This window comes from Sorangium sp. So ce119 (genome assembly GCF_051524405.1).
Classification (GTDB): Bacteria; Myxococcota_A; Polyangia; order Polyangiales; family Polyangiaceae; genus Sorangium; species Sorangium cellulosum_G.
In genome coordinates this window covers 3175073-3405758 of the sequence record NZ_CP150310.1, presented here as the reverse complement: position 1 = coordinate 3405758, position 230686 = coordinate 3175073, and the positions used below count along the sequence as shown (strand labels likewise).

The 230686-nt window shown below is 69.8% G+C and carries 134 protein-coding genes, 1 tRNA gene and 6 pseudogenes (2 of these 141 cut by a window edge); 57 read left to right on the top strand and 84 right to left on the bottom strand.

What is annotated here, in order from left to right; genetic code table 11:
• The 3 genes from WME76_RS12725 to WME76_RS12715 all read right to left on the bottom strand — a co-directional run.
• A protein-coding gene (locus tag WME76_RS12725) for a DEAD/DEAH box helicase (protein WP_437960394.1) crosses the window boundary here: on the bottom strand, positions 1-4996 show its 5' portion. Its footprint begins 560 nt before the window's first position; 4996 of the gene's 5556 nt are visible here — the first part of the coding sequence; it begins with the start codon at positions 4994-4996; its stop codon lies beyond the left edge, outside the window.
• A gap of 377 nt (positions 4997-5373) precedes the next feature.
• A complete protein-coding gene (locus WME76_RS12720) occupies positions 5374-6765 on the bottom strand; it encodes a hypothetical protein (RefSeq protein WP_437960393.1) in 1392 nt (463 codons plus the stop codon).
• A gap of 15 nt (positions 6766-6780) precedes the next feature.
• A complete protein-coding gene (locus tag WME76_RS12715) occupies positions 6781-10752 on the bottom strand; it encodes an RHS repeat-associated core domain-containing protein (RefSeq protein ID WP_437960392.1) in 3972 nt (1323 codons plus the stop codon).
• 1798 nt (positions 10753-12550) lie between these two features.
• On the opposite strand from WME76_RS12715, the gene WME76_RS12710 reads away from it, so the two are divergent.
• Positions 12551-12940 (top strand): hypothetical protein, encoded by a 390-nt coding sequence (locus tag WME76_RS12710; protein WP_437960391.1) that lies wholly within the window; start codon positions 12551-12553, stop codon positions 12938-12940.
• A 587-nt stretch (positions 12941-13527) separates the two neighbouring features.
• Here the strand turns inward: WME76_RS12710 and WME76_RS12705 are convergent.
• The 4 genes and pseudogenes from WME76_RS12705 to WME76_RS12690 form a co-directional block, all read right to left on the bottom strand.
• The gene (locus WME76_RS12705; RefSeq protein ID WP_437960390.1) at positions 13528-13950 is read right to left on the bottom strand and encodes an ATP-binding protein; all 423 of its coding nucleotides are present in this window, start codon (positions 13948-13950) and stop codon (positions 13528-13530) included.
• A gap of 21 nt (positions 13951-13971) precedes the next feature.
• Positions 13972-14390: pseudogene (locus WME76_RS12700) on the bottom strand (integrase core domain-containing protein); the annotation flags it as partial.
• A gap of 162 nt (positions 14391-14552) precedes the next feature.
• On the bottom strand, positions 14553-17333 hold the full coding sequence (locus tag WME76_RS12695; RefSeq protein WP_437960389.1) for a DnaA ATPase domain-containing protein: 2781 nt from the start codon (positions 17331-17333) through the stop codon (positions 14553-14555).
• 1123 nt (positions 17334-18456) lie between these two features.
• Entirely contained in the window at positions 18457-20694 is a 2238-nt protein-coding gene (locus WME76_RS12690; RefSeq protein WP_437960388.1) for a hypothetical protein, read from the bottom strand.
• Between the two features lie 692 nt (positions 20695-21386).
• Here WME76_RS12690 and WME76_RS12685 point away from each other — a divergent pair.
• Complete coding sequence (locus WME76_RS12685) at positions 21387-21698, top strand: hypothetical protein (protein ID WP_437960387.1); 312 nt, start codon at positions 21387-21389, stop codon at positions 21696-21698.
• 369 nt (positions 21699-22067) lie between these two features.
• Here the strand turns inward: WME76_RS12685 and tnpC (WME76_RS12680) are convergent, their stop codons facing one another.
• The 12 genes from tnpC (WME76_RS12680) to WME76_RS12625 form a co-directional block, all read right to left on the bottom strand.
• Positions 22068-23672 carry an IS66 family transposase gene (tnpC, locus tag WME76_RS12680; RefSeq protein WP_437954795.1) on the bottom strand — a complete coding sequence of 535 codons (1605 nt, stop codon included), beginning with the start codon at positions 23670-23672 and terminating at the stop codon, positions 22068-22070.
• A 120-nt stretch (positions 23673-23792) separates the two neighbouring features.
• On the bottom strand, positions 23793-24164 hold the full coding sequence (gene tnpB / locus WME76_RS12675) for an IS66 family insertion sequence element accessory protein TnpB (RefSeq protein WP_437954794.1): 372 nt from the start codon (positions 24162-24164) through the stop codon (positions 23793-23795).
• Positions 24161-24502 (bottom strand): IS66 family insertion sequence element accessory protein TnpA, encoded by a 342-nt coding sequence (gene tnpA / locus WME76_RS12670; RefSeq protein ID WP_437954793.1) that lies wholly within the window; start codon positions 24500-24502, stop codon positions 24161-24163. Before tnpA (WME76_RS12670) ends, tnpB (WME76_RS12675) begins: the two co-directional genes overlap by 4 nt.
• A 593-nt stretch (positions 24503-25095) precedes the next feature.
• On the bottom strand, positions 25096-26028 hold the full coding sequence (locus WME76_RS12665) for an AlbA family DNA-binding domain-containing protein (RefSeq protein ID WP_437960386.1): 933 nt from the start codon (positions 26026-26028) through the stop codon (positions 25096-25098).
• Between the two features lie 398 nt (positions 26029-26426).
• Complete coding sequence (locus tag WME76_RS12660) at positions 26427-26768, bottom strand: hypothetical protein (RefSeq protein WP_437960385.1); 342 nt, start codon at positions 26766-26768, stop codon at positions 26427-26429.
• A 172-nt stretch (positions 26769-26940) separates the two neighbouring features.
• A complete protein-coding gene (locus WME76_RS12655; protein WP_437960384.1) occupies positions 26941-28077 on the bottom strand; it encodes a DUF4238 domain-containing protein in 1137 nt (378 codons plus the stop codon).
• Positions 28078-28394: 317 nt separating this feature from the next.
• Entirely contained in the window at positions 28395-29417 is a 1023-nt protein-coding gene (locus tag WME76_RS12650) for a hypothetical protein (RefSeq protein ID WP_437960383.1), read from the bottom strand.
• Between the two features lie 336 nt (positions 29418-29753).
• Positions 29754-30269 carry a hypothetical protein gene (locus WME76_RS12645; RefSeq protein WP_437960382.1) on the bottom strand — a complete coding sequence of 172 codons (516 nt, stop codon included), beginning with the start codon at positions 30267-30269 and terminating at the stop codon, positions 29754-29756.
• 709 nt (positions 30270-30978) lie between these two features.
• The gene (gene tnpC / locus WME76_RS12640; RefSeq protein WP_437954404.1) at positions 30979-33021 is read right to left on the bottom strand and encodes an IS66 family transposase; all 2043 of its coding nucleotides are present in this window, start codon (positions 33019-33021) and stop codon (positions 30979-30981) included.
• Between the two features lie 271 nt (positions 33022-33292).
• Complete coding sequence (gene tnpB / locus WME76_RS12635) at positions 33293-33616, bottom strand: IS66 family insertion sequence element accessory protein TnpB (RefSeq protein ID WP_437954403.1); 324 nt, start codon at positions 33614-33616, stop codon at positions 33293-33295.
• A 17-nt stretch (positions 33617-33633) separates the two neighbouring features.
• Positions 33634-34086: a helix-turn-helix domain-containing protein gene (locus WME76_RS12630; protein ID WP_437954402.1), complete on the bottom strand. Its 453-nt coding sequence runs from the start codon at positions 34084-34086 to the stop codon at positions 33634-33636.
• Positions 34083-34325 carry a tetratricopeptide repeat protein gene (locus WME76_RS12625; RefSeq protein ID WP_437960381.1) on the bottom strand — a complete coding sequence of 81 codons (243 nt, stop codon included), beginning with the start codon at positions 34323-34325 and terminating at the stop codon, positions 34083-34085. The genes WME76_RS12630 and WME76_RS12625 overlap by 4 nt, the downstream gene beginning before the upstream one ends.
• Before the next feature lie 44 nt (positions 34326-34369).
• Here WME76_RS12625 and WME76_RS12620 point away from each other — a divergent pair, with 44 nt between their 5' ends.
• Together WME76_RS12620 and WME76_RS12615 are read left to right on the top strand one after the other, a co-directional pair.
• Positions 34370-34759 carry a hypothetical protein gene (locus WME76_RS12620; RefSeq protein WP_437960380.1) on the top strand — a complete coding sequence of 130 codons (390 nt, stop codon included), beginning with the start codon at positions 34370-34372 and terminating at the stop codon, positions 34757-34759.
• Entirely contained in the window at positions 34695-34853 is a 159-nt protein-coding gene (locus WME76_RS12615; protein WP_437962252.1) for a hypothetical protein, read from the top strand. The genes WME76_RS12620 and WME76_RS12615 overlap by 65 nt, the downstream gene beginning before the upstream one ends.
• 193 nt (positions 34854-35046) lie before the next feature.
• Here the strand turns inward: WME76_RS12615 and WME76_RS12610 are convergent, their stop codons facing one another.
• Together WME76_RS12610 and WME76_RS12605 are read right to left on the bottom strand one after the other, a co-directional pair.
• Positions 35047-39984 (bottom strand): tetratricopeptide repeat protein, encoded by a 4938-nt coding sequence (locus WME76_RS12610; RefSeq protein WP_437960379.1) that lies wholly within the window; start codon positions 39982-39984, stop codon positions 35047-35049.
• A 131-nt stretch (positions 39985-40115) separates the two neighbouring features.
• Positions 40116-40379 (bottom strand): hypothetical protein, encoded by a 264-nt coding sequence (locus WME76_RS12605; protein WP_437960378.1) that lies wholly within the window; start codon positions 40377-40379, stop codon positions 40116-40118.
• Between the two features lie 234 nt (positions 40380-40613).
• Here WME76_RS12605 and WME76_RS12600 point away from each other — a divergent pair, with 234 nt between their 5' ends.
• From WME76_RS12600 to WME76_RS12575, 6 genes and pseudogenes are all read left to right on the top strand, one after another.
• Entirely contained in the window at positions 40614-40751 is a 138-nt protein-coding gene (locus tag WME76_RS12600; RefSeq protein ID WP_437960377.1) for a hypothetical protein, read from the top strand.
• Between the two features lie 10 nt (positions 40752-40761).
• Positions 40762-40983 (top strand): annotated as a pseudogene (locus WME76_RS12595) (transposase); the annotation flags it as partial.
• 28 nt (positions 40984-41011) lie between these two features.
• Positions 41012-41683, top strand: a complete 672-nt coding sequence (locus tag WME76_RS12590) for a transposase (protein WP_437962106.1) — start codon at positions 41012-41014, stop codon at positions 41681-41683.
• Positions 41619-41777, top strand: a complete 159-nt coding sequence (locus WME76_RS12585; RefSeq protein WP_437960376.1) for a hypothetical protein — start codon at positions 41619-41621, stop codon at positions 41775-41777. The genes WME76_RS12590 and WME76_RS12585 overlap by 65 nt, the downstream gene beginning before the upstream one ends.
• A gap of 111 nt (positions 41778-41888) precedes the next feature.
• The gene (locus WME76_RS12580; protein ID WP_437960375.1) at positions 41889-42260 is read left to right on the top strand and encodes a hypothetical protein; all 372 of its coding nucleotides are present in this window, start codon (positions 41889-41891) and stop codon (positions 42258-42260) included.
• 322 nt (positions 42261-42582) lie between these two features.
• Positions 42583-44616, top strand: a complete 2034-nt coding sequence (locus WME76_RS12575) for a hypothetical protein (protein ID WP_437960374.1) — start codon at positions 42583-42585, stop codon at positions 44614-44616.
• Positions 44617-45920: 1304 nt separating this feature from the next.
• Here WME76_RS12575 and WME76_RS12570 read toward each other — a convergent pair.
• The 4 genes from WME76_RS12570 to WME76_RS12555 form a co-directional block, all read right to left on the bottom strand.
• On the bottom strand, positions 45921-46484 hold the full coding sequence (locus tag WME76_RS12570; RefSeq protein ID WP_437960373.1) for a sigma-70 family RNA polymerase sigma factor: 564 nt from the start codon (positions 46482-46484) through the stop codon (positions 45921-45923).
• A 111-nt stretch (positions 46485-46595) separates the two neighbouring features.
• Positions 46596-47228 (bottom strand): RNA polymerase sigma factor, encoded by a 633-nt coding sequence (locus WME76_RS12565; RefSeq protein ID WP_437960372.1) that lies wholly within the window; start codon positions 47226-47228, stop codon positions 46596-46598.
• On the bottom strand, positions 47221-48204 hold the full coding sequence (locus tag WME76_RS12560) for a helix-turn-helix transcriptional regulator (RefSeq protein WP_437960371.1): 984 nt from the start codon (positions 48202-48204) through the stop codon (positions 47221-47223). The genes WME76_RS12565 and WME76_RS12560 overlap by 8 nt, the downstream gene beginning before the upstream one ends.
• A gap of 33 nt (positions 48205-48237) precedes the next feature.
• Positions 48238-49296, bottom strand: coding sequence for an RNA polymerase sigma factor (locus tag WME76_RS12555; protein ID WP_437960370.1), 1059 nt, complete (start codon positions 49294-49296; stop codon positions 48238-48240).
• A gap of 221 nt (positions 49297-49517) precedes the next feature.
• Between WME76_RS12555 and WME76_RS12550 the strand changes: the two genes are divergently transcribed.
• The 4 genes from WME76_RS12550 to WME76_RS12535 all read left to right on the top strand — a co-directional run bounded on the left by WME76_RS12550 (position 49518) and on the right by WME76_RS12535 (position 56331).
• Positions 49518-50621 carry a hypothetical protein gene (locus tag WME76_RS12550; RefSeq protein ID WP_437960369.1) on the top strand — a complete coding sequence of 368 codons (1104 nt, stop codon included), beginning with the start codon at positions 49518-49520 and terminating at the stop codon, positions 50619-50621.
• A 20-nt stretch (positions 50622-50641) separates the two neighbouring features.
• A complete protein-coding gene (locus WME76_RS12545; protein WP_437960368.1) occupies positions 50642-52285 on the top strand; it encodes a hypothetical protein in 1644 nt (547 codons plus the stop codon).
• A gap of 36 nt (positions 52286-52321) precedes the next feature.
• Positions 52322-53875, top strand: a complete 1554-nt coding sequence (locus WME76_RS12540) for a hypothetical protein (protein ID WP_437960367.1) — start codon at positions 52322-52324, stop codon at positions 53873-53875.
• 1154 nt (positions 53876-55029) lie between these two features.
• On the top strand, positions 55030-56331 hold the full coding sequence (locus WME76_RS12535; RefSeq protein ID WP_437960366.1) for a hypothetical protein: 1302 nt from the start codon (positions 55030-55032) through the stop codon (positions 56329-56331).
• A gap of 1256 nt (positions 56332-57587) precedes the next feature.
• Here WME76_RS12535 and WME76_RS12530 read toward each other — a convergent pair.
• Positions 57588-57788, bottom strand: coding sequence for a hypothetical protein (locus tag WME76_RS12530; protein WP_437960365.1), 201 nt, complete (start codon positions 57786-57788; stop codon positions 57588-57590).
• A gap of 1120 nt (positions 57789-58908) precedes the next feature.
• Between WME76_RS12530 and WME76_RS12525 the strand changes: the two genes are divergently transcribed.
• Positions 58909-59436 (top strand): hypothetical protein, encoded by a 528-nt coding sequence (locus WME76_RS12525; protein ID WP_437960364.1) that lies wholly within the window; start codon positions 58909-58911, stop codon positions 59434-59436.
• Between the two features lie 494 nt (positions 59437-59930).
• Here WME76_RS12525 and WME76_RS12520 read toward each other — a convergent pair whose 3' ends face one another.
• Positions 59931-60098, bottom strand: a complete 168-nt coding sequence (locus WME76_RS12520; protein ID WP_437962251.1) for a hypothetical protein — start codon at positions 60096-60098, stop codon at positions 59931-59933.
• Positions 60099-60209: 111 nt separating this feature from the next.
• Here WME76_RS12520 and WME76_RS12515 point away from each other — a divergent pair.
• Positions 60210-60830 (top strand): annotated as a pseudogene (locus tag WME76_RS12515) (tyrosine-type recombinase/integrase); the annotation flags it as partial.
• 463 nt (positions 60831-61293) lie between these two features.
• On the opposite strand, the gene WME76_RS12510 reads toward WME76_RS12515, so the two are convergent.
• Positions 61294-62190: a hypothetical protein gene (locus tag WME76_RS12510; protein WP_437960363.1), complete on the bottom strand. Its 897-nt coding sequence runs from the start codon at positions 62188-62190 to the stop codon at positions 61294-61296.
• A 325-nt stretch (positions 62191-62515) separates the two neighbouring features.
• Between WME76_RS12510 and WME76_RS12505 the strand changes: the two genes are divergently transcribed.
• Positions 62516-62908, top strand: a complete 393-nt coding sequence (locus WME76_RS12505) for a hypothetical protein (protein WP_433936374.1) — start codon at positions 62516-62518, stop codon at positions 62906-62908.
• On the top strand, positions 62905-63756 hold the full coding sequence (locus WME76_RS12500; RefSeq protein WP_437960362.1) for a hypothetical protein: 852 nt from the start codon (positions 62905-62907) through the stop codon (positions 63754-63756). Before WME76_RS12505 ends, WME76_RS12500 begins: the two co-directional genes overlap by 4 nt.
• Before the next feature lie 177 nt (positions 63757-63933).
• On the opposite strand, the gene WME76_RS12495 is transcribed toward WME76_RS12500, so the two are convergent.
• A complete protein-coding gene (locus tag WME76_RS12495; RefSeq protein WP_437960361.1) occupies positions 63934-64635 on the bottom strand; it encodes an O-methyltransferase in 702 nt (233 codons plus the stop codon).
• A gap of 140 nt (positions 64636-64775) precedes the next feature.
• Between WME76_RS12495 and WME76_RS12490 the strand changes: the two genes are divergently transcribed.
• Positions 64776-65678 (top strand): LysR family transcriptional regulator, encoded by a 903-nt coding sequence (locus tag WME76_RS12490; protein ID WP_433937767.1) that lies wholly within the window; start codon positions 64776-64778, stop codon positions 65676-65678.
• Positions 65679-65695: 17 nt separating this feature from the next.
• On the opposite strand, the gene WME76_RS12485 is transcribed toward WME76_RS12490, so the two are convergent.
• The 5 genes from WME76_RS12485 to WME76_RS12465 form a co-directional block, all read right to left on the bottom strand.
• Entirely contained in the window at positions 65696-67441 is a 1746-nt protein-coding gene (locus tag WME76_RS12485; protein WP_437960360.1) for an Ada metal-binding domain-containing protein, read from the bottom strand.
• 299 nt (positions 67442-67740) lie between these two features.
• On the bottom strand, positions 67741-74082 hold the full coding sequence (locus WME76_RS12480; protein ID WP_437960359.1) for a hypothetical protein: 6342 nt from the start codon (positions 74080-74082) through the stop codon (positions 67741-67743).
• Complete coding sequence (locus tag WME76_RS12475; protein ID WP_437960358.1) at positions 74079-78041, bottom strand: hypothetical protein; 3963 nt, start codon at positions 78039-78041, stop codon at positions 74079-74081. The genes WME76_RS12480 and WME76_RS12475 overlap by 4 nt, the downstream gene beginning before the upstream one ends.
• On the bottom strand, positions 78038-81142 hold the full coding sequence (locus WME76_RS12470; protein ID WP_437960357.1) for a phospholipase D-like domain-containing protein: 3105 nt from the start codon (positions 81140-81142) through the stop codon (positions 78038-78040). The genes WME76_RS12475 and WME76_RS12470 overlap by 4 nt, the downstream gene beginning before the upstream one ends.
• A gap of 205 nt (positions 81143-81347) precedes the next feature.
• Positions 81348-82460, bottom strand: a complete 1113-nt coding sequence (locus tag WME76_RS12465) for a hypothetical protein (protein WP_437960356.1) — start codon at positions 82458-82460, stop codon at positions 81348-81350.
• Between the two features lie 273 nt (positions 82461-82733).
• Between WME76_RS12465 and WME76_RS12460 the strand changes: the two genes are divergently transcribed.
• The 6 genes from WME76_RS12460 (at position 82734) to WME76_RS12435 (ending at position 108017) form a co-directional block, all read left to right on the top strand.
• Complete coding sequence (locus tag WME76_RS12460) at positions 82734-84071, top strand: DUF2403 domain-containing lipoprotein (protein WP_437960355.1); 1338 nt, start codon at positions 82734-82736, stop codon at positions 84069-84071.
• A gap of 137 nt (positions 84072-84208) precedes the next feature.
• A complete protein-coding gene (locus WME76_RS12455) occupies positions 84209-85939 on the top strand; it encodes an RCC1 domain-containing protein (RefSeq protein WP_437960354.1) in 1731 nt (576 codons plus the stop codon).
• 600 nt (positions 85940-86539) lie between these two features.
• Entirely contained in the window at positions 86540-93208 is a 6669-nt protein-coding gene (locus tag WME76_RS12450; protein ID WP_437960353.1) for an amino acid adenylation domain-containing protein, read from the top strand.
• A 3-nt stretch (positions 93209-93211) separates the two neighbouring features.
• A complete protein-coding gene (locus WME76_RS12445) occupies positions 93212-98623 on the top strand; it encodes an SDR family NAD(P)-dependent oxidoreductase (RefSeq protein ID WP_437960352.1) in 5412 nt (1803 codons plus the stop codon).
• Positions 98624-98668: 45 nt separating this feature from the next.
• On the top strand, positions 98669-107128 hold the full coding sequence (locus WME76_RS12440; RefSeq protein ID WP_437960351.1) for an amino acid adenylation domain-containing protein: 8460 nt from the start codon (positions 98669-98671) through the stop codon (positions 107126-107128).
• Between the two features lie 61 nt (positions 107129-107189).
• Entirely contained in the window at positions 107190-108017 is an 828-nt protein-coding gene (locus WME76_RS12435) for an FkbM family methyltransferase (protein ID WP_437960350.1), read from the top strand.
• A 55-nt stretch (positions 108018-108072) separates the two neighbouring features.
• On the opposite strand, the gene WME76_RS12430 is transcribed toward WME76_RS12435, so the two are convergent.
• Both WME76_RS12430 and WME76_RS12425 read right to left on the bottom strand, forming a co-directional pair.
• Positions 108073-110055, bottom strand: a complete 1983-nt coding sequence (locus tag WME76_RS12430) for a carbamoyltransferase family protein (RefSeq protein WP_437960349.1) — start codon at positions 110053-110055, stop codon at positions 108073-108075.
• 405 nt (positions 110056-110460) lie between these two features.
• On the bottom strand, positions 110461-110796 hold the full coding sequence (locus tag WME76_RS12425; RefSeq protein WP_437962250.1) for a hypothetical protein: 336 nt from the start codon (positions 110794-110796) through the stop codon (positions 110461-110463).
• Between the two features lie 338 nt (positions 110797-111134).
• On the opposite strand from WME76_RS12425, the gene WME76_RS12420 reads away from it, so the two are divergent.
• The 8 genes from WME76_RS12420 (at position 111135) to WME76_RS12385 (ending at position 119467) form a co-directional block, all read left to right on the top strand.
• Positions 111135-112457 (top strand): YecA family protein, encoded by a 1323-nt coding sequence (locus WME76_RS12420; protein ID WP_437960348.1) that lies wholly within the window; start codon positions 111135-111137, stop codon positions 112455-112457.
• 328 nt (positions 112458-112785) lie between these two features.
• The gene (locus WME76_RS12415) at positions 112786-113937 is read left to right on the top strand and encodes a polyprenyl synthetase family protein (protein ID WP_437962105.1); all 1152 of its coding nucleotides are present in this window, start codon (positions 112786-112788) and stop codon (positions 113935-113937) included.
• Between the two features lie 54 nt (positions 113938-113991).
• Positions 113992-114657: a hypothetical protein gene (locus tag WME76_RS12410; protein WP_437960347.1), complete on the top strand. Its 666-nt coding sequence runs from the start codon at positions 113992-113994 to the stop codon at positions 114655-114657.
• A complete protein-coding gene (locus tag WME76_RS12405; RefSeq protein WP_437960346.1) occupies positions 114654-115037 on the top strand; it encodes a hypothetical protein in 384 nt (127 codons plus the stop codon). Before WME76_RS12410 ends, WME76_RS12405 begins: the two co-directional genes overlap by 4 nt.
• On the top strand, positions 115027-115305 hold the full coding sequence (locus WME76_RS12400) for a hypothetical protein (RefSeq protein ID WP_437960345.1): 279 nt from the start codon (positions 115027-115029) through the stop codon (positions 115303-115305). Before WME76_RS12405 ends, WME76_RS12400 begins: the two co-directional genes overlap by 11 nt.
• Positions 115302-116351 carry a hypothetical protein gene (locus WME76_RS12395; protein WP_437960344.1) on the top strand — a complete coding sequence of 350 codons (1050 nt, stop codon included), beginning with the start codon at positions 115302-115304 and terminating at the stop codon, positions 116349-116351. The genes WME76_RS12400 and WME76_RS12395 overlap by 4 nt, the downstream gene beginning before the upstream one ends.
• On the top strand, positions 116344-116772 hold the full coding sequence (locus tag WME76_RS12390) for a hypothetical protein (protein ID WP_437960343.1): 429 nt from the start codon (positions 116344-116346) through the stop codon (positions 116770-116772). The genes WME76_RS12395 and WME76_RS12390 overlap by 8 nt, the downstream gene beginning before the upstream one ends.
• Positions 116762-119467, top strand: coding sequence for an FAD-dependent oxidoreductase (locus tag WME76_RS12385; RefSeq protein ID WP_437960342.1), 2706 nt, complete (start codon positions 116762-116764; stop codon positions 119465-119467). The genes WME76_RS12390 and WME76_RS12385 overlap by 11 nt, the downstream gene beginning before the upstream one ends.
• Here WME76_RS12385 and WME76_RS12380 read toward each other — a convergent pair.
• Both WME76_RS12380 and WME76_RS12375 read right to left on the bottom strand, forming a co-directional pair.
• A complete protein-coding gene (locus tag WME76_RS12380) occupies positions 119426-123091 on the bottom strand; it encodes a serine/threonine-protein kinase (RefSeq protein ID WP_437960341.1) in 3666 nt (1221 codons plus the stop codon). The two genes, WME76_RS12385 and WME76_RS12380, sit on opposite strands and share 42 nt — an antisense overlap.
• 22 nt (positions 123092-123113) lie before the next feature.
• A complete protein-coding gene (locus tag WME76_RS12375; RefSeq protein ID WP_437960340.1) occupies positions 123114-124658 on the bottom strand; it encodes a sigma 54-interacting transcriptional regulator in 1545 nt (514 codons plus the stop codon).
• Positions 124659-125024: 366 nt separating this feature from the next.
• Between WME76_RS12375 and WME76_RS12370 the strand changes: the two genes are divergently transcribed.
• From WME76_RS12370 to WME76_RS12360, 3 genes are all read left to right on the top strand, one after another.
• Positions 125025-126488, top strand: coding sequence for a S8 family serine peptidase (locus WME76_RS12370; RefSeq protein ID WP_437960339.1), 1464 nt, complete (start codon positions 125025-125027; stop codon positions 126486-126488).
• Between the two features lie 216 nt (positions 126489-126704).
• A complete protein-coding gene (locus WME76_RS12365; RefSeq protein ID WP_437960338.1) occupies positions 126705-128048 on the top strand; it encodes a hypothetical protein in 1344 nt (447 codons plus the stop codon).
• Between the two features lie 8 nt (positions 128049-128056).
• A complete protein-coding gene (locus WME76_RS12360) occupies positions 128057-129055 on the top strand; it encodes a hypothetical protein (protein ID WP_437960337.1) in 999 nt (332 codons plus the stop codon).
• A 46-nt stretch (positions 129056-129101) separates the two neighbouring features.
• Here the strand turns inward: WME76_RS12360 and WME76_RS12355 are convergent, their stop codons facing one another.
• The 5 genes from WME76_RS12355 to WME76_RS12335 form a co-directional block, all read right to left on the bottom strand.
• Positions 129102-129422 carry a helix-turn-helix domain-containing protein gene (locus tag WME76_RS12355; protein WP_437960336.1) on the bottom strand — a complete coding sequence of 107 codons (321 nt, stop codon included), beginning with the start codon at positions 129420-129422 and terminating at the stop codon, positions 129102-129104.
• A 653-nt stretch (positions 129423-130075) separates the two neighbouring features.
• Positions 130076-130996: a hypothetical protein gene (locus WME76_RS12350; protein WP_437960335.1), complete on the bottom strand. Its 921-nt coding sequence runs from the start codon at positions 130994-130996 to the stop codon at positions 130076-130078.
• Between the two features lie 2 nt (positions 130997-130998).
• The gene (locus WME76_RS12345; protein ID WP_437960334.1) at positions 130999-132726 is read right to left on the bottom strand and encodes a hypothetical protein; all 1728 of its coding nucleotides are present in this window, start codon (positions 132724-132726) and stop codon (positions 130999-131001) included.
• Between the two features lie 364 nt (positions 132727-133090).
• Positions 133091-136183 carry a DUF3427 domain-containing protein gene (locus WME76_RS12340; RefSeq protein WP_437960333.1) on the bottom strand — a complete coding sequence of 1031 codons (3093 nt, stop codon included), beginning with the start codon at positions 136181-136183 and terminating at the stop codon, positions 133091-133093.
• Positions 136184-136238: 55 nt separating this feature from the next.
• A complete protein-coding gene (locus tag WME76_RS12335; protein WP_437960332.1) occupies positions 136239-136985 on the bottom strand; it encodes an AAA family ATPase in 747 nt (248 codons plus the stop codon).
• Between the two features lie 328 nt (positions 136986-137313).
• On the opposite strand from WME76_RS12335, the gene WME76_RS12330 reads away from it, so the two are divergent.
• From WME76_RS12330 to WME76_RS12320, 3 genes and pseudogenes are all read left to right on the top strand, one after another.
• Positions 137314-137565: a hypothetical protein gene (locus WME76_RS12330; RefSeq protein WP_437960331.1), complete on the top strand. Its 252-nt coding sequence runs from the start codon at positions 137314-137316 to the stop codon at positions 137563-137565.
• A gap of 425 nt (positions 137566-137990) precedes the next feature.
• Positions 137991-139247 carry a Kelch repeat-containing protein gene (locus WME76_RS12325; protein ID WP_437960330.1) on the top strand — a complete coding sequence of 419 codons (1257 nt, stop codon included), beginning with the start codon at positions 137991-137993 and terminating at the stop codon, positions 139245-139247.
• Between the two features lie 172 nt (positions 139248-139419).
• Positions 139420-140169, top strand: a pseudogene (locus WME76_RS12320) (tyrosine-type recombinase/integrase); the annotation flags it as partial.
• A 119-nt stretch (positions 140170-140288) separates the two neighbouring features.
• On the opposite strand, the gene WME76_RS12315 reads toward WME76_RS12320, so the two are convergent.
• The 8 genes from WME76_RS12315 to pglX (WME76_RS12280) all read right to left on the bottom strand — a co-directional run bounded on the left by WME76_RS12315 (position 140289) and on the right by pglX (WME76_RS12280) (position 160089).
• The gene (locus WME76_RS12315) at positions 140289-142421 is read right to left on the bottom strand and encodes a DEAD/DEAH box helicase (protein ID WP_437960329.1); all 2133 of its coding nucleotides are present in this window, start codon (positions 142419-142421) and stop codon (positions 140289-140291) included.
• A gap of 20 nt (positions 142422-142441) precedes the next feature.
• On the bottom strand, positions 142442-143800 hold the full coding sequence (brxD, locus tag WME76_RS12310) for a BREX system ATP-binding protein BrxD (protein ID WP_437960328.1): 1359 nt from the start codon (positions 143798-143800) through the stop codon (positions 142442-142444).
• A complete protein-coding gene (gene pglZ / locus WME76_RS12305; protein ID WP_437960327.1) occupies positions 143797-146445 on the bottom strand; it encodes a BREX-2 system phosphatase PglZ in 2649 nt (882 codons plus the stop codon). Before pglZ ends, brxD begins: the two co-directional genes overlap by 4 nt.
• Positions 146446-146449: 4 nt before the next feature.
• A complete protein-coding gene (locus WME76_RS12300; protein WP_437960326.1) occupies positions 146450-150004 on the bottom strand; it encodes a DUF6079 family protein in 3555 nt (1184 codons plus the stop codon).
• Between the two features lie 509 nt (positions 150005-150513).
• Positions 150514-151308, bottom strand: coding sequence for a hypothetical protein (locus WME76_RS12295; protein WP_437960325.1), 795 nt, complete (start codon positions 151306-151308; stop codon positions 150514-150516).
• A 301-nt stretch (positions 151309-151609) separates the two neighbouring features.
• Complete coding sequence (locus WME76_RS12290; RefSeq protein WP_437960324.1) at positions 151610-152416, bottom strand: hypothetical protein; 807 nt, start codon at positions 152414-152416, stop codon at positions 151610-151612.
• 163 nt (positions 152417-152579) lie between these two features.
• A complete protein-coding gene (gene pglX, locus WME76_RS12285; RefSeq protein ID WP_437960323.1) occupies positions 152580-156152 on the bottom strand; it encodes a BREX-2 system adenine-specific DNA-methyltransferase PglX in 3573 nt (1190 codons plus the stop codon).
• Positions 156153-156528: 376 nt separating this feature from the next.
• Entirely contained in the window at positions 156529-160089 is a 3561-nt protein-coding gene (gene pglX, locus WME76_RS12280; RefSeq protein ID WP_437960322.1) for a BREX-2 system adenine-specific DNA-methyltransferase PglX, read from the bottom strand.
• Between the two features lie 126 nt (positions 160090-160215).
• Here pglX (WME76_RS12280) and WME76_RS12275 point away from each other — a divergent pair, with 126 nt between their 5' ends.
• The gene (locus WME76_RS12275; protein ID WP_437960321.1) at positions 160216-161976 is read left to right on the top strand and encodes a DUF262 domain-containing protein; all 1761 of its coding nucleotides are present in this window, start codon (positions 160216-160218) and stop codon (positions 161974-161976) included.
• Positions 161977-162125: 149 nt separating this feature from the next.
• Here the strand turns inward: WME76_RS12275 and WME76_RS12270 are convergent, their stop codons facing one another.
• From WME76_RS12270 to WME76_RS12240, 7 genes are all read right to left on the bottom strand, one after another.
• Positions 162126-166202 carry a protein kinase domain-containing protein gene (locus tag WME76_RS12270; protein ID WP_437960320.1) on the bottom strand — a complete coding sequence of 1359 codons (4077 nt, stop codon included), beginning with the start codon at positions 166200-166202 and terminating at the stop codon, positions 162126-162128.
• Between the two features lie 24 nt (positions 166203-166226).
• Positions 166227-166958, bottom strand: coding sequence for a hypothetical protein (locus WME76_RS12265; RefSeq protein ID WP_437960319.1), 732 nt, complete (start codon positions 166956-166958; stop codon positions 166227-166229).
• Positions 166959-167301: 343 nt separating this feature from the next.
• Positions 167302-168648 (bottom strand): sigma-54-dependent transcriptional regulator, encoded by a 1347-nt coding sequence (locus tag WME76_RS12260; RefSeq protein WP_437960318.1) that lies wholly within the window; start codon positions 168646-168648, stop codon positions 167302-167304.
• A 117-nt stretch (positions 168649-168765) separates the two neighbouring features.
• A complete protein-coding gene (locus WME76_RS12255; protein ID WP_437960317.1) occupies positions 168766-170262 on the bottom strand; it encodes a phospholipase D-like domain-containing protein in 1497 nt (498 codons plus the stop codon).
• Positions 170262-171437: a hypothetical protein gene (locus WME76_RS12250; RefSeq protein ID WP_437960316.1), complete on the bottom strand. Its 1176-nt coding sequence runs from the start codon at positions 171435-171437 to the stop codon at positions 170262-170264. The genes WME76_RS12255 and WME76_RS12250 overlap by 1 nt, the downstream gene beginning before the upstream one ends.
• Before the next feature lie 12 nt (positions 171438-171449).
• Positions 171450-174308 (bottom strand): AAA domain-containing protein, encoded by a 2859-nt coding sequence (locus tag WME76_RS12245; protein WP_437960315.1) that lies wholly within the window; start codon positions 174306-174308, stop codon positions 171450-171452.
• A 426-nt stretch (positions 174309-174734) separates the two neighbouring features.
• The gene (locus WME76_RS12240; RefSeq protein WP_437960314.1) at positions 174735-175844 is read right to left on the bottom strand and encodes a hypothetical protein; all 1110 of its coding nucleotides are present in this window, start codon (positions 175842-175844) and stop codon (positions 174735-174737) included.
• Positions 175845-175866: 22 nt separating this feature from the next.
• Between WME76_RS12240 and WME76_RS12235 the strand changes: the two genes are divergently transcribed.
• On the top strand, positions 175867-176016 hold the full coding sequence (locus tag WME76_RS12235; RefSeq protein WP_437960313.1) for a hypothetical protein: 150 nt from the start codon (positions 175867-175869) through the stop codon (positions 176014-176016).
• 10 nt (positions 176017-176026) lie between these two features.
• Here the strand turns inward: WME76_RS12235 and WME76_RS12230 are convergent, their stop codons facing one another.
• The 4 genes from WME76_RS12230 to WME76_RS12215 form a co-directional block, all read right to left on the bottom strand.
• Entirely contained in the window at positions 176027-177751 is a 1725-nt protein-coding gene (locus WME76_RS12230; protein WP_437960312.1) for a hypothetical protein, read from the bottom strand.
• Between the two features lie 672 nt (positions 177752-178423).
• Positions 178424-180298 carry a hypothetical protein gene (locus WME76_RS12225; protein ID WP_437960311.1) on the bottom strand — a complete coding sequence of 625 codons (1875 nt, stop codon included), beginning with the start codon at positions 180296-180298 and terminating at the stop codon, positions 178424-178426.
• A 136-nt stretch (positions 180299-180434) separates the two neighbouring features.
• Complete coding sequence (locus tag WME76_RS12220) at positions 180435-180989, bottom strand: hypothetical protein (protein WP_437960310.1); 555 nt, start codon at positions 180987-180989, stop codon at positions 180435-180437.
• A 128-nt stretch (positions 180990-181117) separates the two neighbouring features.
• Positions 181118-181930, bottom strand: coding sequence for a hypothetical protein (locus WME76_RS12215; RefSeq protein ID WP_437960309.1), 813 nt, complete (start codon positions 181928-181930; stop codon positions 181118-181120).
• Between the two features lie 336 nt (positions 181931-182266).
• Here WME76_RS12215 and WME76_RS12210 point away from each other — a divergent pair, with 336 nt between their 5' ends.
• Complete coding sequence (locus tag WME76_RS12210) at positions 182267-182650, top strand: hypothetical protein (protein WP_437960308.1); 384 nt, start codon at positions 182267-182269, stop codon at positions 182648-182650.
• A gap of 460 nt (positions 182651-183110) precedes the next feature.
• On the opposite strand, the gene WME76_RS12205 is transcribed toward WME76_RS12210, so the two are convergent.
• From WME76_RS12205 to WME76_RS12195, 3 genes are all read right to left on the bottom strand, one after another.
• Positions 183111-183839, bottom strand: a complete 729-nt coding sequence (locus WME76_RS12205) for a hypothetical protein (protein WP_437960307.1) — start codon at positions 183837-183839, stop codon at positions 183111-183113.
• Positions 183826-184443 (bottom strand): RNA polymerase sigma factor, encoded by a 618-nt coding sequence (locus WME76_RS12200; RefSeq protein ID WP_437960306.1) that lies wholly within the window; start codon positions 184441-184443, stop codon positions 183826-183828. Before WME76_RS12200 ends, WME76_RS12205 begins: the two co-directional genes overlap by 14 nt.
• Positions 184444-184852: 409 nt before the next feature.
• A complete protein-coding gene (locus tag WME76_RS12195; protein ID WP_437960305.1) occupies positions 184853-185176 on the bottom strand; it encodes a hypothetical protein in 324 nt (107 codons plus the stop codon).
• Between the two features lie 620 nt (positions 185177-185796).
• Here WME76_RS12195 and WME76_RS12190 point away from each other — a divergent pair.
• The 3 genes from WME76_RS12190 to WME76_RS12180 all read left to right on the top strand — a co-directional run bounded on the left by WME76_RS12190 (position 185797) and on the right by WME76_RS12180 (position 196457).
• Positions 185797-194931 (top strand): SpvB/TcaC N-terminal domain-containing protein, encoded by a 9135-nt coding sequence (locus WME76_RS12190; protein WP_437960304.1) that lies wholly within the window; start codon positions 185797-185799, stop codon positions 194929-194931.
• Positions 194928-195269, top strand: a complete 342-nt coding sequence (locus WME76_RS12185) for a DUF4288 domain-containing protein (RefSeq protein WP_437960303.1) — start codon at positions 194928-194930, stop codon at positions 195267-195269. The genes WME76_RS12190 and WME76_RS12185 overlap by 4 nt, the downstream gene beginning before the upstream one ends.
• A 147-nt stretch (positions 195270-195416) precedes the next feature.
• Positions 195417-196457 carry a hypothetical protein gene (locus tag WME76_RS12180; protein WP_437960302.1) on the top strand — a complete coding sequence of 347 codons (1041 nt, stop codon included), beginning with the start codon at positions 195417-195419 and terminating at the stop codon, positions 196455-196457.
• Between the two features lie 370 nt (positions 196458-196827).
• Here WME76_RS12180 and WME76_RS12175 read toward each other — a convergent pair.
• From WME76_RS12175 to WME76_RS12140, 8 genes and pseudogenes are all read right to left on the bottom strand, one after another.
• Positions 196828-196983 (bottom strand): annotated as a pseudogene (locus WME76_RS12175) (IS3 family transposase); the annotation flags it as partial.
• A 348-nt stretch (positions 196984-197331) separates the two neighbouring features.
• Entirely contained in the window at positions 197332-198972 is a 1641-nt protein-coding gene (gene tnpC, locus WME76_RS12170; protein WP_437960301.1) for an IS66 family transposase, read from the bottom strand.
• A gap of 118 nt (positions 198973-199090) precedes the next feature.
• Complete coding sequence (gene tnpB, locus WME76_RS12165) at positions 199091-199462, bottom strand: IS66 family insertion sequence element accessory protein TnpB (protein ID WP_437960300.1); 372 nt, start codon at positions 199460-199462, stop codon at positions 199091-199093.
• A complete protein-coding gene (tnpA, locus tag WME76_RS12160; protein ID WP_437962104.1) occupies positions 199459-199800 on the bottom strand; it encodes an IS66 family insertion sequence element accessory protein TnpA in 342 nt (113 codons plus the stop codon). Before tnpA (WME76_RS12160) ends, tnpB (WME76_RS12165) begins: the two co-directional genes overlap by 4 nt.
• A gap of 153 nt (positions 199801-199953) precedes the next feature.
• Positions 199954-200142 carry a DDE-type integrase/transposase/recombinase gene (locus WME76_RS12155; RefSeq protein ID WP_437960299.1) on the bottom strand — a complete coding sequence of 63 codons (189 nt, stop codon included), beginning with the start codon at positions 200140-200142 and terminating at the stop codon, positions 199954-199956.
• 143 nt (positions 200143-200285) lie between these two features.
• The gene (locus tag WME76_RS12150; protein WP_437960298.1) at positions 200286-201833 is read right to left on the bottom strand and encodes a hypothetical protein; all 1548 of its coding nucleotides are present in this window, start codon (positions 201831-201833) and stop codon (positions 200286-200288) included.
• Positions 201834-201870: 37 nt separating this feature from the next.
• Positions 201871-203307, bottom strand: a complete 1437-nt coding sequence (locus tag WME76_RS12145; RefSeq protein ID WP_437960297.1) for a hypothetical protein — start codon at positions 203305-203307, stop codon at positions 201871-201873.
• A gap of 218 nt (positions 203308-203525) precedes the next feature.
• Positions 203526-204638, bottom strand: a complete 1113-nt coding sequence (locus tag WME76_RS12140) for a hypothetical protein (protein ID WP_437960296.1) — start codon at positions 204636-204638, stop codon at positions 203526-203528.
• Positions 204639-204860: 222 nt separating this feature from the next.
• Here WME76_RS12140 and WME76_RS12135 point away from each other — a divergent pair, with 222 nt between their 5' ends.
• The 3 genes from WME76_RS12135 to WME76_RS12125 all read left to right on the top strand — a co-directional run bounded on the left by WME76_RS12135 (position 204861) and on the right by WME76_RS12125 (position 207459).
• Positions 204861-205946, top strand: a complete 1086-nt coding sequence (locus tag WME76_RS12135; RefSeq protein ID WP_437960295.1) for a sigma-70 family RNA polymerase sigma factor — start codon at positions 204861-204863, stop codon at positions 205944-205946.
• A gap of 117 nt (positions 205947-206063) precedes the next feature.
• A complete protein-coding gene (locus WME76_RS12130; protein WP_437960294.1) occupies positions 206064-206969 on the top strand; it encodes a helix-turn-helix transcriptional regulator in 906 nt (301 codons plus the stop codon).
• Positions 206970-207030: 61 nt separating this feature from the next.
• Positions 207031-207459: a hypothetical protein gene (locus WME76_RS12125; protein WP_437960293.1), complete on the top strand. Its 429-nt coding sequence runs from the start codon at positions 207031-207033 to the stop codon at positions 207457-207459.
• A 6-nt stretch (positions 207460-207465) separates the two neighbouring features.
• On the opposite strand, the gene WME76_RS12120 is transcribed toward WME76_RS12125, so the two are convergent.
• Positions 207466-208785: a hypothetical protein gene (locus WME76_RS12120; protein WP_437960292.1), complete on the bottom strand. Its 1320-nt coding sequence runs from the start codon at positions 208783-208785 to the stop codon at positions 207466-207468.
• Positions 208786-209790: 1005 nt separating this feature from the next.
• Here WME76_RS12120 and WME76_RS12115 point away from each other — a divergent pair.
• Positions 209791-210849: pseudogene (locus tag WME76_RS12115) on the top strand (tyrosine-type recombinase/integrase); the annotation flags it as partial.
• A 169-nt stretch (positions 210850-211018) separates the two neighbouring features.
• Here the strand turns inward: WME76_RS12115 and WME76_RS12110 are convergent.
• Positions 211019-211091, bottom strand: a tRNA-Lys gene (locus WME76_RS12110).
• A gap of 286 nt (positions 211092-211377) precedes the next feature.
• Between WME76_RS12110 and WME76_RS12105 the strand changes: the two genes are divergently transcribed.
• A complete protein-coding gene (locus WME76_RS12105) occupies positions 211378-212142 on the top strand; it encodes a S1 RNA-binding domain-containing protein (protein WP_437960291.1) in 765 nt (254 codons plus the stop codon).
• 483 nt (positions 212143-212625) lie between these two features.
• The gene (locus WME76_RS12100) at positions 212626-214167 is read left to right on the top strand and encodes a L,D-transpeptidase family protein (protein ID WP_437960290.1); all 1542 of its coding nucleotides are present in this window, start codon (positions 212626-212628) and stop codon (positions 214165-214167) included.
• Positions 214168-214353: 186 nt separating this feature from the next.
• Here the strand turns inward: WME76_RS12100 and WME76_RS12095 are convergent, their stop codons facing one another.
• Positions 214354-214797 carry a hypothetical protein gene (locus WME76_RS12095; RefSeq protein WP_061613774.1) on the bottom strand — a complete coding sequence of 148 codons (444 nt, stop codon included), beginning with the start codon at positions 214795-214797 and terminating at the stop codon, positions 214354-214356.
• 425 nt (positions 214798-215222) lie between these two features.
• Here WME76_RS12095 and WME76_RS12090 point away from each other — a divergent pair, with 425 nt between their 5' ends.
• Entirely contained in the window at positions 215223-215990 is a 768-nt protein-coding gene (locus tag WME76_RS12090; RefSeq protein ID WP_437960289.1) for a hypothetical protein, read from the top strand.
• A 276-nt stretch (positions 215991-216266) separates the two neighbouring features.
• On the opposite strand, the gene WME76_RS12085 is transcribed toward WME76_RS12090, so the two are convergent.
• Together WME76_RS12085 and WME76_RS12080 are read right to left on the bottom strand one after the other, a co-directional pair.
• Positions 216267-216659 carry a response regulator gene (locus tag WME76_RS12085; protein WP_437290945.1) on the bottom strand — a complete coding sequence of 131 codons (393 nt, stop codon included), beginning with the start codon at positions 216657-216659 and terminating at the stop codon, positions 216267-216269.
• A 205-nt stretch (positions 216660-216864) separates the two neighbouring features.
• Positions 216865-217296, bottom strand: a complete 432-nt coding sequence (locus WME76_RS12080; RefSeq protein WP_437960288.1) for a DUF309 domain-containing protein — start codon at positions 217294-217296, stop codon at positions 216865-216867.
• Between the two features lie 88 nt (positions 217297-217384).
• Here WME76_RS12080 and WME76_RS12075 point away from each other — a divergent pair, with 88 nt between their 5' ends.
• On the top strand, positions 217385-217492 hold the full coding sequence (locus WME76_RS12075; RefSeq protein ID WP_437960287.1) for an LPXTG cell wall anchor domain-containing protein: 108 nt from the start codon (positions 217385-217387) through the stop codon (positions 217490-217492).
• A 37-nt stretch (positions 217493-217529) separates the two neighbouring features.
• Here the strand turns inward: WME76_RS12075 and hflX are convergent, their stop codons facing one another.
• The 6 genes from hflX to glgA all read right to left on the bottom strand — a co-directional run bounded on the left by hflX (position 217530) and on the right by glgA (position 225640).
• Positions 217530-218954 carry a GTPase HflX gene (hflX, locus tag WME76_RS12070; protein ID WP_437960286.1) on the bottom strand — a complete coding sequence of 475 codons (1425 nt, stop codon included), beginning with the start codon at positions 218952-218954 and terminating at the stop codon, positions 217530-217532.
• 73 nt (positions 218955-219027) lie between these two features.
• Positions 219028-220950 carry a GAF domain-containing protein gene (locus tag WME76_RS12065; RefSeq protein ID WP_437960285.1) on the bottom strand — a complete coding sequence of 641 codons (1923 nt, stop codon included), beginning with the start codon at positions 220948-220950 and terminating at the stop codon, positions 219028-219030.
• 240 nt (positions 220951-221190) lie between these two features.
• On the bottom strand, positions 221191-222546 hold the full coding sequence (locus WME76_RS12060) for a WD40/YVTN/BNR-like repeat-containing protein (RefSeq protein ID WP_437960284.1): 1356 nt from the start codon (positions 222544-222546) through the stop codon (positions 221191-221193).
• A gap of 89 nt (positions 222547-222635) precedes the next feature.
• A complete protein-coding gene (locus WME76_RS12055) occupies positions 222636-223100 on the bottom strand; it encodes a FixH family protein (RefSeq protein ID WP_437960283.1) in 465 nt (154 codons plus the stop codon).
• The gene (locus WME76_RS12050; RefSeq protein WP_437960282.1) at positions 223093-224019 is read right to left on the bottom strand and encodes a hypothetical protein; all 927 of its coding nucleotides are present in this window, start codon (positions 224017-224019) and stop codon (positions 223093-223095) included. Before WME76_RS12050 ends, WME76_RS12055 begins: the two co-directional genes overlap by 8 nt.
• A 169-nt stretch (positions 224020-224188) precedes the next feature.
• Positions 224189-225640: a glycogen synthase GlgA gene (glgA, locus tag WME76_RS12045; protein ID WP_437960281.1), complete on the bottom strand. Its 1452-nt coding sequence runs from the start codon at positions 225638-225640 to the stop codon at positions 224189-224191.
• Positions 225641-225890: 250 nt separating this feature from the next.
• Here glgA and WME76_RS12040 point away from each other — a divergent pair, with 250 nt between their 5' ends.
• The 4 genes from WME76_RS12040 to WME76_RS12025 all read left to right on the top strand — a co-directional run.
• Positions 225891-227075, top strand: a complete 1185-nt coding sequence (locus tag WME76_RS12040; RefSeq protein ID WP_437960280.1) for a vWA domain-containing protein — start codon at positions 225891-225893, stop codon at positions 227073-227075.
• A gap of 139 nt (positions 227076-227214) precedes the next feature.
• Positions 227215-228267 (top strand): RluA family pseudouridine synthase, encoded by a 1053-nt coding sequence (locus WME76_RS12035; RefSeq protein ID WP_437960279.1) that lies wholly within the window; start codon positions 227215-227217, stop codon positions 228265-228267.
• A 150-nt stretch (positions 228268-228417) separates the two neighbouring features.
• Entirely contained in the window at positions 228418-229365 is a 948-nt protein-coding gene (locus WME76_RS12030) for a hypothetical protein (RefSeq protein ID WP_437960278.1), read from the top strand.
• Between the two features lie 96 nt (positions 229366-229461).
• Positions 229462-230686: the 5' portion of a molybdopterin-containing oxidoreductase family protein gene (locus tag WME76_RS12025; protein WP_437960277.1), read on the top strand. It continues 737 nt past the right edge of the window; 1225 of the gene's 1962 nt are visible here — the first part of the coding sequence; its start codon is at positions 229462-229464; its stop codon lies beyond the right edge, outside the window.

Here is a 230686-nt window from a genome sequence, read left to right as displayed (position 1 = left end):
GGCGCGCATGGCAGCCCTCGATGAGCGGCTGCGCCTCGGAGGGCAGCTTGAGGCCCATCTGCTCGACCATCCGCAGCCAGCGGCGCTCGAGCTCCGAGTCCGTGAGCCGCATCAGGCGATCGACCTGCTCGCCACGAGGCCGCGGCGCGGGCGAGACCGCGACGTCTCCGTTCATCCAGCGGGCGAGGATGTCCGGCAGCAACTTGCGGTCGAGGAGCCGGTGGTCCCGCTGGTTGAAGTACGAGAGGAGGCAATCGTAACAAGCGGCCTCGCAGTCCTCGCGGGCCCGGGGAGCGCGCCGCCGGTCCTCTCGCGTGACGGGGTCGAAATGGCAAAGCTCGAGCGCGATCTTCGCCACCTTGCTCAGGGTGTAGCGCTCCTCGACCAAGCGGCGGAGCACGCCGGCGCCGCCCTCGGAGGCCTCGTAAAGCAGGATGACGCGCCGGTCGTCGCTGCTCGGCAGGGGCTCGGCGGCTAGCTCGCGATCCTCGAGCTGGAAATGGACCTCGATCGCCGCCTTCAGCGCCGACATGAGCGAGGCCATGACCACATCGCCGAGGGTCGAGGCGGGCTCGACGAGGAGGCAATTGCGGTGGTCCTCGACATACGGGATTACCCGTTCCACCCGCGGCGACATGGCATCGTCCGGGTCCTCGTCCGCGCCCTGGCCCTCGTTGCGCGCCCAGATCCCGCGCTCGACGTCGAGCAGATACCCGAGCTCGCCATCCTTGCGGCGGCGCCGCCAGCCGAGGTTCATGCGCCACAGGGTGGCCGCGTGGCCGTAGACCAGGGTCGCGAGCGGCTCGCCGCCCTCGCCCTGAAGGGTGGCCTGCTGGGCCGAGATGGTCCCGCCGCGGCGAGCGAAGCGCACGCCGGTCTTGATCTCGTACCCGACGCGGACGCGCTCCTCCTCGTCGGAGTTGATGCGATCGCGGCGCCGCGTGGCGACGTTCTGCATGCGAAAAAGGTTCTCGTGAGCGAGCGGGAGCTTCTGGCCGCAGCGCTCGCACAGGTCGACGCCGACGCGGTCCTCGATCGGGTGCAGGTAACCGCAGCCCTCGCAGAGCGCGGCCCGCCGCTTGAGGGCGCCGTCCTCGCCGTCCACGGGGAGGATGACCTTGTTGACCACGTAGCGGGAGCCCTCGTGGTAGATGATGCTCCGTGGGCCGAACTCGGAGATGGCAAGGAAACGCGGCCGGGTGAGGAACTCGTCGACTCCCTTCTGCCGCCGCCGGCCTTCGAGGTACGCCGAGAGCGGCAGCCGGGGGAAGTTGTAGCCGGGGAGGAAGCCCTCGCTGGCGAAGTACCGGTAGCTGTAGAAATCCGACTGGCTCGATGAGCTGCGCTCGACCAGCAAGCGGAGCTGCGACTCGGCCTCGTTGCGCAGGCGCGTGGCGGCATCGCGGTCGCGCCTGTCACGTGAAGCGTCGCGGATGACCTTGGTCTGCCGCTTCTGCTGGCTCAGGGCGGCGCGATACAGGCCCCTCCAGCGCTCGCAAGCCCGTTCGAAGCTGTGGGGCAGTTCGCGGAGGACACGCTCGAGCCACTCGTCAACTCCCCCCTCCTCGTCGCCGATCAGGGCGGAGATGATCTCTCCGAGCGCAGCCTTGGCGAGCATGCGTGCGCGCTCGCGGGCGTCCCGGTCGTCGAGCGCTCGCTCCACCTTCGGCAGGAGGCCGAGCGAGGGCTCATCGCCGCCCACGTCGAGCACATCCGCGAGCGACTGGCCCAGGTTGAGGCGCGCGACACCGAGCCAGACCGCATGGACGTGAGCGCGGAGCAGGTCTTCGTTGTTCAGGTCGAGGCACGGAGCGGAGACGGCGCCGGCGACCATCCTCTCGGGCCGCCGGAAAAAGTACTGATCGTGGGGGCTCCCGGAGGAGCAGTACGTGAACACGAAGGCCGGCTGCCCGCTCCTGCCCGCGCGTCCGCTGCGCTGCGCATAGTTCGCGGGCGTCGGCGGCACGTTGCGCAGGTTGACGACGTTGAGCTGCCGGATGTCGACGCCGAGCTCCATCGTGGGTGAGCAGTAGAGGATCGGGAGCCTCCCCTCGCGGAAGGCAGCCTCCCGTTCCTCGCGCTTCTCGCTCGGCACCTGGGCGGTGTGCTCGCGCGCCTCCAGGCGTTTCAGGTCGGTCGTATCCTGGCGATAGAAGCTGGTGAAGAACGGATTGGTGCGGAGGCCTGCCTCGGGCACGTTGGGGACGCGCACGGGGTCGTGGAACGCCTGCTCGCCCGTGCCCGCGCGCCAGATGAGCGCGGAGGCGTTGAGCTGGTAGCCGGGCACGTCGTCGTCGGCGCGCTTCTCCATGGCCTTGTGGACGAGGCCGGGGATGGTGAGCGCCTCGAGGAGCTGCTCGATGATCTGCTGTACGTCCTCGGTCCTCAGGCGGTTCGCGTGACGCTCGAACGTACTCGCCCTCTTCAGGAAGAGGCCGAAGCCGCCGAGCGGCGAGAGATAAACGAAGTGAGGTGCCGCCGGCCGATCCGAGCCACGCGAGCGGGGAAAGACGATGCGGCTGCGCTCGAGCCGCTCCTGCTGATCGAGTGACCACGGGGCGATGAGGTACTGGCCCGAGAGCTGGCGGAGGCCCTCCTGCTCGACCGGGTCGAGGAACTCGACGCGGATCGCGAGTTCGCGGCGCATGAAGTCGAGGAGAACGCGGCACACGCGCTCGCGCTCCTCGGGCGCGGCCGTGGCGAGGGCGGGGTGGAAGGAGCGCCACCTGGCCTCGTCGCGGGCGAACCGATCGAGCGAGAGGTAGTCGATGTCGAGCAGCCCGCACTGCTCGAGGTTGGGCGACGTGACACGCCAGCCCCGACGCAGGTCACGGTAGAGATAGTAGCCGATGGCCTGGCGCAGCGCGCGATCGGTGTTGTCGCGCTGGACATATTCGACCGCCGGGTTGATCGCATAGAGCTCGATGGGCAGCGCGAGCGCGTCGAAGACACGCTTCATCAGCTCGTCGTGGCGGATGCCCTCCCCGCCGGCGGCGAGCGCGGCGCGGAACAGGGCAGAGCGCAGCAGGCCCACCTCGACGAAGTCGTTGAAGTGCCCGGCCTGGAGCGAGGCGTCCTGGCGGTTGTCGGTGAAACTGAGTAGCTTCTGCGCCTCGCGCTCGAGCGCCGCGTCCCGGCGGAGCCGCCGCACGGTTGAGAGGGAGAGTACGGTGGTCGCCGTGCTGCGCCCTTCCGAGCCGAGCGTGGCGAGCTTGCCGAAATCGGAGCTCTGGTGGGCGTCATAGGCGACACCGCAGTGGAGGCAGAAGAGGAAAGGCGCATCGATGAAGTGCGCGCGGAGCGGGCCCGCCCCCTCGACGGCGAGCGGGGAAAGGAACACCTCGCGCGGCAGCCGCTGCTGCTGGGACTTGCGCACGACCTGGCGGCCGTCGGCGGTGATCTCGAGCCAGCTGTCGGGGAGACGCTTGACGAGCGCGGCCTGGTCGGTGGGCGACGGCCACGGGTCCTGCGTGCTGACGTAAAGGTAGCCCGCCGTTCCGCCGTCGTCTGCGCGATCGGAGAGCTCCCGTTTCACGTAACGAAACCCGCCGCCCTCGTTCAGGATGCGGCGAACGACGTAGTATTCCTGGCCGCACTCGCGGCAGAACGCGAGCGGGAGCAGAACGCGCGAGCGGTCGGCATTCGGCACGAACTGCTGCGCGTGGAGGCTGATGTACCGCGCCTCCTCGGCGTCGAGGCCGGCATAGACGCTCTCGCCCTTGGAGACGAATTGGTGAAGCCGGAAGGCGAAGACAGGCCGTGCATGCTCGTCCCTGCAACGATAACCCGCGAGCAGCATCCGGCGGATGGCCTGGCCGCACACCTCCGGAGCGAGCCCGGTATCTCGCGCGAGACGCTCGGTGACGCTGCCGGCTCCGGACAGCGGCAGAGGCGTGCAGCGGACGAGGCGCCCGCTCTGCGGCTCGACGCGGAGGCCGAGGTTCGACTCGAGCCATGAAGCAAGCGGATGGTTGATGAACCTCTCGGCCTCTCCGGGCGGAGGATAGTCGTCGACGTCAATGCGTGCGCGAATCGCGCCGTGAAATGCCTGCTCGTCCGACTGCGGCGGCGGCGTGACGCGGCGCAGGCTCTCGCCGATGATCCTGGACGGCAGCACCTCGACTCCGAAGAGCTGCGAGGCGACACGGGCGACTTTCTCCTGTTGTTCGAGCCATGAGCCCTCGCTGGAGAGGGTCGCCGAGGTCCCCACATGGATGAGGCGGTCCGCCTCGCAGGCCTCACGTACGCGGCGGACCAGCAGGGCCACATCGGCGCCCTGCCGGCCGCGGTACGTGTGCAATTCGTCGAGAACGAGAAACCGCAGCCCCTTCGCCGCGCGCACGAGCTTTCCTTCGTCGGGCCGCGTGAGCAGGAGCTCCAGCATCACGTAGTTGGTCAGGAGGATGTCCGGTGGGTCGGCGAGGATCTCCCGCCGCTCCTCGTCGCTCTCCTGCCCGGTGTAGCGCCGGAAGGTGACGGGCGGGCGGCCGTCGGCGAAGCCTCGGCAGAGGAACTTCTCGAGCTCTCCCTGCTGGCTGTTGGCCAGCGCGTTCATCGGGTAGACGACGAGCGCCTGGATGCCCTTGCCGCTGCCGCGGCGGAGCACGTGGTCGACGATCGGGACGATGTACGAGAGACTCTTACCCGAGCCGGTGCCCGTGGTCAGGACGTAGCTCTCACCTGCACGCGCTGCGTGGATGCCCTCGACCTGGTGGCGGTGGAGCTGGATCGGGGTGCCACCTCGGCCAGAGCTGTCCTTCACCGCGAAAATCTTGAGGCACTCGGGGTGGAGCACACCGTCATCGACGAGCTTGCGGAGCGGCTCGCCAGGCTGGAACGCAGGGTTGAGCTGGATGAGGGGCTGCGGCCAGAGAAAGCCGTCCGCGAGCTGGTGCTCCACGTAAGCGCGGATGCGATCGTCGCGGATGGTGAGGAAGCTGCTGATGTAGCTGCCGTAGTCGCCGACGACCTGCTTGCTTAGCTCGAAGACGTCCATGAGTGGTCGGGGCGCGTCGGGCCTCTCAGGGTGCGGTCATGTGGGTTCGATCGCGGACCGCTGCGACCCCTGGTGCGAAGCGGTCACGGTGGTCGAGAAGTAACAATCCAGGCACTGGTGGAGAAGAAAAAATTGGCCGGGTCGCCAGACCTGCGACTAACGGGACGGTTGTTCAGCATCGTCGGGCAACGCGTGTACGCTCGCGTACATGCCGCGGTTCGGATCCGTGGTCGTTGTGTGTGTCGGGCTCCCGCAACCTCCCCCGGTTGGATCCCCGGCTTTCCTGTGCGCTGGCCCCGTTCCTCGCCCCCCACGCCTCCTGCACGGCACGATGTGGCGGCGGCCGACACGGCGGCGACGGCGGCGTCCTGACCTGATCACGACGATTCCAGCGCGACAAGCCTGCGCTCGAGGTACTCGATCGGGTCCTCGCCCAGGTCGTCCACCTCGTCCAGGATCCAATCGTGCCGTAGCAGCGCGCCCTCGGGGCCCATGTAGAGCGTCGCTTCGACGTCGCTGCCCACGGGCACGAGCGGCGCCCCCTGGAAGCGCACGCGCGGCCATGCCGCGCCCTCCTCGAGCGTGGCGCTGTCCTTCGCCCACGACGCGTGGTCCGCGGCCTCTCTCTCGAACGCGAGCATCTGAAACGCGCCGAACGACAGCGACGCCGCCCCCTCGCGCAGCGGACAACGGAGCCCGCCGAGCCGGCGCTCGAGCGCATGCACCGCCGGCGTCGACGGCAGGCCGTGACGCGCGAGGAGCGCGTCGAGCTCGGCACCTGGGCACGTGCGCCGCAGATCGCGCCGAAACCCGAGGCGGAGGAGCCGCGCCTCGCCCCGCTCTGGCATGCCTTCGACCCAGGGCGCCACGTGCTCGACCGTGCGCCCACTCGGCCATTCGGCGCGGCTCACCCGGTAGCCGTCGACGGTGCAGACCTCCTCGATGACGGGCGGGTCGCTGCCATCGATCCAGGCCACCCAACCGCCCCCACGACCGAAGCGCGGCCGGTGGCGGAACCACACGGCATGAGGGCACCCGCCAGGCTGCCGCGCGAGCGGGGCGATCGTCGACGCCTGCGGAAGACTCACGAGGGCCCCGGAGAGACCGAGCGCGCTGCACGCAGCGATGAGGCGCGTGACATCGGGTGGGCCAGCGAAGGCGTGCACGACGGGGGCCGCGGGCTCATCGATATCGCCTTCGTTGACGAGAAGCGTATCCGATTGCCAGAAGCGCTGCAGATCATCGCTCGCGGCGGCGGATTCGGCGGCGCCGAGCCTCTCTGCCAGCAGACTTGCTCCCTCGCGTCCAGAGAGCACGAGGTGCAGTCGCTGTTCCTCCTCGGCCACCCCCGTGAGCGCGAGCCTCGCGAGGTAAACAGCCGGGTGATCGGCAAGAGCAATCCACCCGTCCCCATCGCTCCGGTACAGCCTCCCGCGCTCGTCCATCCCGAGCGCGCCGCCCCATACGAAGCGGCCTATGACCACAACGCTCCCGCCGTCTCCGGGGAGCGTCGCCGGAGACGCGCCTACCGCCATGGTTCCGAAGCGTGCGCCGGACAGCTCGATCAGGTAAGAGGACGCCGTGCGACTCCCCTCGCCGAGCGCGTGGAGCTCACGCTCCCAGTCGACGAGGATCTCGGCGCAAGGAACGCCGCGTCCTTCGAGGAACCCGCGCAGCAGGGGCTCGTCCCACGAGGGGCTGAACCTGGCATGTCGCTGGATCCAGGAGAGAAGCGAAGGATGAACGTCAGTCAGGCTTCTTTCTTTCATGGTGCCTCTCAGCGCTCACAGGATCCTCGTCCACTGCCCGTTCCGGTGCTCCCAGGTGCCGAGCGCTGCCGGCCCTCCGGGCGGAGGCGCCGCATTGTTGAAATACGCAGCATTCGCCGGGCTACTGGTGAATGTGGTAGAAGGATTGAACGCAGGTCCGGTGTGTCCACCCGCCGTTCCGGTGGCGACCACGTTGTTCGGCGGCGTCATGCCGGCCAGCGTGTAGAGCCGCGGGATCATCTGGCTACAGTTCTCGCAGGCCGGCCACCTCTTCTCATTTCCTGGGTTTGACTGATCTATCCTACGCCCGCTTACGATGCCCTCATTTTGATCGATTCCGCTGAGCGCGTTACTCAGGTTCTGTTGCCATCCGGGGTCTCCGGGGCGACAGGATCTCGGTGGAGCTCCGGTCCTCTGCGAATGCGGAGTCCCGTTCCACTCCCATTCACTCAGATAGTTGCTCAGCGCGTGCGGCTCTGCGCACCTTCCTCGCGAATCGTTCTGCCGCGCGGTGTTCGCGTCAGCCGGCGGCAATGCAGCGCGCACGGCAGGATGAAGGTCGTCGATGCTGCCCCCGCTCTCCCCTCGACCGAGGACCGGGCGATTGCCCGCGGGCCCCGGACCATAGATCACGGACTGCGCCGCGAGCGCGTCCAGATCGAAGGCATCCACCGGCCTTCCTTCCGCATACGCATACGCCCGCAGGCTCCCCTCGAGCCGCATCGGCTCCGGGCTCAGGTACTGCCCCGTCTCCGGATCGTAGTACCGGTACCTGTTGTAGTAGAGCCCCGTCTCCTCGTCGGCGTACTGCCCCGCGAACCTGAACGGCGTCATCCTGGCCCGCTCGTCCTCGACGCGCCCGAACAGCGACGCCTCCAAGGTGCCGACGAGCGCGCCGTCTCCCGTGACGAGCGCCTCCGGCATCCCGTTCGTCGCCCCGACGTAGTACCGGACCGTGTCGTGCTCGCCCCTCCGCACGCGGTCCGCGAGCGGCAGCATCGCCTCTGGCAGCACCGCGTACGCCCGCTCTTCCACGACCGGATCGCCGCTCGCCGCCGCACGCGCGCGGACCTCGTGCACCACCGCATCCCCGCTCCAGGCGTACCGCGTGACGCTCTCTGCCGCGCCATCCCTCTCCACGCGCTTCTCCAGCCGCCGCGCGAAAGGGTCATACACGAAGCGGACCACCCGACCGTCCGGCAACCAGACCGCCTCCAGCAGATCGCCGTCGCTCCAGTCGAACCGCCACGAGCGCCCGTCCGCGGCGGTCTTGCTCGTCACACGCCCGCGGTCGTCGTGCGCGAAGCTCACCCCTCCTCGCGCCACGAGCCGCCCGCCGGGCGCATACCGTCGCTGCGCGGCGCTCTCGTACAGCTCGCCGCCCGGCCCGTGCTGGAAGCCCTCGATGGCGTCCCGCCGCGCCCCCGAGACCCGCTGGCGTGCGACGATCATCCCGTTCACATCGCGCGGGAGCTCGATGGATCTACCCCCCGTCTCGTCGCCCACGGCCCCGAGCAGCCCCGCCGGCGACCAGGCATAGCTCTGTGCAAACGTCAGCCCGAGCGGCCTCGGCCCCACCCAGGCTGGCTCGCCTGGCCGTACCATGGGTCCTGCCGCGGGGCTCATCACCTTGACCCGGGCCAGCAGCCCGTCCGGAGTCACCTCCTCGGCGATGCGCCCGCCCGCGGGCAGCGCCCGTTCGACCAGGTTGCCCGCTGGATCGTAAGCCAGCCGCAGGACCCCAGCATCGCCGAACGACACGCCGATCGGCCGCCCTACCGCGTCCCGCGCGATGTCCATGGCGCCGAACGGCCCTGAGACCCGCACCGCCTTGCCGAGCGCGTCGTACGCGGTCTCCATCGTTGTCCGCTGGTCGCCCCGCGTGACCGTCTCGCGCACCACCCGCCCGCGCGCGTCACGCACGTAGTCGCAGGTGACCTCTCCGCTCGTCACGAGCTCCATCCGGCCGAGCAGGTCGTAGGAGATCTCGTCCCTCCGCCCATCCGAGAAGCTGCGCGCCACGAGCCGTCCGCACGGATCATACGTGAGCTCGACGATGCCAGCGCCGTCACGGATCTCGACGATCCGCCCCATCGCGTCGTGCCGGTAAGCGATCCGGCGCCCGTCGAACGTGTGCTCCTCGACGATGCGCCCCTCGCCCCGGCGCACGAACCGGTGCTCCTCGCCGGCCTCGTTCACCACCCGCACGAGATCCTGCTCGCGATCGTGGAAGTACCGCACCGAGCTGCCGTCGGGCCGGACCACCTCCGTCACCACGCCGACCCCACCCCAGCGCAGCATGGTCGCGCGCCCGTCCGCGTCGACGATCCGCGAGAGGCGGCCATCGGCATCGTACTCGTAGCTATCCGTCGCTCCGCTCGGCCGCCGCACGGACAGGAGCCTGCCGCACGCGTCGTAGACGTAGCTCGTCTCGTGTCCCCGCTCGTCCACGAAGCCGGTCACCCGCCCCAGGAAGTCGTACCGTATCCGCCGCGCGGACCCGTCCGGCTCGATCACCGCCACCCGGTTGCCGAGCGCGTCGTACTCCATCCGGGTGATGCCGCCGTTCGGGAGGACCGCCTCGACGAGCAATCCCCGCGCGTCGTGGCGAAACGCCACCACGGGCCCGAGCTCGTCGAACACCGCAGCGACGTCTCCCTGCGCGTTTCGCTCGTAGCGCGCGTATCCCCCGAGCGCGTCCCGCATCTCGGCGATGGCGCCCCGCTCGTCGTAGAGGTACTCGGTCCTGGCGCCCATCGGATCCACCACGGCGCGTAGCCGTCCGCCCTCGTCCCGCTCGCAGCGCCACGTGTGCCCGAGCGCATCCTGGTACGCGAGCACGTTGCCCGCTGCGTCGAACCGGTACGAATGCACGCTCCCGTGCCAGATCACCTTGTCCGCCTTGTCCAGGCGGTTGCCCTCGATACGGCGCTGCGAGCGCGAGGTGATCACCTCGATGAAGGCGCCGTGGTCCTCGATCTTGACGTGGCAGAACCCCTTCGCCTTCGTCTCGCCGTCATCCAGGGTGTCGCGCACCTCGCGGTCGAGCGCGTCGTTGCCCGGACGCTCGCACCACGTCTCCACGCAGCGGCCCTGGTCGTTGTACCGGAAATGCGCCACGAGCCCCCCGGGTTCGCGACGCGTCGTCAGCCGGTGCTCTTCGTCGTATTCGTACCGATGCTCGTGCCCTGCCGCGTCGATCGCGGCCACGAGGTCGCCCCGCTCCCCGTACCGGTACGTGCGAAACGACGTCCATCGCCCCTGCGCCGACGCGTTCTTCACCTCGAAGGCGGCGATCCTGCCGTCCGGGTGCCGGCGGACGCGGACGATCCGCCCGACGCTGTCGATCACATGCGACAGGCGCTTTCCCTCGTACCTCAGGCGAACCTCGTTCCCGTACCGATCGACGATGCGCGACAAGAGCCAGGATCCCTCCTGCCGCTCGCCGAGCACATACAAGAGCCCTTCCGCCTCCAGCGTGTAGCCCGCCGCGCGGCGCGTCAGCCGGCCGCACGGCAGCGCGACCGGGTGTTCCGGCTCGGGCACCTCTGCCGTCGTCGGCGCGGCGTTCGGCTCCAGCACTCGCAGCGTCCTTCTCCGCTCCTCGATGCTCCAGGCCAGCGAATGACTCCAGCCGAAGCCGAGGCCGAGGTCCACGTCACGCGTCTCCGACGAGTAGCTCCGCTCGACGACCAGCGGAATTGGCCCCGGCAGCGCGAGATCGGCGACCTTCGCGGTGTAGACCCGCCCCGTCACGGGGTCGACCGGATCTCCCGCCGAGGTGCCTCCGCCGCGCCCGTGTGACGGGCTCGGGCAGGCTCCGTTGCTGCCCGGGCCGCAGGAGCCGGCGTTCTTGCCGCCGCCTTGCGCGCCCTGGCCGCCGCCCTGGCCGTCGGCTCCTTGCCCGCTCCCGTTCCCCCGACCTCCACGCCCGCCGGCCCCACCTCCACCACCCTCGCCGCCCAGGATCCACGTCCCCGGGTTCATGCCAGGAATCGCGGGGATGTTCGGAACTGGAGCCGTGCGCGCCATGGAACCATGGTCACCGGCTGCCGCGCGGTGTGTCAATTTCGACGAATCGGCCTGGTACGTGCCAGACCGGCTCCGTCGTGTGCCAGGTGAGGGGGTCCGACCGACGGCCACAGGCGCAGGCCAGGCGACATGGAGTGGGCTTGCTCACACCGGAGCGCCGGCGAGAGCGGCGAGCCAGGGTATCGGGGGGGGCGGAGGGTGGCCTCTCCACCGCGGAGATGGGTACGACCCATCTTTTTGTTGGAGGCACGTCCACGGGGAGATGGGTGCCACCCATCTTTTTGTTGGAGGAACGAATTTGCGGTGCCGAACCGTCGCGATCCGTCACCTCACCCGGGATTCTGGGGGCACCAGACCACCGATCGCACCCGTTCGGACGGCATCGACCCAGCCCGGGCCCAATCGCCGACGCTTGAGCTTGGCGAGCTCCCGCAAGCCGACCCGTCGCCTCGGGCCGCCGTGGTCGCCTCGCTCGCCTGCACCCTGAGCCGTGCCGTCGCAGTCGGCGACGAGATGGCGGCTCGGGTCGTGCACGAGGCGATCGGTCGGCTTCTCGGCCTTCCGCCCGTACCGGAGGACTTAACAGGCAGGCGCCGGTAGCAACACTCACGGCTGCCGGGAGGTGGCCTTCGCGACCCTCACCGCAATGCCGAGCAGCAGGTGCGGCCTCTCCACGGGCCCGTCAAGGCGCGCGAGCTTGGGCAACGATTTGTGATGCCGAACCGTCGTGATCCGTCGCTGCTGCCGCGGCTTTGGGGCCTCCAGACCACCGTTCGCGCCCGCTTCGGAAGGCATGGCCCCGACCCGGGCCCAACCGGCAAGCCGTCGGCTCGCGGCAAGCCGTCGGCTGGGGGAGCTCGCGCCAGCCGACCCGTCGCCTGGGGCTGTCGTCGTCGCCTCGCTGCTCACCCACGCCGTCGCGCTTAGGGACGAGGTGGCGGCCCACCTCGTTCACGAGGCGATCGGCCGGCTGCTCGGCCTGCCGCCGGCACCGGAGGGGCGAGCCAAATGCGGCCGATAGCCGGCCGGACCCGCGCCTTGGTCGCCCGGTGAGCCCGGCAGCTCCTCGATGCCCGCCGGCCCGGCGGAACGCGGCAGGGCTGGGTGACTGGGTGAGCAGCGGCGAGGGGGGCCAAGCGCCCGCCCGCCGCGCCGACAACACCGCCGACCAAGATGACGCCTGAGGTGATCCTCGCCCAGAAGCAAGCTACTGCGCGCGGCGGTGGACTCGCCGGTGGTCCCCTCGACGCACCCCGCTGCGGCCGAGGTGGATCTCCCCCGGGCGGGAAAGCGGGCTCCACGAGCCGGCAAGATGCGACCCAGCCCTTGACGCGTTCGCGCATCGCGTCGTCGGTCGCAGCCGATACGTCTGCAAAAGAATTCGTCCACGGCAAAATTGACGCCGGGGACAAAAATCGGCCGATCCGACCTTGCGTCTACGCATCCGATGCGTAGACTACGCCTCGTGTGGTTGAGGTGTTGGGTGCAGAGGTCTCGGACCTGTGCACCATACGGGACAGCGCAAGTTGTTCCACCGGGGAGCCGTCGATCCTCACCCGGGTATATAGCATAGGACTTAGACGGTAGAGGCATGGTGCCTAGTTCTTCGGACAGGATACTCCGGAGGACGCAGCTCGGCTTGGAGGATCGGCTGATGTTCCGCAGGAGCGACGAAAGGAGTTCCGTCTCATGACGGTGCTTTCTGCGTTGCTCGTGCGGCTGACTTCGCGAGTCTTTTCGCGCGAGGTTGGCTATGCACGAGCCGGACAAGATCAAGCGTAGGGCTCAGGACAACTACGAGAGATTTTACAACGAGATCGAGATCGTCGAAGAGCTGAGGGATCGAGGAGGAATCCTCGCCAAGATACTACGTGCCGCCGACTCTTTGCAGGACGCTGCCTGCCTGACGACCGTTGCTGGTTTGATTGTGCTCGATAGGCAGGGAGGCAGTGGTAACCCTGTGTGGTGGCTGTGTGGCATAGTAGCGCTTGTGACGCTCAGCGGTCTCGTCGTGATTGCTCTCAATCGAGGTAGAAATGCCGAGACCGGCAAGTACAGAAGCCAAGGTCCGGCTCAGCCTGGAACTGCCCGAGCGAGTCCGCGAAAGGCTCGAGCGAGTTCGGGAGATGAGCGAGGCGGATAGCCTCACGGAGGTCATTCGACGGGCACTGTCGGTATACGACGCGCTGCTCACCACCGCTCAAGAAGAGGGAGGAAAGGTGATGCTACGCAGCGCGGATGGCACCGAACGGGAGTTGTTCCTCGTCTAAACCAACATGCCGAATCGACGGCCAGGCGCGCGTACCCCGGTGTGCGCAGACCTGGCCGTTCCCTTTTTGGAGGTCGTCAGCAGGTGCATCCGCCCCCGAGAGGCGTCAGTGTAGTGCATCCTCCGCAGAACGAGCAGGGACGGCAGGCACAGTCCGGGCGAAGGCAGCCGTGGGGTCCACGCGGCGCGTGCGTGCCCTCCGACTGGATCGCCTCACGTTCGACGTCGGCGAAGCGGCCCCGCTCGACACGCCAGACGTTGTTTCCGTTGAGCGTCCGAGCCATGATGCGCTTCTCGTATCCCTCCGGACCGATCGGCTTGCCCCGATAACCGCCGAAGAGAGAACCAGGCTGGTTCTGGTTGGGCAGGCGACCCTGTTGAAGGGTCGGCAGCAGGATAGAAATCGCTTCGCGGAGCTTCTGGAACCGGACCGGCACGTTCCTCTCGGAGCGCCGCCATTGTCATAGCTCGGCCTCATGGATCGCGCCTGGGTCGGCCAAGCGGATCCTGTGATCGCGAGCGCCGTCAGCTCCGCGATCACGACCCGGGCGAGCGACGCTCGGGGTCGGCCAAGCGGATCCTGCCATCCGCTCGACGTGCTCATGTCTTGCTCTCCTTCGATGCCTCCGCCGCCCGGCGTCGCCGGCCCGGGGGAGGGTTGCGGTACGAGTCGCCCTCGAGGACGAGGACGTAGGCGTCGTGGAGGAGCCGGCCATGGCCGCGCTGGCGAGCAGCGGGTCGCCGAACAGGCCGCCGAACTCCTCGACGGCGCGATTGGACGTCAGGATCATCGCCCCGCGCTGGTAACGCAGGCGGATGACCTCGTAGACATCGGCCGCCTCTTCGACGGTCAGCGAGCGGAGGCCGAGGTCGGCGGGTGTCAAGATAGTTGTCCGTTGATTCGGTCACCTCGTTGTGAGTGCTTGAGCCTCGTGCGTGTGGGGGTTGAGGGTCACGGGGCCGATGGCGTCCAGTTGCGTGTCTGGCCGGTCCAGCGCCGGGGCGTCCTGCGGCGAGCGCGCTCGTAGAGGGCGTGGCGGGCGGCGAGCAGCGCGCTGTCACGACCGCGGTGGCGGTCTTCCGGCGTGACGAAGCGGATGCTGCTGTGCAGGTGCTCGCCATTGTACCAGGCGACGAAGCGCTCTACCCAATGGCTCGCCTGTTCCACCGTGGCGAACAGGCGGCGTGGGGACTCGGGCCGGTACTTGAGGGTGCGGAAGAGGGCCTCGGCGTAGGGGTTGTCGTCGCTGACGCGAGGGCGGCTGAAGGACGGCACTACGCCCAGGCGCTGGAGGGTGGCGAGCATGGTCGAGCCCTTCATCGGCCAGGCTCCGGCATCGGCTGGGCGCTCTCCCGGGTCCCACGCGATCGCCTGCCGCAACACGTCTCGCAGAGCCTCGCGGCATCCCAACCCGCCCAGCAGTTGCTCCGGCTTGCGAATAACGGTCAGCGGAAGCGGCGAGGCTGCCGTCCCCTGCGGCCGCTCTCAACCGGACTTTTGCTCAAGCCTCCTCATGAGCTCGCGTGTCGTCGGCAGATCGAGCTTGCGCCCTGAAAGCGATAATCCGGCTGCAAGATATCGAAGCGCCCCCTCGATCTCTCGAACGCTCGACCGGATCGTCTGGGCGAGGTAGAGCGCGACGTCGTCGGTCACGTCCATACCCTCGAGCGCCGCCTCCTTACGGATGATGGCCACACGCGTCTCGAGCTCGGGCATCTGAATGTCGGCGACGAGACCCCCGGAGAACCGGGACACGAGCCATTCATCGATACGTTCAAGTTTCTGTGGATATTCGTTGCTTGTTATCACGATCTGCCGATCGAGCGCGTGGAGCGCGTTGAAGGTGTGGAAGAACTCATCCTGCGTCTGCTCGCGCCCGGCCAGGAACTGGATGTCGTCGACGAGCAACACGTCGCAGTTCGACCTGTACCTCGCGCGGAACTCGTCCATCCGGTGGTGCTGGATGGCCGTGATGAAGTCGTTCGTGAACTTCTCGGCCGAGACGTAGATGATCCGCGCGTCCGGCCTGCCCTCGAAGACGCGGTGGGCGATGGCATGGATGAGGTGCGTCTTGCCGAGACCCGTCCTGGCGTGGATGAAGAGCGGGTTATAGCGGCGCCCCCCGCCGCCCGCGGCCGCGATCGCGGCCGCGTGCGCCAGCTGGTTCGAGGGGCCCACGACGAAGCCCGCGAAGGTGTGCTTCGGGCTCAAGCCGCCGGGTGACGACGACGTGCTGCGCGATGATTCTGTCCCCCGGAGGGGTATCGGAGACTCGGGCAGCGGCATCGCCGCAGATTGATGTGCAGAGCCCAAGGCAGCGCAGAACGTTCCAGCGTCAGGAAAGCGCCGATCTTCGCTCCACTCGATCGCTTTCTGCAGGACTTCCCGGACCGCGCTGCTACACGGCAAGCGCTTGAGCACGTCCTCTGGATAGCGCAGGACGGACTGCGGCAAATCCTTACCGTACAAGCAAAATATGGCAGTCATGCCGAGCCCGAAGACGTCAGCCCTCGCGTCGGCTTCATGTGGATGCTGCAGCATCTCAGGCGCCGCATAGAGGAATGTGCCGAGCGCGCCGGTCCTCGTGCCGCCCGTGGTATCACCGACCGCCACGAGATCGAAATCTGTCAGTTTCGGCTCATCGGCGTTGTCCAGGAGGATGTTCGCTGGCTTGATGTCGCGGTGAAAGATGCCTTTGGTGTGGGCCAGCGCCAGCGCCTCGCCAACGCGCAAGATGATGGGGACCACCCGGTCCAGCGGCAGGTTCTTGAGCACCGTGTGGCGGAGGTCACCGCCTGGCACGAACTCCATCACGAAGTAGTACCAGCCGTTATCCTCGCTGTGAGGCCTCAGGATGCGGACGACGGCCGGGTGATCCAGCTCCGCCATGATGCGCGCGCCCCGGAAGAAGCGGTCGCGCCGGAGCGGATCTCCGGCGAGGTTGGCGTGCAGGACCTTGACCGCAACGGTGTCGTTCTGCTCGCGATCGTGCGCCTTCCACACGAACGCGAAGCCGCCACGCCCGATCAGCTCGAGCAGCAGATAGCGGCCGTCATCGAGCGTGTCGCCGGCTCGGAGCTGACCTCCGTCACGTATCTGCCGCTTCAAGCTGACGATTTCCTGGTTCACCTGGGCGGCGCTGAGCCCGAGGTGCTGTAGCTTCGCTCTCCGGGCCAACGCCTCCTCTATCTGCAGGCTGAGCAGGCGGGTCTGCTCGTCGGGGTAACGCGGCATGAGCCCGACGGCGGCGGTTGGCTCGGTATCTGTAGTGATCGCTGCGCTCGCCGGCGTGGCGCCGAGTTCCTCGACGGTGCAACGGATGCCGTTAACGATGTCCTGCCAGGCCTCGTCGTGGTTGGACCAGCTCGTCACCGGCTTCCCGCCCGCGGGCAGCGGGGCGAGGCGCCCGAACGCGCCCCTCTTCCAATCGCAGGCCCGAAGCAGGATGGGGATGACGCGCACCTGCCGGGCGCTGCGGGACTCGAGGGCGTGCCCCACTTCTCTCTCGTAGCAATCGTCTGAAGCGAGGAAGTCTCTGCTGATCAGGAGCAGGATGACCTGCGCCGCCTCGATCTTGGCTGCGACCGCTGGATCCCGCTCTTCCCCGGCTCCAAGCAGACCTCTGTGCCATGCACGGACGATGCGATTGCGCTGCAATAGGGCGAGACCCTTCTCCAGCTCACGGAGGAACGAATCATCCTCGGCGGCGTAGGAGATGAAGACATCGACGGGGCCCGTCGCCGACGACGCCGCGGCGTCCGCGGGCATGGGAGCAGCATCCAGCGCAGCCTCGGACAGCGCGGCGCCCTCTGCGGGTGGAGACGCATATCTGGGACCGACCGAGGCCTCGGTTCTGCGCCTCACCGGGTGTGCCGTGACCGAGCGTACGAGCTCCTTGATTCCGTGTTGGAAGGCTGGCTCACTGGGGAGAATATCGACCGGGTCGAGCTCATTGAAAAATCGACTCAGATCGAATTTCTCCAGCCGGATCGGGAGAATTCTCTTCTCGCGCTCCGTAAACTGCCGGGCGCGCGGCGCTTGGCGGTCTCCGAAACCGTGTCTTTTCGCTGCTTCGAAGGAGAGGCACGGCACGACGAGGTTTGCCGTTTTGAGGCATCGCCGCGCTGCTAAGAAGAACGACTCCTTCTTGCGGATCTCGTCGTTCGAGACGATCCACGCATCGTTGCATGCTGCTCGTAGGGCTTGTGCGATCCGGCGGATGGCGGGCTCGTCGACCTTGGCGTGCAGCAGAAGTAGAAGCGCCACGGAACTCCGAGTATCGCATACCTCCCGAGCCCGCGTCCAGCCCGTCTCTCGCCGTCCCGCCGGCAGCCAACGCGTCAGGCTCAGGACGAGGTCCTCGATACCGAGGGCACCGACGTTGACGACTGTACAAGCTGATCGGTCGCCCATCGTGCTCTGCGCCGGTGCGTGTGGACGACCTCGCCTCCTTCGTCAGCGAGGGAGCGGGAGAGCCACTTCGCTTGCCGGTGAACGGCAACGATCCTCGCCGTTAGCTCCACGTCCTTCCGCTCCGCCCTGGTCTTGTACGTGTACTTTCGCCTTCTGCGCCGTGGCTATCGTCGCGTTTCCCGCGCTGGACACGCCGCGTCCTCGGGAGCACGTAAACCGTCGGCATCCTCCAGCTTGACGCCCTCTCTCTGCCCCGGCATAAGCGCGGAATGCAAGGCTCGGACGCCCGCTGAGCCCGGCAGAACCTCTCCTCGGCGCCCGCCGGCCCGGCTGGATGCGGGAGGGCTGGGTGAGCACGCGGCGGAAGGGGCCAAGCGCCCGCCTCTGCCGCGCCGAAGAAGCTGCCGCCGACCACGATCGCGCCCGAGGCGATCCTCGTCGAGCGCGGCCAGATCCGCGCCATGCTGGCCAGGTGCGACGTGGCCGCCGCCGATCGCGACGACGTGCTCCAGGAGTGCCTCATCGGCGCGGTCGTGGCCGTCCGCGAGGGCAGATGCCGGCCGGAGCCCGGGCTGGATCCGACGCGCATCCTCCAACGCTGGCTGGTCGGCATCGCCGTGCACCGGGCCGGGAAGTACCACCAGAAGGCCTTATATGGCCTACCGCCGCCGGGAGGCGACCTTCGCGGCCCCGCACCGCATCGCCGACCAGCAGGCGCCGTCCCCCACGGACCCGTCGAGGCGCGCGATCCCTTCGGTCTCGGCCCAGCTCCGGCTGACCAGGCCCCGTTGCCCGCAGGACGCGCCCCGCTGCGCTCGCGCGTATCGGCCGCTGAACGGCGGCGCGCTTTGCCCGAGAGATCCTCTAGGGAAACGTGCGCAGCGGTGAAAGGGCGCCCTGCCGTCGCGATCGAGAAGGACGCTCCGTTCAGTTGTGGCTGGCACGCCCGAAGAAAAAGCATCTCGCCCTTCCGTCGTCAATCATCGTCATCGTCGCGGCGCTCCACCTCAAGAGCGTGCTGTCCCGCTGCGGCCGCGAGCGTCGGGAGCGCGACATGCCCCGCATAGAGCGGCGACCAGCGGAAGACTAGATCGGCGCGCATGCCGCGGCCGGACAGGTGCACACCGCACGGCGCGAGAACGCCGATGGTCGATTCGGCGCTCACGTAACCGGACGTGACAGCGATGTGCATATCGACCCGCTCTTTGAGGTGCGCAAGGCAGAACTTGCCGTCGCGGATCGCCAGCTTCTGCACGAGGCTCCCTGTCGTCCGCTCGCCTTGCGCCGATGCATGAGCGCGGAGATGTACCTCGACAAACAGACCTTGCCCGAGGTGAAGCAGCAGTCTACCGCCTGGCAGCGGGAGTGCCGTCGCGCACACCAGGGCCGACCGCAGCGCGCCGATGACGAACGCGAGTTCTCGATCGGCATCATACCAATGCTGTGTGGGTATCACGAACCGTTCCCTCTCCCCCAGAACAGGGAGGCTTCGGCTCGGAATCGGTGTCGCTTCGCTCCACGGCGGCGACGTTGGGTCGGCCGCGGGGGGCACGCTAGGCCACGCCCAAGGCTGCGTCCGGCGCTCTGGGGACCATGCCAGCTGTTGGAGAAGCTGAGTGAGCCAGCTCTCGGGCGCGCCAGTCAACTCGGGAACCGCGATTCTCTTGACCGATTCAGGGCGCATCACGACCAGCGGTTGGTCCCGCCGTACGATAACGTCGGACAACGGACTACGGCAGCGCGTCCAAGGGGTCTCTTCATTAGGTGTGGTCGACGCGAGGTACAGCCCTGGACGCGCGGGCCGCTCATCCGTGTCAACGGGCAAGCGCAGCCGCAAGCGCGCTTCGAGCTCCGTCTCGTCGAGCAACGTGGTCAGGGCGCCGCGCCAATCTTCGACCGGGGGGGCCGGCGCCGGAGGGAACCTCGTGGAGAACAGCAACGCCCTTCGCGCGAGCTCCACGATCTCGCGATCCATGTCGTCCGTGGCGTGGCGCGCTGCGAGGGCCTCCAGGAACGGGTCGTCAAGCAGGTCGTCCTCCGTCATCGACACGGCCTCGCGCAGCAGTTGCTCGATCGTGCGTCGTCGCACCGCAGTGACGTTCTCGACCTCCACCTTGCCAAGCGCGGCAAGCTCGGCGCGCACCGGCCCGGGTATGTTGATCGCCAGCACTCCCTTCTCGGTCACGATCGCCGCAGGCGCGCCCGAGAAGCTCGCAAGCCATCGCGCCCTGTCGAGCCACGTCTCCCCTTCCAAGATGGGCACTGGCGCGATCCGCTTCGGGAGCTCGGCCGCCCATTCCTGGACGGTCGCCGCCGCCTCGATCCCGAGCTGCCGTGCCCAGGAGAGACGCCGGCCGGGTGGCACGGAGCTTTCTGCGTTCCGGTAGCTATGGCTGCCCCAGTCGCTGCTCTTCAGCACGTCTCCGGCGGCGAGCTTGCTCATCAGTGTCCGCAGCTGTATGGGATCGTTCGTCGGGAGTTTTGCGGACGAAGGTTCCTCCTCAGCGATCTTCGACAGGGGCCGGTTCACCTCCGGGAGCCCGGGCAACATTCCCCCTTGGCGAGCGATCAGGAGGCCGTTCGGCGGATCGAGCGCGATCGGCTCGTCGAACCGGATCGCTATCCAACGCGAGATATCTGGGATCGGGTACGGTGCAACGATCAGGGCGCCACGAGCAGCAAGCTCGTCGACCCTCGCGCGCGCCGAGTGTGTATCCCGCGCCGGCTCGACGGTGAGCCCAACTTTTATGAATTCATGAAACGAGAACGGTAGGCGTTCGTGCTGAGCCTCCGTCACGATTAGGAGCGTCGGAAAGACCGCGGCTTCACCGAGAACATATTCTCTGATGGCCTTGAACATGCTCTCCGCGCGCGCTCCCTCTTGGGGACCTCGCGTCGCATCCACCACGAGGCGGATCGGACGCTCGGCGAGGAGCATCTCGGCCAGGCCTGTTAGTCGATCCCGAGCAGCAGCCGGAGCGCCGAGCACCTCGAACGTCGTGTCCCTTCGTTTCCGGTCGCCTAGGAAAAATTTCACTCCGTCGACCCGACCTCGGAGGCACGAGCTCAGGCGCGACTCTGCCGTATCGATGCTCCAGCTGTCATCTCCGGGGTGATTTTTCTTCCAGGCCTCGAGCCACGCTATGGCAAACTCCTTCTGCATCATGCCTTCACGGAAGTATCGCCTGAGCTCGTCGCCGATCGTTCCTGCCACTGCTGTTCCTCCTGCGGCCACCCTCGCCGTGGCGATCGCCCGCCCACGATACGGCTTCGACAGCAAAGGGCACTAGGGTCTCCTTGCATGTAAGTGGAGGGCGCGGCCGCCGGTGGCGGCGCGGCGGTCACTCGATCGCGAGCAACCGCGTGCAACCGGCCGACGCTGCAGCCTCCCGCCGGTCCGACCGAGAAGCACGCCTCTGTAGTCCAATGTGGACAAGTTCAATGTATGTCCTCATGGCTTCGTCATGGATCCGTCGCGATCCGTCACATGCGCCGAGGTTAGGGGGCATGAACGCGGATGGCCCCGCTCGAGGGGCATGGCCCCAACCCGGGCCAACCTCCGCCTTCGGGGAATTCTCGCCGACGAAGGCGTCGTCATGGGCTGCGGTGGTTACCGAGCTTGCAGCAGCCTGAGCCGCGCCGTCGCGTTCGGGAACGAACTGGTGGCCAGGGTCGCTCGTGCACTAACCGGGCAGTTCCTCGGCTTGCCGCCGGTACCGGTAGGGTGAGCCACGTCCCGGTCGATAATCGGGCCGAATGCCCGCCCTGGTCGCCCAGTGAGCCCGGCAGCACCTCGACGCCCGCCGACCCGGCCGACCGCGCGCGGGCGGGGTGAGCAAGCGGCGGAGGGGAGCCAAGCGCCCGCCCGCCGCGCCGACAACACCGCCGACCGAGGTGAAGCCTGAGGTGATCCTCGCCGAGAGCAAGCTGCTGCGCGCGGTGCTGGCGAACTGCGGCGTGCCCGTGCGCGACCGCGACGACGTGCTCCAGGAGTGCCTCATCGGCGCCGTCGTGGCCGTCCGTGAGGGCCGCTACCGGCCTGAACCGAGGCTACACCCGAGGCGCGTCCTCCAGCGCTGGCTGATCGGCATCGCCGTCCACCTGGCAAGGAAGTACCACGAGAAGGCCTACCGTCGCCGGGAGCACGCCGTCCCTCGGCAGCTGGCTTACGCGCGGCGCGAGGGGTACAATCTGAAGCAGCTGTACTGGTGGCGCTGAAAGCGTATCCGTCCTGTAGACCCCATCCTCGCGAGGTGCGTGCCGTCGCCGTAGATTCGCGACGCGATGCGAGAGCAAGAGCGGCCTGCGGCGAAGGGTGGTTGGGCGCAGCAGCGAGCGGGTAAAGCGGCGGTCGATGCCGATCTCCCCGCCCGCGTGCAGGTCGCCCGCAGGCGCACGGCAGCGAAGCCGCGTGCCGCCGATGCCACTGCCGACCCCGAGTCGTCGACGAGGCGCCGGAGGCCACGCGTCGGCCGAGCGAGCGCCGAAGAGGCGGCACCAGCGCAGCAACGCCGGCGAGCGGCGAGTCCGGCGGCCGGCAAGGGGGCGCCGGTGCCTGCGGCAGCGGACGGCGAGGCCGGGGAGCGATCAGCTGGCGGCCGCGGCCGGCGCCCGAGGCCACGGACTGGCCGCGAGCTGCTGCCGAGCGTCAGTGTTCTCGAGGGTCTGCTTCCAGGACTTGGGAGCGAGCTCGATGAGCCGCTCGGGAGGCCAGGTTCGCAGCAGGATCAACACGTCGCGCAGGTAGGCCCAGGGCTCGATGCCGTTCAGCCCACAGGAGGCAATGAGCGACACGATAGTGGCGTTCCACTCGGCGCCGTCCTTGCTGCCCACGAAGAGCCAGTTCTTCCTGCCGACGGCTTCGCGGCGGAGCTCAAGCTCGCTCCGATTGTTGTCCAGGCGGAGCCGACCATCCTCAAGGAAGCGAGTGAGCGCGGTCCACTGATTGAGCGCGTAGCCGATGGCCCCGGCGATGGGGCTTTTCGGCAGGACGAGCACGTCCTCTGTCTCAAGCCAGGCGCGGAAGGCCACGAGCACGGGCTCGGCATCCGTCCGGCGCTTCTCGGTCCGGCGGCTCGGAGGCAGCTCCTTGGTCGCCTTGTCGATCGCGTAGAGCTTGCGAATGAAGCCGATGGCGACTGTCGCGCGCTCCCGGTCGGAGGTCATCGCTTCGAAGAACTTCCGCCGGCTATGGGCCCAGCAACCGACCTCGGTCACCTGCTCGGTGCGGAAGAGCTGCTCGTAGACGTTGGAGGCGTCGGCCTGGACATAGCCCTTGTAGCCCCGAAGGAACTCCTTGGGGCCATCCTGGTTGTGATGGGGCGTGAACCGGAACAGGACGTGATCTCGGTCCGCCACCAGGACCCAGAAGTGGCCCCGCCGGCACCTTTCCTTTGCTTGCACCAGCACGCCGGTGGCATCGATGGCGATGCAGTGCGCGTTCAGGGCGTCCTTGGCCATCGCCCCGACGAGGATCGCGAGCTTGTCGGCGCACGATTCGACCCAACCGCACAGCGTCGAGCGCGAGAGGTGAAGGCCCCAGCGCTCGAACATCTTCTCCTGCCGGTGAAGCGGCAAGTGATCCGCGTACTTGCTCACCAGCACGTGCGCGAGCAAACCCGGACCGGCGAGACAGCGCGGGATGGGGCTGTCGGGGACGTCGGCGATCGTGATGCCTTGCTCGGGCTCACCTTTGACCGCGAACTTCGGCCTCACGATCTGCAGCCGCACGAAGCTCGCGGGCCGCCACTCCAGCGTCTCCGACACCTCCTCGCCGACGCGGACGAGCGCGGTCGCGCGCTCATCCTGCGCCTCCGGCGGCAACAGCTCGATCCGCTCGACAGGCAGATGCTCGGGCAGGCGTTGCCGCCCGTGCGGGCGGGCCTGGCGCCCCTTGTCCCCGCCGCCGGAAGAGCCGTTCGGCGTGGCGTCATCGCGGCCTTCCGGCGAGCCGGTCGCGCCCGCGTCCGGCTGCGCACCGGCGCCCGCGAGCATCTGTACGATCGCGTCGAACGCGAGCTGCATCTGCCCGGGGTCGACGTGCTCGGCCTTCTGGCCGAAGATGTGCCGGCGAAGCCGCTCCAGCTCGATGCTGGCGAGCTCGTAGAGCTTGCGGTACTCGTCCCGCTCGTGGGCAGCGCGCGCGAGTTTGTCCTTGAGCTCGCGAATCTGCTCTTCGACCGGCTTGCTCACGGGGCGGTAAGTACTCGTGAGCTCCTGCTTTTTGAAGGGGCTTGTTGAGGAAAGTTACAGCGTCTCGCGGGAATGCAACCATGGGTGCTGCCCGCGAGAATGCAGTGCTATCAGGTAGGATCAGGGGGCTGGAGGGGGTGCAGCCTCAGCGAGGCGGACCTCTCGCCGCAGCTTCGAGGGCGCAAGCGCGATGCCCTCCAGGATCTTCGCGAGCTCGGCGGCGTCGATGATGACGCTCGTGCCACCCGGTGTGATTGCGCGCGGGACTCGAAACGTTCCGCGCTCTAGCCTTTTGTAGAGAAGACAGTACCCGCTGCGGTCCCACCACAGGGCCTTGCAGCGGTCAGCTGCCCTGTTGAAAAAGAGAAACAGCGCTCCGGAGAGCGGGTCCTCCCGTAGCACTTCCCGCACGACAGCAGCGAGGCCATCGAACGACCGGCGCAGGTCGAGCGGCTCGGTGGCAACGTAGATCGAGACGCGGCCCGGGATCATCGCATACCCCCGAGCGCTCGAACAACGCGCGCCAATGTCTCCTCGTCGAACGTCGGTGGTACGCGCACGACCGCGCCGTCTGGGAAGACGATCTCCAGCGCCGCGCCCGAAGGGCAGGCCGCAGCGCCCGACGGGGCGACCACCACCGGGAGCAACGTGGGCAGCGTCGCCTTCTCCGAGCGCTGCCGGTAGTCGCTCCGCTTCATGCCCAGTCGGCGGCTCCACGAGTACAGCGTGCCGGCGTTGACCCCCTCCTGCTCCGCGAACACGCGGGCGGAGTGCCCGCTCTTGTGCCAGCGCGCCACGCGGTCGCGCCAGGTGCGTGTGCTCTCGTCCATCGATACCTCCGGCGCCGGTTTCTAAGCGGCGCAGAGGCTCGAAGACAGGATGGGGTCCGCAGAACGCGTACCTGAAAGCTACGCGCCGACGGTCCCGCGCAGCCCTCGCCGCCGCCGTCGATGGATCCGCCGCGCTTCCATGACCGCCCAGCCAACGCCATCGTGATCGTCCGTCGGGCCGGCTACCTGTTCCCAGCGCGAAGGCGGAAGCGATGGCGACGAGAGCGCCCCGTCGGCCTGGTGCCCGCGGTGGAGCTCCGACTATGCGAGGCCGCCCCCTGCGAGGCCAATGCTCTGCGAGACCATCCGAGCCTCTTTCCGCGTCAGGACGGCGTCCGGGCACCGTGCTCCCGGCGAGCGGCTCCTGACCATTCCGCTGTGGCTGTACATGGGTCCCAGGATGCGCCTGCCGCAGGCACGGGGCACGCCTGCCGCGAGGCGAGGCATCACGCCTCCCCGGTCTCGACCGCCCGCCATCATGACCCGGCCCGCCAGGTCGCGGCGAACAGTCCGGGACCGCCGTAGGCGAGCTCATGTGGAAGTCTTCATCTCGAACCGTCCTGTGGACCGCTTCTTGACCCGTTAGTCTCCATTTACTCCTCTGGCAGGCACACATGCGGTCGAATAGTAGACACGGGACTCTCAAACTCGATAGGCGGAGCGTTCTCGCAAAAAATAAGGCCCTTGATAGTCGTGTAGCCTCCGATGGAATCGTCGTTTCCGCAGATATCCACCACGTGTTTTTCGTATTGTGGATAGAAAGATCGATTTTGATCCATATAGAATCCCAGCGAAGTCGATCCGTCCATAGAACGGGCATCGTCGCGGTACCAGCCGACCGCTTGATTTTCGGCGCTGAGCCGAACCCTGTCGGAGTGTCTCCAGATCTCGATGCGAATGTACGGTGATCGAGCTGCACCGCTGCCCCGGTTTACCAGCCAGATACCGAGATGCGTTAGCCGAGTTTGTGATATTTGGACTGCGAGTCTAGGGGACGGAGGGCGGCCAAATAGCGCAGCCAATACCGTATATGGCATGGGCGTCGCTCCCAACTCAGTGCGCATATAGAAGTCGGGGGCGCGTTTTGATCTTGATCGATGAGGCCCTGCAGAACCTGGCGGCACGTAGATCATCACAACACCAGAGCCGTTGCTGTCGGGATCTTTTATGGGATCGACGCGCACGTTCATGATCTTGGGATCGCAGATGTCGTCTAGCCTATCACGAACCAGTTTTGCGAATCGTTCAACGGAATCGATCGCGCATATCTGATCGGCCCGGTCGCCATCGCTTGTTCTCAATGTCTGAATTCCGAATATAACAATTCCGCCATCCGTGTTTGCGAATGCGGACATTGACTTTGCTAGGTTCTTGTGATCATCTTCTCCTAGCGAAGGGCCTCGGCCGTTGTCTTGCGAGCGTTTGAAGTCGAGATGTATACCTTCTGGTGTTTTCTCGGCTATCATGCTCTGAATTGCCGACCATCGCTCCTGCTCGATCCACTGCAGTAGACGCAATGCAGACATGTCCTACCTCAGCTGTTTTTACGTTGTAACTATCGTACTATTTAACCCCACGGCTACTCTACTCTAGGAGGCCAGCGGAGATACCGTTCCGTGTCAAGAGGAGGCCGTCTTTGGTCCCCCCGGCAGGGGGCGCCCGGCCGGCCGTGCTCCCGGCGAGCGGCCCCGGGTCGTTCCATTGTGGGTGTACGTGAGTGCCGCCGCTCCCGCCTGCCGCGAGGCATCACGCCTCCCCGACCTCGACTCCCGCCACCATGATCCGGACCGCCAGGTCGCGGCGAACAGGCCGCAGCTGTCATCGGCGAGCTCCAGCACGAGACCGGGGGCGATGGACAGGGCGAAGGTCTCGTCCTCCTCCGCGAGAACAGCGTCTGCGATGGCGTCGAGCTCGTCAGGGTCGATCATGCCGGTACGCGTTCGGTGACCCGCATGCTGTCGTCGAGCCTCTGCGCTGCGTAGAAACCCGCGCCGGAGGTGTCGATGGACGAGAGCACACGTATCTGGCGCGACCGGGTGGCGCGCTGGCACAAGAGCGGGCACTCCCGTTGGCGAGGCGGCGCCTGTCCAACCTCGGTCGCGGCGCGCCGCTTGCGGGACTCGGGCTCGGCGGTCGATGCGCTCGGCTTGCCGGGGCGCCGCCTTCGCACGCCCGCCTCACTGGCCGCGCGCTGATCGGCCGCCGCTGCGGGATTCCTCAGCCCGGTCTCGCCGCCCTTGCCGGCGTCCTGCCGTCGCTCTCGCATCGCACGGCAAGCCTATGTCCCTGGCCTGCTCGGCGTCAGGATGCGCTCTGCCGAACGGATACTTGGGGGCGAGCGCGGGCGGCCGGGAAGTTCGCCGGCGCGTGACGCGGTGGCAGAGAACGCGCCCAAGCGACGCGCCGGAAAGAGAAAGGCCCTGGGTAGGGGTCACAAGTTAGCCGTCACTCTGCTCTCCGGCTTCCGCCGCTGGCATGCCCATCATCTTATCAACCTCGGAGTCGACCTCTTCTTGTGAGACGTCGTACAAGTGCACCAGGATTTCTCGTCCGACGACGGCCAGACCGGGTTCGAATTCGGGCAGGTTGGTCGGGAAGTACATCGGGGGGCACCAGCCACGCTGAAGCACCTCGAAGTCGAGGTTGTGAAAACTTGCGGTCCGCGGGTCGTCGGCTTCCAGCATGCTGACAAGACGGTGCCAGGTGAACTCGTGCACCCTTGCGCGTGTGGAGTCAAGGAAACCAAGCTCCACAGGTTCCCATAGATCAGAAGCCCGTTCTTCGAAGCGCTTGGCGACCGTATCCGGTGGGAGTGTCGACAGATAACTAGAAACTGTCGCTTCGTCGGATCCGTAAATAAAACGAGCGGCACTCGAGGCGAGTACCTGACCGAGCTGAATGTGTGAATATGGACTGAGGGCAGTTCGCTTGATCAGCGGGATCCACTCAGAGCCGTCATACCGCAAGATCGCACGCGTCTGACAGGGATGGATCCTGAGCACGTGCCGAGGGCCGAGCGGAATGGCAATGCCCAAGGAACCATCCCTATCACCGGAGGCGACGAATCCTATGTCACTGAGGATTAGATCTCCCGGACCATCCGCCGCAAAAACGTGCCATTCGGCGGCGAGCACCGAGGCGAGAATGCGTTGCAACTCAAGCAGTCGCCCGTAATTAATGTTGTCGTTAGAGCGCTGCTCCTCGGGCCAGTCTCGAAGCCTAGATGAAAACCGATGCTTAAAATCGACTCCTCGCACGAGCATGGCCGCAGCAAACGGCACGAGAATGCGCGTCCAGGCACGAGCCGTTATCGTACCGGAAACAAGAGCCGAGATTGCTTCGGCGAGCCCACCCTCGTAGGGCGCCCAAGTAGCATCTACAAAATCACGATAGGCCGTCTCAGACTCTATAGTATAGAGGTTCTTTTCGGCAGCAAGCCGTGACGCCGGGGCACGGAAAGTAGTCATGTGCTGCTTGTCCCCCACTACGAGCATACGGTCCCGCCTCGGAATCGTTGCCTCGTCCGCAGAGAAGCACGCCAAGTACGTGGCCGGAAGATAGTGATGGAGAGACATTATCAAACCTCCAGTACTGGTACAGCACGCCTAAAATCTAAATGTGTTACCAACGCGAGGTGACCGAGAGACTCGAAGCGACTCAGAGCTGAAGACGGTGGTCCCGAGTGAAATCTGTTGAAATATTGGTATTGATATGACTGCTCGAGATGCGCGTGCACGTCAATCGCGCCAGCGTTCGAGAAGAGGTTGTGGCGAAGAGGAGCCGACTCTGCGGGGCCTTGTTGAAGTTACTCAGGAGGTGTGACATGAGGCGGCATTTGAACGTAAAATGGTGCTGCGGCGGGGCACACCTCGCCGTCAGCACCAATTTTTGGTTAGGCGCCTCCTCGCATGGTAACACTAGGAACTCCAAGTACTGCCGTCCACATGGTTTCCTCTAGAGAACGCTCGAAACGTCGAATCGTCATGGCTCTCCGGTCGACATAATCAATGTTGACATCCCGTAGACCGGTGACAAATTCATGCATTTCGCGAGTGCTGCGCTTCGTATCGGACGAGAGTTCGTCGCTCCAGACGATGGTGATCCATAGGCTCAGCTTCTGGCGCTCCTCGTCTGTGTACTCGGCCAACTTCTTGCTAAAATCCTGAGAAACCCTGTCGATGGTGATTGATATACTTGGACTGGCAGAGGTTCGCAGGTCCGCGTATTCCTCTCTCCGCAGCGTCAGCCCGAGAAGCGACATCGCAACGTCAAGGCAGTGCTCAACCGTTAGGTCCAGGGAGAACGGGATTTGAAGTCGGACAGGTGTGCGGTTGTTTGCCAGGTCCAGTACGTAGCCCTTATCCTTAATAAGTCGTTCGTATTCCTTGACCTTGTGCTCAAAGTACCGAGCCTTGCGAAACGCATCGATGGTCTGTTCCTCGGTGAAAAAGAGTCGATAATCCAATCTGCTCTGTACCTTGGAAAGGTGCTGGTCGCACAGCTCGGACCAGTAATCTGGACCGAGAAACAGGATCGAGCGCTTACCAACACCGAGTTCCTCGGCAACCTTGAGGATCTCCTCGACACCCCTCCCGGTGTATTCGGCGTTAGTCGCCAACCGGTATTGGAGCCACTCAAATGTGTTCCAGTGCTCGACGGCTGTGCGAAGCGATTCGACTGTAGGAGCTGCGGGAATGGTACCGAGCGCACCGCGCTCGTCTGACTTGCATTGATAAGCCTCGGCCGCGCTCTTGTGGAGTATGTCGATACCACGATCTGGAGGCATCAGGTGAAGGTAGTCGCCGTCCGGATCGGAAGCTCGGAGAAGGTCAAGGCAGAGCAGTTCCCAGGCATCTCCGAAGGACGTTGCGGGCGGCTGAACTTTGAGGAACTGAGTATTGAATATGTACTTCATTGACGTGCTCGGTGTCTTACAGGTCTGCTCTGGGCGCGCCTAACGATCAGTCGGTTGGTCAACCGAAGCCGCCGGACCAGGTCTGTCTACACCGTTGCCTTCTGTAGTTTTGCGCACCAAAAAATCTCACGGATCGGCTCTGCGCCGCAAGGCCCAAACGCTGTCCAACACCATGGGGTAGATCGGTGCCCAGCTACGCGGCACCGAACCCGAACGCCATCGGTTCCCACGTCGGGTCGCGTGCGGGTGCTGCCGTTCGCTGGACGGCATCCTCAACTCCGGGAAGGTGATAACGCCGCTCCAATGAGCGAAAGCTCGCGGCGCTCCCCTCATGGCTCACCCGACCGCGACGCGCAGCACCTCGGACCGGAGGTGAAGAAACGACGCATGGACGTAGCGGACGAACGGCGCACGGAGCCCAAAGAAGACCGCCAGATCGACCTCGGCCGCGGCGCGGAACATCCCCTGATCCAGCACGGGAGCCTCGGTGCGGAGCGCCCCGCTCGCGAGGCTCCGGGAGGCGGGGGACGCCGACTCGGGGTGGATGGCGACCACCAGCGTGGCAGCCCACGGGGCGGCGTCGATCCGCTCGCCGAGAGCCCTCGGGTACCGGTAGCTGAGCTCGAGCACGCCGCCCTGCAGCGCGGCCTCGATGCCGGGCGCCGCCGCCACGGCCAGCGCCGGAGGGGCGGCCTTTGCCCCCGCGGGCGCGCCCTTCGCTTCCCCAAGCGCCTCCCTCGCCCCCGCAGGCGCGCCCCCCGCCCCGGGCGCGCCGCCGCACCCGCCGAGCACCACGAGGCCAGCCCCCACGGTGACCTGCGCGATGAACGCGCGCCGCCCCACAATCGCCATGCGACGGCCCCTGGAGCCTGCGCCTGCGCGCCTGCCCCACCAGCATCCGCGCCGGCGTGATGCGGCCCAGCGCCGCGGCGCTCTCCTCCGCCGTCGGGCGCACGGGGTGCCCCGGCGGGAGCTCGGCGACCATGCTCTGCCACAGCGCGAGCGCCCGGTGCTGGTAGATCTGCGCCAGGCTCGATCGCGGCGTAGCCGCTCCGCAGAGCGCGTTCTGAAGCGTGCTTGTGGAGGGCGGCCACGTGCGTAGAGTCGCGATGCGATGACGAAGCGACGGAGCGGGGACGCAGGCGCCGAAGTCCCGAGCCTGACGACGGCGGTGCTGAAGCTGTCGGCGCCGCATGTCGCGTGGCAGGGCCGCGAGGACGCCCCCGCCCGCGCGAAGGGGCGCCCGCGTCGCGCGGCCTCGCAGCAGGAGCGCGCGGGAGTTGCCGAGGCCGCCGGCGTGCGGCGCCGCAAGACCGCCGCCCAGCCGTTCGCGGAGGAGGTGGGCGAACGGCCGCCGACCGGAGGCGCGGACAAGCCGCGCCGAAGCGAAGCGACCCGAAGGCGCCCCGCCAAGACGAACTCGACGGTGGCGGGGCGAAGCGACGACAGCACCGGCTCGACGAGCCGACGCACCTCGGCGCGGAGAGGACGCGCGCCCCACTCGGCCGCTCCGGACGCGACGAGCGCTGTGGGCGCGACGGAAGCGGGCAACGCCGCACGATCAGCGGTCGCGGAAGGCGAGCCGCGAGCCGGTGATCCGAGCCAGGTCCAGGTACTTGAGCCGCCCCTCGGCGATGAGGCGTTGTCGCGTCGCGACCCAGTTCTTGGGACTCAGGTCGAGGATGCGACGGAGCGGGTAGCTCGGAGCCACGGTCAGGATCTCCTGCAAGTACAGCTCGGGGTCGAGCCCGTGCATCTGGCAGGTCGCGATGAGCGACGTGATGGCACACGCCCGGACAGCATGCTCGTCGCTGCCGTGGAACAGCCAGTTGCGCCGTCCCTTGACGACGCGGCGCAGAGCCCTCTCGCTGGCATTGTTGTGGATGGGGATCTCCCCGTTGGAGAGGAACTCGCAGAGCGCCTCCCTCTGGTTGTGCAAATAGACCAGCCCCTCGCGCAACGGCGAATGCTCCGGGACGACCTGCCGCTGCGCCTCGGCCCAGGCGAAGAGCTTCTCGATCAGCGGTGCGGACTCGCGCTGCCGGATCGCGAGGCGCTCGTCCGGGCTGCACAGGGCGCATTCCTCCTCGACGCGGAAGAGCGCCTGGAGGGTCTGGAGCGCGAACGCCGCCTCCTTGCCCGCCCCGGCCTTGAACGCCTTGAAGAAGCGCCTCCGTGCATGGCTCCAGCAGCCGGCCTCGCGGGCCTTGCCCGGCCCGAACAGCACGTTGTGGTTGGCCGAAGCATCGGCGACGAGCGTCCCCTGGTAGCCGCCGAAGAGCTTCGCGACGGTGAGGCCGTCGTACGTCGGTGTATAGCGGAACAGCACGCCATCGCCTGGCGCGACCAGGACGAAGACATGCCCATAGCGGTGCTTCTCCTTGGCCCGGATGGCGGTGCCCGTCGCGTCCATGGCGAACCACGACCTCGAAAGCGCGTCGCTCCACATGGCATCGGCAATGCGCATCGCGATGCCGCCGCAATCGTACTGCCAGCGTGTCATGTTGCTGCGGCCGATGCGAAAGCCGTGGCGATCCGACTCCACCTCTTGCCGGTAGTAGGGCATGTGGTAGTCGAGCTTGTGGACGAACAGGTGGGCCAAGAGGCTCGGATCGGCAAGGCACCTGTCGATCGGGCGCTCCGGCAGCGAGGCGATCTTCACCGGTCCGCCGCTGTCCTCCTCAGCGTCCGATTCGGGCGTGTAGCGTACGAGGACGCCGTCGACGAAGGGGCTTTGCTTGAAGCCCGTGTCCGTGGGGATCCCCAGGAACTCGTGCTCCCGCAGGACGAGGGGCTCGTCGAGCTCGCGCGTGAAGGCCGACCCTACGGCTGGCAAAGAAGCAGGCTCCTGGCCCGCTGCGCGGCTCGCCGCCGGTACCTCCGCCTTGGCCACGTACTTGGGTCGACGCCAGACGATCTCCACGGGGCCGCCGCGCCGGTGGCCGATAACCGAGCTGTCTTCGACGCCCACACGCTCGAAGCGCTCGATGCCCTGGAGCAGCACCTCCGGCGGCAGCGTCTCGATGATCACCCTCGGGATGACACCGATGCGACGGCGCCCGTGCTCGTGGCGCTTAACTCGCTTGCCACCTCCGGGATCGGAGCCGGAGGAGGACTCTGCCGTCCCCCCACGCTCCGGCGGCCTCGCGGGGTCCGGCGGCGGGCTGCTGCCCTCGCTCGGGTCCGCTTCGGGCGAGGTGCCGAGGCTCTCGGCCTGCGACGCGGGAGCCGGACAGGCGCCTGGCTCACCGGCCAGCGAAAGCCGCAGCTGGTCAGGCGAGATCTGCTCGGAGACGTGGCGCCGGAACCCGATCTCCAACGTCCGAATCGTCTCCTGCAGCTGTCGATTGTACGCCTTGAGCGACTCGACGGAGCGAGCGAGCTCTTGGGCCTGCTGCTCCGCCGTCGAGAGCTCGGTCAGCCTCGCCTCGAGCTCCTGCACCCGCCGGAGCAGCGCGTCGACCGCCGACGCGGGGTCGGCGGGGCTCCCCTGTCCTTGTCCCCTGGCCTGGAGATAGCCGAGCACGAGCGCCGCGCCGTCAAGGCGCTCTGTCTCCGCCGACTGCGGCAGCTCGGTCCCACCGGGTCGTGTCGTCGAGGTCAAAGCGCGCCATGGATGCCCGCTCCGCTTGCTCCTGGCAAGTACCTTACGTAGACACTTTCCGCTGTTTTTTGATGAGAATATTTTGTCGAAAGTGGGAACGCGGAACAAGCGTGATGCGCCCTCGGCGCTGCGCTGTCGCGAGGTCTTCGGGATGATGCAACTCGCGCCCTGCTCCACCTCGGCATCGGGCTGAGCCGGCCGCCATCGGGCCGCGCTGGCGCCCGTAGCGCGGTGTCCGGCAGCGCGGTGGACGAGCGCCGGCGCAGACACCTCAGTGCACCACGCGGCGGCGGCTTGCCAGCTCTTCCACGGGTAGACCGGCGAGCAGCTGCGCGAAGTCCTGTGCTGACAGCTCTATACACTTGCCGTCGGCCTCGGTGAACGAGGGCAGAGCAAACGCACCCTTCGAGAGACGCTTGTACAGAATTGTGTATCCGTTGCGGTCCCACCAAAGTGCCTTCAGCCGGTTGCGCCTCTTGTTAAGGAACAAGAACAGCGCGCCGCTGGCCGGGTCCAGGCACAGCACCTGCCGGGTGATCGCGGCGAGCCGGTCGAACGCGCCACGCAAGTCCACTGGTCCGACCGCCAGATACACGGCTATCGTCGCGGGCGTCACTGCCCCCTCCGCAACGCTTCGATCGCTTCCACGAGGTCGCGCGCGCCTATCCCACGTACCTGCATCCGTGTCCCATCGGCAAATGCGACGTTGAGCCGCAAAGGCGGCGCCTCTCGGCGCTCCGGGCGCACCACGACGGGTAGGAACGAAACATGCTGAGCCGCCTTGATGGTCGCTGGCAACGCCCCCTCATCTGCGCGCTCACCGCCAGCCACCCATCGGTCGGCCGTCATCTTGTGGACACCGAGCTCCGTGGCGATCTCGGTCGGCGTCGCCCCCGCCCGGGAACGCTCCCTGGCGTACGCCTCGGCTCGCTCTCGCAGCTCGCCCGGGTACTTCCCACGGCTCTTCTGCTCTCGATACCTCGACAGCTCCGCACGCAGCTGCACCAGCTCCCTGCTTCCTGGCATCGCTCGCTCCTCTTCGCTCGACGAGGGCACGGCCCTCATCGGACGCCGCGTAGCGTGCAACCGAAGCTGGCCAGGGAAAAGACGCGGTCTGCGGAGCGGCTACATCGCGGCGAGAGGAAGCGCTGGCCGAGCACCATCGCCCTCTCGAGGAACGCGATCGCCTCGTCGTCGCGACCGTCGTTCAGGAGGTGGAGCCCCTCGTTGTACCAGGGCATCGGATCCGCCGGATCCTCCTCGCGCATACGCTGGTTCGTCTCGAGGTAGCGCGACAGCTTCACCCCCGATCGCACAGGAGCGCGTCGAGCTGCAACAGGACGGCCTGGTGCGGCTGTCGCTCAAGCGCGCCTTTGCCTACGGGACCGTCGCGGTCGATATGGCCCCGCTCTCGCTCCTGTGCCGGCTCGCGGCCAGCGTCCTGCCGCCGCGGTTCCACACGGTCAAGTACGCGGGGGTGCTCGCGTCTGCTGGCCCATGGCGCAAGCTGATCGGACCGCGCCCTGCGAAGCCGCAACAGCCCGCGAAGGCGGACGACGAGCCCGCTCCCAGACGCAAGCGGGGCGGCTACCGGGCGGTCGACGACCCGCGCCGAGCTTCTGCGCCGCACGTTTGCGCTCGATGTCCTCGAGTGCCCGGCCTGCAAGGGCAGGATGAAGCTCGTCGCCATGATCACCGAGCCGAGCAACATCGCCCGCTTCCTCACCGCGCTCGGTGAGCCGACCGACGTTCCAGGCCGCTCACCCAACCGAGGGCCGCCGTACTGGAAGAGCACCGTCCTGCGCCGCAAGGCGCTCGGGGACGCCCCGTAGCCGCCAGAACATCCCGGGCCAGACCAACTCCCGGAGGGCGATGTGTGCCCGCGGGACGCCGATGCGCCCCTTGGCGCGCTCTGCGCCGCGCGGGGCTCGCTCTTTCGACCCATGAACGACGCGTCGCGACGCGCGCGGTCCCGCCACTTCGGTTCGCCGCGCCACACTTCTTCGCGCAGCGCTCCGGCTTCTTTTACCTACGGTGCACTAGCGCCTCCTCTCGCCATCCAAGCGCACTCAACCCGGCCTCCAGGTTGCTCAGGCTTGCAGCGAGGAGTGGCTGGAACGCGTCGGCGTTGCGCTCCGCCAGCTTGCGGCAAATGGCGACGGACTCCTTCAAGATCTCCAGCGCCTCCTCTCGCTGCCCGAGGGCACTCAACCCGGCCCCCAGGTTGTTCAGGCTCGTGGCGAGGTGTGGCTGGAACGCGTCGGCGTTGCGCTCCGCCAGCTTGCGGTAAATGGCGACGGCCTCCTTCAAGATCCCGAGCGCCTCCTCTTGCCGCCCAAGGGCACTTGATCCGTTGCCCAGGTTGTTCAGGCTCGCAGCGAGATCTGGCTGGAACGCGTCGGCGTTGCGCTCCGCCAGCTTGCGGTAAATGGCGACGGCCTCCTCTAAGATCTCCAGCGCCTCCTCTCGCCGCCCAAGGTCATCCAACTCGGCCCCCAGGTTGTTCAGGCTCGTGGCGAGGTGTGGCTGGAATGCGTCGGCGTTGCGCTCCGCCAGCTTGCGGCGAATGGCGACGGCCTCCTTCAAGATCTCAAGCGCCTCCGCTCGCCGTCCAAGGGCACTTAATCCGTTGCCCAGGTTGTTCAGGCTTGCAGCGAGATCTGGTTGGAACGCGTCGGCGCTGCGCTCCGCCAGCTCGCGGCGAATGGCGACAGCCTCCTTCCAGATCTCCAGTGCCTCCTCTCGCTGTCCAAGGTCACTCAACCTGTTGCCCAGGTTATTCAGGCTCGCAGCGAGGGCTGGCTGGAACGCATCAGCGCTGTGCTCCGCCAGCTTGCGGTAAATGGCAACGGCCTCCTTGGCGGAGTCCAGCGCCTCCTCTCGCCGCCCAAGGTCACTCAACCCGGCCCCCAGGTTATTCAGGCTCCCGGCGAGAGCTGCCTGGAACGCAGGAGCGTTGCGCTCCGCCAGCTTGCGGTAAATGGCAACGGCCTCCTTGGCGGCGTCCAGCGCCTCCTCTCGCCGCCCAACATCACTCAACCCGTTGCCCAGGTTGTTCAGGCTCCCGGCGAGGTCTGCCTGGAACGCGTCGGCATTGCGCCCCGCCAGCTTGCGGCGAATGGCGACGGACTCCTTCAATGCCTCCAGCGCCTCCTCTCGCCGCCCAACATCACTCAACCTGCTGCCTAGGTTGTTCAGACTCATAGCGAGGTGTGGCTGGAACGCGTCGGCGCTGCGCTCCGCCAGCTTGCGGTAAATGGCAACAGACTCCTTCAATGCCTCCAGCGCCTCCTCTCGCCGCCCGAGGTCGCTCAACCTGTTGCCCAGGTTATTCAGGCTCCCGGCGAGGCGTGGTTGGAACGCGTCGGCGTTGCGCTCCGCCAGCTTGCGGCGAATGGCGACGGACTCCTTCAATGCCTCCAGCGCCTCCTCTCGCCGCCCAACATCACTCAACCCGTTGCCCAGGTTGTTCAGACTCCCGGCGAGGTCTGCCTGGAACGCGTCGGCATTGCGCTCCGCCAGCTTGCGGCGAATGGCGACGGACTCCTTGAATGCCTCCAGCGCCTCCTCTCGCCGCCCAACATCACTCAACCCGTTGCCCAGGTTGCTCAGGCTCCCGGCGAGGTCTGCCTGGAACGCGTCGGCATTGCGCTTCGCCAGCTTGCGGCGAATGGCGACGGACTCCTTGAATGCCTCCAGCGCCTCCTCTCGCCGCCCAACATCACTCAACCTGTTGCCCAGGTTGCTCAGACTCCCGGCGAGGTCTGGCTGAAACGCATCGGCATTGCGCGCCGCCAGCTTGCGGTAAATGGTGACAGCTTCCTTCAAGGCCTCCAACGCCTCCTCCTGCCGCCCAAGGTCATTCAACCCGGCCCCAAGGTTGTTCAGGCTCCCGGCAAGGTCTACCTGAAACGCGTCGGCGTTGCGCTCTACCAGCTTGCGATAGATAGTGACAGCTTCCTTCAAGGCCTCCAGCGCCTCTTCCCGCCGCCCAAGGTCACTCAACCTGGTTCCCAGGTTGTTCAGACTCATAGCGAGGTCTGGCTGGAACGCATCGGCGTTGCGCTCCGCAGGCTTGCGGTGAATGGCGACAGCTTCCTTCAAGGCCTCCAACGCCTCCTCCCGCCGCCCAAGGTCACTCAACCCGGCTCCCAGGTTGTTCAGACATCCGGCAAGGTCTGGCTGGAACGCATCGGCGTTGCACTCCGTCAGCTTGCGGTAAATGGCAACAGCTTCCTTCAAGGCCTCCAACGCCTCCTCCCGCCGTCCGAGGGCGCTCCACCTGGCTCCCAGATTGTTCAGACTCATAGCGAGGTCTGGCTGGAACGCATCGGCGTTGCGCTCCGCCAGCCTGCGGTAAACGGCGACGGCCTGCTTGGCCGCCGCTAGCGCCTCCTCTCTCTGTCCAAGACTGGCTAGGTCAATCGAATGGTTGTTCAGCAGCCGCGCATGTTCCGCGAGTGACGGTTCGTCCGCCCCGTCACCGCTGTCCCGGAGCAGCGCTCGGCTCACCCACTCCGCGACACGGCGCAGCGACACGGTCGGGTACGGCAGCCCCACCCTCTCCAGCACGCGTGCCACCTCCCTACCCGCGCCCGCCACCAGCCAGTCGGCCAACACCTCGCCGAGCAGCGAGAACGGCGTCCGGTGCCCGACTTGCTTCGCTGCCTCCAGAGCTAGTGCGGCTCGTTCGTGCTGAGGCCCGTTAAGCATCCATTCCATCCACGGACGGATCACCGCCGGCCCCGGCCCCGTCGCCGACGCGCGCCCCAGCACCGAAAACCCCGTAAGCACCGCCTCTCCCGCTTCGTACGGTGGAAAGACGCGTTCGATCCAGTCCAAGGGCGGACGGTCCTCCGTAAGCTTGGGTGCGCTCACGCGCAGCACGATGCCCTCTCCCAAAAGGTCTGGCTCGAGCGCCGGGATGTACGCGGCGACGCCCCCGCTCACGCCCTGGTAGACTCGATGTAACAGCCGCAGCAGATCCTCGTCGCCCTGTGTGAGAGCTCGCCGCAGCAGCCTTCCGACGACGGCAGACGCCTCGGCCGGATCCGCGAGCCCACCGCGCAGCGTGGACGCGGCCATAATCTGTCGTGCAAGCGACCGCTGTGACGCCAGCGCTACTCCGGCTTGTCGGGCGCGCTCCTCCCAGAAACGCTCCTCGTGATCGAGGATCGTATCCATTAGCGTGTTGGCCTCAAAACTGAGATGTGCAACGGTCGCGAGTGCAGCCATGTGCAAATAAAGAACGTGGTCGAAGCGCGCGTCCGAAAGTTCGATCGGCGAGCGCTCAACCGGGGTGTTCTGCCCCCGCTCCGCAAACCTCCGCGCCGCCTCCAGGAACACTGCCTCGCGCTCGGAAATACGAGTCGCCAAAGGCTGTAATTCCAGCGATTGCGAAGCATCGAGCCATGCCCCGAGCGCCGTGTCGTACTGCTTCAGAGACTGCCACCAGTCACCGTCGCTCCGCGCGAGCAGCAGCAGCCGGACCCGCTGCAGCGAACCGGTCCCTTGCTGCTGACCGTAACGGAGTACGCGCAGCAGCACCTCGCGCAGATCCGCACGGACCTCCGCGTAATCCAGCACCGCGACGAGCGGCCTTCCCAGCGCGCACAGTCGCTCGAACCAGTCCTCGGGCTCACCCTTCGCCAGGAAGCCCGCGGCCCAGCCCTCTGCGCGACGTCGGCGCGACCATTCGATCGCAAGACGCGTCTTGCCGACACCTCCTTCCGCATGCAGCAGCCGCACCGCCACAGGTGACGCGTCGTCACACCACCGATCTAGCTCAACCAGTACCTCCTCGCGTCCCGGCTCGTGCCACGGCACGACCTCATGCCGTGCACTGAGCAACGCGGACGGGGGTGCGTCCGGCTCCAAGTCCACGTGCCCGTCGGTCAACAAGTCATCGATTCCAGGTGCCACTTCGGGCTCGACGTGCTTGCGTAGGAACGCGAGTACGCACTCAGCCGAAACGCGGGCTGCGAACTCTTTGAAATGATCGTCCCGCCCATGGTTGGCGAAATCCATGACACCCTTCATCACCAGTGCGTCGAGCCTTGAATCGCGCTGAGCGTGCGCGAGAGCTCCAAGGGCAGCCGCTTCCATCTCGAGACCGAGCGTCTTACGCATGTACTCCGATATGAAGCCCCAGCATTTTTCGTCCTCAACCACCTTGTTGCCGCTGCCCATCGGCGCGACGTGCACCTTGAAAGGGAGCACCGCCCCCGCAGGAGAGAGGTCCGGGAACTGACGGTGATGCAGAATCAGGATGCGGCCGATGCGCTTGCGTCCTTCGTCGGTCACCTCGAGAGTGGAATCCTTCAGGTGGCCGGACTCCCACAACGAAGAGACGACCTTCTCCCACTGCGGGCATAACTCCTCGCACTCCGGCAGCTGGTCGGGCTGTGCGACTCCCTCGTGCAGCTTCGCCAGGAGCCAATTCTCCTGCCACTCGTAGGGGATCGGACGCTTCTTCCACCAGGCTCTGTCCCGGAAGCGTCCGGCGAAGTCCATATGTTCCAGCGCGAGCTTCCAGTCTTCGCGCAGGTTGTATGACTTCAGATCCTGCTGCACGTCGTTTGGCAGCTGCTTGCCTGCATCATGGAAGAACAAACGCTCGGCGGCGACGACATCGCCAAGACGCGTCTTTCTAGGCCGCCCCGCGCACACGCCGCACATCGCAATGCACTTCGGCGCGTATGCATGCACCAGCGGCAGCAGCGCGTTCATCGCAGCAACCGCGCCCATGTCGCCGGCCTGCGCCAGCGCAACACGGAGCGGCCTTCCACGCGCTCCCTGGAAGCTCCTGAATGCGACAGGAAGGCCGTTTGGACCTTTCTCAGGCTCCCACCTGCTGCCCTGCAACGCGCCTTCCTCAACCTCGAGGGCAGCCTGATACTCCAGCGTGATCGCGACGAGGATGACCACGTCGACCTTACGAAACGTCACACCGCCCTTGGACATCCGCCGAAGGATACGCGCGCAGACGCTCGCGAGGAAGGGACGTGCGGGGGTGGGGGGCGCCGAGCCCCGCAGGCTCGACCTGGGGGGCCGAGCCCCGCGGGCTTGACCTGGGGGCGCCGAGCTCTGCTGGGTCACCTGCACGAGGCTGCGGTGCTGGACGACGATAGCGCCCAAGAACCGCCGTCGCGGCCGAGCCGCTTCGCCTCGCCGCGGGTCGCGGCGCAGATGGCGACCGGCGACTCGCCCGGGGGGTTGAACGGGATCTTGAGCTGGTCGCCGAGGACCTTGAGCTGCTCGACGGCCGCGGGGCGCTGCATGTCGGCCGCGACGAGCAGCGGCTTGCGCCCCTGCTTCTCGAGGTAGCGCGAGAGCTTCGCGCTCCGCGTGCGGGACACCGACCCCATCCTGCCGGAGTGCCGCATCGAGCCGGCGAGTAAGCGGCGGCGCGCCGTCCGCCATGGCGCCGCCATGGGCGATGGCCCGCCGGGCTTTCGCGATAACGCGGGAGATCGCGCCGTCGCCGCCTGGCCCGCGGCGTGCGGTCCCGGCGCCGTGTGGCCAGCGCGGATGGCTGCCCAGGCATCGTCTACGAGCGCCGTCGCCCCGAGAGGACGACGCTCTACGAGGTCGTGCGCGACAACGTCCAGACGCTCTACGGAGCCATCGACGACGGCGCCATCGCCATCCGGATACCCGAGCGTACGAAGAAACAGCTCGAAGCCTATCTCGACTGCGGGCTGCTCTGCCGGCGTGGAGCGGTTGTATGAAGAGCGCGCCATGCGCCGAGGCGCGCTCGGCGCGGCCAAGAGCGGCGCGGTGACCGTCGTGCAACGCACGTCCGGCGACCTGCGGCTCAATCCACATCTGCACGTTGTCTTTCTCGACGGGGCTTACCACAAACACGGCGCAGAGCTCGTGTGGAACGAGCTCGGTCACCTGCAGACGCGCGCGGTCGGTCAGGTGATCGAGGACGCCGTCCGGCGCATGATGCGCAGCCTGCGACGGCACGGGCTGTTCGATCTCGAGCATGGCGTCGACAAGGACAACGAGCCCGAGGCCGCGCTGTGCGCCTCTGCCGTCTCCGGACGAGAGCCGCCTGCCGGGCCGCAGTGGCGTCGTGGGCTGTCGCCGCTCTTGCCGAGCGCACTCGCGTACGCCATGCGCGCTGTGCGCCTCGCTGGATGGCTTCACCTTGCACGCGGCGACACGCGCCGGCGCGCACCATACCGCGTCGAGGGAGGCGCTCTTGCGCTATGTCCTGAGACCGCGGAGCGCACAGGAGTGCGTCGAGCTGCAACAGGACGGCCTGGTGCGGCTGTCGCTCAAGCGCGCCTTTGCCTACGGGACCGTCGCGGTCGATATGGCCCCGCTCTCGCTCCTGTGCCGGCTCGCGGCCAGCGTCCTGCCGCCGCGGTTCCACACGGTCAAGTACGCGGGGGTGCTCGCGTCTGCTGGCCCATGGCGCAAGCTGATCGGACCGCGCCCTGCGAAGCCGCAACAGCCCGCGAAGGCGGACGACGAGCCCGCTCCCAGACGCAAGCGGGGCGGCTACCGGGCGGTCGACGACCCGCGCCGAGCTTCTGCGCCGCACGTTTGCGCTCGATGTCCTCGAGTGCCCGGCCTGCAAGGGCAGGATGAAGCTCGTCGCCATGATCACCGAGCCGAGCAACATCGCCTGCTTCCTCACCGCGCTCGGTGAGTCGACCAACGTTCCAGGCCGCTCACCCAGCCGAGGGCCGCCGTACTGGAAGAGCACCGTCCTGCGCCGCAAGGCGCTCGGGGACGCCCCATAGCCGCCAGAACATCCCGGGCCAGACCAACTCCCGGAGGGCGATGTGTGCCCGCGGCACGCCGATGCGCCCCTTGGCACGCGCTGCGCCGCGCTCGACCCGCTCTTTCGACCCATGAACGACGCGTCGCGACGCGCGCGGTCCCGCCACTTCGGTTCGCCGCGCCACACTTCTTCGCGCAGCGCTCCGGCTTCTTTTACCTACGCGCTCGGACCGGTGGGCCTGTGCATCGAGGGGCTCGATCTCGACAGCCTGGTCACGCTCAATACACTCGTCGGGCTGTCCGCTTTGGCGACGCAGAGTCCCTCCACTGGTACCGAGTGCTTCCTGCGAAGGCTTGGTGGCCGCACCGCACCCGTAGTGCGGCTCGATCCATGGAACATCGTGCACGGCGTCGTCGCTGCGCGCATCGGCACGACGAAGCGCGCACCCCAGCTTGCGTGGGCTTGGGGCGCGCGCCTCCCCTTCGTGCATGCCGGCCCTTGACACCGCGCCGCCGAAATGCATCATGGACTCGCCTGCGGTGCGGACCGCATCGGGCACCCACTCCGCCGATTCGATCGGCGGAGGAGGTTACGCGAGGAACATCTCCGACCTCGGAGCCTTCTCGTACGCCTTGGGGAGCTTGAGGTGATCCGCCGGCGCCTTTGGCCACGCTGAGCTTTGCTCGGACGCGCTGAAGGGGGATCTGCTCGAAGCGGCCATCGCTGCTTCTCGCTTCCCCGGGCCCATACGGCGACCGGGGCGACCTCCTAGAGGTCAAGGTGCGTGGCCTCTGTCGCGCCATGAGCGAGAAAGCGAGAAGTTCATGACCGCGAAACATCGTCAGGAAGAGCATGTCCTCCCCCGTCCCGTCGGCCCGCTGCCCGACTATGCGCTGGCCCGCGCGCGAAATACGGCCGCCGAGAAGCTGACCGAAGTCTTCGATCTGAGCACCGAAGCGGCTGCATGCGTTGCGGATGCGGTGGTCGATCCGGCGGAGCTGCGTAAGTCCATCGAGCACCCGCTCCGCACCGCCGTCCCGGGTGGCACCTTGATCGCGCTGCGCACCGAGCTCTGGACCCGAAAGGTCCTGCCTGATCCGCGTAACCCCCGCCTGGGACCGAAGCGTCGACATCCGTTCGCCGTCGAGCCGGGCACTGATGAGGAGAGTCGGTTCGCACCGGTGCCGGATCCGACCAGTGATGGCGTCAAGCCCGAACTCTACGTAGGCGTGGAGTCTCGTGAGCACCTGACGTGGGCGAGCGTGCAAGCCAAGATCCACGTCCTGGATATGAACGACTGGCGGCAATCGATTCGGAGCCAGGGTGTCATGACTGCGGTCCAGGTCGTCGCTACGGAGTACCAGTACAGCGACGGGGCGCCCGCCTTGTGGGCGGTCACCACGGCAGAAGGTTCGTCGCGGGTAACCGCGACCCACGACATCCTCGGGGTCGTCTCCGTCGACAGCGTCTACGATTCGACTGACCGCGTCCTGCGTACCCACATCAAGCGGGTGAATGAGGCTCTCGAGCGTGGCAATGCGCAGCCCAAGGACTACGAACAGATCCGTTGTGAGCGCGTCCCCGCCGAGATCATCGTCGGGTTCGAGCCCCATCGAGGTGTCAGTAACGATTTCGCAACGGCTGTGAAGTCGCTTGTGGCGCTCCGTCACGTCGACCCTCCCCGTGAGTGGGGCGAGGGGCCTGAGAACGAGAGCCTCGCTGATGGGTGCCTCTTCGAGCTGGAACGCCGCGGCCTCATCACGAATCTGAAGCGGCGGTGGCTCGCCGCTGCAATCACGCGAGCTCAGGCCGAGGCGTCTCATCTGTCGGCAGACCCGGCGATCCGCGCGGCCGAGATCGTGCGCGTCTTCACCCACGACGACGCGGAGCACCGCGACGCGCTGCGCACGGCGGTAACGGCGCAGTCCACCCGCAAGCGCATCTCGCCCAAGCTCCTCATTCGTCTGGCAGCCGCTCTGATTGTTCGAGGCATTTCGGAGGACACGGCGAAGATGGATCGCAGCCGCCGCTACCTGCAAGACGGCTACGGTGACGCGGTACGTGGTAACGACTGGAAGCCCACGCAACGATCGGCTGACGAACTGCTGACGGCAGCGCTCAACGAACATCGGGAGGATCCTGGACCGTCCAATTCGCCGCTCGGCCCGCATCGTCTCGAGCTCGCCGCTCGATCGGCACTGCCGCTGATCGCGAAGGGTGTGCTGTTCGGCGACCGAGGCACGACCAGCAACAACCAGCCGGATCGACGGAGCCCCGGTCAAGTCATCGACCGGATGGTCCGCGAGGAAAAGGGCATCTGTCAGCTTCACCGCGCACTGATCGACTTCGGGGCCGGCGAGCCCATCCGTGTCGTCGACGAGGCCGGCAACGTGGTTCGGGGCACCGACGGGCAGGATCAGAAGGTCAACGACCACTACCTGCGCGCAAACTTCTCGCCGGCAGGCCAAATGCATGCGCCGACGTCGGTGGTCACGGCAGACCAGGAACTCGAAGCGGCGCTCGCGCACTTCGGCAATGCCGTGGTCGCGCTCGTCGCAGCCATGGACAAGGTCCAAAGCGTGGTGGGTGCTGGTGGCGAATCGCTCGTAGAGGAGAAGGGTGTCACGACCCTCCACACGAATGAATGGCGCAATCGTCTGCGCAGCGTTGACGATCAGGTGAGCCTCTGGGGAGCCACGTACTCGCGCAAGCACCGTTCGTTGGGAACGCAACCCAGCCACTTGCACCGGGGTGAAGGAGACGACAGCGTGAACACTGCGGACGAGGACGAGGACGACGAGGACGGGCGCGACAACAGCGAGGAGGAGTTCGAAGCCGAGGCGGTCACGGGCTCGTGACCCGCGGTCGCGCGCGCGGCGCCCCCTCTAGGCTCGAGGTTGACTCCCGGGTAGCAACGGGAGCGCGTCGAGCATAGATGCCTCCACCCGTGTGACGCGCCCCCTCGGGCGCGCCACACAGGCGGAAGGCCTCTGCGGCCGCAACCGTTTCCGTAACCACCTCCGCTCGTCCTCACGCCAGCGACCCCGCGGTCGTGCATCCGTCCCCTCGATCGCGGGGGCGACGCTTACGCTCCGCCGCCGGCGCAGAGCTCGTGTGGAACGAGCTCGGTCACCTGCAGACGCGCGTGGTCGGTCAGGTGATCGAGGACGCCGTCCGGCGCATGATGCGCCCCTTCGACGGCACGGGCTGTTCGAGCTCGAGCATGGCGTCGACAAGGGCAACGAGCCCGAGGCCGCGCTGTGCGCCTCCGCCGTCTCCGGACGAGAGCCGCCAGCCGGACCGCAATGGCGTCGTGGGCTATCGCCGCTCTTGCCGAGCGCACTCGCGTACGCCATGCGCGCTGTGCGCCTCGCTGGATGGCTTCACCTTGCACGCGGCGACACGCGCCGGCGCGCACCATACCGCGTCGAGGGAGGCGCTCTTGCGCTATGTCCTGAGACCGCGGAGCGCACAGGAGCGCGTCGAGCTGCAACAGGACGGCCTGGTGCGGCTGTCGCTCAAGTCAGGGCGGGTTGCGCCGATCGACGCGACGAGACCCGCTGCGGGGGCGTGGCGCGAAGGCGGAGCTTCGCCCAGACGCGGCCTCGGGTACGCCGCGTCGACACTAGGTCTCTTCGCGGTCCTCACCGTTCGGACGCGGGACGCAAGGATCACCGATACCCGCGTCTTTCGGTCCCAACCGCCAGCTTCTCCCACCGGCGGCGGTGTGGTAGCTACCGTTACATGGTCGAGCTGCCTACGACAGTCGAAGAGTGGATGGCACTTCCTGAACTGCCTTCTGGCCGGTACTTAGTGGTGAACCTTGGGTGGAAGGAGGCGTCCATCGCGGAGTGTCGCGCGGCAGGTGTTCCAGGTCTGCCTCCGCGGCGCGCCGGCGAAGAGGGGCTCGCAGTGCGGCTGCCAAACGTCACGGTAAACGAACAGGCTGGCACGCGCGTGTATCGCTTAAACCTGGACTTCGGTCCGATCGTCAAGGCCATGTTCGAAGACGCTGGCAGGTGGTACGCAATGGGACGCCAACTTCTACCGGCGCACTACACGTTCGGTATGAGATCGGACGGGGCGTACGCCTTGCCAGACGGCCCTTCACTACCGCCGCGCAACATGAGTCGAAGATAGTACCGCATTTCCACATTGATGCTCATCGCAGCCCCACTCCGAACGTCGAAAATTCTATAGATTCCCGAAACCTGACGGCGTCACGCAGCGCGCTGATGGCCTTTGTGCGTCGCTTGTAGAGCGTAGAGAGAGGTAGCCCTGCGTCTTCGGCTATCTTGGCCATAGGGACTCCGTTCAGGTCGTGTGCTACGAGCACAAAGCGCAGCTCCGAATCGAGCTCGTTCACTGCGTCGATGGTGCTGGTCCTGATGTTGTCGCACTCCATCACAGCAGCAGCGTCCGGCGCTGGATCGAGCACTTCGATTAAATCGACCAGCTCCTCCCTGCGGTGCTGCGCGCTCTCGTGGTAGTGCGAGGCAACGTGTACGGTGATCGCGTTCAACCAGCGTTCCGGCCTGCCGCGCCTCGGATCGAACCTGGGCCAGCTCTCCCAGGCGTTGAGCCAGACTTGACCTGCGACGTCGCCACGATGGCACAGCGGTACTCCCAGCCTCCCCAGCCAGCGCCGCACGGCACGAACCAGCGTCGGGCAAAACAGGCGCGCGAGCGCGGCAGCGCACTCGTTTTCATTCGGCGGACGACACATGGATTCACCCCCCGGGGCACTCTCCCGTTATATGATGATGGCTCGCCAGTGCACCTGTGCGGTACGGGTCAGCGGTCTTCCCCGCAGATGGTCCGCTACCAAACGGAGGCGTCAGCCGCAGCTGTTCCGCTGCCGGAGCGGTGCCATCCTCGCCAGCATGCTCCTGAGGACGAGCAGCGTCGGAGCATCCTTCAAGCGGAGCGCTCTTCGCAGTTGCTTTCTTCCACGCCCCAAGCGATGCTGAATTGTGTTGGGATTCTGGCCATGCTCAGCCGCTATCTCCTCAGCAGTGTACCCCAAAGCGGAATCCGCCACGGCGTCGCGCAGAGGCGGATCGAGCCGTTCCAAGCCGCGGAGGCTGAACCGCGCCTCCACCTGTTCGGATGGCGGCGGCATGTAGCCATCCATCGCCGGATGCGTGTACGAGGCGCGGCCTTTTTCCCACTGGTGCTGGTGTTCCCTGTAGTGCGTTGTGTGGTGCCATGTGACTACGGACAGCCAGCGCCTCACCGCCTTCGTTGCCGACAGGCGCTCGCTCGCATAGAACCCACCTGCCTCGACGCTTCGCCAAGCAGAGAGAAGAATCTCCTGCATCACGTCTGAACGGTCGCACTCTGGAACCTTGAGCCGACGCAGGTTGTCCCTGATCATGGAACTGTTTCGCACGATGGCTTCGAATGAGACGCGCGTCCCCGATCGCTTGCCCATCTCCTCTGAACGCAAGAGGCGGCCGCACTCACCCATGGCTCCCTACTCCTGGAAGTGTCGTGTTCAGCGACGAGCGCTCAACGTTCTCCCAATCCGATCCGCGTACCGGACTGGACCCACCTTCGTCGCGCCGTAGCGGGAAGCTCGTCAGCGTGGCCGCGCGACGGGCGAGCTCGGCGCCCACCTCCGCGCGAGCAGGCAGCGGCGACCGCAGCCGCGGCTGTGGAGGCGGCGGGAGCTTCGCCCGCGGGCTCCTGGCCGCAAGCTCGGGCGACGTGACCACGGGCGGAGGAACATCGAGCGCGCGAGGAGGTACCGTAGGCGGAGTCGGCGGCACCGGGCTCGGCGCCGGTGACGACGCGGGACACGCCGAGCTCTCGCGCTTGCTGACGGGCTCGCCGAGCTGGATCACCACGGTGGCCTCTGCGTCCGCCCGGTAGTCGTCGTGCAACCGCCACAGGCGCTCCCAGTACCGCGCCGGCGCGCCCGTGAAGGCTTCGAGCTGCCGCGCGAGGCCGGGCGTTATCGACAGGTCGCTCCGCAGCAGCCGCTCCACCTCCCTCGGCTCCAGCCCCGTGCTCTCGGCCAGTTTTCGCTTCCACGCAGGGGTCGTCGCGCAGAACGACTCGATGACCCTGCCTGGCCAGGGGACCGGGCGCGCGCGGGCGTCTGTCAGCTCTGCGAGCGCGGCGTCGACATGACAATCCAGAAGGCGCCGGTATCGGTCCCGCTCCTCCGCTGCCTGCTCCTTCGCATCGGTGAGGGCCGACGTCTCGTCATCATGCGCGTGCTCGCGCGCCTCGCGAAGCCCGCGTTCGCGTCCCAGCGCTTCGCGCGCCGTGATCGCGAAGCCGATCGCGATGCACGATATCATCGCGAGCCCGAGCGGCGAGACTAGCCACATCGCAGCTAGCATGTCCTCCATGAGTTTCTCCTCCTCGACGTGAGTATTCCTGTCCGGCGTAAGGCGGATCTCGGCCTTGTGCCGCCCCGACGACAGCGCCGTCCTCACCGCTTGCTTGGCTGCCGATCGACAGTTGACGATTCAGCGGATTTGTATCAGGAGCGCTTCACGCTCCGCAGCGAGCTGACCTTGCGGGAACTCGCGTGCATGCGTCTCGAGCAATCGTCGCGCCTCGGCATCTGCGACTGCGCTATGGGCCTCGATGGCCCTTCGGGCCTCGTCGATGAGGCGCTGCTCGCGCTCGTTGACGGCTGGGACCACGGCGCGGACGGGGAGCGAGGTACGACGAACCGGCGCGCCTGACGGAACAGGTACTCGTGCGTCTCGGTCCTGCGCCGGCTGCGCGGTCTCCTGCGCGGCCGTCGCGGCTGCCACGCGCATCGGGAGTTGGGCCGGTGGCTGCGCGATCTCCTCCACGGCCGGTGCGGGAGCAGGGGCGCGCACCACCGCCGCCCGCAACCACGACTCCGGGCTGAACGAGTCCGGCAACGTCGCGATGACGGCGCCGGTCAGCACGACGACCGCCCCCTGCACCAGGATCTTGATGCCCAGGCGGCCGAGCTTGCTCAGCCACCCCTCTCGGGCGCGCAGGTTGAAGGCGAACGGGACGCATGGAGCGTCGTCCCATCCGCGCGAGCGTTGCCGCGCCTTCCAGCGTTCTACGGCCGCGGCGAGGTCCTCGAGCGCTCGGCGGTAGTGTGTCCTCACCGTCTTCGGCTTGAGCCCCAGCTCGGAGGCGATCTCGACGAGCGGCACCTCCTCGATCGCGTGCTTGATCAAGACGTCGCGGTACTTGGGGTCGACCTGGTTGATCAGGTCGCGGATGAGCTCCTCCCGCTGCTGCCTGCGGAGCATCTCTTCCGGAGTCGGGCACTCCGCCCAAAAGTCATGGTCGTCGAACGAGGTCAGGACTTCCCCCCGACGGCGTTCGTTCCGGACGTGGTTCCGCGCCTGGTTCAGGACGATGGCGGCACCGTAGGACGCTCGGGCCTCCCCGAGTTCGACGCGCAGATCCGCTTCGAGGCCACGCAGCAAGGCGTCCTGCGCAAGGTCCTCCGCGTGCCGCGCAGGGACCCCGAAACGCCGCGCGAGGCGCCGGAAGAACTCGAAGCCGGTAGGGGTGCTGCCTGGCTCGCCCATAACCGGTAGAACACCTGAGCCGCCTGCAGGGCTTCAAGAAAATGCAGGGCGGCTCCAGGGTCGGTCAGAGAAAGTGCGACATGTGGGTCCGCGCTGCGCGGCTGCACGAGCAGCGATGGCCGCATTCCCTGTTCGGGCGGTGTTTTTCTCCTCCGATCGGCCCGGTCATGCCAGTTTCAGTGCCGTTGACGCGCCACGGCTGGCGTAAGTACTGTCTCTGCATGCGTTTCGTTGCGCAATCGCTCTGGATATGGCTGATGCTTGGCGTCGCGATCGGCACTACGCATCCGGTTCGTGCGGAGGACCGCGATCCGGTCCCCGCACGAAATGACGGCTCGATCGTAAAGGACCATCTTCGCCGCGCCCGACGAGCTCGGGCATCGGGGAAGTGGACCGAGGCACACGCCGCCTACAAGGCGGCTTTCGAGGCGATCGACTCGACATCCGTTACAGAGAGAGAATCCGCTGAGGTCGCTGGAGAGCTGGGCCTCTGTGAGCTCAAATTACGCAAGTTTCGTGACGCAGCGGAGCACCTGGCTTGGAGCCTTGAGCGGCGCAAGGCCCTTTCTCCTGAACAGCAAAAGGGATTCGCGGACGGACTGGCCAAGGCCGTTCCGTTCGTCGCGACGCTCTATCTGTCGGTGGATCCGCCGGATGCCGAGGTGCTCATCGATGGCAAGCCCATCGGCCGACCCAGACGGACCTACACACTGTTCTTTGAGCCTGGCAAGCATATGGTGCGGGCCCGAGCACCGGGCCGTGAGGAAGGATCCCAGACGCTGGACGCGCAGGCGGCGACGGAGCCGACCATGACGATACAGTTGCCGCGCACGGCCGTGAGCAGCGCCAAGGAGGGCGCGCCCGCGGTACCGAAAACTGCGAGCGCATCGCGCGCGTTACGCCCGCAGGCTCACGGGCAGCCGGCGTCGTGGCCGACGACACTGCGAATCGCCGGGATCGCCGTCACGACGGCCACGCTGTCCACGGGCAGCCTGCTCATGATCCGGGCCACCAGTCTTGACGGCGATCTGAGCGAACGGCGCGACGGGCTCAACGGCGGTGCGACGGCGAGCGGGTCCAGGTGTTGGCAAGCAGCGGACCGCCCGGCGTGCGCTGACCTGCTCCGCCTGCGAGACGAGCGCAACCTGTCCGCGGGCGTGGGCACGGCCATGCTCATCGCCGGCGGTGTGATCGGGGCAGCGACCGCCGCGTCGTTCTTCACAGACTTGTCCTTCCTGGGGCTCACGCCGGCTGAGGATCGGATCCACGCCTCGCCCGTGGCGACCGGGCGAGAGATCGCCCTGATGATCGAGGGGCTGTGGTGAGGACATCGGGGGGCGAGCAGATGCAATCGAAGGAAGGCCGGCGCGTGGCGACGTCCGTCGTCGCCGTCGCGCTCTTCATGTGCGGCGCGAGCATGCTGACAGGGTGCCCGTACTCCGACCCTTGCTGGGAGGTCGAGGCGTGCGAACCCGATCCGGTGCCTCCGCCCGATCCCTGCGAGGGAGAGCCCGGCACGGCGCCGGCGCTGGATGAATGTGGGGTGTTCGTCAGCGAGCAGGGCGACGACAACAGCCCCGGAACGAAGGTTGCGCCGGTGAGGACGTTGCAACACGCGATCGGGCTCGCCGCGCACGGGCGAAGCCACGGAGAGGCAGCGACCCGGCGCGTGTACGCGTGCGGAGGGGAGTTCGCGGAGAGGATCTCGCTGCCCTCGGGGGTCGACCTCTGGGGGGGCCGTCGGTGTGAAGGCGGGGATTGGTCATATGAGGGATCATTCGGCGGGCCGGATCACCCGACGATCATCGCTCCACCGAGGGGGATCCCGCTGCGGGTCCTCGGGGTGGAGGGGACGGCGCTCGCGCGGGACGACACGGCGTCGGTGATCGCCGGCGTGCGCGTCGTGGCGGCGGACGCCTCGGCGCCCGATGGCAAGTCGTCGATCGCGATGGTTCTGAGCACGGGGGCCAGGGCGATCGTGCAGGACAGCGTGATCATCGCGGGCAACGGCAAGGACGGGGAGCCGGGCGGGGACGCGGATAGCGAGCGGGCGACGGACGGCATGGTCGGGAACGACGGCGCGGACGCCTGCACCGCAGACTCGCCGACGGGCGCCCTCCCGGTCGTGACCGTGTGCGACGACGGCACCGAGTCTATCGGTGGATATGGGGGCGACGGCGGGCTCGAGTCGGGGAGCGACGGGACATCAGGAATGCCGACACCCACGGGGATTTCTGAGCGCGATGGCCACGCGGGGCTCGGCGCGGATCTCGCGCGATGCAGCGAAGGGGGCGACGGCGCACACGGTGCCGACTCCGGTCGCGCGGACGGCGCGGTGGGCGTGGGCCACCTCGGCAAGGACGGATGGATTGGCGTCCGGGGCGAGGACGGGAAGCGAGGCGGCACCGGCCAGGGGGGCGGCGGCGGTGGCGGCAGCAAGTCGCGTGGGCCCATGGTCGCTTGTCGGGCAGGAGGCCTCCAGGGGGGTGCCGCCGGCGGCTCGGGAGGAAGCGGCGGCTGTGGCGGTCAGGGCGGCTATGGCGGCGGCTATGGCGGTGCGAGCATCGGGATCGTTGCGCTGGACGGTACGGAACTCACGGTCGCGGCCAGCGACGTGTTCACGGGCAAAGGTGGCCAGGGCGGGGTCGGCGGAACAGGCCAATCGGGCGGTGCGGGGCAACCCGGCGGCCACGGGGGGAAAGGTTTCGCGACGAACACCGGTCAGACGTGGGCAGCCTGCCGTGGCGGTTGGGGAGGCAACGGCGGTCGCGGAGGCGATGCCGGCGGCGGGCTCGGCGGCGCATCCGTCGGCATCGCCTACGTGGTGCCCAACTTCGCCATTCGACCCGGAACCAACATTATTGCCGGTCCCGCCGGTGATGGTGGCCTCGCGGGGAACGCCAGCCCGGAGGACGAGGCGGGCAATGGGGCGGACGGCCCGTGGGGGGAGCTCTATCGTTTCGGTGCGGCAAGCGAGCCGCCCCATTGACGCGCGCTTCGCGAGACGCGCCAGCGAGGGACGCCGATGCTCCGGAATTCCGCGATTCTCTTGGTCTCTCTTGTGCCGCTCGCCGCGGTCGGTTGCGGCACCGCGCCGGGGGTGAACGACCCTGACGGCGCGCCGCCGTGCGGCGGTCCATCGACGTGTGCAGGTGATCCGATCCCCGACTCGGTCTGCCTGGAGCATCTCGCGGCGGGGCGGGCGATGGACGGCTGCGGCGTGTTCGTCAACGATCCGGTTCTCGGCGGTGACGACGCGAACCCCGGCACGAAGGGCAGGCCGGTAACTTCCCTGCCGCGCGCCATCGAGCTGGCGCGCACCGGGCGCGGTCGCGTATTCCTCACTGGCAATGCTTTCGTGGAGTCCATCACGCTGCCCTCCGGGGTGGATATCTATGGAGGCTTCGACTTCCTGGAATGGGAACGGCATCGGGAGCTTGGAGATCCGGTGTACAACATGGCCAAGCTCACTGCCCCGGTTGGGCACATCCCGCTGACCGTCGAGCCGGCGCGGGCAGGCGACACCGGGGCTGCGGATGGCGTCTCGATCATCGATCACGTGTTCGTACGCAGCCCAAGGCATATCGGAATGATCGTTCGGTCGGGCGCCGCGGTAGAGATCATCGGAAGCTGGATCGAAGCCAAGCAGGGATTGAGAGGTCGCCATGGGGAGAAATGGCCGGGCCGGGCAGCGTCGGGGCCGGACGGGCAGTATGGGGGAGACGCGTGCTCCGCAGCGACGGTCCCGGGTGGGGCTCCGGCGGTGAACTCCTGCGAGGGAGGGATCCCGAGCGTCGGTGGCAAGGGAGGCGACGGGCTCGCCGACGGCGCTGGAGATGGGGAGGACGGCGAGCCCGTACCCCAGCCGAACCCCAACTACGATGGGGATGGAGGACGTGGCAACCTGGCAGACGGCGGTTGTAGCAACGGCGTCGCCGGGAGGAGCGGTATGGGGGGTGCCGCCGGCGTATCGGGCAAGGGCCGCGGGCGGATCGATGAGGCCGGATGGCACCCCGACAGCGCCGGCGACGGCGCCCGGGGGATGCCCGGCCAAGGCGGCGGCGGGGGCGGCGGGCGTCGCGGTGGGCTCGCGGCGTGCGGCGTGGCTACCAAGGGCGGCGCCGGTGGCGGCTCCGGAGGCGCGGGCGGCTGCGGGGGGCGCGGCGGCCGAGGGGGCGAGAACGGCCAACCGAGCATCGCGATGGTGGCGCTCCACGCCAAGGTGACGGTGCGCGATAGCATCATCACCGTTGGCGACGGGGGCAAAGGCGGCGACGGCGGGGAGCCGGAGGAAGGCGGCCCTGGCGGGCGTGGCGCTCCAGGAGGCGCCTTCGGGGACGGCATGTGGTCCTGCCAGGGTGGCAGCGGCGGCCTCGGAGGCGACGGCGGCTACGGCGGCCCCGGGCGCGGCGGCGACTCGATCGCCATCGCCTACCTCGACGAGGACCAGCTCACGTTGGAGGGGGTCACCTTCGAGATCGGGCTGCCAGGCCCGGGCGGCACGAGCTGGGATTGGTCGGGCGAGGAGATCACGGGGGAGGACGGCATCGCCGTCGAGACGCTTCGGTTCCCTGAATAAGTCAACGGAGAGGCTCTGTGACCAAGTACCGGTAGCGCGTTGGCGGCGCGTGCCCGGGCCTGCGGGACACCGCACGTGAGCCTGATATCAGCAAGGTGAACGGTCGCGCCGAGCTCCAGGAATCTTACATGCCGCCGCGCCGAGCCCGCGCTAGAGGAGCTCGCTTGAAAAGCACGCACTGGTGTTTCCGCCGGGCTGCGGGAGCGCGTCCTCACACGCACGCGAAGCTCGGTGCCCCCCGGGGCGATTTCGTACTGGTTCGGCCCTTCCCCGGGCGAATCGGCCGTAACGGCCGCCAATGGCCAGGGGCGTGGCCCCTTGCGGCTCCCGCCGGGGTCGACGATGCTGGGCGTGAGGCGGCGCCTACCCAAAGGCGTGAAGTAGGTCTTGTAGGCGCGGAAGACCCCGGACGGTTGGGAGGGGCAACCGTTAAGTCCGTGTTGGTTGGCGTGCCCCCTTCCGAGATCTCGATCCAGGCGTGGCCGAGCGGGTTGTTCGTCCATACCTGGGGTCGTCCGTGAGGCCGTAGTGTAAGCTGACAGCGCACGCGCCCGGGTCATGGTGCCGGCTTAGGTGCGACCTCTCTCCCCGCCCCCCTCCCGGGCGCCCGGTCCCCCCTCGCTCCCTCCCCCGGCGGCTTCGCAGCGCCTCGGCCGTGACGCTCCCCAGAGCTCCGCTCCTCGCTGCCCCCATCGGCCTCGCGCGGTGGTTTGCAGACGGCTTCTTTGCCGCGCGCCTGATGCCCGCCGACGAGCAGCCGTGAGCCTACGCTACCGCCCGAAGCGGCGGCCTGCCTGTCCTCCCTCGTGGTTCCGCGCGCACCTCACTCCGCCGGCGCCGCGCCTCTCGGCTCCACAGCGAGCTCCCCGAGCTCAAAACCACGCGCGCCGCCACCGCGCGCCGCTCGAAGCCGGTGGTCAGGGCCGCCCTGAAGCGCGGCGGCATCCGTCATCGATGTAGCGGACGCGCCGCTACTTGCGGGATGCCCTGCATGCGGTGATGAAGCGCGTCCGTTGCCTGCAGCCGAAGCCCTTGCACTCCCCGAGCGCAGCTCTGATGTATGGAGCTACGCCACACGTACGCCGTTGAACCCATCCAGCCGCATCACGAGATCGCGCTGGAAACCGTCGAGCGTCTACGATGTACTGGCACCCATGAGGCACACCACATCGTTTCGCAATGTCCTTCCGCTCGCCCTTGTCGCCTTGATGCTCGTTGGATCCGTCGGCTGCGGCGCCGACATTGAAGAGAACGACGGGGAAACACAACAGGGCGATGGCGCTGTGGAGGTCGGCCAGCTCTCGTCGAAGTTCGGGGCAGCAAACGTCCTGTTTATGGGTCTTTTAGACCCAACTAAACCATACGCGGAGCCACTTCACAGGAATTCGGAGAATGTCTTCAAGGATCTGTACAACAGCGACGTGAGACAGGTTCGTCAGGCTGCTTACCTTCGCAATATCAGCAAAGAGGATAGGCGGATTAGGGGGGTAGAGACCACCAAGGTCAACGTTGCAGCCCTGCGGAGCTCTGCCTATGCAGGAACGGATCTGTTCCTCATGATCCACCTAGCAAACTGCGACGATCCGACCAACGACTGCAACGATATCTACGCTGATGATCCGAGTATTGCCGGAGACAACTTCAAGAACCGCTTTCAGGCAATCTACGACGCGGCGAACCCGCTAGACGCCAATACGAATCAGCGGACGATCAACGTTCGGACATGGAGTATCAACGAACCCGACCTTGCGATGCCCAAACGACCTAGGCATGCCGCGTATTTCTATAAGGCGGCGCACGAGGTGCTCAGTAATGCTGAAAATGAATGCGTAGGCTGCATACTGGTCGCGGGGGAGCTCAGCAGTCCCATGGTAAAACAGAAAAGAAAAAAGAATGAGACGCCAAAGGAAAGGAGAAAGAGGTGGTGGAAGGTGCGCTGGCTGCATACCTACCTGAGAACTCTCAAAACGCTCGATCAGGAACCCAAGGAATTCGGGTTCCACCCGTACACCGACGTTAGTAGTGTACCGAGGAACAAATACAAGAGTCATAGACCGGTTGACGCCGAAACCTTCCAGATCCATGTTCAAAAGGAATTCCCGGACGCAAGGTTCTGGCTGACCGAGGTGGGCCGCGTCCTCCACCTCGAGAAATATAAGGCTTGCGAGAAATGTGGCTGGGCCTCTGGCTGGTTCGTGCGAAACACGCTTGGTACGATGCCTCTCGTTGACCGCGTCTACTGGTGGGACATGGCGACGTCACAATGTAAACAAGGGAAGGGCGACGAAGATTTCTGGGATTCGGCGCTGGCAGATCATCACGGAAGATACCGTGCGATGTATTATGGATTGATGGGTTACTCGTGGAAAGAGGCAAATCTTCGTGCCCAAGGAGAACCCGGACCATGGATTGATGTTCGTCCCAGAACTGAGAAGCCGCTCCGAAGGTGCCCATAGCACGGGCCCGATGGCTCGCGCACCGCTCGGCCGGCTCTCGGCCGACGAGGTCCTCGAACCGTTCCACGGCCAGGCACGGGCGGCGCACCACGAGGCACACGACCGCGGGTTTTCTCCCGCCGGGAAGCTGCGCGGCACAAGTTCCCGCGGACCGCGGCGCCGTCCGGCGGTGCATGAGCGCGCCGAGAGCGTTCGCGGGGCTCGCCTCTAGGCGAAAGGATCATCTCCTCCAGGTAGAAGCCTGCTGCTGTGGGGCTCATTCGCCCGATGGAGCCACTGACGCCCGAGGATAGAGCGTTATCGCGCACCATCCTCGGCACCTTCGGCGACGAGAACGATCGCGTCTTGCTCCTGGCCATCGCCGAGGGCGCAGCGCCAGGCTCGGGCTCGTTGGGGTGGACCGTCCTCGAGCGCGCGGCGCGCGCCCGCGGCTGGCTCCGGCGCCATGCGGAAAACCGATCCCCTGCCGCTCGGGGTGGGACGGCTCTTGTTCGCGCGCTCGACCTAGGCGCTGTTGCGCTCCGCCACGCTCGACGCCTGCGGCGCGCTCGTCCGCGATGGCGATCGCTTCGAGCTCGCCCTCTGGCACGGCAGTGAGCTCGGTCGGACGTCATCGGAGGCGTTTGCCTATGGCCGGTCCGCTTGCACTCTCCACCAATTCCATCCTGTCGAGCACGTCTAAAGCGGAGCTCATCGCCGCCCAAGAAGACGTGCAAGCGAACGCGCTCGCGACGTCGCTCGTTAGCGCGACGACCGCGACCGGAGCCAAGGGCGGGACCACGACCACCGAGTGCGCGCGCCGGGGCGGCCAGCTGAGGATCTTCCGTACCGGGGTGGCCAGGCGTCCTACGCGAGCGCCACGGACGCGTCACGGCCAAATCCTGCTGCTCGCGGCGCGGCTCGACGCGCGCGGGCGCTGGTCGCGTTCTGCGCGACGCGCCTGCCGTGGCTCCGCCTCCGTGTGGCCTCCACGCGCGGCGCCAACGGAGCGCGCGAATAGCCAAATCGAGCCCTTCGCAACCGCCCGTTTTCGGCCCCTCAGCGGCGCTTCCTAGAACACCTAAGCTCGCGACATGACGAGGTTCCTTCCCGGGCGCATTCGCGGGTAAATTGGCACGAATCACCTTCGGGCCAGAATTACCATTTCGCCCTCGTTTCGGCAGCATTAATCACGGTTGCTCGCGAACCCAACGCGAATGGAGGTACGCCATGACACGAGCAGCTCTCGTGCGTGTATCGGCACCGCTTGCTCTTCGTCAGGCTGGCCACGGCACGTGCGTGATCGAGAGGGCATTCCCGGAGGTGCCCGCCGGAGGCTTGGGCAGCCCTAAGGGGCTCGCCCAGCCCACGACGACGACGGCAACGGCGACGCTCGCGATCCCGCTGGACGGGCTCACGCTCGCTGCGCCGCAGCCGGAGATGCTCTCACAGAAGAACGTCGAATCGGTCACGGGCATCCCGGCACGCGTCTTCCTTTCCCTTGCGGGTCGCGAAGCTCGGCAAGCTGCCCCTTGTCCAGCGCAAGGCGTTCCTCGCCTACCTTCAAGCGCTGGCCGGCGACCCAGTGTCGCGCCTTGACGCAGAGGCGGATGAGCGCACGCGCGTTGCTGCCGTGTTGGCAGCTGCGGGCCTGGAGCCCGTCCCGTGCGCACGCACCGGCCGAGCGGGCGCTCCTCCCGGCGTAAGCGGTAGCAGGCTCCCGCGGAAGCACAGCGGGCTCGTCCGGCGCTGAGAATGCTGGACGCACCCCTTCATCGGACCCCGACGCGATCGGAGACCAACCCATGACCGATCTCGCCCAGCGGTGCCGGGCGCGTGCCAAGCGCTCGCCTTCGCTCCCTGCCGCGTCCCTGCCCGCACCGTCGTCCGCCGAACCAGCGGGCGCCCTGAAGCCGCTCCGGCGGGCGCCCGTCGTCGTCCGAGGAGATTGCTGCGCCCGACGCGGATTGGCCGAGCCCGGTGAGCTTGACGGAATGCCCGAAGCCGGCCGCTCCCGCCGCCCGGAAACCAACGGGCAGCGATGCGCACCGAACGGCGTGGGCTCCGTCCGGCTGTGCGGGAGCATCTGGCCCGACCAGCCTGCCGACGTGCCGGACCGAGGACGAGACGCGCGGCTGGAGGTGCTCGCCGAGTATGCCCGGGCGCTTGAAGACCGCCAGAGCTCATTGCCAACGATGGGCGCCCCGCGAGCGACACCGCACGGAATTGACGCAGTTTCGTTGGCAGCGTGCGCCGATGTGCGATGGAGATGATGTGATGCCGCCGATGAACCCCACCGCCACGGCCCGGCCACGCCCGCGATTGCAGCCGGTCCCGGCGCACGTCTCGGCGTCGCCTCCGGGCGGCACCGCGGGGCTGCTCCGAGATACAAAATTGACCCCTTCGCGCCCCCAGTTTTGGGCCGCCCTGGGGCGCCTTCGAGAACACGTAACCCCGCAACACGACGTGGTGTTTTCCCAGGAGCGTACCGAATGTATCTCGTCAAGAGATACATTCGGCTCCGAGATACGTTTTCGGGCACCTTGCGGCCGCGTCGGTCACGGTTGCGCACGAACCCAACACGGATGGAGGTATGGCATGACACGAGCGGCTCTCGCGCGTGGTTCGGCACCGCTTGCGCTTCGTCAGGCTGACAACCGCGCGCGCGCCATCGACAGAGAGAGCCTGGAGACGCCCGCCGGCGGATGGTCCAGCCCGAAGGTGATCGACGGACCAGCGGGGGCGACGGCAACCGCGACGCTCGCGATCCCGCTGGACGGGCTCACGATCACGGTGCCGCAGCCGGAGATGCTCTCGCAGAAGAACGTCGAGGCGGTCACCGGCATCCCGGCGCGCGTCTTCCTCGACACGATCCGCGCGCCGGGCTTTCCCCTGCTGGTCATCAAACTCGGCAAGCTACGCTTGGTCCAGCGCGAGTCGTTCGTTGCGTACCTGCGAGCGCTGGCCAGTGAGCCGGCGTCGCGTCGCACCGCCGACGCGGATGAGAACACGCGGGTTGCCGCCGTGCTGGCCTCTGCCGGGCTCGAACCTGTTCCGCAGCCGCCCACCGGCCGAGCGAGCGCCCGTCACGCAGATGCGAGGCGTGCTAGGCTGGCGCTGAAGTAGAGCGGGCCCGCTCGGCGCTACCAACGCCGGACGGGCCCTTGATCGACCCCCGGACAAGCGGAGACCGATCCATGACCGACGTACCCCAGCGGCGGGCGCGCGCCAAGCGGTCGCCTGCCCTCCCTTCATCGTCCCCCTCCACTTCCGCGTCAGCCGACCCGCGTCCGCGTTCGAGCCGCTCAAGCAGGCGCCCCTCGCCGGTCACGGAAGCAGCTGCCCCCGGCGTGAACTCGCCGGCGTCGGCGATCTCGGTGGAGCGCCCGCGGGCCTCAGCGCGCACGACGGTAGCGGGAAAACGCGCCAACGGTTCCGGCTCCGCCCGGCTCCGGGGAAAAACGTGGACCGCACGCCTCAGCCTCGGCGAGGCCGGTCGACCCACGTTCAGCTTGCCGACGTGCCGCACGGAGCAAGAAGCTAACGCGAGGCTAGAGGTCCTGTCCGAGCTTGCAGGGCGACTGCTCGCCGCCGGTCAGATCGTGCTCGGCCTGCCGCTGCTAGAGCAGGCTGCCGCGCGCGAGGGAACCGCGCTCCGTGACGTCCGGCTCGCGATCGACCACCTGTGCAGGGGCGAAGCGCGCGCCCGCGCCTCCGGGGAAACCACCTTCGCCGAGTTCGCCGAGCGGGTTGTTTCGGGAAAGCTGGCTGAGCAGTATCCGGATCATGTGAAGGCGATTCGCCGCCCGGATCTTTATCGAGGCAGGCTAAAATATCTACTCGACGTACTCGGCCCTGTTCCTCTCGTGCGCCTCACGCTCGACCATGCGGACCGTGCGATGTCCTTGCTGCCAAGGCATCTGGGGACTGGATCGCGTCGAAATATCGCAGGTTTCATTCACCGTATCTTGGCGCTGGCTGCATATCCGGCGCGCCTCATCGCCAGTAACCCCTTGCCGCGCGGCTGGGCTCCTAAGGCAGACGCCGACAAAGCAAAAGGATACTTGTACCCTGACGAGGATCAGCGCCTCATAGGGAGTACATCGATCCCCTTATGCTTCCGGATCTATTACGGCTTCCTCATTCGCGAGGGAATGCGAGCCGAAGAGGCCGGACAGCTGGAATGGTCGGACGTCGATCTCGAGCGCGGCGCAGTGGTTCTCGACGAGAACAAGACCGACGATCCCCGGGCCTGGGCGCTCTCACCCGACGTGGTACGCGCGCTGCGGAAGTGGCGCGAGGTCTGTCCGGACAAGGTGCGCGTCTTCGTAGGAAAGTGGGGCTGCAACTCTTTGCCGGGGCAGAACGGGGCGGCGCGCTTCAGAGACCACCTTCGACGCGCGGGGATTACTCGGCCTGAGCTGTTCGAGACCACGGATTCAAGACTGAACATCCGCCTGCACGACACACGCGCAACCTTTATCACCATCAAGCTCGCGAACGGCCGCACAGAGACGTGGATCTCCGACCGAACCGGGCATAGGTCGAGCGGCCAGATCCACCACTACAAGCGCGCCGCGCGCAAGGTCGCGGAGCTCGGCTTGAGCGACTTTGCCCCCTTGGATGAGGCGATCCCCGAGCTGAGGGGCAAGGGAGGCTCGGCAGGCGCAGACGAAGCCGTGCGCGCGGCACCGGAAGCACGCGCGGCGAACGAAGCTGACTCCGCGTCGCCCGGCCAGGCGCCGGCCGCCTGCGAGGTTGCCGGGCCCCTCGAGGCCGACCTTGAAGCGCCCGAAAGCGGCCGGTTGGGCCCGCGTTGGGCCACACCGGAAGTTAGCGCGGTCGAGCATCGACCCGAACCAATTGAAATCGTTGACCTTCATGCCGATCGCTCCGCGGCACCAGGGAAGTCTTGGAGGCACGTCCACCGGGAGACGGGTGCCGCCCATCTCCCGGTGGCCGACCCACCTCACCCGGATGGGTTCACGGCGTCCCGCCCGCCCCGAACGGGGCCGCCGGGACGGCCTCGGGCTTGGGCGCCGGGACGGCGGCCTCCGGCTTCTTGGCCGGCGCCTTCCGGCGCGGCTTCGCCAGGTCGTCGGCCATCTCGACGTACGGCGCCAGCAGGAACGCCGCCAGCGCCTCGCTCCCCGGGATCTCCGGGTCGGCGTGGCTCTCGATCTTCTGGATCAGGCTCCGCAGCGCATCCCGGGCGGCGCTCCACTGCGGCCGGCCGTCGGTCGGCCCGCCCTCCTTCGCGAGGACCACGGTCGTGAAGCCGTAGGCCTCGCCGAAGCGCGCGTGGGCGGCGACGAGCTGCTGGTAGTGCCGGGCCCCGCCGAACCCCTCGATCACCGCCTGCGCGCGCTCCTCCTCCAGCGTCTTCATCCGCTGCACCATCGCGGCCCACTGGACGCGGGGCCGGCGCGTGATGAAGCGAAGCCCCTCGGGCGCCGGGAAGAGCTGCCCATACAGCCAGCGCGCCTCGGACGGCGACGGCGTCTCCCCATCGGGGGAGAGCCCGGCGGCCCCCGCGTTCCACTGCTCGAACGCGCGCCATCGGTCGTCGCTGTCGGTGTTCGCCGCGCTCCGCGCGGCCTCGCTCGGCGCCGCATGGCGCTGGTCGGCCTGCGCGCTCGCCCGCAGGCCGCGGAACCCCTGGAGCTCCGTCGCGGCCGCGTCGAAGCGCTTCCACGGCCTGTCGATGTGCGGCGGCAGCGCCGCGAGGGGCTCGAGCCCCCTGGGCAGCGCCGCGTCCCCCTCCTTGCGCTTGCCGCCCTTGGGCCGGACTACCGCCGCGATCCGCGCGCTCATCTGATCTCGGAGACCGATCACGTCATCCGCGACGAGATCCGGGGGGAGGACGATGGTCGAAAACATCGGTGATTCACTCACGGGGAAAACCTCCTGTGATGTCGGATGGGAACCGGCCTGCCGCCCTGGCGACACGCCGTGGTTTCGTTGCGGCGTGGCGCCACGGCAATCGACGTGCCGGAGCAATTACGTCCCTATCTCGGCGCAACGTCTGAAGACGACGAGGAGCCGAGCGCAACGCCCTGTGCATGATCCGCAACGGATTGCGCGGTTGCGCAACGCTCCCGCTGGCGCCTCACGACCGCTCGTGTGTCGAGCCACGCAGGGGCCTTGGGGGCCCCTCGTGAGAATGGCCTCCCGACGCCCCGCCCCATGCCGTACGCTGCCGGTCATGGCGCCCTCTACCCCCACGACGACACTCTACCGCCCGGTAGGCCAGGCCGAACTCGACCTCATCGAGGCGAGCGGTCGCCGCCGCTTCCCGCCGCGCCTACCCGAGCAGCCCATCTTCTACCCGGTCTGCAACGAGGAGTACGCGACGCAGATCGCGAGCCGATGGAACACCGCCGAAGGCAAGGTCGGCTACGTGACGCGCTTCGCCGTGCGCTCGGACTTCCTGGCCAGGTACGACGTCCAGATCGTGGGCTCGCGCGTTCACGCGGAGTACTGGATTCCGGCCGAGGACCTGGAGGCGTTCAACGACGCGATCGTCGGCACCATCGAGGTGATCGGCGAGCACCGGGCCGAAGGGCACGACACGACGAAGGACACGACTGCGCGATGAGCATCGCGCACCTCGCCGACACGGGCCTCCCCTTCAACCGGAAGGAGCGGTACTTCACGGGCACCGTGCTCCCGATGCTCGTGTGCGCCGACAACTTCGCGCACTTCGGCCGCCTCACCGAGCTGGTGGGGCTGGGCCGGATCGAAGTCGACGCGCGGCCTACCTCGGCCAATGTGCAGTTCTTCACCGAGTACAGCTTCGTGGAGTCGGTCGTCGGGGACGCTAAGGCCCGCTTTCCGGGCGCGCCGGTGAAGAAGGATACGCCCGACGTGCTGATCTACATCGCCGGGCCCCGGCGAGCGCTGATCGCGATCGAGGCCAAGCTGTACGACCGGCCCACGGCCGCCGCGCTGAACGAGCAGCTCGCAGCGCAGGCGGAGCTCGTCCGCTACATCGCCGCGCGGCTCGACGTCGACGCCGCGAGCATCGCGCACGCCGCGCTGCTGCCAGCGGCGCTCGCGTCCGAGGTCGGCGAGCTCCTGGTGACGACAGTGACATGGGAGCGGCTCCTCGACACGTATGCCGACGTCGCGCCGCCGTACTTCCTCGAGGTGCTGCGCGTCGCCCTCGCACGGTACGAGCAGCTCGTGGCGCCGCGCCCGACCTGGGGCGCGAACACCGAGACGAAGCTGACCGGCGCCGAGCTCCACGAACGCCATCACGCAGGCACTCTCACCACCCTGTGGACGGGACGGCAGGGCGGCCTGGACGGCGCCGAGCTCACGAAGGACATCGCGTCGGGGACGTGGCGCAGCCAGCTCTACGAGTGCAGCTCGAGGGCCGTGTCGAACCGGAACTGGTTCACCGTCGCCGCGTTCGTCGCACGCATCGATTCAGCCAGGCCGTGAGCCGCGAGCGGCTGCGGGGGAGGTTCAACACGCCCCTCTACCCCGTGCTCCTGATGCCCATGAGGTCATGCAGGAGGGGCTGATTCAAACCGGCATCACCGCCGTATCGTGCGCCACGACCTGTCACGGAACCCGACACAGCGTGAGCAGCGCGGGGAGCGGGGGGATCGCTCGCGATCAAGCCTCGCCGTCGCGGCCGTCGCGGCCCTCGCGGCCGTGCCAGCACGAGACCTCCAGCCTGTCCCCCAGCGGGATCTCCACCGACCCATAGCCGCTGCCCGCGCCGCGCACGTGGTCGAGATAGGGCCTCAGATCCTCGGGCGCGATGTCGAGATCGTCGGCGACGACGATCGCGCCCCTCCGCAGCCTGGGCTCGAGCATCCGGAGCACCGGCAGATAGAGGTCCTTCCAGCCGTCCAGCAGCACGAAGTCGATCGGCCCCTCCACGTCCCGCAGCGTCACCAGCGCGTCCCCCTCGCGGATCTCGGCGACCTCCCCGAGCCCGCTCTCCTCGATGTTGTGCCGCGCTCGCCGCACCTTCTCCGGGTGCATCTCGCTGCCGATCACCCGCCCGCCGCCGCCATCGCGCACGGCCGCGGCCAGGAACACCGTCGAGATCCCGAACGACGTCCCGAACTCCACGACCGTGCGCGCCCTCGTCGCGAAGGCGAGGAGGTGGAGCAGCCGCCCGACCTCGCGGGAGACCGGCAGATAGGCGTCGGCGAGCATGTGGGCGAGTCGCTCGGGGTCGGGGTTCGCCTCGCGGCGCTCCAGGTCGCCGCGGACGCGGGCGATGATGCGCGGATCGCCGCTCTCGGCGTCCTGGAAGAGGCGGTCGAGGGTCCCTTGAACGCGCGGCGAAGCAAGCGTGGTGCTCATGATGTCATGTCTCCTCCGGGCAGGCTGACGGCGCCGACGGCGACGGCACGCTGCTGCCCTGTTCGACAGGGAACCTGCACCCGCCGAGAGATGACTTCCAGTGCATGCACGGTAAGGTATAGTTGCGTCCCGTGCACTCCATGGATCTGAACCTGCTCGTCGCGCTCGACGTGCTCCTCGAGGAGGAGAGCGTCCTCGTGGCCGCGAAGCGGATGCACCTCAGCCCCTCGGCGATGAGCCGCACGCTCGCGCGCGTCCGCGAGGCGGTGGGCGACCCGATCCTCGTGCGCGCCGGCCGGCGGCTCGTGCCCACGCCCCGCGCCGCGGAGCTGCGCCCGCGCGTGCGCGCGGTGGTCGCCTCGGCCAGCGCGGTCCTCCGCGAGCGGGGCGCGCTCGACGTCTCCGCGCTCACCCGCACCTTCGCCATCAGGACCAGCGACGGCATGATCGGGCTCCTCGGCGCCCCGCTCCTCGACGCGCTCAGGGCCGAGGCCCCGCGCGTCACCGTCCGCTTCCTCCCCGAGGGCGACGAGGACGTGGCCGCGCTCCGCGAGGGCCGGATCGACCTCGACATCGGCATCATCGGCGACATGGGCCCGGAGATCCGCGTGCAGGCGCTCGCCAGGGACCGCTTCGTGGGCGTGGTGCGCCGCGGCAGCCCGCTCGCATCCGGCAAGGTGACGCTGCAGCGGTTCGTCGAACACCCCCACCTCGGCGTCTCCCGGCTGGGCAAGACCTGGGGCCCCATCGACGACGCCCTCCGGAAGAAAGGGCTCGCCCGGACCACCGCGGCCGTGGCCTCAGGCCATTACGCGGCGCTGCTCCTCCTCGCCAGCTCCGACCTCGTCGGCGCGTTCCCGTCGAAATGGCTCGCGCACGCCGCCCCGCGCTTCGATCTCGTCACGTTCCCGCTGCCCGTGACCACGCCGGCCATCACCATCGCGCAGGCGTGGCACCCCCGCTTCGACGCCGACCCCGCGCACCGGTGGCTGCGCGACCGGCTCCGCCGCGTCTGCCGCTCGATCGCGGAGCTCGCGGCGTAGCCACGCCCGGACCAGCGTCAGGTCACCGCCCGCCGCTGCGCCCACCCGTCAACGACGGCCGCCATGACCCGGATGAGGTCGCGTACCCTCGCGCGGAAGTCCTCGGCGCGGATGAACCTCGGAAACTTGTGGCCTGCCAGCATGTTGTAGCCGCGCCTGAACGTCCACCCCGCGGCCTCGAGGGCTTCACCTCGTCGCTCGAGCTCCACGAACAGCTCATCCTGCACCGCCGCGTGCTCCTTCAGCGCGGCGTCGCCGTGCTTCGCCTGCAAATCGCTCTTCGACAGGTACGGGTTCGTCTCGCAGTGAAGATAGATCGCGATCCCGTCGGTCGCCGTGTTCCACTGGAGCTCGAAGTGGACCGACATGCCAGGATTGCCTCCCGATCTGCGCCGCTCCCACGACGGCTTGCTCCATTTGAAGAGCGGGATGTAACCGCACCCCGGGTTGGCCGTGTGTCCATGGCTGGTGACGAAGCCCTCGTCCTGCATCCGGGCCGCGTCGAGCAAGCGGTGGAACACGACCGCCTCGGTGACGAGACCCGGGCGCCGATGCAGGTAGCGGAGCACCGGGGTCGTCGGCTCGGGCGCAGGCCAGGCGTCGTGCTCTCGTATCCGAGCGGCGAGCTCGCGCAGGAGCAGGCCGACGGTGTCCGGGTGGGTCGAGGCCGCCGCGGCCTCGGCCACCACGGTCCACCGGAGCGGCCGGAACCAGGACGACCTCGGCGGCGTACCGTCGAGCGTCAGCAAGAAGCCTCGCTGGTTTGACTCCGGGGCGTCGAGGCCGAGCCGCTGGCACAGCTTCGCCCGCGCCTGCGGCACGGCATACCGCATCGGCTGCCTGTCGCCCTCGCCAGCGTTGATCTTCGCCTCGACGATGACGATCTGGCGCGCCTGGCGGGAGAAGAAGACGAGGTCAGGCACGCTCTTCTCGTCCTCGCCGCCGGTCACACCGACGCGCAGGCGGCACATCCAGTCGGCTTCCGCTGCGGCCGTCGCTGGCACACCGAGGGCAGGCAGCAGCGCGGCGCGGAAGCCCGCGTCGTGCGCGAAGGCGCGCGCGACGAGCGTTGTGTAGCTGTCCTCGCGATGAGAGACGCCCAGGAGATCGAACGCGTCGAGCGACACGGACGACGCCTTCGGGATCGAGAAGCTGGCCACGAGCGCGGCGGGCCCGGCCTTCATCCCCGTGATGGGCTCGGCCGCCGCGAGCGTGACGTCGAGGCCATCGAAGGCATCGGAGAGCGCATCGCGGAGATCGCCCTTCGACACATCGGTGATGGTGCCGGGCGGATCGAACAGCAACCGGAGCACCTCGCCGTCTCGCAGCGGGAGCTGCCAGACGCCGGTCCTCTCGCCGAGACCGAGCTCCTTCGCGATCTCATGGGCCGCGTCGGTGGCAGCCGTGTTCTCCGCGGGCCTGTCGACGTGCGACCTGTCGCGCCAGCTCAGGTCGTTCGCCGCCGACAGCACACGCGCCTGGCTCTCCCTCCACGCGACGAACCGGTCACGCATGCAGTTGCCGCACGGCCGGTAGCCTGCCGCGACGGCGGCCTCCTCGTCCGCGAAGAACACCCGGTGCTGCGTGTACGCCTCTCCGTGATCGCGAATGGCGGCGAGCGCAGATCCGCAATCGAGGCGGCCGTAGATCTTCGCCCTCGCGTTACCACCCAGCGTGCCGGGCGTCGTGCTCTCGTACCTGTGCCCGTCGGGACCGAGGAGCCGGTACGTCTTCTGGACGCCATGATCGGCGGGAGGGGCCATGCCCATGACTGTACCGGATGTGCAGGAGCGACGCGATGGAGGCCTGCCGGACGCCTCATCCGACACGTCGTACCGACATGCTCCGAGATGTTCGTCGATTGCCAGGACAAGGGGTGGCCTGGCACACGTCAGTTGGATGAATGGGGCATTACCCTTTGCAGGGCCTGTCAGCCTCTCGGGGTCGGGGTTCGGCCCGCGGCGCTCATGATCGCGTGTCCGTCGAGATGGCCCTGCGCTCCGCCATCTGCCTGACGATGGAGGCCGACGCCGATCGGATCAGCCCCCGCGGCGCGCGGGCGTCACCAGCCGACCACGCGCGTGCTCGCCGCGCGGTAGCGCGAGACGTCGTCCGCGGTCTCGCTGCGCCACCGCGCGCGGTCGATCGCGAACCGGAAGCGATGCACGCCGGCCTCGAACGGCGCGTGGTCCCCCGACGGGCCCACCGGGATCACGAGCGCGCGCCGCTCGTCGCCGCTGCCGAGAATCACGACCGGAACGTCGGTGTACGGAGGCGGCTCGGGGATCGGCTCGGGCGCGAGGAGCGGCCTGTTGCGCTCGTCGAAGAGCCCCAGCTCGTCGGGTCCGAGCGCGGCGTAGCTCTCCGGGATCCTGTCGCCCGGGACCAGCGTCGCCACGCGCGGCGCACGGTTCGTCACGGTCGGGTCGACCCGCGGCGGCAGCTCGTACACGTGGAACACCCGCTCGTCCCGCACCCGCCCGTCCCGCACCCGCTCGGCGCGCACGAGCCGCCGGAGCGCGCGCAGCTCGCTCGGGATCGGCGGGACCAGCAGCGCGTCGTCGGCGAGCTCGATCTGCTCCAGGAAGGTCGCGAACGGCGACGGGCGCGGCCTCCCCCGGCTCGGCAGCGGCGGCCAGCGCGGCGGCGTCGGGGTCGGTTCGGGCGCGCTCGCGCGGCGGTCCACCGACAGGGTCACGTCGCGGCTGAACGCGAGCGGCTCGGGGCTCTCGACGAGGAGGAGCTCGGTCGCGCCCCCAGCGACCAGCCGCGTGAGCGCGAGCCGCGACGGCCGCTCGCGGAGGGGCACCGAGAGCGCCGCGATCCAGCGGCGGAACAGGGCGTCGCGCGCCTCGGCGTCCGCGCCCGCCGCCATCGCCGCGGCGATGTCCCGCGCGTCCTCGGCGAGGAGCGCGGCCGCCGTCGTGGTCGGCGCCCCGGCCACGCCCAGCGGGAGCTCCGGCAGCGCCCCGTCCCAGCTATCGATGTGCGCAGGGAAATCCACGTACCGGCTGGTCCGGAGGTGCGCGCGCCAGACGTCGAGCCCCTGCACCGCGAGCCCGGCGAAGCGCCCGCCGCCGCGCGCGCAGAGGCCGATCCGCCCTCCCCGCACGGCGCCGCGATCCTCGTCCGGCTGGACCACCACGTCGCCCACCGCGGCGCGCACGCGATCGTCGTACGAGGTCACCTCGAGCACGTACGGGCGCGGCGCGTCGTCCGCGAGCGGACGCGCCGCGAGCTCGCGCACCACGCCGCCGCGCCGCTCGACCAGGCGCAGCCGCCGCGCCCCGCCCCGCTCGTCGATGAGCGCGAGGATCGCCTGCGCCACCGGCGCGCCCAGGACCGCGACCGCGATCCCGGCCTCGCCCCCCTCGGGATCGACGGTCGCGCGCACCTCCACGTGATCCCAGCCCGCCCCGTCGCCGACCAGCGCGAGCTGCGCCGCGTCGCCGGGCGGGAACGCGACCGGGCGGAGCGCGCCGTCGTCGACCGTCCAGGCAGCGGCGGCGCCGCTCTCCGCCACGAAGGTGCACGCGGTCGCGTCCTCGGGCTCGAAGCGGCCGCGATCGATGAACGGCGCGCCCTCCGCGCGCACGCTGACGCGGTACTCCTCGTCGGGCTCCCAGCGCGCGGGCGCCCCGGCCGGCGCGCCGGGATCGACAGGCTGGTGCACGAGGAGCTGCGAGGCGTGGATCCGCCGCGGCGCGGCGCACGCGCCCGGCCGCGCCATCATGTTCTCCAGGCGGAGCCGGCGCGGGTCGGTCGACGGCGCGCGGCGGATCGGCGCGCTCAGCACCCCGGCGTCGAGGATCCGCGGCCGGCGCGGCGGCGTGACCGGCGGGGACGGCGGCGACGGCGCGCCGCGGTGCGCGACGATCCAGTCCTCGACCGTCTGCGAGATCCGCTCCAGCCCCGCCGCGCCCCCGACCTTGTCCACGACCAGCACCCAGCGGACGAGCTGCTGGCGCTCCTCCGGATCACCCGGCGCCGGCGCGCGGTCGACGGGGAGGAGCACGTTCAGCCGCTCGTCGAACGCCACCGCGAGCGCCTCGGCGCGGTAGAGGCGATCGGCGGGCGCCGGATAGCGCGACTCGACGTACGGGTCGATCTCCTCGCCGACGAACGAACACGCGTTCAGGCCGAGCGGACCGCGCGTGCGGAAGTACGCCTTCTGCTCGATGACCGCGTCCTGGTCGCCCGCCGCGGCGTAGCCGAGCACGACGCGCGTGCGGAGCGTGATCTCGTAGTCGGTGTTGGGGAGCCAGCCCAGCCGCCCGGCGCCATGCACGCGCTCGTCCTGCGCATCGCAGCGGAGCAGGTCGAGGACGCTCTCGTAAGCCTCGCGCAGCGTGCGGTAGCGGAGCGAGATGAGCTCGACCGGCGGCTCCCCGCTGTCGGGCTCGATGTCCCCTTCCTTGCGGAGGAGCAGCGAGGTCATCCCGTCCGGCGCGCTCACCTGGATCGGCGCCGGGGGCGACACGTCGGAGATCGCGAGCTTCAGCGAGGCCACGACGTCGAGGCCGCGGTACGCCTCCACGACCAGCGCGGCGGCGGAGTGGATCGGCTTCCAGGCCGCGTACACCTCGCAGATCGCCGCCGGCTCGTCGAAGCTCACCGCGGCGATCACCCCGGCGGGGCGCGCGCCCAGGTCGACGGCGGCGACGTTGGCCCCGCCGGGCGCGACCTGGGGCGGCACCACGACGGGCGGGCGCCCCCCGACCCAGCGGAGCGTGCTCGCGCTCTCGCTGAAGCGCTCGATCGCCGGCGTGCGGACGCCCGGCGGCGTGTCGTGGAAGTGGACGATGTGCCATCGCACCGGCCGATCGGCGCGCCGGCAGCAGGGCCAGCCGGGCAGCGTCGCCGCGACGATCTCGTCTGCCTCGGGGTTGCGCGTCGCGAAGGTGTAGGGCGTGTCCGCGTTGACGAGCAGCCGCCGCGGGTCGACGCGCCCCACCCGGTGCACGTCCGGGTCCCAGTCGAACGTGACGACGGGGCGGAAGCGCGCCTCGATCTCCTCGGCCGAGAGGCCTCCCAGCGCGTCGACGCGGGTCGTCAGCGGGTCGAGGAGATCGCGCCAGACGCCGTCGCCGAAGCGGCGGCGGCGGCGCACGCCGATCTCGACGATCTCGTAGCGCGCCTCCAGGTCGTTCGAGCGCTGGGCGCCGCCGGCGGTGCTCGTGGTGCTGGGCAGGGCGGTCGCCCACGCGTCGCACGAGGCGCCCAGGTCGAGCGCGATCACGCTGTCCACGGCGACCGGGCGGAGCGCCGCGAGGTCCGCGTCCGAGGGGCTCGCCGGCGCCGCGTCGCGCAGCGCCCGGAGCGCGTACGTGGGCCCGTCGCCCAGGTCCCCCGCCGGGCGGGTGACGCCGATCGCCGCCGCCTCGCGCGGGCCCGCGGGGCGGTGCGCCGACGCGCTCGCGACCGGCAGCGACACGACCCGCATCGCCTCGGAGACCGGCGTCCCCTCCTGGCTCTCCCAGCGGAAGGTCAGATCGGGCAGGTACCAGGGGGTCTCGATCCGGAAGACCGTGCTCTTGCGGTGGTAGGTCGGGTCGCCGGGGCCGAGCGCCGCGACGTCGACCTTCACGTGCGCGCCGAAGTTGAAGCAGCCGAACACCTTGCAGCGGATGCCGGCCTCGACGACGAACTGGTGCCCCGACGCCACCCCCTCGTTGCGCCACTGCCCCATCACGACCTGCACGGTCAGGTAGACCTGCAGCTTCCCGAGCGGCCCGAGCTTGCCGCCCCCCTGCATGGAGAGGCTGAGCGCCCAGACGTTGACGCTCTCGACGGTGGGGTCGAGCGCGTCGGCCTCGTCCACGCGGTGGTGGCAGAACGCGGCCGAGATCCCGAAGCTGACGCGCCCGCCGAACGCGAAGCGGAACTGCAGCCAGGTCGACGGGTCGTTGTACTGCCCGATCGCGAGCGTGTCCGGCTTGTTGCCGTAGAAGAAGGTCCCGGTGAGCGCGGCGAGATCGGCCAGGAAGCCGGGGAGATCGTCGCCGAGGAGGTTCTCCAGACCGAGCGCGATCCCGAGCAGCAGCCCGAACTTGTCGCGCTGCATGTCCCACTCGAAGACGCCGAACGCGATCGGCTTCTTCGACTTCGCCAGGTAGAGCTCGACGCCGGCGAGCAGCCCCTTCTCGCCGGCGCCCTCGTGGTAGAAGAGGAAGCCGTCGAGCCCCATCGCCCGCGTCGCGGCGAGGTGGATCGTGAGCCCGATCCCCGCCGCGCCGGCGCCCTCGGCGGGCTGCCACGCGGTCAGCTTGCGCGAGAGCGGCACCGCGATGGCGTCGCCGTTCTGCTTGTACCAGCGGAACAGGCGCATGGACTGGCCGTGGCCGTCGGGTGGCGAGAGGCGCGGCGTCAGGTTGGACGTGAACAGCACGCGCACGTTGGCGAGCTCGGTGGCGCCGAGCGGCAGGCGCCCGAAGGAGAGCGCGAGCAGCAGGTAGGTGAACTCGTCGGCGCCCGTCACGCGCCCGTGGAGGAACTGCCCGCCGAGGTCGAACGTGCGCCCCAGCGCGTCGAAGCGGAACGAGAGCTCGATCCCGATCTCGCGGTGGTGGTTCGCCCCCTGATCGTACTCGCTGACCATCCCCATGCCGGCCAGCTCGAACTTCCCCTTGCGGGCGAAGAAGCTGATCCCGTCGAGGAGCCACGGCGCCTGGGTGTCGTTGCTCCGCGCGAGCAGCATCCGCAGCCGGTGCAGGCGCAGGCCGAACCCCTTGCGCCGCGCGTCGTCGGTGGACGCTGTCGTGGCGGGCGCCGCCGGCGCGCCGACCTCGGCGGGCTCGGGGGGCGTGGCCTCGCCGAGCGGCGTGCTGAGCCCCGCCGTCACGAGCAGGTAGAGCCCGCCGTTGTTCTCGGTCACCAGGCCGAGCTCCTCGATGCGCAGGCGGAGCTTGTCGGCGAACACGAAGTCGAGCCCGTCGGGGTCGTACAGGCTGCCGAGCGACGGCTTGCCGAACGCCCAGCCGACGTCGTGGAGCACCTGGAACCCCGGCTTCCCCGACGCGTCCTGGAGCTCGAAGATCTGCCCGTCGCTGACGGTGTCGATCTGGAAGTCGCCGAGCAGCGCGAGCACATCGGTCCAGGCGTCGTCGTCGCCGTCGAACACCTTCTTCAGCGACACCCCGAAGCGGAGCGCGCCGAGGCGCACGTGGGCCCCCAGGACGCGCAGGAACGTGACCGGCGCCGGGTTCAGCGCGCCGACGAGGAGCTCGCCGCCGTCGGTGAGCGTGACCTCGCCCTGCAGCGCGCCGGTCGGATCGTCGGGCGAGTCGCTCCACTTCACGTCGAACGCGGCGGGCGACTCGCCGCCGCCCGGGGTCTGGAGCATGAGCCGGAACAGCTTCAGGTACGTCCCGCGCACCTCGATCTCGACCGGCGCGTCGCGGAGGTCCCACGTCTCGCCGCCCGCGTCGCCCGCGATGATGCTGCGGCGCAGGTGGAAGCGGCCGTGCGTGGGGATCGGGAGCGGCGGCGCGGTGCGGAACGGCAGCGCGACGTCCTCGAGGACCAGCTCGACAGGGTCCGCCTCGGGGCGGCGCGCGTGGATCCGCTCGACGAGCCCCTTCAGCGGGCCGCGCGTGGCGTCGAGATCGATCGTCCGGATCGTGATCAGCCCGGGAGAGCTCGCGTCGGTGTCGGCGATCGAGATGTCGTGGCGCGCCCACTCGAGCGCGACCTCGGGCCCCTCGCGCCCGTACTCCACGTGGCGCGGGCGCGGCGTCGGGATGAGCTGCACGTCGTGCAGGCCGCGGCAGGGGAGCCCGGAGAGCTTGCACGCGCCGATCGAGAGCGGCACGACCGTGTCGAACAGGAAGTCGCCGGTCTCGGTCAGGCGCACGTTCACGCGCACGCTGACCCGCGTCGGGCCCGACTCGCTGGCGACGATCTCCAGGCTGTCCGCGTGATCGGGCTCGAACGCGTCGGTGAGCAGCTTGTCGGGGGGGTCGCCGACGACGCCGGCGAGCTCCTCCTCGGTGTAGAGCGGCTGGACGAACCCGGGCGGCAGGTGCATCGCCACCGGGAGCCCCTGGATCGCCACCTCCAGCGCGCCCCCGGGCCCGCGGGTCACGAACAGCGTCGCGGGGAGGTTCGCCGTCGCGCGCAGGTGGAACGCGACCTCCGGGAGCTGCGCCATCACGAGCGGCAGCGCGACGGGGGGCGGGGTCACGTGCACGTCGGCCACGAGCCCCAGCCTGTCGCCGTCGGCGCCGGGGCGGAGCCCGCGCAGCTCCAGCGCGTCCTGGAGGTGGATCATGAGGTCGCGGTAGAGCGCGTCGCTGCCCCCCTGCAGGACGCCGACGAAGGGGCGCACGAGATCGCGCGGCCAGCGCTCGGCGGCCTCGTCCGGGGTGCTCACGCCGAGGAGCGTGTAGAGTCGGATCCGGCTCATGAGGGCGTCACTTCGGCGGAGAGCGCGTCGCGCCCGTCGAGCGAGAGCGCGCGCAGGCGGTAGCGCCAGCTTCCTGGCGGCGGGCGGTGCGCGTGCGCCGCGACGTCGCGCGCGATCCGCCCGGAGACGCGCGACCAGGCGTCGCGATCGGCGGGCGCAGCCTCGAGGAGGACCTCGGTCGCGTCGGCCGGGGACGGCCAGGTCCAGGTGAAGAGCAGCTCGGGAGGGCTGGCCGAGACCGAGAGCGCGGGCGCCACCAGGGCGGCCCGCGGCATCGCGATCGCCCACGCCTCGGGCGCCGACGCGACCCCGTCCCGCGTGACCGAGACCGCCCAGACCCGCGCGCGCTGGCCGTCGACGAGCGCGAGGTCGAGGACCACGCGCCGCGAGGGCGGCGCCCCGGCCACGTCGGGATCGGAAAGGCTCTTCACCTGCGGGGCGAGGATCTCCCCCCCGAGGCGCAGGCGCACCCCCGCGCCAGGCGGCAGGCGCGCCGCGCCGGGGACGCGCAGGAGCTCGGCCTCGTCGCCGGACGGCGCGCGCCCCGGGTCGACCGAGTCGACGCGCTGGAACAGGAGCAGGTGCGTGATCTCGCCGGGCCCCTCGACGCGCAGGCGCAGGCGCGCGCGCGGATCGTCCGGCTGCGCCGCCTCGCGCCGCGGCGGCGGGACGCGGGTCGTCGACGGCACGCGCACCACCCCGCGCAGCGTGCGCCCGTCGGCGGAGAGGCGCCCGGCCGCGTCGGCGAGCCGGACGCGGTAGATCCAGCGCGCGCCGCGGTTCGGCAGGGTCTCGGCGAAGCGCGGCAGCGCGACCGGCTCCTGCGTGACCGGCGCGAACAGGCGCGCGCGGTACGGGTGCGCGGCGGCCAGGAACACGGCGTGACGGTCGGTCAGCGCGCCGACGTCGTGCCCGTCGAGCGCGGCGAGGATCGCGGCCCGATCCGACGCGTTCGGCACCGCCACCTCCACCTCGGCGTCGCCGGGCGCCGGCGGCTCGAGGACGCGCGCGAGCACGCGGCCGCCGCTCGCGCGGTAGGCGCGGAAGACCTCGTCCGCCGAGCAGCGCTCGGGGCGCACGCGCTCGCTCCCCGAGAGCCCGGAGCCGGCGAGGAGCGGCGTCACGTCGAGGACGAGCCGCATCGGCCGATCCCCCGGCTCGGGCGTCACCACCGACGGCACGTCGGCGAGCGCCGGCGCCTCGGCGAGCACCGGGCGCCCCTGCCAGCGCCCCTCCACCTCGACGGCGGCGATCGCGCTCTCGTTGCCCGGGCGCGCGTCGGCGGGCGCGAGCCGGTCCGGGACGTAGTCCTGCGCGTCGGCGGCGCTCACGCCGACGAGCGCGCGGTCGTGCGGGTGATCCGCGCGGAGGTCCAGGAGATCGAAGATCGGCGCGGACTCGTACGCGGTGTCCGGGCCGATCGCCCGCACCTCGACGCGCGCGCCCCACGCGGGCGCCGTCGTGCGGTCGGGCGTCAGGTGGACCGGCAGCAGCACCTCGCCCGCGCGCGGCACCGGGAAGGCGCCGCCGGGGAGCGGCACCTGGGCGCGCAGGGTGATGGAGAGCGGCGTCCCCGCCGCGCCGCCGTCATGGGCGAGGATCTCGAACGGGTACCCCGCGTCCAGGCGGAGCCGCCGCGCGGCGTTGGCGAGCACCGGCTCGCCGAGCGTGAGGGTCGCCAGGTACAGGCCGCCCGAGCCGGACACCGCGGAGAGCGCGCCCGGGATCGCGTCCAGGCGCCGCCGGGTCGCGTACACGCGGAACTCGGTCGCGTACGGGTCCTCGGCGCGCTGCGCGGCGTGCCACCCCCAGCGGAGCAGGATCGCGCTGCCGTGCCCGCCGAGGAGCGCGCGCTCGTCGTCGGTCAGGTCGGGCGCGCCGGCGACGAGGACGCGCGCGTGCACCCCGGTCGGCGCCGGGAGCGCGAGCGCGTCGGCCTTGGCCTCGTCGGGGCCCGCGGGCAGCGGCGGCGGGCGCCGCTTCTCGAGGCGGAGCTCGCCTGTCTCGCACCACGCCGCCCCCGCGCGCCCCACGGCGTCGACGGCGCGCACACGGTAGCGGTGGCGCGTCCCGGGCTCCGGGCGCGGGCGCCGCACCGGCGCGCCACCGTCGGGGAAGTCGAACACGTCGCGCCAGGAGAGCGTGAGCCCGCCGGGCGCCGGCGACAGGACCTCCGGGAAGGACGCCATCAGGTCGCCGCCGACCGTCATCGGCGGCAGCGCGACCTCGTCGCGGTGCCCGGTCACGTGGTTGTCCTCGTCGAGGAGCGGGGTCCAGGACGGCGCTCCGCCGGCGGGCGTGTGCTCGATCTGGAACAGCGCGGCGTCGATCGGGGGGGGCGGCAGCTCCGCGGGCCATGCGTCGATCCCCTCGGTCGGCGCCGGGATCCAGCGCACCTCGAAGCCGAGCGCGTGGCGCGGCGGCGGCGGCCCGAGCGGCGCGTCGCCTGTCGCGACGCTCTCCGGCTGCTGCAGGTTGGTGATCCACGCGGCGAGCGGCGCGGCCGGGCGCGGCGTGTCGGCGAGGACGAGCGGGGGCAGCACCACCGCGCGCTCGACGATCGCCGCCGAGCTCTTCGCGGGGATGCGGAGCGCGCAGAGGAACCCCTCGCCCCCCAGGCGGAGCTGGTGCACCGGCGTCGCGAAGGAGAGCGCCGGGCGATCGCCGGCGGGGACGCTCGCCTCGGGCCCCGGCGGCAGCCACGGGGCCCCCGCCGCGAAGGTCAACGAGTGCGCCGCGTGCCCCAGCTCGAGGACGAGCGACGTCACCGCGACGGGCAGATCGATCACCGCGCTCCAGCCGTCGGTCCCTGGCGTCAGCCACCCGGGCCCGCGCCGCGGGGAGAGCGCCACGCCGCGGCGCGTGAGCGCGATCGGATCCGACGGGCGCGGCTCGGCCAGCTCGACCAGGCGCGGCTTCGAGAAGCGGACGCGCACGTCGCCGAGCGACAGCTCCGCCGGGAGCTGCGTTGTCGCGGGGGCGGTGTGGAACCCGACCACGCGGTCCGTGAGGTCGGCCTCCGGCCAGCCGCCGCTCACGCGGTACTGGTAGACCTGGCCCGGCACGAGCGCCGGGTCCGCGTCGAAGTGCGCGAAGCCGAGCACCCGGCGCCAGCGCGGGTGCGCGATCACGGCGCGGAGCGGATCGAGCGCGACGAGCTCGTCGTGGCGCAGCTCGGGGTCGTCGCGGAGGAGCAGCGTCATGTCGATCGGGCGCGGCGGCCCGGCGGCGGCGACGACCTTGCGCAGGATCCCGGTCAGGTGCTCGAGCTCCCCGCGATCCAGGGTCTCGCCGGGGAGGAGCCGGCGCTTCGCCTCGTCGTACTCGTCGTCGGCGCTCGTCAGCTTCGGGTCGAGCTCGCGCAGCGGGAGCTGCAGGCGCGCGATCGTCGCGGCGTCGCGCCAGTCGTCCTCCCTGGCCAGCGACACGCAGACGCCGAGCGCGGTGAGCCCGCGCGCATGGACCACCACGGTGTCGATCCCCGCCGCGACGAGCTCGTGGGCCGTGTTGCCGGCGACGGCCCGCCCGCCGGCGACCACCTTGCCGTCGCGCAGGGCGACCGCGAGGCTCGCCGTCGCCTGGACGGGGACGCGCACCCCGTCGCTCGGCGTGTCGAGCTCGACCGTGATCACCTCCCAGGGCGTCGCGCCGGCGGCGCTCGCGGCGACGGCGGCCCCGGCGGCGGCGGCCCCGGCGGCAGCGAGGAGCGGCGCGGGCGCTGCCCCGACGCGATCGGTCAGCACGCCGAGGCGGATCCGCAGCTCGCGGCGCGCGCGCAGCGCGGCGAGCTGGTCGGCGGTCAGCGAGACGCAGTCCCAGCGGGGGCGCGGCGCCCCCTGGCGGCGCTGGATCGTCCACCCGGCGGGGGAGTAGAGCCAGGCATGGGGGCCGCTCCAGAGCAGGTGCACGCCGACGATCGGCGGCTCGACCTGGGGGATCGCGCGCGCGAACAGGCTCACGGGACCGGCCCCTCCGTGGGTGCGGGATCGGTCCCCGTCGTCGGGTCGATCACGAGGTTCCAGGCGGTGCGCTGGAAGAAGGACAGGAACCCCGCCGGCACGCCCTCGAGGAGCAGCGCGAGCGCGCCGATCAGCGTCATCGGCCAGAGCTGCGTGTCGGGGAGCGACAGGAAGGGGCGGATGTCCGTGCTCTCGAGCGGCGCGAAGCGCGACCCGCCGAGGTGCGGGCGGCGGAACAGCTCGAACCCCGCGATCGCGTCGCCGAGCAGCGCCCCGCCCTGCGCCGGCGGGATCCCCAGGTGCTCGGCCCAGAGCGCGGCGCGGAGCGCGCGCGCCGGGTTGTCGGGCGCGCCGCGCAGCTCCTCGGGGATCGCGAAGACGTTGATCTCGCCGTCGTGGAAGAAGCCGCGGCGGTTCAGGTTGGTCGAGCCGATCGAGACGAAGACGTCGTCGATCATCATGCACTTGGCGTGGACGTAGATCCCGGCGGGCTGCGAGAACGTGACCGCGGTCCCCGCGCGGTGCGCGCGCGGGTGCGCGCCCCAGCGGCCGCTCGCCGAGATCCCGCCGCGATCGACGACGATGCGCGCCGCCGGCTCCCCCTCGTGGACGACCGGGCGGGTGACGCTGCGCGCGAGCATCAGCTCGCCGTCCACCCAGAGCCACGACGGCGCGCCGATCGCGCGCGCGGGCGGGCCCACGTACAGCTCGGTCGCCCCCGGCGCGAGGTCGCCCACGAGCCACGCGCGCCCGCGGCTCGCGAAGCGGTCGGCCCGGCGCAGCCGCGGGCGCCGCTGCGGGTAGCCGACGATCATCCGGTCGCCCCAGACCTCGCGCAGGCGCGCGAAGACGTGCCGCCGGCGCAGGTCGCCGAACGGCTGGTCTCCCTCGCCGGGCACCACGATCAGCAGGCGGCGGCAGCGGCCGGCCCCGCCGGCGGCGCGCAGCGCGTCGACGAAGACATCGTCGGGGGTGAAGTACTGCTCCTCGATGTAGATGTGGTCGCGCGCCTGGCCGATCGCGGCGATGAGCGTGTCGTAGGTGCCGCGATCGCCGCCGGGCGCGAACTCCAGCGCGGGCGTGCTGCGCGGGTAGGTGCGCCCGATGCGCGCGATGTGGCGCGCGCCCGTGTGCTGGGGCATCGCCGCGGCGACGGGCGCGGGGAGCTCGGCCTCCAGCGCGGCGGGGTCGATCCCCGCGTCGCGCGCCCAGCGCTCGTAGAACGCGCGGAAGGCGTCGGCGACGACGGGCCCGCTGAAGCGGGCGTGGACGTCGTGGTACGGCCCGCCGATCTGGTGCCCCGGGGAGTCGAGGCGGTTGCGGTTGACGTCGATCCCGCCCAGGAAACCGACGAACTCGTCGCCGCGCGCGTCGGCGCGCCGCCGGACGAGCTGCATCTTGTTGTGGTAGACGCCGAACTGATCCGCGTCGTCCTCGAGCCCGAACAGCGGGCTGTCGCCGTACAGCGGCGCGAGCGGGTTGTCGGCGAGCCGCGCCGGGTTGCTCGACCAGACCGCGGTGCCCGGCGCGAGCGCGTTCAGATCGTCGACGGTGGCGCGCGCTGTCTCGAGCATGCCCACGAGCGCGTCCTCGAGCCACCCCAGCTCGGCGGCGGCCAGCCCGAGCATGCCGGCGACCGCCGGCAGCGCGAACCAGGCGAAGACGACCCAGTCGTCGGTCTCTGCGGTCGGCGCCGAGAAGTTGAACACCTCCGCGGCGAGCTTGATCAGGAGCTCGGTCACGAGCGTCGCGTGGCCGAGCGCGATGAGCAGGAGCGCCGCGGCCGCGCGCGAGCCCGACAGCTCCGGGTCGCGCAGGTTGAGGAACCGGTTCGCGAGCACGAGGACCGCGCCGTCGCGCGCGAGGATGTCCTCCGCGAGCTCGACGAGCGCGGTCCGTGTGCCGCCGGGGAGGAGCTGGAAGCGGTTGAAGGTCCACCCCGTGAGGTGCGCGCGGAAGCGCGCGCCGGGCGGATCCGCGGGCGTGCGGATGCACGCGCGCAGGTCCTCGACGAGCGCCTGGAACGTGGCCATCCCGTCGACGAGCGGGATCACGAGGCTGTTCGTGTGGTACCGCTCGACCGCGTGCCCCGGCGGGACGGGCGGGTACCAGCGCGCGAGGTCGAGCACCTCCAGGGTCGCGCGCGGCTCGGCGAGCGCGGGCACCCGCAGGAACCCGCCCGGCGGGCTGCTCACGCGCGTGCCGACCAGCGCCTGCACCGGCAGCGACGACCCGGCGGGCGCGTCGCCTGCCCAGCGCACCGCGACGTGGTGCCCGGGCGGCGGCGCGAACAGCGAGCCGACGGGCGAGGCGGCGGCGGCCGGCTCGAGATCGCCGTCGGCGCCTGCGTCGACCGATGCGGTCGCCACGGCGACGCCGTCCTCGTCGCGGCGCAGCTCCAGGTCGAACCCGGCCGCGGCGCCGAGCGCGCCGCCGTCGTGGCGTACGGCGACGAAGCGCCGCGCCGGGCCGCCGAGCGTCGCGAGCTGCGCGCGCCACGCCGCCGCGGCCGCGCCGTCGCCCGCCGCCTCGAGCGCGTCGGCGATCAGCCCGAAGGCGGTGACCGGCGGCAGCGCGGTCCCGTCCTGGAACAGGACGCCGACGGAGAACACGGCCCCCGGGGTGAGCTCCACGACCGGCGCGCCGCGGAGCAGCAGCGAGTCGTCGAGCGGCTCGGCCGGCGGGAGCGCGGCGGCGACGGCGGCGAACGGCGCGACGTAGAAGGTCGGCACGCCGCGCGTCCCCAGGCGGCGCAAGGTCTCCTCGAGCAGCGGCGGCGCGCCCGGGGTGTGATCCAGGAACGGGAGCGGCGACAGCTCGAGCAGCTCGACGCCGCCGCCGGGGAGCGGCGCCGCCGGATCGAGCGCCACGCGCCGCACCGCCGCGCGCACCGGCGAGGAGACGGTGTGCGCGGTTTCCCCTGCGCGCAGGCGGACCTGCAGCAGCGTCACGCGCCGGGCGGCGTGGCGCGCCACGCCCGGCCGGGTGATGACGATGGGATCCGGCGCCGGCGCCGGCCGTGGCGGGTCCGGCAGCGTGATCGTCGCCTCGAGCACACGCTCGAGGCGCAGCGGATCGAAGAGCGGATCGAAGCTCGCCATGCACCGCGCCCCCCTTGGGCGCGCGTCGACCGAAGGCCACATGGTACGGGCGGCTGCGCCGCAATGGCAATGACGAAGCGGCCGGCCGAGGCGAGCGACGATGCGAGGATCAACGCATCCGCGTCGCCGTTCGTCACGGTGGAGCGCAATCGCGTCAGGGACCGACTTATTGCATTGAGACGGGAATGGCGAACGTCTCGCCGCGCTACGCGGCCACGCCGAGGGTGCCTATCGACTCGAATTCGCGGATCATCCGATCGAGCCCGCCCTCGTCGACGCTGAGGCCGAGGGCCGCCGCGGCGTGGGCGAGGAGCTTCCGCTCCCGCAGCGACGCGACCTTGTCCACGGCCGCCGCGATCTCGAGCGCGCGCAGCAGCGGGGCGCGCGCGCCCTCCGGCACGCCGCGGAGGCGCTCGATCCAGGCGATGTCGTCGGCGAGCCGCTCGTTCTGGCAAGCGCGCGCCGAGGCGGGGAGCCGCCGCAGCACGGCCGCGAGCAGCGCGGTCTCCTCCGGCTTGAGTCGCCCGTCGGCGGTGAAGATGAACCAGAGCCCTTCGAACAATCGCTCGACGTGCGGGCGCAGGGCCTCGTCGCAGAGCGCCCCGTCGAGCGCGCGCCGGTAACGCAGGTATCGGCGCGCGGTATCCCCGAGGCTCCGGGTGACCACCCAGCTCGTGATCGACGATGAGGCCACGGAGAGCACGGGCACCAGGTTGCGCGCCACGCTCTCGCCGGCGAGGCGCGCCGCGAGCTGCTTGGCCACATCCGAGCCGCGCTCGCGCGCCGAGCGCACCAGCACGCCCGCTGGATCGTCCGTGTCCTGGGGGGGCTCCACGACGCCGAACGTGAGGGCGAACAGCGCCCACACGTCGGCCGGCTCGTCCGGATCGAACCGAAGGCCAAAGAGATCTGCGAGCTCGCAGAGCATCCGCACGTGCAGGAGCAGCCGGAGCACCGTCTCACCGCCCATCGCGAGCGCGGCGGCAGGGATCGCGACGAGCCCGGCGAGCCCTTCCGTCTCGGCCGTGGCCGCGGCCGCGCCGGTCGAGAGCGCCCCTGTCGCGCCGCCCGCGAGCGCCGAGCGGATGCAGGCGCGCCGCACGACCGCGCGCGCGTCGGTCGGCTCCGTCACGCCGGTGGACGCCGCGATGATCGCGGGGCGAGGCCGCCTGTTGTAGCGGCGCACCGCGCGGGACAGGAGATCCTCGAGCCATGCGTCGACCGGGCGCACGCGCACGCCCGCTTCGCTTGCCGCCTCGGTCAGCGGGAGCGCGGCGGCCCCCGCTGCGTCACCAGGATACGCAGCCTCGTCGCTCATGCATCAGGGCGGTTCAAGATGCATTCCGCGCCCGGCGGGCGCCGAGGCCGAGCCCGTTCGCAGCCCTGCCGAGATGGGCCGTCGTGGGTGGCGTACGCGGCTGACCAAAACGTCGTTCATGCCGCGCAGCGCCTGGCAGCGTGGCCCTGGGACGCCGCCGCGCGGCGCCCATGTGGTCCTCGTGGCGCCCCTGTGCACCTCGCGATGACCTACCAGCCCCGATGCCGCCGTTTTCCATCACGGAACGGGCGCGCTCCGGAAACACTCACGGGTATGAAGCGCTCCTTGCTGTCCGTGCGGGCTGCTCTCGTCCTCCTCGCATGCGCCTGCGGCGGCGGAGGCGACCTCGGAGGAGGCGGCGGCGCAGGAGGCCAGGCGAGCGAAGGCCCGTCCACCACCACGACGGCCGCCGGCGGAAGCCCCTCCGCCAGCACGACCACCTCGACGGGCGCCGGCGCAAGCCCGTCCACCGGCACGACGGGCGCCGGCGGAGGTCTCGGCCCCCACGTCCCCGAGCCGAGCACGCCGACGCGCGGCGGGACGATGACGTTCACGAACATCGGCGCGCCCGGCTGGTGGCCCCGTCGCCTCGACCGCGAGCCCGGCGATCCGGCGTGCGATTACAAGGACGGCAACGACACATGGGGCGGGCACTGCTGCATGACGGAGCACCCCACGACGAGCGACAGGCTCGCTCCGTTCGACGAGGAGATGACCCTCATCATGAAGGCCATCCGCGTGAAGCAGCTCGCCGTCTACCAGCCCGGCAGCGACCCGGCCGCCTGGCAGATGATCTCGTCGTGGGACGCGAGGAGCGGCGTGGGCTCCAACCTGCTCGTCACGCAAGAGCAGACAACGTCCGCCGACTTCACGGGCGACCTCACGAAGACGGATTGCGTCACGTACTTCATGCAGGACAGGCCCTTCGCGTGCGGTGACGGCAAGGACTATTACTGTCCTGACGACCCGGGCGTCATGCACCTCGGCTGGGCAGGCTCGAAGCTCGTTGTCTTCCTCGCGTCCATGACGTTCGACGACGCGGGCGTCGAGAAATGCAGCGGCGATGGGCAGGGCCATCCCGGCCCGTGGGTGGCGTTCGTCGCGTCCGAGCTCATTCGCGACGGCGGCCGCAAGTGGAACGGGCTCTGCAACTGCTATTCGAAGACGGGCACCGTCGGCGACGGCTGCGGCGAGATCAACGTGTTCGAGGTCGTGATGGACGACAACGAATACAGCAACCGCGAGTTCATGAGCACCGGTGTCCGTTCGTACCAGGAGGGGCACATCGGCGGCAGCGTCTGCGGGAGCGGCTGTGATCGCGACGCGCTCGCCGAGGACGTGGAGGTCGTGGATGCGTGCGCGCAGCAGGCCTACGAGAAAGGGCCCGTCATCGAGGCCGGCGGGCGCTCGGACGGCTGCCCGACCTGGCGCCGGCCCATCGGCGATCGCTACTTCATGATCCTGCTCGACGAGGCGCAGCGCACGATCCAGGTCGCGGTCATCCACCCCGAGAAGATCCCCTCCCCCGCCGCCGAGATGCTCCCCGATCTGCCGGGCAGCCTCTCGCGCGGCGCGATCGACGCCATGCTCTCGATGCGCCTGCCCGAGTGAGCCCGGTGGAAACGAACAATGCCATGGAATCCGGACGCCGGCGGCGCGGCCCATCTCGCTGCTGGAATCCTGGGTCGACGTGGACGGCGCGTCGGAAGCTTTGATAGCATGCACCCTCTATAACGAGGGGAGGCTTCATGGATCTTCAATGGCTCTCTGGCGGCGCGCAGCCGCGGCTCAAGCGCTGCTCGCTCGCGCTCGCTCTGGTCGTCGCGGCGTGCGGGAAGGTGTCGCTCCCCGAGGATCAGCACGGCGCGACGGGCAACACCGGCTCGGCGGCGTCCGGAGGTGGGGGCGGCTCGAGCGCGACCGGCGCGGGCCCGGAAGGACAGTGCGCGCTCGCCGTCACGAGCGGCGCGGCGCACGCGTGCGCGCTGTTCGCCGGGGGCAGCGTGTGGTGCTGGGGAGACAACACGCGCGGACAGCTCGGAGACGGCAGCTACGAGCGGCGCGACGATCCCGTGGAGGTCCGCGTCCCCGCCGCCGTGAAGGTGGTCGCGGGCGGCAGGCACACGTGTGCGCTCACCAGCGGCGGCGAGCTCTGGTGCTGGGGAGACAACGCGGCAGGGCAGCTCGCGGGGGTGCCGGACGCGAGCTCGAACCTGCCCGTGGCAATCCAGGCGCCTGGCATCTCCGATGCGTTCATCGACGTGGCGCTCGCCGATCGGCAGACCTGCGTCCTCGATGGGCTCACGCACGCCACGTGCTGGGGCACGGACGCCTCCGGCGTCCGGCAGGGTCCGACGCTCGCGGCGGTCTCGGACGAGCAGCCTGTCTTCGGGCTGATCGGCGGCTTCGACCACATGGCCGCGCTCGTCGAGGAGGGGACGATCGTCGACATCTCGGCCTGGGATGGCGCCGAGCCGCTGCGCGACGGCGCGGACTCTCCAGCAGCCGGCGCGGCGCTCGGCGCCTCGCAGCGCTGCGTGCTCAAGCGGAGCGGGCTCGTCTGGTGCTCGCCCTGGCTCGGCCCGCCCTCGGAGGACGCGCCGGGCCTCGTCCTGGAGATGGGCAGCGACGTGGTCGAGCTCGGCGCCGGCGCCTCGAGCGCGTGCGCGCGCAAGGCGGACGGCGGCGTGTGGTGCCGCGGCTGGTCGGACGGCGGGCAGCTCGGCGACGGGCGCAACGGCACGCCGGACGATCGCGCCTTCGGGAGCGGGCCGGTCGCCGGCCTCGACGGCGTGATCGACCTCTCCGTGGGCGGGCATCACGCCTGCGCCGTCCGCGACGACGGGAGCGTGTGGTGCTGGGGCGACCTCGATCCCGGGGCGACGGCCGCGCCGTACCTCGTGAGCCGGGGGCCGGGAGCCGGCGCGTGCCCCGCTCCGGAGCCGGCGCCGCGGCCTGCCGCCCGGGATCGCCACGTCGATGCGGTCCGCGCCTACGCAGAGACCATGTGCCGCTGCGGATTCGGCATCGATGCCGACATCAGCGGCTGCATTGCCGCGGAGGGGCCGCTGAGCGTCGCCTGCCTCGATGCGCTCCCCGCGGACGAGACGTATCTCGATTGCATCACTGACGACCTGTACCTGCCCCGCGCGGCGTGCTGGGCAGCTTGCATGAAGGAACCGGGCGAGGCCCTGCCGAGCTGCCCGGTGGACATCGCCGCGTGCGAGGCGCCGCGGTCCGGAGTCGAGGCGTCGAGGCTCTACCGCACGAGCTTGCTGCCCTGCGAGAACGAGCAGGGCGGCGTGAGCAACGAGGCGCTCTGCGACGGAAGCCGCGACTGCGACGACGGCGCCGACGAGGCCAACTGCTCGCCGGGCCAGGACGCCTTCTACTGCGCCGAGGGGGAACCGCTTCCGTTCGAGCGCGTCTGCGACGACGTGATCGACTGCGAGAACGAGAGCGACGAGTACTGCCTCTAGCCGTTAGGGCTGCCCGGAGGCGCCCCCCGGCAGCGCGGAGCGTCGTCCGGGGATCGAAGGGCTGCGCACCGCGGGGAACCATTCGCCAGCCCGCGGCAGATCACCACAACGAAAACTTTCCACACCAATGGGTCCCACGACCCGGTGTCCATCTAAACACTAAATAACACTACTTAACATCGCGTCATGAAGCGATCGCGCGGTGAGCATGCCTCGCAATTCGCTGCGGCACGGCTCTCTCACGCATCGTCAGGGTATGGCCGGATCCGTCGATTGGTGGGCTAGACAGGACCTCTCCTCCGTGTCATGACCTGCGCCCGTGGCTCGAGCGTTCCACGTATCCCATGATCCTCTCGGGCTCGCAGCGGAGCGAGCGCGGAATCCGGGGATCGTCTCGACCGTTTGCGCCCCCTGAGTCTCCCGCGAAGCCTCTGATGCGCTGCGGGCAGCACGCATCGCTTCGATGGGTGAAGTGCCTGTGCGCACGCAGGTGGTCTTGCTTGCCTGCATCGAAAGGAACTGTTCGTGACACTTGGTATGACCTTTGCTCGACATGAGCCCAGTTCCGCGCAGGATCACGTGGTTGAATCTCGGAGTGCCATGGCATCGCTGCCCGAGCTGCTCGCTCGCCGCGCGGAGGAGCTCGGCGACGCGCCTGCGTACATTCATCTTCACGAAGGCGAGGAGGAGACGGCGGCGCTCTCGTTCGCCGCGCTCCACGCCCGTGCTCGAGCGATCGCCGCCTTCCTCCGGAGACACTACCCTCCGAGGAGCCGCGTCCTCCTCCTGTTCGCCCCTGGGCTCGATTTCATCGAGGCGTTCTTCGGCTGTCTGATGGCGGACATGGTGGCCATCCCCACCTCGCTCCCGCGACCGAATCAGGCGGAGTCTCGGTTCGACGCCATCACGGCCGACTGTGCTCCTGCGTGCGCGCTCACCGCGCGAGCCGTGCCGCGGGAGAGGAGCGCATCGACCTCGCGCTCCGGGTTGACCATTCACACGCTGGAGGAGTGCTGCTCGGGCACCGACGCGGAGCGCGCCGGTGCCGGGCGCGGCGACTGGGCGCCTGGCGCGCCCGATGACGTCGCGTACCTCCAGTACACCTCCGGCTCGACCTCCAGCCCCAAGGGCGTGATGGTCAGCCATCGCAACGTCCTGCAGAACTGCCGCATGCTCGCCGACGGGTTCGGGATCGAGCGGGGCGACAACTTCGTCACCTGGCTGCCCCACTTCCACGATCTGGGGCTGATTCACGGGATCATGCTGCCGCTCTTCGTGGGCGGCAGGTGCTACAGCATGCCTCCGGCGTCGTTCATCTTCCGGCCCATGCGCTGGCTCGAGGCGCTGTCGCGCCACCGCGGCCACCACAGCGCGGCGCCGAACTTCGCCTTCGATCTCTGCGTGACGAGCTCGACCGCCGAGCAGCGCGCCCGGCTCGACCTGTCCGCGTGGAAGACGGTGATCAACGGGGCCGAGCCCGTCCGCGCGGGGACCCTCGCGCGCTTCCTCGCGGCCTTCGCGCCGAGCGGATTCCGGCCCGACGCGCTGCGACCCTCCTATGGCCTGGCAGAGGCGACGCTGGGGGTCAGCGTCTCGCCGAGGCGCCCGCCGCGCGTCGTCAAGGTGAGCTCCACGGCGCTGCAAGAGGGGCGGGTGCGCGTCGGCTCCGCCGCGGACACCGACGCACAGGAGCTCGTGAGCTGCGGCCGACCCCTGGCCGACACGCGCGTCGCGATCGTCGATCCAGCCAGCGGAGAGCCCGCCCCGGATCTGCAGGTAGGCGAGGTGTGGGTCGAGAGCAGCGCGGTCGTGAGCGGCTACTGGCAGAACCCGGAGGCCACCCGCGCCTCGTTCGGCGCGCGGCTGCGCGGCGCAGCCGACCTGCGCTTCCTGCGGACCGGCGATCTCGGGTTCTTGCATGAGGGGGAGCTGTTCATCACAGGACGGCTCAAGGACGTCATCATCGTCCGGGGACGCAACTACTATCCGCAGGACATCGAGCTCGCGGTGTCCTCCGCCCACGAGGCCTTTGCCACCGACGGGGGAGCAGCCTTCTCCGTGGGCCTCGAGGACGGGGTGAGCCTCCCTGTCGAGGATCCGGAGGCGATCGTCGTCTGCCAGGAGGTCAAGCGCGGGCAGCGCGGGCTCGATCTCGAGGCGCTCGCGCGCGCCGCCCGGCGCGCCGTGGCGCAGCAGTTCGGGCTGCCCGTGCACGCGGTCGTGCTCCTCCCCCCGCGCCGCCTCCCCAGGACGACGAGCGGGAAAGCGCAGCGAAGGGCGTGCAAGGCGGCTTTCTTGCGCGGTGAGCTGGAGCCGCTCGGCGTGTTCCACGGCGCGCCGACGCGCGAGGGAGCGCCGGGCGCGGCCGCGGCCCAGGACGGGGCCTCCGCGGCGGCCCGCACGCAGCCCGACGAGTCGGGCTGTACGGCGCGCCTCGGGGCGCTCGTGGGAGAGATCCTTCAGGTGGACGCCGCGCAGCTGCGCTGGGACGTGCCGCTCGTCGAGGTCGGGCTCGAGTCGATCAAGGCGATCCGGCTCGCGGAGCGCATCGCCGGGCTCAGCGGCAGGCAGATCTCGCCGGTGAGCTTGATCGAGGGAATGACGTTGACCGGGCTTCTGCGCCTGATCGCCGAGCCGTCGCCGTCGGGCGGCCGCGAGGGCGAGGCCCCCGTCGTCAGCCCAGGCGACGGCGACCCGGAGGCGCCCTTTGCCCAGACCGATGTCCAACGGGCGTACCTGGTCGGGCGCGAGCCCGCCTTCGACCTCGGGGGCGTCGGCTGTCACGGCTACCTCGAGCGGGAGTGCGATGGACTGGATCTCGAGCGCTTCGCGCGAGCGTGGAACCGGGTCATCGCGCGGCACGGGATGCTCCGGTCCGTGTTCACCGAAGACGGGCTGCAGCGCGCGCAGCGGACGGTACCCCGCTTCGAGCCGAAGGTCTGGGACCTCCGCGCGATGACGCCGGCCGACGCCGGCCGGGCGCTCGAGGACATCCGTCATCGGCTCTCCCACCGCGTGTTCGCGCCCACGGAATGGCCCCTGTTCGACGTCGGCGTGTCGCTCCTTCCGGACGGCCGGTGCCGCGTGCACATCAACCTGGATCTCCTCGCGCTCGACGCCTGGAGCTGCGGGATCGTCTCGCGCGATCTGCAGCGCTTCTACGAGCAACCCGAGATCGAGCTCCCGCCGCTCGGCGTGACCTTCCGGGACTGCATCGTCGATGCGGAGCGCCAGCGACAGACACCGGATCACGAGCGCTCGCTCTCGTACTGGCGCGAACGCGTGGCGAGCCTTCCCCCCGCGCCCGACCTGCCGCTCGCCAGGAGGCCTCGAGACGTCACGCCCCCCCGGTTCGTGCGGCACAAGGGGCGCCTCGACCGGTCCGCGTGGGAATCGCTGAAGAGCCGGGCGAAGTCGAGCCGCCTCACGCCTTCGGCCGTCGTCCTCGCGGCGTTCGCCCAGGTGCTCGGGAAGTGGAGCGCCCGCCCGGAGTTCTCGCTCACGCTGACGTCGTTCGAGCGTCCGCCGCTGCACGAGGACGTCGCGGAGATCGTCGGCGACTTCACCACGATCGTGCTCCTGGGCTTCGACGTGGGCCGGCACAGGGGAGTCTCCGAGCTGGCCCGCGCCACCCAGGACCAGATCTGGAGGGCGATCGAGCACCGGCGCGCGGGGGCGATCCCGGCGCTCCGCCAGCTGCGCGCGCCGAGCGTCCCCGTGGTGTTCACGAGCCTGCTCGGCCAGGGAGGGGCCGAGCCGCAGTCGCTGTTCTCCTGGCTCGGCGAGGAGGTCTTCATGGTCACCCAGACGCCGCAGGTGTGGCTCGATCATCAGGTGACCGAGGACCAGGGGGACCTCGCGTTGTCCTGGGATGTCGTCGAGGCGCTCTTCCCTGAGGGGATGGTCGGAGCGATGATGGAGTCCTATCTCGATCTGCTCGCGCGGCTGGCGCGCGGCGACGAGGCGTTCCAGCGGGCGAGGGTCGCGCTCCCGATCGCGCAGCAGGCGGCGCGCGCCGAGGTGAACCGGACGCAGCGGGCCGCGCCCGACGAGCTGCTCCACGCGGCGTTCCTCCGGAGCGCGGCGGCCCGCGGCGAGTCGCCCGCGGTGTTCGCGCCCGAGGGGAGCATCACCTACGGGGAGCTCGACCGGCAGAGCAACGCCCTCGGCCGAGCCTTGCGGGCCCGCGGCGCGCGCCCCAACACCCTCGTCGCCATCGCCTGCGAGAAGGGCATGGCGCAGGCGCTCGGGACGCTCGGCATCCTCAAGTCCGGGGCTGCCTACGTGCCCGTGGATCCGACCTGGCCCCGAGAGCGGATCTGGGGGATCCTGGAGCAGAGCGCGGCGCAGATCGTCCTCACCCAGGCGCGGTTCGCGGAGCCGGCCCGGTGGCCCGCGGGGACGATCGTCGTGCCCCTGGACGCGCCGGGCGGACTGCCAGAGGACGACTCGCCCCTCGAGGCCGTTCAGCGGCCCGACGATCTGGCCTACGTCATCTTCACCTCGGGCTCGACGGGGAGGCCGAAGGGCGTGGCGATCGACCACCTCGGCGCCGTGAACACCATCGCGGACGTGAACGCGCGCCTCGGCGTGAAGGCCTCCGATCGCGTCCTGTCGCTCTCGTCGCTCGCCTTCGATCTGTCGGTCTACGACCTCTTCGGCCTGTGGGCGGCGGGGGGCGCCGTGGTGCTGCCCGAGCCGGCCCGGCTGCGCGATCCCGGCCACTGGGAGGAGCTGATGTCCCGGCACGGCGTGACGTTGTGGAACACCGTCCCGGCGCTCATGCAGATGCTCGTCGAGCACCGGGCGCTCCGCTCGAGCGCGCCCCTGCGCGCCGTGCTCCTCAGCGGGGACTGGATCCCCGTGACCCTGCCCGATCGCATCCGTGAGACGTTCCCGGGCGCGTCGGTGCTGAGCCTCGGCGGGGCGACGGAGGCGTCGATCTGGTCCATCGCCTATCCGATCACCCACGTGGAGCCGAGCTGGAGGAGCATCCCTTACGGCAAGCCGCTCGCGAACCAGCGGTTCTACGTGCTCGACCGGGCGATGGAGCCGTGCCCCGACGGGGTGTCCGGGCGCCTCTACATCGGCGGCATGGGCCTCGCGCGCGGATACTGGCGTGACGAGGAGAGGACGCGCGAGCGCTTCGTGACGCACCCGGAGACCGGCGAGCGACTGTACTGGACCGGCGACCTGGGACGCTCTCTGCCGGACGGGAACATCGAGTTCATGGGACGCGAAGACTTCCAGGTGAAGATTCAAGGGCACAGGATCGAGCTCGAGGAGATCGAGGCCACGCTGCTTCAGCACCCCGACGTGGCGAGCGCCGCCGTCTCGGTGGGGAGCACGGCGAGCGGTGGAAAGCGGTTGATCGCCCATGTCGTCCCGGCCCCGGGCAGGCCGCTCGACCTCCCCGTGCTGCGGGCGTTCATCGCCTCGAAGCTCCCGGACTACATGGCGCCGAGCGCGTTCGTGGAGCTGCCCCGCCTCCCCCTCACCAGCAACGGCAAGGTCGATCGCAGCGCCCTTCACGATCCGGCGCGCGAGTCCGGCGTGGAAGCGCCGCTCGGCGAGCCTCCGGCGGGCATCGAAGCCGCTCCGGCGCTCGCGCCCGGACTCGAGGAGCTGCTCCGCGAGCATCCGAGCGTCGAGGCAGCGAGGGTGGAGCGCGCGGCGGGCGAGCGAGCCGGGCTGGTCGCGTACGTGACGACCCGAGAGGGCGCGGCGGACTCGACCTTATCCTTGCTGCAGGATCCGATCGCGAGGCTCAAGTTCAAGCTGAGCAAGCCGGCGCAGCGCGATGATCTCTCCGGGGCTGCCATCCCGCTGATCGCCCGCGCGCGCACGGACGAGGAGCTCTCGGCGCTCGCGCGGCGGCGCAGCTATCGCGAGTTCCGGAGCGAGCCCATCGCCTTCGAACGCCTGGCGCGCTTCCTGCGGCAGCTGTCTCCGGTGAGGCTGCCGGGCTATCCGCTCGCCAAGCAGCTCTATTCCTCGGCGGGCAACCTGTATCCGGTGCATGCGTATCTGTACGTGAAGCCGGATCGGATCGAGCGGGTCCCCGGCGGCACATACTACTTTCACCCCGAGCGCGAGCAGCTGGTCACGATCCAGCTCGGCGCGCACATCGATCGTTCGGTCCACGGGGGCCCCAACGGGCAGGCGTTCGACAGCTCGGCCTTCAGCGTGTATCTCGTGGCGGACCTCGGCGCCATCGAGCCGGTGTACGGCAGCCGGGCGCGGGATCTGTGCCTCATGGAGGCCGGCATCATCGCCCATCTGCTCGAATCGACGGCGCCGGACCACCAGATCGGCCTCTGTCAGACGGGCGGATTCGACTTCGCGCAGGTCGCCCACCTCTTCCAGGTCGGCCCGCGTTACGAATACCTCCACGGGCTCGTCGGAGGCGCCATCTCGGTCTCGGACACGACCGTCGAGGCGCTGGCCCGCGAGTCGGCGGCGCTGGGGGCCATGGTCGATGCCGCGACCCGCGCCGCGTCGTCGCGGGGCTCCGCCCTGCCGAGGCCGGAGCGGCTGCGCGATCGGCTCGCGCGAGCGCTCTCGTCGTACGTCGCGGAGCGCTGGACGGAGCAGCCCGTGACGGTGGTGGTCGTCGACAGGCTCCCTGACTCGGCGGAGGGCGCGCGGCGGTCGGTCCTTGAGGACGTGTCGCCGCGCGCGGCCCCGCCGGCGCGCGCCGAGGAACAGGAGCTCCCGGCCAGGGGGGAAGCCGACGAGCCCACTGGCCAGGAGCCGCCTGCGCGGCGCTCGATCCCGGAGCGAACGCCGCCGCGCGCGGCGCTGGATCAGACGAGGGCCGCCGCCGCTGGAGATGGGCTGGAGAGCGCGATCGCCCGTATCTGGGCCGAGGTGCTCAAGCGACGGCAGGTCGGACACGACGACAACTTCTTCGACCTCGGGGGCGACTCGCTCCTGCTCGTGGGCATGGCGCGGCACATCCGCGAGCGCTTCGGACGGGATGTGACGTTGATCCACCTGTTCGAGCATCCGACGGTGTCCCAGCAGGCGGCCTACCTGAGGACCCTCGGGGTGAACGCACCCTCCTCGGCGAAAGGAGAGGTCGCCGCGGAAGGCGGGGCCGCGCCGGCCGCGCCGGCCGCGCCGGGCGCGGCGGAGAGCGGCCGATTCAACGCCATCGCCGCGCGCGCCCAGCGGCAGCGCGAGCGAGGTCTGGAGCGGCGCGCGCTCGCGTCGTTCGCGTCGTCCGCGTCAGAGCAGGCCTCGCGCCAGGGCAACCCGGAGGATTGAACGATGCAGGACCTCGGAGATCTGCGCGACGCCATCGCGATCATCGGGCTGAGCGGGCGATTCCCGCAGGCGAATGATCCCGAGGCGTTCTGGAGGAACCTGCGCGATGGCAGGGAGTCCATCACCCGATTCACGGACGAGGAGCTGCTCGCCGCCGGGGTCCCTCGCGCCCGGGTGATGGATCCGGGCTACGTCAAGGCACGACCTTGCCTCGACAGGCCGGAGTGGTTCGACGCCGACTTCTTCGGATACAGCGCGCGGGAGGCGCAGTGGATCGATCCGCAGCAGCGGCTGTTCCTCGAGTGCGCGTACGAGGCGCTCGAGGACGCAGGCTACGACGCCGAGCGGTACCCTGGCTGGATCGGCGTCTTCGCCGGCGCCAAGATGAACTCGTATCTCCTCTCGCACCACCGCGCGCTGCTCCAGAAGTTCGAGTCCTCCGAGGCGATGCAGCTCCTGATCGCGAGCGACAAGGACTATCTGACGACGCGCGTCGCGTACAAGCTCAACCTCAAGGGCCCGAGCATCAGCGTCCAGACGGCCTGTTCGACCGGGCTCGCGGCGGTCCATCAGGCATGCCAGAGCCTGCGCGCCGTCGAGTGCGACATGGCGATCGCGGGCGCGGCATCGGTGATGTTCCCGGAGCGGCGCGGGTACTTCTACGAGAAGGGCGGGCCATGCTCTCCCGACGGCCACTGCCGTCCTTTCGACGCTGACGCCGCGGGCACGGTGTTCGGCGACGCGGTCGGGGTCGTCGTGCTCAAGCGGCTCGAGGACGCGATCGAGCAGGGCGACTTCATCCACGCGATCGTCCTCGGGTCCGCGACGAACAACGACGGCGCCGCCAAGGTCGGTTACACCGCCCCGAGCATCGACGGGCAGGCCTCGGTGATCGTGATGGCGCACGAGGTGGCCGGCGTCCGGCCGGACACCATCGATTACGTCGAGGCGCACGGGACCGGAACGTCGCTGGGCGACCCCATCGAGGTCCGCGCCCTGGAACAGGCCTTCCGGCGCGCTCCCGCCCCGCTCCGCCGGTGCGCGCTCGGATCGGTGAAAGGGAACGTGGGCCACTCGAACACGGCGGCCGGCATCGTCGGGCTCATCAAGACGGTGCTGGCGCTCCGGCACGCGCAGATCCCGGCCACGCTCCACTACCAGCGGCCCAACGCGGAGATCGATTTCGACAGCTCCCCTTTTCACGTGAACACGGAGCTCCGCGCCTGGCCGAGGGACAACGGCCCTCGGCGAGCCGGCGTGAGCTCGTTCGGCATCGGGGGGGCGAACGTGCACGCGGTCCTCCAGGAAGGTCCGGCCTACCAGCCGAGCCCCGCGGGAGAGAGCGAGATCCTGGCGCTGTCGGCCCGGAGCGAGGCGGCCCTGGCGCAGATGCGGTCGCGCCTCGCGGAGCACCTCGAGGGGCACCCGGAGATCTCCTTGCGCGACGCGGCGTTCACGCTGCTCGAGGGGCGGCGGAGGTTCTGGCACCGCGATGTCGTCGTCGCGTCCTCGTTGCCCGACGCCGTCGCGCGGCTGCGCAAGCCCGGGCCGGTGCGAGCGGCGCGGAGGGGCGCCCCCGGCGTGGTGATGCTGTTCACCGGACAGGGAAGCCAGCACCCCGGAATGGGCCGGTCGCTGTACGAGGAGCACGCCGTCGTCCGGGAGACCGTGGATGAGTGCGCCGAGAGGCTCCGGCCGCTCCTCGGCCGCGACCTGCGAGCGCTGCTGTTCGACGGCTCTGCCGACGAGCTCCGGGAGACGGAGGTCGCTCAGCCGGCGTTGTTCGTCGTCGAGTACGCCGCGGCGCGGCTGCTCGAGTCGTGGGGAGTGCGCCCCGAGGCGCTCCTCGGGCACAGCGTCGGCGAGCTCGTCGCGGCCTGCGTCGCGGGGGTCTTCTCGCTCGAGGACGGGCTCCGGGCGGTCGCTGTGCGCGCGAGGTTGATGCAGTCGCTGCCGCGCGGGGCGATGCTCGCGGTGCCGCTGTCCGAGGGGGCGGTGCTCGAGAGCCTGCCGGCGGCGCTGTCGCTGGCCGCGGTGAACGCGCCCGAGCTGTGCGTCGTCTCCGGCGCCGAGGCGGTTGTCGCGAGGTACGAGGCACAGCTCGGCGCGCGCGGGATCAAGGGACGCCGGCTCCAGACCTCCCACGCCTTCCACTCCGCCGCGACCGAGCCGATCCTGGACGAGTTCCGCAGGGCCATGGCCGGGATCACGCTGGGCGAACCCCGGATACCCGTCCTCTCCAACGTCACCGGCGGATGGATGACGGGCGCGATGGCGCGAAGCGCCCAGTACTGGGCTGACCACCTGCGGCGCACGGTCCGCTTCGGAGACGGCGTGAAAGCGGTGCTCGAGGGCGAGGGACCGCATCTCTTCGTGGAGATCGGGCCCGGCTCGACGTTGTGCTCGCTCGTGCGCGCGGGGCTCGGGGGGAACGCGGAGAGCGCCGCCATTCCGCTGCTGCCCGGGCCTGGCGACGCCGTGAAGGGCCGGCGCGTGCTGCTCGAAGCGGCCGGCGAGCTGTGGGCGCGCGGCGCCGACCTGCGCTGGCAAGCGGTATTCCCGGACGCCCGGGCGCGCCGGGTCCCCTTGCCTACCTACCCCTTCGAGCGGACGCGCCACGCGGTCGAGGACGGCCCACCGGAGCCGTCCACGAGCACGGCGGAGACGACGGCTCCCGAGGGCGCGGAGGACGCCGGAGGAGCGCGGCTGTTCCGGCTCCGCTGGTCCCGTCTCCACGAAGCCGCCCCGGGTTCCCGGCCAGCGGACGAGGCGCCGTGGCTGCTCCTCACCGACGCAGGCGAGAGCGCGGGCGCGCTGGAAGCGCACCTCCGCGACGCGGGCGCTCGCGTGATCACGGCCCGCCCCGGGCCGGCGTTCGCTGCGTCGGGCACCTCCGGGTTCGTCCTGCGCCCTGACAGCGAGGAGGATTTCCGGGCGCTGCTCTCGACCCTCGACGGACAAGGCATCTTCCCACGGCGCATCGTCCACCTGTGGAGCGCGCCGGGGGGGCCGGGCAAGAGCGCTGAAGAGACCCTGCGACGGGGCTTGCTCAGCGTGTGCGCCGTCTCGCGGAGCCTCGGCGCCGCGCCGCCAGGGGCAGAGATCGAGCTCTCGATCGTGACCCGGGGAGCCCACGCGATCGCCGGCGAGGCGACCCCTTCGCCGGACCACGCCGCGCTCATCGGCCTTTGCCGCAGCCTGGGCAACGAGCTCGCCGGCGTCCGCTGTCGCGTCGTCGATGTGATCCTGCCGCGGGACGGGGAGACGAACGCGTCGTGGGCGCGGGCCGTCGTCCGGGAGCTCGCGGGCGAGCCGGAGCACGACCTCGTGCTCCTGCGCGCGCAGCAGCGCTGGGTTCCGGCGTTCCAGGCGGTGCCTCCGTCGCCGGCCGCGGAGGCGTCGCGCTTGCGGCGAAGGGGCGTCTACCTGATCACGGGCGCCTTCGGTGGCATCGGGCTGCGTCTCGCCGAGCACCTCGCGCGCACCTGGTCGGCGAAGCTCGTGCTGATGGGGAGAACGCCGCTCCCGCCACGATCGGAGTGGTCGAGCTACCGGGAGCGCGACGAGGCCCGGGCCTCGATCGCCGACATCCTCGAGGCGCTGGAGCGGATGGAGGCGCAGGGGACAGAGCTCGTCGTTGCCACCGGGGACGTGGCCGAGCCGCGGGACGTGGCGCGCGCGTTCGCCGAGGCGAGGGCCCGTTTCGGGCGCATCGACGGGGTCTTCCACGGCGCCGGGGTTCCAGGCGCCGGCCCGCTGAACGCGCGGACGAACGAGGAGATCTGCCAGGTGCTGTCGCCGAAGACGACGGGGACACGGAACCTCGCCGACCAGCTCGGGAACGAGCAGGAGCAGCCCTTCCTGGTGATGTTCTCGTCGACGTTCTCCCATCTCGGGGCGATCGGCCAGGCAGACTACGCTGCCGCGAATGCGTACCTCGACGCCTTCGCCGGGGCGTACCAGAGCACGACCGGCAACCCGAGCTTCGCCATCGCGTGGGACGGCTGGGAGGAGATCGGCATGGCGGCGCGTGCCGGGGTCACCCGGCCGGGGCCGTTGCCGCCCGGGCCGGGGTCGACCCTGCGGGGGCCACACCCGCTGATCGACCGGGTTGAAGGCGGGGCGCTCGGGCCGCGGGCGTTCCACAAGCGGTTCAGCCTGGCGCGCCACTGGCCTGTCGCGGAGCACCGGACGCAGCACGCCGGGCTCGTCTCCGGCACGACCCTGCTCGAGATGGCGCGGGCCGCGGCCACGCTCTCGGGGATGGGCGCCGTGGAGCTGCATGAGGTCCGCTTCCACGCGCCCTGCCGCGTGGAGGACGGGGCGCCGCAGGACGTCTGTCTCGCGAGCGAGCGGAACGGGACGCGGACCGAATTCTCGATCTTCGCTCCGGGCCCCACCGGGGCCAGGGAGCGGCTCGCGTCGGGCTACTGGGCGCCTGCGCTCGGCGAGGCGCGCGAGCGCGCGCCGGTCGAGTCGATCCGGCGGCGCTGCCGCCCGGCAGCCGCCCGGCAGCTCTTCGAGGCCGTCAACGCGAGCCGCTTGCTGCGGTGGGGACCTCGCTGGGACTGCATCGAATCTCTCCATGTCGGGGAGGACGAGGCCCTCGCCGACATCCGTCTTCACCCGGAGTTCGCGGCGGATCTGTCCGTGTACGGCTTGCATCCAGCGCTGCTCGACGTGGCCACCTCGCTCACCGCCGTGCTCGATCCTCGAGGGGTCTATCTCCCCGCGGGGTATGGCCGCGTGGTTTGCCTGTCGTCCACTCCATCGAGGCTGTTCAGCCATGTTCGCCTGCGCCGGGAGGAGACCGAGCCTGGCCGTGTGCTCTCCGCGGACGTGACCCTGCTCGACGAGCAGGAGCGCGTCATCGCCGACGTGACCCGCTTCGTCCTCCAGCGCGTCCACGGCGGCGCCGGACCCGCCCTCTCCGCGCCGTCGCAGAGGACGTCGCGCGGCATCGCCCCGGAAGACGGGATGAGGGCCATCGAGCAGATCCTCGCGCTCACCGGGCCCGAGCAGATCGTTGTCTCGCCGCGCGACTTCCCTGCCCTCGCCGAGCAGCAGCGCCGCGCCCGGCTGGAGCCCTCCGCGGGTCCGCGGCGGACCCTCGGCGACGACGAGCGGCCTCGCGACGAGATAGAGCGCGTGCTCTGCTCGCAGTGGGAGGAGCTGCTCGGCCGGCGGCCGATCGGCATCCACGACGAGTTCTTCAGCCTCGGCGGCCACTCGCTCCTGGCGATCCAGGTCCTCTCGCGGGTCAAGGACGCGTTCGACGTCGATCTACCGAAACAGGACATGTTCGAGGGGGCGACCGTCGCAGGGCTCGCCGAGAAGATCACGAGCGCTCTCGCCGAGCGTCTCGCGATGCTCGAGGCGATGACAGACGCCGCCGCGCCCGGCGAGCCGTCCTGAACCACGAACGCACCGGAACCGGGAAACCGGGAGAGGGACGTCACGTTGAGCGAGCTGCAGCAGCGGATCAAGGGCCTGTCGTCCGAGGAGCTCAAGGCGCTCGTCGCGAAGCTGAAGGGACAGCGTCCGTCCGGCGGCGGAGCGGCGGCGGGGCCGGAGCGGACCGGGACGCGGTCGAGGTTCCCCCTGTCGTTCGCGCAGCAGCGGCTCTGGTTCCTGTACCAGTACGAGCCCGACAGCCCTGCGTACAATCTCCATGGGGCGGCGCGCCTCCGGGGCTCGCTCGACGTGGCGGCGCTCGAGCGGGCGATCTCGCTCCTCGCGGAGCGGCACGAGATCTTGCGGACGCGCTTCGGCGAGGACGCCGAGGACCCGTATCAGGAGGTGCGGCCAGCGTCCGGCGTCGCCGTGGCGGTCACGGACCTCTCCACGATGGCGCCGGCGGCCCGCGAGCGCGAGCTCGTCCTCCGATGCGCAGAGATCGCCCATGCGCCCTTCGCGCTGGAGCGAGGCGACCTCCTCCGGGCTGCCCTCTTTCGCCTGAGCGCGCAGGAGCACGTCCTGCTCCTGGCGACACATCATATCGCCAGCGATCACTGGACCTGGGGCGTGCTGCTCCGGGACCTCGCCGTGCTCCACAACGAGCTGGTCGCGGGGCGCCCCCCGCAGCTGCCCGAGCTGCCCGTCCGGTATGGCGATCACGCCGTCTGGCAGCGAGGCCAGTGGAGCCAGGAGCGCCTTCAACGAGAGCTCGCGTACTGGAAGGAGCGGCTGCGCGGCGCGCCGGCGCTCGTCGAGCTTCCGCTGGACCGGCCGCGCCCGGACTCGCAGGCGCACCGCGGGGCGAAGGCGTCGCTCACGCTGTCACCCCGGCTCTCCGCGGCGGTGAAGGCGCTATGCCAGCGGGAGGGCGTCACCCTCTTCATGGCGCTCCTCGCCGCGTACCAGGTCCTCCTGTGTCGCGTCACGCAGAAGCTCGATGTCGTGGTCGGGTCGCCCGTCGCCGGGCGGACGCGGCGAGAGATCGAGCCGATCGCCGGGATGTTCGTCAACAACCTCGCGCTTCGCGCCGACCTCTCGGACGACCCCGGCTTCGTCGAGCTCCTCCGCCGGACGAAGCGCGACGTGCTCGACGCCTTCGCGCACGACGAGCTGCCGTTCGAGCTGCTCGTGGAGGCGCTGCAACCCGAGAGGAGCACGTCCCACGCGGCGCTGTTCCAGACCCTGTTCATCCTGCAGAACGCGGCGGCCGATCTGCCGGTCTTCACGGGGCTCACGCTCGAGCCGGTCGAGGTGCCGGTGATGACGTCGAAGTACGACTGGACCGTCGAGGCCTGGGACCGCCCGCAGGGCATCCGGCTCGATCTGGAGTACGACACCGATCTGTTCCGCCGCGAGACGGTGGACCGGATGCTCAGGAGCTATGAGGCGCTCCTGCGCGCGGCGGCCGCGCGCCCCGACACGCGCGTGCTCCATCTGCCGGTCGTGCACGAGGACGACGCGCTGCTGCTCGAGCAATGGAACCGCACGGAGCGGCCTTTTACCGAGGATCTCTGCGTGCACGAGCTCTTCGAACGGCAGGCGCAGCGCCATCCGGAGCGCGTCGCGCTCGCGTTCGGTGATGACGAGATCACGTACGGAGAGCTCGACCGCGCCTCCGCCCGTCTCGCGCGCCGGCTGCGCGCGATGGGCGTCGGCCCGGACGTCCCGGTGGCGATCTGCATGGAGCGATCGCTCGATCTCGTCATCGGGCTGCTCGCGATCCTGAGATCGGGCGGCGCCTACGTGCCGCTGGATCCCGCGCTGCCGGGCGAGCGCATCGCCTATATCCTGCGCGATCTCGGGGCCGCCGTCCTGCTCACGCAGCGCGCGCTGCGGCTGTCGCTCGCCGGCGAGCCGCAGCGGACGGTGTTCTTCGAGGATCTCGCCGCGGAGGCCGGCCTGGCGGAGGAGCCGCTCGTGGCGCCGCCCTGCAGCCGGGATCTCGCCTACATCATCTATACGTCGGGCTCGACCGGACACCCCAAGGGCGTGCAGGTCGAGCACCGCAGCGTCGTGAATTTCCTTGAGGCGATGCGGGACAGGCCCGGTCTCGACGCCGGCGACGTGATGCTGTCGGTGACAACGGCGTCGTTCGATATCTTCGTCCTGGAGCTGTTTCTGCCGCTGAGCGTCGGCGGAAAGACGGTCCTCGTGTCCGCCGCCGAAGCGCGGGACGGCACCGCGCTCCTGCGAGCGCTGGAGAGCTCGGGAGCGACGGTCATGCAGGCGACGCCGAGCACCTGGCGTCTCCTGCTCGCGGCGGGGTGGACCGGCAGCCCGCACCTGCGTGCGCTGTCGGGCGGGGAGGCGCTCCCGCCGGACCTCGCCCGGGAGCTCAGCGCGCGCGCGGGTTGCCTCTGGAACCTGTATGGCCCGACGGAGACGACCGTGTGGTCCGCGGCGGCGCGCGTCGACGATCCGGACAGGATCACCCTGGGATCCCCGATCGCCAACACGCGCATCTACATCCTGGATGAGCGGCGCGAGCTGCTCCCGATCGGCGTGGCCGGGGAGCTGTACATCGGCGGAGCGGGCCTGGCCCGTGGCTATCATGGCCGGCCCGACCTGACCCGGGAGCGGTTCGTCGAGGACCCGTTCTCGACGGCGCCGGGCGCGCGGATGTACCGGACCGGCGACCTGGCGCGAATCACGCACGACGGGCTGATCGAGTTCCTCGGCCGGATCGATCATCAGGTGAAGATCCGCGGCTTCCGCGTCGAGCTCGGCGAGATCGAGGCGACCGTGGCGCGCCACCCCGGCGTCAGGGAGTGCGTCTGCGCGGCGCACCGGGACCCGGTGGGCGAGTCGGTGCTCGTGGCCTATTACGTGCCCGCGGCGGAGCCGGTGAGCCCCGACGCGCTCAGGGCGCACGCGCGCGCGTTCTTGCCCGAAGCCATGATCCCGGCGCGCTTCGTCGAGCTGCCGCGGCTGCCGCAGACGCCGAACGGCAAGATCGATCGCAAGGCGCTCCCGGGCCCGGACGCGCTGGAGCGCGCGCCGGCGCGAGATCGGCAGGCGCCGGCGACCGAGACGGAGAGGCTCGTGGCCGCTGTGTGGGAAGAGCTCCTCGTGCGCGCGCCGGGCAGGACCGACCATTTCTTCGAGCTCGGGGGCCACTCGCTGCTCGCGATGCGCGTCGTCTCCCGCCTCCGCGAGCGAGCGGGCGCCGAGGTGCCGCTCCGGTGGCTGTTCGACGCGCCGGTGCTCGCCGACCTGGCGCAGCGGATCGAGCAGGTCGCGCGTCCCTCGACGCGTCCGGCGCTGCGCCGCCGCGACCCTGGCGCGGTGATCCCGCTGTCGTACGCGCAGACGCGGCTCTGGTTCCTGGACCGGCTGGCGCCCGGGACAGGGGCCTACAACGTCGGTGGTGCGGCCGAGATCGCGGGGCCTCTGTGCGTGCGCTCCCTCGAGCGCGCGCTCCACGCCGTCATCGAGCGGCACGAGGCCCTCCGCACCGTGTTCCGCGTCGTCGACGGGGCTCCCGTCCAGATCGTTCAGCCGTCAGCGCAGCTCGACTTCGAGGAGGTCGATCACCGGCACACGGCGCTCGCTCCGGACGCGCGCGAGGCGGCGGCGCTCGTGCGGCTCCGGCGGATGGCCGGGCGCCCGTTCGACCTCGCCAGAGGCCCCCTGGTGCGGGCCGAGCTCGCGCAGATCGACGACGAGCGGTACCTGTTCGCGTTCGCGATGCACCACATCGTGACGGACGGCTGGTCGCACGAGATCTTCGTGCGCGAGCTCGCCGCCGCCTACGAAGCGATCTCGACGGGCGAGCGCCCCCGCTGGGGCGCGCTCCCGGTCCAGCACGGCGACCACGCGGTCCACGAGCGGCGGTGCTGGGACGAGGCGACGCGGAGCGAGGAGATCGCGTTCTGGAAGGCCGAGCTCGCGGGCGCCAGTCAAACGCTCGATCTCCCGACGGATCACCCTCGTCCCGCGGAGAAGCAGTATCAGGGGGCGCGGCACCACTTCCGCCTCTCGCGAGCGCTGACGGAGGCCATCGAGGGCCTCGGCCGCGAGCGCGGCGTGACGCCGTTCATGATCTTGATGGGCGGGTTCCTCGCGCTGCTCCATCGGCTCAGCGGGCAGGCGGACCTCCTCGTCGGGACGCCGATCGCGGGGCGTGATCACCCCGAGCTCGAGGGCGTCATCGGGTGCTTCGTGAACACCCTCGTGTTCCGCGGCGATCTCGGGGACGATCCGCCCTTCAGCGCGCTCCTCGCGCGGGTGCGCAGCACGGCGGTGCGCGTGTTCGCTCACGCGGACATCCCCTTCGAGCGGCTCGTCAACGCCGTTCGACCGGAGCGAGACCTCGGCCGGACTCCGCTGTTTCAGGTGATGTTCGCCTTCCAGCCCAAGGTGCCCGCGCCGGTCGCGCTGGGGCGGGCGCGGGTGACGCCCATCGACCTCGATCCCGGGACGTCGCAGTACGACCTCACCCTGTCGATGCAGCACGACGGCGCGACCCTGAGCGGTCATATCGAGTACGACACGGCGCTGTTCTGCGAGGCGACGATCGCGCGCCACGCCGAGCTCCTCCAGCGCCTCCTCACCGAGGCGACGCGTGAGCCCGACACGAGGGTCTCGGAGCTCCTCCCCCGCGACGCGCTCGGACCCGCGACGGCAGCGGCGGCGCGCCGGGTTCTCTCGGCGCCCGCGCTCCCGTTCGTGCGGAGCGACCCTGCGGGGGAGCCACCTCGGCTCGTCCGCCGCACCCGGCGCGTCGACGCCGGGCTCATTCGCGGGATCGAGGCGCGCGCGGCGCTCCTCGGCGTGAGCCCGGGGGCAGCCGTCGTCGCCGCCTTCGCGCAGGCCGTCGCCGCGTGGAGCACGTCGCCGCTCGTCGTCGTGGTCGGCGCGTCGGGCGAGCCGCCGGACGGCGTGTTGTCCGTCTCCATCGGCGCGGGGAGCGGCCCGATCGAGGTGAGCCGCGGTGGCGAGACGCCGTTCGTCGATCTCGCCCGGTCCTTCGACGAGGCCATCGCGCCCGGGAAGCGAGCGCCGGATGGAGGCGTGCTCCACCCCGGCGCGACGGCTGTCAGGCTGCACGTCCCCGCGCCCTTCCAATCCGAGCGAGGTGTGCAGGGCACGCAGGCTTCCTGCATCGAGCACGAGATCCGGCAGGACGAGGGGGGCTTCGCGCTGCTCTCCAGCGCCGCCGACGATCTGTTTCCTGAAGGCCTCGCGGTGGATCTCCTGGAGGCGTACGAGGCGCTCCTGAGCCGCCTCTCTCGCGACGACGCGTCCTGGACCAGGGCGGCGACCATCGAGCTCCCGGAGCGGCAGCGAGCTGTCCGCGCCAGCGTCAACGACACCACGCGTGAGGTCCCGAGCGACCTCCTGCACAGCGGGTTCATGCGGCAAGCGGCGCTGCGACCTTCCGCGCCGGCGGTCATCAGCCCCGAGAGGACGTTGACCTACGGGGAGCTCGATCGGCAGAGCAGCGCGCTCGCCCGGCGCCTTCGCGCGCTCGGAGCCCGACCGAACGCGCTCGTCGCGGTGGCCACGGCGAAGGGATGGGCGCAGATCGTGGCGATCCTGGCGGCCCTCAAATCCGGGGCGGCGTACCTGCCCGTCGATCCGGAGTGGCCCATCGAACGCATCCGCACGACCCTGGATCAGGGGCAGGTGGAGATCGTCCTCACGCAGGAGCGTCTGGCCTCCTCGCTTCCCTGGCCGGACGCCCTGCGCCTGATCGCGGTCGACGACGAAAGCGCGTTCGCGTCGGAGGACGACAGCCCGGTCGCGGCCGTCCAGGGGCCGGACGATCTCGCCTACGTGCTGTTCACGTCGGGCTCGACGGGGAAGCCGAAGGGCGTGGCGCTCGATCACCGCGGCCCGCTGAACACGATCCTCGAGATCAACGAGCGCTTCCAGGTCTCCCCCTCGGATCGCGCCCTCGCGCTCTCGGCCGTTCACTTCGATCTCTCCGTGTACGACGTGTTCGGTCTGCTCGGCGCGGGAGGCGCCCTGGTCATCCCCTCACCACTGGGCGCGCGGGATCCGGCCTACTTTCGGCACCTCATCGAGACCCACCAGATCACGGTCTGGAACTCGGTGCCCGCGCTGATGCAGATGTTCATCGAGCACCTCGGCGGCGGTCCTCGGGCGTGTCCCTCGCTGCGCTGGGTCATCCTGAGCGGCGACTGGATCCCCGTGTCCCTGCCCGATCGGATCCGCCGCGTTTGCCCGGGGGCGCAGGTCATCGGGGCGGGCGGGCCGACGGAGACCTCGATCTGGTCGATCTTCTATCCCATCGGAGACGTGGACCCGACCTGGAAGAGCATCCCCTACGGCAAGCCCCTCCCAAACCAGCGTGTCCACGTGCTCGACGAGCGCATGCAGCCGTGTCCCGACTGGGTCGTCGGCCGTATGTACGTCGGTGGGATCTGCCTCGCCCGCGGCTACCATCGGGATCCCGCGCAGACCGCGGAGCGCTTCCTCGAGCACCCGGAGACGGGCGAGCGGCTCTACTGGACCGGCGATCTCGGGCGATTCCTTCCGGACGGGAACATCGAGTTCATCGGACGGGAGGACTTCCAGGTGAAGATCCAGGGAAACCGCATCGAGCTCGGGGAGATCGAAGCCGCGCTGGCGCAGCATCCCGAGGTCAGGCAAGCGGTGGTGTGCGTGGAGTCGACCCCGAGCGGGACCAGGCGCCTCGTCGCCTGCTACGTGGCTGAACGGGGCGCCGCGATCGAGCCTCGCGTCCTGGAGGAGGTCGTCGCCGCGAGGCTGCCGCGGACCATGGTGCCCAGCGCGTGGGTCGCGCTGGAGCGCATGCCTCTGACGGCCAACGGCAAGGTCGATCGGAGGGCGGTCCTCGATCTCGCTCTCCAGCACCGCCCTGGGGCGAGCGCGGCCTACCGGGCGCCATCGTCGGAGGCAGAGCGCCGGATGGCCGCGCTCTGGGCCGGCGTCCTCAAGCTGGATCGGGTGGGCGTGGACGACAATTTCTTCGCGCTCGGAGGGGATTCGCTCCTTGGCATTGCGCTGGTGGAGCGGGCGCGGGAGGCGGGGCTCGACATCACGCCGAGGCAGCTCTTCCAGCACCAGACGATCGCGCGCCTCGTGACCGCTTGCGCCTCCCTGGACCGCGCGGAGGGGGACGTCGAACGAGAGATCGGGGAGCAACCGCTCACCGTCCTCCAGCGCTGGTACCTGGAGCAGGCCCCCGAGCGCACCCGCCCGGCGCGCTGGAACGTGAATCTGCTGCTCGAGGCCGTGGCGCCGCTCGATCTCGACAGGCTCGCGCGCGCTTCGCTGCTCCTCGTGAACCGCCATGAGGCGCTCCGCGCGCGCTTCGAGCGCGCTCCGAGCGGCCTTCGCCAGGTGATCGACGCGCCGTGGACCGAGGCGCCGTTCGCCTGCGTCGATCTGTCGAAGGTCCCGGAGGATCAGCGCCCGGCCGAGCTCGAGCGGCATTGCGATCGCATGCAGGACGAGTACGAACTCGAGCGCGGGCGGCTGTTCCGGATCGTGTTTTTCCGGTGGGACGAGCAGGGACAAGGCCGGTTATGGCTCAACGCGCACCACCTCGTTGTCGACTGGATGTCGATGATGATCGCCGCGCTCGACCTGCAATCCATCTACGATCAGCTCGCGACGACGGCCGCGCCCCGCCTGCCGCCCAGGGGCGCCTCGCCTGGCCGCTGGACGCGCGCGCTCGAGCGGTGGGTGAACGACGAGATCCTGCCGAACGAGCGCGCCTACTGGCTCTCGCTGCCCTGGGACGAAATCGACCTCCTCCCGGCGGACCACCCGGCGACCCGCCATCTCCATACCGTGGAGTCGGTCCGCGATCACTGGGCGTCGCTCCCCGAACAGGAGTCCCAGGTCATCTTGCGGGACGTGCCGGCGCGCTTCGGGGTGAGCGCCGAGAACGCGCTCATCGCCGCGGTCCTCCGCGGCGTGACCGCCTGGACGGGCCGCTCCTATCAGGACATCATGGTCCTGAACTCGGGGCGTGATCTGATGCCCCACCGCGCGGAGCTCGACGCGTCGCGCACGGTGGGCTGGCTGAGCGCCGAGCGGGTGCTCGTGCTCCGCCGCCCGAGCCAGGAAGAGCCCCTCGCGGCGCTGCTCGACGTGAGCCGGCAGATCGATCGCATCCCGAACGGGGGCCATGGCTACAACCTCCTCAAGTACCTCGGCGGTGACGCCCGGCTCAGCGCGGAGCTCGGGCGGCTCCGGAAGCGACCGGGGATCCTGTTCAACTACCAGGGGCGCGTCGAGCCGCCTGCGCAGGGATCGATCTTGCGCGTGGCGAATGAATCCACGGGGTATGACGAGGCCGCGACGAACCTGCGGTTCAATCTGTTCGAGTGCCACGTCCTGGTCCGCGGAGACGCCCTGACGTTCCGGTGGCGCTACAGCGCAAACGTGCATGCGCCAGCGACCGCGCAGAGGGTCGCAGACCACGTCATCGACGATCTGCGGGCGATCGCGCGCGCGTGCCGGTGAGCAGAGCCCGCGCGCGCGCGGCGTCGCGAGGCACGGACACAACCCATTGGGATGAGCCAGCATGAAGACGTTCGCAATCCAGTTGCCGGACCAGAGGGTCGTTCACGATCGCGTCCCCGACATGGCGAGGACCCTGCATCTCCAGGTGCAGGGCTACTTCAGGCCTCGCGTGCAGAGCCTCCTGGCCGGCGGAGAGGTGACGGTGATCGACGTCGGCGCGAACATCGGCCTCTTCGCGCTCGAGGTGCTGAAGCGCACCGGCGGACGAGCGCGCATCCACTGTTTCGAGCCGATCCCGGAGACCTTCGAGCTCCTCCGGATGAACCTGGGGTCGTCCGGATCGGAGCGCGTGCGCCTGCACCGCGCGGGCCTCGGTCGAGCCGCGGGCACCGCGACCTTCCACTATGCTCCGCGCCAGAGCGCCATCTCGAGCATGTACGACATGATGGCGAGCGACGACAAAGAGGCCACGCTCGCGGCCATCTACGACGAACGGATCCGAGAGAAGCACCACGCGGATCTGCCGGCCTATATGACGCACCTCCCGCGCGCGGTGAACTCGCTGCTCATCGACTGTCATGCGTGGTGGATGAGGCGTGGCATGAGGCGCGTCGAATGCGAGCTCACGACGCTGTCCGAGCTCATCGAACGGGAGCAGATCGAGCACATCGACTTGCTCAAGATCGACGCCGAGAAGGCCGAGATCGACGTGCTGGAAGGCATTCGCCCCGGCGACTGGGGCAGGATCCGGGCCGTCGTCCTCGAGCTGCACGACTTCGGCGGGAGAGGCGAGCGCGTCCGGCGGATGCTGCGCGATCACGGGTTCGAGGTGGAGACCGATCAGATCTGCCCCGAGGACGTGATCATCACCATGACGGGGTACCGGTAGAATGGGGGGGAGCGCCGGGCTCGGGGTGCTCGGCGGCTCCCCCCCTTGTCCGCCGTCAGTGGCCGGTAGCGGGCAAGAGGCGCACCACGCGCTGCGACCAGAGCTCGATCAGCTCGGCGATCACCGCCTCCCGGTCCGTCACGTCGTCGAGCAGCTCGCGGAGCCGCTTCTGGCCGTCGGCCCGCCAGAGGACCTCGAACGTCTCTTCAGAGACAGGATACTTCGCGTCGTTGTAGGTCGTGACGATCGCGCGCTCGACGACGTGGCCGCCCGGCGTGGGGCCTCGCAGCGAGCGCAGCTTCACGAAGGTCGGAAACGACGGGACGAGCTCCGCATAGGCCGACGGCGGCGCAGGCTTCTTGTGGACGAGGTAGTCGCCGACGACGAGCTTGTCGAGCCGCGTCGTCAGGAAACAGGTCACGCAGTCGTCGACCGAGTCGACGATCGGCTCGGCGTTGTTGTTGAAGGAGGTGTTGAGCACCACCGGTACGCCGGTGATGTCGCCGAAGGCCCGGATGAGCTGCCAGAAGCGCGGGTTCGTGCGCCTGGAGACCGTCTGGACCCGCGCGGTCCCGTCCACGTGGGTGATGGCGCCGAGCTGCTGTCGCCTGTGCTCGTGGACGGGCACCGTGAAGATCATGAAGGGCATGGTCTCCGCGCCGCCGAGATCGAAATAGTCGTGCGCGTCCTCTTCGGTCACGGAGGGCGCGAAGGGCCGGAACTCCTCGCGCTTCTTCACCATGGCGTTGATGATGTCCTTGTTCGCCGCCGGCCGGGGATCCGCCACGATGCTGCGGTTGCCGAGCGCGCGGGGACCGAACTCGGACCGGCCCTGAGCCCACCCGATCACGTTCCCCGCCGCGATCAGCTCGGCGGCGGCCTTCGGCGCGTCGGCGAGCTCCTCCACGCTGATGAGATCGCGCCACGCATCGAGCGCTCGTCGCACCTCGGCCCGCTCGCCGATGTGCCTTCCCCAGTACAGATGGCTGATCGCGGGCGGTCGCCGCGCCGGGGCCTTTCGCGTGTGCACGGCCATGGCGGAGCCGAGCGCGCAGCCGGCGTCGTGCGCGGCTGGCTGGACGAACACCCGCTCGAAGAGCCCGGCGCGGAGGATCTTCCCGTTCAATGTGCAGTTGTGCGCGACGCCGCCCGCGAAGCAGAGGCTCGCCTGTCGGGTCTCCCGCTGGAAGTGCCGCAGGCAATGGAAGACGATGGTCTCGAGCGCCTCCTGGAGCGAGGCGGCGATGTCCTTGTGGTCCTGCGTGATCGGCTCCCGCGGGGCGCGCGGCCGGATCACGTCGTGGAGATCGAATATCTTGTCGGCGTCGATGGTCCACGCGCCCTCCGGGAGCAGCGTGACCATCGCCTGGAACAGCGCCCGGTACCTGCGCGGATCGCCGTACGGGGCGAGCCCCATGACCTTGTACTCGTCGAACAGCGAGAACCCGAGGAAGCGTATCACCTGGAGGTAGAAATTGCCCAGCGAGTCCCGCTCCGCGATGTCTCTCAGCGATTGAAGCTCGCCGCCGGAGCCGACGGAGACGGATCCCGATTCGCCGTCGCCGCAGCCATCCAGCGTCAGCACGAGGCTGCTCTCGTACCCCGAGCCGATCAGCGCGCTCATCGCGTGGGCCGTGTGATGCTTCACGAACTGGATTCGCTCGGGCTCCACGTCGACGCCGAACTCGGCGAGCACGAGGCGCCTCATCACATCGTGCGCCGTGCGCAGCTCGGGGTCGGCGGAGAAGAGCCCGCGCTTCACCTGGGCGTTACACCAGTCTTCGCTGATGTAAAAGCAGATGTAGTCCACATCGTCGACGCGGAGCCCCCGGCTCTCCAGGCAGAAGCGCGCTGCCTGGAAGGGCGCCTTGTTCGAATGCTTGAGGCGGTTGAGCCGCTCTTGCTCGATCGCCGCGACTACCTCTCCGTCCTCGAGGAGGACGGCGGCGCCGTCGTGCGACGTCGCCGCGTTGAATGCTGGTCTCGGATAACCTTGATGGTCCGGCTCGTGGCCGCCGCTAATGCCAAGGATTCGCATGAGTGGAGGATAGCATTCGAATGCGATAAGTAAACCATCGTCGATGAGCAAATCGACGCGCGGACATGGCTATCAATGAAATACTCGAGCGGTGTGATCGACGCCGCGAACGGGGCTAATTCCATTCGTGTTTCTGCCGGAGCATGGCTCTCCGAGGCAGCGAACAGGGAGCATGTGGCCAGGCGCGTCGTGCTCGTGAGCCACGACAAACGACGCCGCGCCGGCTCCCTCGATTCAGTGGTGACGCCTCGCGCGATCCCGTTCAGGAAAGTGTTCTGACGTGCACGCTCGCCTTCCGGCCCTTCTCTGGAAGCAATCATTGCGAATAGGGGAAAGAAGGGCGGTAGCCAGCTCCTGCGCCTCTCGGCTCCTCAAACGGAGGCTTCGTAGGCCCGGATCCCCCCTTCACGCCACCGCCGCCGCGAACGACGCGAACAGGTCTCCCGGCAGCGCATGGTGCAGCCGCCACGTGATCGCCATCGGCAGCTCGCCCTCGTGCCGCACATAGCTCGCCTCACCACGCAGGTCGGACCACGACCGCTGGCCGGCGACCACGTCCTCGAGCTCAGGCCCGGTCTCCTCGAGGAACCGCGCGAGGCTCACGTCCCCGTCGCGGGCGAGCCTCCTCAGCTCGTCGACCCTGGCCGTCCACCCCGTCGTGGATGCCGTGATAGAAGAAGGGTACCAGCCGATGCTGGTCGATCGCGTCCCAGAGCCGCAGATCCGCGGCGATCCGGTCATCGAACCAACCGAGCAGGCGGGGCGATGCCGCTCCAGCGGACGAACGCCATGACCACGTCGATGCGGTCCGTTAAGGCCGGCCAGCAACGCGAGCGCAGAGGAAACGGCCGCCAGAAATTGGCAAACCATGGTCTATGCATGCGCCTCCGGGCGCTGACGAGATCATGGCCTGGCGACATCGACCACCATTCCTGCGAAGCATCACAATTTATCACAAAATTAGACCGATGTCGGAGGACGCTCCGGGCTTGCCGCTCTCTGTCCGTGCGGGTACCCAGGCCGGCGTGCAACATGCGGAGCACTTCCTCTCACGCCTCGATCGCTTGCCGCGCAGCGAGGTGGATCTCGCACTCGAGCTCTACCGCGACCCGGAGCTGCTCCGCGCTGTGCTCGACGCCGCCACGCTGCCGGAGCGCGTGGAGCGGGTGGCGATCTCGCTCGACGATCCCGTGCAGGGGCCGTTCTTGGTCGTCACACGCAACGGCCACTTCGTCACGTGCCTCGGTCGGGGCATGCGGGCCGGGGATCTCCCCATCGTGAAGCGCGGCGAGCTCGACACGATCTCTCGCCAGGTGACCCGGCTCCGGGAGAAGATGGTCCTCGCGAAGCAGCTCGGCGGAGAGCGAGGGCACGCGCGCTTGCTCCGGCGACTGCTCGTTGCGTCCGACTCGGTGAGCCGTGAGGAGTTCCTCGCCGTCGCGGCCTGGGAGCCGCTCCTCGGACCGGTGTTCCTCGACCTCTACCTGGCCATGGGGCGGGAGCTCTCGCTCCAGGGGCCCATGCTCCGGACGCGTCGCAGCCGCCGGGCCCAGGACGAGGAGGTCCTCCACGCGTACTGGAACCTCCTGCACGCCGCGGGGCACATGGCCCTCCTGGGCGCGATCACCGCCGATCGAGAGCAGTACGTGTCGCTCACCCATCAGCACAGAGGAGCGCGAGCCGCGTTCAGCTATCCCCTCACCGGGACGGGCGTCGTCACGTTCATCCTCAAGGGCGCGTGGGCCGCCGCGCGCCTCGGCAGGCTCATGCTGCCGGATTACAAGCAGGCGCTGGCCGAGGACGTGAGCTTCTTCGAGCTGCTCGACACGCTGTTCGCGCTCCTCGCGATCGGAATTCGAGCGAAGGGCACCCGCGCCGAGATCTCGAAGGCGCTTCGTGCGGCTCCCGGTACCGCCCGCACGCCCCAGGCCAAGCGGCTCCGGGATGCGATGGGCCGAGAGGTGCAGCTCTGCTGCGAGATCACAGCGCAGCTCCTTGAAGCGCCTGCCGAGGAGCTCGAAGCGACGCTCCGCAGGGTCGGCGAGCGCTACTTCGAGCCGGACGCGACGAATGCGGATGACCCGATCCGAGAAGAGCTCGTCCGCACGCTACCATTGATGTCGTGGGCCGACGGGATCACGGACGGCAAGAAGCTGCTGCTGTCGCTGCACCTCATCGCGGCCACGGCTCGCAGAACGCCGGAGCAGTTTTACCTGCCGGGCGAACTCGCTGAGGCGCTCCACGAGCCCTGGACACCGGCCAAGACGTGGATGGTGCTCGACCCGCTGCTGAAGGCGGATCAGGCAGGGCGCAGGCGGGACGCGAGCACGGCATCGATCGGGCGGCAACATCCCTGTCCCTGTGGAAGTGGGCGTAAGTGGAAGAGGTGCTGCGGGAAGTAGCTCCAGCGGGAGGCTCTGTCGTCGACTGCCCGATCTCGACCCGATGCTGCCCAGGGCCGGAGCGCGCTCCACAGCGCGATCCACTCAGAGGATTCTCGTCCGGCCTGTCTCAAACCGGTTGGCATGCTCCGGGCGACGGCGACGACGAGCACCTGCGCTCGCATCCTCCCGCTGCCGGCCGTCTCGCCCGCGGAGCGCTCAGCGATCCCACGCAGCCTGGCTCTCGGCCATCGTGAGCGCTGGATCCATCTGGCTCAGATCTGGTAGGAGTGGCACAGTGCATCCTCCCCGCCTCGATCATGACCGAGGGCTGAGCTCCACGGAGTTGATGGAGTACCTCGGTGAGTGCCGGGAGCTCGCGCTCGCCGAGATCGAGCGCTTCATCCCGCGCCGGCAACCGCGCGACATCCCGTTCTACGACCTGATGCGCGACTATCCGCTCCGCCGGGCGAAGGCCCTGCGCCCGGCGCTCGCCGTTGCGACCTGCCGCGCCCTCGGAGGCTCGATGGAGGCGGTGCTGCCCACCGCGGCGGCGCTGGAGCTCTACCATAACGCCTTCCTCATCCACGACGACGTGGAGGACGGCTCGCTCCGGCGACGCGATGAGCCGACCCTCCACGTGAAGCACGGCGTTCCGATCGCCGTGAACATCGGCGACGGCATGCTCGCGCTCGCGCTCGGGCCGCTGCTTGACAACACTCGGCTGCTCGGTCTGGGCAAGGCGCTCCGCGTGCTCCGCCTCGTGTCCCGCATGGCGCGCGAGTCGGCCGAGGGACAGGCCATGGAGCTCGCGTGGGTGCGCGGGGCGCGCTGGGACCTGCGCGACGCGGACTACCTGCGCATGGTTCACAAGAAGACGAGCTACTACAGCTTCATCACGCCGATGCTCGCCGGCGGCATCGCCGCGGGAGCACCTGAGGAGGTGCTGCGCCGCCTGTTCGTGCTCGCCGCCCGCCTCGGCTCGGCGTTCCAGATCCAGGACGACGTGCTCAACCTCGCGGCCGAGCCACAGGCCTACGGCAAGGAGATCGGCGGAGACCTCTGGGAAGGCAAGCACACGTTGATCCTGCTGCACTTGCTGCGCTCGGCGACGCCGGAGGAGCGCGCCGAGATCCACGTGATCCTCCGCAAGGAGCGCCCCCGCTCCGCGGAGGTCGACGCCGCAGCCCGGGCGTTCGCCGACCTCCTGGCTGGCATGGAGGCCGGAGGCCGCCTCGCGCCCGATGCCCGCCTCGAGATCGAGCGCGCGCGCGCCGCCGTGGATGGGGGTGAACGTGCGATCCGGACGAGCACCGACGTCACGCGCCTCTTTCAATTGCTGCGTGACCATGCAAGCCTCAGCCATGCTCGTGCGATCGCGGTCCGGCGGGCGCGCGCGGCGGGACGGACGCTCGACTCGCTGGCGCATCGGATAGGCCCTTCGGTGCACCGCGCCGTCCTGCGGGCCCTGATTGACTTCGTTACCGAGCGGGACTGGTGAGCAATGAGTCGAGACGAAGAGCGGAGAGAGGTCGGTGAGGTCGCGGAGCGCGCGTTGAAAGCGGGCAAAGGGCTGCTGGTCGCCCAGTTCGCGGCGCTCCACGCGGCAAAGCAGATCCTGCGCGGCTCCGGCGCGCCGCCGAAGGGCTTCCCCGTCGGGGACGTCCTCTTCGATCTCGCCAAGCTGCAAACGAAGATCCTCTGCGACCTGGCCGAGTTCGGCACCGCGCAGACAGGCACCGTGCTGACGTACCTGCAGCGGCGGCGCGCCGCGGCCGAAGGTGCGGCGAAGAAGCGCCCCGTGCAGGCGCTCGTCTGCGCGACGATGACGAGAGGGCAGAGCACGCGCGCTTCTTTCAAGATCCAAAACGACGCGGATCACCGGCGAAGCTACGCGCTCCCGGAGGTGCTCGAGCTCCATCCCGCGGGGGACCGGACGAAGGGCTCGATCTTCATCCAGGTGCATCCGCAGCCGGCCAAGGTCGACGTGCAGTGCAAGCGCACGAGCGCGGTCACGTTGACGTTCGCTCCGAGCGATCACCTCGACCCCGGCCGGTATCAGGCGCGACTCCCCCTGGAAGCCCACGGCGAGGCGCACCCGAGCGTCGAGCTCATCGTCGAGCTCGTCGTGAAAGAGCCCGCGCCGGTGAAGCCACCATCCGAGCTGGGTACGAGCGCGCCATGCGCGCAGGAAACGTCGACCCGAGGCGCTGCGAGATGAGCGCCGACGAGATCCCCACGGTCGGGCTGCCCGCGGACGATCCGGCCGCCGAGCTCCTCGGCAAGCTGCACGAGATCGTCTTCCGCCACCCGGTCGCCGCTCAGGCGCTGTTCCGCGCGTTCATCGCAGAAGGCAGGGCCTTCGCGACGACCGACGAGGGGAAGCTGTGGGTCGAGCGACTCTCCCGGTCCGATCTCGTTCGCCAGGGCCGTGTCGCGTGGGACGCGGTGACGCTCAACGTCCTCGATGACCGCGAGGAGACCGTCGTGCCGACGGCGATCCTCGATGCTTTCGCCCGCGCCATCGCCGGCGTCGACCTGCACGCGCTGCTCTCGAAGGTGCTTGATCGCCGCCTCGCCGGAGGCCGCCGTGCTCGATGAGCGCCCCGACGAGTTCCAGGACCGCAACCTCTTCTTCCAGGCAATCCTCGGCCTCGTCTCGCTCTGCCGCCGTCTTGACGTGGCGCTCGATCCGGTCTCGACCGACGAGCCTGCGCCGGCCGACGAGCCTTTCCTGCTCTTCATGCTCGGGCTCGTCGCCTTCCGCCAGCGCGCCATGCGCTCGCTCGAGACGGCCGGGCCCGATCCATCTCGCCCGCCCGCGCAGTGCGCCGCCGAGTCCGTCTCGCTCCACGAGCTGCTCCGATGAGCGCGGGCGCCGGCGGCACGCTCGCCGAGGCGATCGAGGCTTGCGACTATCTCCGCCGCTCTCCCTGGCGCTACGGGGGCGAGCGCGGACACAAGGAGTGGCTGCATTTCTGTATCGCGACCGAGGGGCTCGAGCTGCTCATCAACCTCAGCGTCGTCGACGACCTCCGGGAGATGGCGCCCGCCGGTAGCGAGCTCGCTCGCCTCAGCGTGCTGGTCCACGAGGATACGTGGTCCGGCTCCGTCCGCCTTCATCCCGGCTCCGAGGTGCGGGTCCGCGGCGGCGCCATCGACGTCGCGATCGGCTCGACCCGTGTCACCTTCGAGCGCGGCGCCTATGTCCTCCACATCCAGGCGCCGGAGGCGCGGGTCACGGCCGATCTTCGCCTCGATCCGGTCACCTTCCCTTCCCTCGTCAACAACGTGCGCGGCCTCGACGGCCGCGCCATCAACTGGGCAGTCGTGCCGCGCTCGCGCGCGACGGGCACCGTCCACGTCGGCGAGCGCACCTATACGCTGCGGGACGCCCCCGCCTACCACGACCACAACTGGGGCAGCTTCGGCTGGGGCAACAACTTCGCCTGGGAGTGGGGGTACGGTTTGCCGTCCGGGGCCGAGAACCCCTGGACGGTCGTGTTCGCACGCCTGAACAGCCGGGGAAACACCGCCGCGCTGATGCAGCTCTTCTTCGTGTGGCGAGACGATCGGCTGCTCCGCACGTTTCGCGATCACGAGATCACGGTCCGTCGGGAGGGCCTGCTGCGCCCGGTCCGCCTCCTGCGCCTGCCGAGCTCCATGGCGCTTGTGGCCCCGTCCATCGCCACCGACGTGCCGCGCCGCCTCGTGGTCCGCGCCGCCTCGCGAGGCGACGCGCTGGAGGCGGTCTTCGATACGCAGGACGTCGCGCAGGTGATCATCCCGAACGACGCCGACGACGGCGTCACCGTCATCAACGAGGTCGCGGGCACGCTCACGGTCCAGGGCACGGCGCTCGGCGCGCGCGTCGCGCTCCAGCACCGCGCCGTCTTCGAGTTCCTGAGTGCCTGAGCGCCCCTTCGCCGAGTACCTGACCGAGTCGCTCGCGAAGATCGCCCGCGACGCGCCGCGCCTGTACGCGCTCGTGGCGCGGCGGCTCGGCCCGCGCTCGCTGAAGCTCGCCGTGGGCGGGGAGGCGCTGGGGATCCGCGCGGAGGGGGAGCAGGTCGTGCTGGGGCCGCCGATGGACCAGGCCGGCGTGGAGGCGCGCACGAGCCGCCGCGCCATCGTGGCGCTGGCCGACGGCGAGGACGACCTGGAGGGCGCGATCGTGGCCGAGCGGGTATTCCTGCGAGGCTCGGTGGAGGATCTGGAGGCGTGCTTCGGCGCGCTCGCGGCCTACCTGAACGGCGCGGCGCGCAGCCCGGAGCAGGGAGAGCTGATGAGGGCGTTCCGGAGGGATGCGGGAGAGGATGAGGGGTATGGGGAATAAGACCGCGGCACCGCCTCGGAAGCAGCGAGGGAAGCAGGTCCATGTCATCGGCGGCGGCATCGCCGGTCTCACGGCCGCGCACGAGCTGAGCGAGCGAGGCTTCAAGGTGACTGTCGTGGAGAAAGAGGGTCGTCCTTTCGATCAGAGCGAATGCGAGATCGGAGGGATGGCCCGCACGCAGTGGAGCCGAATTGCCCCTGTCACACCGACCGAGGAGAGGGCTCCACGCCTCCGACGAGCAGAAGCCGTGATGGCCCAAGCCCACGCCATCGGGGAGATATTCGGACAAGCCGTAACCTTCAACCCCGGCAAGTTCGAGCCAGACTGCGCGGGCATCAAAGCAATCCACAAGATCGCAGAAGAGCTCGAAAAATATCTAAAAAACTTGCCCGCGCCATCGTCAGGCCAACAAGTCGCCCCCGACACGTTCCGTATGGATGTCTTCGTCGAAGGGTACGCCACAAACGATGAATCCGCGTGCATAGACATCAACGAAGATAAACTACGCAAAAATCTCAAAAGAATTATAGAACATCTTGTCCCACAAGGACTCATCCTCGACATCAGCAAACTGCTAGAGATCCTCAACATCCGCCGTGATGACCCTCGCGCAATCATACTATCCAGATTCCGCGCGCTCGTCACCATGATCGCGACAGCCGAACTCGCAGGACTGAAAGCCGTCGACGGTGACATATGCAAATACAAATACAAAGAAAACATCACCGTCGTGCTGTTTCCGCTCGGGGTTGGAGGCATCGCCCGATCCTTCATCGACGAGCCGAAGCAGGGTGTCGTCGCCCGATTTCGCCTCTTCGAGCAACTAGCTCCAGGCGAGCACGGGTACCGCTACTTCCCGGCGTTCTACCGCAACTTGTTCGACACCATGAAGCGGATACCGGTGTTTGAATCGCCCACTTCGCCGCGACCACGCGACGAACGTCGCATGGAAGAGCTAAACCAAAGACGTGCAAACGATCCTACAACCACAATAAGAGATGGCGCCGAGAGCGATCTGGATCTTCTCCTCGAAGCAGCGGCTCGCATCGAGTCCCCCAGAACCGTCTACGACAACATAGTCGCGACATATGAATTCTCCATTGCCACCGGAGACGGCTCGCCGGCCATTCCGATCTCCCGACTGCCACCACGATCGCTCCTGGAGCTCCGCAAGCTGATCTCTGTTTCCATCGATCGCCTCGGAGTCGATCCACGAGACGGGCTCATCTTCCAGCTCAGGCTCTTGAAATACATGACCTCGTGCGAGGAACGACGAAGAGGCTACGAGGCCGTCACCTGGTCGGACTTTCTGGGCGCACACCTGTACAGCGAAAGGTTCCAGCGTTTCATCGAGCGATGGCCCCAGGCGCTCGTAGGTCTCCGGGCGAGCCTGGCAGACGCCCGCACCATAGGCACGGCTACCATACAGCTTCTGCTCGACCAGCTCACGGCGACGGGACTTCGTGACGGCACCCTCAATGGCCCCACGAGCCGATCATGGTTCGATCCGTGGAAGGCATACCTCAAGCTAAGGCAGGTGGATTTTGTCCGTGCCAAGCTGGTGTCACTGAAGCTCGTGAACGACAGCCTGAAGCTCACGCTCGAGAAACCCTCCGGGACGTGCACCAAAGATGTGCCGGACTACCTGGTGCTCGCCGTGCCGCCGATGGATGCCAAGCGCCTCTTCAAAGATCTCTGCGATGGATGCGACCCAAGCACCATGGCAGACATACCTGCGTCCATGGCCGCACTCCTGGACTGGCCTCTACCAGACCCCACACGTCGGGGAGGCCTTCCGATGGAAGCGAGCGCTCCGATCGGCCCGCTGCAACACTACAGCGGGATACAATTTTACCTCGAAGGGGACCTCGGCCCAGCGCATGGACATATCTATTTCACGGAATCCGAGTGGGGCCTCTCCGCCATCTCACAGGTCCAGTTTTGGCGAGATCGAATCCCCGATGACCCGTATTACACAGTCAAATACATCAGCATCTTTTCGGTCGACATAGGAGACTGGCATGCCCCATCCAAGCATCTCCGAGGCCGATGCGCCGCGCAATGCTCGAGGGATGAGCTTGCCCTCGAAGTCTGGCGCCAGATAGAAGCGAACATCGAGCATGTGGGCTGGAAGCCGCTCCGCCCCTTCGCGTATCACCTCGACGATGGAGTGATCTACGAGCGACAGTCCGGCGCGGAGGAGCGCCCTGTCGAGAACCTGCATCCTTACCCCGTCAACCTCGCCGGCGACTGGGACAACCACCCCGGCACGGTCGAACGCGACGCCTACGAGATCTTCGAGGGCGTCGTGCTCGCCGGAGCGTACGTGAAGACACGGACCCGCCTCACCACCATGGAATCGGCCAACGAGTCAGCCCGGCGCGCGGTGAACGCCGTCCTCAATGACTACCACGAGGCGCATCCGGACGAGCGCCTCCCCCTTCCGTGCCGGCTCTTCGACCCCGAGGAAAACGAGGTCGACGATCTCCAGTTCCTCAAGGAGCTCGACGCCGATCTGGTGAAGCTCGGCCTCCCCCACTTCCTCGAGATCCTCGAGGTGGAGTCCCTCATCGACGGCGATCTGCCGCTGCTGGCTCCCGGCGAGCTGCTCCCCCGCATCCTCCAGGCGCTCCCCGCGATCCCCGGCCTGCCGCTAGCGCTCCTCCGCCGCGCGCTCCAGGCGGTCTTCGGGTAACCACGGCACCACCATCCGGGCGATGCGGCCTGGCCGGCGCGCGCCCAGCACGGCCAGTCGCTGGCGTGCGCTCCGGGCGTCGTCAGACGAGCGCTCGTCGAGCGCCGCCCGGGCAAGGCGACACGCGGCCGCATGAACCGCCATCCCGGCAGCCTCGTAACCCGCGGCGGCCCCGGCGAGCAGCGCCGCGGCCCGGGCGCGCTCGCCCTCCAGGAAAGCGGCGCCGGCGCGGATCGAGGCGGCGAACGGCGCGGCCGGGGGGAGCTGACTCTGCGCGATGCGCCATGCCCACGCGCGCACGCGCGCGGCGTCGGCGCGGCCGCGAAGCGCCGACGGCCGACCGGACGCGGGCGCGGCAAGCGCGACCTGGGCGCGCAGATGAAGCAGCTCGATCCGCGGAAACTCGAGCGCGAGGAGGCGCTCGCGGCGCAGCTCGGCCCAGGCGGCCTCGAGACGCGCGCGCGCGGCCTCGAGCGCGCCGCGATACAGCTCCGCCTGCACCGTGATGATCGTGTGGTGGTAGTGCCGCAGCGGCCAGCTCGCCTTCACGGCGTCGGCCTCGGCGATGGCGTGCGCGGGCTCGTCCTCGGCGAGGCGGGCGAGGTTGAGCTGACCTATCTGGAAGACAGCGGCGCCGAAGTCGTCCCCGCGCTCCCGCGCGCTCTCGAGGGCCTGGCGCCGGCGCGCCGGGAGGACGCGCAGCTCGCCGAGGAACGCAAGCGAGGAGAGCGCATAGTTCTCCGCGGCGACGCGGTGCCATGCGATGCCCCGACAGCCGTCGTAGACGGCGATGGCCGCGTCGCAGGCGCGGAGCGCCTCGTCGAAGCGCCCGGCGTGCCAGGCGGCCGCGCCGCGCGAGAAGAAGACGAAGCCACGCGTCGTGGGATCGTCGTGCGCGGCGGCGAGGCGCTCGGCGGCCTCGAGGTGCCGCGCGACCCGGCGGTGAAAGAAGGGTCCGCCGATCGCGGACTCCAGGACGGCCTCGTACGCGAGCCCGTTCGCGATGCGCCGCGGCTCTCCGGCCTCGAGCGCCTCGAGCAGGAACTGGATCGCGACGGCCGAGCCCAGCGGCGGGTTCATCATCCCTAGCCCGCCGCAGGCGCCCCACATCGCATCGAGGCGCTGGGCGATCCTCGGCGCGAGCTCCTCCTCCCGCCGCTCGAGGAACCGCGCCCCGCGCACGACGAAGCGCGCAAGCCCCAGCGCCGAGCGACGGCTCGCCTGGACGCTCGACTGCGGCAGCGAGATGGAGACCTCGCCGAGGATGCGCCGGAAGATGTCGGTGCCCTCGTCCACCTGGCCGTTCCGCACGAGCTGCTCGGCCGCCAGGCGCCGCAGCGAGCGCGCCGCATCGGCGTCGCCCTCGCGCAGCGCCGCCGCCTCCAGGAACACCGGCGGCGACGTCGCTCCCCGGCCGGCGTTGACGAGCGACTCCCCCAGGCGCTCGAGCAGCCGCGCCCGCTGCTCGACCGCAGGCCCGAGATCGAGCGCCTGACGGTAGAGCTGGCTCGCGCGCTCGAAGGCCAGCGCCTCGGCCGCGCGCTCGGCCGCCCGCGCGGCATGGATGCCGGCCCCGGCGCGATCGCCCGCGCCGAGCGTGTGCGTGAAGAGCGCCTCGGGATCCGGATCCGGCTCGCGCGACAGCGCGTCGGCGAGCACGCGGTGACACCCGCGCAGGGACTCCGGCGCGAGGTGGGAGACGACGGCCTCGCGAATGCGATCGTGGTAGGTGTCGAAGACGGGCCCCGACCCGCGCGGGGCGGACCTCAGCAGGCAAGCCCGCTCGAGGGAGCTGAGGAGAGGACGCGCGCCACGCTCGAGCGCGGCGGCCCGCAGCACGAGGTGCTCCGGAAGGGGACGCCCGGCCACCGAGGTCACCTCCAGCACGCGCCGCTCCAGCTCCGGCAGCGCCGAGAGCCGCTGCGCCACGAGCGCATCCAGCGCCGAGCCCGGCCCGTCGTGCGCCCCGGCGCGGGCGAGCTCGCCCACGAAGAACGGCGAGCCCCTGGAGTCGCGCACGACCATGTCCAAGCGGATCGCGTCGGCCCCCGGAAGCCACCGGCGCGCCAGCGCGAGCGAGTCGGCGGGCGGGAGCGGACCCAGCTCGATCTGGAACGAGCGCGCTGCGTCGAGCGGCCACGGATCGTGGGCCAGCGCGCCGAGGATCGGATTGCTGCCTGCATCCTCGACGCGCGAGGACGTCACGAGGAGCACCGCGGGCGCCTCGGGTCCCTGGAGGATGGCGCGCAGGAGCGCGAGGCTGTCGAGGTCACCCCATTGCAGATCGTCAATCCAGAGCACGACGGGCTGCTCCGCGCCGATCCGCGAGAGGATCTCCCGCAGCGCTCGCGCGCCGCGCTGACGGACGATGCGCGCGTCAACGTCGGGCTCTGCCGTCTGCGCATCGAGGCCGGGCACGCGGCGCAGCACCGGGAAGAGGCGGAGCAGGGGGCCGGCGTCGGGAAGCGCGCAACCCCCGGCCGGCGATCCCTCGATCAGGTGCTCGCTGAGATCGTCGATCGCGCCGTCGAGGGCCTTGAACGGGACCGACTCCTGAGGATGACAGCGGCTGCGGAGGAGCATCAGCCTCGCCTCCGCAGACGCCTCGCGAACGAAGGCGCGGACGAGCTCGGATTTGCCGATGCCCGAAGGGCCGCTGAGGTGGACCGCCGCAGGCTCGCCCGGCGCGACGGCGGACAGGGCCGCGCGGAGCCCGTCGAGCTCGGCGCGCCGACCGACGAAGGGGACATCCACCCGGCCACGCGCCGCGGGCCTCCCTGTCTCCCCCGCCCTCCCGAGCAGGTCGGCGATCGCCGTCGCATCCGGGCGGCGCTCGGGGATGGGCTCGAGGAGCGCAGCCGTCAGCTCGTCGAGCCACGACGGCGCCTCCGGCCGGAGGGCCCGGAGGCGCGGCGGCGCCTGGCGGCCGCGCCGGGCGAGCATCATCCCGCCTGCTTCGCGGGCAAACGGCACCTCTCCCGCCACGAGCTCATACAGCATCACCCCGAGGCTGTACCAGTCCGATGCCGCCGATCGGGGCCGGCCGAGCAGCTCGTCGGGCGGCAAGTACTCGTATGTGCCCGCGAGGAGAGCCCCGGACCCCGCTGCGCTCACGTCGGGCGCGAGCGCGCGCGCAAGGCCGAAGTCGAGCAGCACCGCACGCCCCTCCCGAGCCATGAGCACGTTGCCGGGCTTGATGTCGCAGTGCATTAGCCCGCCCGCGTGGAGCGCCGCCACTGCGGCCACCAGCTGCCGCAGCGCTGCGCGAAGGCCAGATTGCCAGGCTTCGTCCAGGGGCGGGGCACCGCGCCCGAAGAACTCGGTGAAATCGCGCCCCTCGATGAGCTCCATGGTGAAGAAGCAGCGCTCTCCCTCGAGGAAGAGCTCGTGGAGGGTGACGAGGTTCGGGTGCTCGAGGCGCGCGCGTTGGCGGAACTCCTGCTTGAGGTCGTAGCCGTCACCTGGGTCGAGGGACGGCAGCGTCTTCAAGGCCACGTCGAACCCGAGCTCCGCGTCCTCGACGCGGTAGACAACCCCCATCGCGCCTTGGCCGAGCAGCCCTTTCACGCGGAACCGCGCGGTGCTTACGAAAGGGGTGGCCGTACCGGCGGAAGCTTCAACCATCGCTCATCCGGCGGCGGCCCTGCTAACCGCGCCGACGCTCGAACCCGAATGCGCGGATGAGATTGTACACGTGCGCTCGCGTCAGATCCAATGCATTCGCGACCGCGGTGATGTTCCACTCCAGCTCGTCCAGCGCCTCCCGCAGGAACCGTTCCTGAAACTGCCGCGTCGCTTCATGGAAGGTCGGTCGCCGCCCTTCAGGACCAGCGGTGGCGCCCTCCGCCGGGAACAGGTGCCGCCGCTCGACTTGCCGTGCCCCCTCCCCTGCGGCGCGGATGACGGCGGTCTCGATGGCGTGCTCGAGCTGCCTCAGGTTTCCTGGCCAATCGGCGCTCTCGGCTGCGTGGAGGGCGCCGGGCGACATGCGCAGCTCTGGGAGGCGGTGGGATTGACAGAACCGGGCGCAGAAACGGTGGCAGAGCTCGGGGACGTCGCCGCGTCGCTCGTCGAGCGCCGGAACGCGGATGGGCATGACCTGCAGCCGGTAGAGCAGGTCCTCGCGAAAGGCGTGCTTGTTCACGAGGACCCTGAGATCGGCGTTGGTCGCGGACACGATCCGCACGTTGGCCTTCACCGGCCGCGAGGCGCCCAGGGGGAAGTACTCCTTCGACTGCAGGAGCTGGAGCAGCTTCGCCTGGGCCGCGAGCGGGAGCTCTCCGATCTCGTCCAGAAAGAGCGTCCCGCGCTCCGCCGCGGCGACCTTGCCCTCGACGCGCCGGGTCGCTCCGGAATGAGCGCCCGGGAGCGACCCGAACAGCTCGCTCTCGATCAGCGTCTCCGGGAGCGCTGCGCAGTTGAGCTCCACGAATGGCTCGTTGGCGCGCGGCCCGCTGTCGTGAAGCACGCGGGCGAGCTGCGTCTTCCCCGTCCCTGAAGGGCCTGTCAAGAGCACGCCGACGTCGAGCGGCGCCACGAGCGAGACCTGCTGCAACACGTGCGCTATCGCCGCGCTCCGACCGACAAGCCCCTCACAGCGAAGGACCCGGCGATACGGGAGGGTGGGGTCGGCCTCCTCGTTCGCTCGCCGGCGGATGAGAAGCCGATCGGCGAGCGCCGCGAGGTGACGCGCGAAGAGCTCCGCGCGCCCGCGATCCTCGTCCGAGAAAGGCCCGGGAACAACGCGCTCCTGCAAGTAAAGCACCCCGAGGGACGGCACCCGGCCGATGGGCGCGCACAGCACGGCGTCGATCCGGTGCTTCTTGACGCTGCCGCGCTCGCGAAAGCGCGGATCGGCGAGCGCCGACGCGGTCGCGATCGTCTCTCCCGTCGCGAGGGCCTCGGCGATCACGCCCCTGGAGATGGCCGCGCGGATCGCCTCCACCTGCTCGCCGGAGCAATCGTGGGCCATCCAGAAGCGCGGCCCCGCGGCGCCCGGCGCCTCGCTCGACAGCTCGATGTAGCCGCGACGGGCGCCGGCGATCTCCACGATCAGCGCGAGGGCCTCCGAGAGGAGCGCGTCCAGCTCGTCGGTGTCGTCCAGATCCAGCAGCTTGCGATAGAAGTCGCGCTCTCGCTGGACGCGCGCGGGATCGGACGCCTCGGCGTCGCCGGACAGGTCAAGAGACACGGGTCCAGCATAAGCCACCGACGACGCCGGGGGAATCTCCCTCACCAGCGGGCCGCTACCGCGGTGGAAACCAGCGGGGGGTCGAGCGGCGGAGCGTCACGTCGGGCGCTCCGGGAGCCCGCAGGCGGCCGCGCACCGTCCAATGGGGTGGTCGGCTGTCCACCGCGCTTGACAGCGACGCGCAGGATTCCGCCTCCGCAGGCACACAGGGGTCCGCGCCGAGGGTGGCCCGCGCCTTGCTTTGACGCCTCAACGCTTCACCCCGTAGGTCTTTCGGGTCGTGGCCGCTGTAGCGGCCTCCTCCAGCGGGTCAGAGAGCCACTCGGCCGCTGATCGCGGCGACGCGCAGCGGCAAGGAACGAACCCATGAGCCGTCGAACCATCTTGTCGAGCCCGCGCGAGCTCGTCGTCGTGACCCGAACCGAGGCCCAGCTGTTCACGACCACGGCTGCCTTCGAGGCTGCGCCCGGCGTGGACACGGCGCCGCTCGCGGGGCTCCTCGCTCGCGAGGAGGCCAGCATCCGGCCGCTCTTCGGTGTCCCGCGCGCCGCATCAGCGCTCGCTCGGGCGGCCCCCGCGTCGACCCGAGCTCACGATCACGGCCTCGACCGCTTTCATCACGTCTACGCGCCAGATCATCGCCTCGACGGGCTCGCGCGGCAGCTGCGCGCGCTCCCCATCGTGGAGGCCGCGTACGTCCGCCCGGGCGCCGAGGTCGCGTTCTGGCCAGGCGGAGGAGACCCGCCCTCTCTCGAGGAACCGCCCGCCGTCACGCCGGACTTCAGCGATCACCAGGCCTACCTCGGCTCCGCGCCAGGAGGTATCGAGGCGCGGCACGCGTGGAGCCTCGCCGGAGGCCGGGGGCGCGAGATCCGGGTCATCGACATTCAGTTTGGCTGGCTGCTCCACCACGAGAGCTTGATCCACCAGCAAGGCGGGCTGGTCCTCGGCGTGAGCACGAGCGATGATGACCAGGTCCATCACGGCACCGCGGCCGCCGGTCTGCTCGGCGCCGGCGGCGACGAGAGCGGCGTGACCGGTATCTGCCCGGACGCGTTCCTCCGGATGGTCGCGCTGCCCACGGAGGGTCAAACGACTCCGCTCGACACGGGTCGGGCGATCGCGAGCCGGATTCATGACGCGTCGGCGAGGCTCAAGGGGGGCGACATCCTCGTGCTCGCGCTGCACTCGGCGGGACCACGCCACCCGGGCGATGGGCAGCAGCACGGCTACATCGCCCTCGAGTGGTGGCCGGACACGTTGGCTGCCATCCGGCACGCGGCATCCGCTGACATCATCGTGGTGGAGGCCGCGGGCAACGGCGGCGTGGACCTGGACCATCGAGATCACGACGTGCCAGCGACAGGGTTTCCGAGTGGCTGGCGCAACCCGTTCAACCCGGCCCATCACAGCTCAGGCGCCGTGCTCGTGGGCGCGGGCGCCCCGCCGCCGGGCACGCACGGAAGGGACTGGGGCCCCGACCGTTCGAGGCTCGCGTTCTCCAACTACGGCGGGCGCGTGGACGCCCAGGGATGGGGCTGCGAGGTCACGACGTGCGGGTACGGCGACATCCAGCGCGGTCACGATCCCCGTCGCTGGTACACCGATCGTTTCTCCGGAACATCGAGCGCCGCGCTGATGGTGGCCGGAGCGATCGCGAGTCTCCAGGGCGTCCTGCGGGCGAAGGGACGCCCGCCGCTCGGTCCCGAGGAGGTGCGGGCCCTCCTGCGGACGACGGGATCGCCGCAGCAGGACGGGCTGGTGTGGCCGAGCACGCAGCGCATCGGCAACCGGCCGAACCTGCGCGACATGCTGGATAGGCTCAGCTGAACGCACAGGCGGACACATAGGCTACGCATCGAGCTCTCCCTGGTTCACCACCCTCTCCCCCTCTCGGCGCTGCTGGGCGCTCGGCGAGCCGAGGCGCTCATGACCGCCGTCCGCCTGGAGGGACGTCGGATCACAGTCAAACATACCATGAGGCCACCAATGAATCGAGGTTCTTCTTTTGTCATCATGTCATCGCTGGCTCCCACAGGAGCGCTCATGGCATGCGTCCTCTGCAGCTGCAGCGACTACATGCCTCCGATAGCAAGCCACCTCGATGTGCTCGTGCTGAGCCCTGGCACCGTCTTGCTGTCTCCCCCCACCGAATCGCCAGATTCGGGGGGCGCGTCGGACGGTAGAAATCCAGCGTACACAACCGAGAAGGTCATCACCGTCCATCTGACCAGAACGAGCCAGGACGAGGTGCGCCTAGCTTCGTCGGAGGGAGTCCACGCCGATGTCTGCATCGGGAGCTGCAAGCACCCTGGCAGCGCGGAGAGCGTGAGCATTCCGTCTCTTGCCGCCCTCACGCAGTGGCTCAGGCTAGACGAGGTCCAGGGCGACCCCGCTTCGTGCCAGAAGCGATCCGACGCCGTGATGCATTGCATCTTCTCGCCCGACGGACTCGCGAATTTCAAGGCGGTCGCCCTGGCTCCCTATCTCGGAAGCGGCGGGATCCCGATCGTCGTCGCGCCGGAGGTTGGAGGGACCCCGCCGCCGCAGAACGCACGGGCAACCGTCTGGATCGGGACGCCGCTACCCGACAATGCCGTGATGGAGTTCGACACGGATTCCACGATCATCCCGGCGAAGCAAGCGATATTGGCCTGCGGGGCACAAGAGGAGCCGGTAGGCTGCCATGGCGACACACAGAGCCGGCACACCCCGATGGTCCTCAAGCTCGTGCGCCGGGAAGGGAACGACGGCGCCAGCGCTCGGAACGCGACGGTCCCCGGCGCGTTCGTCGACACGACGATCAAGATATTTCGCGACGTGGGCGACGACAAGGCAGCTCAGGGCGGCACCGCTCGGCTCTCCAAGGACGACCCTACCTGCGCACAGGCGAAGCCGTTCAACTCGATCGACATCACGATCGACGGCGCGACCGGCGTGAGTCCATCCTTCTTCGTCTGCGCCGACATCGCGTACGGGAAATACGGCATCTCCGCCACCGCCGTCGGGGGATACGCAGAATCTGTTCAGACGGCGACGGCCTCTGTCATCGCCGCCCCACAGCCTGCGCGCGTCGCGTCCGTGGAGGGCTTTGCAAGGTCGTCCGATGTTTCCGGGCAGTACGACGTGGATGTCGTCTTGTCGGTGACCGATTGCGCAGGCGAGCCCGTCGGCACGCTCGACGTCATCGCGGACGTATACGACGTAGGCGGCTCGGAGCAGACGGCCACGACGTCGGCCGGCGGCGAGGCGACGCTTCGCTTCACCGGGTTGCCGATCGACGTGGAGGCGGACATTCCCGGCTCCAGCATCATCTTCTTGAAGGTCAGGTTGCCTGGAACAGACTCGACCTGCGAGCACATCCTTCCGGTTCACCTTCAATTTCTGTGAGGGCTCCAATGAACAAGCAACTCCTGCGCTATGCGAGCGCGCTGATGGTCGTGACATCGTGTCCATGGTCGGCCCAAGCGCAGACGCCGCCCCCCGCCGCGCCGTCGGTGCCCGGTCCGCAGCCTGCGCCGCCGGCTCCTCCGGCGCGCTCGCCGCCTTTCGCTGGGTCCGATGGCTCGCCCGCTCCGCGCTCGGCGGCCTCTCAGCCGGAGCACGCGAAGCCCGCGACGACCACGGACACGAAGTTCCGTGATGTTCTCAGTCTCGCGCGTGAAGCTCGGTGCGCCACGGCGATCTGCTGGGGCGAAGACCGGAAATGGGCGATCGAGCCGCTGGTGGAGCTGCCGATCGGCAAGACGTTCGTGCTGCCTCGGATAGGCGGAGGAGCATCGACGCTGGGCGGATGGATCAACGCGCACGACGTCAGCCTCACGTTCAACGCCGGCCTTCGTTTCTGGGTTTTCTGGGACTGGGTCAGCGTATCGATTTACATGTCGCAACCGCTCCTCTCCGGCGAGAGGACCATCCATGTTCCAGGATCGAAATACGAGCACCCAGCGTCCAACATCCGGCGGCCGTATCCTGGGCTCGCGCTGGGATTGCTCGGTGACTCGCTCTGGCTGGGGCTTGACTATCAAGAGCTCCTCAACGGGGATGCGGCCGACCGCAGCGACAGGAACTACGCACGGAATCAACGGATCAGCAGCGCGTTGTCGCTCACGGTCGGGATCGCGGCGGCGACGAGCCTACGCAACGGCATCGGCACTTCGCTTGCCGCGAGAGCGGCGTCGGATCGCAAGAAGGCAGAGGCGGCAGAAACGAAGGCGGAAGAGGAGCGGAAGAAGGCGGAGAGCGCGCTGAAAGCCGCGCAGGAGCTGGCCAAGGTGACGAGGGCGACGCAGCAGCAGCGCGGCGATGGCGTGGCTGCACCGCCGGCCGCAGCTCCGATCGTGACGCCACCGGCGCCCTATCCTCCTATACCGGTGCCGCCAGCGGAGGAGCAATAGAGGCAACAGCGGGATCGCCCGGCCAGGATGCAGGCGCGCCCCCCGCTCACCTGGCTTCGTGATGCGCCGGCGTGGCAGCGCTGCGCGACGGCACGACGAGCGCGCTGGGCGTCTCGCCCGTCATGGCGCGAAAGTCGACGTTCAGGTGAGCCTGGTCGAAATAGCCAGCGCGCTTGGTGATCGCTCCCCAGGGCGCTCGCGGCGCTGCGCGCGATGCGGCAAGCGCGCGCTGGAGGCGCGCGACGCGTACGAACTGCTTCGGCGACATGCCGACCACCTGATCGAACGCGCGAAGCAGCTGGCGCTCGCTCACGCCGATTTCGCTCGCCAGCTCACCGACGCTCGGCAGGCGCGGCGAGCACGGCACGCACCGCGCGCCGGGCGCCCACCGCGGAGCCCGGCTCGTAGAGCGCCTCGCCCGAGAGCACCCGCGTGAACGTGACGAGCACGGCGCGCGCAGCCGTTGGTGCGTCGCTCGCCGGCTCGATCCCCGCGCATGCGTCGCGACGCCACAGCCCCTCGCGCGACACGACCTAGGCTGGAAGGCGTGGCCGGCCGCGTGCACGGCCGTGGCGTCCACCGCCATTTGACGGGATCTCTCGAGATCGTCGCCCTTCTCGACGTACGACGCCGGCAGGAACGCGGCGAGCGCCTCGCGCTCCTCCCTCAATCCTCGCAACCGCAGACGCCTCCGTGATGTGAGCAGCAACCACGGTAAGAGGAGCGACCGCAGAGGCAGCTCGGCGAGAGCGTGCCATCGCAGCACTGCACCCGGAGGCTCGCTTGTCGCCTCTCCTCGGCGGCCTCTTTCATCTGCTGCAGTCTCTCCTCTGCCGCCGCCTTGAGCTCCTGCCGCCGCCGTTCCTCTGCTTCGCGCCGCTGCCGGGTCTGCTCTACGCCCGCATCGACGTCCGGCCGCAGCCGCACGACCTGCGCGAGGAGCGCAGCGCCGCGTTCCGAGCGCTGCACGTCGGTCCCCCGGAACTCGTCCAGCGCGAGCTCCGCCTGGCTCAGCGCCGCCTAGCCATCCTCCCACCGTCGCTGCGTTGCCCTGGCGGAGGCGACCTGCACCTGACGTGCGATCGCCGGAGCGACCTCCTTGAACCGCGCAGCGGCCCTCTGCTCCCTCTCCGCCCGCCTCCGCTGCTCCTCGGCGCGCTCCCGCTCCTCCTCGGCGCGCTCCCGCTCCTTGCGGGCGGCTTCCTCCTCGGCGCGCCGCTCGATGGCCTCGCGCTCCCTCGCGTCGACATCCGCCTCCGTGCGCGCGGCCTCCTGCAGCGCCGCCCCCTCGACACAGGTGCGCCGCGCCTCCTGGAGATGCGACCGCGCCTGGTCGAAGCTCGCGGCCTCCAGCGCCTCACCCGCGCTGCGGCGTGCCTCCTGGCAGGCGACGAGCGCCTCCAGACGGGCGCGCTCGTCGGCGCTCTGCTTCGTGAGGAAGCCCGCGAGGCCCACGCCGAGCAGCCCGGCCACAGCAGGGTAGATCGCCCACGGCGCCCGGCGCGAGGCCCGCGCCGCGGCCGCGAGCGGCTGCGGAGCCCCCGCGGCGCCGGCGCCGATCGCGATCGCCAGGCCGGCGACGACGCCTGCCCCGAGCACGGCGAGCGCCACGGGTTCGGAGGCAGCGCCGATCATGTAGAGCAACAGCAGCGTGTAGACCTGGGTCCCGGCCCACCCGAGACCGACGCCGAGCCTTGCCCTGGCCTCACCGGTGTATCGCCCTTCCGAGCGGGCGATCTCGCGGAGCACGAGCCGGCCGAGCAGGATCGCTGGCACGCCGGCGAGAGGTCCAAGCACCAGCGCCGCGGCGCCCAGCAGCAAGAGTGTCTCGCTCGACGGATGGGGCCGAGGGAAGAGCCCCTCCAGGCTCGGCACCGGGTTCGGACCGGGCGGCGATGCGGAAGGCTCGGGCGGCGTGCTGGGCGGATCCTGCTCTGCCATCGTCACGCCTCCAGCGCCGCGAGCGCTTCGTCGAGCCATCGGATCTGCTGCGCCTGCAGGTCGTCCGGGATGTCGTCGGCGCGGAGGGCCTCGAGCGCGGCGAGCAGGTGGCGGCGTTTTGCTGCCGCGGTCCTGAGCCCGTCCACCTTCTCCAGGACGGCATCGACCTCGATCCGCGAGGCCTCCAGCAGGAGCTGCTCGCGCAGATCCTGGAGCGTGAGCCGGTCGAGGCCGGCCCGCACGGCGCTCCTCCGTCCGGCGGGTCCCCTCGCCGCCTCGAGCTTCGCGAGCGCCTGATCCAGCGTTGCCTGCTCCTGCGCCAGCAGCGCCCGCTGGCGGCGCGCCTCCTCCTCGACGCGGATCGCCTGCTGACGCGCCTGTTCCTGGACGCGGAGCGCCTCCCGGCGCGCCGCTGCGTCCTGGTAGTCGCCGAGCGACTCGTACTCCGCAGCGGCCTGCGTCGTCGACCCGGCGTCCGCCAGGGTGGCCGCGAGCGTGTAGCGGAGCGCGCGCGCGGTCTCGTCATCCATGGCGAGCCCCATCGCGCGGCGGAGCTCTGTCGCCGCAATGCCATGATGGCCCCCGGCGCGGAGCTTCTCCGCGTGAGCCACCGCGTTCTTCAGGGCCTCTCGACGCTGCGCCTCCTCCTGGATTCTCCTCTGCGCCTCCTGGATCCTCCGCGCCTCCTCGATTCTTCGCGCCTCCTCCTCGCGTCGCCGCTCCTCCGCCTCGATTCTCCGCGCCTCCTCGATTCTCCGCGCCTCTTCCTCGCGTCGCCGCTCCTCCTTGATCTCTGCCCGCAGCGCCTGGAGGCGCTCGGCCGCGTCCTCATGGCCGCCCTGAGCGATCAGCGCCTTGTATTCCCGTACAGCGGCGGAGCGCGACTCGTGGTCTTCCAGCAAACGTGCCAGCTTGTACCTCAGGCTGCGCGACAGCTCGGAGGGAACGCTCGGTGCATCCGCAGCTTGCGCCAGCGCCGTCGTTGCCCGGTCGACCTCGCCCAGCGCGACGTGCGCATCCGCCAGCGCGCACACGCCCATCGGATAGGCGGGATCGGAGATGGAGAGCTTGAGGGCATCCAGCGCCTTGCCCGGAGCCCCGGCGAGCACATGCATCTGGGCTATCGCGACCTCGACGTTGCTGAAGACCCCGCCCTCCGGGCGGAACGACAGCGGCGCAGGCAACCCGGGGAAGGCCAGCACCATGCCCGACGAGAGCTGGCCAATGCTACGGGCTCGCGTCGCGGCTCGTTCCAGGGCAGCGAGCGCATCCTGGTATCGTGCCCGGCTCGCAGCGTCGGCTGCGACGAGCAGCCACACGTCGGCGTCCGAGCTTCCGCGGTGCTCGAGCGCGCCGAGCAGCTCGGCGGCCCTCGGATCCGACGCGTGGCGGGCCGCCACCGTGTCGAGGAACAGCACCTCCAGGCGCTCGCGCAAGATCCGCCGTACCACCCGGTAGATCGCGTAGCCGGCGCCCCCGACGCCGAGGAAGATCCAGACGGCGGGGATCATCAGCACCATGACGAGCGCGTACAGGAGCAGCGCAACAACGCCGGTCAGGGCGGCGAGCACCGCGAGCGGGTGTCCGCCCCCCGATCCCGCCAACCCGCGCCGGGCGAGGCGCTCGCGGTAAACGACATAGCCTGTGCCGACGAGCGCCAGCGCGATCCAGGGATACGGTGTTGCGAGCACCGCGCCGATCGCGGCCAGGATCGCCCTGAGCACGTACAAGCCAAATGCGATCGCGATCAGGATCAGGATCGCGATCGCACCGGCCGATCCGCCACGCCGCCCGCCTCCCCGTGGAAGACGTGGAAGACGCGCGCGAGGGAAGAATCGAGGGCTACGGCGTCCCATTCGCAACGGTCAGGTTCGGTGGGGGCGCCCCTGCTTGTCAACGCGCCCTTGCAAGATGGTGGGACAGCATCTCCCCTGATCCCATGCGGGCGGTGCGTGCCCGCCATCTCGCGATACCGGCGCGTACCTGAGAACAGAAGGAGAGTGGTCCTCCCCCGCCCCGCTCACGCCGTCGGGCAGCCAGCTCCTGCGCCTCTCGGCTCCTCAAACGGAGGCTGCGTGGGCCCGGATCCCCCCTTCACGCCACCGCCGCCGCGAACGACGCGAACAGGTCCCCCGGCAGCGCGTGGTGCAGCCGCCACGTGATCGCCATCGGCAGCTCGCCCTCGTGCCGCACGTAGCTCGCCGGGCCCAGGAACCAGAACGCCCGCTCATCGCTGCGCAGCCGCGCGAACAGCATCACCGCCGTGCCGAGCGCCTCGTGCTGCCGGTAGCGCCGACCCGTCTCGCTCTCGGCGCGGGTGGTCGACTGGCTCTCCCAGTGGATGAGCTGCCGGCTGATGGCGTGGTCCCGGTAGCGCGTCGTCGGCGAGAACTGCCCGCTCGTCTTGTCGAGCGTGAACGCGAGCAGGTCGGCCCTGGCGTCCTTCGCCCAGTACACCCCTGTCTGCCATGGCGCGACCTTCGCGCTGCCCCCGACCCCGAACGCCGCCAGGATCTCGATGCGCGAGTAGCGCGCGTGCACCTCGAGCGGCACGTCCGGGTGGGTGGTGAGCGCCCGGTGAACATGGTCGACGCGCCCGGCGAGCACGCCCATCAGCTCGACGATCTCCGCGCGCACCTGGGGGTGCGCCCAGATCAGCGCGCAGGCCTGCGCCAGCGTGGCCGTCTTGCCGACCGCGCGATCCGCCACGGTGGCGACGAGCATGCGCAAGAGCCGTCGCTCGCGCGCGCTCATCGCCCCCGGGTCCGGACACGCCTCGGACGCGAGCAGCTGGCGATACGCCTCGATCCGCGCGAAGTCGTCGACGTGCAGCAGCCGCCCGCACGCGCGCCGCAGCGCCTCCTCGTGCGGGCCTGCGCCCAGCAACGGAAGTCCCGCCGCACCACGGAGGTCTGACCACGACCGCTGGCCGGCAACCAGGTCCTCCAGCTCGAGCCCGGTCTCCTCGAGGAACCGCACGAGGCTCACGTCGCTACCGCGGCCGATCCGCCGCAGCTCGTCGACCTTGGCCGTCCACCCCGACGGCACGGCTTGCCGGATGTTCTCGAGCACCAGCTCCGACGCCTTCTGATCGAGCTCCATGTGGCAGCCCGCAGGCAGAAACGGGAATCCGCTCTCGATCTGCTGCATCACCTCCTTTCTGCTCCCGCCGAGCAGGGCTCCGAAGCGGCGATCGAACCGGAACTCGCGGCGATGGTGCCCGACGAAGTCGAGCACCGTGCACACGGTCTTGCCGGCGCTGCGCCTCAGACCGCGCCCGAGCTGCTGCAAGAAGAGCGTCGCGCTGTCGGTCGGGCGCAGGAGAATCAACGTATCGACCGCGGGGACATCGAGCCCTTCATTGAACAGGTCCACCGAGAAGACGACGTTCACCTCCCGCGCCCCCAGCTTCGCCAGGGCCGCGCGCCGCTCCTCACCGGGGCTATCCCCCCACACGGCCGTCGCCGCGACACCCGCCTCGCGGAAGACGCGTGCCATGAACCGCGCGTGCTCGATGCTCACGCAGAACCCGAGCGCCCGCATCTTCCGCGGGTCATCGACGTGCGCGGCGAGCTGGGCCACCACCTGCCGGGCCCAGATGTCGTTGGCCGTGAGCAGCCTGGAGAGCCCCTCGACGTCGTAGCCGCGCCCGCGACGCCACGGCACCTCGCGCAGGTCCAGCCCGTCGTGGATGCCGTGATAGATGAAGGGCACCAGCCGATGCTGGTCGATCGCGTCCCAGAGCCGCAGCTCCGCGGCGATCCGGTCGTCGAACCAGCCGAGCAGCGGAAGCCCATCGCTCCGCTCGGGCGTGGCCGTGAGCCCGAGGAGCTCGACGGGCCGCACGTGCTCCAGCAAGGCGCGGTACGACGGCGCGGCCGCGTGGTGGAACTCGTCGACGATCACCACGTCGAAATGGCGCGGGTCGAGATCATCGAGCCCTGCCGCGGCGAGGCTCTGGATCGACGCAAACACATGCTCGAAGCGCCGCGGGCGACGGCCGCCGACCCACAGCTCACCGAAGGCGTGATCCCGCAGGCCCTGGCGGAAGGTCGCCAGGCTCTGCTCCAGGATCTCCTCGCGGTGGGCCACGAAGAGCAGGCGCGCGCGGGGCAGCGCCTCGCGCAACCGGGCGTAGTCGATGGCCGCCATGACAGTCTTGCCGGTGCCGGTCGCCGACACGAGCAGGTTGCGGTGGTGCCCCCGCTCGCGGGAGAGCGCGATCTGCTCGAGCAGGCGCTCCTGGAACGGCTCTGCGCGGAGCTCGACCGGGCTGAGCATCACAGCGCGCGCCCCGCTCGACGCATCATCGACGCGCGCGAGGAACTCCTCGCGTTCGTACGGCACGAAGTCGCCGCTGTTCCAGTAGCTCTCGAAGACGGCGGCGACCTTGGCGACGACATCCGGGTTGCGCGCGCCGGACACGCGGACGTTCCACTCGAGTCCGCTGGTCTGCGCGGAGTGCGTCAGGTTGGAGGAGCCGATATAGGCCGTCGAGAAGCCCGACGCGCGATGGAACAGCCAGGCCTTCGCGTGCAGGCGCGTCGTGCCCGTGTCGTACGAGACGCGCACGTCGGCGCCGATCTTTCGGAGCGCGTCGAGCGCCCGCGCTTCGGTCGAACCCGTGTACGTGGTCGTCAGCACGCGCAGCTCCCGGCCCGCCTGGCGGTGCGCGCGGACGGCATCGAGGAGCGGGGCAATGCCGCTCCAGCGGACGAACGCCATGACCACGTCGATGCGGTCCGCCGATCGAACCTCCGTCAGGAGCTGATGACCCACCCTGGGCTCGCCGGGCGCGTTGGTGAGGAGCGTGGTGTCGAGGAGCGGGATGAGCGGCTCGTCGATCGTCTCCGGCCTGCCGTCCGGATGCCGCCCCACGATCGCCCGGAGCACCGTCCCCGGCTCGACGGGCGCATCCGGCTGGACCTCTGCGCCGGCGATCACCTCGTCGATCTGCGCGACCAGCCTCCGCGCCAGCCCCACGCCAACGCTCACGCGCTCCTTGTCCGGTACGCCCGCGATCGCGCGCTGCACGATGCGACCCAGGTGCAGCGCGATGCGGTCGGCGGCCTCGGCGACCCGGAGCTCGCCGGTGCGGGCCTCCAGGCCGCCATCGATCTCCCGCAGGCCCGGCGCCAGCGCCTCCGTCACCAGGATCTCGTAAAGACCGCGCCGGCTCGCCTTCATCGCCCGCGAGTCTACGGCCCCCTGGCCATGGGGTGATCCGTCGTTCGCGCGCCCCTCACGCGTCGTCCCGGAAGAGCTCGCGGAAGAAGCGGTCCCTGTGCAGCAGGAAGTCGCGCGTGAGCGCGAAGTGCTCGGTCTCCTCGTACGCCACCGGCGCGATGCCGTCCTCCGAGAGCCGGTAGATGGTCGCCGCTGGATAGGCGAGCACGATGGGTGAGTGCGTGGCGATGATGAACTGCGATCGACCGCGCTCGATGAGCTCGTGCATGCGCGCGAGCAGCGTGAGCTGCCTGGCCGGCGACAGCGCCGCCTCCGGCTCGTCGAGGATGAAGAGGCTGTCCGGCTTGAACCGGTTCTTCACGAGGGCCAGGAACGACTCGCCGTGCGACTGCTCGTGCAGCGACGTGCCGCCGTAGCCCGCGGTCACTTCAAGCTCATCCACCTGGGTGGCGACGTTGAAGAAGCTCTCGGCGCGCAGGAAGAAGCCGTTCTTCTCGCGGCGCGCCCCGCGCACGAGCCGCATCGCCGTGTGAAGCTCCGACTCGGAGCGCCGGGTCGAGAAGTTGAAGCCCTTCGAGCCGCCCTCCGCGTTGAAGCCGGCCAGCAGCGCGAGCGCCTCGATGAGGGTCGACTTTCCGGAGCCGTTCTCGCCGACGAGGAAGGTCACCTTCGGGTGCAGCGCGAGCTCGTCGATGGCGCGCACGGCGGGGATGCTGAACGGATACCTGGAGAAGTCGGCGACCCGCTCGCGCAGGAGCTGGACGGAGCGGATGAAGCCGTGCTGGAGGAGGGCGCGCGTCATGGGGGTCGAAGCCGTGGGGGGCGAGCGTTCGCGGGTCCTCAGGGCGATAGCACGTCGTACGCAGGATGGAACGCCTGCACCTCGGCTCGCCAGGCGTGGGCGCTCCACGTGAGCGCAGTGGCCCGTGCGGGCGCGCCAGCTCGCGCGCCGGTCGGAAGGCTGCCTGGACCGCAAGGAGACGCACCTTCATGCGACAATCATCATGATGAAGATCAATTCTGCGCCGCTCGCGGCATCCATCCTGACGCCGATGAACGGCCTTACCATGGGTTGCGGGGCTGACTGTGAGAGCACCTGCAAGAAGGCACATGAATCAGGCTGCGGAACCATGTGGACGAGGCGAGAGGAGCTCGACCCCGTTCATCCACCCAGGACCTGGGATTGCGCGAGCCTGTGCGAGGACATGGAGGCCAAGAGCCAGGCAGCCGAGTGCACGAGCGAGCTCGACGACTACATGGGCTGCCTGAACGACCAGCGCGGCGTTTGCGAAGCCGACCCGTGCGGCTCCGAGGCCATTCGTCACGCCACGTGCGTACTGAGCTACTGCCTGGAGAACCGGGAGGGCCCATGCTCACCGTGAGCGAGGCCCGCCTTTAGCCCACAAGCCATCGAGTTCACTTCATCACTCACCGGGAGCCATGAGCTCCAGTTCGCGCCGGAAGGCGTCGACGAGCTCTCGAGACCAAAGGCGGCGACGTGACTTCGGTGGATGCAGCGGTTCTCGTTTCGAGCCCTGCAGCCCTGCGTCGGCGGACATGGACGCCACGAGGAGCTCGCGGAATGTAAGTGCCGGGCAGGGCGAGCCCGCTGAAGTGAAGCACCTGGGAGCGACATGACACGCTGGAGGATGGCGATGTACGTTGCTGGGTGACCGCCTCACAGGTCATCCCCTTGCGGAACGCCAGCCCACCCCACGCGACCATCTGGTATGATCCTCTGTTGCGCTCTGACGCGTTCCCATGGGAGACGGCTGCACCCTCCCCCAGTTCCTGACGAGGTCCCATCATGTCTATGGCCGGTCGTTGCCATCGTGGTCTGGTCGCCTTTCTGTCCCTCGCCGCGCTCACGGTCGCCGGGTGCGGCTCTGGCCCTGAGCCCGCGCCCTTCGCGGAGGATGCGCTCGGCGAGGCGACGCTCGAGGCGAAAGCGGTGTCGCTGGCGGACCGCCACCCGAAGAAGCTGTGCCGCCGTCACGTCGGTTTCCACGCGGAGTGGTCGTCCGTCGCGCCGCTGCCCCGGGCGCGAGAGCGGCACATCGCCCTGCTCATGCCGGATGGCCAGGTGATGGTCGCCGGCGGCAGCGGCGCCTACCCTTACCCGACGGCGGTCGACTTCTACGATCCTGCCACGGACACGTGGACGACCGGCGGCGCGCTGCCTTACCCGATGTCCCCCGTGGGTGCCGCGCTCCTGCAGGACGGCAGGGTGCTCTTCAGCCCCGGCGGGCTGGTCTATGATCCGAGCACGGGCACGACGACGAGCGTCCCCCTCACGCCGGGCGAGGCGGCTCGAGGGTGGGAGTTCGCCCAGACGTCGCTGACACCGCTACCGAACGGGCTGGTGCTGCGCACGGGCGGCAGCGACGACGAGCGCGTCCTCAAGGAGGCCGTGCTCTACGATGCCGGGACGAACACCTGGTCCAGCGCAGGAACGATGTCGGTGACCCGCCACCTGCACACGGCGACGCTGCTCCAGGATGGGCGCGTGCTCGTCGTCGGCGGGTACACGTTGAACAGCGACGAGCGGCCCGCAGGTCGCACCAGCGTGGAGATCTACGATCCGGCCACGGGTGCCTGGACGGCGGCGGCGCCGACGAACCTGCCTCGCATGCAGCACACGGCCACGCTGTTGCCGAGCGGGCGCGTGCTGGTGGTCGGCGGCGGCGGCCAGATCTACGGCGGTACCGAGGAGGAGGTCGTGGTCCTCGTCGATGCCGGCGAGACCGCCGAGATCTACGATCCCGCGAGCGACACGTGGACGCTGACTCCGCCGCTGAACTTCCGCCATACCTGGGCGTCCGCCGTGGCGCCCATGTCTCACGGCCGCGTGATGGCCATCGGCGGCCAGGGCGCCGAGATCTACAAGGAGTCCAACGACACCTGGACCGTGATCGACGACCCGATCCGGAGGGGCTTTCACACCGCGACGACCCTGCAAGACGGCTCGGTCCTGATCACGGGCGGGTATGATGCGACGTACTTCTCCAATCCGCCGACCCTCACGAGCGTGGAGCGCTACGGGGGCTGCAAGACGAAGCCTTGACGCGTCCACGCCGCCGCACGCTGCGGAGGCGATCGACAAAGGGGCGGCTCACGCTCGTCTCAGCGCGCCGGAGTGGCAGCGTTGCGCGGCCGAGCGATCGGCGCACTGTCACTTGTATTCCGCGGAGCCGCCGATCTGACCGGATTTCCTTGCGTGCGGCTATTTCGACCGCCACCTCGCCGCCGCCGGCATCTCGCGTCCGGTCCGCTGGCACGACCTCCGCCACAGTTGCGCCAGCTCGCTCGTCGCCGGCTGGTGGGGCCGTCGCTGGACGCTCGAGGAGGTCCGCGAGCACCTCGGCCACACGTCGATCGCCTCGACGCACCGCTACGCGCACCTGAGCGAGACGGCCATCAAGGGCGCCGTCCGCCAGACGCCCGGGTGGGCAGCGCCGCTGCCCACCTCCGCCTCGATTCCACCTGAGGTTTCGCGTCTAACCCCTCGGAATCATTCAGTGGGTCGACAGGGACTCGAACCCTGGACCTACGGATTAAAAGAGCCTGGGGGTGCTGAACGAAATCGCGGGGTTAAGGGGCAAAGTGGGCAGGAAGGTGGGCAGACGGGAGGTGGGGGTGGAGACGGGGGGCGGGAGCTGGCGGTGGCGGCGCTGAGAGCGGTGGCGGCGGGGGAGGCGGTGGGGGTGGATATGCTGGTGCGACTGGCGGAGCAGGTGGCTGCGGGAGGAGGCGGGGCGGCGCGGACGGCGGCGACGCCCTCCCCTGCCCTGTCACCGCGGGCGGTGCTGGTCGCGCAGCTCGGGGAAGGGCTGGGTGCTGCGGCGGCGGCGGGGGACGTTGAAGCCGTGCGCATTGCGCACGAGGCGATCGGACGGCTACTGAGCTCGCCGTCGCAGGGCGCCACGGCCAGCGTCCAAGCGCCTGTGGTCGACCTCACGGCCGAGCGTGGGAAGCGCGGAAGGTAGCGAGCTGTGCGGCTCGAGGGTACACCGTGCATTCCAAACAGTTGATGGGAGCGCGGTGCAACAGCTCGCTGTTTAGCGATATGGAACAGCGCAACCGGCCAGCTCCACACGCCCTCCCATCAGCCTGACGCTCCCGCCACCGGGATCCGATGTGTTTCCAAAAACCCGCGTGTCGCCCCCGGCTCGAAGAGCCGCTCGACCACCATCCGCTTCGCCAGCCTGTCTGGCAAGCACGGCTGAAATTTGCTCAGCCCTTCGCCCTCTTCGCGATTCGCCTCGTCCTCCGCGATCGCCGTCCAGTCCATTCCGCCGAGTTCACGCAAGCGCTCCCGCAATGCATGGGCGTTGCCCGACCCCTTGTGCTTCAGGGACCAGTTGCCAGCCGTCCACTCGCCCGCCCCGACTCGTTCGAGCCCCGCCCGGAGCAGCCTGTTGACTGCCCCGCCGGCGAAAGTATGCCAACGAATCGTCGCACCGTCGTCCTCGAGCGGTGCTTCTCCCTCCTCGACGAGCCCCCCATAAGACTCGCGGAAAGCGCATAGCTCCAGGGCCGCAGCCTCCGACAGCCACGCATACCGCTCGTCGCTTGCCAGCGTGCGCTTGATCTCCGCGCACAGCGTTCCTGGTAGCATGGCGGGCGTACCGAGCCAGACCGGCACGCGGCCCGCCTTCGCGGGGACGACCCGGCAAACCGCTCTGGACCACTCGATCTGGGCAATCTGCCACGACCGCCCCGCGAGCCGGAAGCATGCTCCCTCCTGCCGCGTGAGCGCGGCGCGCACGAAGCTGGCCTGCACCAAGCCCACGTCTTGCTCGCCCGACATCACCCGCAGGACGTCAGGGGAATCGAATACGGCGTAGAGCTCGAAGAAGTTCTTGCGACCGTAGCGCCGCTCCCCCTCTGCTCCCAGCGAGAGGAGCCCGTCGGCCTCATGCAAGATGCCCCTCGCCAGCATCGTGTCCACGACCTCGCACACGTCTTGTTCGCCGAGGGCCGAAAACGGTGTCGCGCCGGCCAGCCATTCTCCGAGCCGGTGCCGCGACACCCCCCGCTCCTGCAGCGAGAGCGCCATGATCTGGTGGGCCAGCAAATGTGCAGCGGCGCGTGGCGGGTGCACTTCCTCGACCCACCCGCGCTCGAGAAGCTGGAGGAGCGCCACCGCCTGCACGAGCGACTCCGGGGTCTGACAGAGGAACGTGCAGTTCGACCTCGTCCCCGCCCGCCGGCCCGTACGTCCCATGCGCTGGAGCAAACTTGCCACGGTGGCCGGCGCGTCGATCTGTACAACCCTGTCCAGGTCGCCCACGTCGATCCCGAGCTCCATCGTCGACGTGCATACGATCGCGGTATTTGTTCCCTCGGCGAATCGCGCCTCGGCCAACTCGCGATCCGCACGGCTCACGGCGCTGTGGTGGACGAACACGTCCACGCCGCGTCCGACCATCGCGGCGGCCACCCGCTCGGCCTGGCTGCGGCTCTCGACGAACACAAGGCTCTTCTTTCCCTGCCCTATCCGCGCAGCTTCACGGGCCGCGGCATCGCCGTCCGGGACCCGATCGACCCGTAGATCGCGCACGGGAGGGCCGCGGGGCGGATCGACGCGCCGGTAGGGCCTCTGACTTGATCCCTGGAGCCATCGACCGATCTCGTCCGGATTGCCCACGGTGGCGGACAGTCCAATCCGCTGCACATCCCGCCCGCAGAACCGTGAAAGACGCTCGAGCACGCTCACGAGGTGCCCACCCCGGTCGTCTCCCGCGAATGCATGCACCTCGTCCACGATCACCACGGACAGGCTCGCAAAGAGCGCCCGCGCATCCGCCTTCTGGCTGATCAGCATCACCTCGAGCGACTCTGGCGTGATCAGCAGGACATGCTTCGGCTCCCGGATGAAGCGCGCCTTTTTGCTGTCGCTCACGTCGCCGTGCCACTTGAAGGCGTCGAGGCCGACCATGCGGGCATAATGTTCGACCCGGGCCTCTTGATTATTGAGCAGCGCACGTATCGGGCACACGTAGAGCGCGGCGACGGGGCCGAGCCCCTCTGACAGGATGCGCGAGAGCAGCGGGAACAGGCTCGCCTCCGTCTTTCCCCCGGCGGTCGGTGCGAGAACCACTGCATTGCATCCGTCGAGCACGGCGTCGATGCACTGCTCCTGCACCGGTCGAAGCGCCTTCCAGCCGAGTTCGTGCACGATGGCGTGCCGCAAGTTCGGATGAAGCCGGAAGAAGCTGCTCTCGCCCTGCGACACGTCCCTGCCCCCCTTGCCGGCTACCCGTCGAGTCGCCGCGTGGACGCCCCGTCGGCCTCCTCGGTTTCCCGCGTTTCGGGATACGCAGGCTCGGTCCCTCGCCTCGCCGCGAGCTCCTCGGGAGTGAGCGCCGCCTCGTCGATCACGAGCTCGTACTGGTTCGCCGGATCGTAATCCTCGTATTGCTCGACCTTGTCGAGCACGTCGACCAGATCCCGCAAGAACCAGCGCGGGCAGACGGAGACCTTGCCCCCGAATCCGCGCGTTACCTGGGCGGCCATGGCGCGCAGGAACGCATCGCCGACCCGGGCAGCCTTGCGCTCCGCGGCGCGCGAGGGGAATAGGTCGCGCACGCGTCGGCCCACCTCGACGAGCCTCCGTTCGTCGAACGGCAAGAGGCGCACCTGCAGCGCGCGCAGGTTGTCGAAGCGGCTGGTCTCGTCGAAGCGCGTCGCGATGCGCTGGTAGAGCGGGGGAAGGCCCTTGAGTCCCTTGTAGTCGTCGAAGAAGCTCGGCGTCCCGGTGACGAGCAGGTACATCCCCGGCAGCTCCGCATTCGCCAGCATGTCCACGAGCTGCCGCAGCGCGTTCAGCGACTTCTCGCGCGTCGGCGGCGGCATGCGCTGCACCGTCTCGACCTCGTCGAGCACCACCACGAGCCCCGCGTGCCCCGACTGGCGCAAGATCGTCAGGATACCGCGCAGGAACGTCAGCGCTGCCTGCCCGTCGACGGCCCCCTTGACGCCCGCCCGCGCCGTGATCGACCGATCGATGTGCGGCTGCCCGGCGAGCCAGGCCAGAAGGCCCTGCGCGGTCTGGTAATCGCCCTCCCCGAGCGCGCGGTTGTATGCGCGCAGCACCTGCGAGAAAGCCGGGTTGCGCACGCTCAGCTCTGCGAGCTTCTCCTCGAGCCTCGCCTCCACGAACCCCGCGAACTGTGGATCGTCCTCGCCGATGCCCTTGAGGCGCAGCACCTCCTCGCCCACCTCGAAGATCCATGCGTCCACGACGGCCCGCAGCGCCCCCTCGCCCTGCGCGTCCGTGGTCAACCGCTCCATCATACGCCGGTAGACCGTCTCCAGGTGGTGGAGCGGCGTGTCGTTAATCGAGATTTGCACCTCGGTCGTGGCAAACCTCTTCTGCCGCGCACGAGCGCAGATGAGCCTCGTCGCGAAGGTCTTTCCGCTGCCGTATTCCCCGCGGATCCACTTCGACCGGCCGCGCCCTTCGCCGGCCGCCACCTCATCGAGCTCCTCTTCGATCACCGGCAGGATTCGGTCGAGGCCGGTCGCGATCTGCTCCAGACCGCTGCGCGGCACCGCGCCCGCGCGGAGGGCCGCCACGATATCCCGCGCCTGCGCCAGGTTCACCTCACTCATGCCTTCTCCGTACCCTGCGGCACGTACACGTACTGGTCCTCCCCATCAGGAAGTAGCTGCCGGCGAAGGCAGGGGAAGCCCCCCGCGTGAAGCTTGCCCACAAGGCGGCTCATCAGGCCAGGAACGCGGTTCAAGGGCCGCGCCAATCGCGCTGCGATGTCGGAGAGGCGCGCGCTCTTGCTCTCGAACACGACGGCGAGCGCGGCCTGCTCGGACTGTTCGAGCTCCGCGCGCAGAGTAGCGGGCAGCCCCAGCCGTTCGATGAGCGAGGCGTGCATGACCTCGCGCTCCGGCGAAAATAGGTGCCCCTGCACCGGAGCCGACGGCGCCGGCGCTGGCGCGGGCTTCGGAGCAGGCGCTAGCGCAGGCTTCGGGGCAGGCGCTAGGGCAGGCTTCGGGGTGGGCGCTAGCGCGGGCGGCGTCGCAGCCTCTGGCTCAACCTTCGTTCCGGTCGCCTGCGCGCCGCCATACCACCACGTCGGTTCGTCCGCGGCCACCCCGCCGGAGACCAGCTCGCAGAGCGGCACAACCATCTCCTCGAGCGAGCATCCGCCGTGGAATCCCACCTGGGGCATGCCCAGGTAGGCACCCATCTTCCAGGCGAACGCCTTGCGGCCCGGCTCGCCGCCGAGCCCGCCGTCGTCGATCTCGATGAACCCCGCGGGCACGGGATCGCCGGCGCCCAGCAGCCGATGGCGCGGCGAGCTCCCGTCGCCGACCCGGAGCTGCTTGCCCCAGTACGGGCTGTGCCCGTGATCGGCCGTGATCACGACCCGCCGCCCGGCATCGAGCGCCGCCCGAATGCTCGGAACCAGCGCCGTGATCTCCCTCGCCCGCACGGTCACGGCGGCGCCCGTGTTCGCTCCACCGATCTGATCGTCCACCGCGTTGAACACGGCGGCCACCACGCCCGTCGCGCTGTCGCGGAGCGCCCCGAGCAGCGCCTGCCCGTGATCGGCCAGGTCGCCCTTCAAGAACAGCCGCCGTGAGCGCGCGCCGAGCGCCGCGTTCTGCTTGAAGCGCGCAGGATCCGTCGCGGCTTCCCGCGTGTCGCGCCAGACGGTCTCCGCGATCCATGGATCCTTCGGGATCTCGCCCAGGAAGAGGGCGCTCCGCGCGTGGCTCGTGATCGTCGGCAGCGGCGCGAGCGCGGGCACGATCGCCAGCTGCTTTCGCTGCGGGTCGAATCGCAGCCCGATCGGGGCGACCTCCCCCGCGAGCTCCGCGAGCAGGCGCAGGAACACCGGGTAACTGCAGCCGTCGAGGACCACGAGATAGAGTCGCTCCGCGACGCCCTCGCCGCCCTCGCGCCGCAGCGGGGGCTTCGTCCAGATCCGGTGCAGCGGCACGAGCCCGTCCGCGTGCAGCGCCTTGACGTAGTCAGCGCGCAGCGCCGTCGCGAAGGCCTCGTTCTCCCGATCCCGCCGCGCCCGGTACCGGGCGAGCACGGCCTCGGCCTGCTTCTGGTGCGAGAGGCTCCCGGCGAGCGCCACGCGCAGCCGCGCGGCCGCCCAGTCCGCGAACGCCCCCTGCTGCTGGTACTGCCGTACGTGCGCCACGACGTCATGGCCATGATCGCGCTCCGGCTCCGCGAGCCACCGGGAGAGGCGCACCATCTCCTCGAGGACCGCGATCTCCCCCTCGCGCGCGCCCGCGAAGCGGTGCCGCGTCATGGCCTCGATCTCCGCGTGCGCCACCGCCTCGCCATCGGCGGCCCGGTGCGCCACCGACTCGCAGAGGTTGTCGAGGCCGAGCGGCAGGTCGCGGCTGCGCGCGACCACCGCCGGCTGCAGCGTCCGCCGCGCGACGCTCTCCGCCCGCTTCAGGTACTCGGCCGCGCGGTCCCCGAGCGCGTCGAGCGCCTCGCGCGCCAGGGTGGCCGCGCCTCGCCGGAACGTCTCCGGCAACAGCCCAAGCTCGCGGAACACGCCCCACAGCTTGCCCCACGTCGACTGCGGCAGCTCCGGCTCGTCCAGCGCCAGCAGGGCGCCGTGCACCAGGCACGGCTCCAGCCGCGCGGGCTCGGCCACCGCCCAGGCCAGGATCTTCCCCTCGATGCCGCCCAGGCGCTCGAGCTGCCGCGCGACGAGGTCTCGCACCGGCGGCGTCCAGGCCGGCGGCTCCAGGAGCCAGCCGGCGAGCAGCGCGCCCGGGCGCTCGTGCCGCAGCTTGCCGACGAGGATGACGTCCACGAGCAACTCGTCGAGCAGCTCCCGGTCGACCACCGTGGGCAAGGTCCGCTGCCCGATGAGATCGCGGATCCGGTCGACGTGCTCGATGGCGAGCCGCTGCAGGTCGGGGTCGTCGGTGCCGATGACCTGTACGCCGAGCGCGAGGGACAAGAGCTCGGCAGGCTCCACGGCGTGGATCTTCCGGCCGCGCGCCCGGCGCACGAGGTCGGCAGGGAGCTTCTTCGCGAGCGCGGGCGAGAGCAGCGCCAGGACCGGAGCGCCGCCCGATTTCCACAGCGTGTGCCGCAGCGCGATCTCCGAGCTCGGCCGGACGATGGCGTACCGCCCGGCCACGGTGTCCAGCGTGGCGGGCAGCTCATCGAGCCCCTCGCCCGCGATCGCCAGGACGTATCCCCGCTCGGCCGCTCCCCCGGCCATTTCCACGATGCGCTTGAGGACGACCTGCGCGTTCATGGCCCTAGTTCCGGCCTCGTGGCCTGAAGAGGACGTCGATCTCGACCTCCTCGTCCGGCAAGCCCCCGAGCCGGGCGACGATGCGATCGGCCAGGGCGCGGAGCGCGGACGCGTCGCGGGTCTTCACGATCTCGGCCTGGAGCAACGACTTTGCTGGCCCCCCCGGAGGTGGAGGCGGCGGCGGGGGGGGCGGCGGCGTGACCGGCTTCTGGATGATCCGCTCCAGGAGGTCGCGCGCCGTCTTGTTCCACGCGTCGATCGCGTTCGCCGAGAGGGTGCGCTCCTGCTCGCCGGCGGAGAGCAGCTCGTGCAGCGCTCGGACGTGTGCGTCGACCTCGGGCGCGTGAGGGCCCTTGGCGGCCTGCAGGAGGGTGTGGCGCGCGGTATCGTCGAGCTTGCCGAGGGCCTCCTTCATCGCGGCGATCTTTGTGACGACCAGCCGGATCGAATCGCCCGCGTCGTCCGGCCAGGCGGCCAGGAACTCCCGGAGCGTCGCGCACGAGTCGGTCGGCTTCCTGGCGAGCGGGGCGAGGCGAGCGATGGCGATCTTGAGGTCGGCCACTCTCCTCCCGTCGCCGGCGCCGAGCTTCACGAGCCGCTCGTGCACGCCTTCCAGATCGCTCCGCTTCTGCGACCCGAGCTCGCACAGGAGCGCCACATACCGATCCTGCTCCGACAGCGTGCGCGCCCCCGAGGGCGCCTGCGCCTTGAGGACCTGGGGGCCGACCTCCCGTGCCCGGCTCCACGACGCGAGGTCGATGAGCGGCGCGCGCAGGAGCTTCACGGTCGTGTGAGGCTTGCTGTCGAGCGGCACCTCCACGGGCTCGCCGCTCGCGGCGTTCACAGTGCGAAAGCTCTCCAGCCGGCACAGGAACAGGAGGAACATGTTCCGCACCGCGGGCTGCAGCGCGTACGTCTCCTGCAAGCGCCGGTCGATGGTGTCCCACATGGCGGAGCCGTCCTTCACGGCATCGCGCACGGTCTTGATGTACCGCGTATCGAGCCGCAGCGAGGCGCGCGTCTGGCCGGGCTGCACGAGCTCGAGCGGCACGCCCAGGCCCTGGAGCACGCGCGCTTCGTCGTCGCTGAACGCCTCGGTCTGGTCCGGCTTCTCCGCCGCGCGCGACAGCCAGTCGCAGAGCAGCCGCAGCCTTTCGGGGCGCGGCTCGAGCGTGAAGCTCGGATGGTAGGGATACTGCCGATCGAGCAGCATCTGGGCGAGCTTCTCCTTGAGGATGGACTCGAGTTCGCCGCCCGGCACCCGCGCCTCGACGCCGCCGATCATCGCGACGATCTGGCCGTGATCGCGGTACACCTCGCCGAGCTTCTGCGTCAGGCTGTTGCGCAGGTTCTGGGACTGGTTCTGCGCCTGGTCGATGACCATCGAGCGCTCGTGGGGGGCGAGGTCGCGCAGGAGCTCGTCCTGCGCCGGCCCGAGCAGCTCGTCGAGGGCGGCGATGTCCTGCAGGAAGCCGAGCTCGGTGGGCGTGAGGTGCCGCGGCAACCAGCAGAGGGTCAGGCATGTACCGTCGCGCTTGCGCACGTCCGCCACGCGCGCCACGTCGTCGTCCACCGAGTACCCGGGGTCGTCCCACGGATAGTCGATGAGGATGCGGAACTCCTGGCCCGCCGCCACCTTGAACTCGGCGTTCGCCAGGGTGCGCACGTTGGTCACGTCGATCGAGCCGCGCCGCCGCGTCTCACGCCACTTGATCTCGATCTCGCCGGGCACCTGCTCGCGCTTGAGCCCGAACGCGGGCAGGAGCACCTTGTAGAACGCCGTGAGGAGCGGCAGCTTCTGCCCGGCCACGCGGTCGCGGGCCCGCCCGAGCATCTCGCTGAAGTTGACGTTCTGGAGGACCACCGACACCGTGGCGGACTTGCCTGTCCCCGAGAGCTGGAGGTCGCTCGCGATGCGCGACAGCTCCAGGAGGTCCTGGTACACGCGGTTGAACTTCGACCGGTCCGTCTCGCCCGTGACCTCGGCGTCGTTGAGCCGGACGAGGCGCTCGACGTTCATCGACGAGCCGCGCAGCCGGGGCGAGACCTCGGCGAGCAGGGCGGTCTTGACCATGGCATCGAGCTCGCCCTTGCGCTTCTCGTCGAAGTCGCTCCCGGCCGCCTTCGCGTCGCGCAGCATGCGATCCATCGCCGGGCGGAAGCGCTGGTAGTACGTCCGGTGGATGGCACGCAGGTCCTCGACGCGCTTGCTGCCCTCGACGCCCGCCGGCGGGAAGATGGCGTCGAAGGCGCAGCCAACGGGCAGGAGCTTGCCGAGCGGCAGCTCCGGGTGGTGCAAGAGGAGCAGCTCGTAGAGCAGCCGCAGCGCGGTGCGGTCGCGCTGCATCAGCGATGAGACGTCGATGAGCATCTCGATGAGCGCGGGGTGGAACGGGTAGACGTCCCGCAGGTACCCGATTTCCGCGCCGTGCAGGATGGCGGGGAGGACCTTCTCGTGGTCCCTGGCGAGGGCGTCGACGACGCGCTGGACGTCGCCGGCGTGCTCGGGCCGGCGGCGCAGGACGCGGCCGCGGCAGACGTGGCGCAGCTCGACGTCTTCCAGGTTGGTCACCTCGAAGCGCTTGGCGTGGTGGCCGAGGTGCTCGTGGAGCTGGCGCTCCTCGACCATGTCCGGGAAGAACTCCTCGATGTTGCGCTGGCGGGCGACGAAGACGAAGAGGGGGACGGCGCGGGCGCCGTCGGCGTGGTCGACGATGACGTTGAGCTGGTTGATGGCGCGCTCGAAGTCGGGGCCGCTCTTCTCGCGCAGCCAGAGGAGGAACTCGTCGACGAGCAGGACGAGGCCGCCGTAGCCCAGGGCCTTGACGTGCTCGGCGAGCCGCCGGAGGCCGTCGCCCCAGCGCGGGTCGACCCCGGCGGAGGCGGCGTCGCGCCCCTTCCAGGCGAGGTAGGCGCGGGCGACGGCCTCGCGATCGTCGGCGCTGCCCGAGGCCATGGCGTCGAACTCCGCCCTGGAGCCGACGACGCCGCCCTCCTCGAGGCGTTTCCAGAACTGGGCGCCGTAGAGCTCGGCCTCGCGGCGGGCCTCGGCGAGGACGCCATCGACGTGGAGGAACTCGAACGGCGCCTTGCCGCGGCGGCGCAGGGCCTCGTTCACGGCCTCGTAGATGGCGCGGTCGAAGCCGGTCTCGTGGCCGCTCGCGGCGGTGAGCATGTGCAGGCGCACGACGAGCAGGCGCGCCTCGCCGAGCCAGCCGCGGTGCTCGTCGGCCAAGGCGCGGACGGCGGGGTCGGCTTTGGACCAGGCGACGTCGCGGTCCTCGAGGAGCAGCCCGAGGTAGGTGAGGAAGTGCGACTTGCCGGAGCCGAAGCTGCCATGCACAAATCGGCCGAGGTCGCCGCGCGCCTTGTAGGTGTGGCGCATGGACTTGAGGATGACCGGGAGCTCCTGCGCCACCGTGGGCGTGACGACGTAGTCGTCGACGAGGCGGCGGAAGGTTGCGTCCTCGTCGTCGTCGGAGAGGCGCACGACGAAGCCGAGGGCGGTGATGTCCTCGCGGCGGGGGAGGTCGAAGACCTGAGAGACGGTGAGGGTCATGGGAGGCGCGAGGATGGGGATACCAGAGGACGGGGGCGATGGCCTAGATGGCGTGAGGGGTCCCCCGCCGAACCGCTGCATCGATGCCCCGTCCCCGCGGACGGGGCCGGTACGGGTAGACGCTGGTGGGGGCTTTGGGGCCGTTGCCCCTCTCGGTGGGACGCAGGATGCAGCGGGTTCCAGCAGCCCGACCGCTCCGGCCTTGCGTGGACCCCCCATCGCGCACGCCGAAAGTTAAAGCTGTGTTGGCACCGTACGTACTGCGGAGCTCGCTCGATGGGCTGGGTGGACTGGGATCAAATGGGCGAGCCGGTGCCTGGCGGCTCGGTGCCCCATGACAGAGCACAGGCGATGAGTGCGACCAAGCTACAGGTCGACTTCGCGGTGCGCGGCCGCGTCCTCGTGGAAAGCGGCCGAACACGCTCGCTCAAGCGCGATACCGCCGGCCCTTCCCCCCGCGCCGCACGGCCTCTCGTGAGAGAGGCGCATGCATGCGAACGCCTCAGCGTTTACACATCCGACTGTCGCAGCGCGGCCATACCGTCGAATAGCGCCCAATCCGCTGGTAGCCCCAGCTCTCTGCATACCGTTCGGACGAACTCGCCGAGCCGATACCCAGAGCGTCGATCGACCTCTGCAAGCAGGCTTTCATCAGGGGTCATCGAGGGGTAGGCGTACCAACCAGGAACATCGCCTTGCAGCCCTTCTGTCTTGTACTGCAAGAAAAGCGTCTCCCCCTCGTCATCAAGACGAACTGCATGCACAGGGTCCAGACAGAGCGCCCGAAACTCCTCATCGTCGAGAATTTCCGGATCGGCGATCAGGAGGTCCTTGGCGAGGTCTTCAATCCGGTGCATCGAAATGCGATAGCGCCGCTTTCCCTGCTGAAACCGAGCTCTGAGCTGTTCCGAAAACTCCGCCGGATCGCTAAATAGAATTCTATAGCCCCGCTCGGAGAGCCACCCAGGATCTACCCGACGCACTCGCTCTGCCATCTCGCGACCAATAGCGTCCGCCATCAAGCCTGCGATGGCATCGCCAAAGAGCCTGAACTCTTCAGGATCCACGATGGCTACGGCCACACGGCGACGATCCGGATACGTCAGATGGATCCAGTGCTTGCCAGCATGAGGGCCTTCACGCCGAGGCTTCAGCGGGATGGTGAGGTGGTCCGCCCTCATACCCTCGCGAAGGACAGGCCTCACTCCTGACGGCAACGGGGCATCACGACTGACACTGAGAATGATCAACTCATCGTCGATCACCACCGTGCAGCGGCCGAGCGAAAAAGATGTCTTTTCCACGAGAGCTCCTCCTAATCGCGTTTTTTGAGTGGCGACTTGCCACCCCGACCGGACGCCCGAACCGGTAGCGGAGGATCTCGCAGCGGTAGCTCTTGATGCTGTCCCACTCTAGCCAGCGGCCCGGTTCCTTGTCAAGCCCTGGTACGGGCACGGGTGCCGGGTGTGGCTACCCGTGTCCGCAGCAGGTTCCCCTCCACGAGGCAACCATCGCGTCCAAGGCGCGCCCACGACAACGTTCCGGCGCTGCTCGCTCCCTGTAGAGCTGTCCACCGGGGGACCTTCGTCGCTCGACGCCCTGACATCAAGCACACCCCACGTCATAGAGATCAACGATCGCCTCCGGTTGCCCTCCCGGCCTAACCTCTCGCCGACCGACGTGCCTGCGGAGCACCGTCTGCGACGCGACCCGAGGGGCTTGGCCCATGGCCCCCCACTTGACGGTGTCGAGACGGCTCATGGCCAGGTGCTGGGCGACCATCACCGGCCTGCTCGACGGCTGGGCGTCGGCGCACTTCTCGATAGCCCACGTCCAGTTCCTCGATCCGCCGACCGCCACGTCCGCATGAGCGACGTCGAGCACAACATCGGCGCGCCGAACCATGTCCCTCGTCCACCGGGTGGTCCGGCCACGGCCGTAGACGCCGGCCAGCATCTCGCCGCAAAGCAGAATACCGATCGTTTGCGAGCCCACGCGCACGACACGGTCCGTCGGCAGCGCAGAGAAGTACACGGCCTGCTGAGAGCTGGCCGCGAGCTGCCGGGCTCTCCACAGAGGCTTCGACCCGTCGGCTAGCCTGAGGAACGCGTAGAAAGGCAGGTGCGGGTCAGGGCCACAGTCGTCCTTCCCCGTTTTCTTTGATTCGTCGGCGACGTCCATCCCCCAGAGGACCGCCTGGTAATACCCCTCCAGGACCGCCTCGACATCCACGAGCACTCCATCGATGTCCGATTCGCGCTCGACGCGGAGGAACCCGCCCGGCAGTAGGAGGACCTGAGCGTCGCGGGTCATGCCGAGGATGAGCTTCAGAAGAAGAAGGCGGCTCGCGACGCTGATAGCTTCATTCCACCATGCGTCTCGGGTAAGGATGGTCGTGACGGCGATCAGCATGCCGAACAGCATGGCGTGATCGGGCTCGCCGAGCACGTCCAGGAGGTCGCTCGAGCTCTCCGAGGAGCTCCCCGGAATGTGTGCGGAAGTGGCCGAGCTCCTGACGTGGGTCGCTCCACCTCCTCGAGGACCCGGAGCTCCTGGACAGGGTTCCCGTGCCCCTCTACGCCTTCTTTTTCCCCTTCCCTCGCCCGCCGGCCTTGGGCTTCGTCAGCGGGAACCTCTCGGCCCACTCGGCCAGCATCGCCTCGGTCACGCCGGCCTCCCCGACGATGCTCTTCACGTCGGCGCGGAAGTCGCGCGCGGCGTCCTGCGACTCCCAGGCGACGTACGGCAGGAGGAACCACACGCCGTGCAGGACGCCGTAACGATCCGCCACCGGGACGCCGGCGTTCTCGAGCTGCTCGTCCAGGGCGAGCAGGACGCGGGCGCGCTCGCGGTGGGTCCAGCCGGCCCAGCCGTAGAGCGTCTCCTCGCCCACGGGCGGCGGGACCTCGGTGAAAGCGATGAAGCGCTCCTTGGGGACGTCGAGCTTGCCGCGGAGCGACCAGAACTCGGGCCTCTGGTAATCAGTACGGTCGTACTTGCGGGGGACCGGGAGCGGGATGGGTTTGCCGTCCTCGCCGAGGGGGAGACGGCCCTCGTCTTCGAGGTGCTGGAGCCGCCAGGTCTCTTCCCAGGCGGCGCGCTTCAGGAGGCCCTCGACGGTGAAGACGTGGTGCTTGGTGTTGGGGACGGCGTCCGCGCGGACGCGCTCGCCGACGAGGGCGTCGACGTCGAAGTCGGGGCGGCCGGTGAGGAGCTCGCCGACGGCGAGGAGGGCGGCATCGGCGCGGAGGGCGGCGGCGGCCTGCCGGATGGTGAACGGCTCCTTGCGCTCCCTGGCCCAGGCCTCGATGCGGTCGGCGAGCCACAACTCCATGGCCTCGCGCTCCTCGGTGTCGTGGTCGGGCCTGTACCAGCGGCGCTTGTAGGTGGGCTGCTCCAGGAGCGAGAGCTCGCGGCTCGCGGCGGTGCGCTCGAGGCGCGACTCGACGATGCCGCGCTCGGCGGGGGGGAGCGCGTCGAGGGTGGTGTGGGGCTCCCAGCCGTGGCGCTCGAACCAGGCGGTGGGTTGCTCGTCGGGCTCCTCGCCGCGGGCCAGGGCGGCGCGGCGCTCGGCTTCCTCCTGGGCGAGGGTGATCTCGAACGGGCGCAGGCCGGGGCGCAGGGGCGGGAGCTGCTCGGGGTCGCGGATCTCGGCGTCGGGGTCGACGCCGTAGAGCTTGTAGCAGAGCCAGTCGAGCTCTTCCTGGAGGCCGACCATCTTGGAGAGGCGGTCGAGGTCGCGGTCGCGACGGGATTTCAGCGCGGCGTGGAGGGCGGCGGGGCCGGAGGAGGCGTGGGCGTCGAGGACGGAGCGAGCGGAGTCGGAGACGCGGTCGCTGGCGAGGGTGTCGAGATGGCGGGCGAAGGATTCGAGGAGGGGATGGCTGCTGGCGATGAGGGGGAACGAGCTTAGCTTGGATGAGTCAAAGGCATAACGCTCCATCCATCCTTCAGGCTGAATACCACGTCCCATCCCACTGCCAGCCTTATTCTGACAAATTTGCTTCATCCAGAAGCAGGCCGTCGAGGAATTGAGCTGCGCGAGCAGGACGAGGTGCTGGGCCTCCGTGGCGCCGGGCGGGAGCTTGATGACCGGGGCCGTCTGCTTGAAGACCTTGCCGCCGCGATCGAGGGCGAAGTGGTTGTGGGTGGAGACCTCGCCAAAGGCGATCGATATCGCGACACTCAGGCGCTCAAGCGGGATCTGACCGTACTCATAAAACTTTCTTCCCGACTCTCGATAGGTCGCCCCGCCGAATTCCTTGCGCTCAAACAAGATTGCCTTGTAAGTCCACAGAAATCTCATCGCCCGCACACCAGGCAGCATGTCACGTAAACCGTTGCCAGGATCGTAAGGGAAGATCGCCACGTCGTTTGTGCTCACTCCCCAATCCCGCACCTGATCACCTGCCACCATCGGACGCTGGAGATCGAGCTCCAGATCACAACGACGAAACAGGGCGACTGGCTGCACAAAGACATCATCCTGCTTCGTGATGCAGGCAAATCCTATCGACGAACAGACACGATGCAGTGAATCCCCTCGCTCATCCAGTACCACCTTGAGCGCCGCTGCACCACCACCGCCAATACTCCATGGATGCTTGGCGAGCGATATCCTGGAAGCATCAACAACGGAAATAAATTCATTCTCGTATCCGGCTCTGCAATGTCCTTCCGCGATCGAAGACCAGACTCGACCTTTGTATGGCTCCTCAGGCTTCCCAGGCTCCCCTCGCTTCCCCATCACGACTCGAACATGGTCCCCCCACGACGGCCGGTTCCGGGCGAACAGGATGACCGTTGGTGTACCGTGGCCGGGAATGAACGCGCCCGCCGTCGAAACAACCTTCGTCAGGTCCTTCTTGGCAAGCACCTGTTCGATCAACGCACTGCCGAACTCACGCTTCATGAATGAATCAGCCGTAATCTCACCAATATACCCGTTCGTCACAGCGAGTTGGAACATGCGCTCCGTGAACGGCGCCCCAAGCGAATAGAGGCGGAAAGCCGAGGTGTAACGAGGCCCCTTCCCCACCTTCTCCTTGTGATACTCCCGCTTGGTCGCGTCCTTCTCCGTGATATACGGCGGATTCCCAACCACCACATGAAACCCGCGCTGCAGCACCGGCGCCAGCGCCGCCCGCACCTCCGGCCGCGTCAAGCTCGCCGCCGGTCTCCCGCTCTTGAACAGCCCGAGTTGCTCCCGCTCCATCTGCTCCAGCGCATCGGCCCAGTACACCTGCGGATGGAGCTCTCCCCCCGCCCCCAGGTCCGACTCCCCGCACGCCTCGAGCGCCGTCATCACGAGCCGCGCCCGCGCCAGCGCGCACGCATAGTCGTTCAGATCGATCCCCACCACCCGGCCGAGCACGTCCTCCACGACCACGCGCACCGGCCGCACCGGGAACTTCTCCCGCATCCCCGCGAACAGCCGCTTGAATGCCGCGAGCAGGAAGTGCCCCGACCCACACGCCGGATCGAGCACCCGCACCGCCTCCACCCCCCACTCCGCGATCGCCGGCGTGAGCGTCTCATCAAGGATGAAATCGATCACGAAATCCGGCGTCTGCAGAAGCGCGTACCGCTTCTTCACCACCGGATCCAGGTCCTGGTACACATCCCCCATCAGCCGCCCGTCGAAGTGCTCCTCGTCGAACGCGTAGAGCAGCTTGCTGTTATCCGGATCCCGCGACCGCCAGAAATCGATGAGCTTGCGTGACAGCCCATCCGGCGGCGCCACGATCTCCGCCGCCTGCGGCGCGAACAGTTCCGGCAGCCCGCCCCTCGCCGACGCGAGGTCCCGGTACACCCACCGGAGGTAGGCCGTGTCGCCCAGGCTCGGCGCGAGGTGCGCGAACAGCTCCTGGCTCTCCGTGTCCAGGATGCGCCCGGGCCTGAGCAGCCCACGATCCTCCAGCACCCGCACGTAGAGGCTCTTCAGCACCCAGAGCACGGCCGCCCGCCGCGAGAGCAGGTCGGTCCACACCTCGAACGGCTCGCCTACACGCTCCTCCTGGTGCAGCCTCTCCGCCCGCGCGCGCACCGGGGAGCCGGGTTGCAGCATGGGCTTGCGCAGCTCGGCGGCGATCTCCGCGGAGAGCTTGCCAAGGGATGTGGTGAGGGACTTGCGGGTTGCCTGATCCATCGGGGGCCGGAAGGTACATCGGCCGGGCCGCCGAGGGCTACCCGCAAGGGCGCTACTGGACTATCCCGGCCCCGCACCCCGGAAGAGCTGGAGCCTACCGGCTGAGTCGAGCACCGAGGCCATGCGGGGGAGGAGGTCGTCCAGGAGGTGGGGCGCTGTGCCCAGGTCCAGCCGGCCGCCTCGCCCCGTGCGAACGCGCGCTGCCCTCGGCCGAGATCCTGAACCGGTGGCAGTGGCCCCGAAGGTCCGCGAGGGGGAGGACCAAAGACTGTGGTGCTGGGAAAGTGGGCGCAGGAGCTCGCGGCGGACGACCCGAACGCGAAGGAGATGGTGTTCCTGGTGGAGCGGGACTGAGCCTATACGCTCCCGACAACCTCTACGCCTTCTTTCCCTTCCCTCGCCCGCCGGTCTTGGGCTTCGTCAGCGGAGACCGCCCGGCCCACTCGGCCAGCATCGCCTCGGTCACACCGGCCTCGCCGACGATGCTCTTCACGTCGGCGCGGAAGTCGCGCGCGGCGTCCTGCGACTCCCAGGCGACGTACGGCAAGAGAAACCATACGCCGTGCAGGACACCGTAGCGATCCGCCACCGGGACCCCGGCGTTCTCGAGCTGCTCGTCCAGGGCGAGCAGGACGCGGGCGCGCTCGCGGTGGGTCCAGCCGGCCCAGCCGTAGAGCGTCTCCTCGCCCACGGGCGGCGGGACCTCGGTGAAAGCGATGAAGCGCTCCTTGGGGACGTCGAGCTTGCCGCGGAGCGACCAGAACTCGGGCCTCTGGTAATCAGTACGGTCGTACTTGCGAGGGACCGGGATCGGGATGGGCTTGCCGTCCTCGTCGAGGGGGAGACGGCCCTCGTCTTCGAGGTGCTGGAGGCGCCAGGTCTCTTCCCAGGCGGCGCGCTTTAGGAGGCCCTCGGCGGTGAAGACGTGGTGCTTGGTGTTGGAGACGGCGTCCGCGCGGACGCGCTCGCCGACGAGGGCGTCGACGTCGAAGTCGGGGCGGCCGGTGAGGAGCTCGCCGACGGCGAGGAGGGCGGCATCGGCGCGGAGGGCAGCGGCGGCCTGGCGGATGGTGAACGGCTCCTTGCGCTCCCTGGCCCAGGCCTCGATGCGGTCGGCGAGCCACAGATCCATGGCCTCGCGCTCCTCGGCGCCGTGGTCGGGCCTGTACCAGCGGCGCTTGTAGGTGGGCTGCTCCAGGAGCGAGAGCTCGCGGCTCGCGGCGGTGCGCTCGAGGCGCGACTCGACGATGCCGCGCTCGGCGGGGGGGAGCGCGTCGAGGGTGGTGTGGGGCTCCCAGCCGTGGCGACCAAACCAATCGGTCTTGCCATCCATCTCAGGGCGCTCCTCGTTACCTGCTTCAACGAGGCGTTCGGCTTCCGTGATCTCGAAGGGGCGTAAACCGGGGCGGAGAGGCGGAACCCTCTCGGGATCGCGGATCTCAGCTTCAGGATCGATTCCGTATAGCTTGTAGCACAGCCAGTCGAGCTCCTCTTGAAGACTGACCATCTTGAAAAGGCGGTCGAGATCATGTTCTCGGCGGGTGCTCAGGGCAGCGCGGAGGGCAGCGGGGCCGGAAGAAGCGTGGGCGTCTAGGACAGAACGGGCGGAATCGGTGACACGGTCGCCGGCCAGGGTGTCCATATGGCGGGCAAACGACTCTAGCTGAGTATGCGCGGTGGCAATGAGCGGGAATGATTCCAATTTTGTGCCGCCGAACTGATAAAACTTTTCCCACTCGTCCGGCTCGAGCCCGCGGCTACCGCGTCCACCCACGCCTTTGTTCTGGCAGACCTGCTTCAGCCAAAAACACGCCGTCGACGAATTGAGCTGCGCGAGCAGGACAAGGTGCTGGGCCTCCGTGGCGCCGGGCGGGAGCTTGATGACCGGGGCCGTCTGCTTGAAGACCTTGCCGCCGCGATCGAGGGCGAAGTGGTTGTGGGTGGAGACCTCACCCCATGTGATGGTGGATTCGGTGCGGAGCTTCTCGACATAGAGTTCCTGCCACTCATACCAAGTGAGACCACGCTCCAGCATCGGCGTACCAAAACGGCGCCGCTTACTAATGATCGGCTTGTACCGCCAAGCATATCGATGAATTGATGGAATCGCATCTAGCCTGGCAACACAATGACCGTTCTCGTACGGCCACACAGCATCCAGCACGCGAACAATCGACCAGTCGCGGACGTCCTCACCAACCACGAGTGGCCGAGTAGGAGCAACATGCAGCCGCGCAAAGACATGAGGCTCGGGCTGTGCGTAAACATCATCCTCGCCCGTGACCGAGGTGATTCCGATATCAGCTGCAACCGCACCGAGCCGGAGCTCTACCTGCTGCTCAATCCCCTCCTTCAACTCCGCGGCCCCGCCGCCCCCGATGCTCCACGGATGCGAACTCATCGTTGTTCGAGGCACATCCGCCACGGAAATGAACTCGTTCTCGTAGCCAACCTTCGCGTGTCCCTCGGTGATGCTCGTCCACACCCGTCCCTTGGCCGGCTCCTCGGGCTTCCCCGGCTCCCCTCGCTTGCCCATAACGACCCGGACATGCTCCCCCCGCGACGGCCGGTTCCTGGCAAACAGGATCACCGTCGGCGTTCCATGGCCCGGGATGAACGCTCCCGCCGTGGAGACCACCTTCGTGAGCTCTCTCTTGGCCAGCACCTGCTCGATCAGCGCTTTACCGAACTCACGCTTCATGAACGAGTCGGCCGTGATCTCGCCGACAACACCATCCGCCACCGCAAGCTGGAGCATTCGCTCCGTGAACGGCGCGCCCAGCGAGTATTTCCCCGAGGCCGACACATACCGCCTCCCCTTTCCAATCTTCTCCTTGTGATACTCCCGCTTGGTTGCGTCCTTCTCCGTAATGTACGGCGGATTCCCAACCACCACATGAAACCCGCGCTGCAGCACCGGCGCCAGCGCCGCTCGCACCTCCGGCCGCGTCAAGCTTGCCGCCGGTCTCCCGCTCTTGAACAGCCCGAGTTGCTCCCGCTCCATCTGCTCCAGCGCATCGGCCCAGTACACCTGCGGATGGAGCTCTCCCCCCGCCCCCAGGTCCGACTCCCCGCACGCCTCGAGCGCCGTCATCACGAGCCGCGCCCGCGCCAGCGCGCACGCATAGTCGTTCAGATCGATCCCCACCACCCGGCCGAGCACGTCCTCCACGACCACGCGCATCGGCCGCACCGGGAACTTCTCCCGCATCCCCGCGAACAGCCGCTTGAATGCCGCGAGCAGGAAGTGCCCCGACCCACACGCCGGATCGAGCACCCGCACCGCCTCCACCCCCCACTCCGCGATCGCCGGCGTGAGCGTCTCATCAAGGATGAAATCGATCACGAAATCCGGCGTCTGCAGAAGCGCGTACCGCTTCTTCACCACCGGATCCAGGTCCTGGTACACATCCCCCATCAGCCGCCCGTCGAAGTGCTCCTCGTCGAACGCGTAGAGCAGCTTGCTGTTATCCGGATCCCGCGACCGCCAGAAATCGATGAGCTTGCGTGACAGCCCATCCGGCGGCGCCACGATCTCCGCCGCCTGCGGCGCGAACAGTTCCGGCAGCCCGCCCCTCGCCGACGCGAGGTCCCGGTACACCCACCGGAGGTAGGCCGTGTCGCCCAGGCTCGGCGCGAGGTGCGCGAACAGCTCCTGGCTCTCCGTGTCCAGGATGCGCCCGGGCCTGAGCAGCCCACGATCCTCCAGCACCCGCACATAGAGGCTCTTCAGCACCCAGAGCACGGCCGCCCGCCGCGAGAGCAGGTCGGTCCACACCTCGAACGGCTCGCCTACACGCTCCTCCTGGTGCAGCCTCTCCGCCCGCGCGCGCACGGGCGAGCCGGGTTGCAGCATGGGCTGGCGCACTGCGGCGGCGATCTCCGCGGAGAGCTTGCCAAGGGACGTGGTGAGGGACTTGCGGGTTGCCGGATCCATCGGGGGGCCGGAAGGTACAACAAACCGATGCTTCAGGGGGATCGTTACCACCGGCGACCGACGGCCTTCCGCAGCCGCGCGTGAGCGAGCTTCCCCCCTCGGCCCCGCGGGTGATAGCTTGCAGGCGTGGACAAGACGACCCTTGAGAAGTTCTTCACCGGCAAATTCTTCAGAGTCCCGCGCTACCAGCGGGACTATGCATGGGTCCCCGACAACGTGGACGACCTCTTCGACGACGTCGCCGAGGCGATCGAGACAGGCACGAGCCACTACATCGGCACATTCATCCTGTCCCGACGGGCTGGCGAGCTGGTCTACAACATCGTCGACGGCCAGCAGCGGCTCACCACGCTCACGATGCTGATCCACGCGCTCGTGAAGCACCTGCCGAGCTCCGAGCTGACGGCGAAGATCCTCGCCACCGACAGGTTCCTGAGCTCCGACGGGAAGCACCGCCTGGAGTTGCTCGGCGACAACGAAGGCTTCTTCCGCCAGCTCCTGGATGGCACGACGCCCGAGCCGCGGACGGCGAGCCAGCGGCGGCTGTGCGAGGCCTACGCACACCTCGACCTGCGCGTGTCGAAGCTGGCAGCGAAGGAGCCTGCGCAGACGAAACGCTGGCTCACGTGCGTGTCGGAGCTGCAGGTCATGGAGTTCATTGAAGATGACGACGGCCGGGCCATCCGCATCTTCCAGACCGTCAACGATCGCGGCAAGCCGCTCTCGAACATGGAGAAGGCCAAGAGCCTCCTCATCTACTACTCGAACCGCTTCTTGAACGGCGCGCTGGATACGCTGGTGAACGACAAGTTCGGGGACATCTTCCGCGCCTACGACTCCATCAAGGAGCTGGCCAGGCTTCCAGGGCGCGAAATCAATCTCATCAACCAGGCCAAGTTCAACGAAGACTCCGTGATGCGATACCACTTCATCGCATTTCCGAGCGAATGGCACGACTATGGCGCCACGGCCGGCGAGGTGCTCGACGGCTTCCTGAAGGGAGCGCTGAAGGAGCACCAGTCCAGCGGGCCGGGAGAGCTGTCGAGGTTCATCGAATCGTACGTATCGGACCTACAGGCGTTCTTCGCCGCGCTGGAGGCGCTGGTGAGGACGGTCGGCAGCGACGTCCGCTACTACAAGCTCCTGTCATGGCTCAACCTGTCCGCATCGCTGTATCCGCTCTTCGTCCGGCTCGCGATGCGCGGGCTGCTCGAGCAGCCGGTCCCGCGCAACGGGGGCCTCATGTTCGTCGATCTCGTCGAGATCGTCGACGTGCGCGTGTACAAGACCCGCGGGACCAATCCAGAGCGGGACATGGCAGTCCTCGCGCAGGAGGCCATGACCGCGAGCCCGGAGCACATCGCCAACACCATGCTCGGGTTCGTCCGATGGTTCATGAATGACGCCCTATTCCGATCGCGGCTCGAAGAGAACGACATGGCATCCAACAAAGCGCTGCGGCCCATGCTCCTGGAATACGAGGAGGAGAGCCGGCAGCGGGCCGGCGCTCCGCGCCTCGACGTGAGCGAGCTCCAGGCGCTCGCAGGAGCCAAGCTCGCGATCGAGCATGTCTTCGCGCAGGAGCCGACCTTCAAGCTGCCCGCACGCGGATTCTCTTCTGAGGAGGATTACGAGGACAACGTACACCGACTTGGCAATCTCACGCTGCTCGAAGAGACGCTCAACAGCCGAGCGCGCAACAGGTCCCCGGACGCCAAGGCCAGCGACGATCGGCTCTACAAGGCGAGCAAGCTCCACATGACGCGCTCTCTGAGCGCGGAGATACTCAACAAAGGGAAGCTTTGGGAATGCGCGGACATCGAGACCCGAACGGCGCAGCTCGCCGACTTCGTCATCGGTCGGTGGCCGCTGTGGAAGCAGGCGTGAACGGCGTCGCTGCTGTCCAGATGTGATCACACACCGGGAGCGCTACCGGGCGGCCATCGGCTCGAAGGGCGCTCCCTCGGCGCTCGTGGCGGCCTTACAGGCGATCTCCTTCGCGAGACAGGCCGAGGCCAGCTAGGCAGCATGCGCTGTCATGGGCCTTCCGGGATCTCCCTCGAAAGCGGCAGCACCGTCCCGTCGATGCTGAACACCGTCGCCCCGGGCTTCTCGTTGAAGAGCGGCTGCCGCTTGTGCAGGACGCCCGGCATCACCAGCGCCCAGAACCCCTTCCCGCCCGTCGCCGTGAGGTCGTAGAGCCGCCGCACCAAGTGCAGCGCGTCGCACGTCCCGAAGAGCGCCGTGTCCCCCAGCACCACCGTGCTGCCCGGCTTGCCGTGCTCCTGTACTAAGGCGTCGAGCAGCGCCTCCGCCTCCTTGCGCAGCCGCGGCCGCTGCGCGACGAACCGCTCGGCCCGGTCGAACACCTCGATTTGCGCGTCGATGCGACGGAAGAACTCGTCCTCGAAGCTCACGAAGGCCGCCTCGGGCCCCAGCGCCCGCGCCACGCTCCGGCCGATCTCCACGTGGTCGTCCGGCGGCGCCACGACGAGCCGGTAGCCCCGCGTCTTCGCCACACTCCGCAGGATGTCCCGCGCCGCCTCCGCCGGATCCTTGACGAGGAGCTCCGGCGGCAGTTCGTCCGGCGTGACCGCAGGCGTCTCCAGCGACTTGCCGCCAGCGGGGTGCACCTGCCCGTCGCCGGGATCGAAGCGGCAATACGTCTGCGTCGCGAGCAGCTTGACGAGCTCGTGCGTCTCGGGCGCCGGCGTCACCGCCGCCCCGAAGCTTGCCACGATCGCCCGCCGCAGCTCCTCCAGCGGCACCGGGAGCCTCGCCTTGCCGAGCACGTGATCGAGCGCCGGCTTGAGGTAGACCGGCGCCTGATACAACTCGCCGTCCTCCGTGAGCCGGAGATCGCGCGAGAGCTGCACCGCGAGCCCTAGCGGATCGTGCGGGTACTCGGGCAGGTACGCCTGCAGGCTCCGCCGCACGCCCTCCGGCGCCCGGGGCGGCCACGCCGCGAGCGTGCGCGCGGCCTCCAGGAATGTTCGCAGCGCCTTCGCCTCGAACAGGGGCCGCGCGAGCACCTCCGAGGGCTGCTCGTCGAGCACGTCCCTGCACGAGAGCCGCGCGGGCTCGAGCTCCGCGAGGAGCCGCAGCAGCCCCGCCACGTCGAACCCCTCGGCCGCCGGCCAGCGCTCGCAGAGGCGCGACGCAGCCTCGTCGATGCGGAGCAGGCCCCCCGCCGACACGAGCAAGCCCTCGACGTGCTCCACGACGTCGTCGAGCACACGCCGATCGATCACGTCGAGCCCGCGCTGCTTCTGGAGGCTGATGTTCGGCTGGTGCGTCTCGAGCTCCTCCGCGAGCTCCACCTGCATCGCGCGCCGCCCTCGCAGGCCATAGAGCGACTCGAGGATGCGCTTCTGCTGCCCCTGGAGCGGCGCCGCGGCCACGTCCCAGAGGGCCTCGAGCGTGGCCGGCGCCTCCGCCGTGCTCGTCGCCGTGTCCGCGAAGCGCTGCAGGGCCTGCACGACGGCCGCAACCCTGCCCGACCCCACGCCCGGCAGCGCGGTGAGATCCTCGCGCGTCGCGTCCGCGACCCGCCCGACCGAGACGAAGCCGCCGCGCGCGAGCGCGTCCGTCAGGGCCGGGGACAGGCCGAGGCGGCGCAGGTCCGTCTCGTCGCCGCTCAGCGTCGGGAAGAGCGTGCGACGCTCGCCCCCGGCACCCGCGATCGGCGCGACGCCCACCGCGACCAGCGCCGAGCGCAGGGCGAGGACCTCCTCGCGCTTCTTGTTGCCGAGGCTGCCGATGTCGCGGATCTGCGCCTCGCTCAGCGCGACGAGCTGCCCCTGCGTGGTGATGCCGGCGCGGCTGAGGATCGCGCGCGCCGTGCCGCTCAGGGCCGTCGCGGCGAGCGGCGCGCTGCTCGCCTGCGAGGCGGCGCCGAGCGGCCCGGGCGGCGCCGAGCTCGTGATCCGCGACCCGAGCGCGTCGAGCAGCGCGGCGCGCATGGCCACCGAGGACGGGTAGCGCAGGCTCGGGTTCGAGTTCAGCGCCTTGCGGAAGAAGTCGGCGAGCGCCCCGCGCTCGAAGTCCTGCGCGTCGACGCGCGGCGCGTCCCCCGGCGCCGGCGCCTGCCCATCGAAGGCGTGCCGCCCGACGTAGAGCTCGAACAGGCAGAGCGCGGCGGCGTAACGGTCGGCGACGTGGCTCCACCGGTCGAGCGCAGGATCGCGGTACAACGCGGTGCCCACGAGCGCGTCGGGCGGAGCGCCCGCGAGCGAGAAGTCGATGAGCACGAGGCCGTCGGCCGAGGCGATGAGGTTGTCGGGCTTGATGTCCTTGTGGACGATGCCCTTGGTCTCGAGGTACGCGAGCGCCGCGAGCAGCGTCTCGGCGAAGAGCCGCCGCTCGGCGTCGGCGCGCGCGCCGCCCGCGATCCAGGTGGAGAGCGGCTCGCCCTTGACGCGCTCGAGCACGAGCGTCCTGCGGCCGGGGACGACGTTGGTGATGTCGATCGCCCTCACGATGCTCGGGTGATCGATGCCCATGAGCGCGCGGTGCTCGGCCTCGAGGGCCTCGCCGGCGCGCGGGTCCTCGCGCGCGACCTTGAGGGCGCGGCTCGAGCCGCTCGGCATGTGGCGGGCGAGGTAGACGGTGGACAGGCCGCCGGCGCCGAGGCGGCCGGTGATCTCGTAGTCGGCGCCGAGGCGCGTGCCGACCGGGAGGTTATCCGGATCGAGCTCGGCCGGCGGCGGGACGGTGGCGCGCCCGGAGAGCGCCGACTCGACGGCCTCAACGGCCTCGTCGAGGGCTCGGAAGCGGCTCGCCGACGCAAGCGAGAGCATGGTGCCGAGGGCGCGATCGAGGCCCTGCTTGAGGGAGGAGTTGATCTCGCGCACGCGCGTGAACACGCCCCCACGGCGCACGAGCTCCTCGGTGGAGTCGAAGAGCGGACGGCCGACGAGGATGAACCCGAGCAGGGCGCCGAGGCTGAACTGATCCGAGCGCGCGTCGGCGTCGGAGAAGCTGCGCACGACCTCGGGGGCGGCGAAGCGGCGGCGATCGTCGCCGAGCGAGCTCACCGCGACGGTCTGCCCGGGCAGGTAGAGCTGCTTGGCGAGCTCGAAGCCGCCGACGCGCAGATCAGGCGACTCGATCCGGTCCTCGACGAGGATCACCTCGGGCCGGAGGAGCCGGTGGACGACGCCCTGGCGGTGAGCGTAGGCGAGCGCCGAGGCGATCTTCTTCCAGAGGTCGACGCGCGCCCGAACGCCCGCGTTGCCGGTGAGCCTGGGGCCGTACCGCTCGATCCAGGAGGGGAGCGTGAGGCCCTGGAAGCGCTCGAAGGGCAGGACGAGGCCGGCCTCGTCCACGAAGGGCGCGGTGGCGTGCAGGACGTTCGGGTGCTCGCCGATGCGGCGCAGGACCTGGGCCTCCCAGCGGAAGCGATCCTCGAGGCGCTTCCGCTCGGCCTCGTCCGCGAGGGGGGAGACGTCGTGGACACGCAGGACGGCCTCCTCGCGCGTGATGCGATGGGTGGCGAGGTGCTCGACGTAGCGCTCGGTGCGCTCGAGCGTGCCCTCGATCTCCCACTCGCGGATGCGGCGCGGCGGCGGGTTGGCGCGATCGACGCCGGTGAGGAGCTCGTCGACCACGCGGCGTACGTGCTCATCGACGGGCTCGCGCTCGCCGTTGCGGCGCACGAACGCTGCGCGGTCAAGGATGGCCTGAAGGATGGTTCGCCGGGTGTGGAGGCGCTCGGCGCTCGCGGGTCCGGTGACGCGGCAGCCGTCGGCGTGGGAGAGGAAGACGAACCCCTCGACGTAAGGGCGCGCAGCGAAAGTGCTGTGGCGCTTGAGTTGATCGGCGAAAATCTGGGCGGTCTTGCGGTTGAGCTTGAGGGGGCTGCGGATCGGCGCGGGGACGTACCAGTCGTTGTCGTTGCCCGAGACGGCGCCGCCGTGGCTCTTGATCTCGACGACATAGAGCGCGTGAGGCGCAACGACGAGGGCGTCGAGCTCGTAGATGGCGCCGCTGCGCTCGACGAGCCAGGGGTTGCCGTAGACGAGGTAGTCCTCCGGCAGGCCGTCCACGAGATAGCGGAGCGCCTGTCGCTCGCGGTCGCTCGCAGGCTCACCGATGGGGATGAAGGTCGCCATGGTCGGGTCCCGGATCGCAGGGTTTCAGACGAGGACGATGTCGGCAGAGGGGAACCAGAGCGCGAGCTGCTCCCGCTCGAACGCTCCGCCCTTGTCGGGGCGCAGGCCGAAGACGTGGGAGAAGCCCTCGCCGGCGGCGCGGATGCGGGCGAGGTCGGGGTCGAGCCGGAGGCGGACCTCGCCGACGACGCCGAGATCGACGGCGACGAGGCCGGCGAGGGCCCGCTCCTGCCATGAGCCGCAGGCGATGGTGAAGACGTCCTTGAGGAAGACGCCAGGCTGAGTCTGGACGACGTGCGCGGCGAGGCGGCCGCCGGTGCCGGGGAGCTCGAGGACGCGGTGATGGGGCTGGAGGCGATGGAGATCGCTGTACGCCAGGCGGGCCGTGAGGCCGAGGCGCTGGGCCTGCTGGTCGAGATAATCGCGGGTGGGAGAGTCGAGGGAGAGCCCGGAGACCATGGCGAGCCAGTCGGCCAGAAGGTCCTCGGGGACGGGCTCCAGGGGGGCGTCGGCGCCGAGAACGGAGGCGGCGTCGAACGGCTCAGGCTGGCTGACGGCGGCATCCTCGAGGAGGAGCTCGACGAACGCGCGGGGGCCGAGACGGCCGCGAAAGCGCATCCAGGTGGCGTGCTCCGGCTCGAGGAGGCGGCGAGGCTTGCGGCCGACGTGCTCCTCGCGGGCGAGCGCGTGGAGGGTAGCCGAGAGATAGGTGGCCGGGGCGACAGCGGGAGGATCGAGCGTGGGAAGAACGAGCACGGGGGCGGAAGTCTCTCCGGGACGATGGCGGCCGTCTAGGGACAACAGAGCCCGTCGCCGTGCCGTGGGTAGGCAGCGGTGAACGCACGCTGACGGCGGCGCGTCCGGAGCTGCACGAGGTTGCTCATGCGCCCGCGTCGCCCGCGGGCGCAGCCGGTCGAACGGCGCCGTCGGTAGGCAGCAGTAACCGCGAGCGGACAGCGGCGCGTCCGGAGCTGTACGACGGGGGCCGGCGCGAGCGAGCTATGGCCGGACTGGGGCTTCGACGTCGAGGCCAGCGCTCGCGTGGAGCGAAGGGTCCGCTCCTGCCGACGCGCTCGGCCGCGGTCGGCAGTCAGCCTGCCTACTCCTTCTTCTTCGCGTGTTCGCGGAGTATCCGCTCGCTGACGCCGAGCGCCCGAGCCGCGGCCACGTACGACCCGTGCTCCTGCCGGGCCGCGCGAGCGAGCTTCCGCTTGAACCCGTGCACGCGGTCTTCCCACGTCCCCGTTCCGAGCGCGGGGAGCTTCGTCTTTCCCTTCGTCTCCATGCCGCGAAACTGTGCTTGCAACGCTCTCCACTCGCGCAGCCCCTCCTCCGTGTCCCCACCGCCAGGCATGCCGGCGGCGCGCGCCATGAGGATCAACGCGAGGCGCTGCAAGTCCCGCAGATTTCCCGGGAGCGGGTCCTCCTGGAGGGCACGATCTACGGCCGTGCTCCACGGCGCCTCCGGGGAGAGATCCTCGAAGGAGCGGGATTCCCGCCACACGCGCTCCCAGTCGTCTCGCAGATCCTCGCGGCACTCGCGGAGCGGCGGAATCTCCACGAGCAGTAGGCTCAAGCGATCGAACAGATCGGGGTCGAGCCGCCTGCGAAGCGCCTCGAACGGAAGGTGCGAGGCACACACGACCTCAACATTCGCCTTTCTCTCCTGTGTCTCGCCGACGCGGCGGAACCGGCGCTCCGGGTCCTGCAGCGTGCGCACGAGCTGGCGCTGTACCGGCCGCTCGAGGTCCTGAACCTCGTCGAGGAAGAGAACGCCGCCGACGGCCTCATCGATGAAGCCCGTTCGGTTGCGGTCTGCTCCGGTGAACGCGCCCTTCACATGCCCAAAGAGCAGGCTCATCGCGAGGTGCGGATGGAGCGTGCCGCACGTTACCGTGGTCACCTTCGTCCGGTTCTTGAGCGGCCCCACGTACGTCTCGACCAGCCGTGTCTTCCCCGTCCCCCGTTCCCCGAGCACCAGCAGCGGCGCCCGCGGGAGCCGGGCGTAACGGGCAAGGGTTTCGAGCGCTTGTCGACGTCGAGGCGAGCGGCACGCAGGGTCGTAGCGCGCCTCCGCGGGGCGAGCTGCGCCGCTGCGGCGGATCTCCGCGAGATACGTGTCGATCGGGAAGTCGACCGGGTCGATCCGCGTCGGGCCGGTCTTTGGCCGCTGTGCGGACCAGAGCCGCGCACCGGGCGGCAGCGCGCCCCCGGAGTGGAGCACGAGCCACACAGCGTGCATCGCCGGGGTACCCGATGACACGTTGATATGCAGCGGCCCGTCCAGTGCGCGTAGTCGCGGAAGGACGCTCTCTCGAAGAGCATCATGGATGACCCGGTGATGGGTCGGATCGGTGAGCGGAACGAGGATCTGCTCGAGCTCGACGTTCCCCAGGTGCGCCCTCGCCGGCAGCGGCATGTCCGCGGACTGCATCAGGTAGAGCACCCGGCGGATCCGTACATTCTTCTCGCGCAAGAGGCGCAGCACGTCCCCCAGCACCGCCGGCCCGCCGCCGACCGAGGCCCAGGTCAGCAGCCCCGCTGTCGCCTGCACACCCATCGCTCACCCCCGTAGCACGACCGCCTGGACGCCGAACGCCGCCATGACCGCCCGCGCCGCGTCGAGCTCGCCAAGGCCGTCGATCGCGAAGACGCGCCGACCGCTGGGCTCCACGTGGACCGGGAACGGCGGCACCGGCCCTTGTGCGTCCTTCGGCGCAGGCGCAGGGCGCGCGCCCTTGGCGAGCACCGGCGGCTCGATCGACCATACGTGCTCGACCTGCTGGTAGAGCTTCCCGTCCGGCATGCGGCGCTGCGGGGGGCGCTGAGCGCTCGCGATCCTGGTGCAGCAGTCGACCTTGGCGATGCCGTCATCGAGCTGCCCCTTCACCTCGACCATGAGATCGCGGTAGCCCTTGCCGTTCATCACCTGGACCGTGCCTCGCAGCTCGCCGAGACGCGCCGATGCTCGGAGCCGCGACGGAGCCTCCGCTCGCCAGGAGGCGAGCACCCGCGCGAGATCCGCGGCGTCGTCACCCGCGAGCTGCACGCCAGCCTCGAAGCCTTGATCGAGGCCGTGCTCCTCCAGGTTCGCCGTCATCACGAGACCGCGCGCGCCGTCGGCGACGATCGCCTTGGCGTGCAGCCACGCGCTCACGCCTAGCACCTCCACGCCCGTGCGCGCCAGCCGGCGTAGGGTCTCGAACATCGCCGCGCGCGGGTGGCGCACCAGGAGCGTGACCGCGACCCCGTTCCGAGCGCGCTCCTCGAGCAAATCCACCACCTCAGGGTCTGATATCCCGAAGGTCGCGACGACCAGCGAGCGCTTCGCCTGTGCAATGAGATTGAGCACGGCAACGCGCAGATCACGTCTCGTTCCAGCTGTCGCCACGATGCCATCCGCGGGATCCGGGAGCCGGACCCGCGCCGGCGCCGTCACCGGTGGCAAGCGCCCCTCCTCGAGCAGCTCCCGCTGCGCGGATTCCCAGAAAGCCCAGGTGAACAGCCCTGCGAGCGCCCGGGCCTCTTCGGGCTGCAAGCGTATACCGAGCTCGTGATTCCGTGTGAGCGCCTCCCGGGTGAAATTGGCCGTGAGCAGCATACCCCGCGGCTGACTCTTCGGATCGGCGATGACGAATTTCGCATGAAAATGCTCGGCCGAGCGCACATACACCCAGCCCGCGAGCCGATCGAGTAGCCGCTTGTGCTCCTCGACGGTCTTCATCCCGAACGCGTCGTCTGCGCGGACCTCCTTATCAAGGCGTGCCTCCGAGGCTACCAGGAGGTAAACCCTCACGCGGCGCTGCCGGGCGGCGTCAAGCAATGCCCGCTCCGTCGCGGGATCGGCGAAGAGAAAGCTCGAGACGAGCACCACGTCGCGAGCGGCCTCGACGACCTCTGCCACGGCGCGGCCCAGCCTCCCGCTCTCCTCCGCCTGGACGATGCGGCCGGTCGCCGGCGTCCGCGCCGCGCTGGGCGCGCCCGTGGGGGCCCAGATGTCCTCGATAACGTCGCTGGATCGATCCTCGACCCAGGGTGTGCCCGGTATGCTGCTGCTCATCACGATATCCCTCCATCAAGGTCCAGCGGCGCCTGAAGGTGCCAGTACGCGGCGCGGGGGCGCTCGGATCCACGGAGCCCACGCGTGAAGTCGCTTTGCGCCGGCGCACGGACGTCGAGCCCCGGAAAGAACTGCATCAGGTCCATGGCGTTCGCCGTGAACACCTCGGGCCACTGGGTGCTCTCGGCGCGTCGTTCCAGGAGCCACTCGAACCAGCGCTGCGCATCCCCGAGCGTGGCCGGCTCGATGGGGATGTCGTCGACCGCGGTGTCGTCGAATCGCCCGAGCCGATCGAGCTCGGGCGTCCTGAAGGACATCTGGAGATGGAAGCTCTCCCGGGCCTCGTCCCGCAGGCCGTTGAACGGCACCTGCAGCTTCCCTGAGCTCGGGTTCCACCAGTCCTCTGTCCCCTTCGACCGGAGCAGCGTGCGCCATACGTGCGCGTGATCCCGACCGCGCAGCGACGGCAGCGTCGCATCGATGCTCCTGTCGGCCACGCGACCGCGGAGCTGGATCAACCCCTCCGTGGCATCCGGCTCGAACGTCAGCTCGACCGTGAGCCGATCCTGCGAGCGCAGGAGCTCGACCTTGCGCTCAAGCGCGACGATGCGGACTGGACGGCCATCACTCGCTGCCGGGAGCTCCAGCGGCGGATGGTCGCCGCGCTCGTCGCAGAGCGCCGCGACGGTGTCGGGCAGGTCATGGAACTGCCGTCTCGCCTCGCCGCGCTCTCCGTTCCTCGCCTGGCGCTCCTTGTGTGCCGAAGGTTCCTTGCCCGGCTCGATGCGCAGCAACGGCTGGGTGAGCAAGGGATCCTCGGCCCAGAACACCCACCAGGCGCCGAGCTGCGGGACGAACACACGCGGCTCGGCGCTCGCTGCCACACGCTCGCCCTCTGGCGTGAGCCGGACAATCCGGTCCTTGTCAAGGTGGAGCAGGCCGAGGTCTTCGCAGACCCGGGCAAGCCTCCGGCCCACCACGGGCGGAAGCCCGAGGAGCGGCCCCTGTGCCGTGGCGTCGCAGAGCTGCTCGGCACGCGTCTCGAGTCCTTCACGCAGCCGCTCCGCCGCCCAAACCACCACGGCGTGCTCCGCTACGCGCTTCTCGGCGAAGGCGACCTTCCCTTGCACGAGCGCCCAGCGGACGTTGACAGTCCGTCGCAGTACGATCCTCATGGCTCATCCCTCCTAGTAACGACGCTCGACGCAGCCCCGGAGCTTGAGATCCCACGCGAGCCGGGAACACATTGGTGCCCGCTCTTTCTGCTTCGCGAGAAACTGTCCGTGCCCGATGAGCACGAGCTGGTAGCGCGCCCTCGTGATCGCCACGTTCAGCCGGTTGGGGCTGTTCAGGAATCCCGGGCTCCGCGTACGGACGAGCGAGAGCAGAACGATGTCCGCCTCATGCCCCTGGTACCGGTCGACGGTGCAGAGGTCTACGTCTAGAAGCCGCCGATCTCCGTCATGAAATGTGAAGTGCCGTTGCTGGCCGTCCTGGCCGGTCTCTGCGCGGAGCCGGTCTCGGATCAGCCGCTCCTGCCCGCGGTAGAACGTCAGCACGGCAACGTACCAAGGCTCCTTGCGCGGAACGCCTGCGGCCCAGGTCGCGAGTGCGCGCAGCTCCCCGATGACGACATCAGCCTCGGCCTCGTTGGCGATGGAAGGACGGCTCCTCTCCTGTCCACGGACATCGAGCAGCACCACGCGCGAGCGGTACCTCGGGTACGGAAACGAGCGCTCCTCAGCCATGCCGTCGGGAGTCTCGAGCAGCTCGCCGCTGTAGATGTGCTTGTGGGGAAAACTGGCGATGTCCGGGTGCATCCGGTGCTGGTAGCGCAGCGAGACGAGCCGCTCCTCCTTCTCCGCCTGCGTCAGCCCCAAGGCGAGGGTGTTGCTCCAGAAGCCCCGCCCTCGCGCCGAGCGTGCAGGATCGAAGCCTACCTGGAGCGATTCGAGGATCGACGGCAGCGCGACCCGGCGGACACGCTCGATGCTTTCGCGCACCCGCGCGAACAGCGGGGAGCCATCCTCGCGGGGCAGAAGCAGATCGATCTCCCGCGCGTACTTCTGTGCGACGGAGGTGCCCTCCTCGCCACCGAGCAGCTCAGGCAAGAGACGCAACTCGTAGTCGCGCACGAGCCGCCAGGTCACGGACTTCGCCCAGGAATCCTCGTCGTCCTGGCGGCGCTGTGCGCGCGCCTCGTGCCGGCGTCGTGTCGCCTGGAGCTCGTCGCCGGCCGGGAGGCGGACGGCGCAGGTTGGGAGCGGGAGTATCTCTTGGACCGCCGCGAGCTGGGCTGGCGTCCCGACGACTGCGCGGGCTGCAGCGAGAAGCAGCGGCCCCGGCGGCTCACCCACATCGAGACGAACGACGGGCTCACCGGGGAAGAGCTCCTCGATCCGCTCGGCGTACATGGAACGGACCTCCTCGCTGTCGGACGCCACGAGCAGGGCGCCCTCGTCCGACCGGGTGAGCCTGAACGCGTCCAGCAGTGCCCTACCCGCCTCCTCGCGCGACGCCGCGGGAAGCGCAGCGTCCACGTTGGTCTCGATCCACCCCTCCTCGACATAAGGCGACAGCTGGCGACGATCGCCGACGATGATCCATCGCCGTGCGAGCAGCGCCGGCACCAGGAACTCCGAAAACGGTGTTTTGCTCGCCTCGTCGAGGATGAGCGCGTCGAAGACCGGCTCCCACACGCCGCATCCCCGGACCCTCCCCTCGATATCGGGGTGCTTGAGGATCCCGATCGTCGTGCCGCATACGACCTCGGCGCAGTCGAGCAGGATCCTCTTGAGCGTCTCGGAACCATCCTCGGCGCGCAGCGCCTCGAGCATATGCGCCTGGCCGGCGCTTCGCTCCGACGTCTCCTCCAGGGCCGCGCGCACGTTCTCGAGCTCTTTCGCGACCATCCGATTCAGACAGTAGTCCTTGATCTTCTCGCCGACGCGCTTCTCGGGTCCGATGCGCACCGCGAGCACGGGGCCACCAGGGCGCTTCGCGTCTTTCAGGCGCTCGAGGACATTGTCGACGGCAACGTGCGTCGAAGCGCAGAGCAGCACACGGCGACCACGCGCAGCGAGCTGGAGGATGAGCTCCACGATCGCTGTCGTCTTCCCCGACCCTGGCGGTCCTTCGAGCAGCATGAAGTCCGGCGTCCGGAGCGCACGCTCGACAAATTCGCGTTGCTCGCGTGTGCCAGGCCGTTCGTCACGGGTGAGCACCTGCCATCCAGGGGAGCCGTCGGGCGACGATGGTCGCTGCCACTCCACTTTCTCACGGTTCTCGAACAGCCGTATCAGCGGACGGTGCCCGGCGAGCGGCTGATCCTGAAGCGCCTGGATGGCGCGCATCTCGCACTCGACTACGTAGGTGTTCGGGCGCATGCACAGGACCGGGGTCCGCGGCAGACGCGTCAGCCGGAGCGCGAGACGCTCGGGGTCGCGCTCCCGCACGTCAATCCGGCGTGCAACCGCATAGGCCTCGCGCTCGCGCTCGCCCGGCACCACCTCGTAGATCTTGTCCGTGTCCTCGTCGAGGAAGGCCTCCAGCGCAGCCGTGCTCCTCTCGTCCGCGGGCTCTACGAGCTCGATCCACACTGGACCGGCATCGGCGAGCGCCTGCCGGATGTGCTCGTCGTCGCTGAGGAGTACCGGGAGCGCTCGCAGCGCTCGCCCCGTTCCCTCGGCGCTCACCTCTACCTCCGCGCCAGGCTGCGGCGCCGCGTCCAGCACCACGAAGCCGCCCTTGGCGTGAACATCGATCGGGGCGCGCGCAGGCCCGCGAGCGGGGCGCAACAACAGACGGCGCTGCCCGAGGAGCTGTTGAAGCTGTGCACGCCACGAAGCCGCGTCGCGCGCGCCGCGCGGCGGGTCGAGCCGCACGACCGCACCGAGCAGCCTCCAGCCGAGCTCGAAGCGCGTGCGATCGAGGTGATGCTTCGCACGTTCGAGATACCGGTAGAACGCCTGGAGGTTTTCATATGTCGCCTTCTGGGCCACCTCCGGGCGATGGTTCACGAGGTTCTGAAAGAAGAGCTCTGCCATGGGTCCGTCCTTCTGGGTATCGGCAGGAGCACGAGCGATGCCAGCCTCGTTGCCCTCTCAAAAGCGCGCCTTTCTGCGGCTGTGGCGACCGGCATCACGAGCCGACCGGCAGCCAGGATCCGGCATGCGGAAGAAAAGAGCCGCTGCTCGCGTGCGAGGGAGCTACCGCGCAGGGACCGACCCAACCGAGGCGCCGCGGGTGGTGTGCGCCAGGTGATCGCGATCTGCGAGCGGCTGATCGCGATCAGGGCTCTGTACCCGACCTCGTCACGGTGAGGCCGTCTCCAGGTTGGCTCCCCGGTTCCTCGGCGGAGGCTGGGCTGCCGAGTGCGGGTCGGGCGGGGTGACGCGAGAGGACGGGTCGGGACGGAGCGGCATGAACACTGGGGACCGGCGGGGCGAACCTCTGCGACCCTGGCTCCTCCCCTAATCCTCGCACCCGCAGACGCCGCCATGACGTGAGCAGCAGCCACGGTAGGAGGAGCGGCCGCACAGGCAGCTCGGCGAGAGCGTGCCATCGCAGCACTGCACCCGGAGGCTCGCCTGTCGCCTCTCCTCGGCAGCCTCTCTCATCTGCTGCAGTCTCTCCTCGGCAGCCTCTCTGAGCTCCTGCCGTCGCCGTTCCTCGTCTTCCCGCCGCTGCCGGATCTGCTCCAGGCCCGCGTCTACATCCGGCCACAGCCGCACGACGTGCGCGAGGAACGCGGCACAGCGCTCCGACCGCTGCACGTCGGTCCCCCGGAACTCGTTCAGCGCGAACTCCGCCTGGCTCAATGCGGCCTTGGCATCCTCCCACCGTCGCTGCGTTGCCATGGCGGAGGCGACCTGCAGGTGTCGCGCAATCACCGGAGCGACATCCTTGAACCGCGCAGCGGCTTTCTGCTCCCTCTCCGCCCGCCTCCGCGCCTCCTCCGCCCGCTCCCGCTCCTCCTCGGCGCGCTCCCGCTCTTTGCGGGCGGCTTCCTCCTCCGCGCGCCGCTGGATGGCCTCGCGCTCCCTCGCGTCGGCGTCAGCCTCCGCGCGCGCGACCTCCTGCAGCGCCGCCCCCTCGACACAGGTGCGCCGTGCCTCCTGGAGATGCGACCGGGCCCGGTCGAAGCTCGCCGCCTCCAGCGCCTCGTTCGCGCCGCGGCGTGCCTGCTCGCAGGCGGCGAGCGCCTCCAGACGGGTGCGCTCGTCGGCGCTCCGCTTGGTGATGAAGCCTGCGAGGCCCACGCCGAGCAAGCCGGCTATCGCAGGGTAGATCACCCACGGAGCCTGGCGCGACGCCCGTGCAGCGGTCGCGAAGGGCTGCGGAGCCCCCGCGGCGCTGGAGCCGATCGCGATCGCCAGGCCGGCAACGACGCCTGCCCCGAGCACGACGAGAGCCACGGGTTCGGATGTGGCGCCGATCACGTAGAGCAACACCAGCGTGTAGACCTGGGTCCCGGCCCACCCGAGGCCGAAGCCGAGCCTGGCCCGGGGCTCACCGGTGTATCGCCCCTCCGAGCGGGTGATCTCGCGGAGCACGAGCCGGCCAAGCAAGATCGCAGGCACGCCGAGGAGAGGTCCGAGCACCATGGCCGCGGCGCCCAGCCTGAAGAGCGTCTCGCTCGATGGATGGGGCCGAGGGAAGAGCCCCTCCAGGCTCGGCACCGGGTTGGCGCCGGGCGGCGCCGTGGGCGGCTCCGCCGTGGGCGGCTCGGGCGGCGAGCTGGGCGGATCCTGACCTGCCATCGTCACTCCTCCAGCGCCGCGAGCGCTTCCTCGATCCAGCCGATCTGCTGCACCTGCAGCTCGTCCGGGATCTCGTCGGCGCGGAGGGCCTCGAGCGCGGCGAGCAGATGGCGGCGTTTCGCTGCCGTGGTCTTGAGCCCATCCACCTTCTCCAGGACGGCATCGACCTCGATCCGGGAGGCCTCCAGCAGGAGCTGATCGCGCAGCTCCTGGAGCGTGAGTCGCTCAAGACCGGCCCGCACGGCACTCCTCCGCCCGGCAGGTCCCTTCGCCGACTCGAGCTTTGCGAGCGCCTGATCGAGCGCTTCCTTCTCCTGCGCCCGCAGCGCCCGCTGCCGGCGTGCCTGCTCCTCCATGCGGATCGTCTGCTGGCGCGCCTGCTCCTCGACGCGGATCGCCTCCCGGCGTGCCGCCGCGTCCTGGTAGTCGCCGAGCGCCTCGTACTCCTGGGCGGCCAGCATCGGCGACCCAGCGTCCTCCAGGGTGACTGCCAGCTTGTAGCGGACCTCGCGCGCGGTCTCCTCATCCATGAAAAACCCCAGCGCACGGCGGAGCTCTGTCGCCGCAACGCCATAGTAGCCCCCCGCGCGGAGCTCCTCCGCGTGAGCCACCGCGTTCGTCAGGGCCGCTCGACGCTGCGCTTCCTCTTGGCTCCTCCTCTGCGCCTCCTGGAGTCTCTGCGCCTCCTCGTGGCTCCTCCTCTGCGCCTCCTCCTCGATTCGCTGCGTCTCTTCCTCCCTCCTCCGCGCCTCTTCCTCGCGTCGCCGCTCCTGCTTGATCTCGGACCGCAACGCCTGGAGGCGCTCGGCCGCGTCCGCATGGCCGCCCTGAGCGATCACCGCCTTGTATTCCCGTATGGCAGCGGAGTGGGACTCGTGGTCTTCCAGCAACCGGGCCAGCTTGTAGCGCAGGCTGCGCGACAGCTCGGGCGCACAGCTCGGTGCATCCGCAGCTTGCGCCAGCGCCTTCGTGGCCTGGTCGACCTCGCCCAGCGCCGCATGCGCATCCGCCAGCGCGCACACACCTAGGGGATAAGCGGGATCGGAGGTAGAGAGCTTGAGGGCACCTAGCGCCACGCGCGGAGCCCCGGCGAGCACATGCATCTGGGCGATCGCGACCTCAACGTTGCCGGCTCCCCCGCCCTCCGGGCGGAACGACAGCGGCGCCGGCAATCCGGGGAAGGCCAGCAACATGCCCGACGAGAGCCGACCGATGCTAAGGGCTCGCGTCGCGGCTCGCTCCAAGGCCGCGAGGGCATCCTGATATCGTGCCCGGCTTGCGGCGTCGGCAGCGACGAGCAACCACGCGTCGGCCTCGTACCTTCCGCGTCGCTCGAGCGAACCCAGCAGCTCGGCAGCCCTAGGATCCGAAGCGTGAAGGGCCGCGACCGTATCGAGGAACAGCACCTCCAAGCGCTCACGCAAGATCCGCCGGGCCACTCGATAGATTGCGTAGCCGACGCCCCCGATGCCGAGGAGGAACCAGACAGCGGGAATCAGCAGCACCATCACGAGCGCGTACAGGATCAGCGCAACAACGCCGGCCAGCACGGCGATCACCGCGAGCACCACGAGCGGATGTCCGCCTCCCGGTCCTGCCAGCCCGCGCTGCGCAAGGCGCTCGCGGTAAACAATATAGCCTACGCCGACGAGCCCAAGCGCAATCCATGGATACGGCGTTGCGAGCACCGCGCCGATCGCGGCCAGGATCGCCGCAAGCACGTACAAGCCCAACGCGATCGCGAATAGGAATGCCAGCGCTCCGGCCGATCCGCCACGCCGCCCGCCAGCCCGTGGAAGACGCGCGCGAGGGAAGAGTCGAGGGCTACGGCGTCCCATTCGCAACGGTCAGGTTCGGTGGGGACGCCCCTCCTTGTCAACGCGCCCTTGCAAGATGGTAGGACAGCATCGCCCCTGATCCCACGCGGGCGGTGCATGCCCGCCATCTCGCGATGCCGGCGCGTACCTGACAACAGAAGGAAGGGCGCTCCGAAACCTGAATCTGCAGTAGGTCGAGCGGGACCGCATCAGCGATGCGGATTGAGCTGAGCTACTCCATCATCGGAACGCGTGGCGCCGTGGGCAGGCAGCAGTGACGGCGGCTCGCCCAGAGCTGTGTCAAGCGACAGTAACTTTCACTGGCGCTCTACCATGCCATCGTCGCCTCCGAGGGTTGCCACGAGCGGCGCAAAGCGCACGAGACTTGTGCCGTCGCCCGCGAGCGCCGCATGGCGGGTGTCTCCGGCGAGCGAATCGAGCAGGAAGCCGAGCGCAGTGACGGCCTCCTCGGCCGGGAAATGGCCGGCCAGCGGAACCAGCTCGAGGAGGCGGTGCAGTTCGGCAGTGCCGAGGCTCAGGGCCAGGCGAAGCGCTCAGCGCGCGAGGTCTCTCCGCGGACGCTCACGGGAGCCACCGCGCGACGTCGGCGATCTCCCGGGCCACCTCGGTGACGCCCCGCGGTCCAGCGATGCGGGCGAACAACGGCGCCAGGTGCCCGAGGTCGTCGTTCGTCCAGTCGTCGAGGAGATCGGGCCGCCCCTTCCAATCGAGGTAGCGCAGGAGGCGCTCGCAAAGGCGACGCGCGTGCGGCTCGGTCATCGAGGCGGCCAGCGGGACCAGCGCGAAGAGCACCTCGTCCTCGTCGCTCGGCAGGTCCAGGGCGCGCTCGACCAGATCGCGCGTGATCGCCGGCGCGTGGTCCGGCGAGGCCCCGGCGATCGCGACCAGGGCTGGCCACGTGGCGCCGAGCTCGCGTGACAGGTCGAGGACCGCATCCGCCCCGAGAGCCCGGGTCCACGCAGCGGCGTTCCGCTCGAGGAGCGTGCGCGCGCCGTCGCCCGCCCGCAGATCGGCGGACAGCTCGGCCCAGGCGGCCTCGCGGACCGCGGCGGGGAGGTGCGCGAGCAGCGCGGACCGTACCTCGATCCGGTCCGACGCGTCGGGCAGCGTCGCCACGAGCGCGAGCGCATCCTCCACGCGGCCCAGATCGCAGAGGCGCACGGCCACGGCCGTCACCACCGGGTGCCGGAAGCTGGCCGCAGCCGCGCATGCCTGGATCAGCGCGGACGCGGCGCCGGCAGGTGCGTGCGGCGCGAGTACGCAGATGCTCCAGCACGCGTCCGGCGGCAGCGCGTCGTCCTCCAGCAGCGACAGCGCGAGCCCCAGCGCCTCCGACGCGCCCGCTTCCCGCTCCGCCTCAGGCAGGCCCGAAGCGAGGTGCGCGAGGACCAGATGCCGCTCCGAGGAGGGCAGCGCCTCGGACCATGCCCAGAGCCCGCGAACCGCCGCGGGAGACCATCGCGCGGCGGCCTCTGAGAGCCGAGGCAGCTCATCGCTCCTCGCGTCGGCCGGGACCTCGGCGAACGCGTGGCAACCGAGGTCGAGCGCCTCGGCCTCGGGCAGCAGCGCCGCCAGGGACACGCGCGCGAGCCGGCTCTCCTTGGTCCGCTCGCGACCGAGCCGCGCCGCCGCCTCGCGCGCAGCCGTCACCCGTGCCTGCCCGTCGAGCGCGGCCGCAGCGGCGGCGAGCGCGGCCCCGCCCGCGTGCTCCTCGCGGGCGGCCTCTAGCGCCCAGCCGAGCACAACGGCGCGCTCGGCGTCGGGTAGCTCGTGCGCCAGCCGGATCAGGGCGCCGGCGCGCTCCGCGGCGTCGGCGATCGGCCGCCCGGCGTCGAGGACATCCTCGCCGACGCGCGGCATCTCGATGTGTGGTCCGGCGGAGCCTTCGCCGCCCTCGGCCCTCTCCTCTTCGTCCTGCGCGGCCAGCGCGCGCCGCGCCTCCTCGAAGCCAAGGATCTCCCTCACAGAGCTCGTGACGAGCAGGCAGCGTACCTGCGCGGCCAGCGCTTCCATGACACCCCCTCTGGCCGCGACATCGACCAGAAGGCGCGCCGCGCAGGCCGCCGTCGCGTCCACGTCGGCGATGAACCCGGACCAGCCATCCGGGCGCGTCCTCCACACGTCGAGCCACGCCCTCGAGACCAGCTCGAGCCGCTCTGCGAGGCTCGCGTCGTCGAGCTCACGCGTGGGTGACAGGTCCGCCAGCGGCGCGCGCCGGACCATGGGAGCCGCGCGAAGCGCATCGAGCGCGCGATCGGACCAACGAATTTTCAGAGCGTTTGCCATCCGCCCTCGTGGTAGTGCCACTTCCCTAGAGCATCGGTTGGATGCTGCTCCCTGGGCCGCAGGAGCCGGCGTTCTTGCCGCCGCCCTGCGCTCCCTGGCCACCGCCCTTGCCGTCGGCTCCGTGCCCGCTGCCGTTTCCCCGGTCACCACGCCCGCCGGCGCCTCCGCCACCGGCCCTCGCCACCCAGGATCCACGTCCCCGGGTTCATGCCAGGAATCGCGGGGATGTTCGGAACCGGAGCCGTGCGCGCCATCGGACCATGCTCACCGGCTGCCACGCGGTATGTCAATTTCGGCGACGCATCGGTCTGGGAGGACTCAGGGCCTCCTCCGAACCGCAATCCGTGTCGCGCTCGAGGGGTCGTCCCCCCTCGGGACCGCGGTCCACTGTGCTCGTGGGTCCTCGTTCCATTGCCGGCTCACAATCCGGCGGTCTGCGCCACGGCACCTGGTCCTCACGCGCCTCGCTGTAGCCCCAGAGCCCGCGCGCCACCGAGGGAGGCAATCGCGCGGCGGCCTCCGAGAGCCGCGGCAGCTCGTCGCTCCTCGCGTCGGCCGGGACCTCGGCGAACGCATCGCGACCGAGGTCGAGCGCCTCGGCGTCGGGCAGCAGCGCCACGGATGCGCGCGCGATCGGGCTCGTCCCGGTCCGCTCGCGACCGAGCCGCGCCGCCGCCTCGCGCGCGGTCCTCACGCGCGCCGGCCCGTCGAGCGCGTACGTCGTCCGCACGGAGCTCGTGGCGAGCAGGCAGCGGCCCCGCGCCGACAGCGCCACCGCGACATCACCGCCGGCCGCGACATCGACCAGAAGGATCGCCGCGGAGACCGCCGTTGCGTCCACGTCGGCGATGACGCCGGACGATCCATCCGGGCTCCTCCTCCACGCGCCGCGCCACGGACTCGCGCTTGGAGACCTCGTCGTCAGCGTGGCGGCCGAGACGTCGACCAGGTGGTGGACGTCAGCAGCGCTCAGCTCTCGATCTCGCCAACGTCCGCCTCGACCTCCGCGGCTGCGTCGCTGTCGGGCTCCGCGCCGAACTCCCCTCCACCACGCTCGGCAGCGGCGGGCGCATCAAGCCGCGCGCGCCGTCGCAGTCTGCGGCGCCGGTTTCGCCGCAGCCGCTTGAGCTCCGGCCCCATCGCCGGTGTGCGCGAATGGCGCTCGTGTGGCTGGAGCTCTCGCGGTGGACGCTCGCCGTGGAGCATCATCAGGCACCGCCGCTCTTGCTCGATCTGTCCTTCACCATACGCAACGAAGCGGAGCGCGTAGAAGGGCACGCCGGCGGCGTCGAGCTGCTCTCCCATCTGCACCGGCAAGCGAGCAACCCGCCGGTACTGGCTGCGCCGCTGGCGTGACACCTGCGCCCGCACCTGGCTCGGCGCGAGGCTGAAGAGCACGCACCAGTGATAGGTGATGCGCTCGGGAACGATGAGCGTGGGCCCGTCGTCGTCCGTGGTCCAGATGGGGTACGGGCACGGAGGCGGCGCAACGCCTGCGGCGCGGCGCTCGAATCGGCGGCGCGTCGCAGGCGCCGCGCGCGCCGCTGTGCGCGATGCCTCCTCGGTCATCTGACGCCGCACACGCTCGAGCTCCGCTTCCCGGCTTCGGAGCGCCGCTTCCCTGCGCCTGAGCTCCGCCTCCCGGCGATCGAGCTCCGCGGCCATGCGCTGCTGCTCTTCGGCGCCGTCGCGGAGGGTGTCCACGAGCAGGGTCACGCCAGCCACCACGCCAGGAGCGGCGTCAGAAACGAGCGGTACGAGCTTGTCGAGCTTCGATCCCATCGATGGAGTGTACGGCCGCGCCGGCCCGGTTTTGGGCCTCCTGTATACGATGGCGTGTACAGGGGGCCCACGGGCGCCGAAGCCAGAGAAATTTCGCGATCATAGCCCCGTCCATCGAGAGGAGCCGCGGAGGGGTCCGGGGGGATTTTGGAGCGCTCCAGACCAGGTGCCCCGCGAGGCGCTTTCCCCTGACCATACGACACGCCCTCACCCGAAAGAGCGGCCCGGATTGCGTTCCCCCACCCGGCCACGCCGGCCGGCACCGGCCGAGCGAGCGGAGCGCCTCTGCAGTGCTGGGGACCCCTCGGCCGCCGTACGCGCGCCCTCGTCGGGATCGTGCGACGCAACGTCGGCATCATCGGCGACATGCGCCCGGAGATCCGTGTGCAGGCGCTCGCCAGGGACCGCTTCGTGGGCGTGGTGCGCCGCGGGAACCCGCTCGCGTCCGGCAAGGTGACGCTGCAGCAACTCGTCGAGCACGCCCACCGCGGTGTCTCCAGGCTGGGCAAAATCTGGGGCCCCATCGTCGAGGCCCTAAAGAACAAAGGGCTCGCCCGGACCACCGCGGCCGTGGCGGTGACGGCGACGGCGACGGCGGCGCTCGGCCCCCGTCACGACGATTCCATGGAGACAAGTCTGCGCCCGAGGTACTCGCCCAAGACGTCCACCTCGTCCAGGATCCAATCGTGCCGTAAGAAGATGCCTTCGGCATTCATGTAGATCGTTGCTTCGACGTCGCTGCCCACCGGCACGAGCGGCGCCCCCTCGAAGCGCACACGTGGCCATGCGGCGCCACCCTCGAGCGTGGCACTGTCCTTTGCCCACGACGCGTGGTCCGCGGCCAAGGTGTCAGTCGATTGGCCAGAGTCAGCAAGTCTCGATGGCGGATCTCGGATGGAGTCCGTAGGTTCGGCCAAAGTAGTGTGTGGCGCGATCCCGGCCAACGTCCGTCCCGCATCGCCGAACCCCGCTGTCACGAGAGCGGACAGTGCAGCGACACCTCCTCCCGCCCGGCGGTGGGCAAGGAGGACGTGTACCCACACGCCGCCCGTACCACCCAAGCCCGCTCCTCTCCAACACCGCCGACGAGACCCGAGGGCTCGGCGCCGCCGTGCGGGGTGGTCGCGTTTCAGGCAAACGCGACCACTATCCGTGCCCAGACGCTCTCGTCACACTCCCGCTACGGCGAATTCGCCTTCTCCGCCGCTTCCGGCGGACCATCCTCCCGCTTCACCTGCACCTTCACCTTCCGCTTTCCCCCGTCCCCCTCGATGTGCACATCGACCTTCCCCTCGATCCCCTGCGCCGCGAGCTGCTCCATCACCTGCCGCCGCGCCGCCTCCACGTCGTCCTTGTCGAGCACGTCCAGATCGAGCAGCTCGTGCCCGAGCTTTGCTCCTAGCGTCCCGCGCACCGTCCCCGCCAGCACGTCCTCCCGGATCTCCGCGCCGGCGAGCGCCGGGAACGCCACCCGGATCCGCTCGGCCACGTCGCCCTCCGGCAGCTCGTCGCCCCAGACTTCGAGCTGGAGCGTCACCACCCCGCCCGCGCGCTGCGCCCGCACCCCCACCCGCTGCGTCTTTCCCTCTCCGCGCACGACCGCCAGGAGCGCCTCGGCCTCGGGCAGCTCCGCGCCCTCCGCCACCTGAATACTGATGCTTCGCCCCACCGGCACCTCCATGTCCGCCGGCGCCACGCACGCCGCCGCCCCGCAGATCACCGCCGCCGCCGCCACCACCAGCGCCTTGCGCAGCCACAGCCGCTTCATCGGAGCCACCTCCTGCTCGGGGTAGAGCTGCCCGAACCGCGCCATCAGCTCGCCTTCGAGCTCGCGCGCGTGCTCTGGCCTGAGCGGCGCCGGCCCCCCGAAGAGCCGGCGCAGCTCTCGTCGCACCTCAAAGCCCAGCATCGGAAACACCCTCGGCGCGGGCCTCACCCGCTGCCTCCTCCTCGTCCCGCGCCTCGATCCGCGCCTTGAGCTCGCGCAGCGCCCGTGACGCCCGCTGCTTCGCCGCGTCGGCGCGGATCCCGAGCAGATCCGCGATCTCCTGGTGCTTCAGCTCGTCGCCGTACCGCAGCACCAGCACCTCTCTCGCCTCCGCCCCGAGCTCCAGGAGCGCCGCCCTCACCGCGCGGAGCTCCTCGCCCCGCACGAGCGCGTCGAGCGGCGTCCCCGCCTCGTCAGCGAGCACCCCCGCGAGATCGTCGATCGGCGCCTCCTGCCGCGCCGCCCGCAGGTGGTCGATGACCAGGTTCCTGGCCATGGACAGCACGAACATTCGCGGCGTCCCCTTGCGCCGATCGAACTCCCCCAGCCGCTCCAGCAGCTTGTGGAAGGCCCGCGCGACCAGATCCTCCGCGTCCTCCCGCCGGCCCACGCGCCGCGCCACGAAGCGCGCCACGGGGTCGTACAGTTCCAGGTAAAGCGCCCGGAACGCCCGGCGATCGCCGCGCCGAGACGCATCGAGCAGCTCGCAGAGCTGGTCATCGCGGGAGGGCCAGAGGAAGCTCATCGCCGGGGCTCATCCTCCTCTACGGCGGAGGCGCCGGAAGGTGACATGCACGCGGACGCGGTCACTCCCTCGGTTCACCCTGGACCACCGCGGCGCCGGCGGCCGCAGCGATCCTCTGACGCGACCGGGCCGGGCCCCCCAGCCCGGCGGAAGCCCGCCCGGACGCCGCGCTCGATATCGCCGACGACCACTGCGGCGATGCCGGTCACGCCGGCGACGGCACGGAGGCTCTGCCAGCGGCGAGGCGCTGCCGAACGCTCGACGAGACGAAGGTGCTCCAGCGGGTGAAATTTGGAGCGGTGGCCTCGCTTTCGCAGAAGTCCTCAGATCCAGGCCGGACCGCGACCGGCAAGGCGGAAACGGCGCGAAATGCACGCTCAATCCTCCCTCTCTCCATCCATCGCGGCAATCAGGATGGTACGAATTCACGCTCATTCGTCAGGCACGAACCTTGTCTCCCTGGCGTCTCTGCCGTCTGCTGCGCGGCCGCCGTCTCGATCGCGAGCGCAGACATCACGCGGCGGCTCCGGAAGGCGAGATCTTGATGGCTCACCACGTCGTGCCGCTCGTGCTCACGGTCGGGCAGATCTCCGCGTCGGTCGCCTACGCGCGCGGAAAACCGCTCAAAGGACTGGGACATGTGGCGCCTGTTCTGGGGCGTCGTGTTCGCGGCCGTGACCAAGCCGGTTGCGTCGATGGCGAGCGACGACAGGGCCACTGTGAGCAAGCTCAATCGCCGCCGTTCCGTTGCGTAAAACCGCGATCGATTGCGTCCCACCGCAAACGTTTGCGCGCAGCCACAAACGCCAGCCCAAGGTGACGACCGGCGCAAATGGTTCGACTGCTGTGGCCACGGTCCGCCGAGAGGCGGGGCGGCGCCGCGCCGTGTGTCGCGGCAACGGCTTCGATACGGCCGAGCTCGTCGACGAACTAATGCGGCTTACGAGCGGCGAGCTGCGGCTCACCATGGGCGGCTGATGCGCCCACGGCGCCGACCAGGCGTGCAGGCTCTTCGCGCGACAGCCGCGGCAGGACAGCAACCGGCAAGCCTCCGAACCGATATCGAGGTGCTGGAAGACGCGCGGGAGATTTGGGCCTGCCGGGTCGGAGCCACCGCGAACCAGAGATACTGAAGTCCACCGCCCAGGTTGGATTTGACGCACCGTGGCACACTGCTTGCTGCCCGCGCGACGCGATGTGGAGAGGTCCTTGGAATTGGGCCGGTGCTTCCTTGGCGGACCCGAGCACGGCAGACGTCGAGATGTCGCTACAAAGAATTCATGGCTTGCACACACAACGCCAAATGAGCGAGCCTGCGCCGATTAGAAAATACCAAGAGCTAAGGTGTCTCGTATGATGCATGCGGGTGCGTGGATTCGTTTTGCGTTGTTCCTCTCGGTGTCGCTGCTGTTCGTGAGAGGGCACGAGGGCCTCGCGATGGCAGCGCCTCCGGAGCCGCGGCTCTTCTCGCTGTCGCCTCCGGGCGGCGGAGTGGCGCTCTCCACGGTTCCTTTGCGGCTGCCGAGCGACGGCGCAGGAGGCCTGTCGCTGGGGCCTCGTGTCGACGCACCGCTCATCGAGGATGTGGGGGCGCCCCATGGCGAGATGGTGCTACCCGGCCAGGCCCGGGTGGTGGCGTTCGCGGGGGCTGCGCTCGAGATCCCCGAGGGCGCGGTGGATGAGCCGGTGCGGATCACGATTCGCCCGCTCGACCCAGGCGACGTGCGGCCGATGGGGCGCGCGATGGTCAATGTCACGCCTGGAGGGAAAGCCTACCGCTTCGGGCCGCACGGGCTCAGGTTCAAGAAGCCCGTGCGGCTGACGCTGCCTTACGACGAGCACGCCATTCCGCCGGGGATGACGGCACAGCACATCACCGGCTTCTATTTCGACGAGGCGCTCGGCGCGTGGCAGCGCGTCGAGCGGGCCGGCGAGGCCGCCAAGGGCACGTTGGCGAGCCTGACCGATCACTTCACCGATTTCATCAATGCGACGCTGGCGATGCCGGACGCACCGGGGGCGCGCTCGTTCGATCCGAGCAGCATCAAGGGTCTCGCGCTCGGCAGCCCGCTCGCCGGCGTGACGATGATCGCGCCGCCGGAAGCGAGCTCGAGCGGCTCGGCGCACCTGAGCCACGCGATCGAGGTCCCGCCGGGGCGCAACGGCATCCAGCCGTCGCTCGCCGTCCGCTACGACAGCGAGCACCGCAACGGCTGGCTCGGCGTGGGCTGGGATCTGCGGCTGTCGCGGGTGGAGATCGACACGCGTTTCGGCGTGCCGACGTACGCGACTGGCGAGGAGCGGTACGCGCTCGACGGGAGCGAGCTCGTGCGGACTGGCGAGGCGTCGATCGAGCCGCAGGTCTACCGGCAGCGGGTGGAAGGGCGCTTCGCGCGGATCCTGCGCCACGGGACCGGACCCGACAGCTATTCCTGGGAGGTCACGGACAAGGACGGGACGACGTATGTCTACGGGCGCAGCGCGACCGCGCGGCTCGCCGATCCGGACCCGGGCCGCCCGAGCAACGTGTTCCGCTGGTACCTCGAAGAGGTCCGCGATCCGTTCGGCAACCAGATGTTCATCCATCACGCGCGCTGGTCGGACTCCGCGGGACCGGCGCCGCGCATCGAGGTGCACCCCGAGCGAATCGAGTACACGGCCAACACGTCGCAGGGCGTGGACGCGGCGTACGCCGTGGATTTCATCTCGGAGGGCGGGCGCCCGGACGTGACGCTGAGCGGTAGGCCGGGCTTTCTGGAGCAGACCAGCCAGCGGCTCGCGCGCGTCGACGTGCGGTTCGGCGATACCGTCATCCGCAGCATTGCGCTCGAGTACGCGCAGGGCGACTTCGGCAAGAGCTTGCTCCAGGCGATCGCGGTGCGCGGCAAGGGGAGCCGCAACGCCGACGGCACGCTCACGAGCCAGGAGCTCTATCGGCACACGTTCGAGTACTTCGCCGCGCCGCGCACCGCGACGGGGCAGCCCGCGGCGTTCGCGGCGGACGCCGTGACGTGGGGGCAGGCGTGGTCTCAGAGAGGCCTGTCGCGCACGGAGGACTCGACGTTCGGCGGCAGCGTGTCCGTGGGGCTGCTCGGCATCGTCAGCGTGGGCGGCGGCGGTTACAGCGGCAACCAGACGACGCGTGCCAGCCTGCTCGACCTGAACGGCGACGGATTGCCCGACTTCGCCGGCGACGGCGGGGATGCGCTGCGCAACCTGCTGCGCCTTCCCGACGGGAATCACCTCGATCCGTTCCACCTCAGCGGGCTCACCAGCGACGATCTCGGGTTCACGGACACCTCGGGATGGAGCGTTCACGCCGGCATCAACGTGGGCGATGCGCTCAGCGCATCGGCGGCGTACACGCGCAGCCGGGCGGAAGACGAGCGGGTCGTCTCGGATCTCAACGGCGACGGGTTCCCTGACCTCGTGTCGGTCGGGGCGCTCGGTCAGCTCCAGGTCGCGATCAACGATCGACGCGGCGGGTTCCAGGGCGTGAGGGACTGGGGGACCGTCGACGACAGCGCGCCTTCGGGCAACCCGGACTTCGCCTTGGCGTCGCGCGCGGACTTCCATCCGGCCGACCCGATGCTCCGGTGGATCGCGCCGTTCGAGGGGGACGTGCGCATCGAGGGCGTGCTCCAGAAGCAGGAGGCGGGGGGCGACGGGGTTCGCGTGGAGCTGGTTCGCAACGGGGAGTTGCCGCCGCTGTTCAGCCACGTGTTCGGTCCGGACGAGCTCGGGCCGTGCGCGGTGGGCGCGGGGGATTGCGGGGGCGCGGCGCTCTCGGTGCACGTGATCGCGGGCGATCGCCTTTACTTCCGGGTGAGCGCGGCGCCCGAGATCGACCCGGAGCGGGCGGTGAACACGGCGTCCGACCTGCTGTCGTGGAGCCCGTCGATCACCTACGAGGTCGGCGACGAGCTGCTCGGGCACGTGGGGCCAGACGGCCGGCCCATCCATCGATTCGCGTACGCCGAGGATCACCGCCTCGGCGGGCAGCCCGAGGTGCCGTGGGTGGCGTCGTCGGACGGCCTCGTGAGCATCACGGGCGATCTGGTGAAGGCGTCGACGAGCGATGCGCTGCGGGTGTCGATCGCGCGGGAGAGCGAGGGCACGTTCCAGAGCGTGATGGATGAGGAGGTGGTGAGCGCGGACGCAGGGGTGCTGGCGCTCGCGGGGCGGATCCATGGCGACGCGAACGGCCTTGTCGAGGTGAAGGAGGGCGATCGGCTGTGGTTCCGGGTGAAGTCGGATGTGCCCGACGATCCGGCGCGCATTGCGTGGACGCCGACGGTCGACTACCGGACCTACTGCCGCGCCGATCGACGGACGGGTGAGCGACGTTGCGGGCCGGTGGCGTGTGCGGTGCAGCCGACCGGGCGCGCCGGCTGCAAGCTGGACAGCGACACGGCCGAGGACGCGGCGCTGCCGGTGGCGCTCATCCAGCAGCAGCCGTACGTGGCCATGCCGGTGCGGCGGTGGAGGCCGGCGCGCCGGGCGCCGTGGATCGCGCCGGAGACGGGGACCGCGCGGCTCGAGGGGACGCTGGTGGTGCCGGGGACGAGCACGCTTGCCCAGCCGCTGACGCTGCTGGTCCAGGGCGTTCACCGGCTGCTGTACAAGCAGTCGTATTCGGCGCCGAGCAGCGCTGGAACCGCGTATCCCGTATCCGTCGACCTGGAGGTCCAGGCCGGCGAGCCGATCTACGTGACGCTCTTCTCGGAGCAGACGCCCGGGGGCTTCGCGGTCCTGAACAGCGCCAGCATCGATGGGGAGCCGGTCCAGGTCGCCTTCCTCGTGCCCGATCCTGCGTCCGAGGCGCTTGTCGACGGGGCGCCGCAGGACCCGACCGCCGGCGGATTCCACGGCTGGTCGGTGGGCTTCATGAACGGCGACCGCGCGTTCTCCGAGGCAAACATCCTGTTCCCGACGCGCGATCCCGAGCGCGGGTTCACGCTCGCGGTGCCGCTCTCGCCGGAGGAGGGCGCGCCGGTCTGGGGCGCGGCGGCGTCGGAGGCGTTCGTGGGCGGCGATCGGGTGCTGCCGTCGGTGGTGGGGCGCCTCTCGGGGCAGCGCCAGCGGGGCAGCGTGCGCTACGCGGAGACGTGGAATGCGGAGCTGACGGCGGGCGCGGGCCCCGTGGGAGGAGGCTACAGCTTCGGCAGCACGACGACGGATCTGGAGCTGATCGATCTGAACGGCGACCGCTACCCGGACAGCGTCACGCGCCAGGGCGCGGCGCTCAACACGGGCAGCGGGTTCGGTTCGAGCGCGTCGTTCTCGCTGCCGGACGCGCTGCGGCGGGTGGAGCACCGGACGGTGCGGCTGAGCGGCGACCTTGCGTCACTCACGTTCAGCGGGGGAGACGAGGAGGAGCAGACGCTCAACAAGACCGACAGCCGGGGGCGCTCGCAAGGATACCTGCGCACGAGCTTCAGCGCCGGGACGAGCTACGGGTTGTCGGCGGCGCACGTGGAGCTGCTCGACATCAACGGCGATGGGCTGGTCGATCAGGTGGCGCAGAACCCCGAGAGCGGGCAGATGACGGTGGCGCTGAACCTCGGCTACCGGTTCACGGCGCCGGTGCCGTGGCAGCGGGGCGGGTTCAACAAGGCCAGCTTCAACGCGGGCGCGCTGAACGACGTGCTCGGCGAGGTGCTGGGCTTCTTCACGGACGCGGCGGGCGTGGAGGCGGTGCGGCTGGAGGACACGGGCGCGCAGAGCGTCGGGTTCGGGGCGAGCGCGGGCGGCTCCAGCGGCGCCGTGAGCGCGAGCGTGGGCGCGGGGATCGGGTACACGCGCACGACGGCGCGCACGATCGTGGACTTCGCGGACGTGAACGGCGACGGGCTGCCGGACAAGGTGATGAAGGATCCGGCGGAGGCGTCCTTCCGGGTGCAGCTCAACCTCGGCGACCGGTTCGCGGCAGAGGAGGAGTGGCCGGCCGGCGACTGGGGCGTGAACATCGACCCGCTGGAATACGCATTCATGGGGAGCGGCGATGCGGTGGGCTTCCGGCGCTCGGAGAGCCTCGACGGCAGCGTGTCGCTCCAGGTCTGTTACTTCGTCTGCATCGGCGGCTCGGTCTACTACTCCGAGGGGACCGGCGCGTCGCACCTCGGGTTCGAGGACATCGACGGCGACGGGCTGGCCGATCACGTGCTGAAGCAGGACGGCGACAGCGCGGTGCGGGCGCGGAGGAACACGATCGGCAAGGCGAACCTCCTGTGGCGGGTACACCGGCCGCTGGGCGGGAGCGTGGAGATCGACTACCGGCGCGAGGGCAACCTGGTGGTGCCGAGGGAGGTGCCGGCGGGCGGGCCGGTGGACGACAATGGCCTGCCGATGGACGACGCGCGCACGGAGGCGGACGATCGCACGGCGGCGGTGGACATGCCGTCGAGCCAGTGGGTGCTGAGCGATGTGGTCGTGCGCGACGGCGTGGAGGGCGTGAGCGGCGCGCACGGGGCGCACACGTACCGGACGCGCATCGAGACGTACGGGGACGGGGTGTACCACCGGGACGAGCGGGTGGACCTCGGGTACAGGCACGTCACGACGACAGCGCTCGGTGAGGACGGGGTGACCGCGATGTCGGTCGAGGAGGTCGGCTATCGGAACGAGGATGTCTACCGGCGAGGGTTCCTGGCGCGCTCGGCGCTGCGCGACGGCGAGGGGATGCTCTACATGGTAGAGGAGATCGACCACCTCTCGCCGGACCTGGCGCACATCGAGGCGAACGGGTGGTTCTTCCCGCGGGAGACGGAGCGGAGGAGCGCGTTCTACGAGGGGACCACGGGCGACCCGGAGGCGACCCACAAGAGCACGCGAGAGACGCGGTTCCATGACGAGGAGGGCAACCTCACCGACGTGTACGTGTACGGCGAGGAGGGGACGACGGCCGACGACGTGCATCATCACATCGAGTACGAGAAGGACGACGCTCCGTACATCAGGAAGCCAGAGCTCGTCCGGACGACGGACACGGGAGAGCGCGTCCTGCGCGAGCGCACGGCGACGTACTGGCCCAGCACGGGCGCGCTCGAGACGCTCACGAACGTCATCACGGGGGGCAAGCGTCCGGACGGGTCGCTGTACGCCGGCGACGAGGCGACGTGGCGCTTCGCCTACGATGACCTGGGCAACCTCGAGACCTTCACCGACCCGAACAGCTACGCGCTGACCTACGGCTACGATGAGCTGACGCGCAGCTACCGCACGTGCGTGGTCGACAGCTTCGGGTACCGCTCGAACAGCGTGCCCAACGTGCTGTACGGCACCGTGGCGCAGGAGACCGATGTCAACGGGCACACGATCGCGCATCGATACGACGACTTCGGCCGGCTGATCGGGGTCTGGGGGCCGAACGACCTCACCGAGGCGCAGGCGCTCCCGGTCGGCTGCACGCCGAGCAAGATCTGGAGCGAGGACGAGCTCGATGGGCAGGGCGAGCCGGCGGTCGGGTTCGAGTATGCGCTCCAGCCCGATCAGACGACCGCGATGCCGGCGTGGGCGAGGACGAGCCACAAGGACGTGGAGCACCCGGACGACCCGATCGTGACGGTGACGTTCGCGGATGGCCTCGGGCGGGTGATCCAGACAAAGAAGGACCTGGAGCGCGACACGGGCACGGGCACCGAGGTCGGGATGACCGTCAGCGGCGCGGTGGTGTTCGACGCGCTCGGTCGCGTGGTGGAGCAGGGACAGCCGGTGTTCAGCGCGGAGCCGGACACGACGTTCACGGCCGTGGAGCTCTTGCGGAGCACGCGCTTCGAGTACGACGTGCTGTCGAGGACGCGGCTGGTCGAGGTGCCGGACCCCAAGGCGACGCTGACCGGCGGGTACGCGCAGACGCGGGTGGAGCGCGACCTGGTGCAGTTTGACGGGCAGCTCCTGTTCCAGGAGACGGTGATCGACGCGAACGGCAAGTCGCGCAATACCTACCGGGACGTGGGCGGGCGGATCGCGGCGGTCGAGGAGTGGAACACGATCGACGAGGTCGAGCAGCAGATCGTGACGCGCTACGTGCACAACCCGCTGGGCGAGCTGGTGCGGGTGACGGACGCGCGGAGCAACGCGACGGAGGCGAGGTACGACACGGTCGGCCGCATGGTGGAGCTGGTGAGCCCCGACGCGGGGCGCACCGAGTGGCGCTACGACCTGGCCGGGAACCTTCGCGCAAAGCAGACGGCGGAGCTCGCGCTGCGCGGGCAGCTCATCCGGTACGAGTACGACTTCAACCGGCTGCGGAAGATCGACTATCCCGTGACGCAGGACGTTGTGTACACGTACGGCAGCGCCGAGGAGGCCGGCGATGCGCAGGGCAACCGCGCGGGGCGGATGAAGCAGGAGACGAGCGCGGCGGGGACGCGGAGCTACCGCTACGACCGCTTCGGCAACGTGGCCGAGCTCTCGGCGGAGTTCCCGCGGTTGCGCGAGCCGCACCGGGGGCCGTACCAGGCGAGGCTGAAGTACGTGTTCGACTCGCTAGGGCGGATGCAGGAGCTGCACTTCCCCGGCTCGGGCGAGGAGATCGTGCGCTACGGGTACGACCGCGGCGGCCTCTTGGTGTCGGCGGTCGGGGAGAACCAGCAGGTCAATCCGCAGCACCCGGACGAGCCGAGGACGACGGAGTACCTGAGGCACATCGGGTACGACGAGCACGGTCGGCGGGTGCGGGTGGTGGCGGGCAACGGGGTCGAGACGAAGTACCGATACGACCCGTCGACGCGGCGGCTGTCGGACGTGGACGCGGATCATCAATCGGCGCAGATGCGGCGGATGGGGCGCGGGCCGAGGGCGTTCCAGCGGCTGCGGTACGACTACGACCTCGTGGGCAACGTGCTCGGGCTCCGCAACGAGGCGCAGTTCGACGAGTCGCCGAGCGGGGCGGTGATGGTCGCGACGACCGAGCAACGGTTCGCGTACGACGACCTGAATCAGCTCATCGGGGCATCGGGCACCTACCAGGAGCGTGGGAAGGAGCGGCAGGGGTACGCGCTGGAGATCGCGTACGACGTGCTCGGGAACGTGAAGAGGAAGGGGCAGGAGGTCGCCCGGTACGCGCCGAAATGGGGCGCCCCGGCCGGGGAGTGGGAGAAGCAGGGCGTCATCCAGGAGAGGACGTACCGCAACGAGTACCGCTACACCGGTCCGCGGCCGCACGCGGCGAATCAGGTGGACGAGTTCGTGCACGCGGAGGCGAACCCTCGGCTGCGGGAGCTGTTCTACGACGCGAACGGCAACCACAAGGAGTGGAGGTACCGGGATAACCTGCAGCGCACCCTGGGCTGGGACGAAGACAACCGGCTGGTGTCGGTGAGAGAGAACAACCAGGAGGTGTCACGCGCGCTGTACGACGGCGCCGGGGAGCGACGGGTGCACCTGCACGGGGTGGCCGGCGAGGAGGAGACGGCGTACGTCGACCAGCACCTCGTGGTGCGGAACGGGGTGGTCGCGACCAAGCACATCTTCGCGGGCGAGACGCGGCTGGCGAGCAAGATCGACGCGGACTGGTTCCAGAGACCGCCGGTGATGTACTACCACCCGGACCACCTCGGGAGCACGCAGTACGTCACCGACCAGGACCAGGAGCTGAGCCAGCACGTCGAGTACCTGCCGAGCGGGGAGCTGTGGGTCGACGAGTCGGACTCGCGGTTCCAGAACCGCCAGCCGTACCTGTTCACCGGCAAGGAGCTCGACCTGTCGACGGGGCTCTACTACTACGGGGCGCGGAGCTATGAGCCGCGGCTCGGGGTGTGGATGAGCCCGGATCCGATCCTCGATCAGTACATGCGGGGGGCGCCAAACGGCGGGGTGTACGATCCGATCCACCTGGGGGTGTACACGTACACGCGGAACAATCCGCTGAGGTTCGTCGACCCGACAGGCCTGGCCGAGGAATGTGTCGATGGCGGATGTCAGTCGTTCGTGGGACCTCTGGACAGCCCAGAACAGAGCATCGATCCGGATGATACGATGTGCGGCTCTGGCGTCTGCGTAGACGGAGGGCCCGTGGAGCGGGACGCTCTCCGACGCGTTGCGAACGACCTACCGCTCGAAGAGCCGGTGGTCGATCCGATCGATTTGATGAGCATTGGGTCAACAGCCGTGACGCTGGTGAAGGCCGGAGGTAAGACCCTCGTCAAGCTAGTTGCCCGAAAGGTGACCACAAAATCGGAAGCCCTCGCTGCCGAAGGCGTCGCGAAGGCTCTTCCACGGTCCGGTCCGATTGCGCGCAGCGTTGGAGCCATGTCTCGGGCTGAAGCGCTCGCTCGAAAACTCGGACTGAATGCGAATAGTCCCACTACGCGACAGGTGCTCAATAGTCTAGATATGCCGGTAAAGCAATTTGTTGGTCAGTTTCGGAAAGGTGGTGTACTGAGAGAGCTTCCGGGCGAAGTGCTCGATTTGTCGGTCGAAGATGCTCTGCAGTATAGTTCCAAAGTCAAGAAACTTCTGATCGATGGAAGGTTTGCCAAGTGAGCTGGTTCAGTTCCAGGTTGCGAATCGCGTGCCTGATCGAGCCCGCAGGGCTCCACAGGTATATGGACTCTGTTCATTTATTCAAGGCATCAGATTTTTCTGATGCTATGAGGCGTGCATTGGAATTGGGTAAATCCCACGAACAGGAGTACCTCAACGCTGACGGGAATCGTGTTAGATGGTTGCTCGCCTCTGTGGTTTCATTGGATTTAATCGGCGATGATGTGATGGATGGGGTCGAGATCTATTCGGAGCCCGTGGAAGTCATGGCAGATGAAGTTGTAAATTTTAATCATAAATTTACTCCAGAGGAATCTGAGCCGACGCAGACCATCTAAAGCTGGGGCTCCTCGAGAACCTGTGGACGCCTGGTCCGGGCAACAGCATAGCGGCCAAGAAGAGTTCGTGCATGGAGGCGAACCCTCGGCTGCGGGAGCTGTTCTACGACGCGAACGGCAACCACAAGGAGTGGAGGTATCGGGGTGTTGAGAATCAAGCTGGTTGATGCTCTCCCGCTCGGGCTGGCTGATGACCATCGCGCCGGTGAGCGGGCCTCGGTCACGGGCGTGATGGTCGGCCATCGCTGGGCTGAGCGTGCCGGGGTGCTCGGACGCGTCAGGGGTTCCCTCGCGGGGCTCGGCGGCTGCGCCGCCCTTGACGCCGAGGCTCAGAGCGTCGAACCAGCCGCCACAGAATGTACCTCCGGCGGATGCGTGAGCGTGAGCTCCACTATCGTGCAGTTGCATGAGATACACCAGGGGCGAGTCGAGAGGGAGGACAAGCCGCTAGAAACTCCACTGGTTGATCCCATTGACCTCGTGAGCGGCTTCGCCGGTGCGGGGCCTGGCCTTGTCAAGGCTGGTGTCGGAGCTATTCGTAGGCTTGCCGGACGTGAGATGCTCACCGAAGCCGAATCCTTGCTCGTAAAGGGCACAGCTGCGAACTCAGACCGTATCGACGATGCTACCGAAACCACATACGAGATTCTCGATGGTATGAGGCGGTCGAAAGCGGTTGAGATTGCTGGCGACAGCACCATACAGGCGGAGGTGCTGGGATCTGGTGGCAAGATTATAGATGTGTCATCTCAGCGCTCTGCGATCACCAAAGTCAATCATCGACACGTCGGGGGCTGGGTTGACCCGTTGGCTCAACACGCTGCGTCAAACCATTTCAGGATCGAAGTCGCCGCCGATCCTCGTTCAGCCCGGCAGCCGCGGGGTTCCTATGAAAAGGTAATCGTTCAGTTATGGAAGACGACAATGGTTCGGGACGAAAAGCTAGCAAATGCGCTGTACGCACTGAATGCAGTTCTGGTTGTGGCACGACACATGGCGGCGAGTGGAAGGGCCGCCTCCGACATCGCTGAGGTGCTCGATACGGCGGAGTACTTACCAAGACTCCTTGCTGAGGCGGAGGATCGGACAGAAGAATTCCGAGAGAACCTGGTGTCGCTGGCGAGCAAGTACACAGATTTTACCGTCGCCCTCGAACGGTACGACAGGACGGTACCAGCGCGATGGTAGCTGTTCGAATTGGTGCGAACGAGCGCGACGATGAATGAAACGCAGGAGCTCCGGCTGTTCATAGGAGCTCCCTCCCCGGCACCGGCGAGGAGGTCGTGCGCGACGGGTACGATCGCGGCGGCCTTGTGGTGTCGGTAGCCGGGGAGAACCAGCAGGTCAATCCGCAGCACCCGGACGAGCCGAAGACGACGGAGTACCTGAGGCACATCGGGTACGACGAGCACGGGCGGCGGGTGCGCGTGGTGGCGGGCAAAGGGGTCGAGACGACGTACCGGTACGACCCGTCGACTGGTCCTCCCCCGGTTCCGCGGACAGTCTCACTATGCCGCGCGCGCGGCCACGTAGGTCTTCAATTCGAACTCAATCGGGCTCATGTAGGCGAGCGTGAGTGCCGGCGTTTCAGGTTGTAGAAGTTGTCGATGTAGTCTCTGACCGAGGCGGTGGCGGCCGCTCGCGTCGGGTAGCGCTCGTACTCGACCAGCTCCGCCTTCAGCGTCGCGAAGAAGCTCTCGGCCACGGCGTTGTCCGTATCCGTTCGGTAGAGCCCATCCTGACGTCGAGCATGCCAGGGACATAGGCTTGCCGTGCGATGCGAGAGCGACGGCAGGGCGCCAGCAACAGCGGCGAGACCCGACGGAGGGACCCCGAGGCGACGACCGAGAGGCGCTCGGCCAGTGACGCCGGCGTGCGGAGGCGGCGCACAGGCGGGTCGAGCGCCGCTGCCGCGTCTGAGGCGCAGAAGAGCGGCCGCAAGCGGGGCGCCGCGGTGGAGGGGGCACAGGCCGCGCCGCCTCGCCAACGCCGGCGAGCGGTGCCCGCGGCCAGCGCGATATCGCTGGAGGCTACTGGCGGCGCAGAGCAAGCGCCGAAGCGCTCAGGCGGCCAGCGGGGCCGGCGCCGCCCAGGTCCACGGGCTGGCAGCGAGCCGCTGCCGAGCGTCGGTGTGCTCGAGGGTCTGCTTCCAGGACTTGGGAGCGAGTTCGATGACCCGCTCGCGCGGCCAGCTCGGCAGCAGGATGAGCACGTCGCGCAGGTAGGCCCAGGGGTCGAGCTGGTGCAGAGCGCAGGAGGCGATCAAGGACACGATGGTGGCGTTCCACTCCGCCCCGTCATCACTGCCCACGAAAATCCAGTTCTTACGACCGAGTGCCTCTCTGCGGAGCTCCAGTTCGCTCCGGTTGTTGTCCAGGCGAAGCCGCCCGTCCTCGAGGAAGCGGGTGAGCGCGGTCCACTGGTTGCGCGCATACCCGATGGCGCCAGCGATGGGGCTCCTGGGCAGCACGAGCAGCTCCTCGCGGTCGAGCCAGGCGCGGAGGGCGTCGAGCACAGTCTGGGCCCGGCTCCTGCGCTGCTCGGTGCGGCGGCTCGGAGGCAGCTCCTTGGTCGCCTTGTCGATGGCGAAGAGCTGGTGGATGAAGCCGAGCGCTGTCATCGCGCGCTCCTTGTCCGAGGACATCGCTTCAAAGAAGCGCCGGCGGCAATGCGCCCAGCAGCCCACCTCCGTGACCTGCTCGGTCCGGAACAGCTCCTCGTAGACGCTCGATGCGTCCGCCTGGACGTAGCCCTTGTAGCCCCGGAGAAATGTCTTGGGGCCATCCTGGTTGTGACGTGGCGTGAAGCGGAAGAGCACGTGGTCCCGGTCCGCCACGAGCACCCAGAAGTGTCCGCGCCGGCACTTGTCCTTCGCCTGCACGAGCACCCCGGTGGCATCGATGGCGATGCAGTGTGCCGAGAGCGCGTCCTTGGCCATGGCCTCGACGAGGTAGCCCAGCACCTCGGCGCACGACCCGACCCAACCGCAGAGCGTCGAGCGCGCCAGGTGGACCCCTTGGCGCTCGAAGATCTTCTCCTGCCGATGCAGCGGCAGGTGGTCGCCGTACTTGCTCACCAGCACGTGGGCGAGCAGCCCTGGGCCAGCGAGCGACCGGGGGATGGGGCTGTCGGCGACGTCCGCGATGACCACGCCCGCTTCCGGCTCGCCCTGTGTGGCAAACTTGGGTCGCACGATCTGCAGCCGTACGAAGCTCGCGGGCCTCCACTCCAGCGTCTCAGACACCTCTTCGCCGATGCGGACCATGTCGGTGGCGCGCTCGTCGCGCGCTTCGGGCGGCAAGAGCTCGATGCGCTCGACCGGCAGGTGCTCGGGCAGCTTCTGCCGTCCGTGCGGGGTAGTCCTGCGCCCCTTGTCGCCGCCACAGGACGCGCCTGCTGGCGCAGCGCCGCCGCCTTCAGGCGAGCTTGGCGCGTCAGCGTCGGCTGGCGTCGATGCGTCCGTCGGCGCCGCTGCGCCCGTCGGCGCCGCTGCGCCCGCGAGCATCTGCACGATGGCGTCGAAGGCGAGTTGCATCTGCCCGGGGTCGACGTGCTCGGCCTTCTGACCGAAGATGTGCCGGCGAAGCCGCTCCAGCTCGATGCTGGCGAGCTCGTAGAGCTTGCGGTACTCGTCGCGCTCGTGCGCGGCGCGCGCCAGCTTGTCCTTCAGGTCATGAATCTGCTCTTCGAGCGGCTTGCTCACGAGGCGGTAAGTACTCGTGACTTCTTGCTTTTTGAAGGGGGTCGCTGCAGGAAAAGAATTGGCTCTCGCCGGAATGCAGCGTGTGCGCTGCCCGGCAGAGCGGGAAGCTCAGGTGAGCTCAGGGGGCTGGAGGCGATGCAGCCTCGGCGAGGCGGACCTCTCGCCGCAGCTTCGACGGCGCAAGCGCGATGCCCTCGAGGATCTTCGCCAGCTCCGCCGCGTCGATGACGACGCTCGTGGCTCCCGGCGTGACCGCACGCGGGGCTCGGAAGGTCCCGCGCTCTAGACGCTTATAAAGCAGGCAGTATCCGCTGCGATCCCACCACAGGGCCTTGCACCGGTCGGCTGCCCTGTTGAAGAAGAGGAACAGCGCGCCAGAGAGCGGATCCTGCCGCAGCACCCCGCGCACGACGGCGGCGAGGCCATCAAATGACCGGCGCAAGTCGAGCGGCTCGGTGGCGACGTAGATCGAGACGCGGCCCGGGATCATCGCGTGCCCCCGAGCGCTCGAACGACGCGCGCTAACGTCTCCTCGTCGAACGTCGGTGGCACGCGCACGACCGCACCGTCCGGAAAGACAATCTCCAGCGCCGCGCCCAGCGAGGGCGCCGTAGCGCCCGGTGGAGCGACCACCACGGGGAGCAACGCGGGCAGCATAGCCTTGTCGGAGCGGTGTCGGTGCTCGCTCCGCTTCATGCCCAGTCGGCGGCTCCAGGAGTACAGCGTGCCGGCGTTGATCCCCTCCTGCTCGGCGAACACGCGGGCGGAGTGCCCGCTCCTGTGCCAGCGCGCCACCCGGTCGCGCCAGATGCGTCTGCTCTCGTCCATCGACACCTCCGGCGCCGGTTTCTACGCAGCGCAGGGGATCGAGGACAGGATGCAGGTCACCGAACGCGTACCGTTGTCCCAGCAGTCGCCAGCGCGGCTCATGCTCGGGATGAGCCTGTGGGCGCCGAGCACGAGCCGGTTAGCGTCGCTGGCCTAGGGGCTGCCGCGGTCCGAGTGGTGCACCAGCCCAGGCGCCGGCCGACGCGTTCCCAAGGCGAACGCGAGCGCGGTGAGCGCCAGGGCGCGATCGTTGAACGCGCTCGCGGCCCACCCGACCACGCCGCGCGAGAACAGGTCCAGGATCACGGCCAGGTACCTCGGCTCGGCGATTCGATCGGACATAGCAGCGCGTGGTCAGGTCTGTTGACCGGCGCCGTCGCAGGTGTGGCGCTGGCGGCCACGGTCGCGGCCGTGGTCGGCACCGGCGGCGTGGCTGCGGTGCCAGGACGGCGCCATGGCGGGCGCGTGCGGCCCGTGCGCTGATCCTACTCAGGGAAACGCAGCGTCTCGGCGGCGGTCCCGTCCGGCCCCGCGATCGTGTCGCCATTCCAGTCCCAGCTCATGCCGCCCTTGCCCGGCGGTCCGATCTCGAAGGTGACCCCCTCCAGGGTGAGCTGGTCCTCGTCGAGGTAGGCGATGCCGATCGAGTCGCCGCCGCGCCCCGGGCCACCGAAACCGCCCTCGCCGCCGTAGCCGCCCGTCCCCCCGCCACACGACCAGGTGCCGTCCCCGACGGCGCCCCCCGGCGCTCCTCGACCGCCTGGTCCACCTCGCTCAGGCGGGCCCCCGTCGCCCCCCGGTCCCCCGCCGCGCGCCGTGATCACGCTGTCGCGCACGGTGAGCTTCGCGTGGAGCGCGACGATCCCGATGCTCGGGTGCCCGTTCGCGCCCCCTCGACCGCCTCGGCCGCCGCAGCCGCCGGCGCCTCCGGAGCCGCCGCCGGCGCCGCCCTTCGAGGCCACGCCGCACGCCGCAAGCCCGCCGCGACGGCCACCGCCGCCGCCGCCACCTTGACCGGGCATGCCCCTGCCGCCCTCGCCGGCCGTGTCGCCCTCCCAGCCCTTCTCGCTGATGCGCCCGATGCCCTCGCCGCCCGGCCCCACCGTGCCCAGGGCCCCAGAACTCCCGGGAGACCCGCCGTGGCAGCCGACGTCTTCCCGGTCTGCGTGACCGCCGCGCCCTGAGTTCGTGGGGTTCGGCGTCGGGGCCGGGGCGCCGGCTTCGCCATCCTCGGCACCGTCGGGCAGCCCATCGCCGCCCTTGCCGCCGGTGCTCGGCGCGCCGCCCTCACAGGGGTTCACCACCGCCGGACCCCCGGCGACCGTGGCGGCGGTACACGCATCCCCGCCGTAGAGCCCGTCGGGGCCGGTCGCTGCTCGGTTCGGCCAGGGCCACTCCTCGCCATGCTCGCCAGGCCGTCCGTAGTCGGCCTGAATCTCGCTCCGGATGATCTCCACGGCCGTGTTCGGCTCGATGATCATCGAGATCGGCCCATTCCCCTCCAGGAACATGTCGGCGAGCGTCGATACGCCGTCCGCGGCGCCCGTATCGCTCGGGCTCGCCGGCTCGACAAATACCAGCGGACCGGCGTAGTTTGTGCCTCCGCTGTACAGCGTTGACACCTTTTTCCTCTCGTCGCGCACCCAGTGCACGCAGTTGAATCCTCCCAGGAGATCGACGCCAGACGGCAATCGCACGCTCTCGCTGAAGCTACCATTGCAAATGAAGACGCGCCCTCGTCGGGTGCGCGCCAGGTTGACGGCGTGCTGAACGGAGAGCAGGGGCTTCGCCTTCGTTCCGGGGTTCTTGTCATCGCCGCCCCCGTAGAGCCTGGCGACGAACACGCCGCAACCATCGTCGAGAATGCCGGAGGCGGTATGCTCCAGGCAGACCGATTCCGGCGGCTCATCGCCTTGGCACAAGGCGCCATCGCAGGGCGGTCCGCCAGCATCGCTTGGACCGGGGGCAGTCCCGCAGCCGGTCGCCCACGGTGACAACATGAGGGAGAGGGCTGCAACGGTCGTCCATCTCATCGGCATCTCCAGTGGCGAGGCGCCAGCACCTGGCGGTTCATTGCGGCGGTTCCGGGTCGGGGGCATCGAACCGATACCAAAAATCGGCACGTCCTGAAGCTCCCTGGCTCCTCTCGTTTCCCGAGGCTGCGTTGCCGGCGAGCCCCCCCTCGCCGCCGCTGCCGTGGGTGACGATCGCATCCGAGGCAAGTGTCACAGTGGCGGCTACCGACGCAATCCCGAGCGAGTGGCCGCCGAGGCCGCCACCGGCATCGCCGCCGCGACCACCGTCGCCGCCAATACCGCCGCTGCACGCGGGCCACATGTGACTATTGCCGGCAGGTGGCTTTCCGAAGGTGCCACCGTATGAACCAACGCCGCCCAGTTGGCCCGTTCCGCCGACTCCACCGCGGCCCCCATCGCCCGCGACAACCTCGCTGTCCTCGACGGTCAGGACGCTCCCCTGCAAGGCAACAATCCCGATGCTTGCGCCGCCGTAGCCGCCCCCCTTGCCTCCGAGGCCACCGCAGCCGCCGCCGCCCCCGGAGCCGCCGGCCGCGCCGCCCTGCGGCAGACCTGCGCGACACGCCGTCATGGGACCGCGCGATTTGCTGCCGCCGCCGCCGCCCCCGCCTTGGCCGATGCCCCCCTTCTTTCCGTCCCCGCCCCGAACGCCGATCCAGCCGTCGACATCGAGGTAACCCACGCCAGCGGCGCCGGCAGCACGGGCGCCGTCGTCGCCCTTGGCTCCATCCTCACCCGGCTTGCATCTGTCACTCGCGGCGCCGGCCCCCCCAAGGCCGTGGCCTTCCGGATTCTCCGCGAGCGCTGGCTGTCCTGCAGTGCCATCGCCGCCCGCATCCATCCTGCCATCGCCCCCATACCCGCCCGTCGACTCGGTGCCATCGCCACAAACGGTCACGACCGGTCGGGCGCCCTTCACGACCTCCGCCGTGCAGGCGTCCGCACCGTCGTTGCCCAGAGCGCCGTCCTGCGCACGGTCAGCGGGCGCGTCCTCTCCCGCTTCCCCGTCCTTGCCGTCGGCGGCCTGCACCTCGCTCGATCGCACGACGGCCCTGGCACCGGAGCTCAAGACCACCGCGATCGACGACTTGCCATCCCTCGCGGAGGCAGGGGCCGCCACGACGCGCACGCCGAAGATCATGGACGTGGCGTCCGTGGCGTCCTCCTCTGCCCCGAGGACGCGCAGCGGGATTCCTACCGGCGGCGCGATGGTGGTCAATTCATCGGGCCCCCCAAACGACCCTTCATACGACCAATCGTCGCCGTCGCAGAGACGGGCGCCCCAGAGGTCGACGCCCGCGGGCAACGTGATCGCCTCCTCAAACGCCCCGCCGCACGCGTACACGCGCCGGGTCGGCGCCTCGGCGTTGCCTCGCCCGCTCGCGGCGAGCCCGACGGCGTGTTGCAAAGTCTTGACCGGCGCGCCCTTCGCGCCGGGGTTGTTGTCGTTGCCCTGCTGGCTGACGAACACCCCGCACTGGTCGAGCGCCGGCGCGCTCTGGGGCTGTCCTTCGCACGGTCCGGGCGGCGGTTCCGGATCGGGGGCGCACGCATACACCTCCCAGCAAACATCGGCGTACGTGCACGCCGTCAACGTGCTTGCGCTCCACGCGCAGAGCGCGAGAGCCAAGACCGACGTCCTCGTGCTTCGGCCTTCCTGCGAACGCGTCTCCACGGCTCCCGGTGTCCTCACCACAGCCCCCCGATGTTCACGCCCATCCCGTGCCCGGTCGCCACGGGCGAGACGTGGATCCGCTCCTGAGCCGGCGTGAGTCCCAGGAAGGAGAAGTCCGTGAAGAAGGACGCGGCGGTCGCCGCCCCGATAACGCCCCCTGCGATGACCAGGGCCGTGCCCGCGGCCCCGGACAGATTGCGCTCGTCCCGCAGGCGGAGCAGCTCAGCACACGCGGAGCGCTGCGGCGCTTGCCAGCACATGGACGAGCTCGTCGTCGGATCACGGTTGAGCCTGTCACGCCGCTCGCGCAGGTCGCCATCAAGCCTGGTGGCCCGGATCATGAGCAGGCTTCCCACCGACACGGTAGCCGTCGTGACGGCGATCCCCGCGATACGCAGCGTCCCCGGCCACGAAGCCCACGGACTCGGGGCCTGCGACCGAACAGCCAGCGTAGAGCTCAGCGCCTTGGGCGCTTCCTTCGGTGCTGCCGCCGCCACCTCGTTGGTACGGCCTGAGGAGCGCGGCAACTGCATCAGCATCTCGTGCTCCTTCCCGGGAATGGCTGTGAACACCTGGAGAGATTCCTCGCGTCCCGGCGCGCCGGCCCGCACCATGTGTTGCCCGGACTCGAGGAACAGCTTGTGGGTCCGCGCGGTCCTGCCTACGGGCTTGCCATCGACGAGCACCTCGGCGTCCGGCGGATCGACCGCGACCAGCAGCGTCGCGACGTGCGTCGTTGCCTTCCTCAGTCCTTCCTCGAAACGGACCTGGAGGCCTGCAGGAAGCGCCTCGCGTTGCTCAAGGCTCCAGGCGAGGTGCTCGGCAGCGTCGCGGTACCTGCGCAACACAAGCGCGCAGAGCCCGAGCTCCCCGGCGATCTCCGCGCGCTCTCGCTCCGTGGTCACCGATGGCTCGGCGGCATCCAGGGCTGCCTTGTAGGCATCATATGCCTCGGTCCACTTTCCCGCTGCACGAGCCCTTTGCCCAGCGCGTACGAGGTCTTTCACTGTCGAACCGACGCTTCGTCGCGGCGTCCCAGCGATGCTCTGAGCGCTTGCCGGGCTCACAAGCCCGGCGGCGGCACCCAGCATCAAGCAGATCGACAGTGAACGTGGAGCGCACCGCATGTGTGCGCGACGGTACTGACGCCAGCCTCGCGGCGTCAACCATCAGGGATTTCCGCCGAATGTTCCATGAACGAGAAAGAACAGAGCAATTCCGGAATGAGTTGGTCCGTTCCACCGCGACGGAATCATAAGAGGGCAGCTAGCAATGCTACATTTGCATACATTATCCGACCAAAGTCAGCCGCCCGCTCATTTTCCTGAACCCTGCAGGGTGGCTCAGGTGTGCTACCCGCCGTGGTCAAGCCAGCGGTCCCTCCCACCAGCTTCGATCTCTTTCGGCGCCTGGCGATCCGTCGCGGTGTCCCGGCGCGAGATGCGGAGGACGTCGCGCAAGAGGCGCTGCTGAGGGGCTTGGAAGCGGATCAGCGGATCGAGCCAGGCGGGGATTCGGCGCCGTACCGCGTCACGATTGCCCTCAATCAGGCGCGCAATCATGTGCGTGACGCGGGCCGCCGGGGCGAGGTCCTGACGTCCTTCGACGAGCGCGAGCTGCATGGAGGGGGCCCCACGCCGGAAGACCTGCTCCGCCTGCGGCAGCGGGCCGAGCTCACGCGGCACCTGATCGCCCAGGTCGACCCCAAATACCGGGACATTCTCATCAAGCACGAGCTGGAGGAGACGCCGCTGGTCGAGATCGCGGCCGAGCTCGGGCTCAACATCCAGACGGTGAAGACGCAGTACCGGCGGGCGCGCGAGCAGCTCGACGCACAGAAGCGACGGTGGAAGGCGCAGCAGCATTCCCGCGGTTGGGACGAGGACGCGTGCGTGGCGATCCCGCTCGCCTCCGGGTTCCGCGATCGCGCGTCGTGGGTTGCCCCCCTGCGCCGTCTGGGCCTGAGATTCCTCGTGCAGGTCGCGTTCGTCGTGCTGGCGGGCGCTCTCGTCTCCGGCGTGCCGCGCTTGCCCGGCCGGGAGTGGTGGCCGCGACCGGCGGCGGTCCACGCGTCTGAGACCGCGCCTGCCGCACGGGACCTCACGGCGCCCACCGTGCCCAGCGTCGCCGCCGTCGTCGCGCACGCGCTCTCGTGGCCGGCGAGAGATGGCAACGCGGGCGCTGGGGTCATGGTGAACAGCACGCCCGCCTCCGCGGCGATGACAGTTCCTCGTGCCGCGTCGCCGGGGAGCGCCGTGCGGCTGCCCGCGAGCGAGCGGGAGAGGAGCCTGGTCAACCAGGCCCGGAGGGCAATCGAGGCGCACACCGCGCTCGGCTATCTCGAGGCGCGTCGGCTGCTCGAGGCCCACGCGCGGGAGTTTCCGCGGGGGCGGTCCGCTGCGGAGCGCGAAGCGCTGTTCACACAGATTCGCTGAACCGTCGGCTGTCCACTGACGGTTAACAGGCGGAGGCTCCGGTGCTGTCTTCGACAGCACAAGGCCGAGATCCGTCTCGCTTCGGGCAAGGATGCGCACGTCCAGGAGGAGGAAGACATGGAGGAACTGCTGGGGACGATGTGGCTCATTTCGCCGATCGTTCTCGCGATGATGGCCTGTGTTTCGATCGGCTTCGCGGTGACCGCGCGCGAAGCGCTCGGCCGCGAGCGTGGGCTCCGCGAGGCACGCGAGCAGGCGCATGAGGACGAGGAGCTGGCCCTCACCGAAGCGAAGGACAAAGCAGAGCGGGAGCTGGAGCGACATCGGCGCCTGCTGGACTGCCATGTGGACGCCCTCATCGCGGCGACGACAGAAGTCCGCGCGCGCCCCGTCCCGTGGCCAGGCGGGGTCCTCGAAACGTTCTGCGCGACGATCCCCTCGTGGCAGCAAAAGCTGACCGAGAACACCGGGTTAGAACGAAAGGAGCTCGAGCGGCTGCTGAACAGCGATCATCCGATGACGCCCGGCCTCGCACGGCAGATCGAGGTCTTCACGGGCACGCCTGCGCGGTACTGGGAGCGCCTGTGGCGTCTGCACGATGACTACCGAGCGGACGCGGAGGACACGGCGGTGCTTCAGCTCGGTGAGCCCATCACCAGGCGCGAGCACTCGGCGCGTCTGACGGGGTCCTCAACGTCAAGCCCGACGTCGACGAACCCGGCCGCGGCTCCTCCTCGCGCGCCGGATGTTCCACCGCCCGTGGTGCCTTCTTCTGAGGCTGCCAAGAGCCCACGGGCCAAGCTCCCGCCGCCTCCTCAGCCGCGGCTTCGCTCACCGCTGCCTGCCCGTGCGATGCCGGGAGCTGAGTTCGCCTGTCGCGCTGCCGCACTGACGAGCTTTCCGGTACAGCATGACGATGGCGGCCCCAGCGTCGTACGAGGGTCCGATGGGGAGGACATCGAACGCTCTGCATTGAACACGACCCTGCCGGGCGTCGGAAGCCACGGAGCAGCCCAACTGTGACCCCCGTCGATGGAAGCCAGCACGCGAGCGAAAGCGCAGCCGGCGATTCAACGGAGCACACATGGAGTCCGAGAACCACCGTTCAAGCCTCAAGCAATTGACCGAGCGAATCGAATGGCGCATTGTTCCGCTGAGCAAGAGCCATGTGCAGGCGCTCATCGAAGAGGGCTTCAATGCGTACTACAGCGCTCCATCGGGCAAGGTGGCGACAGCGCTGCTGACGTTGGCTCGCTTGGTCCTGGACGAGGCGACCCCTGGACATCGGAACGATCCTGAAGCTACGGAAGCCCGGGTGCCGATCTGTCGCATCTCACCGCTCGAGGAAGCGCTGACCCGTTGGGCTGACGTCGACGAAGTCGAGCAAAAACGAGTAGTTACAATCCTCGACGCGATAGGCGACAAGGATCCCGCCGCCCGTGCCGCCCATTCGCTTCTGGTCTGGGCCGCGCAGGTGTACCAACTCGCGACGAGAGCCGGTGTAAAGAGTTGATGCGCCCTACAGCTTGTTCCGAACTCGGATCCTGTGCCATGCCCACGGCTCACCATCGTCATCAGGCGCCACGCGAATCGCCTGGATCTCATGCGTTGGGACCGGGAGCTTCACCCCCCGCTCGTCCCTGGTCGTAACGACCTCAGGAAATCTGACGTCGACGATGCGGACACGGTGCGCTCGCCACCAAGGATCCGTCCACCCCGGCGCCATCCCCACCACCAGGTCGACGGCCGCGTCCTTTTCGTAGGCGCTCTTCAGCCGCTGGTGGAGGCTCACGTCGCCAGGCAGGGCCCAGTCGGTGTCCAGCATCTCGTCGACGAAGCCCCAGCGAAGGCGAACGGCGCCATGGAGGACACCGTACTGGTAGAACGCGTGAAGCGCCTTGGCGTCGCTCTCGATCCGGCGCGCAAGCCGCCAATGTTCGCCTTCGGAGAGGTAGCGCCCCACCCTCTCAGGCTCGCCCAGCGGGCGGCGGATGCGGGTGGTCCCGGCGATGAGGAGCTCCGGCGTGATCTGCAGCATGCGCCCCGCTCGGTTCAGCCGTCTCGACTTCTGCGGCGGCTCGAGGTCCACGACCTGGCAGCGGTCGGCGCCGAACCCCAGCGCGCGCAGCGTGTCGCGGATGTGGAGGCCCGCGATCACGTCGAAGCGCTCGAGCAGTCCGGCCAGCTTGGCAACGTCGTGACCGAGGAAGGTCTGGATCGATCGCCGGCCGACGTCGAGCACCGCCACGGCCTGGGGATCCTCTGCGGAAGGCACCGCGCGAAGGACGGCGCGGCAGGCCATGCGCGCAATCTCCCCGATCTCGGCGTTGCGTCGCCCTTCCGCGTCGGGTTCCACGCGACGGACCACGCAGCCCTCCTCCCACGCCGTGGGCTGTGACCGGGACCGCTGAACGAGCACCGCCGGCGGAAGCCCTCGGACCGCCCGCCGCATCGCGACCAGGCCCGGCGCGACAGGGTTCAGCGTGAGCCGGCCGTTCTCATCCGTGATGAAGAGATCGCTCGGCCCTGGCCCGTTGCGCGGGCCGAGTTTTTCTCGGTGCCTCGTGAGCCCGGCGAGGAAGGTCTCAATCTCCGCGGCGGTCATCGGCGTCCTCCGTGCATCCAGCACGGCCGCTGCTTGTTGGATCCAGGGCAAGCTCGTGACGGAGCGACCGCGGAACGCCGCCTCGACCTCCTCGGTCGACAGCGGCACGTCGTCCCCAGGCACGAAAGGCACGGGGCTCGGGAGCTGTGGCGCCGCGCGTTCGTCGCGGAGAGCTGCGGCTCGCATCGCCGAGATATCGCGCTCGAAACCGCGGTCGGCGATCCTGCGGTGCATCAAATCTCGCACGAGGCGGCGCGCCTCTGGGGCGTTCGGGCGAAGCTCAGGATCCCTCAAGGCTCGAAAACTCACATTTACCATGGCGTGCACACCCTACCGCAGTGTCCGTTCCGGTTCAGTATCACCGGCGGGGCAGAAGGCACTCGAAGTTGGATGGAAGATGGCCACTCGCGGGACTGAAAATCGACCGATAAAATCGCGAGCCCGATCGGAATGGTACCCAATGACATTCCGAACAGCCGCGTGGGTCGTCCACGCGGCCCGCCGCCTGCAGCAACCCGGCCCCCAGGCGTTGGCCAGGCGACAAGGCTCGCGCCCCTGGGCAAGAGCGTGCGAGGGGTCGGGGCAACAGGATCACGGCGCTGAGAAAGGCGAGGCGCTGACCGGTCAACTCGACGCCGCCGCTCCCGCAACTGCTTCGAGCCCAACGAGGGGCGCCCGACTGCCCGTACGCACGCGCGCTCCGAGATACAAAATTGAGCCCCTCAAAACCGCCCCCGGCGAGTTTTCTGCGCGCGCGCAAGTTCGCGTTCTGATTCGGTTTATTGCGCTCGTGGAGAAGGGCTCCTCGCACCGAGATGCCTCGCGCCAGAGTTACCTTTTTGTGCACCTCGGCGGGCCCTGCATCAGGCTCGCCTCGAACGGATGCACAGCGGGCCAAGCCGATCCCCCTCGCACGAGCTGCCGGCGGCGAAGGGGCCACCCATCCTGGCTTCCGATGGCCACGCGCGCACGAACCCAAGGGAACGACGATGAAAGGCGATGCAGCAAGAAAGGACCTGGTCGGGCATGAGGATCGGCCCCTCACGCCCCGCGAGCTCGCGCGTCTCCTCCGCGCCTTCGCGCACATGATCGAAGCCGCTGCGAACGATCCCGGGCCGGAGCTCCCTCGCCCGGTCCGTCGGCCCTCTCGCGCCGCGGCTCTGCCCGCAGCGTCTCCGCTGACGCAGGCGCGGGCCACGGCCGCGCTGAAGAAGCTCGGCGTGCTACCCTGAGGGCCGCATGGGCGAGCAACGCAAAGGTCGGCATCTGGTCCGCATCACCATCAACGGCGAGCGCCGCCGGATAGGCTCCTGCGCCACCGGGGAGGAGGCCGAGGAGCTGCGCGCCGCCGTCTATTCGCGCGCCAGCGACGTCGCCGGCATCACCCTCCGAGCCTGGGGCGAGCAATGGCTCGACCGCCGGGAGCGCCTCGACGGCCTGCGCAGCATCTCGACCGACCGTGGCCGCTGGCGGACGCATATCGAGAGCTCCCCACTGGCCAGCATGGCACTCGTCATGATCACGTCGGGCGACGTCGACGCCTGGATATGCGCCCTCCAGAAGAAGCTGACCGCAACACCCTATCGCGCGCCCAAGCCCATCTCCCCGGCCACGGTCAAGCAGGTCATCGGGCTGCTCCGGCAAATGCTCGACGATGCCATGCCGCAGCACATCACCACGAATCCCGTGGCCGCCCTGAAGAAGCGCGTCCAGAAGGCCACCAAGCGCCGCGCTCGCGACGCCACCGTCGAGCCCTGGACCTACCTGGAGCCGGAAGAGCAGCACCGCCTCCGCACCAGCGACGCCATCCCCGAGGCGGACCGCCTTATCATCCTGTTCGCCCTCCTCACCGGCCTCCGCCAGGGCGAGCAGTTCAACCTGGAGCTCGCCGATCTCCGCCTCGACGCCGACGCCCCGCACGTCGTGGTCCGCTTCGGCTCGAAGAACCAGCCCCCGAAGAACGGCAAGATCCGCCGCGTCTACCTCTCCGCCGACGCCGTCGACATCTGCCGCCGCTGGCTCGCGCTCCTCCCGAGCTACGCCCCCCACAACCCGGAGTCCCTCGTCTTCCCCGGCGCCCGGGGCGGCCGCGTCTCCAAGGGCAAGACCCCGCTCATCCGCAGCGAGATGGTCACCCTCCCGACCGGCCGCCGGAAGCAGAAGAAGGTCGACCTCTTCGACCGCCACCTCGCCGCCGCCGGCATCACCCGCCCGGTCCGCTGGCACGACCTCCGCCACAGCTGCGCCAGCTCGCTCGTCGCTGGCTGGTGGGGCCGTCGCTGGACGCTCGAGGAGGTCCGCGAGCACCTCGGCCACACGTCGATCGCCTCGACGCACCGCTACGCGCACCTGAGCGAGACGGCCATCAAGGGCGCCGTCCGCCAGACGCCCGGGTGGGCAGCGCCGCTGCCCACCTCCGCCTCGATTCCTCCTGAGGTTTCGCGTCTAACCCCTCGGAATCATTCAGTGGGTCGACAGGGACTCGAACCCTGGACCTACGGATTAAAAGTCCGCAGCTCTACCGACTGAGCTATCGACCCGATTCAGCGGCCGGCGAAGCTAGCAGAAGGTGCAGGCAGGTTCCACCTTTCCTTTCCTGCCCCCGCCGGCTGCTTCCCGCCGCGCCGGCGAGTGCGCTGCGTGTGCTCCCAGGCCCAGGTGCGGCGTCCTGCTCCCTCCCCGCGCCCACCTCGCCCGACGCATCGCATTGACGCGCCTCCACCCCATCCCGCCCGTCCGCCTCTCCTCCCCTCCCGTCCCTCTCCCCTCGCTTCTCCCTCACGGCCGCCTTCCTCACGCCCTCGCCTCGCGCTATGAGGTCCCGCCATGTCGCCGTCGCGCCCTTCCGCCGCCTCCAAGGAATCGTTCGCTTCGCTCTTCGAGCAGTCCGAGGGGGCTGGCAAGCAGCGCCGCCGTCAGTACCACACGGGCGAGACCGTCGAGGTGACCGTCGTCGCGATCGCGCGCGAGGCGGTCTTCGCGGATCTCGGTGGCAAGCAGGAGGGCATGTTCGAGCGCGTTGCCCTGAGCGATGGCGACGGCAACGTCCGGGTCTCGGTCGGCTCGCGCGTCTCTGCGGTCGTCTCGGGCGTCGACTTCGGCACCGGCCAGGTGCGCCTCACCCCGGTGGTCGTTCGTGCGAGCGATGACGGCGACAGCGGGTCGCCGCTCGCGGTCTCTTCGCCGGCTGCCGGTGGTGCGCCGCTGCTCGTCGAGGGGGCCCGGGTCAAGGGCAAGGTGACGGGCATCGAGCGGTACGGCGTCTTCGTCCAGATCGCCGGCACGTCGGGCCGCTCGGGTCGCGGCCTCGTCCCGACGGCCGAGACGGCGACGCCTCGCGCGGCCGATCTGAAGAAGCACTTCACCGTGGGCCAGGAGGTCGAGGCGAAGATCCTCAACGTCGACGAGTCCGGCAAGATCCGCCTGTCGATCTCCGCGCTCCGCGTCGACGAGGAGCGCGGCCAGTTCGAGTCGTACGCCAAGGCCGAGCGCTCCGGCGGTGGCAATGACAAGGGCGACAAGAGCGCCAAGCCCGCTCCGCGCAACTTCGGCACGCTGGGCGACCTGCTCGCGAAGAAGGTCAAGCGCTAGGCGAGCGCGCCGCCTCGCTGTCCCGTCCGCCGCCGCCGCGCCCGCGCCGCGCGGCAGGAGATTGCATCGCCCCCGCCGCTCGGCGTACACCTCGCCCGCTCGGCTCCCGGCTCGCGCTCCAGCTCCTCGTGGCCCGCTGGTCGCGTCCTCGCGCACGCCCGCCCAGGCGCCCGCGGCCTTGCTCTCTCCGTCTCCGCCTGCGCCCTCGCGTCGATGCCTTCCCTCGCTCGTACCTCCGCGCCCGCCCTCGCCTTCCTGGCCGCCGCCTGCTCTCCGGCCCAGGATCCACCCGGCCGGGCGACCGATGACCACCGCGCCGACGCGCCTGCAGCCGCCGCTTCCGGCGCCCCCGCGTCGCCCGACAACGCAGCCGCTTCTTCTTCCGGCTCGCCCTCTCCCGGCTCGCCTTCCCTCGCCGCCGCCTCCGCCTCTCCCAAGGAGGCCACCCTCCCGGGCCAGGGCGCGAAGATCGCCAGCATCGCGATGCGCACCTGGATCTACGTCGCCCCCGACGAGCGCTCCACGAAGCTCGGCTACCTGCGCGCCGGCGCGGTCGTCGAGCGGGCCGAGCTCCCCGCGGGCACCAAGGGTTGCGCTGGCGGCTGGTACCGGATCGCGCCGCGCGGCTACGTCTGTGTCGGCAAGGGCGCCTCGCTCGCGCTCGAGCACCAGGTGGTCGCCGCCGCGGTGCGCGGCCCGCGCCGTGGAGCGCCCGTGCCGTACCACTACGTCATGTCGGGCTCGCCCCCGCCGCACCTCTATTTCCGGCTCCCCACGGTCGAGGATCAGCGCCGCGTCGAGGGCTCCACGCTCAACGTCCACCTCGCCCGCGCCGCCGTCGCGCCCTCTTCCTTGCCGCTCGACCCGGTGCCGGCCTTCCTGCTCGCCGGCCGGGATCTCCCCAAGCCGTACGGCGCCGAGGAGAAGCTCCACTACTCCGTGCACACCGGCCGTGCGAAGGAGAGCTCTGCCTTCGGCCTCATCACCACCTTCGAGTGGTCCAACCGCCGCTTCGGCCTCACCACCGAGCTCGACCTCATCCCGCTCGATCGCACCCGCCCCGCGCGCCTCAGCGCGCTTCGCGGCGTCGTGATCAAGGACCTCGACGCCGAGGGCGCCGAGGTCCCCGCGAGCGCCGCCGCCCCCGCCTCCCCGCCCGACACCGCATCTCCGACCGCCAGCGCGACCCCGGCCTCCCCGACGCCAGCGGGCGCCCCGACGCCAGCGGGTGCCCCGACGCTCCCGACCGCTTCCCCCGCCGACGCCGCGAGCGCCTCGTTCTCCATCGCCGAGCCCCCCGCCGACGAGCTTCCTCCCGCGCCGCACGGCACCGACCCTCGCATCGATCCCAGCCTGAAGGGCGCCCCTGCGTTCGTCCGCGCCCACGGCGCGAGCAAGCATCGTCCCTCGGCGTCGGGCGGCTCGCTCGTCGACGCGGGGCTCGCGCCGTTCCGCTCGGGCTGGGTGCTCACCGGCCGCACGCGCGGCGGCGCGAAGGGGCTGCTCGAGACGACCGAGGGCTCATGGCTCGCCGGCGACCACCTCGTCATCGCCGAGCTGCGCAAGGATCCTCAGGGGTTCGCGCGCGACGGCAAGAAGTGGATCGACATCTCGATCCGCCGCCAGATCCTCGTCGCCTACGAGGGCACGCGCCCCGTGTTCGCGGCGCTCATCTCCAGCGGGCGCAGCGGCATGGCGGATCCCGAGGAGACCGACGCCACCGTCCGCGGGTCGTTCTACATCCACGCGAAGCACGTCTCGACCACGATGGACGGCGACGACGAGGCGTCCGAGGCGTTCGACCTGCGAGACGTGCCGTACACGCAGTACTTCCACGAAGGGTACGCGCTGCACGGCGCCTACTGGCACGACGAGTTCGGCAAGGCGCGCAGCCACGGATGCATCAACCTGGCGCCCGCCGACGCGGCCTGGCTCTTCGAGTGGACCGAGCCCGCCGTCCCGCCCGAGTGGCACGGCGCCCTCAACATCGAGGGCGGCGGCACGCTCGTCTACGTGCACGGCTGAGTCCACGCGCACGGTCGACGTCACGCGCACGGCTGAGGCCACACACGCCGTCGACGTCACGCGCATGGCTGATGCTGCCACGCGCACGGCACCGCCGCCGCCGTTCGGCCTCGGCCCGCTCCGCCAGCACGTCCGGCGGAGGGGCCGCGCCGCAGCTCTCCCGCTGCCTCGCTTCCCGCCTCGCCGTTACTGGCAGGAGGCCGGCATCTGCGCGCCGAGCAGGAGGCCGCGCAGCGTCGAGAGCGCCTGCCGGCCTTGCGGCGAGTTCGCCAGGCCGTCGCACGCCGAGGCCGCCGCGAGGTAGCCGCCCTGCTGCTCGGGGGGCGCCGACTTCGCGTTCTGGCGCAGCGCCGCGCAGCACTTGCGGATGCCGCTCGGGTCGCCCGTTCCGACCACCTTCTTCCCGGCGTCTGCGTCCGCGACGTCAGCATCGGCCGCGTCCGCCCCGGCGTCCTCTTCGGGCACGATCTGCGTCGTGGGCGTCGGCGTCGGGGCCGGCGTCGGCACGGCCGGCGCCGAGGGCACCGGCGGCAGCTCCTCCTCCTCCTTCTTGCACCCGTTGCTGACCAGAGCCACCGCGAGGGGGAACGTCAGCGCCCCCAGAACCGTGAAGAGCCGTGTAGGTTTCATCTCACCTCAAGTATCCGATCCGCGTTTGCGTGGGAACTTCTGTTCGACGAGGGACGCCCCGATCGCAACCAACTTCCCCGAGCGCACGCGGTCATGATACCCGCCGACTGCACGCCCTCGGCGATCCGAGCGGTCGAAGTATGGGCGTCGCGAGTCCGCTCGCAAGACCGCGAACGCCGCCGACGTCCGTCGCCTCAGGTGCGCCCCGATCTCGTCTACGGGCGCGTCCTCGCGGCGTACGACGGCGCGCGCAGCGCGGCGTGGAGCACGGTGAGCTGCGATGCCGCCATGAAACGCGAGCGGGCGCGCGCCCTGGCCCAAGCGCGCGCGCGTTCGCATGTCCAAATCACGAAAGGACACGCCGACCGGCCGCCCGTGGGTCACGACTCCAGCGTTCGACCGATACGGCTGAAGCAGAAGCAACCATGAAGAGCACGCAGCACAAGGAGTGGAGGAACGAACACCGATCCGCTGTCGCCAACCCCGGAGAAGACACCTCGGTCGCGTTCTCGGTGGACGCCCAGCCGACCACGGAGAGCGCCGCCGCCACGACCCCGTCCGCGGCGCACGTCGCGGACGACGATCGCGATGTGTCCTCGGGGGTCATCGACCTGAGCGCGCTGAGGGCCGGCGAGCACCGCGCTCCCCATGTCCTCGACGTCCTGCCGATCTTCCCGTTCGGCGAGCCGCCCGCGTCGACCCGCGCGCCCGCGTCGGCCCGCGCGCCCGCAGCCCCGGCACAGGGCGGATCGAGGCGGGCGTGGCGCGCCCGCCCGGCCGTCGCCCTGCTCGCGGCCGCCGGCGCGGTCACGGCCCTCACCGTGGGCTTCGCGGCGCCGCGCGCCGCCGATCCGGGGCCTCCGGCGACCGCCGGGCTCGCCGCCGCGACGCGCTCAATCGAGGCGCGGCTCCCGCGCGCCGAGGCGCCTGCTGCTGAGCCTGCCGAGCGCGCGCAGGTCGCGCCGGCGCCCCCCGAGGCGGAGCGCGCGGCCGCCGGCGTCCCCGGCGACGATCCCGGCACCGTCGTCGCCGCGCGCCGCGCCCCCGAGGGCCGCGCGCGGGTCACCGGCGCGCCCGCCCCGCAGCACGGCAACGCCGGCTCCGCGACGACGGGCGCCGCCGACCGCCGCGCTCCGGCCGACCCTTGCCGCGGCGACCTCATGTGCGCCATGCGCCGCGCGACGGGCGGCTGATCCCACGTCGCTCCGCGGCGGCTCCTCCCGCCGCCGCGGAGCGACCGCGCTCCACGCTCGCCCGCCCTCCTCCTCGGCCGCGCTCCGCGGCGCCCCATCGCCGAGCAGCGGCGCCCCATTGCCGAGCAGCGGCCCCCCATCACCGAGCAGCGGCCCCCCATCGCCGAGCAGCGCCCCCCCAGCACCGAGCAGCGCCCCCCAGCACCGAGCAGCGGCCGAACAGCGGCCCCCATCGCCGCGCGGCTCAGGCCGGGCGCCATCCCGGCCCGATCCCGTTCACGCGGACGCCGGGCTCGATCCCGTCGACGAGCCGGCGTGCACGGCGATCGAGTCGAGCAGGCGGTTCAGGTCGAACGGCTTCGCGACCGACGCGCACGCGCCCACCTCGCGGGCCCAGGTGCCGGCGTCGACCGCCGCCGTCATGACCAGGATCGGCGCGCGCGGGCCGGGGCACGACGCATACGCGCGCGCGAACCCCCAGCCGTCCATCACCGGCATGCGCATGTCGAGCAGGATGAGGTTCGGCCTGTTGCGCTCGAGCAGCGCGAGCGCGGCCTCGCCGTCGCTCGCGGAGAGGACGTCGTAGCCCTCCTCCAACAGCGTGATCTCGAGCATCTCCCGGATCTCCTGGTCGTCGTCCACGATCAGGATCTGCTTGCGCCGTTTCACGCGGCTCCTTTCGGTTTGCAGCTTGGATCGGGGCGCGTCGTTCGCCGTCCCCTCCACCCCGGTTCCACAGTACCCGTCTGCCACGATATCCCCCCACAGGGCCGCTCGCCTGCGATCGTCACCCCAGGCAAACGATGTCACGCCCGCCTCCCTCGTCGCACGTGACAAGCGCAATCTCGACCGCACGCCCGTTCGGGTCAGACGCTCACGCGCGTGGACGCGCGCTCGTCGGTGTGGACGACGCGACCTCGCGGTGGGCCTCCATCCTGGGCAGAAGCGCAGCGTCGAGCTCCGTCTTGCCCTCGCTCGCGAGCCGCGCGATGGCGCTCGCCGCGCGGAGGATGTCGTCGGACAGGAGCCCGATCGCGAGGCCGCCCGTGCCGTCCGGCACGCCCGCGAGCCGGGCGTGCGCCTTGCCGAGCAGGCGCACCGCTCCGGACGGGCTCTGCATCCGCGTGAGCTTGTGCATGGCCGCGGCGACGAGGATGAGCCCCTGGAGGAACGCCTTCCTCACCGGGTGCGGCTCGTCGCGCCACCCGACCTCCCAGCGCTCGTGCGCCTCGAAGAACAGCCCGGCGCGGTAGGCTTCGAGCCCGCTCTGGACGATCGCTTCGAGCTCGGCGTCGGGGGATGTCATGGCGCGGAGCGGCGGGACGGGTCGAGAGAACGTAGCACGCGGGGCCGGCGCGCCCCGCGCTCCGTCCCCGCGGTGCTACGCTCGCCGCGTGCAACGGTGGATCCTCGTCGCGGTGATCGCTGGGCTCCACCTGCTGGCGTTCTCGATCGGCCTGTTCCTGCGCCGCCGCAGGCGGCGACGCCACGCGCAGCGCTGACGCCGCGCGCAGATCCCTCCGCGCGGCTCCCCCGCGCTCAGCGCGCGAGCAGGCTGCGCAGCCGGTCGAGCGCCGCGGGGTGCGCCCGCACCGCGAGCCGGCCGCCGTCGTCGCCGTACTCCTCCGAGAGCACGCGCGCGTTCTCGTAGATCTCTCCGATGAGGCTCTGCTTCGCGTACGGCAGGAAGAGCTCGGCCTCCACCATCGACCCCTCGAAGAAGGCGATGATCGACTCGCGCAGCGCCGCCACGTCGGCCGGGGTCTTCGCCGAGAGCAGCGTCGCCTCGGGGAACTCGATCCGCAGCGCGTCCCGCTCGTCCTCCGACAGTCGGTCCACCTTGTTGAGCAGGAGCCGGCTCGGCACCTCGTTCGCGCCGATCTCCGAGAGCACGCTGCGCGTCACCCCGAGCTGATCGCGGAACGTCGGATCCGACGCGTCGGCGACGTAGAGCAGGAGCGACGCCTCGAGCGCCTCGTCCAGCGTCGAGCGGAAGCTCGCCACGAGATCGTGCGGCAGCTTCTTGATGAACCCGACGGTGTCCGAGACGAGGATCCGCGGGCGCACCTCCGGGTGGAGCGCGCGCACCGTCGTGTCGAGCGTCGCGAACAGCTTGTCCGCGACGAGCACCTCGCTGCCCGTCAGCGCCCGCATCAGCGACGACTTGCCGGCGTTCGTGTAGCCGACCAGCGCGACGCGGCGCTGGCCCTGCCGGAGCGCGCGGCGCGTCGACTGCTCGCGCTGCACCGAGGCGAGCTCCTGCTTCAGCTCCGCGATCCGGTCGCGGATCTTGCGGCGATCGAGCTCGAGCGCGCTCTCGCCGGCGCCCTTGCCGCCGATGCCGCCGCGCTGCCTGTCGCCGCCCCCGCCCGTCTCGCGCAGCCGCGGCGCGACGTAGTTGAGCCGCGCGATCTCGACCTCGAGCTTCGCCTCACGGCTCCGCGCGTGGCGGTGGAAGATCTCGATGATCACGCCCGCCCGGTCGAGCACCTGCGCGCCGGTCGCGCGCTCCAGGTTGCGCGCCTGGCTCGGCGAGATGTCGTGGTCGACCGCCACGACCGTCGCCCGGCGCGCCGCCTGCCCGGCGCCGCCCGCGCCCGAGGCCGCGGCCCCGTCCTCGTCGTCCTCGCCGTCGTCCGCGTCGAGCTCGCCGTCCTCGTCGTCCTCGCCGCTCTCCGCGGCCCGGCGCGCGCGCGCCTTGTTCTTCCGCTCCGGCGCGCCCGAGGGCACGACGCCGCTGCCGCCCGTGAGCTCCGCGAGCTCCTTCAGCTTCCCCTCCCCGAGCACCGCGGCCGCCGCGAGCGCGCTGCGCCGCTGCGACACGGTCGCGATCACGTCGAAGCCGAGCGTGTGCACGAGGCGGCCGAGCTCGGCGAGATCGGCGGCGTGCTCGACGTCGTCGACGCCGGGGAGCTGCACTCCGACGAGCACAGCGAGGGGACGTTCCTGGTTGGTCGTGGTCATAAGGTCGCGTGCGAGGGCGGGAGCTTCGCCTCATCCGCCGCCGGGACGCAAGCAGCCCGGCGGCCCGGGCGGCTCACCTCGAGCGCGCCGCCTCGCGGTGGAGCCGCGCGAGCTCGATGGCCAGCGACGCGACGCGCCCGAGCTCGGCGGCGGCGCCGATGTCGTCCTGGCGGAGCTCGCGCTCGACCGTCCAGAGGCTCAGCAGGCCGAGCTTGCGGCCGCGCGCCGCGAGCGGAACGACGATCGCCGAGCGGGCGCCGAGCTCCCGCAGCGCGGACAGGTGCTCGGGGCCGCGCGCGACGCGCTGCAGCCAGGGGTCGGTCACCAGCGGGACCAGGGTGACGTCCCTGCGGGCCGTGGCCTCGGCCAGCGGGCCGGTCTCGCCGAGGAGCAGCGGCGGGTGCTTGAGCAGCCTCGGCAGGAGCGCCCGCGCCTCGGGCAGGCGCCCCGCAGCGACGAGCCGCGGGAGGCCGCCGCCGTCGGCGAGGTCGAGCGCGCAGAGGTCCGCGAAGCGCTCGCCGCCGAGCCGCACCACCTGCTCCACCGTCGCGTCGGGGTCGAGCGACTCCGTCATCAGCGCGCTCGCCTCGGTCAGGAGCTCGCGCGCGCGCTCCGCCTTCCGGATCTCCGTGACGTCCTCGACGACCATCACCGCCGCGGTGATCCGCCCCTCCGTGTCGCGCACGGGCGTCGCGCTGAAGCTCCCCCGCCGGCGCTCCCCGTCGGCCCGGAGGAACTCGAGCTCCTCGCGGATGACCGTCTCGCCGCCGTGCAGCGCCCGGGAGAGCAGCCAGCGCGCGCGCTGGTCGTCGTCCGTCTCGCTGAGCAGCGTCCTGAGCGGGGCGTTGCTCGGCGTCTCCTCGTGGCCGCGGACGATCTCCGCGAACCGCCGGTTGCTGAGCGCGAGCGTGCCCGACGCCCCTTCCGCGACGGCCACGCCGAGCGGGAGCCGCTGGATCGCCGTCTCGAGCCGGCTGCGCTCCGAGGCGAGCTGCTCGCGGAGCTGGGCCTGGGTCGCGAGCGCGGCCGCGCGCTCGGCCGCCTTCCGGAAGAGCAGCCTGTCGCCCTCGGAGAACTCCGCCACGCGGCGCGAGCTCACGACCGCGACGCCGACGAGCCGCCCCTCCGAGAGCATCGGCACGCCGTAGAGCGCGTGGAGCGCGTCGCTCGGGCGCTCGCCCTGCGCGCCCGACTCGGGCCCGGCCGCGCCGCCGCCGGCGTCGGTGGCGAGCGGATCCGGCGCCGCCGAGCGCAGCGCCACAGGGCGGCGCTCGCGGACCACGCGGCCGATGAACCCCTCGGCGAGCCGGTACGCGCGCAGGCCCCACAGCGCCTCGTCGACGCCGATCGCCGCGCGCATCCGCAGCACCTCGCCCTCGATGAGCAGCATCACCGCCCAGTCGACCGACCGCGCCGACTCGACGAGCACCTCGAGCAGCCGCCGGAGGAGCCGGTCGATGTGCACGTTGCCCATGCCCTCGGCCGAGACGCGATCGAGCGCGCCGAGCGCGCGCTCTCGCGCCGCCGCGCTCCGCGTGGCCGGGTCGATGATCACCTGATCGAGCGCCTCGTGCAGGACGGTCATCTCGAGCCACGACGGCTGCGTGCCGGTCCGCTCGATCGCGCGGAGCACGCAGCGGCGCAGCACCGAGTACTGCGCGGTCACGTCCTCGAGATCGAACCCGTCGCGCAGACGGTCGAGCACGCGGAAGCCGAGCAGCGGCTCGGGGAACTCGGCCGCGAGCGACTCGACGCCGGTCCACGAGTCGCGCTCCTCGCCGCTCTCCGGCACCACCGCCGCGGACACGGCCGCGTCGAGGCGCTCGGCGATGCGCTCGAAGACCGACGGCAGCTCCTCGCGCAGGGCGAGGTAGCCCGGGGACTGCTCGCCCGGCGCGCGGCGCCGCTCGGCGCGCTCCCACGCCTCCAGGATCCCCGCGCCGTGGGCGCGGAGGAATGCGGCGAGCGGCGACTTGGGAAGGTCTCTAGGGGCCATTCACGCGCTGGCCGGAGCCGAGCCACCGTCAGTCTACGTCAGCCCGCGATGACGTAGATCCAGAAACGAACCCGATCGCGTCCTGCCCGCCGGCTCTCCCGGGGACGGCGCCGCGGCGATCCAGATCACTCCGTCCGATCGACCGGCGTTCGCCAGCGCTCTTCCATAAGCAGTTATGAAGAAAAAGCGCCCCTGGGGCGCCCTGCAACACGCCGCCTGTCAGCCGGCGCCCAGCGCCGGTCACCGGGCCCCCTGGCGCGCGCAAGAGCGCGCCCGAGCCCGCCTCCGCGCGAGCGCGCCGGCGAGCGGGAGCGCGAGCCAGATCGCTCGACCTCCGGACGGCGTCGCGTGCTGAGCTCCTGCCGCGCCGATCTTGCACCCGCACCCGTCCGGCTCGCCCGCGGGCGGCGGGTCGGAGCCTCCGCCGCTGCCGCTGCCGCTGCCGCTGCCCGCCGCGGCGTCGCCGCCGCATTGCTGGGAGCCGATGGTGAGCTCCGTCGCGCCCCAGAGGTCGGTGCACGTCGACGCCATGCCGCTGTCGGGCGCGCACTCGAGCGGACCGCAGAGCCCGTCGAGGTGCATCAGCGCGGCGAAGGTCGCTCCCTCGTCGATCGAGCGGCCCACGGTGAAGCCGTCGGTGAACTCGTCGCCGCAGGCGAAGATCCCCTCGGCGGTCCAGGTCAAGCACCGCGCGCCGACGTCCGAGATCTTCTCGAACTCGAGCGAGCTGGCCGGCGCGCGCCAGATCCCGTCCTGCGGGCCGCCCACGATCACGCTCCCTCCGTCCGGCGACAGCGCGAAGCCGAGGAGGTTGCCCTGGCCCTCGAAGATCGTGGTGAAGCTCTCCCCGCCGTCGTGCGAGACGATCAGCGCGTCGGCCGGCTCGCCGTCGAGCCGCACGTAGACGATGTCGGGGTCGGCGGGATCGATCGCGCCCAGGTACGGCAGGCGCCTGTCGTTGCTGTCCGGGATGTCGAGCCGCGTCCACGTCGCGCCGCGATCGTCGGTCCGCTCGAGCGCCCCGGCGTAGTCGGGCGCGCCGAAGCGGCCGCTCACGTACACGCGCTCGCGGCGCGAGGGGGCCGCGTCGACGGTGTGCGCGAGGAAGTCCTCGGGCAGGTCGACGCCCGCCTTGGTCCAGCGCTCCGCGTTGTCGCTCGTCTCCCAGAGCTGGGTCAGGAAGCGCCCCGACCCGAGCCCCGTGCTGACGACGAGCACGGCCCGGGACGGGTCCTCTCGGTCGGCCGAGAGGTCGATCACGTAACGGTCCTGGAGGTCGCCCGGGGCGAACGACCAGTCGCAGCCGCCGTTCCTCGACGCGCTGAGCCCGTCGAAGACGCCCGCGATGATCGTCCCGTCCGCGAGGAAGGCTATCATCGGGTCCTCGTTGTCGCCGAAGCCCACGACCGGCTCGCAGATCCAGCGCCACCGCTCGCCGCCGTCCTGCGTGGCGAGCAGGCCGTAGGTGGCGCGCACGATCAGGCGCGACGGGTCGCTCGGGTGGGCCGCGATCTGCCCCGCGGCCGGGAAGCGGCCGTTGGCCGAGGCAGGCGCGGCGACCGCCGCGACCGAGAGAAGCGCCGCTGCGGAGACCACCAGGGCACGTCGCCGCGGCGCGCTCGTCCCGTTGCACCCGCGATGCGCGCAGGACCTCTCCTCTGCAAGATTTCGCACGGGGCGAGAGCCTAGTGCACCTCGAACTCGAATTCCGCCTCGTCGATGAGGGACGCGTCCAGGGCGCGGAGCTGCACGTCCCAGAGGCCTCCCATCGAGAACGCGACGTCGGGCACCTCGTAGAGCCCAGGCGCGATCTCCTCGCCGTCGCTCGTCGACGCCCCGTGGGCCATGCCCAGCATCATGGCGTGGACGCGGAGCCTGATCCGCTTCACCGGGTTCCCCGAATCGGCCCAGGTGAGCCGCACGTGGAAGGTGTTCCTGCCTTGCGCGATCGGCGCGGTCGGCTCGACCGCGAACTCGACGCGCCCGTTGCGGCCGATCCCCATCCGGCTCCCGGAGTCCTCGTCCGCGGGCGGCGCTCCGCAGCCGTGGAGCGCGAGGAGGGCGAGCGCCGCGAGCGCCGCGGCGCGGGCCCGCGCCGCGCGACGACCCGAGGGCACGGCTGTCGACGGACGATCGCGATGGTCAGTCATGTCTTCCCCACACGTGACGAAGGCCAGTGGACAGGGCGACGAAGGCGCCCTCGTTGCGGCCGATCCCGGCGATCGGCAGGTCCGCCTGGAGGTTGCCGACGGCGGTCCAGCGCGGGCTGATGTCGTACGCCAGCACGGCGAGCAGCGCCGTTCGCTCGCGCACCTTGCTCCCGATGAGGTGGCGGTCCTCGCGCGGCGGCCCCTCGCGCTCGTAGAGGCCGCCCGCGGCGAGCGAGACCCCGGAGGACCACACGGGCCCCCCGGCCACGAGGATCTGCGCGCGGTCCCCGGGCGCGATCCGCTCGCCGGTCGGCAGACGGTAGCTGGTGCGGACGCTGACCGAGGCGGCGAGCAGCGCCTGGAACGAGCCCCACGATTTCTCGAAGAGCATCCCCGGCCGGATCTCGGCCACGCCGAGGCCCGTCGCGTCGACGCCGAGCGGATCGACCGCGGCGTCCTGGAGGCTCCCCACCGGGATGGACGCGCCGACCGTGAACGCGGCCGCCGGGATCCACGGCGACAGGTGGTCCTCGACCATCGTGATCCGCCCTGCGGCGCTGACGTCGCCCACCCCGCCGCCCGAGGAGGACCCGCCGCCGGGGGATCCGCCCCACGCGGCGATCAGCGGGACGGAGACGCCGACCTGGAAGCGCTCCCTGACGCGCACCATCCACCCGGCCTCGGCCCTGAGCTCGCGGCGGTAGACGCCCTCGCCGGACGGCGCGAAGTCGCGCGCCGCCGTCCACGCCCCGATCTGCTCCGTCAGCCGGAGGGAGAAGCTCGCGGCGGCGCGCTCCGAGGGGGCGAGCCACTGCGCGGCCCCGTGGCCCGTCCCGCAGCAGGCCGACGCGCGCGCCGCCGTCGGGGACGCCACGAGCGACAGCAGCACCGCGGCGCAGGCGATGGCTCTGGGCAGCACGGCGCTGCTATAGGCGAGGCCGCGGCCCCACGACAATGCGTCATGTTGTCGCGCGGGCGGCGCCCGGCGCGGGTCGGGCACGTCCCGTCGCTCGCGCCGTCCTGGCGCGCGCCATTCCGTCGAGCGCGCCGTTCGTTCCAGCGAGCGCGCCGTTCCGGTCGCGCTGCGCTCAGCTCGCGAGGGTCTGCCGGTAGACCTGGACGTAGCGGCGCGCGGGGCGGTCCCAGCCGAGGTCGAGGCGCATGATGCGGCGCTGGACCGCGGGCCAGCGGGGCGAGGTCAGCGCGCCGAGCGCCCGCTGCACGCCGCCGAGGAGCGACGTCGCGGTCGGCTTGTCGAACAGGAACCCCGTGCCCGTCTCCAGGGCCGCGTCGAGGTCGACGATCGTGTCGACGAGGCCTCCGGTCCGGCACGCGATCGGCGCGGCGCCGTAGCGCTGCGCGTAGAGCTGCACGAGGCCGCACGGCTCGAAGCGCGACGGCACGACCACGAGGTCCGCCGCGGCCATGAGCCGGTGCACGACGGCCTCGCTCACGCCGCCGAGGAACTTCGCGCGCTCCGGCGCCTTGGCCGCGGCCGCGGTGAGCTTCTCCATGAGCTCGGGGTCGCCCTCGCCGGCCACGACGACGCTGACGTCGCTCTTCAGGATCTTCGGCATGGCGCTGGCGAGCAGGTCGCTGCCCTTCTGCGCGACCACCCTGCCGATGGACACGAGCAGCGGGCGATCCGGCCGGATCTCGAGCCCGAGCTCCTGGAGCAGGGCGCTCTTGCAGCGGCCCTTGTTGCTCACGTCCTCGGCGTCGTAGCGCGCGATGATGGCCGGGTCGGTCATCGGGTTCCAGACGGCGTAGTCGATGCCGTTCACGATGCCGGTGAGCTGGCCCGCGCGGGTGCGGAGCACGCCGTCGAGCCGCTCGCCCTGCTTCGGCGTGAGGATCTCGTTCGCGTAGGTGGTCGAGACGGTGGTGAGCGCGTCGGCCGCGAGGATGCCGCCCTTCAGGAAGTTGAGCTGGCCGTAGAACTCGAGCCGGTCGGGCCGGAAGTGGTCGTCGTCGAGGCCGAGGTACGGGAGCGTCTCTTTCGGGAAGAGGCCCTGGTGCGCGGCGTTGTGGAGGGTGAGCACCGTCCGACCGGGCACAGACGGCTGGTGGCGGAGCAGGTACGCCACCATGGCGGTGGGCCAGTCGTGGGCGTGGACGATGTCGAACGGCGACCCCGATCGTGCGCGCTGGCGGACGAGCTCGACGACGGCGCGGGAGAACAGCGAGAACCGGCGCGCGTTGTCCTCGTAGTCGCGCCCGTCCTCGCCGTAGATGCCGGATCGATCGTGGAACCCCGGTACATCGAGGACGACGAGCTCCACGCCCGTGCTGAGCCGCCCGTCGAGGAGCGTCACCGGGATCGGCCCTGGCGCGATCTGCGGGTCGACCTCGAGCGGCATCGGGGTGAGGCGGCGCGCCATCATCAGCCCGCTCGACTCGAGCGCCCGGTAGCGCGGCAGCGCGATCGTCACCTTGTGGCCGAGCAGCCGGAGCGCCTTCGAGAGCGACGACACGACGTCAGCCAGCCCGCCGACCTTGACGATGGGCGCGATCTCGGAAGCAGCGAAGAGGATGTCCATGCGGGCGCCGTGTGTAGCACGAACCGGGGGGCGCACGGGGCGGCTTCCGTACATCGGGGGCGGGGCTCCCGGGGAGCTCCATGGGCGTCCGTCGCCATCGGGCGGGCGGGCGACGGCGCGTGTTTCACCGTCCGGTGTCGCCGCGGCGGCGGCGCGGCATCACCGGGGGCAAACTCCGGTCCGCGCCACATTCGCCGCGGGGCCGTGCCCGGCCAAGACACGCCGCCCCGGCCTGTGTATCGTTTTGCTCGTGAGAAGCACCCTTATCTTCCCCAGGATCTCTCTGTTCCTCGCCCTCCTCTCCGCCGGCATCGCCGTGAGCTGCGGCGGCGGCGACGGCGACACATCCTCGTCCCAGGGCTCCGGCGCGTCCGGCGGCAGCGGCGGCGGCGGCGGCGCCACCAGCAGCAGCAGCGGCGACAACACCGGCGGCTCCGAGCCCATCTTCGTCGGCAGCGGCGGCAGCCTGGTCGCTACCAGCGGAGGCGGCGGCGACGGCGGCGGGTGCCAGCAGCTCGACATCGCCTTCGAGCCGCAGACGCCGACCGTCATGATCGTCGTCGATCGCTCGGGCAGCATGTACGACAGCGGGTTCTGGGACCCGCTGAAGACCGCCGTGCTCAGCGTCGTCGAGACCCTGCAGACGAAGGTCCGCTTCGGGTTCCTGACCTTCACGGGGATCGCGCCCTCCCAGTGCCCGCTGCTCACCGGGGCCGACGTCATCGCGCTCAACAACCACGCCGACATCGCGGCCGCGTACGACGAGGCCTCCATGAGGCCCGGCCAGAAGCTCGAGACGCCGACCGGCATGACGTTCAACGAGGAGATCATCCCCGAGCTCGTCGCATTCGGAGAGCCCGGCCCCAAGTACATCCTCTTCGTCACCGACGGCGAGCCCGACCGCTGCGACGACGGCCCCGCCGCGTGCGCGCGCGACGACGTCGTAGGCGCGGTGCAGTCCGCCTACGAGCAGGGCATCGGCACGTTCGTCTTCGGCCTCGGCGAGGGCTCGTTCGCGGAGCACCTCCAGGACCTGGCGAACGCAGGCGCCGGCCAGCCCGTCCAGCGGCCCCGGGACACGCAGCAATCCTGCTTCACCGGCGCGGGCACCTACGCCGACGTCGGCGGCACCGCGATGGTCTACACGCCGGACCCGACCAACGCGACCGCCCTGGAGAACGAGCTCAACGCCGCCATCTCCGGCGCGAAGAGCTGCACCTTCGACCTCCAGGGATCGATCGAGGTCGATCTCGCGCACGCGTCCGAGGGCCAGGTGCTCATCGACGGCGCGCCCGTCCCCTACGACGAGCAGAACGGCTGGTACATGGAGAGCTCCACCCAGCTCGTCCTCGTCGGCGACGCCTGCGAGCGCCTCAAGAGCGCGACGCAGGGCGTCTCGTTCGACTTCCCCTGCGAGATCATCGACCCCCTGTGAGCGTCGCGTCGGGCCGCGCCGCCGCGCCCCGGCGCGGCCCCCCGGCGGCCGCCGCGTTGCTCCGCTGCGCCCGCCGCCGGCCGCCTTTTCCGCGCACCCCGCCGGCGCTTTTGCTAAAGGCGTACGGCAACCTCGACCCATGACCAGGATCAGCGCGCGGGAGCTCGCGGGCACGAGCGGCCCCTTCGGCCGCGGCACGCCGGTGGTGCGGCCGGCGGAGGTGCCCGAAGGGTCGGTCGTCACCGTCCTGCGCGTGCCGCCCGAGTCGGCGGGCATGCGCCTCGACCGGTTCGTCCAGAGCCAGCTCAAGCGGACGAGCCGCACGCGCGCCGCCGAGATCGTCGCCCGAGGCGCCTACTCGCCCGAGGCGCGGCGCCTGCGCGGCAGCGACCGCGTGCGGCCGGAGCAGTGCATCCTCCTCTGGCGCGAGCCGTGGGACGAGCAGGCGCCCGACACCCCGATCCCGGTCGTCCACGAGGACGACGCGCTGCTCGCCGTCAACAAGCCGCCGGGCCTGCCGGTGCACCCCACGGCGCGGTACCACAAGAGCACCGTCATCAAGATGATGGAGGCCGCGCGCCCCGGCGAGCGGCTGTTCCTCGCCCACCGGATCGACCGCGAGACGAGCGGCGTGCTCCTCCTCTGCCGCACGCCCGAGGCCGATCGGCGGGTGAAGGCGCAGTTCGAGGAGCGCACGAGCGTCACCAAGCGCTACGCCGCGATCACCTGGGGCTGGCCCGAGCACGACACCTTCCGCGTCGAGCTGCCGCTCGAGCTCGACACCACGAGCCGCTACAAGGTCAAGATGCGCGTCGCGCCGCCGGGCCGCGGCCTCACCTCCGCCACTGCGTGCGAGGTGCTGGGCCGCCGCGCCGATCCCCTCACCGGCCGCCGCTACGCGCTGGTCCAGTGCACGCTCGAGACCGGCCGGCAGCACCAGATCCGCGTCCACCTGGCGTCGAGCGGCCTGCCGCTCGTGGGCGACAAGCTCTACGGGCCCGACGAGGGCATGTTCGCGCGCGGCGCTGACGGCGTGCTCACCGACGAGGACCGCCGCGCGCTCGAGCTCGACCGTCACGCCCTCCACGCCGCGCTGCTGGAGCTCACCCATCCGGTGACAGGCGAGCGCGTGCGCGTCGAGGCGCCCCTCTCGGAGGATCTGCGCACCTTCTGGGATGCGCTCCGCGCCTGAGGCGTGGACGGCGCAGCGCGGAGCGGACCGGCGGCGAACCGAGGGGAGCGGCGCGAAACAGCGCGGAGCGGGCGGCGACAGGGCGACAGCGGCGCTCGCCAGCGGCTCCGGATCTTGTGCCGTCGCGCCGACTTACGTACGATGATCGAGATGACGCGTGCGCGAGACGACCTCGAGGCGCTGCGGGATCCAGCGCTTCGGTCCACACCGCTCGAGGCCGAGAGCTCCGCCCAGAGCGCGGCGTCCGGGCCGGTGGAGCCCGGTCCGGATGAGCCGAGGAGCGCCGCCGAGGCGCCCTCCCCACCAGCGCGCCCCGGCGCGGACGAGCCGCAGCAGGCGGCCCCGGAGCGGCCGGAGCCGGCCGAGCCGCCCCCCCCCTCGGTCGCAGAGCCGCCGCCGGTCGATCCGCGCGCCCGGGGCGACGAGAGCCTCGAGCGCGAGCGCTACGAGCGCTACGCGATGCCGGCGAGCGACCTCCCCGCGGCCAACGTGCAGACCTTCCGCGGGGACGCGGCCGGGGTGCTCGCGATCGTCCGGCGCGCCGTCCAGTCCGTCACGCGCGATCCGGCGCGCCACCGGCGCCGGCTGCCGAAGTCGCGCTTCGACGCGATCCGCAGCTTGCCGGAGCTCGCGATGGCGCTCGACTACGCGGTGACGCGCATGCAGCCCGAGAGCGCGCCGCCTCCCGAGGTGACCGAGCGGCTCGATCAGCTCTACGAGGCGCTGCGCCCGACGATCGTCGCGGCCGAGGCGTGCTTCCCGCGCGGCATCGTCCCGGAGACCTACGGCATCGTCCGGCGCGCGCTCGTCGCCGGCGATCCCGCGAGCGCGGCGGCCACGATCACGAACCTCATCCAGGACCGGTGGGGCCACGTGCAGGGCCGGATCTCGATCACCAGGGAAGAGGTGACCCGGATCAACAGCACCGCGAAGTGGCTGCTCAGCAACACCCGCCCTCCCGAGCGCCTCGACTCGAGGGACATCCGCGATCGCCTCTGGTCGCTCCTGCGCGAGCGCTACGAACAGCTCCGTGTCATCGCGCAGGAGGTCTCCGGCGACGAGTCCCGCGAGTACGCCCCCGAGCGCCTCGCCGACTAGCACCTGCCCGCTGTCTCCCCATCAGGCCCCCGTGGAGGGAGCCTCGACCGGCGAGCGGGCATACCCCCGCATGGCCGCCTGGTCTAGGCTCCCGGCATGCAGCAGATCCGCAAGACCGTCTGCAACCGCGATTGCCCCGACGCCTGCAGCATCGTGGCGACGGTGGAGGATGGCCGCATCGTGCGCCTCGGCGGCGACCCGGACCACCCGATCACGCGAGGCTTCCTCTGCTACCGGACGTCGCGCTTCCTGGAGACGCAGTACTCGCCCGAGCGCCTGACCACGCCGCTGCTCCGCAAGGGCGGCGAGCTCACGCCCGTCTCGTGGGACGAAGCGCTCGACACCGCGGCCGAGCAGCTGCTCCGGATCCGCGGCGAGTCGGGCCCGGCCGCCATCTTACATTACCGGAGCGGCGGCTCGCTCGGGATGCTCACGACGATGCCCGACGCCCTCTTCGCGCGGTTCGGGCCGGTCACGGTCAAGCGCGGCGACATCTGCTCCGGCGCGGGCGACGCCGCGCAGCTCGCCGATTTCGGCGAGGAGGACAGCCACGACCTCGCCGACCTGAAGAACGCCCGGCACATCCTGCTCTGGGGCAAGAACGTCTTCACCTCGAGCCCGCACACCCTCCCGGTGCTGCGCGAGGCGAAGGCGCGCGGCGCGGAGCTCGTGCTCATCGATCCGGTGCACCACAAGACGGCCTCTCTGTGCGGCGCCTTCTACCAGCCCCGTCCAGGCGGCGACTTCGCGCTCGCCATGGCCGTCGCCCGCGTGCTCTTCGACGAGGGGTGGACCGACCCGCGCGCCGCGGACTACTGCGACCACCTCGACGAGTTCCGCGCGCTCGCGCAGCGCCGCTCCGTGGCTGAGTGGTGCCGCGACGCCGACGTGCCCGAGCGCGCCGCGCTCGATCTCGCGCGCCGCCTCGGCGCCGAGCGCCCGACGGCCATCCTCGTCGGCTGGGGCATGGGCCGCCGCACCTCGGGCGGGGCGATCGTGCGCGCCCTCGACGCGCTCACGGCCGTCAGCGGGAACCTCGGCGTCCCCGGCGGCGGCGTCTCGTTCTACTTCAAGCGGCGCGGCGCGTTCGATCTCGCGCAGCTCCAGGGCGATCGCGCCGCGCCCCGCACCGTCTGCGAGCCGCTGTTCGGGCAGGAGGTGCTCGGGATGAGCGACCCGCCCATCCGCGCCGTCTGGGTGACCGCGGGCAACCCGGTCGCGATGCTGCCCGACTCCGGCGCCGTCGCGGAGGCGCTCGCGACCCGCGAGTTCGTCGTCGTCGCCGACTCCTTCCTCACGGACACCGCGCGGCTCGCCCACC

Bases quoted from the DNA above. Each gene is read 5' to 3' on its own strand.
- WME76_RS12720 (WP_437960393.1), bottom strand. From the start codon at position 6,765: ATGAAAGAAAGAAGCCTGACTGACGTTCATCCTTCGCTTCTCTCCTGG.
- WME76_RS12715 (WP_437960392.1), bottom strand. From the start codon at position 10,752: ATGAACCCGGGGACGTGGATCCTGGGCGGCGAGGGTGGTGGAGGTGGG.
- WME76_RS12710 (WP_437960391.1), top strand. From the start codon at position 12,551: ATGCACGAGCCGGACAAGATCAAGCGTAGGGCTCAGGACAACTACGAG.
- tnpB (WP_437954794.1), bottom strand. From the start codon at position 24,164: ATGATCCCGGGCCGCGTCTCGATCTACGTTGCCACCGAGCCGCTCGAC.
- tnpA (WP_437954793.1), bottom strand. From the start codon at position 24,502: ATGGACGAGAGCACACGCACCTGGCGCGACCGCGTGGCGCGCTGGCAC.
- WME76_RS12665 (WP_437960386.1), bottom strand. From the start codon at position 26,028: ATGTCTGCATTGCGTCTACTGCAGTGGATCGAGCAGGAGCGATGGTCG.
- WME76_RS12660 (WP_437960385.1), bottom strand. From the start codon at position 26,768: ATGCGAGAGCGACGGCAGGACGCCGGCAAGGGCGGCGAGACCGGGCTG.
- WME76_RS12655 (WP_437960384.1), bottom strand. From the start codon at position 28,077: ATGTCTCTCCATCACTATCTTCCGGCCACGTACTTGGCGTGCTTCTCT.
- WME76_RS12650 (WP_437960383.1), bottom strand. From the start codon at position 29,417: ATGAAGTACATATTCAATACTCAGTTCCTCAAAGTTCAGCCGCCCGCA.
- WME76_RS12645 (WP_437960382.1), bottom strand. From the start codon at position 30,269: ATGGCGATTGTGGGGCGGCGCGCGTTCATCGCGCAGGTCACCGTGGGG.
- WME76_RS12630 (WP_437954402.1), bottom strand. From the start codon at position 34,086: ATGAGGGCCGTGCCCTCGTCGAGCGAAGAGGAGCGAGCGATGCCAGGA.
- WME76_RS12615 (WP_437962252.1), top strand. From the start codon at position 34,695: ATGAAGCTCGTCGCCATGATCACCGAGCCGAGCAACATCGCCCGCTTC.
- WME76_RS12610 (WP_437960379.1), bottom strand. From the start codon at position 39,984: ATGTCCAAGGGCGGTGTGACGTTTCGTAAGGTCGACGTGGTCATCCTC.
- WME76_RS12590 (WP_437962106.1), top strand. From the start codon at position 41,012: ATGGCGTCGACAAGGACAACGAGCCCGAGGCCGCGCTGTGCGCCTCTG.
- WME76_RS12585 (WP_437960376.1), top strand. From the start codon at position 41,619: ATGAAGCTCGTCGCCATGATCACCGAGCCGAGCAACATCGCCTGCTTC.
- WME76_RS12580 (WP_437960375.1), top strand. From the start codon at position 41,889: ATGAACGACGCGTCGCGACGCGCGCGGTCCCGCCACTTCGGTTCGCCG.
- WME76_RS12575 (WP_437960374.1), top strand. From the start codon at position 42,583: ATGACCGCGAAACATCGTCAGGAAGAGCATGTCCTCCCCCGTCCCGTC.
- WME76_RS12570 (WP_437960373.1), bottom strand. From the start codon at position 46,484: ATGTGTCGTCCGCCGAATGAAAACGAGTGCGCTGCCGCGCTCGCGCGC.
- WME76_RS12565 (WP_437960372.1), bottom strand. From the start codon at position 47,228: ATGGGTGAGTGCGGCCGCCTCTTGCGTTCAGAGGAGATGGGCAAGCGA.
- WME76_RS12555 (WP_437960370.1), bottom strand. From the start codon at position 49,296: ATGGGCGAGCCAGGCAGCACCCCTACCGGCTTCGAGTTCTTCCGGCGC.
- WME76_RS12550 (WP_437960369.1), top strand. From the start codon at position 49,518: ATGCGTTTCGTTGCGCAATCGCTCTGGATATGGCTGATGCTTGGCGTC.
- WME76_RS12545 (WP_437960368.1), top strand. From the start codon at position 50,642: ATGCAATCGAAGGAAGGCCGGCGCGTGGCGACGTCCGTCGTCGCCGTC.
- WME76_RS12540 (WP_437960367.1), top strand. From the start codon at position 52,322: ATGCTCCGGAATTCCGCGATTCTCTTGGTCTCTCTTGTGCCGCTCGCC.
- WME76_RS12535 (WP_437960366.1), top strand. From the start codon at position 55,030: ATGAGGCACACCACATCGTTTCGCAATGTCCTTCCGCTCGCCCTTGTC.
- WME76_RS12530 (WP_437960365.1), bottom strand. From the start codon at position 57,788: ATGCCCGTGACCGATTCGACGTTCTTCTGTGAGAGCATCTCCGGCTGC.
- WME76_RS12525 (WP_437960364.1), top strand. From the start codon at position 58,909: ATGACACGAGCGGCTCTCGCGCGTGGTTCGGCACCGCTTGCGCTTCGT.
- WME76_RS12520 (WP_437962251.1), bottom strand. From the start codon at position 60,098: ATGATCCGGATACTGCTCAGCCAGCTTTCCCGAAACAACCCGCTCGGC.
- WME76_RS12510 (WP_437960363.1), bottom strand. From the start codon at position 62,190: ATGTTTTCGACCATCGTCCTCCCCCCGGATCTCGTCGCGGATGACGTG.
- WME76_RS12505 (WP_433936374.1), top strand. From the start codon at position 62,516: ATGGCGCCCTCTACCCCCACGACGACACTCTACCGCCCGGTAGGCCAG.
- WME76_RS12500 (WP_437960362.1), top strand. From the start codon at position 62,905: ATGAGCATCGCGCACCTCGCCGACACGGGCCTCCCCTTCAACCGGAAG.
- WME76_RS12495 (WP_437960361.1), bottom strand. From the start codon at position 64,635: ATGAGCACCACGCTTGCTTCGCCGCGCGTTCAAGGGACCCTCGACCGC.
- WME76_RS12490 (WP_433937767.1), top strand. From the start codon at position 64,776: ATGGATCTGAACCTGCTCGTCGCGCTCGACGTGCTCCTCGAGGAGGAG.
- WME76_RS12485 (WP_437960360.1), bottom strand. From the start codon at position 67,441: ATGGCCCCTCCCGCCGATCATGGCGTCCAGAAGACGTACCGGCTCCTC.
- WME76_RS12480 (WP_437960359.1), bottom strand. From the start codon at position 74,082: ATGAGCCGGATCCGACTCTACACGCTCCTCGGCGTGAGCACCCCGGAC.
- WME76_RS12470 (WP_437960357.1), bottom strand. From the start codon at position 81,142: ATGGCGAGCTTCGATCCGCTCTTCGATCCGCTGCGCCTCGAGCGTGTG.
- WME76_RS12465 (WP_437960356.1), bottom strand. From the start codon at position 82,460: ATGAGCGACGAGGCTGCGTATCCTGGTGACGCAGCGGGGGCCGCCGCG.
- WME76_RS12460 (WP_437960355.1), top strand. From the start codon at position 82,734: ATGAAGCGCTCCTTGCTGTCCGTGCGGGCTGCTCTCGTCCTCCTCGCA.
- WME76_RS12455 (WP_437960354.1), top strand. From the start codon at position 84,209: ATGGATCTTCAATGGCTCTCTGGCGGCGCGCAGCCGCGGCTCAAGCGC.
- WME76_RS12450 (WP_437960353.1), top strand. From the start codon at position 86,540: ATGGCATCGCTGCCCGAGCTGCTCGCTCGCCGCGCGGAGGAGCTCGGC.
- WME76_RS12445 (WP_437960352.1), top strand. From the start codon at position 93,212: ATGCAGGACCTCGGAGATCTGCGCGACGCCATCGCGATCATCGGGCTG.
- WME76_RS12435 (WP_437960350.1), top strand. From the start codon at position 107,190: ATGAAGACGTTCGCAATCCAGTTGCCGGACCAGAGGGTCGTTCACGAT.
- WME76_RS12430 (WP_437960349.1), bottom strand. From the start codon at position 110,055: ATGCGAATCCTTGGCATTAGCGGCGGCCACGAGCCGGACCATCAAGGT.
- WME76_RS12425 (WP_437962250.1), bottom strand. From the start codon at position 110,796: ATGACCGGATCGCCGCGGATCTGCGGCTCTGGGACGCGATCGACCAGC.
- WME76_RS12415 (WP_437962105.1), top strand. From the start codon at position 112,786: ATGGAGTACCTCGGTGAGTGCCGGGAGCTCGCGCTCGCCGAGATCGAG.
- WME76_RS12405 (WP_437960346.1), top strand. From the start codon at position 114,654: ATGAGCGCCGACGAGATCCCCACGGTCGGGCTGCCCGCGGACGATCCG.
- WME76_RS12395 (WP_437960344.1), top strand. From the start codon at position 115,302: ATGAGCGCGGGCGCCGGCGGCACGCTCGCCGAGGCGATCGAGGCTTGC.
- WME76_RS12385 (WP_437960342.1), top strand. From the start codon at position 116,762: ATGGGGAATAAGACCGCGGCACCGCCTCGGAAGCAGCGAGGGAAGCAG.
- WME76_RS12380 (WP_437960341.1), bottom strand. From the start codon at position 123,091: ATGGTTGAAGCTTCCGCCGGTACGGCCACCCCTTTCGTAAGCACCGCG.
- WME76_RS12370 (WP_437960339.1), top strand. From the start codon at position 125,025: ATGAGCCGTCGAACCATCTTGTCGAGCCCGCGCGAGCTCGTCGTCGTG.
- WME76_RS12365 (WP_437960338.1), top strand. From the start codon at position 126,705: ATGGCATGCGTCCTCTGCAGCTGCAGCGACTACATGCCTCCGATAGCA.
- WME76_RS12360 (WP_437960337.1), top strand. From the start codon at position 128,057: ATGAACAAGCAACTCCTGCGCTATGCGAGCGCGCTGATGGTCGTGACA.
- WME76_RS12350 (WP_437960335.1), bottom strand. From the start codon at position 130,996: ATGGCAGAGCAGGATCCGCCCAGCACGCCGCCCGAGCCTTCCGCATCG.
- WME76_RS12340 (WP_437960333.1), bottom strand. From the start codon at position 136,183: ATGAAGGCGAGCCGGCGCGGTCTTTACGAGATCCTGGTGACGGAGGCG.
- WME76_RS12335 (WP_437960332.1), bottom strand. From the start codon at position 136,985: ATGACGCGCGCCCTCCTCCAGCACGGCTTCATCCGCTCCGTCCAGCTC.
- WME76_RS12330 (WP_437960331.1), top strand. From the start codon at position 137,314: ATGTGGACGAGGCGAGAGGAGCTCGACCCCGTTCATCCACCCAGGACC.
- WME76_RS12325 (WP_437960330.1), top strand. From the start codon at position 137,991: ATGTCTATGGCCGGTCGTTGCCATCGTGGTCTGGTCGCCTTTCTGTCC.
- brxD (WP_437960328.1), bottom strand. From the start codon at position 143,800: ATGAGTGAGGTGAACCTGGCGCAGGCGCGGGATATCGTGGCGGCCCTC.
- pglZ (WP_437960327.1), bottom strand. From the start codon at position 146,445: ATGAACGCGCAGGTCGTCCTCAAGCGCATCGTGGAAATGGCCGGGGGA.
- WME76_RS12300 (WP_437960326.1), bottom strand. From the start codon at position 150,004: ATGACCCTCACCGTCTCTCAGGTCTTCGACCTCCCCCGCCGCGAGGAC.
- WME76_RS12290 (WP_437960324.1), bottom strand. From the start codon at position 152,416: ATGCTGATCGCCGTCACGACCATCCTTACCCGAGACGCATGGTGGAAT.
- pglX (WP_437960323.1), bottom strand. From the start codon at position 156,152: ATGGATCAGGCAACCCGCAAGTCCCTCACCACATCCCTTGGCAAGCTC.
- pglX (WP_437960322.1), bottom strand. From the start codon at position 160,089: ATGGATCCGGCAACCCGCAAGTCCCTCACCACGTCCCTTGGCAAGCTC.
- WME76_RS12270 (WP_437960320.1), bottom strand. From the start codon at position 166,202: ATGGCGACCTTCATCCCCATCGGTGAGCCTGCGAGCGACCGCGAGCGA.
- WME76_RS12255 (WP_437960317.1), bottom strand. From the start codon at position 170,262: ATGAGCAGCAGCATACCGGGCACACCCTGGGTCGAGGATCGATCCAGC.
- WME76_RS12250 (WP_437960316.1), bottom strand. From the start codon at position 171,437: ATGAGGATCGTACTGCGACGGACTGTCAACGTCCGCTGGGCGCTCGTG.
- WME76_RS12245 (WP_437960315.1), bottom strand. From the start codon at position 174,308: ATGGCAGAGCTCTTCTTTCAGAACCTCGTGAACCATCGCCCGGAGGTG.
- WME76_RS12235 (WP_437960313.1), top strand. From the start codon at position 175,867: ATGGCCGCGGCGCCCAGCCTGAAGAGCGTCTCGCTCGATGGATGGGGC.
- WME76_RS12215 (WP_437960309.1), bottom strand. From the start codon at position 181,930: ATGGGATCGAAGCTCGACAAGCTCGTACCGCTCGTTTCTGACGCCGCT.
- WME76_RS12205 (WP_437960307.1), bottom strand. From the start codon at position 183,839: ATGCTGGGCTTTGAGGTGCGACGAGAGCTGCGCCGGCTCTTCGGGGGG.
- WME76_RS12200 (WP_437960306.1), bottom strand. From the start codon at position 184,443: ATGAGCTTCCTCTGGCCCTCCCGCGATGACCAGCTCTGCGAGCTGCTC.
- WME76_RS12190 (WP_437960304.1), top strand. From the start codon at position 185,797: ATGATGCATGCGGGTGCGTGGATTCGTTTTGCGTTGTTCCTCTCGGTG.
- tnpB (WP_437960300.1), bottom strand. From the start codon at position 199,462: ATGATCCCGGGCCGCGTCTCGATCTACGTCGCCACCGAGCCGCTCGAC.
- tnpA (WP_437962104.1), bottom strand. From the start codon at position 199,800: ATGGACGAGAGCAGACGCATCTGGCGCGACCGGGTGGCGCGCTGGCAC.
- WME76_RS12155 (WP_437960299.1), bottom strand. From the start codon at position 200,142: ATGTCCGATCGAATCGCCGAGCCGAGGTACCTGGCCGTGATCCTGGAC.
- WME76_RS12150 (WP_437960298.1), bottom strand. From the start codon at position 201,833: ATGAGATGGACGACCGTTGCAGCCCTCTCCCTCATGTTGTCACCGTGG.
- WME76_RS12140 (WP_437960296.1), bottom strand. From the start codon at position 204,638: ATGCGGTGCGCTCCACGTTCACTGTCGATCTGCTTGATGCTGGGTGCC.
- WME76_RS12130 (WP_437960294.1), top strand. From the start codon at position 206,064: ATGGAGGAACTGCTGGGGACGATGTGGCTCATTTCGCCGATCGTTCTC.
- WME76_RS12125 (WP_437960293.1), top strand. From the start codon at position 207,031: ATGGAGTCCGAGAACCACCGTTCAAGCCTCAAGCAATTGACCGAGCGA.
- WME76_RS12120 (WP_437960292.1), bottom strand. From the start codon at position 208,785: ATGCACCGCAGGATCGCCGACCGCGGTTTCGAGCGCGATATCTCGGCG.
- WME76_RS12105 (WP_437960291.1), top strand. From the start codon at position 211,378: ATGTCGCCGTCGCGCCCTTCCGCCGCCTCCAAGGAATCGTTCGCTTCG.
- WME76_RS12100 (WP_437960290.1), top strand. From the start codon at position 212,626: ATGCGCACCTGGATCTACGTCGCCCCCGACGAGCGCTCCACGAAGCTC.
- WME76_RS12095 (WP_061613774.1), bottom strand. From the start codon at position 214,797: ATGAAACCTACACGGCTCTTCACGGTTCTGGGGGCGCTGACGTTCCCC.
- WME76_RS12090 (WP_437960289.1), top strand. From the start codon at position 215,223: ATGAAGAGCACGCAGCACAAGGAGTGGAGGAACGAACACCGATCCGCT.
- WME76_RS12080 (WP_437960288.1), bottom strand. From the start codon at position 217,296: ATGACATCCCCCGACGCCGAGCTCGAAGCGATCGTCCAGAGCGGGCTC.
- hflX (WP_437960286.1), bottom strand. From the start codon at position 218,954: ATGACCACGACCAACCAGGAACGTCCCCTCGCTGTGCTCGTCGGAGTG.
- WME76_RS12065 (WP_437960285.1), bottom strand. From the start codon at position 220,950: ATGGCCCCTAGAGACCTTCCCAAGTCGCCGCTCGCCGCATTCCTCCGC.
- WME76_RS12055 (WP_437960283.1), bottom strand. From the start codon at position 223,100: ATGACTGACCATCGCGATCGTCCGTCGACAGCCGTGCCCTCGGGTCGT.
- glgA (WP_437960281.1), bottom strand. From the start codon at position 225,640: ATGGACATCCTCTTCGCTGCTTCCGAGATCGCGCCCATCGTCAAGGTC.
- WME76_RS12035 (WP_437960279.1), top strand. From the start codon at position 227,215: ATGACCAGGATCAGCGCGCGGGAGCTCGCGGGCACGAGCGGCCCCTTC.
- WME76_RS12030 (WP_437960278.1), top strand. From the start codon at position 228,418: ATGACGCGTGCGCGAGACGACCTCGAGGCGCTGCGGGATCCAGCGCTT.